Raw genomic sequence first — 220,803 nt, 5'->3', positions numbered from 1 at the left:
AGCTCGGCGAACGGCACATGGCAGCGCGCCTGGATGCGGGCCAGCAGGGCAATGCGTTCGCCGCCCTGCAGGCACTTGGCCGCGCTGCCGCCATAGGCGCGGGCCAGGCCGCCGGTGCCGAGCTGGATGCCACCGTACCAGCGGATCACCAGCACCACCACCTGGTCGCAATCCTGATTGTCGATGGCCGCGAGGATCGGCCGGCCCGCCGTGCCGCCCGGCTCGCCGTCGTCGCTGAAGCGGTACTGCTGGCCACACCTCCAGGCCCAGCAGTTGTGCGAGGCGCCGAGGTCGCTGTGCTGCTGGATAAAGGCCTGCGCCTCTTCGGCGCTGGCGACCGGTGCGGCCAGGGCGAGGAAGCGGCTCTTGCGGATGTCCTCGCGGTACTCGCAGGCGCCCTGCAGGCCGAACGGCATGGCTCAGCCCGCCGTGCGCAGCCAGGCCGCGCGCTGCTCGGGGCTGTGGAAGGTCCAGGCGACGAAGCGGCTCTGCTTGTTGCCCTGGGCCATGGCGATGCAGCGCACCTCCACGGCCCCGGCCTTCTTCAGCAGGTTCTCGGCGTAGGGCACGTTGCTGGCCTTGGACACCAGGCTGCTGAACCACAGCACCTGGTCGGCGAACTGGGCGCTCTCGGCGATCATGCGCTTGAGGAAGCTGGCTTCGCCGCCGGTGCACCACAGCTCGGCGCTCTGCCCGCCGAAGTTGAGTTCCGGCAGCTTGCGCTGGGGGGCGAGCTTGCCGAGGTTCTTCCACTTGCGCCGGCTGCCGCTGGCGGCTTCCTCGGCATTGGCGTGGAAGGGCGGGTTGCACAGGGTCAGCGCGAAGCGCTCGCCGTCCTGCAGCAGGCTCTTGAAGATCTGCCCGCGCTGCAGTTGCTGGCGCAGGGCGATGGCGCCGTCCAGGCCGTTGGCCTGGATGATGGCGCGGGCCGAGGCCAGGGCGGTGTCGTCGATGTCCGAGCCGAGGAAGTGCCAGCCGTAGTCGCTATGGCCGAGCAGCGGGTAGATGCAGCTGGCGCCGGTGCCGATGTCCAGCACGCGGATCGCCGCGCCGCGCGGAATCTCGCCCTGATTGTCGCTGGCCAGCAGGTCGGCCAGGCCATGCACGTAGTCGGCGCGGCCGGGGATCGGCGGGCACAGGTAGCCCGGCGGAATGTCCCAGTGCTGCAGGCCGTACAGCTGGCGCAGCAGGGCGCGGTTGAAGGCCCGCACCGCCTCGGGATTGGCGAAGTCGATGCTCTGCTTGCCGTAGGGATTGAGGATGACGAACGCGGCCAGTTCCGGGCTGGCCGCGATCAGTCGGGGGAAGTCGTAGCGGCCCTGGTGACGGTTGCGCGGGTGCAGCAGCGCCGGGCTGCTGGGCTGCGTGACGGGGGCGGCGGGTGATTCGGATTTTGACGGCATGCTGGGCATTTCGGCGAACTGGAGCGGCATTGTCCCACAGGCCGCTACTTCCAGCCCATCTGCCAGCGCTCGCCGTCCTGCAGTGCCCGCCAGTCGAGGCGCTCGCTGCGCTGGGTGAGCACGGCCTGCAGTTCGACCTGCAACACCGTGCCGTCCTCGGCGCAGATCAGCTCGCTGACCAGGAAGTGCTTCTCGCGGTTCTGCGGCTGGCGCGCGGTCCATTTCGACAGCAGCAGCTTGCGCGGATTGAGGCGCAGCCTGCCGTTCACTGGCGGTGCTCCAGCAGGCGGCGGGCGGCTTCCAGGCCGCTCAGCCAGGCGCCTTCGACCCGCCCGGACAGGCACCAGTCACCGCAGGCGTACAGGCCCAGGTCGGCATCGGCCAGGGCGCCCCACTCATGGGCGCTGGCCGGCCGCGCGTAGAGCCAGCGGTGGGCCAGGCTGAAGCTCGGCGCGGGCAGCGGGCAGCCGATCATCTCGGCGAAGGCGCCGTGCAGCTGTTCGATCACCGCCTCCTTGTCCAGGTCCAGGTGCTGGCGGCTCCAGCTGCTGCTGGCGTGCAGCACCCAGGTGTCGAGGTGGCTGTCGCGCCCCGGCTTGCTGCGGTTGCGCGCCACCCAGTCGAGGGGGCCGCCGCGCACGAAGCAGCCTTCCAGCGGGGTGGCCAGTGGCGTGTCGAAGCCCAGGGCGACCGCCCAGACCGGCTCCATGACCACGCTGGCGGCGGCGCTGGCCAGCTTCGGCGCGGCACTCAGCAGGCCGGTGGCCTGGGGCGCCGGGGTGGCGACTATCACGCTGCTGAACGGGCCATGGCTCTGGCCTTCGGCGTCGAGCAGGGTCCAGTGCTGTTCGCCGCGGAACACCTCGGTGATGCGGCAGGAGAAGTGCACCGGCAGGGCACCGAGCAGCGCGCGGGTGATGGCGCTCATGCGCGGCAGGCCGACCCAGCGCACCTGCTCGTCGGGCGAGGGGCTGAGGCCGTTCTCGTTGTAGTGGTAGAGCTGCGGGTCCCACTCGGCGACCCAGCCGCGGGCCTGCCACTGCTGCACCACTTCGACGAAGCGGCGGTCGCGGGCGGTGAAGTACTGCGCGCCGAGATCCAGCGAGCCGGCATCGCTGCGCTTGCTGGCCAGGCGCCCGCCGCTGCCGCGGCTCTTGTCGAACAGTTGCACCGTCTGCCCGGCGGCGTGCAGCGCCTGGGCCGCGGAGAGTCCGGCAAGGCCGGTACCGATGATGGCGATGGGTGTGTTCATGGTCTACCTCGTGTCCTTTCTTTCAGGCTACGCTCTAGACAAAATCTGTACAAATACTATTGCTTGTACAACTGCTATCGGTTCCAATCGCGTTCCCGTTACAACTCCGACGCTGGTTTGCGGCGGACAAGGCACGCAGCTGCGTCATAATTCAGACTAGGGCGAGACTGGTGGTTAACGCCATGCGAGGAGGATGCCATGCATATCTTGCTGACCGGCGGTACAGGTTTGATCGGCCGCGCGCTGTGTCGCCAGTGGCTGGCCCAAGGCCACCAGCTGACGGTCTGGAGCCGCACGCCGGGCAAGGTCGCCGGCCTGTGCGGCACGGCGGTGCGCGGCATCGGCCGGCTTGAGGACTACGGCGACGGCCCGCTGGATGCCGTGGTCAACCTGGCCGGGGCGCCGATCGCCGACCGGCCCTGGACGCACAAGCGCAAGGCACTGCTGTGGGCCAGCCGCGTCACCCTCACCGAACAGCTGCTGGCCTGGCTGGAGGGCCGTGCACAGCGCCCGCAGGTGTTGCTGTCCGGCTCGGCGGTGGGCTGGTACGGCGATGGCGGCGAGCGCGAACTGCACGAGGACAGTGCGCCGGTGGTGGAGGACTTCGCCGCGCAGCTGTGCAGCGCCTGGGAAGAGACCGCCCTGCGTGCCGAGGAGCTGGGCATCCGCGTGATCCTGCTGCGTACCGGCCTGGTGCTGGCGGCCGACGGCGGCTTCCTCAAGCGCCTGTTGCCGCCGTTCCGGCTGGGCCTGGGCGGCCCCATCGGCAATGGCCGGCAGTGGATGCCGTGGATTCACCTGCAGGACCAGATCGGCCTGATCGATTTTCTCTTGCAGCAGGCGGACGCCCGCGGTCCCTATAATGCCTGCGCGCCGCAGCCGGTGCGCAACAAGGCCTTCGCCCAGGCCCTGGGCCGTGCCCTGCATCGCCCGGCGCTGCTGCCGCTGCCGGGCCTGCTGCTGAAGATCGCCCTAGGCGAGTTGTCCGGCCTGCTGCTGGGCGGGCAGAAGGCCCTGCCGCAGCGGGCGCTGGCCGCCGGCTACGAATTTCGTTTTACCGCTATCGACTCGGCCCTGGCCGATCTCTTCAAGGACGCTGCATGACAGATCACGCGCTGCTTCTGGTCAACCTCGGTTCGCCGGCCTCCACTTCGGTGGCCGACGTGCGTCGCTACCTCAATCAGTTCCTCATGGACCCCTATGTCATCGACCTGCCCTGGCCGGTCCGGCGCCTGCTGGTGTCGCTGATCCTGATCAAGCGCCCGGAGCAGTCGGCGCATGCCTATGCCTCGATCTGGTGGCCGGAGGGTTCGCCGCTGGTGGTGCTCAGCCAGCGCCTGCAGCAGGCCATGGCGCCGCTGTGGCAGCACGGCCCGGTGGAACTGGCCATGCGCTACGGCGAGTTGTCGATCGACAAGGCGCTGCTGCGCCTGGCCGAGCAGGGCGTCAAGCGGGTGACCCTGGCGCCGCTGTATCCGCAGTTCGCCGACAGCACTACGACCACTGTGATCGAGGAAGCCAAGCGGGTGGTGCGCGAGCGCGGCCTGGGGCTGCAGTTCGCCACCCTGGCGCCGTTCTATGACCAGCCGGAGTACCTCGATGCCCTGGTCGCCAGCGTCCAGCCGCATCTGCAGCAGGGCTTCGATCACCTGCTGCTGAGCTTCCACGGCCTGCCCGAGCGCCACCTGCACAAGCTCGACCCCAGCGGCCATTGCCTGAAGGGCGCCGACTGCTGCAAGACGGCTTCGCCGCAGGTGCTCGCCACCTGCTACCGCGCCCAGTGCCTGCGCAGCGCCGAGCTGTTCGCCGAGCGCGCCGGGCTCAAGCCGGGGCAGTGGTCGGTGTCGTTCCAGTCGCGCCTGGGCCGGGCCAAGTGGATAGAACCCTACACCGAGACGCGCCTCGACGAGCTGGCCAAGGCCGGGGTGAAGAAGTTGCTGGTGATGTGTCCGGCCTTCGTCGCCGACTGCATCGAGACCCTGGAGGAGATCGGCGACCGCGGCCGCGAGCAGTTCCAGGCCGCCGGAGGCGAGGAGCTGGTGCTGGTGCCGTGCCTGAACGAGCATCCGCAGTGGGTGGAGGCGTTGAAGACGCTGTGCGAGCGGGCGCCGTTGGCGCTGTGAATGAGACGGGGCTGCGGCCCCGTTTTTGTTTTCGTTTTCTGGCCTCGGGTTTGAGTGTTTGGACTCGGCGCTTTCCTCGGCTGAGGCTACAGGTTTCGCCTTGCACGGCGAGTCACTTTCTCTTTGCTCGCGCGAAAGAGAAAGTAACCAAAGAGAAAGCGCGCCCGGCATCCGGGTTTCGCTACGCGAAACTCCCCTCCCTCCGGTGCCGCTCCGGGGGCCGGCTTACAAGGGCCATCCCTGGCCCTTTAAGCCTCTCGCCGCATCCCTGCGGCTCGTCCCCCTGCGCAACACCTCCACTCGGCCTCCTGACGGGGATCGAACTCCGAGTTGCTTGAACGTTCTTTGCTCTGTTCTTTTGCGCGATCCATCAGGCAACACCAAACGCCCCTTCAGGAGGGTGAGTGGAATCGTCGTGGAAGGGGTTGAGCGGCAGGGATGCCGCGAGAGCCGCGATGGGCCAGGGATGGCCCTTCGCGGCGGGCCCCTGGAACGGCGATGGAGCGAACGAACCCGGAGCGAAGCGCAGGGCCGGATGCAGGGGCACAGCGTTTTTGCTTACTTTTTCCGCGTCTGGAAAAAGTGAGTCGCCGTGCAAGGCGAAATCTGTAGCCTCAGCCGAGGAAAGCGCTGAGTCCGCACTGAAAATCCCAAAGCCAGAAAGCAAAAACGGAGGCCAAAGCCTCCGTTTCCAACCAGCGGGCAACGAGGCTTACAGCACCTCGAACAGCCCCGCCGCGCCCATGCCGCCACCGACGCACATGGTGATCACCACGTACTTCACGCCGCGCCGCTTACCTTCCAGCAGGGCGTGGCCGACCATACGTGCGCCGCTCATGCCGTACGGGTGGCCGATGGCAATGGCACCGCCGTTGACGTTGAGCTTGGCCGGGTCGATGCCGAGCTGCTGCGCGCTGTACAGCACCTGGCAGGCGAAGGCTTCGTTGAGTTCCCACAGGCCGATGTCGTCGACGGTCAGGCCGTGCTGCTTGAGCAGTTTGGGCACGGCGAACACCGGGCCGATGCCCATCTCTTCCGGGGCCAGGCCGGCCACGGCGATGCCGCGGTACAGGCCCAGCGGGGCGATGCCGCGCTGGGCGGCCAGGCTGCCGCTCATCAGCACGCAGGCACTGGCACCGTCGGACAGCTGGCTGGCGTTGCCGGCGGTGATGCAGCCGCCCTCGACCACCGGGTTGAGCTTGGTCAGGTCGTCCAGCACGGTCTGCGGGCGGTTGCCTTCGTCGAGGCTGAGGGTCACGTCCTCGTAGCTGACCGCGCCGGTTTCCTTGTCCACCAGCTTCTTGCGCGCGCTGACCGGGACGATCTCGCCTGCAAACAGGCCGGCGGCCTGAGCCGCGGCGGTGCGCTGCTGCGACTGCAGGGAGTAGGCGTCCTGCGCCTCGCGGCTGATGCCGTAGCGCTTGGCCACCAGCTCGGCGGTGTGCAGCATCGGCATGTAGGCGTGCTCGGCCAGCTTGATCACGGCCGGGTCGGCCTCGGCGGCCGCCCACTTCATATGGGTGTTCTGCACCAGGCTGATTTGCTCCTGGCCGGCGCCGACGGTGACGGCCATGCCGTCGACCATGATCTGCTTGGCGGCGATGGAGATCGCCATCAGCCCGGAGGCGCACTGGCGGTCGATGGTCTGCCCGCTGACCGACAGCGGCAGGCCGGCGGCCAGCAGCGACAGGCGCGCCAGGTTGGTGGAGGCGGTGCCGCCCTGCATGGCAGTGCCCATCACCACGTCCTCGATCTCGCCCGGCTCGATGCCGGCACGCTCGACGGCGGCGCGCAGGGCGATGGCGGCCATGGACGGCGACTTGAGGTCGTTGAAGGCGCCGCGGAAGGCCTTGGCGATCGGTGTGCGGGCGGTGGAGACGATGACGGCGTCTTGCATGGCAGGGTTCCTCGTTAGGGCTGATCAGTCACGCACCAGACGGGCCAGGGCGGCACGCAGGGCATCGGGAATGGCGAGCGGACGGTTGCTCGCCCGGTCGACGAACACATGGACGAAGCGGCCGGCGGCGCAGGCCTCGTCTTCGCCGGCCTTGAAGATGGCCAGCTCGTACTGCACCGAGCTGTTGCCCAGCTTGCCGACCCGCAGGCCGACCTCGATGCGCTCGGGGAAGGCGATCGAGGCGAAGTAGTCGCACGACGAGCTGACCACGAAGCCGACCACCGCGCCGGCATGGATATCCAGGCCGCCGACCTCGATCAGGTAGCTGTTCACCGCACTGTCGAAGAAGCCGTAGTAGACGACGTTGTTGACGTGACCGTAGAGGTCGTTGTCGTGCCAGCGGGTGGTGATCGGCTGGTAGTGGACGTAGTCGGCGCGCCGGTGCTGGGGTTGGCTCATGTTCGGTTCTCGTCTGGCTTGCGTACCAGCCTAAGGGCTGGGCGGGGCATGGGATAGTTTGATTCGCGGGCTGTATCGGCCCCTATCGATGGTGTCTCGGCATTCGTAGGGTGGATCGCGCTCCATCGATCCACCGGGCGGTGCCAATGGTGGATGTAAAAAACGACATCCACCCGACGATCAGTACGCCGCCTGGTAGATGGCCAGGGCGTCGGCCTCGCTGACCTCGCGCGGATTGTTCACCAGCAGGCGCTGCTGCAGCATGGCGTCGCTGGCCATGCGCGGCAGCATGTCCTGCGGCACGCCGGCATCGCGCAGGCGGCTGGGCAGGCCGCAGCGTTCATTCAGCGCGGCCAGTTCGTTGATCAACTCGGCGCAGCACTGCTCGATGCTGCCGCCCTTGAAGCGCTCGCCGAGCAGCAGCGGCGCCAGCTCGGCATACAGCGGCGCGGCGGCGGGCGCGTTGAAGCGCAACACATGGGGCAGCACCAGGGCGTTGGAGAGGCCGTGGGGAATGTGGAAGTGCCCGCCCAGCGGATAGGCCAGCGCATGCACCGCCGCCACCGGGGCGTTGGCGAAGGCCTGGCCGGCCAGCAGGGCGCCGAGCAGCATGGCCTGGCGCGCCTCGCGGTTGCTGCCGTTGTGCACCGCCTCGTGCAGGTTGGCGGCCAGCAGGCGCAGGGCCTCGCGGGCCAGCAGGTCGGACAGCGGGTTCTTCTTCAGCTTGCTGGTGTAGGCCTCGATGGCATGCACCATGGCGTCGATGCCGGTGGCGGCGGTCACCGCCGGCGGCAGGCCGAGGGTCAGGTCGGCGTCGAGCACGGCCAGGTCCGGGAGCAGCAGCGGCGAGACCACGCCCAGCTTGCTGGTTTCGCCGGTGGTAACGATGGCGATGGGGGTTACCTCCGAGCCGGTGCCGGCGGTGGTCGGCACCTGCAGCAGCGGCAGGCGCTGACCACGGGCATTGCCCACGCCGTAGATGTCTTTCAGCGTCTGTGCGCAGTTCGGGTGGGCGAGCAGGGCGACCAGCTTGGCCACGTCCATCGAGCTGCCGCCGCCGAAGCCGATCACCAGCTCGGCCTCGAGCAGGCGCGCGCGCTCCACGGCATTCAGCACGATGGCCTCCGGCGGGTCGGCGATCACCTGGTCGAACACTTCCACCGTCACCCCGGCGCGGGCGAAGCCGGGCAGGGCGCCGTCGAGCAGGCCGAAGCGGGTGATGCCGGGGTCGCTGACGATCAGCACCCGGCTGGCGCCGCGCTCGCGGCACAGTTCGGCCAGGCGCGCGCTGGAGCCGGCTTCGCAGAGGATCTGCGCGGTGCTGGCGAAGCTGAAGGCTTGCATGGGTGGTGCTCCTCAGAAGGCAAAGCTGTCGGCCGGCATCGCCATCAGGCACGCCGCGCCGCCCAGCAGGGCCTCGCGGTGGCTGCTGGCGCGCGGCAGCACGCGGCGCAGGTAGAACCTCGCGCTGTGCAGCTTGGCCTGGTAGAACGCGGTCTCGCCGCTGCCGGCTTCCAGGGCGTCCTGCGCCGTGGCGGCGGCCTGCAGCCAGAAACCGGCCAGGAGTACATAGGCCGAGTACTGCAGGAAGTCCACCGAGGTGGCGCCGATTTCCTGCACGTCGCGCTGGCTCAGGGCGATCACCTCGGCGCTCAGCTCGCGCCATTCGCCCAGGCGGGCCTGGACCGTATGGGCCAGCTCGGCGAGGGCCGGGCGCTGGGCCTGGGTGTCGCACAGCTCGCTGAATTCGGCGATCAGCGCGCTGAGTTCGGCGCCACCATCGCCCAGCAGCTTGCGACGGATCAGGTCCAGCGCCTGGATACCATTGGTACCTTCATAGAGTTGCGTGATGCGGCTGTCGCGCATCAGCTGTTCCATGCCCCACTCGCGGATGAATCCGTGGCCGCCGTAGACCTGCACCGCATGGCTGGCGACTTCCTGGCCCATGTCGGTGAAGAACGCCTTGACGATCGGGATCAGCAGCGCGGCGCGCTTGCCGGCGGCCTGGCGCGCGGCGGGCTCGCTGGCGCCGTGCTCCAGGTCGAGCTGGCGCGCGGTGTAGGCGGCCAGCATGCGGCAGCCTTCGACCAGGCTCTTCTGGGTCAGCAGCATGCGCCGCACATCGGGGTGATTGATGATCGGGTCGGCCGGCTTGTCCGGCGCCTGGGCACCGTTCAGGCCGCGCGACTGCAACCGCTCGCGGGCATAGCGCAGGGCGCCCTGGAAGGCCGCCTCGCCGATGCCCAGGCCCTGCAGGCCGACCTGGAAGCGTGCGTCGTTCATCATGGTGAACATGCAGGCCAGGCCCTGGTTGGCCTCGCCGATCAGCCAGCCGCTGGCGCCGTCGAAGTTCATCACGCAGGTGGAGGCGCCCTTGATGCCCATCTTGTGCTCGATGGCGCCGCAGCTCAGGGTGTTCTTCGCGCCCAATCCACCCCCCTCTGTGGCGATAAACTTGGGCACCAGCAGCAGGCTGATGCCCTTGACCCCGGCCGGGGCGTCCGGCAGGCGCGCCAGCACCAGATGCACGATGTTCTCGGACAGGTCCTGCTCGCCGCCGCTGATGAAGATCTTGCTGCCGCTGACCTTGTAGCTGCCGTCGGCCTGGGGTTCGGCGCGGGTTCTGAGCAGGGCCAGGTCGGTGCCAGCCTGGGGCTCGGTCAGGCACATGGTGCCGGTCCACTGGCCGCTGACCAGCTTGGCCAGGTAGTCGCGCTTGAGTGCTGCGCTGCCGTGCTTGTGCAGGGCCAGCACCGCGCCCTCGGTGAGGCCGGAATAGACGCGGAACGACAGCGAGGCGGCCATCAGCATCTCGTGGAAGGCGCAGGCCACCAGCTGCGGGAAGCCCTGTCCGGCGAACTCGACCGGCCCGGTCATGCTCGCCCAGCCGTTGGCCACGTACTGCTGATAGGCGGCGCGAAAGCCCTTGGGCGTGCTTACCTTGCCGTCTTCCAGCTGGCAGCCCTGCTCGTCGCTGTTGCGGTTGAGCGGGGCAATCTCGCCGGCGGCGAAGGCGGCGGCCTCTTCCAGCACGCCGTCGATCAGTTCGCGGTCCAGGCCGTTGCCCAGGTGCGCGCAGTGGCCGGCGGCGTCGAACAGTTCATGGAGGACGAAGCGCATGTCGCGCAGCGGCGCCTGGTAGCTCATACCTTGCCCTCCTTGACGTCGGCCAGCCGCACCTCGGCGAAGCGCTTGCCGCTGGCGGCCAGTTTCTCGATCAGTTTGGCCGGCTGCCAGTGGTCGCCGAAGCGCTCGGCCAGGTGCAGCAGGCGCTCGCGGATGGCGGCCAGGCCCTGGGCGTCGGCCCAGGCCATCGGCCCGCCCTGGTTGGCGGGGAAGCCGTAGCCGTTGAGGTAGACCAGGTCGATGTCGTGGCTGCTGGCGGCGATGTTCTCGGCGAGGATCTTCGCGCCTTCGTTGACCAGGGCCAGCAGGCAGCGCACGAGGATTTCCTCGCTGCCGATCGCGCGGCGCTGGAAACCCAGCGACTCGGCGACCCGCAGCACCAGGGCATCCACCTGCGGGTCGTGCTCGGCCTGGCGGCTGCCCGGCGCGTAGCGGTAGTAGCCCTGGCCGGCCTTCTGGCCGAAGCGGCCCAGCTCGCACAGGCGGTTGTCGACCTGCACGGCCGGATCGTCCTGGCCCTTGCCCGCCAGTTCGCGGGCGCGCCATTCCAGGTCGATGCCGACCACGTCGTACATGCGGAAAGGCCCCATGGCGAAGCCGAAGCCCTGCAGGGCGCTGTCCACCTGGTGCGGGTAGGCGCCTTCGAGCAGCAGCATGCGCGCCTCCTTCACGTAGGCGTGCAGCATGCGGTTGCCGATGAAGCCGTCGCAGTTGCCGGCCACCACGCTGACCTTGCCGATGCGCCGGCCCAGCTCCAGGGCGGCCTCCAGCACGGCCGGGGCGGTCTGGGCGCCGCGTACTATCTCCAGCAGCTTCATGATGTGCGCCGGGCTGAAGAAGTGCAGGCCCAGCACGTCCTGCGGGCGCTGGGTGACGGCGGCGATGGCGTCGATGTCGAGCGCCGAGGTGTTGCTGGCGAGGATCGCCCCCGGCTTCACGATGCGGTCCAGGGTGCGGAAGATCTGCTGCTTGAGTTCGAGGTTCTCGTACACCGCCTCGATCACCAGGTCGACCTCGGCCAGGTCGGAGTAATTGCCGATCTGCTGGATGCGTGCGCGGCGCAGGCTGGCCTCGCCGGTGCTGATGCGGCCCTTGGCGACGTGCTGGGCCCAGGTGTCCTCGGCCATCTGCAGGCCGGCCTCGACCATCTGCGGGTTGTTGTCCAGCCACAGCACTGGGATGCCGGCGCTGGCCAGGCTGATGACGATGCCGCGGCCCATGGTGCCGGCGCCGATCACGGCGGCCTGCTGGACGGTGAAGGTGTTGCTCATCGAACGCTCCCCCAGAAGAAGTCAGTCACACAAAACGGGACTGACGCACCTTAGGCATGGCGCTACTATTTGAGAAATTTTGTCTTGTGATAAGTTGAATTCAGCAAGTGAATATATCGACCTTCGACCTCAACCTGCTGCGCGTGCTCGATGCCCTGCTGCGCGAGCGCAACGTGTCGCGCGCCGCCGAGCGCCTGTCCCTCAGCCAGCCGGCGGTGAGCAATGCGCTCAATCGCCTGCGTGACCTGCTCGACGACCCGCTGCTGGTGCGCGTCGGCCGCAGCATGCAGCCGACGCCGCGGGCCCTGGCCCTGGAGGCGCCGATCCGCGATGCCCTGCAGCGCATCGAGCAGAGCCTGAGTGGCGATGCGCCGTTCGACCCGACCAGCAGCCGCCAGCGCTTTCGCATCGCAGTGACCGACTACGTCGAGCTGATCCTCATGCCGCGCCTGCTCAACCTGTTGGCCGAGCGGGCGCCGGGGCTGCGCATCGACATCCAGCACCTGTCGCCCAGCCTGCCGGCCGAGGCGCTGGACAAGGGCGAGCTGGACCTGGTGCTGGGCCGTTTCGAGCAGGTGCCGGGGCGCTTCCAGCGCCAGCAGTGGGTTAGCGAAACCCTGCAGCTGGTGGCCCATCGCGGCCATCCACAGCTGGCCGGCGGCCTCGACCTGCCGCGCTTCCTCGGCCTGCGTCACCTCTGGGTGCACGGCGGGCAGACCCGCGGCATGGTCGACCAGTGGCTGGGCGAGCAGGGCCTGGTGCGCAACATCGTCTACACCACGCCCAACTACCTGCAGGCCGCGCATATCGTCGCCAGCAGCGAGCTGGTCGCGGTGCTGCCCAGCCGCCTGGCGCGGTATTTCGCCGGCCTGCTGCCGCTGCAGCTGCACGTGCTGCCGTTCGAGGTCGGTCCCTTCCACCTGGATATCGTCAGCCTCGGCCTGCGCCAGCGCGATGCGGCGCTGCAGTGGCTGATCGAACAGATAGTGGCGCTGGGGCAGGGCTAGGGGCGTGGGTCAGGCGCGGCCATCGTGCAGCACCAGCCAGTCGCGTACTTCGGCGTAGGGATGCTCTTCCAGCGCGGCAAAGCCGGGAATCTGCCGGGCCTTGAGCTTGGTGAAGAGCGGCACGCTGATGCCGCAGAGGAAGCGGGTCAGGCATTCGGCGCTGGGCGCTTGGCCCTTGGCCTCCTGGTGGCGTTGGACAAAGGCGCCGGCGATGGCCTGCCGGTCGTATTCGGCCAGCGGGCGCAGCGTCGGCGGCGCGGGCAGGCGGGCGACCCGGCCGTGGCACACCGAGCAGTGGCCGCAGCGCTGCGGCGCCTGGGCGTCGCCGAAGTAGGCGGCCAGGCGCTGGCTCAGGCACTGCTCGCTGGCGAACAGCTCGAGCATGGCCTGGATGCGGGCGATTTCGCTGGCTTCCTGCTGGAGGAAGTAGGCGTGCAGCTCTGCGCTCAGTTGCCGTGGATCGAAGTGCCGGTCGAGCAGGGCGTAGACCTCGGTCATCTGCTTGCTTTCCAGCTCGATCCAGCCGCGCTCCTGGAACCAGTCCAGGGCCTTGATCACCCGCCCGCGCTCGGCCTGGTACCGGTTGTACAGGGCGTCGAAGTCCACCGTGCACCAGGTCCGCGCGCGGCTGGAGCTGGCGATGATGGCCTCGACGAACTGGCGGCGCTCGCCGTCGAACTTGTCCAGCAGGGCCTCGGGCTCGATCAGGTACTTGAAGCGGTATTCGGCGAAGTAGGCGTAGCGCGGGGCGATGATGCCCCTGAGTTCGAGTTGCACCAGCAGGGTCTTGAGCGGCAGCTGGCGGATATTGCTCTGCTCGGAGAGCTGGTTGAGCATCAGCTCCCATTGGCCGTCCGGGCTGTTGCCCAGCAGCTCATCCAGCACGCAGCGGATGCCGGCCAGCTCCGGCGTGTCGCCGTAGACGAAGTTCTCCAGCACGTTGAGGCTGTCGCGGTTGGCCAGCACCAGGCAGTCGGACGGCTGGCCGTCGCGCCCGGCGCGGCCGATCTCCTGGCTGTAGTTCTCGATGGACTTGGGCAGGTCGAAATGCACCACGTTGCGGATGTCGGCCTTGTCGATGCCCATGCCGAAGGCGATGGTGGCGACGATGCAGTTGATCCGCCCGTCCATGAACTGGCGCTGGATCGCCTCGCGCGTCTCGTGGGGCATGCCGGCGTGGTAGGCGCTGGCGGCGATGCCGCGCTGGCTGAGCTGCTCGGCCACCTGCTCGGCGGTCTTCTGCTGGGTGACGTAGACGATGCTCGGCTCACCGGCCTTGGCCCCCAACCACTCGACCAGACGGCGCTGCTTGTCGCGCCCGGCGACCGGCTCCACCAGCAGGTTGAGGTTGGCCCGGTAGAAGCCGGTGGTGACCACGTCATCTGCGGCAATGGCGAACTTCTTCTGCATGTCGGCGATCACCGGCGGGGTGGCCGTGGCGGTGAGCAGCAGCACCTGGGGAATGCCGAACTGGTGCTGGTAGTCGGGCAGCTTGAGGTAGTCCGGGCGGAAGTTGTGGCCCCACTCGGAGATGCAGTGCGCCTCGTCGACCACCAGCAGGGAGATCGGCACCTGGCCGATGAAGTTACGGAAGCGCTCGTTCTTCAGACGCTCCACCGAGATCATCAGGATCTTCAGTTCGCCGGATTTGGCGCGGGCCATGGTTTCGGCGGTCTGCTCGCGGCTCTGCGCCGAATCGATGCTGGCCGCGCTGATGCCGCGGGCATGGAGGAAGGCCAGCTGGTCCTGCATCAGCGCCAGCAGCGGCGAGACCACCAGGGTCAGGTGCGGCAGGTGCAGGGCCGGCAGCTGGTAGCACAGCGACTTGCCCGAGCCGGTGGGGAAGATCGCCGCCGCGGAACGGCCGGCCAGCACGGCATTGACCACCCGCTCCTGGCCGGGGCGTAGCTGGGAGAAACCGAAGACGCGGGAAAGGGTAGCGAGCATGGGGTGGCCGGGGACTAGCGCAATGAGGGGCAGACCATAGCGCGCCGCTGGCGCGTGGCGCCAGCGCGGCGGCGTATTGGCCACGCTGTTGATCCAGCGCATGGAAGGGCGGCGGTTGGCGATCTAGGCTGATGGTGGGTCAACATCAACGACAGGATTCGACATGAGCAAACACAAGGGCAAGGCCAAACAGGGACAAGACGAAGCAGCCGAGGCTGCCAGCGCCAAGCTGTCGCGCAAGGATTACGAGCAGCAGCTGCATGATCTGCATGTCGAACTGGTGAAACTGCAGCAATGGGTAGTGGCCACCGGCGCCAAGGTGGTGGTGGTGTTCGAGGGCCGCGATGGGGCGGGCAAGGGCGGCACCATCAAGGCGCTGACCGAGCGGGTCAGCCCGCGCATCTTCCGCGTGGTGGCGCTGCCGGCGCCGACCGAGCGGGAAAAGAGCCAGCTGTACGTGCAGCGCTACATTCAGCATCTGCCGGCCGCCGGCGAGATCGTGATCTTCGACCGCAGCTGGTACAATCGCGCCGGCGTCGAGCGGGTGATGGGCTTCTGCGACGAGACGCAGCTGCGCAAGTTCCTCAATGGCGCGCCGCTGGTCGAGCGCAACATGGTCGAGTCGGGGATCATCCTGCTCAAGTACTGGCTGGAGGTCAGCCCGGAGGAACAGGAGCGGCGCCTGCGCGCACGCATCGAGGATGGCCGCAAGACCTGGAAGCTGACCGCGATGGACATCAAGTCCTACAACCGCTGGGATGCCTATACCCAGGCCCGTGACGAGATGTTCGAGGCCACCGACACGCCCTGGGCGCCCTGGTTCGTTGCCCGTTCCGAAGACAAGAAGCGCGTGCGCCTGAACCTGATCAGCCACCTGCTGCAGCAGATTCCCTACCAGGCGATTCCGCAGCCCAAGGTCAAGCTGCCCAAGCGCAAGATCGGCGCCTACAAGGCGGCCAACTATCCATTCAAGTACATCGCCGAGCCGTTCTGAGGCAGAGCCGGGTGCCCCTGTTCAGGGCACCCGGTTGGCGCAGAAGCTGTAGGGTGCGCCGTGCGCACCAGAGGCCCTTGCGTGGCTTGTGGTGCGCACGGCGCACCCTACGCAAGAATCGGCCAGCCCTTCAGATTTCCGGGTCCAGCGGCGGGTGCTTGTGCCAGGCGCTGCCGCCCGGCAGCAGCAGGTTGAGCCCCAGCGCACTGATGGCGCACAGCGAGATGCCGGACAGGGCGAACTCCTGGCCGCCGATGACCATGCCGCCGATGCCGAACACCAGGGTCACCGAGACGATGATCAGGTTGCGCGCCTCGGCCAGGTCGACCTGGTGGCGGATCAGGGTGTTCAGCCCGACCACGGCGATGGAGCCGAACAGCAGGCAGAGGATGCCGCCCATCACCGGCACCGGAATGCTCTGCAACGCAGCGCCGAACTTGCCGATGAAGGCCAGGCCGATGGCGAACACCGCCGCCCAGGTCATGATCTTCGGGTTGAAGCTCTTGGTCAGCATCACCGCGCCGGTGACTTCGGCGTAGGTGGTGTTGGGCGGGCCGCCGAACAGGCCGGCGGCCGAGGTGGCCAGGCCGTCGCCGAGCAGGGTGCGGTGCAGGCCGGGCTTGCGCACGAAGTCCTTGCCGGTCACGGTGCCGACCGCGATCACCCCGCCGATGTGCTCGATGGCCGGGGCCAGGGCCACCGGCACCATGTACAGGATGGCGCCCCAGTGCAGTTCCGGCGCGACGAAGGCGGGAATGGCCAGCCAGGGCGCGGCGGCGATGCCGGCGGTGTTGATTTCGCCGAAGAAGGCCGCCATCACGCAGCCGACGATGATCCCGGCGAGGATCGGTACCAGGCGCAGCAGGCCGCGGCCGAGTACGGCCACCAGCAGGGTGGTGACCAGCGCCGGCATGGAGATGAACATGGCGGTCTGGTAGGGCACCAGTTGCGCGCTGGCGTCGCCGGTCTTGCCCATGGCCATGTTCACCGCCACCGGCGACAGGGCCAGGCCGATGGCGATGATCACCGGGCCGATCACCACCGGCGGCAGCAGGCGGTCGACGAAGCCCGGGCCCTTGAGCCGGACGGCCAGGCCGAGGAAGGTGTAGACGAAGCCGGCGGCAACCACCCCGCCGAGCACCGCGGGCAGGCCGAACTCGCCCTTGGCGGCGATGATCGGCGCGATGAAGGCAAAGGACGAGGCCAGGAACACCGGCACCTGGCGGCCGGTGGCCAGCTGGAACAGCAGGGTGCCGATGCCGGCGGTGAACAGCGCGACGTTGGGGTCCATGCCGGTGATCAGCGGCATCAGCACCAGGGCGCCGAAGGCGACAAAGAGCATCTGCGCGCCGGAGATCACCTGGCGCCAGAGCGGGTCGTTGAATTCATCGCGCATGCTCAGGCGTCCTTCTGCTTGGTGCCGAAGATCTTGTCGCCGGCGTCACCCAAGCCGGGAATGATGTAGCCGTGCTCGTTGAGGCACTGGTCGATGGAGGCGGTGAAGATCATCACGTCCGGGTGGGCGTCGTTGACCACCTTGATGCCTTCCGGCGCGGCGACCAGGACCATGGCGCGGATTTCCTTGCAGCCGGCCTTCTTCAGCAGGTCGATGGTGGCGACCAGGGAACCGCCGGTGGCCAGCATCGGGTCGATGATCAGCGCCAGGCGTTCGTCGATCTCCGGGGCGAGCTTCTCCAGGTAGGTGTGCGCTTCCAGGGTTTCCTCGTTGCGCGCCACGCCGACGGCGCTGACCTTGGCTCCGGGGATCAGGCTGAGCACGCCGTCGAGCATGCCGATGCCGGCGCGCAGGATCGGCACCACGGTGATCTTCTTGCCGGCGATCTTCTCCACCTGCACGGTGCCGGCCCAGCCCTGGATCTCGCAGTTTTCCAGGGGCAGGTCGTTGGTTGCCTCATAGGTGAGCAGGGCGCCCACTTCCTGGGCCAGTTCGCGAAAGTTCTTCGTGCTGATGTCGGCGCGGCGCATCAGGCCGAGCTTGTGGCGGATCAGGGGATGGCGGATCTCGCGGATGGGCATGCAGGGTCTCCGGGGAGGGCGGCTGGAATACTGTCTAGAGTAAAGCACTGGTCATGCCAGCTGGACGACGCGCAGTTTACTGACTGACTTGAGTGAATGGTCAGAAAATATCCGCCCAGGCTTGCCCTGGCGCATCAGTCTGAGTACCTTTGCCGACCATTTTTTATGACCTACCATCCCTGGCGGGCCCTTCGGGCCGTCGCTACGCGACGTTAACCATTGCTCCCGGTCATTGTTTAACCAGCCTATTTCCTCGCTTCCCGGAGAAGACCATGTCTGCCGACCTCGCCCACATCCGCCAAATCATGGCCGAAGCCGATTGCCTGTACACCGATGCGCAGGTCGAAGCGGCCATCGATCAAGTCGCCGAGGTCATCAACGCCGAGCTGGCCGAGAGCAATCCGGTGGTGTTCTGCGTGATGAACGGCGGCCTGATCTTCGCCGGCAAGCTGCTGCCCAAGCTGGGCTTCCCGCTGGAACTGTCGTACCTGCATGCCACCCGCTACCGCAGCGAAACCACCGGCGGCGAGCTGTTCTGGAAAGCCAAGCCGGAAATCTCCTTCATCGACCGCGAAGTGCTGATCATCGACGACATCCTCGACGAGGGGCACACCCTGTCGGCCATCATCGACTTCTGCAAGCACGCCGGCGCCAGCCAGGTGCACACCGCGGTGCTGATCGACAAGGTCCACGACCGCAAGGCGCGCCCGGATCTCAAGGCCGACTACGTCGGTCTGCCCTGCGAGGATCGCTTCATCTTCGGCTACGGCATGGACTACAAGGGCTACTGGCGCAATGCCGCGGGCATCTATGCGGTCAAGGGCCTGTAAATGCCGGTTCCGGCCTTCCTCGACCGTGACCTGTTCGCCGCGCTGACGGCCAGGGCGGCGCAGAGCCCGCGTCAGCGCAGCCACCATAACCTGCACGAGATGGACGAGCCCTGTCACCGCCTGGTGGTGGGGCTGCAGCCGGATACCTACATCCCTCCGCACCGCCATCTGTCCCGGGACAAGGCGGAAAGCCTGCTGGTGCTGCAAGGGCGCATCGGTCTGCTGCTATTCGGTGAGGCAGGTGAATTGCGGGGCACTCGGCTGCTCGAAGCGGGCGGCGAGTGTGTTGGCGTCGACCTGCCGCCCGGACAGTTCCATGCCCTGGTGGTGCTGGCAGCGGACAGCGTGCTGTTCGAGTGCAAGGCCGGCCCCTACCGCCCTCTGGGCGAAGGCGAGCAGGCCAGCTGGGCGCCTCGGGAAGACGAGGCCGCTGCGGTCGAGTACCTGACCTGGATGCGCGCGCAGTTCTGATTGCCCGCGAGCCCGGATGCAATGCGGGAAATGCCCCGGATAACGCTCCCCGGATTGCATCCGGGCTACGGATTACCCGTTTGCTCCAGCCAACTCAAGGCCTTGGCCCGCGCCTGGGGCAGGTCGCGGGCATAGGCCAGGCGGCCGTTCTCGCGCTGCACCCCGGCGCGGCGCAGCTTCAGGCGCAGGCGCGGCGATACGCCGGCCAGCACCAGGCCGATGTCATGCTGCTGGTAGTCGTGCAGCACGTTCTCCAGGGCGGCCAGGGCGGTCATGTCCAGCAGCGGCACCGCGCTCATCTCGACTATCACCACCCGCACCTCCGGATTGAAGCGGCGCAGCACGCTCAGCGCCTTTTCCGCCGCGCCGAAGAACAGCGGCCCGCGAATGCTGTAGGCCAGCACCTGTTCCGGCAGTTCGCCGAGGCTCTGCAACTGGTTGCGCGGCAGCACGGCGGTGTCGGTCAGTTCGCTCATGCGCTTGATGAAGATGCCGGTGGCCAGCAGCAGGCCGACGCCCACGGCCAGCACCATGTCGAACAGCACGGTGAGCACCAGGCAGGTCAGCAGCACCAGCACATCGCTGCGTGGCGCCACGCGCAGGGTGTGCAGCACGTGGCCGGGCTCGCTCATGTTCCACGCCACCACCAGCAGCAGGGCGGCCAGCGCCGCCATCGGCAGGTAGCTGAACAGCGGCGCGAGCAGCAGCATGGCCAGCAGCACCACGCCGGCATGGATGATCGCCGCCAGCGGCGAGGCGGCGCCGGCGCGCACGTTGGCGGCGCTGCGGGCGATGGCGGCGGTGGCGGTGATGCCACCGAACAGCGGGGCGACCAGGTTGCCCAGGCCCTGGCCGATCAGCTCGGCATTGGGATCGTGCTTGCTGCCGGTCATGCCGTCGGCGACCACGGCACACAGCAGCGACTCGATGGCGCCGAGCATGGCGATGGCGAAGGCCGGGCCGAGCAGCTGGCGAAACAGCTCGAAGGACAGCTGCAGCGGCTGGCCGTGGGCGCCCGGCAATTGCCAGGGCCAGGCGAAATCCGGCAGGAACGGCGGAATGCCGGGATGGCTGACGCCGTCCACCCTGTAGCTGAAACGCTCGCCGAGGGTGGCCACCGGCAGGTCGAGCCACTCCAGGGCGAGGGCGAGCAGGGCGCCGACGGCCAGGGCCGCCAGGTGACCGGGCACCTTGGGCACAAGTTTCGGCCACAGCAGCAGGGTGGCCAGGCTGGCCGCGGCGACCAGGCTGTCGCCGGGGCGGAAGTCCGGCAGGGCCTGGCCGAGCAGGGCCAGCTGGTCGAGGAAGTGCTGCGGGGTGCCGGCCAGGCGCAGGCCGAGCAGGTCCTTGACCTGCAGCATGGCGATGACGATGCCGATGCCGGCGGTGAAGCCCAGCGTCACCGGGTAGGGCACGAACTCGATCAGCTTGCCGGCGCGCCCCAGGCCCAGGGCGATCAGGATCAGCCCGGCCAGCAGGGTGCACAGCAGCAGGCCGCCGAGGCCGTATTGCTGGGTGATCGGCAGCAGGATCACTACGAAGGCGGCGGTCGGCCCGGAGACATTGAAGCGCGAGCCCCCGGTCAGGGCGATCAGCGGGGCGGCGACCAGCACGGTGTAGAGGCCGTGCTGCGGCGGCACGCCGACCGCGATGGCCAGGGCCATGGCCAGGGGGATGGCGATGATGCCTACGGTGATCCCGGCGCCGATATCGCCGCGCAGGGCTTGCCACGAGTATCCGCCACGCCAGACCTGGCGCCAGGCGGCAAACAGTTGGGGTAAGGGCATCGCAGGCTCCGCATCGCTTGGCTGCAGTATAAAAGCTGGCGGGCGCCGGGCGCGCGTTCGCCAGCGGATCTTTTAGTCGCGTTGAGCGCGCTGGCGGGCGAGGGTAAACTGCCGGCCCCGTGATGGTCGTTGAGCTGGAATAGATGATGCGTAAAGACAAGAAACAGGTGATTGGCGAAGAAATCAGCGATGACTCGATCAAGCTGTTCCTCGCGGTCGAGCCGGCTGACGCCACGCCGCCATCCCTGCACAAGCTGGTCAAGGCCTACCGTGGTCTGCGCATCGACGATTTCGAGCGCTTTCTGGGCTTCTTCAAGGACGCCGGTTACGACCTGAATGCCACGGATGCCCAGGGGCGCGATTTCGTTGCGCTGATCCAGGATCAGCGCCTGGCCGAACCCTATGTCGAGGCGATCAAGGCCGCGCGCGGCTGATTCGGCCAAAAAACAGGATCGACGGATGCCTTCGGCGCAATTTTTGCGTCTGAAAATGCGTCATTAATGGTATTGTGCGCGCCGAAAAACCCGGTCCGGCAAAGGTCGCCTTGCGCCTGCTCGCCGGACCGGCGCGAACCACCCGCCTGGAGCGCTTGCAGGCTCGGCGGTGGGGTGCGCAAGGGTGAGGTTTGCGCGTGCGGGCTGCCCACAGGTGGCGCGTAGCAACAATGAGGTTGCGAGAATCGGGTCAGGCTGGCGAACCGGCCCCTGATGATCGCCCCTCCGATATTCCAGGCACCTGTCTGGCTGTCAGTGATTAGTGGTTGATGCGCGGCTCAAAAGGCCGATGCCATCAATTTGGTACTGCAGATCTTGGAGAAGCGTTAATGACGCAAGACAATCACGAAACTGTGGATGTGCTGCTGGTCGGCGCCGGCATCATGAGCGCCACCCTGGCGGTGTTGCTGAAGGAGCTCGATCCCGGCCTCAAGCTGGAAATCGCCGAGCTGCGCGAGTCGGGAGCGATTGAAAGCTCCAACCCGTGGAACAACGCCGGTACCGGGCACGCCGGTTTGTGCGAACTGAACTATACGCCGCAAGCGGCCGACGGTTCGGTGGACATTAAGAAAGCCGTGCAGATCAACACCCAGTTCGAAGTCTCCAAGCAGTTCTGGTCCTACCTGTGCGGCAAGAGCGCCTTCGGTTCGCCGAAGACCTTCATCAACCAGGTGCCGCACCTGAGCTTCGTGCGCGGCGAGAAGGACGTCAGTTTCCTCAAGACCCGCCATGCGCAGCTGACCCAGCATCACGCCTTTGCCGGCATGCAGTACAGCGAAGACGCGGCCACCATGGCCGAGTGGATGCCGCTGATGATGCAGGGCCGTGCCGCCGGTGAGCGCATCGCCGCCACCCGCGCGCAGAACGGTACCGACGTCAACTTCGGCGCGCTGACCAACCAGCTGCTGCAGTACCTGGCCAGCCAGGGCGGCATCAATGTCAGCTACAACCAGAAAGTCACCGGCCTCAAGCGCACTGCCGACGGCTGGAATGTCGAGATCAAGAACACCCAGAGCGGCGCCTGCCGCGAAGTGGCGGCCAAGTTCGTCTTCCTCGGCGCTGGTGGCGGCGCGCTGCCGCTGCTGCAGCTGTCCGGCATCCCGGAAGGCAAGGGCTTCGGCGGTTTCCCGGTGAGCGGCCAGTGGCTGCGTTGCGACAACCCGGAAGTGGTCAAGCTGCACCAGGCCAAGGTCTACAGCCAGGCGGAAGTCGGCGCGCCGCCGATGTCGGTGCCGCACCTCGATACCCGCGTGGTCGACGGCAAGACTTCGCTGCTGTTCGGCCCCTACGCCGGCTTCACCACCAAGTTCCTCAAGCACGGTTCGTTCCTCGACCTGCCGCTGTCGGTGCGTCCGAGCAACATCGGCCCGATGCTGGCCGTGGCGCGCGACAACATGGACCTGACCCGCTACCTGATCAAGGAAGTGCTGCAGTCCCAGGAGCAGCGCCTGGACGCCCTGCGCAAGTTCTATCCGCAGGTGAAGGCCGAAGACTGGAGCCTGGAAGTGGCCGGCCAGCGCGTGCAGATCATCAAGAAGGACGCCAAGAAGGGCGGCATCCTGCAGTTCGGTACCGAGCTGGTATCGGCCGCGGATGGTTCCATCGCCGCCCTGCTGGGCGCCTCGCCGGGTGCGTCGGTGACCGTGTCGATCATGCTCAACCTGATCGAGCGCTGCTTCGCCGAGCAGGCCAAGAGCGAGGCCTGGTCGCGCAAGCTGCAGGAAATCTTCCCGGCCCGCGAGTCGGTGCTGGAGGAGAATGCCGAGCTGTACCGCGAGGTCAGCGCGCAATCGGCCGACCGCCTGCAGCTGAATGCCTGAGCCGGCTGACGCGTGATGAAAAAACCGCCCCACGGGGCGGTTTTTTATGCGCGGGTGTGCGCGGCAGTCGCGAGCTTAGGCCGCCAGGGCCGAGCCTGGGCGGCTTACGGGCTGGCGGGGCAGGGCGAGGGTATGGTTCGGTAGCGTCCGGCCCAGCCAGCTCGGGCAGATTTCCTCGACTTCGACCCAGCCCGGTTGGGTCGGTGCGCTTTGCGCCTCACGCAAGGCGCGGCAGACGCCGGCGGCATCCAGCAGGGCATAACGGCGCATCGTGCGGCGCGGGGCGAGCAGGCTCCACAGACTCATCATTCGGTTGTCCTCTTGGTGTGCCCGAACCTTATCGCATGACCGGGTGACAACGCCGTGACAGGAACTGCGGCAGCCCGGCCGCGGTCAGAAAAACCAGCTGTCAGCCCGCAAGGCCGCTGGTTATACTGCCGGCCGTTTACGCCACCCCCCTTTCTGGAGAGATCAAGCATGATGAACCGTGCCCTGCTCGGCCTGATCGCCCTGCTCAGCCTGTCCCTGGTTGGCTGTGCGCACAGCCCGCAGCAGCTCAAGCCGCAGCCGAAACTCAATGCCGCCCTGGTGGCCGTCGGCCAGGGCCAGCCGGTCGTCGTGCGGGTCGCGGATGGGCGTCCGTCGCCGAAACTGGGCACCCGCGGTGGTCTGTACCCGGAAACCAGCGCGATCAGCGTGCAAGGCCAGGACATCCTGCCGCGCCTGCAGGCCGAGGCCGAGGCGGCGGTGCGTCTGCTCGGCTTCACCCCCAGCCCGAATGCCTACAACGCCCCGCAGCTGACCCTGACCCTGGCCGACCTGCAATACCAGTCGCCGAAGGAAGGCATGTATGTCACCGAGGCCGATATCCGTGCGACCTTCCGCGTCGACGTGCAAAGCGGTGGCCGTCGCTACAGCGGTCGCTACGGCGCCTCGCTGAACCAGCGCTTCGGCATGGCGCCGAACCAGGAAACCAACACCAAGCTGGTCAGCGACGTGCTCAGCGATGCCCTGACCCGTGCCTTCAAGGACCCGACCATCGGCCAGATGCTGGCCCAGTAAGGCGTCTGCGCTACATAAAAAACCGGCCAAGGCCGGTTTTTTTGTGGGTGCAACAAGGCCGGTTCGACTATTCAGGCGGCTTGCTGGTAGAGCTGCGGCAGGCTGATTCCGGTATCCGGGTCGCATTCCGGCAGCTCCGGGTGGCCATGCCCGCCCAGGGCGCAGTACACCAGCCACTGGCGATCCTGCACGTTGACGGCGAAGGCGTCGATCAGCGCCTGCTGCTCTTCACTGTGGGTGATGCGGTAAAGGTGATCCTGGACTTCGGCGTGCAACATGACGGGCTCCTTTGAGTGCAGGCGGGCAAGCCTGACAGGCCGATGTGACCGGGCGATGAAGGGCACGCACGGCACGCACATTCGTCGGAATCAACGGCGACGCCCAGGTCGCTCCGGTAGACTCCGCGACCGTAATCAGAACGTCGGCCGCGTGCCGCCGCTCCCGTCCGTGCTCCGGCTGCGTGGCTCGCCGCGCCGGCCACCTGAAGCAGAGGTTGATGATGTCGCTGCAGGTTCTCTGGTCGCTGTTCCTCAATCACCCGGCCCAGGCGCTCAACGCGCTGGCCCTGTTCTTCGCCGGCGCCGGCAGCTGGCTGCTGCTGGCCACCCGCTTGCGCGAGCAGCGCTCGCTGGCCCGCCTGGCGTCGCAGGGCGCGCTGGAACTGGATACGGACGCCTTGCCGGATGAGCCGAGCCTGCGCCTCAATCGCTTCTTCTACCGCTTCGCGATCGGCACCCTGCTGCTGGCGCTGCTGCTGAGCTGGTACAGCACCGGGCTGTGATGCTCCGCAAATGAAAACGGCAGCCCGAGGGCTGCCGTTTTTTGTTGGGCGCTCGGTTACAGCGGTAGCCCGGCCTTGATCCGGTACTGGTTGCGCACCGGGGTGGCGTACTGCTGGATCAGCCACGGGCGCTGCTCGGCCGGGCAGGCGTCCAGGCGGCGTTGCCACTCGTTGCTGGCCTTGGCCAGTTCGGCGGCGGGGAACAGCTGTTCGGCGGCGGGCACGGCCAGGGCCGGGTCGCGCTCGCTCCACTGGGCGTAGGCCAGGTAGTGCGCCGGGAACAGGCGATAGCCGCCGAGGATCTGCTGGTCCATCAGGCTGGCGAGCTGCTTGGCATCCTCGAAACCGCTGGTCACCGGGGCGCCGAAGTGGATGTGCACACGGCCTTTGTAGCCGGTGATGCCCAGGGCGATGCTGGCGTCGTCCTCGCCCGGGGCCTTCTCGTAGCAGCCCGTAGCGGCGCGGATCGACAGCTCGCGGGCCTTGGCCTGGTCGCAGGGGTCGTACTCGTAGCTGATCGATACCGGGATCAGGTTGAGCGAGGCCAGCACCTCGGCAAACGGCTCGTCCTTGCGGCTCATGTGGAACATCTTGAGGATCGCCGGGTCGGTGCGGTCGTCACCGTCCTTGGCGCGGCCCTCGGCCTGGGCGATCCACACCGACTGGCCATCGACGCGGATCGAGTGGTTGATGTAGGCCGACAGCAGCTGGAAGGCCGCCAGCTTCTCGCGGCGGCCGGTCAGCGAGCGGTGCACGATGAAGCTCTTGTTCAGGCGCATCAGGTCGCTGACGAAGGGGCGCTGCAGCAGGTTGTCGCCGATGGCGATGCGCGGCGTCGGCAGGCCGGCATGGAAGGCGGCGTAGTTGACGAAGGCCGGGTCCATGACGATGTCGCGGTGGTTGGCGAGGAACAGGTAGGCGCTGCCCGGCTTGAGCTGTTCGATCCCGGAGTAGGTCACGCCGTCGGTGGCATGCTCGATGGTGCGATCGACGTAGGACTCGATTTTCACCTGCAGCGCTTCCACCGAATGCACATCGGCCAGCTGTTTGTGCAGGCGATGGGCTATAAGAGGTTTAAGCAGCCAGCCCAGCGGACCGGCCAGGCGCGGGAAGCGAAAGCGCGTGAGCATGCCGAGGAAGGTCGGGTCGGCCAGCAGGCGGGCCAGTACGGCGGGGACTTCGTGGTCGGCGTAGGGTCGGATGGAATCGAATTCGCCCATCATGTTCTCGTTGTTCAGGAGCGGGAATGGCGTTCTGGCCCGGCAAAGGCTGTGCAGTAGACCGGTGATTGTAACCGCAAGTCACAGTGGAGGTCGTGATGCTGGAAGCACAGTGCTATCAATGTCCGTATTGCGGCGAAGAGGTGGAGGCCGTGCTCGACCTGTCCGCCGGCGATCAGGAGTACGTCGAGGACTGTCCGGTGTGCTGCCGGCCGATCGTCTTCGACCTGCGCACCGATGGCCAGGACTGGACCCTGCACGTGCGTACGGAGAACGACTGATGCAGCGCATCTATGAACCGCTCGACCTGCTGGAAGGCGAAATGCTCCTGGGCATGCTCGCCAGCGAAGGCGTGGCGGCCCACCTGGCCGGGCAGCATCTGCTCGGGGCGATCGGCGAGCTGCCGGCGCTGGGCCTGCTCGGCCTGCTGGTGGAAGACCGGGATGCCGAGCACGCACGCCGGCTGATCGATGCGTACAATGCCGCCGCGCCCCTGCCCGGCGATGAGCCGGAGCAGCATCCCGGTACCCTGCTGTGCTAGCCGCGCTGGCCGGCCCCCGTTCCCTTAATCGATGAGCCCCGCTGCATGAGTGGTCGTTACGCCCTGTTCCGTTGGTCGCCCAGTTTGTCCGGGCTGCCCGGTTTTCCCGCCGGCCAGGCGCCGCACTGGAACCTGGCGCCCGGCGCGCAGGTGCTGTTTCTGCGCCAGGTCGATGGCGAGCTGCAGGCCGCCAGCGGGCGCTGGGGGCTGACGCCGGCCTGGCTGAAGGACCTGAACACGGCGCCGTCCCATGCCCGCGCGGAAACCCTCGCCGAGCAGCCGATGTTTCGCGAAGCCTTCCAGAAGCGCCGTTGCCTGCTGCCGGCCAACGGCTTCTACGAATGGCGCGGCGAACTGCGCAAACGCCCGTTCTGGCTGACCGCCGAGGGCAGCCTGATGCACTTCGCCGCGGTGTGGGAGGCCTATCCGATTGGTGGGCAGGTGTACCTCAGCGTGGCCATGGTCACCCAGGCGGCGGCCCATCTGCGCCGCCCGCTGATCCTCGACGAGGCGCAGCAGCGCGCCTGGCTGGCCGCCGATACGCCGGCCGCCGAGTTGCAGGCGCTGCTGCTGATTCCGACCCCGCCGCTGCGCGAGCGGGTACTGGCCAACCTGGTCAACGATCCCAAGTTCGATGCGCCGGAGTGCCTGACGCCGGCGTGAGTGCTGCAGCCGGTCGCCGCTGTTGTGTAGGGTGCGCCGTGCGCACCGGCAAGCCCGCAGATAGTCCTGGTGCGCACGGCGCAGCCTACGGCAGTTGCTGATACTCCGGCCGCTGCGCCAGCCCTTCCTTCAATAGCTCGACCAGCTGGCGCACCTTGGGCGACAGATGCCGCTGCTGCGGATACAGCGCCCACACCGCGGTATGTGGTGGCCGGTGCTGGGCCAGCAGGTCGACCAGTGCGCCGCTGCGCAGGTGCGCCTGCACGTAGTAGTCGGGCAACTGGCACAGGCCGAAGCCGCGCAGGGCGGCGTCCAGCACTGCCTCGCCGCTGTTGCAGCGCCAGTTGCCCTGCACCCGTTGCGCCAGCTCGCGACCGTCCTGCTGGAAGCTCCAGCTGTCGCTGCTGCCGATCAGGCAGTTGTGCCGCGCCAGCTCCGACAGCGAGTGTGGCCGGCCGTAGCGCTCCAGGTAGGCCGGCGCCGCGCACAGGTGCATGACCCGCGGCGCCAGGCGCGTGGCCAGCATGCGCGAGTCCTGCAGGCGGCCGAGGCGGATGGCCAGGTCCAGGCCACCGTGCAGCAGGTCGAGGGTCTGGTTGCTCAGCTCGATCTCCACCCGCAGCTGCGGATGGCGCTGCATGAAGTCGTTGACCAGCGGCACGATGAAGCGCTCGCCATAGGCCACCGCGCAGGTCATGCGCAGCAGGCCCTTGGGCTCGCCGGCCAGGTCGCCGACTGCGCGCAGGGCTTCCTCGCGGGCGTCCTGCAGGCGTTGGCAATGCTGCAGAAAGGTCTGCCCGGCCTCGGTCAGCGCCACCTTGCGCGTGCTGCGGTAGAACAGGCGGGTCTGCAGGCGCTCTTCCAGCTTGGCCACCTGGCGACTGACCTGCGAGGACGACAGGCCCAGGCGCTCGGCGGCGGCGCTGAACTGGCCGCACTCGGCGACCGCGACGAATTCATCCAGGCCTTCCCAGCGGTTCATAGGTGTTGATTATCCCTGGTTGGCAATAATGTTTTGCTTGGTGGCGGATTATCCAGCAAAACGCACTGATCTACACTCTGCGCCACTTTCCATCAGCCTGTCGGAGAACCCCCATGATCAAGTCCCGCGCCGCCGTGGCTTTCGCCCCCAACCAGCCGCTGCAAATCGTCGAAGTGGATGTGGCGCCGCCCAAGGCCGGCGAAGTGCTGGTGCGTATCGTCGCCACCGGCGTCTGCCACACCGATGCCTACACCCTGTCCGGCGCCGACTCCGAGGGCGTGTTCCCGGCCATCCTCGGCCACGAAGGCGGCGGCATAGTCGAGGCAGTGGGCGAGGGCGTGACTTCGCTGGCGGTCGGCGACCACGTGATCCCGCTGTACACGGCCGAATGCCGCGAGTGCAAATTCTGCAAATCCGGCAAGACCAACCTGTGCCAGAAAGTCCGCGCCACCCAGGGCAAGGGCCTGATGCCGGACGGCACCAGCCGCTTCAGCTACCAGGGCCAGCCGATCTACCACTACATGGGTTGCTCGACCTTCTCCGAGTACACCGTGCTGCCGGAAATCTCCCTGGCCAAGATCCCCAAGGATGCGCCGCTGGAGAAGGTCTGCCTGCTCGGCTGCGGCGTCACCACCGGCATCGGCGCGGTGCTGAATACCGCCAAGGTGGAGGAGGGCGCCACCGTGGCGATCTTCGGCCTGGGTGGCATCGGCCTGGCGGCGATCATCGGCGCCAAGATGGCCAAGGCTTCGCGGATCATCGCCATCGACATCAACCCGGCCAAGTTCGACGTGGCTCGTGAGCTGGGTGCGACCGATTTCGTCAATCCCAAGGAGCATGACAAGCCGATCCAGGACGTGATCGTCGAGATGACCGATGGCGGCGTCGACTACAGCTTCGAGTGCGTCGGCAACGTCAAGCTGATGCGCGCCGCACTGGAATGCGCGCACAAGGGCTGGGGCGAGTCGGTGATCATCGGCGTGGCCGGTGCCGGCGAGGAAATCAGCACCCGTCCGTTCCAGCTGGTGACCGGGCGCGTCTGGCGCGGTTCGGCCTTCGGCGGCGTGCGTGGCCGCACCGAGCTGCCGAGCTACGTGGAGAAGGCGCAGAAGGGCGAGATTCCGCTGGATACCTTCATCACCCACACCATGCCGCTGGAGCGGATCAACGAAGCCTTCGACCTGATGCACGAAGGCAAGAGCATTCGTACCGTTATCCACTTCTGATCCGTCGGGTGGACAACGCGGCGCGGTTTTCCACCCTACGCGAGGCATCTCTATGACTCTCGAAATCGTCTCCAGCAACAAGAGCTGTGGCGGCTGGCACAAGCGTTATCGCCACCGCTCCAGCACGCTGAACTGCGACATGGTCTTCGCCGTCTACCTGCCGCCGCAGGCCGAGCAGGGTGCCAGGCTGCCGGTGCTGTACTGGCTGAGCGGCCTGACCTGCACCGACGAGAACTTCATGCAGAAGGCCGGCGCGCAGAAGCTCGCCGCCGAGCTGGGCCTGGTCATAGTCGCGCCGGACACCAGCCCGCGCGGTGCCGAGGTGCCGGGCGACCCGGACGGTGCCTGGGACTTCGGCCTCGGCGCCGGCTTCTACGTCAACGCCAGTCAGGAACCCTGGGCGCGCCATTACCGCATGCACGACTACGTGGTGCACGAGTTGCCGGCGCTGATCGAGGCCAACTTCCCGGTGTCGGACAAGCGTGGCATCAGCGGCCATTCCATGGGCGGCCACGGCGCGCTGGTCTGCGCCTTGCGCAATCCGGGGCGCTACCGCTCGCTGTCGGCCTTCGCGCCGATCAGCAACCCGAGCAACTGCCCCTGGGGCGAGAAGGCCCTGGGCCGTTACCTGGGTGAGGAGCGCAGCCGCTGGCGCGAGTGGGATGCCTGTGCCTTGCTGGCCGAGGCCAGGGAGAAGTTGCCGATCCTGGTCGACCAGGGCGATCGCGATGACTTCCTGGCCAACCAGCTCAAGCCCGAGGCGCTGCAGGCCGCCGCCAAGGCCGCCGGCCATCCGCTGACCCTGCGTCTGCAACCGGGCTACGACCACAGCTACTACTTCATCGTCAGTTTCATCGATGAGCATCTGCGTCATCATGCGGCGGCGCTGCTCGACGCGTAGCCCGGATGCAATCCGGGAAATTGGCTCCGCGGATTTCATCCGGGCTACGGGGCAATCCGGTTAGAATCACGCCCTGACTTCTGCAGGGCGTTTTTCTTTTATGCGTATCGGCCATGGTTACGACGTGCACCGCTTCGGCGAGGGCGATTTCATCACTCTCGGTGGCGTGCGCATTCCCCACAAGTTCGGCCTGGTGGCCCATTCCGATGGTGACGTGCTGCTGCACGCGCTCAGCGATGCGCTGCTCGGCGCCGCGGCGCTGGGCGATATCGGCAAGCACTTCCCGGATACCGACCCGACCTTCAAGGGCGCCGACAGCCGCGCGCTGCTGCGCCATGTGCTCGGCCTGGTCCAGGCCAAGGGCTGGCTGGTCGGCAACGTCGACGCCACCATAGTCGCCCAGGCGCCGAAGATGGCGCCGCATATCGAGACCATGCGCGGGCTGATCGCCGCCGACCTGCAGGTCGAGCTGGATCAGGTCAACGTCAAGGCCACCACCACCGAGAAGCTCGGCTTCACCGGTCGCGAGGAAGGCATCGCGGTACACGCCGTGGCACTGCTGGTGAAAGCATGAACGAATTGCAGCTGCTCGGCCCGCGCGCCCACGGCGAGGCCTGCGGGCGTGCCGTGCTGAAGGCCACCGCGGAAGACTTCCAGGTCGATGAAGTACTCGACATCCCGCTGTCCGGCCAGGGCGAGCACCTGTGGCTGTGGGTGGAGAAGCGCGGGCTGAATACCGAGGAGGCGGCGCGCCGCCTGGCGCGGGCCGCCGGCGTGTCGCAACGAAATATCAGCTATGCCGGGCTGAAGGATCGCCAGGCGCTGACCCGCCAGTGGTTCAGCCTGCACCTGCCGGGCAAGGCCGATCCCGACCTGAGCGCGGCCGAAGGCCATAGCCTGAGCATCCTCAAGACTGCGCGGCACTCGCGCAAACTGCAACGCGGCGCCCATTCGGCCAACGGTTTCACCCTGCGCCTGACCCAGTTCGACGGCGACAAGGACGCCCTGGAGCAACGCCTGCGGCAGATCCAGACCCAGGGCGTGCCCAACTATTACGGCCTGCAGCGCTTCGGCTTTCAGGGCGGCAACGTCTTCGAGGCACGCCAGTACGCCGAGCGCCACGAGCTGCCCGAGCAGCGCAACCTGCGCTCACGGCTGCTCTCGGCGGCGCGCAGCTTCCTGTTCAACCGGGTGCTGGCCGAGCGGGTCGCCGCGGGCAGCTGGAACCAGGTTTCGGTCGGCGATCTGCTGGCATTCACCGACAGCCGCAGCTTCTTCATGGCCGGCGAGGCCGAGTGCACGGACCCGCGCCTGGCGATTCTCGACCTGCATCCCACCGGCCCGCTGTGGGGCAACGGGCCGTCGCCCGCGGCCGGCGCGGCGCACGAACTGGAGCAGGGCATGGCGGCGAGCGAGCAGGGCCTGGTGGACTGGCTGGTCGAAGCGGGCATGGCGCACGAACGGCGTATCCTGCGCCTCCCCATCGGCGGTTTGTCGTGGCATTATCCGGAGCCTGACATTCTGCAACTGCACTTCGTCCTGCCGGCCGGATGCTTCGCCACCATGGTGGTGCGCGAACTGGTCGATCTACTGCCGGCAGGGCAGACGGATAATCCATGCGAATTCTGATTTCCAACGACGACGGGGTGATGGCACCCGGCATCGCCGCGCTGCATGGCGCGCTGGCTGACTATGCCGAGTGCGTGATCGTCGCCCCGGCCGAGGACAAGAGCGGCGCCAGCAGCTCGCTGACCCTCGACCGCCCGTTGCACCCGACGCGCCTGCCCAACGGCTATATCAGCCTCAACGGCACGCCGACCGACTGCGTGCACCTGGGCCTCAACGGCCTGTTCGATCAGGTGCCGGAGATGGTGGTGTCGGGGATCAACCTGGGCGCCAATCTGGGCGACGACGTGCTGTATTCCGGCACCGTGGCCGCGGCCCTGGAGGGGCGCTTCCTCAACCGCCCGGCATTCGCCTTCTCGCTGTTGTCGCGGCAGACCGAGAACCTGCCGACCGCCGCCTATTTCGCCCGCAAGCTGATCGAGGCCCAGGAGCAGCTCGACCTGCCGCCGCGCAGCGTGCTCAACGTCAACGTGCCCAACCTGCCGCTGGAGCGCATCCGCGGCATCCAGCTGACCCGCCTGGGCCATCGAGCCCGCGCGGCGGCACCGGTCAAGGTGGTCAACCCGCGTGGCAAGGAAGGCTACTGGATCTCGATTTCCGGCGATGCCGAAGACGGCGGCCCGGGTACCGACTTCCATGCGGTGATGCAGGGCTACGTGTCGATCACCCCGCTGCAGCTCGACCGCACCTTCAACGATGCCTTTGCCAGCCTCGAAGGCTGGCTGGAGGGCCTGCTCTGATGCGCGGCCAGGACCATCTGCAGCGTCACGGCATCGGCATGACCTCGCAGCGTACCCGCGAGCGGCTGATCGAGCGCCTGTACGAGGAAGGCCTGTCCAATCCGAGCGTGCTGGAGGTCATTCGCCGCACGCCGCGCCATCTGTTCGTCGACGAGGCGCTGGCGCACCGCGCCTACGAGGACACCGCGCTGCCCATCGGTCACAACCAGACCATCTCCCAGCCGTACATGGTCGGGCGCATGACCGAGTTGTTGCTGGCGGCCGGGCCGCTGGACAAGGTGCTGGAGATCGGCACCGGCTCCGGCTACCAGACCGCCGTGCTAGCGCAACTGGTCGAGCGGGTGTTCTCGGTCGAGCGCATCCAGGGCCTGCAGGAGCGGGCCAAGGAGCGTCTGGCCGAGCTCAATCTGCGCAACGTGGTGTTCCGCTGGGGCGATGGCTGGGAGGGCTGGAACGCCCTGGGCCCGTACAACGGCATCATCGTCACCGCGGCCGCCGCCGAAGTGCCGCAGGCGCTGCTCGAGCAGCTGGCCCTGGGCGGGCGCCTGGTGATTCCGGTCGGCGCCGGCGATGTGCAGGAACTGCTGCTGATCGTCCGCGAAGAAGACGGCTACTCCCGGCATGTGCTGGATGCGGTGCGTTTCGTGCCGCTGCTCAACGGCCCGGTGGCCTGATTCGTCGGGCAGGCAAGCCTGCCATCTGCCGTTTCGCCGAGGGCACTGTCCCGGCCGGCAAGACACTGCGTCGCACAATCGTCAGGCAGCCTGGTTCTGCCTGGCTGGTTCTGCCGAATAATTCCGGCACAATAACCACACTTCCAAGAAAAAACCGGCATAGGGGCACGGGGTGAGACTCACAACCAAACAGCAGCGAAATCGTCTGATCGGCTTGCCCGGTGTGGGCGCCCTGGTTTTCGCCGCCGTACTGACCGGTTGTGCCAGCTCCAAGTCGACGCAGGTGCAGGTGGTCGATCGCAATCATGGCGCGAGCGGCCAGGCGCAGCAGCGTCCCCAGGCTCGCGGCGGGCAATACATCGTGCAGCGCGGCGATACCCTGTATTCCATCGCCTTCCGCTTCGGCTGGGATTGGAAGGCGCTGGCCGCGCGCAACAACATCGCGGCGCCGTTCGTGATCCGGCCGGGGCAGATCATCCGCTTCGATCTGCCCGGCGCCAGCGCGGCGAGCGTGGCCCAGGCGAGCCAGCCGGCCGTGGCCGTACCGGTCACGACGCGGCCGGTCAATCGCCCGGCGCAACCGGCGACAGCCGCTACGCCATCCCAGCCGGTGACGGCCGGCAAGCCTCCGCTGGCGGTTACGGCAGCGCCCGGCAAAGTCGAGCCGGTTGCCCGTTCGGCCAAGGGCTGGGCCTGGCCGACCAACGGTGTGCTGATCGGCAAATTCTCCTCAAACGGCAGTTTGAATAAAGGAATTGATATCGCAGGGGAATTGGGCCAGCCTGTTTTGGCTGCGTCTGATGGTTCCGTTGTGTACGCCGGAAGTGGTTTACGGGGCTACGGCGAACTGGTGATCATCAAGCACAGCGATACCTACGTAAGTGCTTACGGACATAACCGTAGGCTACTGGTGCGGGAGGGGCAGCAGGTCAAGGTCGGACAGAATATCGCCGAGATGGGCTCCACGGGAGCCGACCGGGTGAAACTCCATTTCGAGATTCGCCGTCAGGGTAAGCCCGTAGACCCCCTGCAATATCTGCCTCGTCGCTGACCTTGCTACCAAGCCTGTTCCACTGACGTGGGAGGAACGGGCTCGGGTGTTGCCAGGGATTTGATCGTCTTTCCATTGGGTGTGAAGTGAGCGGCGACAGGTTTGTCTTGCGACAGGCTTGGGGGGCCGATCTCCCTGATGCGAAACGGACTGGGCGCCGCCAGGGCTTGTTGTCGAACTCAGCAAAGGACAACAACAATGGCACTCAATAAAGAAGCGCCGGAGTTTGACGTCGACGATGACGTGCTGCTCATGGAGCCCGGTCTCGTCCTGGACGATGTGTTAAGCGAGGATTCCGAGCTCCCCATCTCCAGCGCCAAATCCAGAAACTCGACCACTGGTCTCAAGCAGCACAAGTACATCGATTACACCCGGGCGCTCGACGCCACTCAGCTCTATCTCAACGAAATCGGCTTTTCCCCGCTACTGACCCCTCAGGAAGAAGTGCACTTCGCGCGTCTGGCGCAGAAGGGCGATCCCGCAGGGCGCAAGCGCATGATCGAGAGCAACCTGCGCCTGGTGGTGAAGATCGCCCGGCGCTATGTCAATCGGGGGCTGTCGCTGCTGGACCTGATCGAGGAGGGCAACCTCGGCCTGATCCGCGCAGTGGAGAAGTTCGACCCCGAGCGCGGCTTCCGCTTCTCGACCTACGCGACCTGGTGGATTCGCCAGACCATCGAACGGGCGATCATGAACCAGACCCGTACGATTCGCCTGCCGATCCATGTGGTCAAGGAACTCAACGTCTACCTGCGTGCGGCCCGCGAGCTGACGCAGAAGCTCGACCACGAGCCCTCGGCGGAGGAGATCGCCAACCTGCTGGAAAAGCCGGTGAACGAGGTCAAGCGCATGCTCGGCCTCAACGAACGGGTGACTTCGGTGGATGTTTCCCTGGGCCCGGACTCGGACAAGACCCTGCTCGATACGCTGACCGACGAGAAGCCGACCGACCCCTGCGAACTGCTGCAGGACGACGACCTTTCGCAGAGCATCGACCAGTGGCTGTCGGAACTCACCGACAAGCAGCGTGAGGTGGTGATCCGCCGCTTCGGCCTGCGCGGCCATGAGAGCTGCACCCTGGAGGAGGTCGGCCAGGAAATCGGCCTGACCCGCGAACGGGTGCGGCAGATTCAGGTCGAGGCACTCAAGCGTCTGCGCGAAATCCTCGAGAAGAATGGCCTGTCGAGCGATGCGTTGTTCCAGTGATGCCTGTGCGCTGACAAGAACCCGGCCTCGGCCGGGTTTTTTGTGCGCGCCCATGTAAGCCATTGCTTACGCGAGCTGTAGGAGATCGCAGGCACATGGCGCAAGCAGCGAGCGGCTTTTTATCCTGGAATATTTATAAAATACTGATATTTATAGGTTTATTTGTTTTTTGGAGGCTGTTTCCACACCCGTCCGGGCCGGCTCGGGGCCTTGCCCGCACGGCGCGAGACGCTAATATGAACCCCGTGCAAAGGGAAAAGCACGGGCCGTCAGGGAAGAGGGTCAGGAACCACCGCAGGATGCGGTTCATCAGGATGATGAGCAGGAAACAGAGGGAGTAGGGAAAAAAGAGCGGGCGGTTAATCACCGCCCCTTTTTTTGCCCGCAGAAAACCTGCACACAGTAAAAGGCCCGCATCGAGCGGGCCTTTTACATTGCAGTGAAAGCGCTTAGCGCTCCAGGTGCTGCAGCTTGTCCTTCACGCCGTCCCACTCTTCGGCGTCCGGCAGGGCTTCTTTCTTCTCGGTGATGTTCGGCCAGATTTCGGCCAGGTCGGCGTTCAGCTCGATGAACTCCTGCTGCTCTTCCGGCACCTCGTCCTCGGAGAAGATCGCCTGGGCCGGGCATTCCGGCTCGCACAGGGCGCAGTCGATGCACTCGTCCGGGTGGATCACCAGGAAGTTCGGGCCTTCATAGAAGCAGTCGACCGGGCAGACTTCCACGCAGTCGGTGTATTTGCACTTGATGCAATTGTCGGTAACGACGAAGGTCATGGTTCGATTCTCTCCTCGGGCGGCGGCCTGATCCCTTTCTGCGCAGGGCTTGCAGGTGCTCTGTAATTGGCCGCGGCTCAGGCTGTAAACCGGGCAGTCGTAAAATTGCGCGCGATTCTATCAGCTTGCGCCGCTGGGCGTTAGATGCGTGTCTTCCATGTATATAACAGCTCCAGGGCGCGGCGCGGTGTCAGATCATCGGGATTGATCTTGGCCAATTCCTCCAGCACCGGGTGCGGCAGGCTGGCGAACAGGTCATTCTGCATGGGTGCGGCCGGTTGGCCGGCCACGCTGCGCGGCGCTTCGTGGGGCAGGCTGGTGGTTTCCAGGCGCGCCAGGTGCTCGCGGGCGCGGGCGATCACCGGCGCCGGCACGCCGGCCAGTTGTGCCACCGCCAGGCCATAACTCTGGCTGGCCGGGCCGGGCAGCACGTGATGGAGGAAGACGATGCGCTCGTTGTGCTCGGTGGCATTGAGGTGCACGTTGGCCACCGCAGGCGTGCTTTCCGGCAACACGGTCAGCTCGAAGTAGTGGGTGGCGAACAGCGTCCAGGCGCGCAGGCTGGCCAGCTGCTCGGCCGCTGACCAGGCCAGCGACAGGCCGTCGAAGGTACTGGTGCCACGGCCGACTTCGTCCATCAGCACCAAGCTGCGTTCGCTGGCGTTGTGCAGGATGTTGGCGGTCTCGCTCATCTCCACCATGAAGGTCGAACGGCCACCGGCCAGGTCGTCGCTGGAGCCGATGCGGGTGAAGATGCGGTCGACCAGTGACAGCTCGCAGCTGGCGGCCGGGACGAAGCTGCCGATATGGGCGAGCAGCACGATCAGTGCGGTCTGGCGCATGTAGGTCGACTTACCGCCCATGTTCGGGCCGGTGATGATCAGCATGCGGGTGTTGTCGTCCAGATCCAGATCGTTGGCCACGAACGGCGTATCCAGCACCTGTTCGACCACCGGGTGGCGACCCTGGCTGATGCGCATGCAGGGTTCTTCGACGAAGCGCGGGCGGTTGAGGTCGAGGTTCAGTGCGCGCTCGGCCAGGTTGCTCAGCACATCCAGCTCGGCCAGGGCCGCGGCGCTGTCCTGCAGTGGCGCCAGGTGGCCGATCAGGCGTTCCAGCAGCTCGTCGTACAGCAGCTTCTCGCGGGCCAGGGCGCGGCTCTTGGCCGACAGCGCCTTGTCCTCGAACTCCTTGAGCTCCGGGGTGATGAAACGCTCGGCGCCTTTCAGGGTCTGCCGGCGGATGTAGTCGGCCGGCGCCGATTCGGCCTGCTTGCTCGGCAGCTCGATGAAGTAGCCGTGTACGCGGTTGTAGCCGACCTTGAGGTTGGCCAGGCCGGTACGGGCCTTCTCGCGTACTTCCAGGTCCATCAGGTACTGGCCGGCGTTCTCGCTGAGCGATTGCAGCTCGTCCAGCTCGGCGTCGTAGCCGGTCTTCAGCACGCCGCCGTCGCGGATCACTGCAGGCGGGTTGTCGATGATGGCGCGGGCCAGCAGGTCGGCCAGTTCCGGGTAGGTGCGGATATTCACCGCCAGTTCGCTCAGGTGCGGCACGTCCAGCTTGGCCATGCCGTCCTGCAGCTGCGGCAGGGCGGCCAGTGCATCGCGCAGGCGCGCCAGGTCTCGCGGGCGGGCGTTGCGCAGGCCGATGCGGGCGAGGATGCGTTCGAGGTCGCCGATGTCCTTGAGCTGCGGCTGGATCAGCTCGAACTGGTAGTGATCGAGCAGGCAGGCGATGGAGTCCTGGCGGCCTTCCAGCACCACGCGATCGCGCAGCGGACGGTTCAGCCAGCGGGTCAGCAGGCGCGAACCCATGGCGGTCTGGCAGCGGTCGACCACCGATTGCAGGGTGTTGTCGCGCCCGCCAGCCAGGTTGGTGTCCAGCTCCAGGTTACGCCGGCTGGCGCCGTCGAGAATTACCGTGTCGTCGAGGCGTTCATGACGCAGGCTGCGCAGGTGCGGCAGGGCAGTGCGCTGGGTTTCCTTGGCGTAGCCGAGCAGGCAGCCGGCGGCGCCGATGGCCAGGGTCAGGTGCTCGCAGCCGAAGCCCTTCAGGTCCTGGGTGGCGAACTGTTGGCACAGGCTCTTGCGCGCCGTGTCGCGGTCGAAGTCCCAGGGCGCGCGGCGGCGGGTGCCGCGGCGCTTGTCCAGCGGCAGGCCCTGCGGCCAGTCGTCGGGGATCAGCAGTTCGGCCGGGCTCAGGCGCTCCACTTCGGCCAGCAGGTTTTCCCAGCCCTTGAGCTCCTGCACGGTGAAGCGGCCGCTGGTGATGTCCAGCGTGGCCAGGCCGAACAGGCGCTCGTCGCCGAGCACGGCGGCCAGCAGGTTGTCGCGGCGCTCGTCGAGCAGAGCCTCGTCGCTGATGGTGCCGGGGGTGATGATGCGCACCACCTGGCGCTCCACCGGGCCCTTGCTGGTGGCCGGGTCGCCGATCTGCTCGCAGATCACCACCGACTCGCCGAGCTTGACCAGCTTGGCCAGGTAGCCCTCGGCCGAATGGTGCGGGATGCCGCACATCGGGATTGCCTGGCCGGCCGAGGAGCCGCGTGCGGTCAGGGTGATGTCGAGCAGCGCCGCAGCTTTCTTCGCGTCTTCGTAGAAAATCTCGTAGAAGTCGCCCATGCGGTAGAACATCAGCTGGTCCGGATGCTGGTTCTTCAGCTTCCAGTACTGCTGCATCATCGGCGTGTGGGCGGAGAGATCGCTCATGGTTCTGGCTGTCCGGCTTAATTCACAAAGTCGCGTAGTGTACGGTATCCGCCGAACCCGCTTAACCCCGGAGCACATATGGATTCCCTAACTGCATTGGCCGCCCGCCTGGGGCAAGGCCTGCAAGCCGCACATGCCCAGGTCAGCACCGCCGAGTCCTGTACCGGCGGCGGGATTGCCGAGGCGATCACCCGCATTGCCGGCAGCTCGGCCTGGTTCGAGGCCGGCTATGTCACCTATTCCAATCGCCAGAAGACCGCCCAGTTGGGGGTGCCGGCCGAACTGTTCGAGCGCGTCGGCGCGGTCAGCCAGGAGGTGGTCGAAGCCATGGTGCGCGGCGCCCGGCAGCACAGTGGCGCACGCTTCGCCGTGGCGGTCAGCGGTATTGCCGGCCCGGACGGCGGTTCGCCGGACAAACCGGTGGGCACCGTGTGGCTGGCCTGGGGCGACGCCGACCAGCTGTATAGCCAGCGTTGTCAGTTCGCCGGTGACCGCAGCGCAGTGCGCCGGCAGACGGTGGAGCGGGCGCTGCAGGGTGTGCTCCGACTGACGGCAGGAGAAAAACCCTGACGGGGGTAGGCGAGCGACTTGCCTTATGGAATACTACTGTCTACTTATACAGTTGTTGGTGAGCGGTCGGCTCCCCTTGATCACGTGAGGATGGAAATGGACGACAACAAGAAGCGCGCGCTGGCGGCAGCCCTGGGCCAGATCGAGAAGCAATTCGGCAAGGGCGCCGTGATGCGCATGGGCGACCACGAGCGCCAAGCGATTCCGGCCATTTCCACCGGTTCCCTGGGGCTGGACATCGCCCTCGGCATCGGCGGCCTGCCGAAAGGCCGGATCGTCGAGATCTACGGGCCGGAATCCTCGGGCAAGACCACCCTGACCCTGTCGGTGATCGCCGAAGCGCAGAAGCTGGGCGCCACTTGCGCCTTCGTCGACGCCGAACACGCCCTCGATCCGGACTACGCCGGCAAGCTTGGCGTCAACGTCGATGACCTGCTGGTGTCGCAGCCGGATACCGGCGAGCAGGCCCTGGAAATCACCGACATGCTGGTGCGCTCCAATGCCGTCGACGTGATCATCGTCGACTCCGTGGCTGCCCTGGTGCCCAAGGCCGAAATCGAAGGCGAGATGGGCGACATGCACGTCGGCCTGCAGGCCCGCCTGATGAGCCAGGCGCTGCGCAAGATCACCGGCAACATCAAGAACGCCAACTGCCTGGTGATCTTCATCAACCAGATCCGCATGAAGATCGGCGTGATGTTCGGCAGCCCGGAAACCACCACCGGTGGTAACGCCCTCAAGTTCTACGCCTCGGTGCGCCTGGACATCCGCCGTACCGGCGCGGTGAAGGAAGGCGACGAAGTGGTCGGCAGCGAAACCCGCGTCAAGGTAGTGAAGAACAAGGTCGCCCCGCCGTTCCGCCAGGCCGAGTTCCAGATTCTCTACGGCAAGGGCATCTACCGCACCGGCGAAGTCATCGACCTCGGCGTGCAGCTCGGCCTGATCGAGAAGTCGGGCGCCTGGTACAGCTACCAGGGCAACAAGATCGGCCAGGGCAAGGCCAACTCGGCCAAGTACCTGGAAGACAACCCGGAAGTGGGCAGCGCCATCGAGAAGATCATCCGCGAGAAACTGCTGGTGGCTTCCGGTCCGGCGCGTGCCGAAAGCACCGCCGATGCCGACGACCTGGCCGATATCGACGCCTGATCCGCGGCAGCCGGTAGCGTTTCGATATGGCGGCGATGCTCGATACCCTGGTGGCGGTACGCCGCACGGCGATGGACCTGCTGGCGCGGCGTGAGCATGGCCGTGTCGAGTTGACGCGCAAGCTGCGCCAGCGCGGGGCCCCGCAGGAGCTGGTCGACAGCGCCCTCGATCGCCTGGCCGAGGAAGGCCTGTTGTCGGAGACGCGTTACCTCGACAGCTTCGTCGGCAGCAAGGCCCGTTCCGGCTTCGGCCCCTTGCGTATCCGTGAGGAGCTGGCGCAGCGTGGCCTGCCGCGCGCGGCTATCGAGCAGGCCCTGGCTGGTGCGGATGTCGACTGGTCGGCGCAGTTGCGCGAACTCTGGCAGCGCAAGTTTGCCGGCGAGTTGCCTGTCGATGCCCGCGAGCGGGCCAGGCAGGGGCGGTTTCTCGCCTATCGCGGTTTTTCCCAGGAACAGATCGGCCGCCTGTTGCGCGGCGCCGATCTGGACTGAATCCCCTTTAAGCCCGGCGCTCCCCGATCCCGGGCTTTCTTTTTTGTACGATTCCCGGTTGGCGGCAGAGCTCGCCTCAGCTGTTCTGCGCCCAGTTCTGCGGCAGGTTGATGAAGTCGACCAGCTCGCGCAGGCGGCCATGGTCGCGGGCGTTGAAGCTGAAGGCCAGGCGCGTCAGCTCGCAGAACTCCGGCTCGTCGCTTTCCGCCTCGCAATAGCCCTGCTGCAGATAGCCGCCACTCAGGCACAGGTCGGCAAACTCCTTGTTCAGTACCCGCAGCGCCAAATCGTTGAGCGGGTGGTTCATGCGGATCACGAAGCTGCCCTTGAGCCAGCGGGTCGAGTGGTAGTTGCGGTAGAAGCGGGCGATTTCCTGGCCGGCTTCCTGGGCGCTGTGCACCAGGCGCATCAGCTGCATGTCGCTGGGCAGGATGTAACGGCGCTCCAGCAACTGCTCGCGGATGTAGCGCAGGGCCTCCTCCCAATAATTGCTGCCGGGCTCGTCGAGCAGGACGATGGGCACCAGCGGGCTCTTGCCGGTCTGGATCAGGGTCAGGACTTCCAGGGCCTCGTCCAGGGTGCCGAAACCGCCGGGGCAGAGCACCAGGGCGTCGGCCTCCTTGACGAAGAACAGCTTGCGCAGAAAGAAGAAGTGGAACGACAGCAGGTTGTCGCTGCCGTGCACGGTGGCGTTGGCGCCCTGTTCGAAGGGCAGGGTGATGTTGAAGCCGAGGCTGTTCTCCAGGCCAGCGCCTTCATGGGCCGCGGCCATGATGCCGCCACCGGCGCCGGTGACCACCATCAGGTCGAGGTGGGCCAGGGTCTGCCCCAGCTCGCGGGCCAGCCTGTAGGTGGGGTGGTCGCTTGGGGTTCTGGCGGAGCCGAACACGGTGACCTTGCGCCGGCGCTTGAACTGTTCCAGGGCGCTGAAGGCGTGCTCCATTTCGCGCAGGGTCTGCAGCATGATCTTGGCGTCCCAGCGGTTGCGGTCGGCCTGGGCCATGCGCACCACGGTGGTGAGCATTTCCTGGTACAGCGGCAGGTTGGGGCTGGCGGGTGGTACCACCAGGTTGGCGAGTTCCTCGATCTTGTCGGTCAGGTCGATCCCGCCGGTCTGGAAGTGCCTGGATAGATAATCGTCCGATTCATAAGGCATGCAATTTCTCCTTGCTTGATACGGACCGGGTCATTCCACATCCTTGAAACGCCCGACCCTGTGCTGAGTATGGCTGGGCTTGTGACGGTTTGACGGACGAACGGCGCCGCAGGTTGCATGGCGCCACCTGGCTTTTGTAACCGGATTGATCGGCACGAGCCCGCGGCTGCGGGCTGTCTGGCGTGGGGCGGGCACGATCTGCTGCGCGTCGGCCATGCTGCGTTAAAAACAGGCTCTAGCTCGCGAGATCGCAAACCGGTTTTCAGAGGGCGATCTGTTCGCCGGGCTCGGGGATGTTGGCGATCCAGTTGAGCTTCTCGCGCAGGGCCTGTTGCAGCGCCTGCATCTTCTCCAGTTCGCCATGCACCAGGTACAGCTCCGGGTGATGGTCGAAGTGGCCGACCCAGTCGAGCAGCTGCGATTGCCCGGCATGGGCGGAGAAGCCGCCCAGGGTGTGGATCTGCGCTTTGACCGCGATGCGCTGGTGCAGCACCTTCACCGAGGTGGCACCGTCGACGATGCTGCGGCCCAGGGTGCCGGCGGCCTGGAAGCCGGGGAACACCAGGTGGCACTCGCTGCGCCAGAGGTTGTGCTTGAAGTGGTGGACGATGCGCCCGCCGGTGCACATGCCGCTGCCGGCGATGATGATGGCGCCGCTCTTGATCCGGTTGATCGCCATGGAGTCTTCCGGGGTCGGCGTGCAGCGCAGGATCGGCAGCCAGTCCTCGACCCGCTTGACGCCTTTGGCGGCCAGGATTGCGCGATCCTCGGGCGCGAATTGCTCATGGAAACGCGAGTAGATGGCGTTGGCGCGGATCGCCATGGGGCTGTCGAGGAACACGGCCTGCTGCGGCAGGCGGCCTTCCTGGTAGAAGCGGCCGAGGTAGTAGATCAGGTCCTGGGTACGGCCGACCGCAAAGGACGGGATCAGCACGTTGCCGCCTTCGCGGTGAGCTTTCTGCAGGATATCCGCCAGCTCCTCGATCGTGTCGCTGCTGCAGCGGTGATCGCGGTCACCGTAGGTGGACTCCAGCAGCACCACGTCGGCCTTGCTGAGAAAGCTCGGGTCGCGCATCAGTGGCGAGCAGTCGTTGCCCAGGTCGCCGGAGAACACCAGGTGGCGTTTCAGGTGGTGATCCTGGACCTCGATCTCGACGATGGCCGAGCCGAGGATATGCCCGGCATCGTGGAAGGTGATCTGCACGCCCTTGGCCACTTCGTGGGGCTGGCCATAGACCAGGGGGCGGCGCAGCTTGAGTGCCTGCTCGGCATCCCGGGTGGTGTACAGCGGCTTGATCGGCGCCTTGCCCTGGCGCGCGCGCCACTTGTTTTCCCACTCGGCGTCATTTTCCTGGATGTGCGCGGCGTCCAGCAGCATCAGCTCCATCAGTTCGCAGGTGGCGTCGGTGGCGAAGATCGGCCCGCGGTAACCGCCGGCGGCCAGCTTGGGCAGCAGGCCGGTGTGGTCGAGGTGGGCGTGGGAAATCACCACGGCATCCAGGCTCAGCGGGTCGAAGGCGAAGGGCTCGTAGTTGCCTTGCTCCTCCTCGCGGCGGCCTTGGCGCAGACCGCAGTCGAGCAATACGCGGGCACCGTCTCGACTTTCGATCAGGTAGCAGGAGCCGGTGACTTGTTGGATGGCGCCGAGGAAGCTGAGCAGAGCCATGGGAGTATCCTTGCGTAGTGAATGGACCGAGTCTGGCGTGCCGGACGCGGTCGGGTCTTGATGCAGGTCAGCCGGGGCGGGATTGCCTGTTATAGACTGCTAGAAATGTCAGGAGCCAGGCCATGTCCCAGATCATTCCCAGTATCGCCGAGCTGACCGAGCATGCACTGCACGAGCCTGCCTTTGCCGAATGGCAGCGAGGTTACGGCCCCGTTCAGCATAGTCCAGCGACCCAGGCGGCCGTCTACCGCCTGGCCCATCAGCTGGTGCAGGCCGGCCGACAGCCCGACCTGGCCAGCGTGTACCGCTTCATGCGGGCACTGGATCGCCTGAATGCCGCCGGCCTGTGGCTGGTGGTGCACATGACCTATGCCCGGCGCGTGCGCCTGGATGGCACGGCCCTGTCGGCCGAGGACTTCAAGGCGCAGCCCGAGGGGCACACCGGCGGTGCGCTGAACATGGTGCCGGCCTATGCCGGCTATCTGGCCCTGAATGCCCTGAGCGGCGAGACCCGCGGCTGGCTGATGGGTCAGGGCCACTGCGTGGCGGCCATCGAGGCGCTCAACCTGCTCACCGCCAACCAGCATCCGCAGCAGGCCCAGCGCTACAGCCGCGACGAGGCCGGGATGAGCCGCCTGGTGGCCGATTTCTACAGCTATGCGCAGGCCCCGGATGGCGGCCCGGGTGTGCCGCTGGGCAGCCACGTCAACCCGCACACCGGCGGCGGCATTGCCGAGGGCGGCTACCTCGGCTTCGCCGAGTTGCAGTACACCCACATGCCGCTGCCCGGCGAGAAGCTGGTGGCGTTCCTCTCCGATGGCGCGGCCGAAGAGCAGCGCGGCAGCGACTGGATGCCGCGCTGGTGGCGCGCCGAAGACTGTGGGGTGGCGCTGCCGGTGATGATCGCCAATGGCCGGCGCATCGAGCAGCGCACCGAGCTGGGCACCCATGAGGGGCTGGACGGCTTCCGCCTGCACCTGCAGCGCTGCGGCTTCGACCCGGTGAGCTTCGATGGCCGCGACCCGGCGGCCTTTGTCTGCGCCCTGTGGGAGATGGAGCAGCGCCTCGGTCATCGCGTGCAGGAACTGCACAACGAGATCCTCCACTATCCGCTGCCGATGCCCTACGGCATCGCCGAAACGCAGAAGGGCTTCGGTTTCTACGGTGCCGGCAGCAATGCCGCGCACAACCTGCCACTGCCGGCCAATCCGCATGGGGATGCCGCGGCCCTGGCCCTGTTCAACCAGCATGCGGCGCAGCTGTGGGTAGCGCCGAACGAGCTGGCGCAGGCCTGCGCCCTGTTCATCACCTCGCGCGGCGCGCGCCCGGCCGAGCGCGAGCACGCCCTGGCCGTGCGCCAGCCGGCGCAGCCGCAGTTGCCTGCGCTGCATTACCAGGCGCAGAGCTGCTCGCCGATGGCCGCCCTGGACCGCTTCTTCGTCGATCTGGTGCGGGCCAACCCGGGGCTGCGGCCGCGGGTCGGCAACCCGGACGAGCTGGCCAGCAACCGCCTGGGCGGTGTGCTGAAGGCGCTCAAGCACCGGGTCAGCAGCCCGGAGTGCGAGCTGGAGGATGTGCAGGGCGCGATCATCACCGCGCTCAACGAGGAAGCGGTGGTCTCCGCCTGCCTGGCCAACCAGGGCGGTTTGAACCTGGTCGCCAGCTACGAGGCCTTCTGCGTGAAGATGCTCGGGGCGGTGCGCCAGAGCCTGATCTTCGCCCGCCAGCAGAAGGAGGTCGGGCGGCCGGCCGGCTGGCTCGGCTGGCCGCTGGTTGCCACCTCGCACACCTGGGAGAACGGCAAGAACCAGCAGTCGCACCAGGACACTACCTTCTGCGAGGCCCTGCTCGGCGAAATGGGCGACATGGTGCGGGTGCTGTTTCCGGCCGACCATAATGCGCTGCTGGCCCTGTTGCCCGGCATCTATCAGGCGCGTGGGCAGCTGGCCTGTGTGGTGGCGCCCAAGCGCGAGCGGCCGGCGGTCTTCGACCAGCAGCAGGCTGAGCAACTGGCCCGCGATGGCGCGATCCTGCTGGAGCAGGCGCCAGGTGCCGATCCGCTGCTGCTGATCGCCAGCGGCAGCTACCAGCTGGCCGAGATGCGCCGCGCGGCGCAGCGCCTGACGGCGGCCGGGCATGCCTGGCAGCTGATCTACCTGCAGGAGCCGGGGCGCTTCCGCGCTCCGCGCGATGTCTGGGAGGCCGCCGCGGTGGCGGACGGGGCGACGCTGGAGCGGCTGTTCCCGCACCGCCATGGCCGACGCATACTGCTGAGCCACATGCGCCCGGAAGTGGCGCGCGGCCATCTCTGGCCGATCCTCGGCGACGCCACCCGGCAGCGCGTGCTGGGTTACTGCAACCGCGGCGGCACGCTGGACGAGGCGGGCATGCTGTTCGCCAACCGCTGCAGCTGGGCCCATGTGCTGCTGGCCGCCAGCGAGCTGCTGGGGATAGGCTTGGACGAGCTGCTGAACGCGCAGGAGCGTGCGGCGGTGCAGGGCGAGGGCGACCCGGCCTGCCTGCGCTGAGCCGGGTGCCGGGCCGCAAGCCGGCGCCAGTCGGCGGGGAATGACTCAGGGAAGGGAGGGCAGGCATGCCCAAGTTGGTACTGGAGCTGGATCTCGATCTGTATCGCCTGCTGGTGCAAGCCGCCAGCAGCAATGGCTTGAGCCTGGCCGACGAATGTCGGTGGCGTCTGGAGGGTGGTGCGCGGCGCTCCCGTTTCATGGAGGCGCTGCTCACCGAGCTGCGCGCGGACGACGAGCCGCGCGCCGAACAGGCGTGAAGCGACGGCTTACTGCAGGCCGCAATCGGCCTTGCTGAAGCGCTCGGTGGTCACCGGGCGGTTGCTCTGGTATTCGCTGAACTCGTAGCGCAGCACCGCGCCGCGCGCCAGCAGCTGGCGGTAGCCGGTGTTGCTGCAGACGCTGCTGGCCAGTTGCTGGCGCACGGCGTCCGGGTTGCCGCGCATCTGCGCCGCGTGGGCGCTGCGCACGCTGAGGTGGTTGACCAGTTCGTTGCCTTGCACGGTGTAGCCCTGGTCGAGGATGTCCTCGTTGATCGCGCGCGGCGTGCCGACGCTGCTGTCCTTGGCGACCTGGCCGAGCATGCGGGTCAGCTCGTAATCCTTCAGGGAGGCCGCGTGAGCGACGGGCAGGGCAAGGCTGAGGGCGAGCAGGGAAGCGAGGCGCAGCATGAACAATCTCCACAAATAAGGCTGAATCCTTCGACCGGCCATGGCCGGGCCGGTTCAGTCGCGTGCCATCTTACTCTAGACTTGCGCGCCCCATGCCTTTGTCCGCAGGTTTCCCGATGACCCATGCCGTTGCCCGGCTCCGCGCCGAACGCCTGGCGCGCAGCCTCAAGCCCTTTGTCGCCCGCGGCTCGCGTGCGCCGCGCTGCCCGCAGTGCCGGGTGCTGGGCAATTACTGCCTGTGCGCCTGGAAGCCGCAGGTCGAGGTGCGCGCCGGCGTGTGCCTGCTGATGCACGATGTCGAGGCGCTGAAGCCGAGCAACACCGGTTGGCTGATCGCCGATCTGGTGGCCGACACCTTTGCCTTCACCTGGCAGCGCACGGCGGTCGACCCCGGCCTGCTGGCGTTGCTCGACGACCCGCAGTGGCAGCCCTGCGTGGTGTTCCCCGGCGAATATGCGGCGCCGCAGCGGGTGATCGGCGAGTTGCCGGCGGCGCCGGGCAAGCGCCCGCTGTTCATCCTGCTCGATGCGACCTGGACCGAGGCGCGCAAGATGTTTCGCAAGAGCCCCTACCTGGATCGCTTCCCGGTGCTCAGCCTGCAGCCGGAGCAGCTGTCGCGCTACCGCCTGCGGCGCTCCAAGCGCGAGGAGCACCTGTGCACCGCGGAGGTGGCGGCGCTATGCCTGGAGCTGGGCGGCGAGCCGCGCGCGGCCCGGGCCCTGGATGCCTGGCTGGACCTGTTCAGCGAGCGCTACCTGGGCGCCAAGCACCGCTGGCCGGTGGACGAGCAGAGTCCCGCCCACTTGGCCGTCAAGGCCTTGCTCCAGGACTAGCCGGCCAGGGCCTTCTTCGGCCATAGCTGGGCAATCAGCATGCCGGTGAACATCAGGGCGCAGCCGAAGTAGCCCTTCAGCGCCAGCGCCTCGCCGAGGAACAGGGCGCCAGCGATCGCGGCGAATACCGCTTCCAGGGACAGGATGATCGCCGCGTGCGAGGCGATGGCATGCTTCTGCGCCACCACCTGCAGGGTGAAACCGACCGCCACGCCGAACAGGCCGCCGTAGAGGATGGCCGGGCCGGCGGCGAGGATGGCGTCGAGCTTGATCTCCTCGAGGATCAGGGCCAGCATCAAACTGATCACCGCGCAGGTGGCGAACTGCAGCAGGGCCAGGCGCAGCGGGTCGTGGCGGCTGGCGAAGAAGCTCACCAGCAGCACGTGCACGCCCCAGACGCAGGCGCCGGCCAGTTGCAGCCAATCGCCGGACGCGACGTGGAAGCCCTCGCCGACGCTGAGCAGGAACATCCCGGCCACGGCCAGCCCGGCGCCCAGCCAGGTGCCCAGGCCGGTCTTGTGGCCGAGGAACAGGCCGAGCAGCGGCACGACGATCACGTACAGGCCGGTGATGAAGCCGGAGTTGGTCACGCTGGTGAACAGCAGGCCGACCTGTTGCAGGTTGATCCCCAGCGACAGCGCCAGGCCCATGATCAGGCCGCCGAACAGCAGGCCGCGGTTGATCGGCTCCGGCGCCTTGTCGGCGCCGCGGCGGCCGAGCAGGATCACCAGCGGCAGCACGACGACGGTGGCCAGGGCAAAGCGCAGGCCGGTGTAGAGGAAGGGGCCGATGGCATCCATGCCCAGGCGTTGCGCAACGAAGGCGGAGCCCCAGATCATCGCGGTGAGTAACATCAGCAGGTCGGCGCGCAGGGCTTGGCTAGGCATGCGAAATCTCGGCAGTAAAAAGCCGCGACTTTGCCGCAAAGCGCGCAACTTGACCACCCCGTCACAGCTGGGCATGCTTGGCGCCGCTCGCAACCCCGTGCTGCCCGGATTGCTTCGGCCCACAACAAGAACAGGGAACACCAATGGCCGCTTACGAAATTCTGATCGCTGACGATCACCCGCTGTTCCGCAGCGCCCTGCAACAGGCGCTGAGCCTGGGCCTGGGCCCGGATGTGCGCCTGGTGGAAGCGGCCAGCATCGCCGAACTGGAAGCCCGGCTCGCCGAGAAAAGCGACTGGGACCTGGTCCTGCTGGATCTCAACATGCCCGGTGCCTACGGTTTCTCCGGCCTGGTGCTGCTGCGCGGGCAATACCCGCAGGTTCCGGTGGTGATGGTCTCGGCCCAGGAAGAGGCGGCCGTGGTGGTGCGCTCGCGCGAGTTCGGCGCCAGTGGCTTCATTCCCAAGTCCAGTTCGCTGGAGACCATCCAGCAGGCCGTGCGCCAGGTGCTCGATGGCGATGTCTGGTGGCCGCCGTTGTCCGCCGAGGCGGCCAGTGTCTCGGCCGAGGCCAAGGCCGCCAGCGAAGGCCTGGCCAGCCTCACGCCGCAGCAGTTCCGCGTGCTGACCATGGTCTGCGAGGGTTTGCTGAACAAGCAGATCGCCTATGAGCTGAGCGTCTCGGAAGCGACCATCAAGGCCCATGTCACGGCGATCTTCCGCAAGCTCGGCGTGCGCACCCGCACCCAGGCGGCGCTGTTGCTGCAGCAGATGGAGTCGATCCCCGGGCAGTGACGGCCACAGCCGTTGTCAGCACGCACCTGCGCCGGGCGTATTCACGATTTTTTGACCGGGCCGGGCCTAAGCTCCGCCATCCTCAGCTTCAGGTAACCAAGCAATGTCGCCATTCAAGGGCCAGACCGGCCTGAAACGTATCCTCAATGCGGCCGGCTATTCGCTGGACGGCCTGCGGGCCGCCTTCACCGGCGAGGCCGCGTTCCGCCAGCTGGTGCTGCTCAACGTGGTGCTGCTGCCGCTGGCCTTCTGGCTCGAGGTGAGCCCGGTGGAGCGCGCGCTGATGATCGCCGTGGGCCTGCTGTCGCTGATCGTCGAGCTGTTCAACTCGGCGGTGGAGGCGGCGATCGACCGCATCTCGCTGGACCGCCATCCTCTGTCGAAGAACGCCAAGGACATGGGCAGCGCCGCGCAGTTCGTCTCCCTCAGCCTGATCGCGGTGGTCTGGGCGGTGATCCTGCTCGGCTGAGGCGCTTCCCCGTTAGCGCATAGGCGCAAAGCGCGCTCCAGGAAGGCCGGCGGTGCTCAGAGCACCCCGGCCTTTTTCCATTCCAGGTAGCGACTGACCAGTTGCGGGCCCAGCTCGCCGGGGCGCGCGTCGAGTACCGGAATGCCGTTGGCCAGCAGGCGTTCGTGCAGGCCGGCGCGGGCATTCAGGTAGTTCACCGTGCCGCAGTAGCCGAGCGCCTGCTCGTAGCTGTCGACCGGGGTCTGGCGCAGCTGGTCGAGCACTTCCTCGCGCAGGCTGGCGATCAGCACGCGGTGCTGGCGGCTGAGGCGCTTGACCGCGCCGAGCAGCTCTTCGTCGTCTTCGTCGCGCAGGTTGGTCACCAGCACCACCAGGGCGCGGCGCCGCTGGCGCACCAGCAGCTGGTTGATCGCCGCGGCGTAGTCGGCCGGGCGGCGGGTGCTGTCCAGGGCGTACACGGCGTTGAGCAGGCTGCTGATGTGCGCCTGGCCCTTGACCGGCGGGACGAACTGGTCGCGGTCGCCGGCGAAGGTTGCCAGGCCCACGGCATCGCCCTGGCGCAGGGCCACGTAGCTGAGCAGCAGGCTGGCATTGAGGGCGTGATCGAAGTGCGACAGGTCGCCGTCATGGCTGCGCATGCGTCGCCCGCAGTCGAGCAGGAAGACGATCTGCTGGTCGCGTTCGTCCTGGTATTCGCGGGCGATCGGCGTGCGCTTGCGCGCGGTGGCCTTCCAGTCGATCTGGCGCAGGGTGTCGCCCTCGCGGAATTCGCGCAGCTGGTGGAACTCCAGGCCCAGGCCGCGGCGCTGGCGCTGGCGCACGCCGAGCTGGCTGAGCCAGTCGTCCACCGCCATCAGCTGGGCCCCGTAGATACGGGCGAAGTCCGGGTAGACGCGGGTTTCCCCCGCCAGCTCCAGGTAGCGCCGGCCCTGCCACAGCCGCAGCGGGCTGGGCAGGTTGAGTTCGCAGCGGGCGAAGCGGAAGTGCCCGCGCTGCAGCGGACGCACTCGGTAGCCGCACTGGGTCTGTTCGCCGGGGCGCAGCTCGACCCGCTGCGGCAGGTATTCGAATGCCATGCGTTCGGGCACATGGTCGAACAGTTCGACCGTCAGCACCTGGCTGTAGTCGTGCTGCAGGGTCAGGCGCACTTCGCTCCAGCGCCCCAGCGGCAGGTTGCCCGGCAGCTGGCGCTGCAGGCGCGGCGAGGGCAGGCGGCGCAGCCACAGGGCGTCGGCCACGGCGACCAGCAGCAGGCACAGCAGCAGGCTCCACCACAGTGCTTGCAGGGTTTGCGGCAGCTGGACCTTGAGCAGCGGCAGGCTGCCCAGGACGATGGCCAGGGTCAGCAGCACGCCGAGCAGGCCGAGCAGGAGGCGCGAAGGTTTCATGCCGGGCGCGGGCCTCGCAGCAGCGGTGGGCGCCGCATCACAGGCGCGGCGCCGGGACTTGGTCGAGCAGCTGCTGCAGCACCTGGTCGACCGACAGGCCTTCGATATCCAGCTCCGGCGCCAGGCGCACGCGGTGGCGCAGCACGGCCAGGGCGCAGCCCTTCACGTCATCCGGCAGGACGAAGTCGCCGCCACGCAGCAGGGCGCGGGCGCGGCCGCCGCGCACCAGGGCGATCGAGGCGCGCGGCCCGGCCCCCATGGCCAGGCCGGGCCAGGTGCGGGTGGCACGGGCCAGGCGCACGGCGTAGTCGAGCACCTGCTCGTCGATGGCCAGTTCGCTGGCGATCTTCTGCAGGGCCAGCACGTCCTTGGCCTGCAGCAGCGTGCGCAGCGGCGCCACTTCGAGCATGTCGGCCTTGGCCGAGCGAGTCACCTGGCGCACCAGGCTCATCTCTTCATCGGCCTGCGGGTAGTCCATGCGCAGCTTGAGCATGAAGCGATCGAGCTCGGCTTCCGGCAGCGGGTAGGTGCCTTCCTGCTCGATGGGGTTCTGCGTGGCCATCACCAGGAACGGTTGCGGCACTGCCAGGGCGCGGCCCTCGAGGGTGATCTGGCGCTCCTGCATGACTTCCAGCAGGGCGGCCTGGGTCTTGGCCGGGGCACGGTTGATCTCGTCGGCCAGCAGCAGGTTGGTGAAGGCCGGGCCCTTGCGCAGCTTGAACTGCTCGGTCTGCAGGTCGTACACGGCGTGGCCGGTGACGTCGCTGGGCATCAGGTCGGGGGTGAACTGGATGCGCGCGAACTCGCCGCCGAAGCACTTGGCCAGGGCCCGCACCAGCAGGGTCTTGCCCAGGCCGGGCACGCCTTCGACCAGCACGTGGCCGCCGGCGATCAGGGCGGTCAGCACGTCGTCGATCACCGCGTGCTGGCCGACCACGGCCTTCTGCAGCTCCAGGCGCAGGGCCTGGAGCATCTGGGTGGCGCGCTGGCGCTGGCTGGCCGGGTTGCTCGCCGCCGTGGCGGGTGCCGGGGTGGCCGGGGCTGGGCTGGCTGTGGGTTGGTCCGGCGTGTGTTCGCTCATAGGGCATTCCTGAGGGTTTGCAGGTTGGCGACCTGACGGGTGAAGTCGGCAGCGGACAGCTTGTGCGCAGGCGCGGGGCGCATGGCTTGGCTGATGGCGCTGGTGGGGATGCGGGTGAGGCGGCCGAGCACTTGCCACTGATCGGCCACGGCCAGGCGTTCGAAGCCCGGGTGGCGGTGGCGGGCGCGGCGCTGGATATCGCGCTGCAGGCTGTGCAGCAGGTGCTGCTGGCTGGTGCGGCGCAACAGGAAGTCGGCGCTGCCGCGCAGGTGTTCCTCCAGTTGCCGGCGGGCATGGCTGGGCGGGCTCTGCAGCGGGCCGTGGCGCAGGCCGGCATGCCACAGCAGCAGGACGATCAGCAGGGCCAGGGCGGTGAGCGCGGCGGGGTAGTGCTCGAACAGCTGGCTGAGCAGGCTGTCGCGCACCTTGCTGTAGAGCAGGGTGACGCTGCTGTCCTGGCTGAGGTACCAGAGCAGCCAGGCGTTGTCGTAGGCATCGATGCTGTCGTTCTGCCAGAGCCAGGCGTCGGTGAGCACGGTGACCAGGCCGTCGCCGTGGTACAGCTGCAGCATGTGCGTGGCTGCGCCGCTGTTGGCCCAGGCATGGGCCCGGTTCTTGGCGTCGTAGAGGTGGAAGTCGGTGTCGAAGTCGACGTAGGCCGGGGCCTGCTCGTTCTCCAGGTAGAGCTTGGTCAGCTCCGGGTAACGGTCGTCATCCTCGGCCTCGACCTGTGCGGCGACCGCCTCGCCGAGCTCGTCCTCGTTGTCGCCGGCCGCTTCGGCGGGCTCGGCGGCGTCGCTGTCCGTGGCGCTGTCGGCGTCCGCGTCGGCCTGCTCGTCGGCCTCGCTGGTGCTGCTGTCCTCGTCACCGTCCGCCGCCTCGTCGAGGTCTTCGGTCAGGTGCTGCTGGATGCCCAGGCTGTCGAGCAGCAGGTCGTCGCTCTTGCCCTGTTCCTCGTCCCACAGGCTTTCCGCGACGAACACCAGATGGCCGCCCTTGGCCGTCCATTCCAGCACCTGGCGGGCCTGGCGCGGGGTCATGTCCTCGCGGCTGCTGAGCAGCATCAGGGTCTGCCCGGGTGCCGGCAGCTGGCGCAGCACGGCCAGGCCGTCGGCGCGGCTGACCGCGATCTGGCGTTCGCGCAGGAAGTATTCGGCGGCCAGGTAGGGATCGGCGTCGACCTCCGGCGCCGGGCCGAGCTTGAGGGTCTTCTCGTAGGGTTGCAGCTGGCCCAGGACATAGATGGCCAGCAGGCCGAGCGCCAGGACGAGAAGGCCGCCGAGGGCGAATCTGCCGGTCCGGCTCATGCCGTCGCTCCCGTCGGGAACAGGCGGCGCCAGGCATCGCACAGGCCCTGCTTGAGCGCAGCCGGCGGCAGACGATGGCCGTAGGCGAGGTTCTGCCAGTGGCGGGTCAGGACCGTGCTGAAGCGGCTCAGTTCGGCCTGGTCGAGGTGCTGCACCAGTTGCAGCACCTCGCCCTCGGTGTGCGAGCCCTTCAGCGGCAGGCGCAAGTCGTGCAGCAGGCGGCTGAGCAGGGCGCGGTAGAGCAGGCCGAGGGCCTCGCGCGGTTGTTCGTCCCAGAGTCGCTCGGCTGCGCTGGCGACGTCGTCGGGCAGGCTTTCCGGGGCCACTTCCAGGCCGAACAGCTGGCTCGGCATCTCGCGGATGCGCCGTTGCGGCAGGCCGAGGCGGCCGGCGAAGGTGCTCAGCCATTCGCGATAGCGCCACACCAGCAGCAGGATCAGACCGATCAGCGCGGCCCACAGCAGCACTTCGAAGATCAGCGCGACGATTTCCAGCTTCTTCAGGTAGTCGCTCAGCGCGCCGAGGTTCTGCAGGGCTTCGAGCAGGCCTTGGCTCTCGTCCCGCGGCTTGTCCTCGGCCTTGTTCTGCTCATCGCCGAAGCGCCAGCGGGTCACCGTCTCGCGGTGTTCGAACGGCGGCTGGTCGAGCAGCCGGGTGATGCTGTCGTGGGCGGCCTGGCTGGTCAACGGCTGCTTGAGCAGGCGCGGGGCGTCCGGGCCGTTCGGGTCTTCGACGGGAATCGGGCAGCTGCCGGCGGCGTCCTCGGCCCAGGCCGAGGGGCTCGGAACCAGGGCGAACAGGGCGCCAACCAGGAGCAGGGCGTAGGCGCTGCCGGTCAGGCGCTGGCGCAGGCGGCGGAAGACCAGCTCGATGTCCCAGGCCTCCAGCGCGGTGCGCCGGTTGAGGTAGAGGGTGAAGCCACAGGCCACGTAGATCGGTTCCCAGAACACCAGCACCAGGGCGTAGAGCAGGTTGGACAGGTGTTCCAGCCACAGCCACTCGGCCTGGCCGCCGCTGAGCATGCTCTGCCAGTCCCAGTCGGTCTTCATCTGCTGCGGCAGCAGCAGGTAGAGCAGGCCGATCAGGCCGAAGCAGAACACCCCTTCCAGGTGCACGCCGAGTACGGTCAGCCAGGTCGGCCCGCCGCTGTTGCCCAGGCCCAGTACCACCAGGCGCTTGCTGCGGGCCTCGCCGGCGAGGCCTTCGAGCTGCAGCACCGGCAGGTCGAAGCTGCGCGTCGGGCTGAAGCGGCGCCAGGTCAGGCTGGCCAGCAGTTGCGGCTTGAGCAGGCCGGGCAGGGCCTTGAGTGCCTGCCTGAGCGAGGGGGTATCGCCGAACAGGGCATGCGACAGGATATACAGCGGCAGGCGCTCCCAGGCCGGCTTGAGCCACCAGAAGATCAGCACGGAGAGCGTCGGGTATTGCCACAGCAGCAGGCTGAGCAGGGTGAACACCGGCAGGGTGACGATGGCCCAGCTGCCCATCAGCAGGCCGGCGTGGCGCTGCGCCAGGAGCACGCCGAGGTCGACGGCTTCCCAGGCGCTGCGCGGGCGGATGGCGACGCTGGCGTCAGTCAGGCGCATGGCGGTGGCGTCCGGCAAAAACGAAATAGGCGATCACCAGCAGCCACAGGGCCGTGCCAACCAGGTACTTGATGGTCGGTGTGGTGTAGGTCATGGACGACCAGAACGCCTCGACAAAGGCGGCGATGACCAGGAACAGGATCACCCCGGCGACCAGCTGGATGCTGCGCCCGGAGGCCTGGCGCAGGGCTTCGCCGCGGCGCAGGCGGCCCGGGGCGAGCAGGGCCCAGCCGAGCTTGAGCCCCGCGGCGCCGGCGAAGGCGATGGCGGTCAGCTCGAAGGCGCCATGGCCGATGACGAAGGACCAGAAGGTTTCGCTGTAGCCGATGCGGGTCAGGTGGCCGGCGACGGCACCGATCATCAGGCCGTTGAACAGCAGGAAGAACAGGCTGCCGAGGCCGAACAGCAGGCCGCTGGCGAAGGTCTGAAAGGCGATGCCGATGTTGTTCATGATGTAGAAGCCGAACATCATCCAGTCATCGCCCGAGTCGCGTTCGCTGAAGCGGCCGATGCGCCGGGCATCGGGATCGTACATGCGTTCCATGTCGCTGACCTGGGCCGGGTCGAGCAGGCCGTAGATCAGCTCGGGGAACTGCCAGGTGAGCAGGCCCATGCCGATCAGGCTGCCGAAGAACAGCAGGCAGCCGGCCAGCACGCAGCGCCATTCGCTGCGGATCAGTTGCGGGAAGCCGCTGATCAGGAAGCGGATCATCTGCGCCAGCAGGTGGCTGCGGTGGCGGTAGAACTGCTGGTGGCCGCGCATCGCCAGCTGTTGCAGCTGGTCGATCAGGTGGCTGCTGTAGCCACGCTCCTCGGCCAGGGCCAGGTGCTGGCACAGATGGCGGTAATCGGCGGCAAAGCTTTCGCAGGCCTTGCTGTCGGCCTTGCCGCGCTCCAGCTGGCCGAGCAGCTGGGTGAAGCGTTGCCAGTCGGCGGCGTGCTTGTGCTCGAACAGGTGCTGCTTCATGTCGCCCCCAGCAGGCCGCGGGCGATGTTGTTGAGGCGGGCCTCGGCCTGCTCCGGCGGCACTTGCAGGGGCTCGGCGAGGATGCCGGCCAGCTCCTGGCGGCGGGCCGCGGACAGGCCCGCCTGGCGTTCGGCAAAGCCTTGCAGGGCGCGCTGTTCGGCGAGGCTCAGGCGAAACGGCGGGCGCTCGCTGTCGCCGGCCGCAATCAGCGGACGGCTGCCGTTCTCGTCGCGATAGACCACCAGGGTCCCGGCGGCCAGGTCGCCCAGGCGCTTGAAGGCCGGATGGCACAGGCAGCTGACCAGCCCCAGGCAGTAGCCGACCGGCAGCATGTCGACGAAGCGCAGCAGGTTGCGGGTCAGCGAGGCGCCCCAGCCGACCGGGGTGCCGTCGTCATGCACCACGCGCAGGCCCATGATCTGCTTGCCCGGTGAGCGGCCCTGGTTGAACACCTCGAACAGCACCATGTACCACCAGTTGACCAGGAACAGCAGAATGCTGCCCAGGCCCACGCCGAGCTGGCCGAGGAAGGCCATGACGATGAACATCAGCAGCAGGATGGCGCCGCGGATCAGCAGGTCCAGGCCGAAGGCCAGGATACGCGGCAGCGCACCGGCCGGGCGCAGGACCAGATCAATGCCTTCCGGGGTTTCGACATGGTGGCGCGTATCCAGCAGCCTGTCGCGGATGCGGGATGGCTCGGGGGCGACGCTCGGCGGGGTTGGCTGCATTCGTCAACTGCATCGAAGAAAGCCTGATGCTAGCCAGCAGCAGGAGGGAAGGCAATCGGGCCGCCGCGGCGGCCCGAGCGCTGGCTGGCAATCAGTTGGCCGGTGCGGGCAGCACACCGAAGATGGTGCGGTAGAGAATGCCCTGGGCCACGATGAACATCGGCACGGTCCAGATCAGGCCGATGCCCAGCGGAATCATGCTGATCATCATGATCACGCCGAGCAGCAGGTAAAGGAAGAACACCTTGAACCAGTGCTGGTTGATCGCCTTGCACGACACCAGCATGGCGTTCCAGGCCGACAGCTTGCGCTCGACGATCAGCGGGATGGTCAGCAGGAACGCGACGGCCAGATAGATGCCCGGGACGACGAACAGGAGGAAGCCGATATTCACCAGGATGCCCATCAGGATCGCCGCCAGGAGCAGCGGCAGGGTGCGCCCGAAGTGGCTGAACACTTCGCCGAAGCGTACCGGCTGGCCGGCGGCCTGGCGGATGCCGACCATGTTGATGCCGGCCACGAAGGGGTAGACCACGGCGAGCATGACCAGGCCCGCGCCCAGGCCGATCACCAAGAAACCGAACACGCCTGCGGCCAGCAGGCCGCCACCGGCACTGTCACCCAGGCTCGAGGCGCCCAGGGCACCGAGTACGCCGAACACGGAGAGGATGATCGACAGGAGGAAGGAGGCGACCATCATGGCGCCGCAGAACACCAGATAGCTGCCCCAGATCACGCCTTTGGTGCCCTTGGTCTTGCTCCAGGCTTCACCGAGCAGGGTGCCGATGGAGAAGTCGTAGCCGCGGCTCAGGGCCTGCTCGACCGAGGGCGCCTGCCCGGGGGCGGTGGCTTCCTGCAGGGCGCTGCCCGGCATGGCATAGGGGTTCTGTAGGGTTGTGTCGGTCATGTGTACTTCCTTGTGTAGTGAGACGCCATTACGAACAGCACATCCTAGCGACAGTGGCGGGGCGGCAGCAAGTTGCAGCTACGCACCCGTGAGCGCAATCATGCTTTTTCGCGTTTTTTGTGCGCCGTATGCGCCTGATAGACTGCGCGAGCCTCTTCTCGATGGAAACCGCCGTGAGCTCAAGCATCTTCTGGTACGACTACGAAACCACCGGGATCAACCCGCGCAATGATCGACCGTTGCAGGTCGCGGGCATCCGTACCGACGAGCAGCTCAACGAAATCGGCGAGCCATTGAACATCTATTGCCAGCCGAGCGACGACATCCTGCCGCATCCGGCGGCCTGCCGGATCACCGGGATTACCCCGCAGATCCTGCGCGACCGGGGACTCTGCGAGGCCGAGTTCATGGCGCGGGTGCATGCCGAGCTGGCGCTGCCCGGCACCTGCGGCTCGGGCTACAACAGCCTGCGTTTCGACGACGAGATGACGCGCTACGGCCTGTACCGCAACTTCTACGACCCCTATGCCCGCGAGTGGCAGAACGGCAACAGCCGTTGGGACCTGATCGACCTGCTGCGCACCGCCTACGCCCTGCGCCCGGAAGGGATCGCGTGGCCGCGTGACGAAGAGGGGCGGGTGTCGCTGAAGCTCGAGCGCCTGACCGAGGCCAACGGTATCGAGCATGGCCAGGCGCACGATGCGCTATCGGACGTGCGCGCGACCATCGCCCTGGCGCGCCTGCTGCGCGAACGGCAACCCAAGCTGTACGACTACCTGTTCCAGCTGCGCAGCAAGCACAAGGTCATGGAGCAGATTCGTCTGCTGCAGCCATTGGTGCACATTTCCGGGCGTTTTGCCGGTAGCCGCAATTACCTGGCCGTGGTGCTGCCGCTGGCCTGGCACCCGCGCAATCGCAATGCCTTGATCGTCTGCGACTTGCAGGCCGATGTGCGACCGCTGCTGGAACTGGATGCCCAGACCCTGCGCCAGCGCCTGTATACCCGGCGCGATCAATTGGCCGAAGGCGAGTTGCCGGTGCCGCTGAAGCTGCTGCATATCAACCGTTGCCCGGTGGTGGCGTCGCTCAAGGTGTTGCGCGCCGAAGATACTGCGCGCTTGCAGTTGAACTTGGCGGAGTGCGAAGCGCGCGCGGGGTTGTTGCGTGACGGTTTGGCGCAATGGCAGGAGAAGTTGGCGCCACTCTATGCGGAGGAAGAGTTCGCCGCGCTGGATGATCCGGAGCAACAACTGTATGGCGGTTTCCTCGGCGACCGCGATCGACGTTTATGCGAACAGGTACGCCAGGCCAGTGCCCTGCAATTGGCGCGCGATAATTGGGGTTTTCTCGACGCACGCTTGCCCGAGTTGCTGTTTCGCTATCGGGCCCGCAATTTCCCGGCCTCCCTGTCGCCGGAAGAAACGGCTGCCTGGCAGGCGTTCTGCCGCACTCGCCTGAGTAATGCCGAGGCGGGTGCGCCGAATACCCTGGAGCAGTTCGAGGCGGCACTGGTCAATGAATGGCCGCAGGCCAGTCCGGAACAGCAGCAGGTATTGCAGGTCTGGCGCGAACATGTCGCCGCGCTGCGGGCGAAATATCGGTTGTGAGTGCGCCGCAGTATGGCGGCTATACGGAGAAACAAAAAAGCCGGCAAGTTGCCGGCTTTTTATTGGCTGACGCGCTGTCGAATTAACCGAGCAGGGTGGCCCAGCCTTCAACAACGGCGGCGCCCCACTTGGCTTTCCACTCTTTCAGGGTCTTGTGGTTGCCGCCTTTGGTTTCGATCACTTCACCGGTGTTCGGGTTCTTGTACTGCTTGACCTTGCGGGCGCGCTTGGTGCCGGTGGCCTTGGCGGCACGCGGAGCCTTGCTCAGCTTGGCTTCCGGGTCGAGCAGGGCGGTGATGTCGCGCAGCGACTTCTGGTATTCGCCCATCAGGGTGCGCAGTTTGCCTTCGAATTCCAGTTCTTTCTTCAGTTTGTCATCTTGCGAGAGATTCTTCAGGCGCTCTTGAAGTTCCTTGATGGCTTCTTCGGTGGCGCGGTATTCGTTGATCAGGGACATTGTGCTCTACCTTGATAGGGGGCGGATACGAGATGGACTGAAGGTAATAATAGACAGGCGCTTGCAGGCAAGTAAATACGTTGGAAAAGTTTTGCCGAAATTATTTTGTGGAATATATGTCCGGGGCCTTTTCGGGGATAACGGCATGACTGCGGCAATGCCGGCTGCCGATCGCAGTTTCATATGTTCATGTCGCCGGGTGACGGATTAACTGCACCCCTGCAAGTTGGCGATTGTGCAAGTTTTTGCGCGCCAGCACTTATCGGTCGGCGGATTACGCCACCGGTTGCGGCTCGTCGGGGGCAAGTTTGTCCCGAGAACGCGGCAGCTGGATACTGCCCTGAGGCCTGCCATATGCCTGCGCAAGCCGAGCGCTTGCCCGGTGGTGGTTTGTCCGGCTGGTTCCAGGTGATTTGGCCTGGCCAGGCAGATACTGAAGTTTTCCCCCGCTCTGGCTAGAATGGCGCCCTCGCGAAGTTTCTGGAGTTTCCCATCATGCGCACTTTTCGGCTGGTCATCGCCTGCCCGGACGGCGTTGGCATCGTTGCCAAAGTCAGTAATTTCCTGGCCACCTATAATGGCTGGATCAGCGAAGCCAGCCACCACTCGGATAACCAGAGTGGCTGGTTCTTCATGCGCCATGAGATTCGCGCCGACTCGTTGCCGTTCGATCTCGACGGTTTTCGCCAGGCATTCGCCCCGATTGCCCGCGAGTTCTCCATGGAATGGCGGGTGACCGATTCCGCACAGAAGAAGCGCGTGGTGCTGATGGCCAGTCGCGAGTCGCACTGCCTGGCCGACCTGCTGCACCGCTGGCACAGCGACGAGCTGGATTGCGACATCCCCTGCGTCATCTCCAACCATGACGACCTGCGCAGCATGGTCGAATGGCACGACATCCCCTTCCATCACGTGCCGGTCGATCCCAAGGACAAGGCCCCGGCTTTCGCCGAAGTGGCGCGTCTGGTCGGCCAGTGCGATGCCGATGCCGTTGTGCTGGCGCGCTACATGCAAATCCTGCCGCCGCAGCTGTGCAAGGATTTCGCCGGCCGGGTGATCAACATCCATCACAGCTTCCTGCCGTCGTTCGTCGGCGCCAAGCCCTACCACCAGGCTTCGCTGCGTGGCGTCAAGCTGATCGGCGCCACCTGCCACTATGTGACCGAGGAGCTGGATGCCGGCCCCATCATCGAGCAGGACGTGGTGCGCGTCAGCCATCGCGACAGCATCGAAACCATGGTCCGCCTCGGTCGGGATGTGGAGAAGATGACCCTCGCCCGTGGGCTACGCTATCACTTGGAAGACCGGGTACTGGTACACGACAACAAGACGGTGGTGTTCGACTGACTCCAGTCGCCGGGCGCCCCGGGTCTGCCGCGGCGGAGGCGTTCAGCGATGCTCAAGTCGATCAGGGTGCGGGACTACATGGCCACGCACCAGCTCACTTTCCATGCCGATACGGACCTGTATACGGCTATCGATCTGCTTCTCGAACACCGTATCTCGGCTGCCCCGGTCATCGATGAGCAGGGCGCTCTGATCGGTCTGCTGACGGAGATCGATTGCCTGCGCGGGATCCTTTCCGGCGCCTATTTCGAGGAAACCGGCGGCACGGTCAGCGCCTGCATGACCACGCGGGTGGAAACGGTGGCGGCCGACCTCAGCGTGATCGAGGTGGCCGAGCGCTTGCTGCATGGCGGTCACAGCCATTTGCCGGTGGTCGCCGAAGGCCGGCTGCTCGGGCAGATCGGCTGTCAGGATGTGCTGCGCGCGGTCAAACAGTTCGCCCAGCACGAGCCGGGGCGGCGCTCCGAGGGTTGAAACAGGTCGAGGTAGCGGTATGTCGCATTCACGCAAGCCAGGCACGGCCCATCCGCCAGCCACGCTGGGGGAGGGCTGTACCAGTCGTTATGATCCGGATGCCTTGAGCGAGGAGGATGGCACCGAGTTTCCCGGTGCCGCCGAGCTGTGGTCGCGGCTGCAGGAGGGCACGCCGCCGGGCGGGCCCGCTCGGGCGCAGGAGCGGCCTGCGCCTGAGAAGTAGGCGGTTTCAGATGCGGAAGCTGTCCACCAGGTGCTTCAGGCGCGTTGCCTGCTGTTCCAGGTCACCGCAGGCGCGCAGGGTGGCCTGCAGGTTTTCCACGCCTTCCTGGTTGAGGGTGTTGATTTCGGTGATGTCCATGTTCAGCGAGTCCACCACCGCGGTCTGCTCCTCGGTGGCGGTGGCGACCGACTGGTTCATGCCGTCGATCTCGCCGATGCGCTGGGTCACGCTGCCCAGGCGTTCGCCTGCCTGGTTGGCGATGGCGACGCTGTCCGCGCTGTAGCGCTGGCTCTCGGTCATGGTGCTGACCGAGTCGCGGGCATCGACCTGCAGCTCCTCGATCATCTTCTGGATTTCCTGGGCCGACTCCTGGGTCCGGTGGGCCAGGTTGCGCACCTCGTCGGCCACCACGGCGAAGCCGCGGCCGGCTTCACCGGCACGCGCCGCCTCGATCGCCGCGTTGAGGGCCAGCAGGTTGGTCTGCTCGGAGATGCTCTTGATCACTTCGAGGATCTGGCCGATGTCGACCGTCTTGCCATTGAGCTTCTCGATGTTGCCGCTGGAGTCGCTGATCTTGTTCGACAGCTCGTTCATGGCGGCAATGGTCTTCTCCAGCACCTGGCTGCCATCCTCGGCCAGGCGGCGAGCGTCGGAGGCCTGATGCGAGGCCTGCGCGGCATTGCGCGCGATTTCCTGGGCGGCGGCGCCCAGTTGGTTGATCGCCGCGGCCACGCTATTGGTGCGGTTGGCCTGTTCGTCCGAGTTGACCATCGACGAGTTGGAGGCGTTGACCACCAGCTTGGCCACTTCGTTGACCTGCTGGGTGGCCGAGGATACCTCGCGGATCGAGGCGTGGATGCGCTCGACGAACTGGTTGAATGAGCTGGCCAGTCGGCCGAACTCGTCCTGCGAGTGGATGGCCAGGCGCTTGGTCAGGTCGCCCTCGCCCTGGGCGATATCCTGCATGGCGCGACCCATCACATGCAGCGGCTGCATCAGCACGCGGATCAGCATGCTCAGCAGGAGCATGATGAGGACCACCGCGATCACCGTGGCGATGATCGCCGAGGCGCGGAACTCATTGAGGGGGGCATAGGCCTTGTCCTTGTCGATGGACAGGCCGACGTACCAGTTGACCGAGGGCAGGCCCTTGACCGGGGTGAAGGTGAGCAGGCGCGGGGTGCCATCCAGTTCGGCCTCGCTGAAGCCGCTGCTGACCTGCGGGGTGTTCTTCGGGTAGACCTCGGTGAGCGATTTCATCACCAGGTCCTTGTTCGGGTGCACCAGGATCTTGCCGTCCGCGCTGACCAGGAAGGCATAGCCCATGCCGTTGAAGTCCAGCGAGTTGATGATCTCGACCAGGGTATTCAGGCTGAGATCGCCGCCGACCACCCCGGCACTGCCGGCCGGGGTGGCGATGGTGATGATCAGCTCGCTGGTGGCGGCGTCGACATAGGGCTCGGTCAGGGTCGAACCGCCGGCCGCCATGGCGTCCTTGTACCAAGGGCGGGTGCGCGGGTCGTAGTCGGCCGGCATCTCGTCTTGCGGGCGCATGGTGAAGCTGCCGTCGGCCGCACCCAGGTAGGTGAAGGCGAAGGTCGACGCCAGGCTGCGGCGTTCCAGGGTACTCGCCAGGCTGTCCGCAGTGGTGGCGCTGTCAATCGACTGGGCGACGTTCTCCACCAGCAGGATTCGCCCGGACAGCCAGTTCTGGATGTTGCTGGCGGTGACCGCCCCCAGGCTGTGCAATTCACTTTCCAGATCGGCCTTGATCACATTGCGCTGCAGGTAGTCGTTGTAGAGGGTGAACAGGGAAAAAGCCGCAATCACCACCAATGAGGCGGCGATAAGGATCTTGTGGCTGAACTTCAGATTCTGGGTCATGGTTGCTTGCGTCCGGTGAGTTCTGGCAGCAGTCTTTAATTATTAGCGGCAGGTGGTTTTCACCTGAACCGTGCTGTACACCGCTTATAACGACCTCTATGCAGTAAAGCTTTAGCCCGAGGGATGGCAAGATGCCTGCTTCCGATGCATTTGTACTGGGTGCCGATCCGCAGGGACGGCCCGTAAGCCAGGCGCTGCGCCTGACCAATCGCCACGGCCTGGTGGCCGGCGCCACCGGCACCGGCAAGACGGTGACCCTGCAGCGGCTTGCCGAACTGTTCAGCGATGCCGGCGTGGCGGTATTTGCCGCCGACATCAAGGGCGACCTCTGTGGTCTCGGCGCCGCAGGCAACCCGCAAGGCAAGGTGGCCGAGCGGATTGCCGGCATGCCCTGGCTGAACCATCAGCCGCAGGCCTATCCGGTGACACTGTGGGATGTGGCCGGTCGCAGTGGTCATCCGCTGCGCACCACGCTCAGCGAAATGGGGCCGTTGCTGCTGGCCAACCTGCTGGAGCTGAGCGACAGTCAGCAGGCGGCCCTCTATGCCGCCTTCCAGGTGGCCGACCGCGAAGGTCTGCTGCTGCTCGATCTGAAAGACCTCAAGGCATTGCTCAACCACCTCAAGGATCACCCCGAGCTACTCGGCGAGGACCGCGCCCTGTTTGCCGGCGCCTCGGCTCAGGCCCTGCTGCGCCGCCTGGCCACGCTCGAACAGCAGGGCGCCGAGGCGCTGTTCGGCGAGCCGGCGCTGCAACTCGAGGACATCCTGCGCCTGGACGGCGATGGCCGTGGCCGTATCCACCTGCTCGATGCCAGCCAGCTGGTGCACGAGGCGCCCAAGGTCTATGCGACTTTCCTGCTGTGGTTGCTGGCCGAACTGTTCGAGCAGCTGCCCGAGCGTGGCGATGCGGAAAAGCCGGTGCTGGCGCTGTTCTTCGACGAGGCGCACCTGCTGTTTGCCGATACCCCCAGGGCCTTGCAGGAGCGCCTGGAGCAGGTGGTTCGGCTGATCCGCTCCAAGGGCGTCGGGGTCTATTTCGTCACCCAGTCCCCCGGCGACCTGCCCGATGACGTGCTGGCCCAGCTGGGCCTGCGTATCCAGCACGGCTTGCGCGCCTTCACCACCAAGGAGCAGAAATCCCTGCGTGCGGTGGCCGACGGCTTTCGCCCCAATCCCGAGTTCGACTGCCTCACCGTGCTCACCGAGCTGGGCATCGGCGAGGCCCTGGTTGGCACCCTCGAAGAAAAAGGCACACCGGCCACGGTGCAGCGGGTGGCGATTGCTCCGCCGCAGTCGCGCATCGGTCCGCTGAGCGAAGGCGAGCGGGCCGCACTGCTGCGCGCCTCGCCGCAAGCCGGGCGCTATGACAAGGCGGTGGATCGCGAGTCGGCCTATGAAATGCTCATGGCGCGAGCCCAGCAGCAGTCGGCCGAGGCTCCTGTCGAACAGCCCAAGGCCGCCGACAAGTCGGGCGACACTTCCGGTCTGGGCGGCATGGCCGGCGAACTGCTCGGCAGCCTCGCCAGTCAGGTGATGAAAACCGCGGTGCGCCAGGCCGCCAATCAGATCGGTCGGCAACTGGTGCGTGGCCTGATGGGCTCGCTGCTCGGCGGCAAACGGCGCTGAGTGGCTCAGTCCGAGAATGAAGGCGCCGAGTGGCGCCTTTATTTTGCCGACTGTTCGGTGGGGCAGAGGCTAGGGTTCCGACTCGGCTCACTCGCTTTCGCGGGCTTGTTCGATCTTGTGCAGTTCTTGCTGGAATGCCTGGTCGAGCAGGCTGGGTTTCTTGCGCCAGGGTTTGCGCTCGGGGTCCGGTTGAGCGGCGTAGGTAATGACTTCTCCGCCGTATACATCCTTGTAACGTTGTGCCTGACGCTCTAGTTCCGCGCGCAGTTCATCTTTCGTCACGTGATTATCCAGAATGTTGCTGATCGCCAAATTGGCTGGGCTCGTCGGATATGGGCTTATGTTGTCACCCGTAGAAGGTTTTCAACCGGCGAGAAGGGCTCTGCTTGAGCCGAGGCCATTGCAACAAAGTATTGCTGCTGCAATGCGCGAGCCGATTATAACTTGCCACTTCATATTTGCCAGATATTACCGGGCGGTATTTTGCCGCGTGTTTATCTGGGAACGCCGCAATCCCGATCGGTTCCAATTAAATTGACCGGGTCGGCAGAAAACTCTGCCTGCAACGCGTCTGTTCGGGCGTGCGGGGGCGCCTGCGCTGCTCCGGGCCCCCGCGAGGTCCGACTGCTGTGCTCCTCAGTGCACCAGGCCACGTTTGCGCAGTTGTTCAACTATATAGTCGGCGGCCTGTTCGGCACTGTAGCGGCTGGTTTCAATATGAATCTCCGCTGCTTGCGGCGCTTCATAGGGGGAGTCGATCCCGGTGAAGTTCTTCAGTTCGCCGCGCCGGGCTTTCTTGTACAAACCCTTGGGGTCGCGTCTTTCCACTTCGGCCAATGGTGTATCGACAAATACCTCGATGAATTCGCCGGCTTCGACCAAGTTACGCGCCAGTTCGCGTTCGGAACGAAAGGGTGAGATAAAGGCACTGATCACGATCAGGCCGGCATCCACCATCAACTTCGAGACTTCGCCGATGCGGCGGATATTCTCGACCCGGTCCGCGGCGGTGAAGCCCAGGTCCTTGTTCAGCCCGTGACGGACATTGTCGCCATCGAGCAGGTAGGTATGCGCGCCCATCGCGTGCAGGCGTCGTTCCAGCAGGTTGGCGATGGTCGACTTGCCTGCCCCGGACAGGCCGGTCAGCCAGAGCACGCAGGGTTGGTGGCCGTTGAGGCGGCCACGGGCCTGCTTGTCGACTTCCAGCGCCTGCCAGTGGATGTTCTGCGAGCGGCGCAGGGCGAAGTGCAGCATGCCGGCGCCGACCGTCTGGTTGCTGTAGCGGTCGATGACGATGAAGCTGCCCATGTCGCGATTTTCCGCGTAGGGGTCGAAGGCCGTGGCGCGGTCCAGGCTCAGGGTGCAGACGCCGATCTCGTTCAGCGCCAGGCTCTTGGCCGGCAGATGGTCGAGGCTGTTGACCTCGATCTGGTACTTGGGCGGGCTCAGGGTGGCGCCCAGGGTGCTGGCGCCCAGCTTCACCAGATAGGTGCGGCCAGGCAGCAGCGGCTGCTCGGACATCCACACCACGGTGGTCTCGAACTGGTCGGCCACGGCCGGTGGCGCGTCGGCGCTGGCGATCACGTCGCCACGGCTGATGTCGATTTCGTCGCACAAGGTCAGGGTGACCGACTGGCCGCTACTGGCCTGCGCCAGGTCGCCGCCCAGGGTGACGATACGTGCCACCGTGCTGAGCTTGCCCGAGGGCAGCACGCGGATGGCGTCACCGGGACGCACGCTGCCGCCGAGGATGCGCCCGGAAAAACCGCGGAAATCCAGGTTGGGCCGGTTCACCCACTGCACCGGCATGCGCAGTGGTGCATGTTCCTGGGCGTCGTCGATGGGCACCGTCTCCAGGTGCTGGATCAGGCTCGGGCCGCTGTACCAGGGCGTATTGCCGCTGGCGCCGGTCATGTTGTCGCCGCGCAGGGCCGACAGCGGAATGCTCTGGATATGCTCGAGGCCGAGCTTGCTGGCGAAGGCGCGGTAGTCGGCGTCGATCTGTTCGAAGACTTCCTGCGAGTAGCCGACCATATCCAGCTTGTTGATCGCCAACACCACGCGCTTGATCCCCAGCAGGGAGACCAGGTAGCTGTGGCGGCGGGTCTGGGTCAGCACGCCTTTGCGCGCGTCGATCAGGATCACCGCCAGGTCGGCGGTCGAGGCGCCGGTGACCATGTTGCGGGTGTACTGCTCGTGGCCGGGGGTGTCGGCGACGATGAACTTGCGCTTGTCGGTGGCGAAGAAGCGGTAGGCCACATCGATGGTGATGCCCTGTTCGCGCTCGGCGGACAGGCCGTCGACCAGCAGGGCGAAGTCCAGTTCGCCACCCTGGGTGCCGGCTCGCTTCGAGTCGCTTGCCAGGGCACTCAACTGGTCTTCCAGCAGCGCCTTGGCGTCATACAGCAGGCGGCCGATCAGCGTGCTCTTGCCATCGTCGACGCTGCCGCAGGTGATGAAGCGCAGCAGGCTCTTGTGCTGGTGCACCTTGAGATACTGCTCGATGTCCTCTTCGATGAGGTGGGTATGTGCGTTCATCAGAAGTAGCCCTCGACTTTCTTCTTCTCCATCGAACCGTTGCTGTCGTGGTCGATGATCCGTCCCTGGCGCTCGCTGGTGGTGGCCAGCAGCATTTCCTGGATGATGGCAGGCAGAGTATCCGCCTGCGACTCTACCGCACCGGTCAGCGGGTAGCAGCCCAGGGTGCGGAAGCGCACGCTGCGCAGCTGCGGTACTTCGCCTGCGCGCAGCGGCATGCGCTCGTCGTCGACCATGATCAGCACGCCGTCGCGCTCGACCACCGGGCGTTTGTCGGCGAAATACAGCGGCACGATCGGGATGCCTTCCAGGTAGATGTACTGCCAGATGTCCAGCTCGGTCCAGTTGGAGATGGGGAAGGCGCGGATGCTTTCACCCAGCTGCTTGCGCGCGTTGTACAGGCGCCACAGTTCCGGACGCTGGGCCTTGGGGTCCCAGCGGTGCTGGGCGGAGCGGAAGGAGAACACGCGCTCCTTGGCCCGCGATTTCTCCTCGTCACGCCGGGCACCGCCGAAGGCCAGGTCGAACTTGTGGGCGTTCAGGGCCTGCTTCAGGCCCTCGGTCTTCCACATGTCGGTATGCATCGCCGAGCCGTGGCTGAATGGGTTGATTCCCTGTTCGCGGGCCTCCGGGTTGTGGTGGACCAGCAACTGCATGCCGGACTCCCGGGCCATGCGCTCGCGCATCGCGTACATGGCCTGGAATTTCCAGGTGGTATCCACATGCAGCAGCGGGAAGGGCGGCGGCGAGGGGTGGAACGCCTTGCGCGCCAGGTGCAGCATCACCGCGCTGTCCTTGCCGATGGAGTAGAGCATCACCGGGTTTTCCGTTTCGGAAACCGCTTCGCGGAAGATATCGATGCTCTCCGCTTCCAGACGTTCGAGATGGGTCAGTTGCGACATGGCGGCGCTCTCTGCGTGCATGGCTGGGGACTGCTCGGATTGATCGGTCAGGGGTGTGCGGCGGTCTTCAGCGGTCCTTGCGGAACTGCTTGGCGAAGTCCCAGGCGGCCTGGCTGGCGGAGAAGTTGCCGGCGTACAGCTTGCGGTTGCGGCGGCTGTCGCCCCCCGGCCAGACATGTTCGCCGTTGGGGATCAGGCGCAGCTGCACGGGCGCCTGGCTCGGGCAGCTCCAGCTGGTCAGCTGCGAACCATCGGGCAGCGTCTGTTCGCTGGAGCCGCCGCAGTCGTGGGCCTTGGCCATGATCTGCAGGGTTTCCGGCACCGAGCGATGGGCTACACCGGCGATCGCGTTCTCGCCCATGCCGCCCGCGTAGGGCACGTTGCTGTCCTTGGAACCATGGATATGCAGGATCGGCACGCCTTTCGCCCCGGCGCAGCTGTTCAGGGCCAGGGTGCCGGACACCGGGATGATCGCGGCGATGTTCTGGGGGGCTTCGCAGGCCAGGCGGTAAGCCATCATCGCGCCATTGGAAATGCCGGTGGCATAGACCCGCGAGCGATCCAACGGGTGCTGGCGGGCGATGTCCGCGAGCATGCCGTGGATGAACTGCACGTCGTCGACATTCTGCTCGACGGCCGGGCCGCAGCACTTGCCGGCATTCCAGGTGCGCCGATTCTTCAGCAGGCGCGAGCCGGTGCCGTTGGGATAGGCGACCATGAACTGGTTGCTGGCGGCGACCCGGTTCATGCCGGTGGTGCGCTCGGTCTCGTCGGCGTTGCCGAGGCCGCCATGCATGACGATCATCAGCGGCAGTTCGCCCTGTCCGGCGTTGGCGGGTACGAACAGCTTGTAGCTGCGGGTACTGCCGGCCACGGTGATCTCGAACAGCTGGCCTTCCGGTTTGGCGGCCTGCACCGCCTGCGGGGCCAGCAGCACGAGCAGCAGGCTCGACAACAGGGGCTTGAGTAACGTGATGCGCATGGTCGGTTCCTCGCACGTGTCCGTTCAGTAGTCTTCTTCGGCCTGTTGCACGCTGGCCACATCCAGGGCCGCGTCCTCCAGTTCGCGGACGACGGTGAGGTCGCCGCGCAGTTCGATGAGGATGGCCTCCAGCCATTGGATATCGGTCTCGATCTTCTGCCGGTACTTGACGATTTCCTTGAGGTTGAGGTTTTCCGAGGGGCGGCCCTGGCCGTCGAACAGCAGGCGCACGCTGCCGGCGATCTCGCGGCTACCGTTGAGGTGCGACAGCTCCCGCTCCAGGTGGCTGCGCACGCGCCGCGCCTGCACGCGCTGCTGTAGGTCATCGCGCAGCACCTGCAGGTGCGGCGGCAGTGGCGGCAGCTCGTCGAGTGAGCTGGGGCTGGCGATGTCGCCGATGCGCGGGCGTGTGGGCATGCTGTGCTTCTCGTCAGTGGTGGTAGCCGAATTCCAGCGCCATCTTCTGCACTTCCGCCTTCAGGCAGGCGCCATCCATGCGCCAGGGCAGGGGGGCGCGCAGGGGCGGTTGCTTGGGCAGGTGCGGCTGAAATACAGGGTCGCGCAGGAAGTTGGGGTCATTGCCGAACAGGGCGTTGATCGGCCCGACGCAGGCGAAGGGCGACAGCTCGGGATGCAGCATGTCTTCCAGGGCCTCGATGTCGTCACGCAGGCCCAGCCAGCGACAGATGCGGCCCAGGCTGCCGAGCGGATCGGCCATCACGTCCTCGCCGCGCACATGCATCTTCTGCCGCGGCGGAACCTTCTGCAGCAGCTCCATGATGTTCAGGTTGATGTCATGCCAGGCGATCTGCGGGTCGATGATCGCCTCGTTGTCGGTGTAGTCGATGGAGTTCACCGACAGGGCATAGCCGCCGTCCTGCACCTGCATCACCGAGTTGCCCTGGTTGGTCGGGTGCCGGGTCAGGTGCAGGTAGAACGCATCGGGATAGGCCGAGTAGATACGCTCCAGGTAGACCGAACTGATCACGTGAGCCGGACTCTTGTCGATCGCCATCAGCGGGGCGAGGGCTTCGCTGAGTTCACGGAACACCTCGAAGCCGCTGCGGTTCTGCCGTGCGGCCAGCCAGTGGTTGGCCATCTCCACCGTGTTGCTGCTCTGTTCGCCGGCATAGATTTCGGCCACCGCACGCAGGATGCCGTGGCGCTGGAACTTGTTGAAGCCGGCGTCGTGCTTGCCGTCCCACATTTCCATCAGGCGATCGACGGTGAACAGGTTCAGCTCCGGGAAGCCGAAAGTCTGTGGGTGCTGACCCAGCATGCCGGCGATCAGCGAGGTATAGGATCGCGGCAATGCCAGGATGAACAGCGGCTGGGTCATCAGGCCTTGCCCGCGAAGCCTTCGACGAAGGGCACTTCGAAGCACTTCTCGTGCATGATCGGGCCGTGGCCGAAGTAGCCGTCCTCGCCGAACAGTTCGCCGTGGTCGGCGGTGATGATGAACCAGGTGTTCGCCGGCGCCTTCTCCATCAGCTTGCCGATCAGCCCGTCGACGTATTCCACGCAGCGGATCTGCTGCTGTCGGAGCATCTCCATCTGCTCCTGATCGAAGAACGCGTCGCTGTCCGCGGCATTGTCCTGGGCCTCGCCGCCGAGGGTCTTGAACACCCCGTGCACCCCGGAAATGCGCGGCAGGTTCTCGTCCTTGAGCATGTATGGGTAGTGGGTCTCGCCCAGGTTGAGGAAGTAGTAGTGCGGCTCGTCCTCGGGGAAGGTCATCTCCTCGACCATGCCGGCGAAGTCGTTGTGGTTGCTCATCAACTTGTAGTCATCGAAGTGCTGGTTGATCGCGGTCTGCTGGTTGAGCACCGGCATCGACACGCGTGCCACCGTGCGGTAGCCGAGCTGGCCGAGCACCTTGGGCAGCGACAGTTCCGGGATGAAGTTGCGGAACGACACATCGGTGATCCCGGTACGGGTCACCCACTGCACGAACTCTTCCTTGTACACCTCCGAGGCATAGACCTCGCGCGGGGTGTTGTGCGGCAGCATGCCCATGGTGAAGGCGTAGTGCGACGGCGCCGTCCAGGAGGCATAGCTGTAGCGCTTCTCGACCTGACCCACCCGCTCGATGTTCGGCGTCTTGGCCGCCACGCAGGAGTCGTAGCGGCAGCTGTCCATGATGATGAACACGATGTGGTTGATGGGTGCGCTCATGGGATGGTCCTCTCTGGGCTGGCTGGGGGCAGGAATGGGCGTTGCGTCACGCCGCCGCGCCGTACGGCAGGGTTGCGCTGTTGAGTGCTGGGGGCGGGCTCGCGCAAGCCGCCCGGGCAGTGCTGGTGCACGGCTCTGGCTGGCTCTGCTGCTGGCGGGTGATGCGTGGCATCGAAGGTCTGTCCATGGCCGTTCTGCTGCTCCCTGATCGCCTGTTTGCTGTCTTGGGCATGCTGGCAGGCAAATGTGCACATTCAGTGAAAGTGCCTGGCATCGCTGAGGCGAAGGTTTGCATCAAGCATGCCGCCTTCTTGCGGGGCGCCGGCGTGGACGCTGCCCATTCCTCTCGTCGAAGTACCCATGACCATCCGGATGGGCTGCTGCCTTCGGCGCTAGAGGCTCTGTCTGGCTATTTTACTGAGTGCTGTAATTTTGACTTTTGCGTCAGTTATTTTTGTTTTTCGCTGTAATTTTGACATTATTGAGTGGTTGCTGGTAAAAAGCCACCACAAAAATGCTGCATCAGCGTGGTGCGTTTCGCACTGTTGCGGTTCAGTTTCATGAATTTCGCTGGAACAATAAATCTGTAACGCATGGTTTGCGCCATGTTTTTGTCATCACTTGCTGCTTGATTCTATGTGTGCCGGTTTATTGAATCGGCTCTGGCGCGAGGGATGGAAAGGATATTGCGGTGCTTGATGGCTGCCAGGGATGCGCGAGTTTTGTTCTGCTCCAGGTTTTGCGCCCACTTCTTGCATTTGCTGCTCATCAGATAGTCGCTGCTAGGTATCAGCCCCCGAGTGAGCGCGGATAACCGCCGCACGGGGTTTTTTGGCCCAAGGAATGAGGCTGTAAAACCATGCAAGGCTCTCGTAACGCTGCAGGCTTCCAGACACTCGTATTTTCGCCCAGCGGGTTGGCACACCCAGCCCTGGCCATTGCCGCTTCGCGCGCCGGCGGGCTTGGGGTGCTGGACCTGGAGTTCGAGGCTAGCCCGCAGCAAGGTGTCGAGCAGCTGGACCTGCTGGCCCGGCATGCGGGGCGCGGTGGCTTTGCGGTACGCCTGGGCGATTACGCTGAGCTCTTGAGCGCGGCCTTGGCGGCGCAGGTCAATCATGGCCTGTGCCTGGTGGTGCTGGCGGGCGAACAGTTCGCCTCCTGGGCCGATAGCCTGCAGGTCTTGCGTGCGGCGGGCGTGCGGGTGCTGCTGGAGCTGTCGAGCAGCGAGCCGCTCGCACAGGGCCTGCTGGCCACGGTTGACGGCCTGATCGTCAAGGGCCACGAAGCCGCCGGCTTCGTCGGCGAGAGTAGCGGTTTCATCCTCGCCCAGCACTGGCGCCAGCACAGCGATTTGCCGCTCTACCTGCGCGGCGGCATCACCCCGCACACCGCTGCCGCCGCCGCCGTTGCCGGTTGTGCCGGCGTGGTGCTGGACAGCCAGGTCCTGCTGCTGCAGGAGTCGCCGGTCGCCAGTGAGTTGTTCCCGCATTTGCGCAGCCTGTCCGGCAGCGAAACGGTCGCCGCCGGCAATGGTGAGTTCGGCTGTTACTGCCGGGTGCTGCTGCGTCCCGGTTTTGCCACGGCCAAGGCCTTTGTCGCCGCGGCGGAAAGTCTCACGCCCGCCGAATTGCGCGCGCGGCTGCTGGCCGAGATCGACTGGCGCGATCCAGCCGCCGGGCTGCTGCCGCTGGGCCAGGATGTGGCGTTCGCGGCTGCCTGGAAAAAGCAGTACGGCAGCCTGGCGCAACTGCTCCAGGCCATCGACAGTGCGGTGCAGAACAGCCCGCAAGCGGCCCTGAAGGCCCGGGCGATCCAGGCCGATGCGCCGCTGGCGCAGGCCCTGGGTCTACCGTTGCCGCTGGTGCAGGGGCCGATGAGTCGGGTCTCGGACAAGGCCGAATTCGCCGAAGCTGTAGCCAGTGGCGGGGCGCTGCCGATGCTGGCCCTGGCCCTGCTCAAGGGCAAGCCGCTGGATGAGTTGCTGAACAAGACCCACCAGCTGCTCGACGGCCGGCCTTGGGGCATCGGCCTGCTGGGCTTCGCCCCGCAAAGTCTGCTCGAGGAGCAGATCGCCGCGGCCAAACCCTACCAGCCGAGCTACGCCATCATCGCCGGCGGTCGTCCGGACCAGGCGGTGCGCCTGGAGCAGTCGGGCATCCCGTCCTTCCTGCATGTGCCGTCGGCCAACCTGATCCCGATGTTCCTCAAGGAAGGCGCGCGGCGCTTCATCTTCGAGGGCCGCGAATGCGGCGGGCATGTCGGCCCGCTGAGCAGCTTCGTGCTGTGGAGCAGCATGATCGACCGCCTGCTCGAGGAGATCAAAAGCGGGGTGCCGGCGACCGAGATCCAGGTGCTGTTTGCCGGCGGCGTCCATGATGCGCGCTCCTCGGCCATGGTCCAGGCCATGGCCGCACCCTTGCTGACGCTGGGCGTCAAGGTCGGCATGCTGATGGGCAGCGCCTACCTGTTCACCCGTGAAATCGTCGGTTCCGGCGCCATAGTTTCGACCTTCCAGCAGCAGGCCATCGACTGTGCGCGCACGGTCAACCTGGAGTCCGGCACCGGACATGCCAGCCGCTGCGCTTACACCCCATTCGCCGCCTCGTTCTTCGCCCGCCGCAACGAGCTCAAGCAGCAGGCCGTGCCCGCCGACGAGGCGCGCGAGCAGCTCGACGACCTGATCCTCGGTCGCCTGCGCCTGGCGTCCAAGGGCAGCATGCGCATTGGCGAAGAGGCCAAGCTCAAGGTCTTCAGCGAGGACGAGCAGGTCGCCGACGGCATGTACATGATCGGCCAGGTTGCCACCCTGCGCGCCGCCGTCACCGATATCGCCAGCCTGCACCACAGCGTTACCGACGAGGCGCTGGCCCTGCTCGAGGCGCATGTGCAGGCCCAGGACGAGCTGGACCTGCTGAGCGGCGATCCGGCGGATATTGCCATCATCGGCATGGGCTCGGTGCTGCCGGGCTCGAAGACCCCGCGCGAGTACTGGCACAACATCCTCAACAAGGTCGACGCGATCACCGAGATCCCGGCCCATCGCTGGGACTGGCGCCTGTACTTCGACGAGAACCGCAGCACCCCGGACAAGATCTACTCGCGCTGGGGCGGCTTCCTCGACGACATGGTCTTCGATCCGACCCGTTACGGCATGCCGCCCAAGTCCATCGAATCGGTCGACCCGATGCAGTTGATGGCCCTGGACATCGCCCGCCAGACCCTCAGCGATGCCGGTTACGACCAGCGCGGCTTCAACCGCGAGAAGGCCTCGGTAATCATCGGCGCCAGCGGCGGTGCCGGCGATGTGGGCATGCAGTACGGCCTGCGCTCCGAGCTGCCGCGTTTCTCCGGCGAGCTGCCGAGCGCGATCGCCGAGCGCCTGCCGGAATGGACCGAAGACACCTTCGCCGGCATCCTGATCAACGTGATGGCCGGGCGCATCGCCAACCGCCTGGACTTCGGCGGGGTCAACTTCGCCACCGACGCGGCCTGCGCCTCGTCCCTGGCCGCCATCTACCAGGGCATCAACGAACTGCTCTCCGGCCGCAGCGACCTGGTCATCGCCGGAGGCGTGGACACCGTGCAGGGCCCGTTCGGCTACCTGTGCTTCAGCAAGACCCAGGCCCTGTCGCCGCGCGGCCGTTGCCGCACCTTCGACGAATCGGCCGACGGCATCGTGATTTCCGAAGGCATCGCCATGCTTGCGCTCAAGCGCCTGAGCGATGCCGAGCGCGACGGCGACCGCGTCTATGCGGTGATCAAGGGCATGGCCGGCAGCAGCGACGGCAAGGCCAAGGGCCTCACCGCGCCGTTGCCCGCCGGGCAGTTGCGCGCCATGCGCCGCGCCTACCAGCAGGCCGGTTTCGGCCCGGAAAGCGTCGGCCTGTTCGAGGCCCACGGCACCGGCACCGTGGCCGGCGACACCGCCGAACTGGACAGCACCACCTCGCTGCTGCGCGAAGCTGGCAGTCGTCCGGCGCAAGCCGTGGTCGGCTCGGTGAAGACCATGATCGGTCACACCAAGGCCACCGCCGGCGTGGCCGGGATGATCAAGGCGGCCCTGGCCCTGCATCACAAGACCCTGCCGCCGCACCTCGGCGTGCAGTCGCCGAATGCGGTATTGAAGGCGGCCGACAGCCCGCTCTGCGTGCTGGATGAGGCGCAGCCGTGGCTGGTCAACGGTGAGCAGCCGCGCCGCGCCGCGGTCAGCGCCTTCGGTTTCGGTGGCACCAACTTCCACGCGGTGCTGGAAGAGTACGCGGGCGAATACCGCCCCTGGTTGCAGCCCAGCGTCAGCGATGCCTGGACGGCCGAGCTGCTGGTCTGGCGCGCCGCCAGCCGCGAACAGTTGCAGGGCCAGGTTGCCGCGCTGCAGCAGCAACTGGCGGCGCCGGGCAAGGTGGCGTTGGCCGATATTGCCTGCCACCTGGCCGCCAACCTCGGCAGCGGTACGCACAGCCTGGCCCTGGTGGTTGGCAGTCTGGATGAGCTGGCCGACAAGCTGGACAAGGCCCAGCGGCGCCTGGCCGGTGAGGCGCTGATCGACCCGAGCATTCAGCTGGGCGACAACCTGGTCGAGGCCGGTCAGGTCGCCGTGCTGTTCCCCGGCCAGGGGTCGCAGAACATCCACATGCTGCGCGAAATCGCCGTGCTGTTCCCGGCCGTGGCCGCGACCCTGGCCGCCGCCGACCAGCAGCTGCAGGGCTCCACCGCGCGCTTTGCCGACAAGCCGCTGAGTCAGTTCATCTACCCGCGTGGCTGCTATGACGAGGTTGCGCGCCAGGCCGCCAGTGCGGCGCTGACCAGTACCGACATCGCCCAGCCGGCCCTCGGCGTGGTCGAGGCCGGGCTGTGGCGCCTGCTGCAGGAACTGGGCGTCAGCGCCGACATGGCCGCCGGGCACAGTTATGGCGAGTTCGTCGCTCTGTTCGCCGCCGGGCACATCGATTTCCCCACCCTGATCAGTCTGTCTGAGGCGCGTGGTCGCTTCATCGTCGAGGCCGCCGCCAGTGCCGGCAGCGAGCTGGGCAGCATGGCCATGGTGCAGGCGCCGCGGGCGCTGGTGGAGGCCAGCATCGGCCATCTGCCGGACGTGCTGGTGGCCAACCACAACGCGCCGGAGCAGAGCATCATTTCCGGCTCCCAGGCCGGTATCGCCAGCGCCCTGCAGGCCTTCCAGGCGGCCGGGCTGAATGCCAGCGCCATCCCGGTGGCCGCGGCCTTCCATTCGCCTTTCGTCGCCCCGGCGCAGTCGTTGCTGGCCGCGGCCATCGAGGCGGCCAACTGGCAGCCGGGCCGCATGCGGGTGTACTCCAACACCACGGCCGCGCTGCACAGCAGCGAGACGGCGCAACTCAAGGCGAGCATGGCCGAACACCTGGTCAAGCCGGTCGAGTTTGTCGCCCAGGTCGAAGCCATGTATGCCGCCGGCGCCCGCGTCTTCCTCGAGGTCGGGCCCAAGGCCGTGCTCAGCCGTCTGGTCGGGCGCATCCTCGACGGCCGCCCACACCAGGCCATCGCCCTGGATGAGCGTGGCGCGGGCATCACCAGCCTGTTGACTGCCCTGGCCCGGCTGTTCTGCCTGGGCGTCAGCTTCCAGCCGGCGGCCCTGTTCGCCCGCCGCGATTGCCGGCGCAGCAGCAATGGTCGGCTCGACGGCCTGTGGCAGGACGCCAGCCTGCCCAAGCAGGCCTGGCTGCTCAACGGCAGCGGCGCCCGTCGCGCCAGCGCCGCGCAGCGGCAGATCGGCGTACGCCAGGGCGAAGTGCTGCCGGCCGCACCTAGCGAGTCGCGCGCGCTGGTCATGCCGGTCGCTCAACCCCTTTCAATTCCTGTCCCCCAACGCGCAGCGCAGGCTGCATCCCGAGTCAAGGAGAGGCTGGTCATGTCTGAAACAACGGCTCCCAACGGTGACGAAATGTCATCGGTGATGGCGGAGTATTTCGCCACCATGCGCCAGTTCCTGGAAACCCAGGAGCGGGTGCTCAACAGCTTCATGGGTGGCGGTGCCGCGGCCAGCCAGCCGCGTGCCCTGCCGGCAGCGGCGGCTGCGGCCCGTCGCCCGGCACCCGCTGCGGCACCGGCGCGTGTCGCGGTCGCACCGGCTCCGGTGGCGATGCCGGTTGCTGCGCCCGTGGTGGCTGCTCCTGCCCCGGTAGCCGCGGTGCCGGCCGTGGTTGCGCCAGCTCCGGCTGCTCCTGCCGCCGCACCGGCGCAGGTGGCGGGTACCAAGATGAAGGACATCCTGCTGTCCATCGTCGAGGAACGCACCGGCTACCCGAGTGACATGGTTGGCCTGGAACAGAACCTCGAAGCCGACCTCGGCATCGATTCGATCAAGCGCGTGGAAATCGTCGGCGCCCTGCTGCAGACCCTGCCGCCGGCCTACGGCAGTGCCCTGGGCGAGGCGCGTAGCGAGCTGAACACGCGAGCGACCCTGGCCGATATGCTCAAGTTGCTGCAAAGCCTGGAGGTCGGCGAGGCGGCAGTCCCTTTTGATTTGGCCGGGGCGAACCCGATAGCTGCCACCCCCGTGGTCAGCCATTCGCCCCGGCATGTCGTGATGGCCGAAGCAGAAGAAATTCCGGCCAACGCCCTGCGCCAGTTCGAGCCCGGTTACTTCATCATTACTGCAGATAACCATGGCTTGGCGTTGCGCCTGCAGGAGTGGCTGGAACAGCGCGGCTGTACGGTGTCGTTGCTGGCACCGAGCCTGCTGGCCGATGAAGCGGCGCTGCTGGCCTGGTGCCGCGAGACCGCCGCCAACCCGGACAAGGTGGTCGCCGGGGTGATCCACCTGGCGGCGCTGGGCGCGCATGTTTTGCCGCGCGATGCGCAGCTGGGCAGCTGGCAGCGCGAGCTGCTGGTCAACGAGAAGTCGCTGTTCCTGATCCTGCATGCCCTGGCCGCGCAGCTGCGCAGCGATGCCCATGTAATGGCGGTCAGCGGCCTGGGTGGCCTGTTCGGTCGCGGTGCGACACCGGCCGAGACTGGTCTCAGCCTGCAGGGTGGCAGCAGCGGGCTGATCAAGTCTGTGCGTGAGGAACGCCCGCATCTGCGTACCCGCGCCATCGACCTCGATCCGGCGCTGGCGGCTGCCGAGCAGCTGGCCATCATCAGCGCCGAGCTGCAGCTGGTCGGTGGGCGCCAGGAAGTCGGCTATCCGGACGGGCAGCGCACGCTGTTCCGCACCCAGGCCCATGCAATCGCCGCCAGCGATCTGCTGCCGCCACTCAACAACGCCGTGGTCCTGGCCACCGGCGGCGCCCGCGGTATCACCGCCGAGGTGCTGCGCGACCTGGCCCGGCCGGGCAATGTGCTGATCCTTACCGGGCGCAGTGAGTTGCACGAGGAAGACCTGGCCACCGCCGGCCTCGACAGCCAGAACGCCCTGCGCCAGTACTTCATCGGCGAAGTGCGCGCCGGTCGCCTGCAGCTCAGCCCGGCGGAGGTGCAGCGCAAGGTGGCGGCCATCGTCGCCCTGCGCGAGATGCACAGCAATATCGCCGACCTGCGCCAGGCCGGCGCCACGGTCGAGTACATCGCCGTCGACGTTACCCATGAGCCGGCCGTGCAGGCCCTGTTGATCGGCCTGCGCGAGCGCTATGGCAAGGTCAGCGGCGTGGTGCATGGCGCCGGGGTGATCGAAGACAAGCTGCTGGAAGACAAGAGCGCGGAAAGCTGGATGCGCGTGGTCGGCACCAAGGTCAATGGCATGCTGTTGCTGCAGAAGTATGTGGACGTGGCCGAGCTGGAATTCTTCGCCGTGTTCAGCTCGGTGGCCGGCCGTTATGGCAACAGCGGCCAGCTGGACTACGCCACCGCCAACGAATTGATGAACCGCCTGTGCTGCCAGCTGCAACGCCAGTGGGGCGAGCGGGTCAACGTGGTGTCGCTGAACTGGGGCCCCTGGGGCGCGACCAAATTCGGCGCCGGCATGGTCACCGCCGACACCGAGAAGAAATTTGCCGACAAGGGCGTGGCCCTGGTCACTGCCGCCCAGGGTCGCCAGCTGTTCAGCGAAGCCCTGCGCCTGCGCGGCGCGCATGCGGTGGAAGTGATCGCCGGCGGCGGCCCCTGGGAGCAGCACGAGGCCGACATCGGCCGCCTGTTCGAGGCCGAAGCTGGTGCGGCGCAGGGTGGCATCCACCAGCCGCTGCTGACCCACGCCCGTATCGAGCATGGTGACAAGGGCACCGAGGTGCTCACCTTCACCATCGATACCGCCCATGGCTACCTGCAGGAGCACTGCATTGACGGCATCCCGGTGCTGCCGGCAGCAGTGGCCCTGGAGATTGTCGCCGAGGCCGCCAGTGTCATGTGGCCGGACTGGGTGGTCGCCGAGGTGGCCGAGTTCCGCCTGCTCAAGGGCGTGCAATTAAACGAGCCGACCCAGACCCTGGCCGTGGTGATCAACCCGCCGACCTACGCCAGCAGCGAAGGCTTCGACGCCAGCCTGACCATCCGTTCGGGCAGCGGCAAGACCCAGCGCATCCACTACCGCGCCGCGGTGAAAATGGCCCAGCAACTGCCTGAAGCGCCGCTGCATCGTCCCGGCGAATACCGCGAGCGTGAGCTGCCGGTGGCCAAGGCCTACCAGGAGTGGCTGTTCCACGGCCCGCGCTTCCAGGTAATCCGTGCCATCAACGGTCTGTCCAGCCAGGGCGCAGCGGCTCTGATGTGTCCCAGCTCGCCGCAACAGTGGCTGAGCGGCGCACCGGCGCAGCAGCAGTGGATCGTCGACCCGGCGGTGCTCGATGCGGCGCCGCAGATGGCCCTGCTGTGGGCGCGTACCTTCCACGACGGTTCGGCGCTGCCGGCGCAGTTCGGTCGGGTGATTCGCTACGTCGAACACTTGCCGGAGCGCTTCCATATGGACTTCCAGTGCCTGCCCGGCGAGGCCCAGCAGGTGCGCGCCAACGTGTTCTTCACCGATGACGACGGCAAGTTGCTGCTGCTGATAGAGGAACTGGAGTGCATCGTCGATGCGCGCCTCAATCGCCTCGGCGGTACCCACCTGCGTAAGGAAACCGAGTGAGTCGCATGAGCCAGCCAGCCAACCAGCCGATCGCCATCATCGGCATGGCCTGCATCTTTCCGCAGGCCCCGGATATCGCCAGCTTCTGGCGCAATATTCTCGCCGCTACGGATGCCGTGGGCGAGCCGCTGGCCGAGTGGGAAGCCGCGCGCTATCTGGGTTCGGGGCGCATCGACACGCAGTTCGGCGGCTTTCTGGGTGACCTCTACCGCTTCGATCCGCGCGAGTTCGGCATCATGCCCAACTCGGTGGACGGCGGGGAGCCGGACCAGTTCCTCGCCCTCAAGGTGGCCCGCGACGCGCTGCTCGATGCCGGCTACCTGAGCGAGGAACACGATCACCGCGACACCGGCATCATCCTCGGCCACAGCACCTACCTGCACCGTGGCCAGGTCAGCCATATCCAGAACCACATCGTCCTCGACCAGACCCTGGAGCTGCTCAAGGCGGCCCAGCCGAGCCTCAGCGAAGACGACCTGGCGCGCCTGCGCGCGGCGCTGCAGAAGAAGCTGCCGCCGTCCAACACCGACATCGCCCCGGGCCTGGTGCCCAACGTGATGACCGGGCGCATCGCCAACCGCCTCAACCTCAAGGGGCCGAACTACATCGTCGACGCCGCCTGTTCCTCCTCGCTGCTGGCGGTCAACGCGGCCATGGACGAACTGCGCAACGGCCGCAGCAGGCTGATGATCGCCGGCGGGGTGAATGCCTCGCTGCCGGCCGAAGTCTCGGTGATCTTCACCCAGCTCGGTGCCTTGAGTGGGCGCAAGAAAGTCCGCCCGTTCGAGCAGGGCAGCGATGGCACCCTGCTCGGCGAAGGCCTGGGTATGGTGGTACTCAAGCGCCTCGACGACGCTCTGGCCGATGGCGACCGCATCTATTCGGTGATCCGTGGCATCGGTCAGGCCAGCGATGGCCGCGGCACCGGCCTGCTGGCGCCAAGCGAGGAGGGCGAAGCCCTGTCGATCCGCCGCGCTTATGAAGGCAGCGGTGTGGAACCGGCCAGCATCTCGCTGATCGAGGCCCACGGCACCGGCATCCCGCTGGGCGACAAGACCGAGATCGCCGCCCTGCGCAGCGTGCTCGGTGCACGCCAGGGTCTGCTCGGCAGCGTGGCGATCGGTTCGGTCAAGTCGATGATCAGTCACTGCATCCCGGCCGCCGGCATCGCCGGACTGATCAAGACCAGCCTGGCCCTGCACCACAAGATCCTGCCGCCGACCCTGTGTGGCACGGTCAACCCCGAGCTGCAGATCGAGCAGACCCCGCTCTACGTCAACACCGCCAGCAAACCCTGGATCGCCAAACCGGATGCGCCGCGCCGCGCCGGGATCAACTCCTTCGGCTTCGGCGGGATCAACACCCACGCCATTCTCGAAGAGGCGCCGCGCGGCGCCCTGCGCCCGCCGAGCCTGGGTCAGCGCGACTGCGAACTGTGCGTGTTCGCCGCCGATTCCACGGCGGCGCTGCTGCAGGATATCCAGCAGGTGCTGGGCTATATCGCCGCCAACCCGAGCCTGCGCCTGGCTGACCTGGCCGCCACCCTGGCCGCCCGCGATTGCAGTGGCAAGCCGGTGCGCCTGGCCGTGCTGGTCGCCGACCTGGCCGAGCTGGAGAAGAAGCTGCAGCAGGCGGCGAAAAAGGTCGCCGAAGGTAAGTCGCCGCGCTGGATGACCCGCACCGGCCTGTCCTTCTGCAGCCAGCCGCTGGAGGGCAAGCTGGCCTTCATCTTCCCCGGCGAGGGCTCGCAGTACCTGAACATGTTCAGCGACCTGGCCCAGCAGTTCGGCGAAGTACGCGAGTGGTTCGATTTCTGGCAGGGCCTCTACGACGAGCAGGCCGGCTCGGGGCGCAGCGATATCCTGTTTCCGCCGCAGAGCGAGCTGAGCGATGCGCTGCGCGGCCAGCTGGAGGCGCGGCTGTTCGATATGGATGTCGGCTCGGAGGCTATCTTCGTCGCCAGCCAGGCCATGTTCAGCCTGCTGCGCGCCCTGGCCGTGGAGCCGGACGTGATGCTCGGCCACAGCACCGGCGAGTCCTCGGCGTTGGCTGCCTCCGGCACCATGGCCTTCAGCGACCGCCAGCAACTGGCCGACTTCATCCGTGAGCTGAACAAGGTCTACCGCGGTGTGCTGGAGGCCGGCGATATCGCCACCGGCGCGCTGCTCACCGTCGGTGCCATGAGCCGCTCGCAGGTCGAGCAGCACATCGCTGCCAGCGGCGAGTCGGTGGTGGTGGCGATGGACAATTGCCAGAACCAGCTGGTGCTGTTCGGCAGCCAGGAAGCGATTGCCGGTTTGCTCAAGACCCTGAGCGAGGAGGGCGGCATCTGTGCCCTGCTGCCGTTCGACCGTGCCTACCACACGCCGCTGTTCGCCCCGGTCAGCACGGCCTTCCTCCAGTACTACCAGGCGGTCGGCCTGCAGACGCCGAAGACCCCGCTGTATTCCTGCGCCAGCGCCGAACTGTTTCCGGCCGCGGCCGAACAGGTCTGCGAGCTGGCGGCGGCGCAGTGGTCGAATACCGTGCGTTTTCGCGAAACCATCGCCAACATGCACCGCGATGGCGTGCGCTACTTCATCGAGGTCGGCCCGTCGGGCAACCTCACCGGTTTCGTCAACGACATCCTCGGCGGCAGCGAGTACGTCGCGCTGGCCTCCAACGCGCGCAAACGCAGCGGTATCGAGCAGTTGTTCAGTGTGCTCGGCGCGTTGTTCGTCAACGGCAAGACGGTCGATCTGGGCAAGCTGTTCCGTGGCAGCAACTGCCGGGTGCTCGACCTCGAGCAGCCGCTGGTCGAGCCCAAGCGCGGCCTGCTGATCAAGAACACCATGCCCTTCATCCATGTGGATGGCGAGATCGCCCAGGTGCTGCGCGAGATCATGGCGCCCGTGGCGGCGCAACCCGCGGCGGCTGTACCCCTGGCGGGGGCGCCGATCGTCACGCCGCTGCTCAGTGATATCCAGCAACTGGGCGCGCACAAACTCCGCGCGCAATGCCCGCTGTGGTCGACCGACCGCTTTCTTGCCGACCATGTGCTGTCCGGCCCGTCCTCCTACCATCAGCCCGAGCTGCAAGGCCTGGCCTGCGTGGCGATGATGGCCAGCCTGGAGATCATGGCCGAGGCCTGCGCCGTGCTGGCCGGCAGCCGGGCGATCAACCTGATCGAGAATGTCCGTGCCTTCGACTGGGTCGCCCTGGATCGCGGCGAGCTGACCTTGCAGGTCGAGGCCGAGTGCCTGGACGCCCAGGCGCGCCAGTATGGCGCCAGCCTGTTCAACGCCGGCAGCAAGGTGATGAGCGCCGAGTTCCGTATTGCTGCGCCGCTGAACGGCGCGCCGCTGGCGCCATTGGCGGCGGCCGAGGCCTACCGCTGGGCGGATGCCGAGCTGTACACCACCGGCATGTTCCATGGCCCGCTGTTCCAGAGCATCGCCGGCATCCACGGCTGGTCGGGCGAAGGCATCGACGCGGCGTTGGCTTCCTGCAGCCTGGAGGGTTTCATCCAGGACGGCGAGCCCTGCGACCTGGTGCTCAATCCGGTGCTGTTGGATGCCCTCGGCCAGCTGGCCGCCTTCTGGCTGGCGCAGCAGGTCGGCACTGACTTCAATAGTTTCCCCTCGCATATCGCTCGTATCGAATTGCATGGCTCCGTGCCGGCCGATATCGCCGGTGCCCAGTTGCGCGGTCGCCAGCAGCCGCAGGGCGGTGCCGATCAGGGCCTGGGCGCGCCACGGGTGTGGGATTTCGACTGCCTGCACGAGGGGCGTCTGCTGCTGCGTGCCAGCGGTTTCTCCAACATCTTCTTCCCGGTGCCCAACGCCTTCTACCAGCTGCGCCGCGAGCCCATGAACGGCTGGCTCGGCGCGCCGCTGGCGAGCGGTGCGGCGACCCTGGTCTGCGCCGAAGAGGTGCTGCTGTGGCAGCTGAACTACCTGGCGGATGACTTCTGCAAGCAGTCGGCGGCGATCTTCCTGCGCATCCTCGCCCACGCCATCCTCGCCGAGGACGAGCGCGCCGAATGGGAAGCCGTGCGCCACACGCGCCAGGCCCGCGAGTGGCTGCACGGCCGCCTGTGCCTGAAGGAAGCGGCGCGCTACTACCTCTACCAGCAGACCGGCGAGCTGTTCTGCCCGGCGGATATCTCGGTGTGGCACGACGACCTCGGCGCGCCCTATGTCGACGGCTGGTGGAACGGCCAGTGGTTGGACGCCCCGCGCGTGTCGCTGACCCATGACCGCCACGGCTGCCTGGCAGCGCTGGTGCCGGCCGGGCGCATCGGCGTGGATGCCGAACGCCTGGATCGCCTGCAACGGCCGGAGCTGGTGGCCGGCTCCTTCAGCGCCTACGAGCAGCAGGCACTGGACGGCGTGCCGGGCGAGCAGCGCGGCGAGCTGATCCTGCGTACCTGGTGCGCCAAGGAAGCCGCCGCCAAGTACCTCGGCTGCGGCCTGCAGGGCGCGCCGGAGCGCTTCGAGGTGCTGTTCGGCGAAGACTGGACCTTCGCCACGGTGAATGTCGCGGGGACTGCCGAGCAGGCGCCCGCGCAAATAAGCGTGGCCCTGGAAGTACAGGGCGATCTGCTGATCGCCCTGGCCGGGGCCGAGTTGGACTATCAGGAATATGGAGTGACCAATGGCTGAAGCTGTCGCAGTGGGGCTGGATAAAAGCAGTATCGAGCAGACCCTGATCCACATCGTCGAGGACCTGACCCAGGACTGGGGCATCGAGCTGGGTGGCGCCGTCAGCAGCCAGACCCGCTTGGTCGCCGACATGGAGTTCGCCTCGGTCGACATCATTCAGCTGATGGTGGCCATCGAAGAGCACTACAACCGCCCGAAAATGGGCTTCCAGGACCTGCTGATGAACGACGGCAGCTACGTCGATGATCTATCCATTGGCCAGGTGATCGACTTCGTTCACGCAAGACTCACAGGAGTGCCGGCATGACCACACGTACATTGTTCATCGGGATGGATGGCTGCACCTTCACCATCCTCGACGACCTCACGGTAGAGAAGGACGGGCGTCCTGCGGTCATGCCGTTCCTCGGTGGCCTGATGTCCCGCGGCACGCGCAGCGAACTGCGCTCCACGCCCAACCCGCTGACCCCGCCGGCCTGGGTCTCGCTGATGACCGGGCGTACCCCGGGCAACCACGGCCTGCTGGATTTCATCCGCGCCGAGGAACGTGGCGAGGACGTGTTTTTCACCCTCTACGATTCGCGCGACAACCTGGCGGAAACCATCTGGTCGATCGCCAGCCGCCAGGAGCGCCGGGTTGCCGTGCTCAACCTGCCGTTCACCGCGCCGCCACCCAAGGACCTCAACGGCTTCATGGTGCCGGGCTTCATTCCGTGGCGGCACCTGCGGCGCAACACCGTACCCGTCAACTTCTATGACCGCCTCAAGGAAGAACTGCCAGGCTTCGATCCCAAGGAGCTGGCCTGGGACTTCGAGCAGGAAAAACAGGCGGTCAATGACCTGACCGACGAGGACCGCGAGAACTGGGTGCGCTACCACCTGCCGCGCGAGAAACAGTGGTTCGAGATCGCCAAGTTCCTGCTCAAGGAAGAAGCTCCTGAGCTGATGGCCGTGATGTTCGACGGCGTCGACAAGCTGCAGCACCAGGCCTGGCTGTTCCTCGATCCGGCCCTGCAGCACGACGGGGTCAGCGACTACCACAAGCGCATGCGCGCCCTGTGCCTGGACTACTTCCGTCAGCTCGACGGTTTCATCGAGGAATTGGTGACCATGGCCGGTCCGGATGTGCAGGTGTTCATGGCCTCCGACCACGGCTTTACCGCCACCACCGAAGTGGTGCGGATCAACGCCTGGCTGTTCGAGAAGGGCTACCTGCACTGGAAGGAAGTGCTCGATCCGGACTCCGAGGCCGCCAAGCGTCGCGAGGACAGCATGTTCGCCAACCTCGACTGGTCCAAGACCACTGCCTACTGCCGCACGCCGTCGAGCAACGGCATCAATATCCGCGTGGCACGCAATCCGGGCGAGACCGGGATCAAGCCGGAAGACTACGAGGCGTTCCGCGAGCAGCTGATCCTCGATATCAAGGCGCTCAAGGACCCGCTCACCGGCGAGAGCATCGTCAGCGAAATCCACCTGCGCGAGGAAGTCTTCGCCGGCCCGGCGATGCTGGATGCGCCGGACCTGCTGCTGGTGCTGCGCGACTTCGGCTTCGTCTCGATCAAGAACAAGCTGCCGATCGTCGAGCCGCGTGAAGAGCCGGCCGGTACCCACCACCCGGACGGCATCTTCATCGCCTGCGGCCCTGGCATCCGCAAGGGCGTGAAGATCGAGCGTCGGCACATCTGCGACGTCGGCGCGACCCTGCTCTACAGCCAGGGCCTGGAAGTGCCCGGTGACTTCGAAGGCAAGGTGCCGGCCGACATGTTCATCAAGCCCTGGCTGAACCAGAACCCGATCCGCATCGGCGAGTCGACCCGTGGCGTCAAGCTGGACGAGGACGCCGAAGGCATGGCCGATGACGAGAAGGAAAAGCTGATGGCGCAGCTGCAGATGCTCGGGTACATGGAATAACGCTATGGCGATGGCCGAGGTCAATGGCATCAAGCTGCACTACCAGCAGCTGGCATGCGAGCGCGAAGGCGATGAGGTCGAGGATGTGGTGCTGATCCACGGCCTCGCCGCCAACCTGGCCTTCTGGTACATGCAGGTCGGCCATGCGCTGGCCCGCAACTACCGGGTGACCATGTATGACCTGCGCGGCCACGGCCGTTCCAGCATGAGCGCAACGGGCTACACCCCGGCCGTACAGGCCGAGGACCTGCGCCTGCTGCTGGAGCACCTGGGCATCGAACGGGCGCACTTCATTGCCCACAGCTTCGGCGGGGTGATTGCGCTGAGCCTGGCCTGTGCCCATCCGCAGTGTATTTCCAGCCTGACCATCGCCGATACCCACATCGCGGCGATCCGCAATGTGGGCAGCGACTGGCGCTATGCCGAGCATATCCAGCGCATCCTCGACGATCACGGGATCGACCTGAATACCCGTGAGCCCTATTTCGGCTACCGCCTGCTCAAGGAGGCGGCCGCCCTGCAACTGAACCGGCAGGAATTGCCCGACGCCCTGCGCGAGCTGATCAACCCCTTGATGGGCAGCTCCGGCAAACGCACCGCCGACCAGTGGGTGAAACTGCTGGAAACCACCTCGGCCCAGCACGAGCTGATGGGCGATGACGGCCTGGCGGTAGAGCGCCTGCGTCAGCTTGATTTCCCGGTTCTGGCCATCTACGGCGAGCGTTCGCAGGCGGTGACCACCGGCGAGCTGCTGCTCAGCGTGTGGCCGGAGGCGGACTTTCGTCTGGTGCGTGGTGCCGGGCATTTCTTCCCGGCTTCGCGGCCGCAGAAGCTGATCCGTTCCTTCGAGTTCTTCCTGCGCCATGCCAGCCAGGCAAATGCACGCCGGCAGCGCTCGTGCGATGAACTGCAGCAGCCGTTCTTTCGCAGCGACCGCCTCTACAGCCAGGATGACAAATGGTTCTTCACCACCCGCGAGGGCACGGAGGAGGGGCCTTTCGCCCAGTTCGAGGAGGCCCTGGCCCATCTCGACTCCTTCATCTCGCAGATGGTCGCGCGTAAAGCGCGGGCCCGGTAACCCAGCATGTTCAGCAGTACCAGCAAAGTTCGTGTACCGGCCGGCCTGAGCCAGGACGATTTTCAGCTGATCGCCCGCAACGGCTTCGGCGACGGGGTCAATGCCTACGCCCATGCCATGGCCTGGTTCAACGACTACCTGTATATCGGCACCACCCGCGGCAACTTCCCGCTGATGAAGGCACGCCTGCCGATCAGCATGGACCCCTGGCCGGTGGAATGTCCGGCCAATCCCTTCGACCTCGACCTGCATGCCGAAATCTGGCGCTACGACCCGCGCAAGGATGAGTGGCGGCGGGTGTTCAAGGCGCCGACCATCATCGGCAGCGATGGCTCGAAGATCCCCCGCGAGCTGGGTTTTCGCGGCATGTGCGTGTATCCGGGCAGCAAGGGTCGGCCGCCTGGCCTGTTCGTCAGCACCTGGTCGCCGGCCAAGGGCCCCGGCCCGCTGCTGCTGCGTACGGAAGACGGGCTGAACTTCACGCCTACCTGCGAACCGGGCCTGATGGGCCTGCCGGTGACCACCATCCGTACCATGGTGGCCTTCAAGGGCCGTATGTACACCACGCCGGCCGGCTCGCGCGGCGGCAACCCCAACGTCTCCTCGCACTCCATCGTCTACGAGAGCGAGGCGCCGGAGGATGGCCAGTGGCAGGCGGTGAGCGACTTCGGCTTCGGCGACGATGGCAACAAGACCATCTTCGAGATGTGCGCGTTCAATGATCACCTGTATGTCGGCACCTTCAACCTCAAGGGCTTCCAGGTCTGGCGCAGCACCTGCGAGAGCAAGCCCTACCACTGGGAGCGAGTGATAGCCGACGGCGCCGACCGCGGCCCGCTGAACCAGTCGGTGCTGAGCATGTACGCGTTCAAGGGCGCGCTGTATGTCGGCAGCGCCATCCAGGGCGGCGGCATCGACCGGCAGAACGGGGTCGGCCCGGCCGCCCCGGAGCTGATCCGCATCCACCCGGACAACAGCTGGGACCTGCTGGTCGGCGATGCGCGGATGACCGCCGCCGGCTGGAAGGAGCCGCTGTCCGGCTACATGCCCGGCTTCGACAACTTCTTCAACGGCTACTTCTGGCGCATGGCCGAGCACGAGGGCTGGCTGTACCTGTCGACCTTCGACTGGAGCGGCCTGCTCGGCTACGCGCGGCGCGACAGCTGGCCGGCGCCGTTCCTCAACATGGTCAACAGCGTCGGCGAGGAATTCATCTTCAATCGCCAGTCGGGCTTCGACCTGTACCGCAGCCATGACGGCGAGAACTGGGTGCCGGTGACCACCGATGGCATGGGCAACCCTTACAACATTGGCATGCGCACCATCGTCTCCTCGCCCTACGGCCTGTTCCTCGGGGCCGCCAACCCGTTCGGCCCGAAAGTCTGGCCGCTCGGCGGCGACCGTTACATCGACAACCCGCGCGGCGGCTGCGAAGTGTTCTTCGCCCCGCGCAAAGCCATGACCTCCGCCGCGCCCAGCGCCGGGATCCGTGATCGGTCAAAAGGAAGCCCTGCGCTATGAATGGCACTATCTCGGCCAAGCAACAATCCGACCTCGGCGACGCCCGCAAGATCGCCACGCCGCAGCTGCTGCGCAAGGGCCTCTCGGTGTTCCTGCGCAACGGCAAGCACGAGCCGCTGTATGTGGTGCGCGACCCGTCCAGCGAGCTGCACTGGGAGTTCGAGACCCGCCAGTTCTTCATCCTGGAGATGCTCCAGGTCGACGAGGAATTCGTCGCCCTGGCCGCCAGCTACGAGCGGCGGTTTTCCGAGGTGCTCAGCCGCGCCGACCTGGAGAAGCTGCTGGTCAACCTGATCGACCAGCGCCTGCTCGGTCTGGCCGCGGCCTCCCATCCGCTGGTCGCACCCTATCGCGAGCGGTTGCAACAGGACCTGCAGCGCCTGCTCGAGGAGAAGGTCGCCAAGTTCCGCGGCAAGGCCGAAGCGCCGGGGGCCGGGCAAGCGGCCAAGGCGCCAGCCGCAGCCGCGGCACCGGCGGCCAGGAGCGGCGGCGCCTCCAATGATGGAGCCAAGGCGGGCGGCGATGGCGACAAGCTGCAGGCCGGCGTACGCGGCTTCGCCGGCATGGACGACACCCTGCAGATCCCGGTGCTGCATCTGTTCAATCCGCGGGCGCTGCTCAAGTCGATGCTGGACTGGGTCGAGCCGCTGAAGTACCTGGTCTTCGTCCTGCCGCTGCTGCTGGTGATGGCCCTGGGTATCGTCATCAGCAACTTCGACCTGTTGCAGAACGATGTGGCGAGCCGGCTCAGCGGGTTGGGGCCGATCGGCCAGATCCTGTTCAGCCTGTTCAGCGTCAACCTGCTGTGTACCCTGACCCTGGCCCTGACCGCACAGAAGTACCGTGGCACGGTCAACAGCCTGTCCGTGGCCTTCATGCTCGGCTTCCTGCCGCGCTTCATGCCGAAGATCAGCAACCTGATCGGCCTGACCCGCCGCGAGCGCCTGTGGCTGCATGCCGGCCCGGTACTGATGCGCGTGGCGCTGTTCAGCCTCGGCGCCTTCATCTGGTACCTGAGCCGCGCCTCCAGCGGTTCGCTGCCGGTGATCGGCCTGGCGCTGACCGTGGTCAGTGCCATGGCGCTGCTACTGACCCTCAACCCGCTGTCGAAAAGCAGCGGCTACCACCTGATCGCCGTGCTGCTGGACGAGCCGCAGCTGCGCGGCAAGGCGTTCAAGGCGCTGTTCGGGCGGATCAAGGGCAATGCCTACCGCGAAGCCAACGACACCGCGCTGATGGCCTACGGCCTGGCCTCGATCCTCTATTCGGTGCTGCTGTTCGTCGTCGCCCTGTTGATGATCGGCAGCTGGCTGAAGCTGAATTTCAGCGGCACCGGGGTGCTGGTCTGCGTGCTGCTGGTCGGCTACCTGAGCGTGCTGACCTACCGCAAGTTCAGCTCGGCCAACGAGATGTACGAGCGCGCCCTGCAGTACGAGCGCTGGAAACGCCGGCGCCTGCCGGAGGACGTGGAAAGCAAGATCAACCTCAAGCCGGCCAACAAGCTGGCGCGCTATACCCGTCGGGCGCTGCTGCTGTCGCTGCTGATCTGCCTGTTCCTGCCCTATCCCTACGAGCCGGGCGGCTCCTTCGTGATCCTGCCGGTGGAGCAGCAGCAGGTGGCCACCGATGTCGATGGCATCGTCAGCGAAGTGCTGTTCAACGGCGGCGAGGAGGTGCAGGCCGGGCAGTTGCTGGCCCGCCTGGCCACCGGCGACTATGAGAGCCAGGTGCGCATCGCCGAGGCGCGGATCGCCGAGGAACAGGCGATGGTTGCCGAACTCAAGGCGCGCCCGCGCGCCGAGGAAGTGGCGGTGGCCGAGCAGAGCCTGCAGATGGCGCGGACCCAGGCGCAGTTCAGCCGCTCCAACTACCAGCGGCATGCCACCCTGCTGGCCAGGGGCGGGGTGTCCGCGCAGCAGGCCGAGCAGGCGCAGCGTCAGTACGAGGTGGACCTGATGGCGATCCAGGTGTCCGCGGCCAACCTGGCCCTGGTCAAGACCGGCGCCAGCGCGGATAGCATTGCCGCCGCCGAGGCCCAGGTGCAGCGCTGGCGCAGCGAGCGCGACATGTACCTGGCGAAGATCGAGCGTTCGCAACTGCGTGCGCCGATGTCCGGCAAGCTGATCACCCTGTTGCTCAAACAGAAGACCGGCAAGTACCTGGGCCCGGGCGAGACCTTCGCGGTGATCGAGAAGGCCAACCAGGTGTTCGCCGAGATCGAGGTGCCGGAAACCGAGATCGGCTACGTGCAGGAGGGGGCCGTGCTCAAGGTCAAGCCGCTGGCCTATTCCGATCGTTACTTCGACGGCCGGGTGACGCAGATCGACGCCAACGTGATCGAGAACTCCAGTGGCAAGTACGTCAAGGTGCTCACCGTGATCGAGAACGCCCAGGGCGAACTGAAGTCCGGCATGACCGGCTACGCCAAGGTCGGCAGCGAGGAACTGCCGGTGTGGAAGGCCTTCACCCGGGCGATCTTCCGCTTCATCGACGTGGAACTGTGGTCGTGGATTCCCTGATGGGAAGCGTCAGCAGGTAGCTGGCGCGCCATGAAAAAACCGGCCAGTCGGCCGGTTTTTTCATGCCTGGCTCAGGCCGCCGGCGGCAGCAGTTCCTTCAGCGGCCTGCTGTCATCGGCCAGCTGCTCGGCGCCGAGGACGATGCCCTCGGCGATCAGGCGCTTGGCGGCCATGAAGTCCTGGGGGCGGTTGACCGTGTCTGCGGCGATGACCTTGCCGTCCTTCAGGTAGAAGGCCGAGAAGCTGTCGCTGTCCGGCGTGCCGCGCAGCACCAGCTGCTGGTACCCCTGGGACAGGCCGACCATCTTCAGTTTCAGCTCATACTGGTCGGACCAGAACCAGGGCACCGAGGCGTAGGCCTTGAGCGTACCGTTGATCGCCGCGGCGGCGCAGCGCGACTGCTCCAGGGCGTTGGGCACCGACTCCAGGCGCAGGCGGCGGCCGAGCAGGGCGTTGGGGTGGTTGGTGCAGTCGCCGGCGGCGTAGATGTCAGGGTCCGAGGTCTGCGCGTACTGGTCGACCAGGATGCCGTTGTCCACTTGCAGGTCCGCGGCTTCGGCCAGTTCGGTGTTGGCTATCAGGCCGATGCCGACCACCACCAGGTCGGCGGCGATGCGCGTGCCATCGCTGCACAGCACGGCGCTGACGGCCTGGCCGCTGGCATCCAGTTCCAGGTCGCTGACCTGCACGTTGGTGTGGATCTCCACCCCGGCTTCGCGGTGCTTGCGCTCGTAGTAGGCCGACAGTTCGCCGGCAGTGACCCGCTGCAGCACGCGAGGCATGGCTTCCAGTACCTGCACCTGCAGGCCCTGCTGCACGGCGCTGGCGGCCACTTCCAGGCCGATGTAGCCGCCGCCGACTATCACCAGGCGCTTGCCCGGGGCCAGCTGGCTGCGGATCCGCTCGACATCGTCTAGGGTGCGCAGGTAGTGGAAGTTGTTGCAGGCCTCGGCGGCCTTGGCCTGGGGCACGCTCAGCGGGCGCGGGCGGCCGCCGGTGGCGATGGCCAGCTTGTCATAGGCCAGGCTGCGGCCGTCGGCCAGGCGCACGGTCTTGCTGGCCCGGTCGATGGCCTCGACCCGCACGCCGCCGAGGATTTCCACCTTGGCCCGGTCGTAGGCGGCCTGCGGGCGGATGGCCAGGCTGCTCTTCTCCACGCTGCCGGCCAGGTAGGCCTTGGACAGCGGCGGGCGGTGGTAGGGCAGGTGCGCTTCCTCGCCGATCAGCAGGATGCGTCCGCTCCAGCCTTCGTTGCGCAGGCTGACGGCCAGTTCGCCGCCGGCGTGGCCGGCACCGATGATGATGGCGGTGGAGGATGCAGCGTCTGTCATGGAGAACCTCGGGCAGAAGGGAAGCGGATAGCCGCTAGTTTATGCAGCCGCGGCGCCGGCGTCCCTGCCGATCATGCCATTTTGCCGTCCGCGCCTGCCGCGTCGAGCGACGGTCACGGCTTTGTGCGACCATTCGCGGCCATGCACAGCGACTGGGCCGGATGGGAGGCAAGGGCGATGGGGGAGGAACGAACCGTGACCGAGGCAGCGGACAGGCCGGCCAGCGTGAGCCTGCTGCAGGCCCTGTGGTTCTGGCTCAAGCTCGGCTTCATCAGCTTCGGCGGGCCGGCCGGGCAGATCTCGATCATGCACCAGGAGCTGGTCGAGCGCCGCCGCTGGATTTCCGAGCGGCGTTTCCTGCATGCCCTCAACTACTGCATGTTGCTGCCCGGCCCGGAAGCCCAGCAACTGGCCACCTATATCGGCTGGCTGCTGCACCGCAGCTGGGGCGGGGTGATCGCCGGGGCGCTGTTCGTGCTGCCTTCGCTGTTCATCCTGATCGCCCTGTCCTGGCTGTACATCGCCTTCGGCGACGTGCCGCTGGTGGCGGGGATCTTCTACGGCATCAAGCCGGCGGTGACCGCCATCGTGGTACAGGCGGCCCACCGCATCGGTTCGCGGGCGCTGCAGAACAACTGGCTGTGGGGCATCGCCGCGGCGTCCTTCGTCGCCATCTTCGCCCTCAACCTGCCGTTCCCGCTGATCGTGCTGGGCGCCGCTGCGCTCGGCTTGCTCGGCGGGCGCCTGGTGCCGCAGCATTTCGCCGTGGGCGGCGGGCATGCCGCCGCGGCCTCGTCGTTCGGCCCGGCGCTGATCGATGACGACACGCCGGCGCCCGCCCATGTGCGCTTTCGCTGGTCGCGCCTGCTCGCCTTGCTGCTGCTCGGCGCGGCCCTGTGGCTGCTGCCGATGGGCCTGCTGACGGTCCTGTACGGCTGGGACGGCACCCTGACGCAGATGGCCTGGTTCTTCACCAAGGCCGCGCTGCTGACCTTCGGCGGCGCCTATGCGGTGCTGCCCTACGTCTACCAGGGCGCGGTCGGCCACTACGGCTGGCTGAGCGCGACGCAGATGATCGACGGCCTGGCCCTGGGCGAGACCACACCGGGGCCGCTGATCATGGTGGTGGCCTTCGTCGGTTTCGTCGGCGCCTACCTGCAGCCGGTGTTCGGCGCCGACTCGGCCTTCCTCAGCGGCGCCGTGGCGGCCAGCCTGGTGACCTGGTTCACCTTCCTGCCGTCTTTCCTGTTCATCCTGATCGGCGGGCCGCTGGTCGAGGCGACCCACAACGAGCTGCGCTTCACCGCGCCACTGACCGCCATCACCGCGGCGGTGGTCGGAGTGATCCTCAACCTGGCCCTGTTCTTCGCCTACCATGTGCTCTGGCCCGCGGGCTTCGCCGGTGCCTTCGACTGGCCCTCGGCGCTGCTCGCCGTGGCGGCGGGGGTGGCCTTGCTGGGGTTCAAGCGCGGGGTGATCGAGGTCCTGCTGGCCAGTGCCGCGCTCGGCCTGCTGGTGCACCTGATCCGTCAGTCGTATTGACCGGGGCGCCCCTTTCTTCTATTCAGGCAGTAGGGTTTTTGCTCAGGAGCGGGTAGCCACTGATGACAGTCAAGCGCAAGGCCGTGCCAGTATGGCGCCACCGGCTGCTCGAGCCGGGCGTGCTGCCATTGGCGCGGGGCTTTGTGGTGCTGGTCTGCCTGGCGCTGCTGGCCACCGATGCCTGGCTGATCTGGAAGGCCCGTGGCGTGCAGTTGCGCGAGGCGCAGGTGGAAACCTCCAACCTGACGGCGGCCCTGGCGCGGCAGGCCGCCGATACCCTGAAGAAGGCCGATACCGTGCTGCTCGACCTGGTCGAGCGCCTGCAGGTCGACGGCACCGCCGAACCCCAGCTGCAGCGCCTCAATGGCCTGATGCGCCAGCATGTCTACGAGCAGGCCGAACTGCATGGCCTGTTCGCCTACGACCGCGACGGCAACTGGCTGGTGACTTCCTTCGGCACGATTCCGCCCGGCGCTAACAATGCCGATCGCGAGTACTTCATCTTCCACCGCGAGCATCCGGACGACCATGATCCCCATGTCGGCCCGCCGATCCGCAGCCGCACCACCAACGAGTGGGTGATTCCGCTGTCCCGGCGCCTGGAGGATGCCCAGGGCAACTTTGCCGGGGTGGCCCTGGCGACCCTGTCCATCGGCTATCTCCAGCAGTTCTACGGCACCTTCGATATCCGCGACAGCGGCACCATCAGCCTGGCGCTGAACGACGGCACCGTGCTGGTGCGCAAGCCCTTCCTCGAGTCGACCATAGGTTCGAGCATCGCCAACGGCCCGGTCTTCAAGAGACTGTTGCCGCAGCGCCCGGTGGGCAGCTCGATGCATGCCTCGATACTCGATGGGGTCGAGCGCCTGTTCAGCTACCGGCAGATCCAGGGCTACCCGCTGGTGGTCATCGCCGGCCTGGCCAAGGAGGACATCCTGGCCGACTGGCGAGCCGACACCGCTCGCCAGCTCATGGTGATCGGCGTGCTGGTCAGCCTGATCTGGCTGCTCGGCTTCTACCTGATCCGCCTGATCAAGCGCGGGCAGAGGACCGAAGTCGAACTGCGTGCCACCCGCGATGCGCTGCGCGCCTTCAACCTGCGCCTGGAGAAACAGGCGCTGGAGGACGAACTGACCCATCTGGCCAACCGCCGGCGGCTGATGCGCGCCCTGGACGACGAGATCGCCCGCGCCGCGCGCTACCAGCGGCCGCTGGCGCTGGTGCTGTTCGATGTCGACTACTTCAAGCAGTACAACGATATCTACGGCCATTCGGCCGGCGACGAGTGCCTGCGCGCGGTGGCCAAGGCCATCCGCGGCGGGCAGAAGCGCCCGGCCGATCTGGCGGCGCGCTATGGCGGCGAGGAGTTCTGCCTGCTGCTGCCGGAAACCGACGCCCAGGGCGCCCTGCTGGTGGCCGAGCAGGTGCGCGCGACGGTCGAGGCGCAAGCCATCGTGCATGCCGGCTGCCCCTGGCTGCGCCTGAGCCTGAGCGCCGGGGTGCATGTGCTGCTGCCGCAGCCGGGGGATCGGCCGGAGCAGCTGGTGCAGCGTGCCGACCTGGCGCTTTATGCGGCCAAGGCCGCCGGGCGTGACCGGGTTCTGCTGTACGACCAGAACGTGGCCCAGGCGATCGGCTAGTAGAACGTTGCTCCTCCCCAGGGCGTCGAAACGGCCTGCTAGCCTGCGCTTGCCGCCTCCCCGGCCAGCGCCCACTCGGCCGCCTGCCGGGCATGCAGGCTGGTGGTGTCGAACAGGGGCACGCCGGCGTCCCCGGCGCCGACCAGCAGGCCGATCTCGGTGCAGCCGAGGATCACCGCCTGCGCGCCTTGGGCCACCAGGCTGGCGATGATGTGGCGATAGGTTTCCCGCGACTCTTCGCGGACCTGGCCCAGGCACAGTTCCTCGTAGATGATCCGGTGCACGTCCCGGCGCTGCGGCTCGTCCGGGATCAGCACGCGGATGCCGTGGCGCAGCTCCAGGCGCTCGCGGTAGAAGGCCTGCTCCATGGTGAAGCGGGTGCCGAGCAGGCCGACCGTGCTCAGCCCGGCGGCCTGGATCGCCGCGGCGGTGGGGTCGGCGATATGCAGCAGGGGAATGCCCACCGCCTGCTCGATGGCCGGCGCCACCTTGTGCATGGTGTTGGTACAGAGCACCAGCAGCTCGGCGCCGGCCCGTTCCAGGGCCTGCGCCGCAGCGGCCAGCAGGCGCCCGGCCTGGTCCCAGTCGCCGCTCTGCTGCAGGCGCTCGATCTCGTGGAAGTCGACGCTGAACAGCACCAGCTTGGCCGAATGCAGGCCGCCCAGGCGCGCCTTCACCGCCTCGTTGAGGTGACGGTAGTAGGGGATGGTCGACTCCCAGCTCATGCCGCCGATCAGGCCGATGGTTTTCATCCGGTGCTCCCAGTGTGTGCAGGTCGGGTCATGCTGCGCCAAGTCGCGCGGCGGCTGTAGTGACAGTCGCGGGGTGTTTGCCGCCCAGGCTGTACCGGGCTGCCAGTGAATGACGGATGGCCGGGCATTTGCCGCCGGACTGGGGAATAATGCGCGCCGTCGAGTTGTCAGCCGAGCCCGTCCATGTCCGCCACCGCCCCCAGCATTCGCCCGAGCATCCTGCACCTGCCGGCCGGCCCCTGGTCGACCGTGCTCGACTGCCTGTGCGGGCACTTCCCGGCGATCAGTCGCGACACCTGGCTCGACCGCATGGCCCGTGGCCGCGTGCTGGATGCCGACAGCCAGCCGATCGGCCCCGCGCATCCCTACCGCGAAGGCCTGCGCGTGCAGTACTACCGCGAAGTGCTGGCGGAGACGCGGATCCCCTTCGAGGAGGCCGTGCTGCATGTGGACGAACACCTGGTGGTGGCGGACAAGCCGCATTTCCTCTCGGTGATGCCGGCCGGCGAGTACGTCGAGGAAACCCTGCAGGCGCGCCTGACCCGGCGCCTGGGCAATCCGCACCTGGTGCCGCTGCACCGCATCGACCGGCACACCGCCGGGCTGGTGCTGTTCTCCGCCAACCCGCAGAGCCGTGGCGCCTATCAGGCGCTGTTCCGCGAGCGGCGCATCGACAAGCGCTACGAGGCCATCGCCGCGGCCCTGCCCGAACTGCAATTCCCCCTGCAGCGGGCCACCCGCCTGGTCGCCAGCGAGCCGTTCTTCCGCATGCAGGAAGGCGCGGGCGAGGCCAACACCGAAACCCGCATCGAGGTCGTCGAACGCAATGGCGAGCTGTGGCGCTACCGCCTGTTCCCGGTGACCGGCAAGAAGCACCAGCTGCGGGTGCACATGGCGGCGCTCGGGGCCGGCATCTGCAACGACACTTTCTACCCCGCGCTGCTCGATGCCCGAGATGCCGCGGACGACTACAGCCGCCCGCTCAAGCTGTTGGCCCAGGCCCTGCGTTTCATCGATCCGCTGAGTGGCGTCGAGCGCGCCTTCGAGAGTCGGCTGACGCTGGACTGGTGACTCAACCAGCGTTGCGCAGCCGCGCCAGATCGCGCAGCGGCGGGGCGCCGAACAGGCGGCTGTATTCGCGGCTGAACTGCGACGGGCTCTCGTAGCCGACCCGGTAGCCGGCCGCCGACACTTCGAGGTTTTCGCAGAGCATCAGCCGCCGCGCTTCCTGCAGGCGCAACTGCTTCTGGTATTGCAGCGGGCTCATGGCGGTGACCGCCTTGAAGCGGTGGTGCAGGGCCGAGGGGCTGAGGCTGGCGACCCGCGCCAGCTCCTCGATGCGCAGCGGTGCATTGAAGTTCTGATTGAGCCAGTCGATGGCGCGGGTCACCCGGTGAGTCTGGCTGTCGGCGTTGGCGATGTCGCGCAGCACCTGGCCCTGGGGGCTGCACAGCAGGCGGTAGAGGATTTCCCGCTGCACCAGCGGGGCGAGCATGGCGATGTCGCGCGGGCTGTCGAGCAGGCGCAACAGGCGCAGCACGGCGTCCAGCAGCGGCGCATCCAGGCGTTCGACGTACAGGCCGCGGCCCGTGCCGCGAGCGGGCACGCCGACCGGGCCGGCCTCGGCGATCAGCTTGCCGATCTCGCCGGGATCGATCTCCAGGCGCAGGCTCAGGTACGGCTGCTCCGGCGAGGCCAGGGTGACCTGGCCGGTGACCGGCAGGGTGACCGAGGCCACCAGATAATGCAGCGGGTCGTAGACGTAGCGCTCGTCCTCCAGGCTCACCACCTTCTGCCCCTGGGCCATGATGCACAGCGCCGGGCGGTACAGGGTGTGCACGATGGGCGAGGGCAGCGAGCCGCGCATCAGCGCCAGTGCACCGATCGCCGATTCGTTGATGCCTTCGGCGGGCGCGAAGCGGGCGACCCGCTCGACCAGTTCGTGCTGCAGGGCTTCGCTGTGGGCTTCTGGGCGGGTGGATGGCGGCATGGCCGGAGTCTCCTCGGGGCGTGTCGCGAGCTTACCCCGCGGCGTTCGGCAAATCTTGCGCGGCCGATCTTCTCGGCAGGATCAGGCAAGTATCCGGCAGTTTTGTGTCAGCTCCGGCCTGGCCTGCGCTACTGCGCGTAGCGCCGGTACAGGGCCTGGTACTTGCCGCTTTGCCGCATGCTCTGCAGCGCCGCCTGCCAGCGCGCCACCTCGCTCGCCGGGGTGCTTTTCGACAGGGCGATATAGCCCTGGTCCTGACCGAGGCTGACTGCGCTGGCCTGGATCTCGTCGCTGGCGACCGCGGCTTCGTGCAGCTTCTGCGCCAGGCCGGCGTCGGCCGAGGCCACCAGCTTTACCCGGCCGGCGGCCAGCATGCGGAAGCAGCCGGCGTAGGAGGTGTGGCGCTTGAGCTGGCGGAAGCCCAGCTTGGCCAGCAGTTCATCGTGGGAGCTGCCGTTGAGGATGCACACCGGCAGGTCGCGGGCGTCGGCCAGGCTGCGGATGCCGGTGGGCGTGCGGCGGCTTTCGTAGAGGTAGTCGGTTTCCTGCAGGGTCGGCCCGACCCAGTGCACCAGATCGAGGCGCTCAGGGGTGCGGCTGAGGTTGAACAGCACCACGTACGGCTGCTTTTCAACCAGCATCAGGCCGCGCGCCAGCGGCACCTCGCTGATCGGCGCGGGCTGGCCCAGCTCGGCCAGCAGGCTGTGCACCAGCTCCAGGTAGAAGGCGCGCTTGCCCGCATGCTCCTTGCCGTGCAGGTTGCCGTCGGCGACGTAGGCCTGTTCGCCCAGGCTGTGGGTGTAGACCTGCCAGTCCCGGGCCGTGGCGAAGCCAGCGGGCAACAGCAATAGCGCCGCTATCAGCATCTCCTTCACTGGTGTCCCTCTCGCCCTGTGCTCTGCGTCTTGTTGTGGTGGCGGGTCGCGGTCGTGCGCGGCTAGCTGCACGGCCCGCCACCCGCCCTCTATAGGCAAAATCATGGCCAATCTGGCCGACGATCATAACGGCATACGCGTGGCTTGGAAGCGCCCCGTGGCGAAGAAGTTGCCCGCCTCGGCGGCGCGGACGGTCTGCCCATGCCACTGCGCCATGTCCTCAGCCGTGCAGGATCGGGCAAGAAACCCGCAGTAATCGGTTAACCCCCAGGACGTCCCGGGGCGCAGGCTTCAGCCTGGCGCCGCGACCCGCTGCGCGGCGGTATTGATCGGCCTGTGCGACCACGCGTGGTCGCACAGGCTCAGGGAGTAGCGAAGATGAATGAGGCGATTTTCAGCCTGGCGCAGGTCCGCGCCAGTTTCGGCCGCAGCGAGGAGCTGGGCCGGCACCTGGCGTTGCTGGTGCGCCGCGCCCGGCGTGACGACGGTTGCCTGGGCTACGGCTTGCAGCAGGACGCCGGCCAGGCCGATCTGTGGCACCTGCGCGGGCACTGGGCCAGCTCGGCGGCGCTGCAGGCGCACCTGCAGCAGCCCCATGTGCAGCTGCTGGCGCAGCTGGTGGCACGCGGCCTGATCCGCCAGATGGACCTGGCGACCGAGCCCGGCACCTGCGCGGCTTAGCCGCAGCTGACCTGGAGGATCACACCGGCATCGTCGATGTCGATGTTCAGGCGCTGCGGGTTGTAGTCCATGGTCACCGGCTGGTTCGGCCGGGTGATGCGCAGGAAACGGGCATCGGCCTGGTCGCGGGCCTCGGTGGCCAGCTGGTTGTCGAGGGTCTTGCCGATCAGCTCGTGGATCGGGTCGGCATCGCAGCGGCTGTCGAAGTCGGCGCTGGGCTCGCTGTTCGCGGTCACCTTGGTTGCGGCAGCTTCCGGGGCCTTTTCCGGGTTGCTGCCGCAGGCGGCGAGCAGGGCCAGGCCGAGGCCGAAGAGGGCGGTACGGGCAAGGGTGCCGGTCATGATGTCGTCCTTGTGGTAATCGGGCGCAGAGTGAAACGGGCGGCCATGTGCCGCCCTGACAAGATCGCCATCATAACAATTGCTGCGCGGTCTTGGCCGCTGATCCTGGCTTCTTCGTGGGGCGTAGGGCGGGTGAACCCGCCCTACGCCAACGGCTCACAGCACCCGGTACACCTGGCCGGTCTGCCGGCCCTCGGCGCTCTTGGCGTAGGCCAGGGCCACGGTTGCCGCCGGCACCGGCTTGAAACCGCGGAAATACGCGCCGTAGGCCGGCAGCGACTCTTCCAGGATGGTCGGGCTCACGCTGTTGATGCGCAGGCCGCGCGGTAGCTCGATGGCGGCGGCGCGGACGAAGCCGTCGAGGGCGGCGTTGACCGTGCTCACCGCGGCGCCGTAGCGGATCGGGTCTTCGCTGAGCACCCCGGAGGTGAGGGTGAAGGAGGCGCCGTCGTTGGCGAACTCGCGGCCGAGCAGCACCAGGTTGATCTGGCCCATCAGCTTGTCGTCGAGGCCGACGGCGAATTCCTTGGCCGTCAGTTCCTCCAGTGCGCCGAAGTGGGCGTTGCCGGCGGCGCTGATCAGCGCGTCGAACGGGCCGGTCTGTTCGAACAGGCGGCTGATCGAGGCAGGGTCGCGGATGTCTACCTGCAACTCGCCGCTGTTGCGGCCGACCCGGATGATCTGGTGACGCTCTTGCAGCTCGCTGGCGATGGCCCGGCCGATAGTGCCGCTGGCGCCGATCAGGATGATTTTCATGGAGTGACTCCCGATTGCTGTGGATGACGGAGCCAGTGTAGGGAAAGTGCTGTTGCCAATAATCAGGGCAATGTGAAACCTTTGGTTCTCATGTGGAAACAATGAGCGCCGTGCCATGAGCGAACTGCAAGACCTGGCCGCCTTCGCCCTGCTGGTCGAGGCCGGCAGTTTCACCGCCGCCGCCGAGCGCCTGGGCTGCAGCAAGGGGCAGTTGTCCAAACGCATCAGCCAGCTCGAACGCAGCCTCGGCTGCGTGTTATTGCATCGCACCACCCGCCGTCTGTACCTGACCGCCGCCGGCGCCGCGCTGCTGCCCGAGGCCCAGGCGCTGCAGGTCCAGGCCCAGCGCGCACGCCAGGTGGTGCAGAGCCTGCAGGATGAGGTGGCCGGCACCGTGCGCCTGACCGTGCCGGTGTCGCTGGGTGAGACCTTCTTCGATGCGCTGCTGCTCGACTTCGTCCACCAGTACCCCAAGGTGCGCGTCGAGCTGGACCTGTCCAACAGCTACCGTGACCTGGTCGCCGACGGCTTCGACCTGGGCATCCGCTCCGGTCAGCAGCTGGACGAGCGGCTGGTGGCCAGGCCGCTGTTTGCCCTGCAGGAAATCACCTGCGCCGCGCCGGCCTATCTGCAGCAGCACGGCACGCCGCAGCAGCCGGCCGAGCTGGCCAGCCGGCAGTGCCTGCTGAACACCCACTACAGCGGTTTCGAGGAGTGGCTGTACCACCGCCAGCACCAGCTGGAGCGCGTGCGGGTCTCCGGCAATCTGGCCAGCAACCACTACAGCCTGCTGAAAAAGGCCGCGCTGAGCGGCGCCGGCATCGCCCGCCTGCCGTCATACATGATCCAGGACGAACTGGCCGACGGTCGCCTGCGCTGGTTGCTGCGCGACTACCAGACCCGCAGCACCCCGGTGTTTCTCGTGCATCCCTGGCAGGGCAGCCTGCCGCGGCGCACCCAGGCGCTGGTGGATTACCTGCTGGGCTGGTTCGAACGCAGCCGCCAGGTGCTCGATGGCCTGACTCGACCGGACTGATCGATGGGCGCGGCTGATATGACAGTCCGGCTTGCCAGTCCAGTCCCTCCTTGCCAGCCTATGGAAGCGCCCGGCTTATCCGCCGGTTCCGGCCGGGGAGGGTAAACCGCCATGCAAGGGAGGCACTGCTGCCGATGCTGATCGTCGAGAACCTGCACAAGTCGTTCGCCACCGCCCAGGGCAACCTGGCGGTGCTGCGTGGGGTCGATCTGCAGTTGCCTGGCGCCAGCAGCCTGGCGCTGATGGGTGAGTCCGGCAGCGGCAAGAGCACCCTGCTGCACCTGGTCGCCGGCCTGGAGCGGCCCGACAGCGGGCGCATCCTGGTCGACGGCGTGCCGCTGGACGGGCGCCGCGAGGTCGAGCTGGCGCGCTGGCGCCGCGAAGGCATCGGCCTGGTGTTCCAGCAATACAACCTGATCAGCAGCCTCGACGTGGCGGCCAACCTGGCCTTCCAGGCGCGCCTGGCCGGCCGCCATGATCCGGCTTGGGTCGCCTACCTGGCCGAGCGCCTGGGCCTGAGCCCACTGCTGCAGCGCTACCCGGAACAGCTCTCCGGCGGCCAGCAGCAGCGCGTGGCCATCGGCCGCGCCCTGGCCTCCCGCCCGTCGCTGGTGCTGGCCGACGAACCCACCGGCAGCCTGGACGAGGCGAGCAGCGAGGCGGTGCTCGACCTGCTCCTGCAGCTGGTCGGCGAGGCCGGCAGCAGCCTGCTGATGGTCACCCACAGCGCCCGTCTGGCCGCGCGCCTGGAGCACAGCCTGTACCTGCACCTGGGCCGGGTCGCGGCTCAGGAGGCCTGATGGGCATGCTGCGCATCAGCCTGCAGGCGCTGCTCAGCCACTGGCGCCGCCATCCGCTGCAGTTCTTCAGCATTCTCACCGGCCTGTGGCTGGCCACCGCCTTGTGGACCGGCGTGCAGGCGCTGAACAGCCAGGCGCGCGCCGACTATGCCCGCGCCAGTGCCGTGCTGGCCGGCCCGGCGCAGGCGCAGCTGGTGGCGCGCCAGGGCCCGCGCTTCGCCCAGGCCGCCTACGTGCAGCTGCGCCGCAGCGGCTGGCCGGTGTCGCCGGTGCTGGAAGGGCGCCTGCGTTTCGCTGGCGAGGAGCCGCTGAGCGTGCAGCTGCTCGGCATCGAGCCGCTGAGCCTGCCGCACGGCAGCGCGGTGGCCGGGCGCCCCGGCGCCGGCCTGGATATCGCCAGTTTCCTCGGCAGCCCGGGCCAGGCCTGGATTGCCGCCGACACCCTGCAGCGCCTCGGCCTGCAGGTGGGCGAACAGGCGCTCACGGTGGATGGCCAGCGCCTGCCGCCCTTGCAGGTGCAGGAGCAGCTGGCGCCGGGGGTGATCGTCGTCGATATCGGCCAGGCCCAGCGCCTGCTGCAGGCGCCGGGGCAGCTGTCGCGCCTGCTGCTGCCGGCGGATTTCGCCACCCGCGCACTGCCGGACGATCTGCAGGCCGTGCTCCAGCTGCAGCCGGCCGCCGATGGCGACGACCTGCAGCGCCTCACCGAGAGCTTTCACCTCAACCTCACGGCCCTCGGCCTGTTGGCCTTCATCGTCGGCCTGTTCATCGTGCATGCCGCCATTGGCCTGGCCCTGGAGCAGCGCCGTGGCCTGCTGCGCACCCTGCGCGCCTGCGGCGTCAGCCTGGGCGGGCTGCTCGGCGCGCTGGCCATCGAGCTGGGCCTGTTCGCCCTGCTCAGCGGCCTGGCCGGGGTGGCCAGCGGCTATCTGCTGGCCAGCCTGTTGCTGGCCGATGTCGCCGCCAGCCTGCGCGGCCTGTATGGCGCCGAAGTGGCCGGCCAGCTGAGCCTGGCACCGCAGTGGTGGCTGGCCGGGTTGGCCATCAGCCTGCTCGGCGCCTTGCTCGCCGGTGCCAGCAGCCTGCTGCGTGCGGCCAAGCTGCCGTTGCTGGCGCTGGCCCAGCCGCAGGCCTGGCGCCTGGCTCAGGGCCTGTGGCTGCGGCGCCAGGCGCTGCTGGCGGCCGGGTTGCTGGTGCTGGCGCTGGCCTGCTGGCGTTTCGGCGACAGCCTGCTCACGGCCTTCGCCCTGCTGGCGGCCTTGCTGCTGGCCGCGGCGCTGCTGCTGCCGGCCCTGCTGGATGGCGCCCTGGCGCTGCTCGCCCGGCACTGTCGCGGGCCGCTGAGCGAATGGTTCGTCGCCGACAGTCGCCAGCAGCTGCCGGCCCTGGCCCTGGCGCTGATGGCCCTGCTGCTGGCCCTGGCCGCCAGCGTCGGGGTGGGCAGCATGACCGAGGGCTTTCGCCAGACCTTTACCGGCTGGCTCGACCAGCGCCTGTCTGCCGAGCTGTACCTGGCCCCGCGCGACACCGAGCAGGCCGAGCAGATCAGCGCCTGGCTCGCCGCGCAGCCCGGCATCACGGCGATCCTGCCGAGCTGGCGGGTCGAGCTGCGCCTGCAGGGCTGGCCGGCGCAGCTGCAGGGCATCGTCGATCACCCCAGCTACCGCCAACACTGGCCGTTGCTGGAGCAGCAGGCCGACGCCTGGACGCAGCTGGCGGCGGGGCAGGGCGTGCTGCTCAGCGAACAGCTGGCGCGCCGGCTCAAGCTGCGCCTGGGCGATGCGCTGGTGCTGCCGGCGGCGGACGGCGAACAGCGCCTGCCGGTGCTCGGCCTGTACGCCGACTATGGCAACCCCAAGGGCCATCTGCTGCTGAACGCCGCCTGGCTGCGCCGGCACTGGCCGGATGCCAGCCTGAGCAACCTCAGCCTGCGCCTGCCGGCCGCGCGAGTCGCGCCGCTCAAGGCCGAACTGGAGCAGCGCTACGCGCTGGATGGCAGCCGGCTGATCGACCAGGCCTCGCTCAAGCGCTGGTCGACCCGGGTGTTCGAGCGCACCTTCGCCGCCACCGCCGCGCTCAACAGCCTGACCCTCGGCGTGGCCGGCGTGGCGCTGTTCATCAGCCTGCTGACCCTCGGCCAGAGCCGCCTGAGCCAGCTGGCGCCGCTCTGGGCCCTGGGCCTGGGGCGGGCGCGCCTGGCCTGGCTGAGCCTGGGGCAGACGCTGTTGCTGGCCAGCCTCACCGTGCTGCTGGCCATGCCCCTGGGTCTGCTGCTGGCCTGGTGCCTGGTGGCGGTGGTCAACGTGCAGGCCTTCGGCTGGCGCCTGCCGCTGCATGTGTTCCCCGCCCAGTTGCTGCAGCTGGGCCTGCTCGGCCTGTTCACCAGCCTGCTGGCCGCCGCCGGGCCGCTGTGGCAACTGGCGCGCCGCCAGCCGGCCGACCTGTTGAGGCAGTTCGCCGATGAACGCTAGAAGTCTGTTGTGGCTGGCCGCTGTGCTGCTCGCCGGCTGTGACGACGCGCCCGCGCCAAGCGCTGGTTTCGCTGGCCTGGGCCAGGATGTCGTCGGTTTCAGTGCGGTCGAATCGGGCCGGGCGCTGCAGTTCCCGGCCGATCACGGCGCCCATCATGGCTATCGCATCGAATGGTGGTACGTCACCGCCAACCTCACCGACGAGCAGGGTCGCGACTGGGGCGTGCAGTGGACGCTGTTTCGCTCGGCTTTGCGCCCCGGCGCCGAGCAGGTCGGTTGGGACAGCCCGAATCTGTGGCTGGGCCATGCCGGCCTGAGCGGGCCGTTCGGCCACCAGTTCGCCGAGCGCCTGGGCCGTGGCGGTATCGGCCAGGCCGGGGTGGCGGCGCAACCGTTCCGCGCCTGGATCGACGATTGGTCGCTGCACAGCACCGGCAGCGAGGGCCTGCAGCAGCTGCAGATGCAGGCCGCCGGCGCGGATTTTCGCTACGACCTGCAGCTGCGCGCCGACGGCCCGCTGGTGCTGCACGGCGCGCAGGGCTACAGCGAGAAATCCGGCCAGGGCCAGGCCTCCTATTACTACAGCCAGCCGTTCTACCGGGTCAGCGGCGAGATCGAGCGGGGCGGCCAGCGCCATCGGGTCAGCGGCCAGGCCTGGCTCGACCGCGAATGGAGCAGCCAGCCGCTGGCCGCCGAGCAGCAGGGCTGGGACTGGTTCTCCCTGCACCTGGACGGCGGCGCCAAGCTGATGCTGTTCCAGGTGCGCCAGACTGAGGGTCAGCCCTATCGCGCCGGCACCTGGATCGGCGCCGATGGCCGCAGCCAAGCGCTGCGCGGCGAGCAGATCCGGCTCAGCCCGCTGGCCAGTACCGAGCTGGACAACGGCCGGCGGGTGCCGACCCGCTGGCGGGTGCAGGTGGCGGCCCAGGGCGTGGATGTCGAGGTCGAGGCGCTGCAGCCCCAGGCCTGGATGGGCACCAGCTTCCCCTACTGGGAAGGCCCGGTGCGCCTGCGCGGCAGCGTCGGCGGGCGCGGCTATCTGGAAATGACCGGCTACTGAGCTGGCCTCGGGGCGGACTATTCAATTCATCGATACTGGCCATCAAGACGTTCGAATTATCGAAGCACGGCGCGCTCTTTAAGATGCCCCCACCGATTCCAGCCGTGGGAAACCCTTATGCCGATTGCCTTGTTTGCCAGCCTGACTGCCCACCCCGCGCACCGCGCCGCCCTCGAGCAGGCGCTGCGCCAGATGGTCGAGGCCAGCCGCCGCGAGCCCGGCAACCTGCGCTACGACCTGTTCGTGCGTGACGATGACGCGGCGACCTTTGACCTGTTCGAACTCTATGCCGACGAAGCGGCGGTGGCCGCCCACCGTGCCAGCGCCCACTACCAGGCCTTCCGCGACCTGATCGGCGACTGGCTGGCCGCGCCGGTGGACGTGCGCAGCGCCGCTGCCCTCGACCTGGCTCCTTTAAATTCCTGAGGCGCTTCGCGCCGCCTGATTCACTTTCGTGAGGATTGACGATGTCTGCTCTGTTTTCTCCGTTCCAGCTCAAGGATGTCACCCTGCGCAACCGCATCGCGGTGCCGCCCATGTGCCAGTACAGCGCCATCGACGGCGTCACCACTGACTGGCACCTGCATCATTACGCCGGTTTGGCCCGTGGCGGCGCCGGTCTGGTGATCGTCGAGGCCACCGCGGTGTCTCCAGAAGGGCGCATCAGCCCCGGCTGCACCGGCCTGTGGAATGACCAGCAGGCCGAGGGCATGGCCCGTATCGCCCAGGCGATCAAGGCAGGTGGCGCGGTGCCGGGCATCCAGATCGCCCACGCCGGGCGCAAGGCCAGCGCCAACCGTCCCTGGGAAGGCGACGACCATATCGCCGAGGGCGATGCGCGCGGCTGGCAGACCATCGCCCCGTCGGCCGTGGCCTTCGGCGCACACCTGCCCAAGGTGCCTCAGGCCATGACCCTGGACGACATCGCCCGGGTCAAGGCCGACTTCGTTGCCGCGGCCCGCCGCGCCCGCGATGCCGGTTTCGAGTGGCTGGAGCTGCACTTCGCCCACGGCTACCTGGCGCAGAGCTTCTTCAGCGCGCACGCCAACCGGCGTGACGATGCCTACGGCGGCGACTTCGCCGGGCGCAGCCGTTTCCTCCTGGAAACCCTGGCTGCGGTACGTGAGGTATGGCCGGCCAACCTGCCGCTGACGGCACGTTTCGGCGTGATCGAGTACGACGGGCGCGACGAGGCGACCCTGGCCGAGTCCATCGAGCTGGCCAAGGCCATGCGCCGCGGCGGCCTGGACCTGCTCAGCGTCAGCGTCGGCTTCACCATCGCCGAGACCAGCATCCCCTGGGGGCCGGCCTTCCTGGCATCGATCGCCGAGCGGGTGCGCCGCGAAGCGGAACTGCCGGTGGCGTCGTCCTGGGGCATCGATGCGCCGGCCAATGCCGAACGCGTGGTGGCCGAGGAACAGATGGACCTGGTGATGGTCGGCCGCGCCCACCTGGCCAACCCGCACTGGCCGTTGCAGGCGGCGCAGCAGCTCGGGGTCGAGCGGCCCACCTGGGTCCTGCCGGCGCCCTATGCGCACTGGCTGGAACGCTACCAGGTCGCGCAGTAACCCCAGAGGGCCCGGCATGCCGGGCCCTTTGCGTTTAACCGCTTATCTGCCGTCAACATGCAGGGTGGGAGCGGTGCATCCCGGGTGACGTGACAAACCGGTGCGTATGGCATCAACTCTCTACATCCCCCCACGGATCGCCAATGCCCATGCAGCTCAACGCCGACTTCAGCCAACGCGCCATTACCCGTCCCGGTGAAAGCCCCTGGGTGCCCTCACCTATGCCTGGTGTGGAGCGAATCATGCTCGACCGCATCGGTGAGGAACTGGCGCGGGCCACCTCCATCGTGCGCTATGCCGCCGGCTCGCATTTCAGCGAGCACACGCATCCGGGGGGCGAGGAGTTCCTGGTGCTGGACGGGGTGTTCTCCGACGAGCGCGGCGACTACCCGGCCGGGACCTATGTGCGCAACCCGATCGGCAGCCATCACGCGCCGTTCAGCCGGGAAGGCTGCATCATCTTCGTCAAACTCATGCAGTTTTCCGCCGACGACCAGCAACCGGTGGTGATCGACAGCAACGCAGTCGCCTGGCTACCGGGGCTGGTGCCGGGCCTGCAGGTACTGCCGCTGCATCAGCATGGTACTGAGCAGGTGGCGCTGGTGCGCTGGGCGCCGGGCACCCGTTTCAACCGTCATCGGCACTGGGGGGGCGAGGAAATCCTGGTGCTCGAAGGCACCTTCCAGGACGAATTCGGCGACTACCCGGCCGGCAGCTGGCTGCGCAACCCACACCTGTCCGAACACACGCCGTTCAGCGATGCGGGCTGCCTGATCTGGGTGAAGACCGGGCATCTGCCGGCGTAGGGGCTGTACACGCTCTCGCTTAGGGTGCGCCGACCTGGAGCGAGCGTGAGCAGGTGCTTAACCGGCAGCCATCAGGCGCTTGTACAGGCGGGTGCGGCGCGCGGTCTTCAGCTGCTCGGCGAGCAGCGCGCGCAGCGGCGACACGTTCGGCTTGGGCTGGCCGCCACGGCTGAGCCGGTGCATCTGGAACTTCACCGTGGCCATGTAGGCCAGCGAGGCCAGGGCCTTGTGCTTCCAGCGGATCGGTGCCAGCTCGGCGCTTGCCTGCCGCTCGCCGGCCTGCCAGCGGCGCGGCAGGTTCGGCTCGATGGCCAGGGCGGTGGCAATGCCGGCCATGGCCACGCCGCTTTGCAGCACCTGCTTGACCACCGGCAGGCGGCGGATGCCGCCAGTGACCATCAGCGGCATCTTCGCCACGGCGGCGATCTCCCCGGCGAATTCGAGGAAGTAGGCCTCGCGCGCCAGGGTGCGGCCGTCGCGGGCATCGCCCTGCATGGCCGGCGCCTCGTAGCTGCCGCCGGACAGCTCGACCAGGTCGACCCGCAGCTCGCCGAGCATCTGCACCACGCGCTTGGCGTCGGCGCCGTCGAAGCCGCCGCGCTGGAAGTCCGCCGAGTTGAGCTTGACCGCCACGCAGAAGCCCGGCGCCACCACGGCGCGTACCGCCTTGACCACTTCCAGCAGCAGGCGTGCGCGGTTCTCCAGCGGCCCGCCCCAGCTGTCCGTGCGCTGGTTGCTCAGCGGCGAGAGGAACTGGCTGAGCAGGTAGCCGTGCGCGGCGTGGATCTGCACGCCGCTGAAGCCGGCTTGTTCGGCCAGTTGTGCGGTACGCGCGAAACGCTGGATCAGCGCGCCGATCTCCTCGTCGCTGAGTGCCTTGGGCACGGGGAACATCTTCGACAGGCCGCCCAGCTCCAGGGCCACCGCCGAGGGGGCGACGGTCGGCTGGCCGAGGTTGGCCTGCATCTGCCGGCCGGGGTGGTTGATCTGCATCCAGAACTGCGCGCCCTGGGCGCGGCCGATGCGCGCCCACTCGCGGAACTTGTCCAGCTGGCGCTCGTCTTCCAGCACCACGCCGCCGGGGCCGGTCATGGCGCGGCGGTCGACCATCACGTTGCCGGTCAGCAGCAGCCCGGCGCCGCCTGCGGCCCAGGCCCGGTACAGGCGCAGCAGCTCGGCGGAGGGGCCCTGGCTGGCGTCGGCCAGGTTCTCTTCCATCGCCGCCTTGGCGATGCGGTTGGGGATGAGGGTGCCGTTGGGCAGTTGCAGCGGTTGGAAGGCGGTCATGGCGTACTCCGGGGTAGCAGATGGGGCAAGCCTAAGGTTAAAGTCAACTTAAAGGTCAATAGCCCGGAGCACAAATCATGAAAATCGGTGAACTGGCCACGCGCACCGGCCTGGCCCCGTCGCGCATCCGCTTCTACGAAGCCAGCGGGCTGATCGCCGCCCAGCGCCAGGCCAACGGCTACCGCAGCTATCCGGAACAGGCGGTGCAGACCCTCGGCCTCATCGCCTGCGCCCAGCAGTCCGGCTTCAGCCTGGAGGAAATCCGCCGCCTGCTGCCGGGCAGCGAGCAGCAGGGCTGGGCCCACGACGAGCTGCTGGCCAGCCTGCGGCGCAAGGTCGACGAGATCGAGGCCATGCAGCAGCGCCTGGCGCAGAACAAGGCGCAACTGCTGAGCATCATCGCCGGCATCGAGAGCAAGCCGGAGGGCATGCAGTGCACGGAAAACGCCGAGCGGGTGCTGGCCAACCTGCGGGGCGCGGGGCCGGGCGAGTAGGGCGCGGCAATCTGTCGACACAGTCGCGACCATGGTATGAGCACGCAGTGTTTGCCTGGCCGGCGCGACTGTAGTAAGACTAGGGCAAGGACTGAATTCAACCAGCCTTGGCCGAAGAGCCAGAGCTGATTCGATGTTGTGTGGCACTGCCGGGGGATACGAAGTCGATAGCGCACGTGAAGTGCCCGATCACTACGCTGCATTTCCCCGCAGCAGCAGGCATCACCATGGGAGACGTTGCACCAGCCTGAACCTCAGCGGCCGCACCACCTCGAAACAACACCCAGTAAAACGAGGAAGCCCTATGCAAGTTCAAGTGCACACTAACCAGATCGAAGGCAGTGCTCGGCTTCAGGAGTGGGTCAGCTCCGCCGTATTGGACAAACTCGATCATTTCGACGAGTTCCTGACCCGAGTGGTCGTCCATATCAGCGACGAAAACGCACACAAGTCCGGCGCCGACGACAAGCGCTGCCACATCGAGGCCCGCCCGAAAGGCCACCAGCCGATATCCGTCACCCACAAATCCGAGGAAATGGGCATTGCCGTGGACGGCGCCGTGGAGAAGATGCGCCACGCCCTGGAACACCTGGCCGGCCGCCTCGAAAACAAGGTGGTCTCCACCGGCCGCATCGAAGCCCCGGGCGAGCCGCTGCTCACCGATGCCCTGCTGCAAGAGGAATTCCTGGCCAAACAGGAAGAGCTGGAACGCGGCTGAAGACCCGGCCCGCCGATCGGGCCCGCCAACCCACCCTGGAAAACCGCCCGTTTGGGCGGTTTTTTTATGGTCGGTAGATGGGGTGTTCAGCCTGATGTGCTCAGCCACTGCGATAGCTCCATCTCTACGCTATCTGGTTCGAGTGCTGCTGGTGAAAGCAGGCAATACCGCGAACCATCCTCAACGAAGCCGGAAGGTGCAACCAACACACCGTTTTGAATATCGTCTTGCACCAAGTGCCAGGGGCCAATGGCTACACCAAGGCCGGCGACTGCTGCCTGCAGGCTAAAGTAAAAGTGCTCAAAGCACTGTCCCTCCACCGTGGGCGTGGATCGGCCAGCAGCAGCGGCCCATTCTTGCCAAGCATTGGGCCGTGTTCGGGTGAGCAATTTAGGCGCGGTCGCAACGAGCTCGCCGTCTGCGGTGAACCACTCGCAAACCCTGTCAGGCCGGCACACCGGGGCAACCTTCTCACGGAACAACTCTTTCGCGTAGTAATGATCAGGACGGGGGAAGTCGTCGCGGCGGATCGCGAGGTCAATACCGTGATCGAAGGAGAAGGCCCCACCTCCTGCTACGAGATGAATGTTCAAGTCCGGGCGGCGCATCTGGAATTCACTCCAGCGTGGAATGAGCCAGCGCATTAACAACGTGGGTTCGCAAGAAAGCACCAGTTGTCGATCACTACGTGCCTTCACTCGTATTTCCTTTACTGCCTGAGTCATCAAGCCCAAGCCTTCGCGAACCGCGATTGCCAGCTTGCGCCCGTCGTCTGAGATGAACACGCGCCGACTACGGCGCTCGAACAGATCGACGCCCAACTCATCCTCTAGCAAGCGCACGGCGCGGCTTATCGCGCCCGGAGTGACATGCAACTCTGCGGCTGCACGAGCAAAGTTCTCTAAACGGGCGGCTGCCTCGAAGCAGCGCAAAGCAACCAGAGAGGGCAGGCGAGAAATCGATAATGGTGACTCAAACTCACCTTTTTCTTGAGAAAGCATCGTTAGTCATCCGCCTGTTACGCAGCAAAAATTTGGCTATCTCGAACCATAGGCAAATTACTTCATGAACGAATGGATAGCTGTAGTCACTATAACTTTGCTGGCGTGCATCAGTCCCGGGCCTGATTTTGCCCTTGTTTCTCGCAATAGCCTTCTGCTTTCACGCCGTACCGGAGTCCTTACGGCTGCCGGTATCGGCCTTGGGATCTTTGTGCATGTCTGCTACACCCTGCTGGGGCTTGGGCTGGTTCTTCAGCACTCGCTTTGGCTATTCAGTGCGCTGAAGATGGTCGGGGCCGCTTATTTGATTTATCTCGGGATAAAGATGCTGGGGGCCATGCCCGCCGTAGGTCAATTTGCTATCCCAGCCACTGCATCGTCTGATCTCGCAGCTCTTCGCGCGGGGTTCCTGACCAATGCACTGAATCCCAAAACATCGATTTTCATCGTCAGCCTTTTCATCGGTGTAGTGGGGCCTGAGACGACCTTGCCAATGCAGATTGCCTACGGAGTATTCATTTCAGCGGCGCATATCAGCTGGTTCAGCCTAGTTGCGATGTTTTTTTCGAACGGACGGATTCGGGAAGAGTTGATTGCGGTTCGGCATTGGGTGGATCGCGCTTTTGGAGGATTGCTAGTTAGTTTTGGCGTGATGCTGGCGATAGCTCAGCGAAGTCACTGAACGTTCTGCTGCCCGATTTCTGCCGGTTCCCTCCGGTAGCTCCGGTTGAAAACAGCTCTTTACAGCCCTGGCGCGTTACTTCAGGCCAAGTCGGGCCGCCAGGCGGCTGAGGTTGGCCCGGTCCAGCTCCAGCTCGCGTGCGGCGGCGGTCCAGTTGCCCTGGTGGCGTTCGAGGGCGGCGCCGATCAGCTGGCGCTGGAACTGCTCGGAGGCCTGGCGCAGTCCCGGCAGCTTCGCGCTGCGCTCGACGGGCAGGGCCGCCTGCACCGCGCTTGAACTGGCCGGCAGGTCCAGGTCTTCCACGGCGATCGACAGTATCCGCGGGCGTTCCGGTTGGCGGGCCAGGGCCTTGAGCGCGGCGCGGCCGATCAGGTGTTCGAGTTCGCGCACGTTCCCCGGCCAGTCGTAGTCGAGCAGCGCCGCCTGGGCCTCCCGGCTCAGGCGCAGGCCACGCAGGCGCAGGCGCGGGCGGTTCTGCTCAAGGAAGTTGCCGGCCAGCAGCAGGATGTCGCGGCCGCGTTCGCGCAGGGGCGGCACGTACAGCGGGTAGACGCTGAGGCGGTGGTAGAGGTCGGCGCGGAAACGCCCGGCGCGCACTTCCTCGGCGAGGTCGCGGTTGCTGGCCGCGAGGATGCGCACATCGACCTGGTGCTCCCGGTCGGAGCCGACCCGCTGCAGGTGCCCGCTCTGCAGCACGCGCAGCAGCTTGGCTTGCACCGGCAGCGGCAGTTCGCCCACCTCGTCGAGAAACAGGGTGCTGCCATTGGCTATCTCGAACTTGCCCGCGCGCTCGCTGACCGCGCCGGAGAAGGCGCCGCGGACGTGGCCGAACAGCTCGCTTTCGACCAGGGTCTCGGGCAGTGCGGCGCAGTTCAGGCTGATCAGCGGGCGCTCGGCTCGCGGCGACTGGCGGTGCAGGGCCTGGGCCACCAGCTCCTTGCCGACCCCGGTCTCGCCGCCGATCAGCACGGTTAGTTCGCTGCCGGCGACCAGGGCGATTTCGCCCAGCAGGCGCTGGGTCACCGCGCTCTGGCCGATGATCTGCGCCGGCTGTCGCTGCCCGGCGGCGAGGCGATAGCTTTCGGTCAGGTGGGCCTCGTTTTCTAGCCGGCGCGACAGGCTGTTCATGCGTTCGCCGGCCTGTACCGTGGCGGCGGCCAGGCGCGCCACGGTCTCCAGGTTGTCCAGGGCGATCTGGCCGAAGCGTGACGGGTCCAGCGAATCCAGGGTCAGCAGGCCCCAGGGGCGCTCGTTGATGAACAGCGGGCAGCCCAGGCAGTCGTGCACCTCGAGCCGGCCGTGGCGGCATTCGACCAGGCCGTCGTAAGGGTCGGGCAGGTCGCAGTCGGCGGCGAAGCGGGTCGCTCCGCGCTGTTCGAGCAGGGCGGCCAGGCGTGGATGTTCGTCGACCTTGAAGCGGCGGCCCAGAGCGTCGGCGCTGAGCCCGCTGACGGCCAGCGGCACCAGATGGTCCTGCTCCAGGCGCAGCAGGGCGATGGCGTCGCACGGCACCAGTTCGAGCAGGGCGGCGAGCAGGCGCTGGTAGCGTTCGCTGTCTGACAGCTCGCGGGTCAGGTCGTCGAGCAGCGGGAGCATGGCTTGAAGCAGTGGGGTGTGGGTCATATTGACTCCGGTCGGGTCAAATAAACACGGCGGTTCCACGGTCATAGTGACTCATGCTTTATTCAAGTAATTGATTTTTATCAATTTTGCTGCTGGCACGATTAATGGTTTGTTCAGGCTGAGTTAAATCCACTTTCCCTGGAGTCACCATGAAGTCGTCCAACCTGATTGTTCTGGGCCTGAGCCTTGCCTGCGCCTCGTTCTCCTTCGCCGACCAGGTGGTCCGCGAGACCACCGATAACACCGCCGGCGGGGCGCTCGGCTCGCTCAGCGGCCTGATGCTGGGCGGTGCCGCCGGAGGGCCGGTCGGCGCCCTGGTCGGCGCCGGGGCCGGCTTCTTTGCCGGCCGCTCGGTGCAGCAGGAGACGGGGCTCAGCGAGCCGGCGTACGAAGTCGAAAACCAGGCCGGCGAGCGCGCGGTGATCCGCTCGCCCAACGCCCGCTTCGCCCTGGGCCAGCGCGTCGAGCGGCAGGGCATCCGCATCCAGGCCGTTGCCGACTGAGCGGGGCAGGGCGCCCGCCTGCTCTGGCGGCGCCCGGCAGCGCCGCCTCGGCTGGGCGGCGAATCGCACTCTCGCGCGCTGAACCTTGCGTGCGCCCGGCAGTCTCACACCGGCATCCGGAGGTCGCCAGCAGGCGCCTCTGCCGTCGTCAGTCCTGCCGAGTCGTTCGCCGTTCATGCCCCCAGCCGCCCGCACCTCCCGTTTCGTTGCGTTCTGCCTGTTGCCCCTGCTGCCGCTGTTCGCCGGCCCCCTCCAGGCCAGCGGGGAGCGGCAGTTGCTGGCGGCCATCAATGACTACCGGGGCCAGCCCCAGCGCTGCGAGCGCCGCCCGGTCCGGGCGCTGGCGCCGCTGCAGCTGAAGTCGAGCCTGGCCTTGCCGGTCGGCTATGCCGGCCGTTTGCGGGATACCTTGAAGGCGGCCGGCTATCCGGCGGTGGCGGCGCGCACCATCCGCCTGGGCGGGGCGGCGGATGCCCAGGCCGCCTTTGCCAGGCTGCGCAGCAGTTACTGCGCGGCCCTGCTCGACCCGCAGTTCGCCGACATCGGCGTCAGCCGGCGAGGGCATGAGTGGCGGGTGGTGCTGGCGAAACCCCTGCTCGCTGGGCAATTGGGCGACTGGCGGGCGGCGGGCAAGGCCCTGCTCAGCCAGGTCAACGCGGCCCGGGCGAAGCCGCGCCAGTGTGGTCAGCGGCGCTTCGCCGCCACCCGGCCGCTGGCCTGGAATACCGCTCTGGGAGCGGCGGCGCAGGAGCACAGCCGGGCGATGGCCGATGCCAACTACTTCGCCCACCGGGGCCCCGGCGGCGATTCGCCGGCGGATCGGGCGCGGGCCGCCGGCTACCGTGGCCGGCAGATCGGCGAGAACATCGCCGCCGGACAGGGCTCGCCGAACCAGGCGCTGGCGGGCTGGCTGGCCAGCCCCGGGCATTGCGCCAACCTGATGAACCCGCGCTTTACCCAGGTGGGCGCGGCCTATGCGGCGCAACCGCGCAGCGCCGCGGGCATCTACTGGACGATGCTGTTCGGCGCGCCCTGAGGGCGGCCCTTCCGGGTGCGGGCGAGCCGCCCCCGCTCAATCGGTGGCGAGCGAGCGCCAGGCGGCCTCGGCCAGCACCTCGCGGTAGGCCGTTGGCCGGTTGCGTACCCGGCCGGAGAGCCAGGCCCGGCAATAGCTTTCGGCCGGGCCGATGATCAGGGAGGGGATCAGCTCGGCGGGCAGGTGTTGCAGCTCGTCGCCGCGCCCCGGCGCGCCCAGCCACTCCAGCAACTGCCGGTTGCGCGTCTTGTTGCGCGCGGCCAGCTCGTCCTTGAACGGCCCCTTGGTCACGGCAAAGCGCGCGTGGAACTGGAAGCGCGCCCAGTCCGGCTGGCTGTCGACCCAGTCCACATAGCTGTGCACCAGTGCGTGCACGCCTGCCCGGGTGCTCGCGGCCTGGTTCAGGTAGCGCTCGCGCAGCTGGGCCTGGTCATCCAGGGCGGTGAGGAACAGCGCCGCGACCAGGCCTTCCTTATTGCCGAAGTGGTGGTAGATGGCGCCCACGCTGGTTTCGCACGCGGCGCGGATCATCTCGATGGTGGTGGCTTCGATGCCCTGCTCGTTGAAGCAAGCAAGGGCCTTGCCAAGGATGCTGCGTTTGAGCTCCGCCCTTCTTCCGGGGTAGCAACGCTCTAGTAGGTCTGACGTTTCCATGCTCGACACAAGGCAAAAATCCCATGGTAAGGCAGACGGCCGCCCCGGGGTAAGCCGGGCCCGGCTTGACAGCTCTCTCGAGTGCAGAATATTGTTCCGCAACAGAATATTATTCTGTTTAATCCAAGTCATTCCCGTGAGGCATAACCATGAGTCAGGTTCTCAGCATGTTCACCAGCGCAGGCCCGGAAGCGTTCAGCAAGATGGCCTGCCAGATGGCACCCTATTTCAGCAGCATCAATCCGCTGGTTTCCGAGCTGCGTGAAGGCCATGCAACGGTGCAGGTGCCTTTCAGCCGCGAGATCACCAACCACCTGGGTACCGTGCATGCGATCGCGATGTGCAATGCCGCCGAACTGGCCGCCGGCATGATGACCAACGTGTCCATTCCCAGCGGCGCGCGCTGGATTCCCAAGGGCATGACGGTCGAGTACCAGGCCAAGGCCAAGAGCAACGTGACCGCGGTCGCCGATGGCGCCGCAGTGGACTGGGCGAGCGAGGGGGACAAGGTCGTGCCGGTGGTCATCACCGACGCCGATGGCAAGCAGGTGTTCAGCGCGCAGATCACCATGAACGTGAAGCTGTCCTGAACCGGGACGGGCGAGCTGGGCCGCCAGGGCCGACGCCTGCCGGCGGCGGAAAAGGTTGCGCCGCCGCCATCCGGTCGAAGTATCCGACTGGATGACGGCGGCGCGTTGGTGGCTCGTCGCCGGTTGGCCCAGGCGATCAGCCCAGATCGAAGCGATCCAGGTTCATCACCTTGTCCCAGGCCGCCACGAAGTCGTTGACGAACTTCGCCGGGGCATCGCTGGTGGCGTAGACCTCGGCGAGGGCGCGCAGCTGCGAGTTGGAGCCGAACACCAAGTCGACCACCGTGCCGGTCCACTTCAGATCGCCGCTCTTGCGGTCACGCCCTTCCAGCACGCCTTCGGCGCTGGCCGACTTCTGCCACTTGGTGCCCATGTCGAGCAGGTTGACGAAGAAGTCGTTGCTCAGGGTTTCTGGGCGCTGGGTGAACACGCCGTGTTTGGCCTGCCCGACGTTGGCGTTGAGGGCGCGCAGGCCGCCGATCAGCACGGTCATCTCCGGAGCGGTCAGGGTCAGCAGCTGGGCCTTGTCGATCAGCAGCTCGGCCACCAGGCCTTCCAGGCCCTTGCGGGCGTAGTTGCGGAAGCCATCGGCCCGCGGTTCCAGCACGGCGAAGGAGTCGACGTCGGTCTGCGCCTGGGAGGCGTCCGTGCGCCCCGGGGTGAAGGGCACCGTGACGCTGACGCCGGCCTTCTTCGCCGCGGCTTCGACCGCCGCGCAGCCGCCCAGCACGATCAGGTCGGCCAGCGAGATCCGCTTGCCGCCGGCTGCCGAGGCGTTGAAGTCCTGCTGCAGCGCCTCCAGCTTCGCCAGGATCTTGGCCAGTTCGGCCGGCTGGTTGACTTCCCAGTCCTTCTGCGGCGCCAGGCGAATGCGCGCGCCGTTGGCCCCGCCGCGCTTGTCGCTGCCGCGGAAGGTGGCGGCCGAGGCCCAGGCGGTGTTGACCAGCTGGGCGATGGACAGGCCGCTGGCGAGGAGCTTGGCCTTCAGGGCGGCGATGTCCTGGGCATCGACCAGCGGGTGATCCACGGCGGGGACCGGGTCCTGCCAGATCAGTTCTTCCTTGGGCACCAGCTTGCCCAGGTAGCGGGCGCGCGGGCCCATGTCGCGGTGGGTCAGCTTGAACCAGGCGCGGGCGAAGGCGTCGGCGAACTCCTGCGGGTTCTGGTGGTAGCGCCGCGCGATCTTCTCGTAGGCCGGGTCCATGCGCAGCGACAGGTCGGCGGTGGTCATCATCGGCGGGTGCTTCTTCGACGGATCGTGGGCGTCCGGAATCATGTGCTCCGGCTTGACGTTCTTGGCCACCCACTGGTGGGCGCCGGCCGGGCTCTTGGTCAGTTCCCACTCGTAGCCGAACAGCATGTCGAAGTAGCCCATGTCCCATTTTGTCGGGTTGGGTTTCCAGGCGCCCTCGATGCCGCTGGTGATGGTGTCCACGCCCTTGCCGCTGCCCAGCTTGTTGATCCAGCCCAGGCCCTGCTCCTCGATCGGCGCGGCTTCCGGCTCGGGCCCGACCAGGGCCGCATCGCCGGCGCCGTGGGCCTTGCCGAAGGTGTGGCCGCCGGCGGTGAGGGCCACGGTTTCCTCGTCGTTCATGGCCATGCGGGCGAAGGTCTCGCGCACGTCGCGGCCCGAGGCCAGCGGGTCGGGGTTGCCATCCGGGCCCTGCGGGTTCACGTAGATCAGGCCCATCTGCACGGCGGCCAGCGGGTTGTCCAGCTGGCGATCACCGGAGTAGCGGCTGTTGGGCTGGTCACTGGTGGCCAGCCACTGGGTTTCCGCGCCCCAGTAGATGTCCTCTTCCGGCGCCCAGATGTCTTGGCGCCCGCCGCCGAAGCCGAAGGTCTTGAAGCCCATGGACTCCAGGGCGGCATTGCCGGCGAGGATGAACAGGTCGGCCCAGGACAGCTTGCGTCCGTATTTCTGCTTGATCGGCCACAGCAGGCGGCGGGCCTTGTCCAGGTTGCCGTTGTCCGGCCAGCTGTTGAGTGGGGCGAAGCGCTGGTTGCCGGTGCCGGCGCCGCCGCGGCCGTCGGCGATGCGGTAGGTGCCGGCGGCGTGCCAGGCCATGCGGATCATCAGGCCGCCGTAGTGGCCCCAGTCGGCTGGCCACCAGTCCTGGGAGTCGGTCATCAGGGCGGTGAGGTCCTTGACCACGGCGTCCAGGTCGAGGGTCTTGAATTCCTCGGCGTAGTTGAAGTTCTCACCCATCGGGTCGGACAGGGCAGAATGCTGGTGCAGGATCTTCAGGTTGAGCTGGTTGGGCCACCAGTCCGCGTTGGACTGGCCGCCGGCGACCGTGTGTGCGCCCGCACCGCCGGAAAATGGGCATTTCGCATCGTTGGACATGATTCTCTCCTGTTGTTGTCTTCACCTGACTGGTCAGTTCAGCTTGGATTCCGGGTAGCGACTGAGCCAATAGGTTTTAGGCATCGGATTCATAGTAGTCAGGGAATCCGCAGTGCATGACCGGGGAGTCGATATTCGACGGGTGATCGCCGTCTTGGCCCGCTCTGGCGGGTTGGCGGTTCCCTCTGCGGGCGGCTGGCCAGGGCGGGTCGCAGCTGGGGGCGTGAAGGTTTTCCGGTGCTCGGCAACGCCCGCGGGCAAGCCCGGAGATGGCCGACCGACGGTCATCCCGCCAGCGCAACCCGCTCTGGCTGGGCTGCCCCGCGTGCGTGCGGCCGGCATCAGGCCGGCGGGGCAGGCTGTTGCATTGTTTAGCCGGGGCACAACTAAGCGTGTAAAAAATCCGATTTAACCAACGCTCACTGGCGTGCGAGTCTGCTTGCCCATGAGCTCCCCGATCCCGCATCCGCAGCGTTTGCCCAGCCCGTGCCCGTTTCCGCTCGGGGCTCGGCGTGGTGCCGAGCGGAGCAATCAACTGCTTCCCGAAATCCTCGCCTTCTGGGCGCTCTGGCACTGCCGCCACGCGCGCCCACCTGACGCCGCTTCCGCCCCGTCCTGAGCGCCATGCCCGCGGCCCCGCGACCGACCCTGTCTCCTGTCACGGCGCCTGCTCGATCAGCGATCGGCAGGCCTGTGCTAGCCAGAAACCTATGGATGTAACCCCGCGCAAGAGGCCCCGGAGCTCGCCAGCTGGGCCTGCACCGCGCAGGGCGAGGAGTTGATCGGCGCGTGCCTGGCGAGCAGGACTGACGCCGGTCCCTCGCGCAGGCCTGACCCCTATTCTCAGCTCACCGGGTGCGCACGGCGCACCCCAGACCAACAAGGAACACCGTGATGAACGCCGCGATCAAACCCGTGATACCCGCCGCCGAGCGCTGCCAGTCCTACTACACCGCCACCCTCAACGAGGAGACCGACTACCCGACCCTGCAGGGCCAGGTCAGCGTCGACGTGGTGATCATCGGCGGCGGCTTCACCGGCGTGGCCAGCGCGGTGGAGCTGGCCGAGCGCGGGCTCAAGGTGGCTATCGTCGAGACCCACAAGATCGGCTGGGGCGCCACCGGGCGCAACGGCGGCCAGGTCACCGGCAGCCTGTCCGGCGACGAGGCGATGCGCACGCAGATGCGCAACAAGCTGGGCGAAGAAGTCGACGACTTCATCTGGCACCTGCGCTGGCGCGGTCACGAAATCATCAAGAGCCGGGTCGAGAAGTACGGCATCCAGTGCGACCTGCGCCACGGCCACCTGCATGCGGCGATGAAGCCGGTGCACATGGCCGAGCTGGAAGGCTCCTACGCCGAGGCCCAGCGCCGCGGCATGGGCGATGCGGTGACCCTGCTGGACGCCGACGGCGTGCGCGCGCACCTAGGCAGCGACCTGTACCTGGGCGCGCTGAAGAACACCCGCAACATGCACCTGCACCCGCTCAACCTGTGCATCGGCGAGGCCAAGGCCGCCGCCAGCCTGGGCGCGCTGATCTTCGAACATTCCGAGGTGCTGGAAATCGTCCACGGCGCCAACCCGGCGGTGATCACCGCCCAGGGTCGCATCGACGCAAAGCAGGTGCTGCTGGCCGGCGACGTCTACCACAAGCTGGAGCCCAAGCAGCTCAAAGGCAAGATCTTCCCGGCCATGGGCGGCATCGTCACCACCAAGCCGCTGGGCGAGCTGGCCCAGGAACTCAACCCGCACAACCTGGCCGTGTACGACTGCCGCTTCGTGCTGGACTACTACCGCATGACCGCCGACGGCCGCCTGCTGTTCGGGGGCGGCGCCAACTACTCCGGGCGCGACTCGCGGGATATCGCCGGCGAACTGCGCCCGTGCATCGAGCGCACCTTCCCGCAGCTCAAGGGTGTGGACATCGAGTTCCAGTGGAGCTGCGCCATGGGCATCGTGATGAACCGCATCCCGCAGCTGGGCAAGCTGTCGGACAACGTCTGGTACTGCCAGGGCTACTCCGGCCACGGCATCGCCACCACCCACATCATGGGCGAGATCATGGCCAACGCCCTGACCGGCAGCCTCGGCCAGTTCGACACCTTCGCCAGCTGCAAGCACATCAAGGTGCCGCTGGGCGACGTGTTCGGCAACCCGATGCTGGCCGTGGGCATGTGGTACTACGGGCTGCTGGAAAAGCTGCGCTAAGAACCTGTTCACGATCTCCTGTCCGTCGGCCATACCGCGTTAAAAACAGGCTCGGAATGCTCATTTACAGCTCGTAAACTCCGCTTCCTCGCCGTTTTGACCAGCCGGAGGCTGTTACTGGCGTAGCGCCTTGTCTGGCTCTAGTCCAAAAGATCGTGAACAGGTTCTAAGGCGCCATCGCGCCCGGCAGGCTGCGCCGTGCGCACCCTGTCCGGGCTGGCGGCTCAGACCGGCGCGGCCGCCGGCAGCAGGCCCTTGCTGCGCACCAGGGCATCGAACTCGGCGGCCGGCAGGGGGCGGCTGAACAGGTAGCCCTGGGCCTCGTGGCAGCCCATCTGTTGCAGCTGCTGGCGCTGTTCGGCGGTTTCCACGCCTTCGGCGATGGTCAGCATGCCCAGGCTGTGGGCCATGCCGAGAATGGCCTGGACAATGCGCTGGTCGTGGCCGTCGCGGTCGATGTCGTGGACGAAGGACTGGTCGATCTTCAGCTTGTGCACTTCCAGCTGCTTGAGGTAGCTGAGCGAGGAATAGCCGGTGCCGAAGTCGTCGATCGCCAGGCGCACGCCGAGGTTGCGCAGCCGCTGCACCATCTGCACCACGCTGGCCGGCTTGTGCATGGCCACGCTCTCGGTCAGTTCCAGTTCCAGGCAATGGGCCGGCAGGCCGCTGTGGCGGAGCACCTCGCCGATCAGCTCGAACAGCCCGGGGGCGCGGAACTGGGCCATGGACAGGTTGACCGCGACGGTCATCTCCGGCGAGTAGCCCTGCTCCAGCCATTGCTGCATCTGCGCGGCGGCCGTGCGCAGCACCCATTCGCCGATCCGCAGGATCTGCCCGCTGTTCTCGGCGATCGGGATGAACTCGGCCGGGCTGATGAAACCCAGTTGCGGATGCTGCCAGCGCAGCAGGGCCTCGGCGCCGACCAGGCGGCTGCCGTCGATGGACACCTGCGGCTGGTAGTACACCTGCAGCTGGTCCTGGACCAGGGCGTCGCGCAGGGCGCTTTCCAGCAGCAGGATGCGCGCGGACTGCGCCTGCATCTCCTCGGTGAAGAAGGCCAGCTGGTTGCGGCCGTCCTGCTTGGCCCGGTACATGGCGATTTCGGCGTGCCGGGCGAGGGCCTCGAACGTGTTGCCGTCGGTGGGGAACATGGCGATGCCCACCGAGACGTTGACCTTCAGGTTGTTGCCGAGGACCTGGCAGGTCGCGTCGAGCTGTTGTTGCACGCCTTCGGCGAGGTGCGCGGCATCCTGGGCGCTTGCGTAGGGCATGACCAGGATGAACTCGTCGCCGCCCTGGCGCGAAAGGGTGTCCTCGTCGCGCAGCAGGGTCTTGATGCGCTGCGCCACCTCGATCAGCAGGGCGTCGCCGACATGGTGGCCGAGCATGTCGTTGACGTTCTTGAAGTGGTCGAGGTCCATGAACAGCACAGCCAGGGGCTGCTGGTTGCGTTCGCAGAGGCCTAGCGCCTGCTCGACGCGGGAGGCGAACAGGGTGCGGTTGGGCAGGCCGGTGAGGCTGTCGAAGTGCGCCAGGTGTTCGATGTGCTGCTGGTCGTGCAGGCGCTGGCTGATGTCGCGGGCCAGCACCACGAAGTGTGCCTGGGCATCGCGGCCGAGGGTCGATACCGAGAGTTCGTAGCAGCGCATGCCGTCGTCGGCGTCGGGCAGCTGCAGTTGCTGGCCGGTACTGAGGCCCTGGCTGCGCGCTTCCTCAAGGGCGCGGCGGCAGCTGTCGGCGGCGTCCGGCGGCAGCAGCTGAAGCAGGTTGTGGCCCAGCGGCGAGCGCTGCAGGCCGAACAGCGGGCGTTGCTGCGGCGAGTGCACCTGCAGGCAGCGCCCGCTGGCGTCGAGTTCGAAGAGCTGGTCGGGAATCGCCTCGATCACCGCCTGCGAGTGCTTGCGCGTTTCGCTCAGCGCACGGTAGGGCGCGGAGATGGTTTCGACGAACATCACCCGGTACAGCATCAGGTAGGCCAGCACCTTGTACAGGTGGCCACCCAGGTTGTAGAGGTCGGTGGCCGAGGCGTAGCGGGTGAACAGCAGCTCGCTCATGGTCATGATCAGCAGGGCGCAGATCAGCAGCGCCACGTCGAAGCTGGTGCGCCGCCACAGGTTGCGGGCGAGCAGGGCGACGGTGAGCAGGTTGATGGCGATCACCCCGTACTCGGCGGCCAGCTTGAACGGGGTCAGGCCCTGGCCCTCGATGAAGGTGCGCGGCAGCCACTGCGGGTACCAGAGGAACAGGCCGTGCGCCGGCACGATCAGCAGCAACATGCCGAGCATCGGCAGCAGGCGCCAGCTGCCGCCGCTTGCCTGGGGCTCGCCGTCGGCCGGGCGCCAGGGCAGCCAGGCCACCAGCAGCAGGGCGAGGGCCGCCAGGTAGCGCGCCAGCAGCCAGAAGTGGATGCCTTTCTCGACCCCGTTGGGGGTGATGAAGTCGGGCATGCCGCGGTAGGACAGCATGTGGGTGAAGTCGGTCAGGGCCACCCCGAGGAAGGCGCAGGACACCACCAGGATGTTGCGCTGGCGGTGCATGCGGAAGGTGGTCCAGCCGACCGCGAAGATCAGCGCGGAGACCACGATGGACAGGGTTTCCAGCAGCTGGTGCCAGCTCAGGTAGTGACGGCTGTTCGGTACCAGGGGGGCGGCCACTTCGATCAGCAGCAGCCCGGCGAGCATGCACCCCAGCACCATCAGGGCCAGGCGCATCGAGCTGCGATGTTGCGTGTGAATTCCGCTCAATTCTACGATCACGCAGCATTTCCTTGTGGTGACGCAAGTGGCCGGCGCCTTCGCCGGCGTGCGAATAGGAAGGTGATTGTGGCCATTTGATTGATTGCCAGTATTGCTGTCAATCAATCAAGGGTCTAACACCGCGCAATAAAGTTTACCGGCGCGGCGGCGCGAGTGTTGCCGTGGGGTATTGCTCCGCCTAGTCCGTGCCGTGTAGCGGCGCCCGGCACGGCTGTGAACTCCCGGCGGCTTTCGCGTTATCCTGTGCGGCCGTGTGCGCCCCAGGATCCCCCCATGAAACAGCAACTCCTCGAACTCATCACCCTGATCAGCTCCGGCTGCATGACCGACGAGGAGATCGCCCGCATCGCCGACGAGGCCGCGCAGGCCTACGCCGATCCGGCTGCCTTCCTCGCCGCCAACCCGGACATCAACTACGACGACAGCTTCCCCATCCCGCTGGGCGAGTGGGTGGTGGTCGGCAGCCTGCCGGAAACCGTGCTGTTCCAGGGCGACAGCTACGAGGAGCTGCTGCAGCAGATCATCGAATCCTTCGGCCCGGATGTGCCGTTCAACATCAAGCCCAAGCAGCTGGCCAAGGTCGAGCCGCTGAAGGCCCTCAACCGCATCCAGGTGCAGCTCTCCAGCATGTACAAGGAGAAGGGCGGTTACGTGCTGCTCGACTTCAGCGAGCCCCTGGACGATGAGCTGCAGGCGGTGCTGGTGTACACCAGTGACCTACCGCGGGTCATGGAGCTGGCTGTCGCGGTGGGCATCTACGCCGCGCCGGCATACGAGACGCTGAAGGCGGCGCAGCAGGGCTGAGGCGCGGATCAATCCGCTCCCGTGTCGGCGCGGCCTACCGCTGGTCTTCGCAGCCGGCGCTTGGGCTTGCCCTGGCGCTCGAAGCCCTGCATAAGAACAGACTGGCAGCGCCGCTCGCCTGACCCTGCGCCGCCCTGTTCGTCGTGGCCCGGAAGGAGAGCCTGCGCATGCGTCACCCATGGATTGGCCTGGCCGGCCTGCTGCTGGTCGCCAGCTGCGGCACGGACCCGCAACGCGACTATGCCGCGCCGGGGCGCAACTACGACCTGACGCACTGGAAACTGACCCTGCCGGATGCCGACGCCAGCGAGGTCCGCCCCGACGCGCTGCAGGCCGGTTATGCCTCGCGCTACTTCCACCTGGCCGAGAACGGCGCCATGGCCTTCGTCGCCCCGGTGGCCGGCGGCACCACGGAAAACGCCAAGTACCCGCGCGCCGAGCTGCGCGAACTGCTCGATCCGGCGGACGACAGGCGCAACTGGTCCGGCAGCGGCCGGCACCAGCTCAAGGCCAGCTGCCGGGTGATCCAGGCGCCCAGCACGCAGAAGATCATCGTCGGCCAGATCCACGGCTACGATGCCCGCCCGTTGATCAAGCTGCAGTGGCAGAAGGGCCGGCTCAAGGCGCTGATCAAGCACCACCCCGAGGGCGATGACAGCGACCTCAGCCACCTGTTCAGCACCGCGGTGAACAACGACCTGTTTTCCTACAGCATCGCCGTGCACGACGGTGTGCTCAGCGTCGAGGCCAACGGCGAGCGCTTCCAGCACGACTTCTACGCCAGCGACCCAGCCTGGCGCGAGGTGCGTTTCTACTTCAAGGCCGGCGCCTATGTGCAGGACGAGGAGGGCGGCGCCGAGGAACTGGGCGAGGTGCACTTCACCGAGCTGACCGTCCAGCATCAGCCGTAGCGGTAAAAACTGTGCGGCAGCGTTCGCCAGGCTTCGCGGCTGAAGCCGCTCCTACAAGGGCCTGCCTGCCGCACCCGTGACGGGGCCTCAGAGGCTGAAACCGCCGTCGATGGGCATCAGCGCCGGCGCTGGCGCAGCGGGTCGAGCAGCGGCTTGAGGCCGTTGTGGTCAATCTCCTGCATCAGCGCCAGCAGGCGGCCGATCTCGCCCTTGGGGAAACCCGTGCGGGCGAACCAGTTGAGGTAGTGGCCGGGCAGGTCGGCGAGCAGGCGGTCCTTGTACTTGCCGAAGGGCATGGTGCGGGTGACCAGCAGCAGGAGGTCTTCGGGGTTCATCGCGGGCTCGGGATTGAAAGGAGGGGCCTAGGGTATCCGACCCGGCCCCCGGCGATAACCGCAGCCCAGACAAAAAAGCGCAGGGCCCCTGAAGGAGCCCTGCGCTTGGCAGCGGTGAACCGCTTGTCAGCTGCGGATCAGATGGTCGAAGGCGCTCAGCGAGGCCTTGGCCCCTTCGCCCACGGCGATCACGATCTGCTTGTAGGGCACGGTGGTCACGTCGCCGGCGGCGAACACGCCGGGGATGTTGGTGGCGCCCTTGGCGTCGACGATGATCTCGCCGCGCGGGGTCAGCTCCACCACGCCTTTCAGCCAGTCGGAGTTGGGCAGCAGGCCGATCTGCACGAAGATGCCTTCCAGCTCGACGCTGTGCAGCTCGCCGCTGTTGCGGTCCTTGTACACCAGGCCGTTGACCTTCTGTCCGTCGCCTTTGACTTCGGTGGTCAGGGCGCTGGTGATCACCTTGACGTTCGCCAGGCTGTGCAGCTTCTTCTGCAGCACGGCATCGGCGCGCAGCTGGCCGTCGAACTCGATCAGGGTGACCTGGCTGACGATGCCGGCCAGGTCGATGGCCGCTTCCACGCCGGAGTTGCCGCCACCGATCACCGCCACGCGCTTGCCCTTGAACAGCGGGCCGTCGCAGTGCGGGCAGAAGCACACGCCCTTGGCCTTGTACTCCTGCTCGCCGGGTACGCCCATCTCGCGCCAGCGGGCGCCGGTGGAAAGGATCAGGGTCTTGGCCTTGAGGCTGGCGCCGCTGTCGAACTTCACTTCATGCAGGCCGCCGGCGCTGCTGGCCGGCACCAGGGCGCTGGCGCGCTGCAGGTTCATGATGTCGACTTCGTACTCGCGCACGTGTTCTTCCAGGGCGCGGACCAGTTTCGGCCCTTCGGTTTCCTTCACCGAGATGAAGTTCTCGATGGCCATGGTGTCGAGCACCTGGCCGCCGAAGCGCTCGGCGGCGATGGCGGTGCGGATGCCCTTGCGTGCCGCATAGATGGCTGCCGCAGCGCCGGCCGGGCCGCCGCCGATGACCAGCACGTCGAAGGCCTCCTTGGCGCTCATCTTCTCGGCGTCGCGGTTGGCCGCGCCGGTGTCGATCTTGGCGAGGATTTCCTTCACTTCCATGCGGCCGGAGGCGAACACCTCGCCGTTCAGGTAGATGCTCGGCACGGCCATGATCTGGCGGCGCTCGACTTCTTCCTGGAACAGCGCGCCGTCGATCGACACGTTGCGGATGTTGGGGTTGAGCACGGCCATCAGGTTGAGCGCCTGGACCACGTCCGGGCAGTTCTGGCAGGACAGCGAGAAATAGGTTTCGAACTCGAACCTGCCTTCGATGGCCTTGATCTGGGCGATGGTCTCGGCGTCCAGCTTGGACGGGTGGCCGCCGACCTGCAGCAGGGCCAGCACCAGCGAGGTGAACTCGTGGCCCATGGGGATGCCGGCGAAGCTCAGGCCGATATCGGCGCCCGGGCGAACCAGGGCGAAGGACGGACGGCGGGCGTCGTTGCCGTCGGTCCTGAGGGTGATCTTGTCGGTCAGGCCGACGATGTCCTTGAGCAGTCCGAGCAGCTCCTGGGACTTTTCGCCGTCATCGAGGGAAGCGACGATCTCGAACGGCTGAGTGACCTTCTCGAGGTAGGCCTGCAACTGGGTTTTAAGCGTGGCATCCAACATGACGGAGTTCCTTTTATACAAATTGCGGACAAACAAACGCCCGGGCGGATCGCGCCCGGGCGTTCGGGCGCCTGCGGAAGCCGGGTAAGGCTTCGTGAGGCGGAAAATGGGATGGAGCGTGCTGACAGCCTTGGCGCAGCAGCTCTAGGCCATTTTTAGATTTTGCCGACCAGGTCCAGGGACGGAGCCAGGGTCTTCTCGCCTTCTTTCCACTTGGCCGGGCAAACCTGACCCGGGTTGGCGGCGGTGTACTGGGCAGCTTTCAGCTTGCGCAGGGTTTCCGACACGTCACGGGCGATTTCGTTGGAGTGGATCTCGACGGTCTTGATCACGCCTTCCGGGTTGATCACGAAGGTACCGCGCAGGGCCAGGCCTTCTTCTTCGATGTGCACGCCGAAAGCGCGGGTCAGCTGGTGGGTCGGGTCACCGATCAGCGGGAACTGGGCCTTGCCGACGGCCGGGGAAGTCTCGTGCCAGACCTTGTGCGAGAAGTGGGTGTCGGTGGTGACGATGTACACCTCGGTACCGGCCTTCTGGAACTCGGCGTAGTTGTTGGCGGCGTCTTCGATCTCGGTCGGGCAGTTGAAGGTGAAGGCTGCCGGCATGAAGATCAGCACCGACCACTTGCCCTTCAGGGACTGCTCGGTGACTTCGATGAATTCGCCGTTGTGGAAAGCGTTGGCTTTGAAAGGCTGAACTTGGGTGTTGATGAGGTTCATCAGTGAACTCCTTCAGGGGGTTGGTAATTTGATGGGGGCCATCCTAACGGCATTGGCCCGATTCTCTTAATTGATTGAGGGCATGGCAACGATTGCTTTGGCCTATATCTTAGGCTGGGGCGCGGCCCAAGTGTGGCAGAAAACTGTGGCAGTTCATGGCATGGCGGGCGTGCGGGGTCAGCTGGTGGCCTGCAATTGCGGGTTCTGCTGGCGGTACTGCTCGAAAATGAACTGGCGGATGCGCTCGCCGTGCTCGCCATCCTCGAACTGCAGGCTGTAGGCCACTCGCTGGCCACTGGCCTGGCGGATGCGCCGGGCGCTGACCTGCAGCGGTTCCTGCTTCGGCAGGGGCAGCCAGAGGACGAAGTCATCCGGCAGCGCGGCCTTGCCACGCCGTCCGACCAGCAGGCTGTCGGGTGCAAGCTCGTGCACGCGCAGGTCGGTGGCCGCACCAGTGTGATCCAGCAGGGCCAGCGGCTTCTTCAGCGCCAGGCGCCAGGGGCGGCGGGTCGCCCCGTCTTCGTAGATATCCGGCGCGCCGAGTTCCAGTTGCAGGCTGTGCCGCTCGTCCTCCACCAGATGCAGCGGGAAGGACATGTGGTAGTTGTCCAGGTGCGCTTCCAGGTTGAGCCGGGCATGCTGGCCCAGGCGGCTGAGCAGGGTGTCGGCCAGGGCGCCGCCCTCGACCTTGACGGCGGATGTGTGCAGCGGCTTGCCGATCAGCTGGCTGCTGAAGATCTGGCGGATGAAGTCCAGCTCTTCGCTGGATAGGACATTGTGCTCGGACATGCTGCCCTCCGTGGGGCATGGACTACTTTGTCGCAAGCAAGAATCACACCCTGCCGCCCGCCTGCTCCGGGCGGATCGCTATCGGCCCCGGGCAAGGCGTGTCGACAGGCGCCAAGGCGGCCTGGCTGGAGTCAGCCGGAAGCCTTGAGTGCTGCGAGCTCATCCTTGAGACGGCTGACCTCGGCCTCAAGTTCCCGAACCCGCTCTTTGGCCTGCACTTCTTCGCTGACATCCTTCTGGATACCAATATAGTAGGTCAGCTGGTCGCCTTCGTTGAACACCGGGGTGATCGACAGTTCGTTCCAGAAGGCGCTGCCATCCTTGCGGTAGTTGCGGATGATCTGCCTGCACGGCTGGTGGTTGCGCACGGCCTCGCGGATGGCGGTCAGGCCGGCCTGCTGGCGGTCGCTGCCCTGCAGGAAGCGACAGTCCTGGTAGAGGATGTCGTCGCTGCTGTAGCCGGTCAGGCGCTCGAAGGCGGCGTTGGCGTAGATCAGGATGTTGTCGTCGCCCTCCTGCTCGGCCACCACGATGCCGTCGTTGGACGCATTCACCACCAGTTGCAACAGTTTCGCATTGATCATCGCGCAAGTTCCCCATCCGTATCCGCTGCATTCTATGGCATCCCGGGAGGCTGTCCACTTGCGGCATAATGCCCGGCGTTTATCAGCATGTTTCGGAGTTCTGCATGAAAGTCGCCATTCTGTCCGGCTCGGTCTACGGCGCCGCCGAAGAAGTTGCCCGTCGCGCCGTCGAGTTGCTCAATGCCGCCGGTTTCGAGGCCTGGCACAAGGCCGGGGCCAGCCTGGCTGAGGTGCAGGCCTTCGCCCCCGAGGCGCTGCTGGCGGTGACCTCGACCACCGGCATGGGCGAGCTGCCGGGCAACCTGCAGGGCTTCTACTACGAGACCCGTGACGTTTTCCCGGCCTGGAGCGGCAAGCCCTTTGCCGTGCTGGCCCTCGGCGATTCCAGCTACGACACCTTCTGCGGTGGCGGCGAACTGATGCGCGAGCTGTTCGCCGAGCTGGGCATGCGCGAGGCGCTGCCGATGCTGCGTCTGGATGCCAGCGAAAGCGTGACCCCGGAAGACGACGCGCAGCCCTGGCTGGGCGAGCTGATCGCGGCCCTGCGCACCTGATGCACCCGCGCGCCGCCGAGCTGATCCGCGAGCTGCAGCTGGTCGCCCATCCGGAGGGCGGCTATTACCGCCGCCTGTTCACCTCGGCGCAGCTGCTGGCCGATGGCCGCGCGGCATCCAGCGCGATCCTCTTCCTGCTGCCGGCCGGCGCGGTCAGCCGCTGGCACCGGGTGGATGCCGACGAGCTGTGGCACTTCCACGAGGGCGAGCCGCTGCAGCTGCTGAGCGCAGAGACCCCGCAGCAGGTGCGGGTCGAGCGCCTGGGCCCGGTGGCGGCGGGGCAGTTGCCGCAACGGGTGGTGCCGGCGCATGCCTGGCAGGCGGCGCGCAGCCTCGGCGCCTTCAGCCTGGTCGGCTGCACGGTGGCGCCGGAGTTCCGTTTCGAGGGTTTCCGCCTGCTCGCCGATGATGTGCAGGCCCAGCAGGACTGGCCGCTGCTGGCGCGCGACTATCCAGAGCTGCTGTGACCGCCAGGGGCTGCTCCCGTTTCCTTCGCGGCCGTGCACGAGTCGGAAACAGGCTCCAGGGCCACTAAGCTGGCCTGCAAGGCGACTAGCCGGCCACTCGGCGAGCGCTAGACTCCTCGGCACCACAACTCGCCGAGGATTGCCCGATGACCGCTGCCCCAGCCCTGCCTCAACTGAATGTGCGCGATCAGGTTTCCACCGCCGAGTGGCAGACCCGCGTCGACCTGGCCGCCTGCTACCGGCTGATCGCCCTGTACGGCTGGGATGACCTGATCTTCACCCACATCTCGGCCAAGGTGCCCGGCACCGAAGACTTCCTGATCAACCCCTACGGCCTGATGTTCCACGAAATCACCGCCTCCAGCCTGGTCAAGGTCGATCTGGGCGGCAAGAAGTTGATGGACAGCCCCTTCGACATCAACCCGGCCGGCTACACCATCCACAGTGCGGTACACGAGGTGCGCCACGATGCCGCCTGCGTGCTGCATATCCACACCCCGGCGGGCATCGCCGTGTCCGCGCAGAAGCAGGGCCTGCTGCCGCTGTCGCAGCAGTCGCTGTTCGTCCTCGCCAGCCTGGCCTACCACGGCTACGAGGGCGTGGCCCTGAACCATGACGAGAAGGCCCGCCTGCAGGCCGACCTGGGTGACAAGAACTTCATGATCCTGCCCAACCACGGCCTGCTCACCGCCGGCGGCAGCATCGCCGACACCTTCCTGATGATGTTCATCCTGCAGCGCGCCTGCGAGATCCAGGTCATGGCGCAGAGCGGCGGCGCCGAGCTGATCCATATCCCGCAGCAGATCCTCGCGGGCGCCAAGGCCATGGTCGCCGGGGTGATGAAGAGCCCGCAGGGCATGGGCGGCGCACTGCCCTGGCCGGCCCTGCTGCGCAAGCTCGATCAGCAGATGCCGGGCTACGCCGCATGACGGCGCTACCCGGTATCGCCCTGGATGAATGGCGGGCGCAGGGGCAGGGCTTTACCTTCAAGGGCCACGCCATCCGCTACTGGGTGGCAGGGGCGGCGGATGCCGAGCCGCTGCTGCTGATCCATGGCTTCCCCACCGCCAGCTGGGACTGGCACTACCTGTGGCAGGCGCTGGCACAGCGCTACCGGGTGATCGCCTGCGACATGCTCGGCTTCGGCTACTCGGCCAAGCCGCGCGGGCATGTCTATAGTCTGCTGGAACAGGCCGACCTGCAGCAGGCGCTGCTGGCCCAGCTGGGCATCGGCGGCCCCGTTCATGTGCTGGCCCACGACTACGGCGACAGCGTGGCCCAGGAGCTGCTGGCGCGGCACCACGAGGGGCGCATCCGGCTGGCCAGCTGCGTGTTCCTCAATGGCGGGCTGTTTCCGGAAACCCATCGCCCGGTGCTGATGCAGAAGTTGCTGCTCAGCCCGCTGGGGCCGCTGCTTGGCAGGTTGTTCTCGCGCAGCAAGCTGAAGGCCAACCTGAACAGGGTGTTCGGCCCGCACACCCCGCCCAGCGAAGCGGAGCTGGACGCCTTCTGGAGCCTGATCGCGCACAACGACGGCCCGGCGGTTATGCACCGGCTGATTCGCTACATGCCCGAGCGCCGCCAGCAGCGCGAACGCTGGGTGGCGGCCATGCAAAAGGGTGGGGTACCGCTGCGGGTGATCGATGGCGCGCTCGACCCGATTTCCGGGGCGCACATGGTGGCGCGCTACCGCGAGCTGATTGCGAACGCCGACACCGTGTTGCTGGAGCAGATCGGCCACTATCCGCAGACCGAGGCACCCGCAGAGGTGCTCGCCCACTATCTGCAGTTCCGTGAATGGCTGGAGGCCAAAACATGCAGCGACGTACTGTCTTGAAGGGAGCCGCCATGGGCGGTGCAGCGGTACTGGGGGCGGGATTCTGGGCGTTGCCCACGGGCGTCGCACCGGCCGCCCTGACGCTGGAGGGCGCGCAGCAGACGCTGGTCGCGCTGGCCAGCCGCGAACTGAGCAGCCTCAGGGGCTGGAGCCCGAGCGAGGTGTTCAACCACTGCGCGCAGAGCGTCGAGTACTCCATGGATGGCTACCCGCAGCTGAAACCGGCCTGGTTTCGCCACAGCGTCGGGCCGCTGGCCTTCAGCGTGTTCAGCGCCCGCGGTGCGATGCGCCACCCCCTCGATGAAGTGATTCCCGGCGCCGCCCCCCTGCTCGAACCGGCCAGCACCCTGGCCGCCATCGCCCGCCTGCAGGCGGCGCTGCTGCGCTTTGCCGCTCATGCCGGCGAGCTGCAGCCGCACTTCGCCTACGGTGCTCTCAGCCATGCGGAATACACCCAGGCCCACGTGCTGCACCTGTACAACCACCTGAGCCTGATACGGGTAGCGGATCAATCCGCCTGATCTTCGGGTGCTGTGATTATCCCGCTGTCTTATTGCCCACCATTCAGTCGTGCGGCAGATGATTGCCGAGTGCCAGCACCTGCTGGACACTCGAGGCCTTTTCCACCTGCCGAGGTAGCTGTTTCATGAGCGAAGCCATCCGTTTCGAAGACAAGGTCGTGATCGTCACCGGCGCCGGTGGCGGCCTCGGTCGGGCCCACGCGCTGCTGTTCGCCAAGCATGGCGCGCGGGTGGTGGTCAACGACCTGGGCGGCAGCACCCACGGCGAGGGCGCCAACGCCTCGGCGGCGGACAAGGTGGTGGCCGAGATCAAGGCCTTCGGTGGTACCGCGATCGCCAACCACGACTCGGTGACCGATGGCGACAAGATCGTGCAAAACGCCCTGGACAGCTTCGGCCGCGTCGACGTGCTGGTGAACAACGCCGGCATCCTGCGCGACAAGTCCTTCCACAAGATGGAGGACGCCGACTGGGACCTGGTCTACAAGGTCCATGTCGAAGGCTCCTACAAGGTCACCCGCGCCGCCTGGGCGCACCTGCGCGAGCAGAACTACGGGCGGGTGATCTTCACCGCCTCCACCTCGGGCATCTACGGCAACTTCGGCCAGAGCAACTACGGCATGGCCAAGCTCGGCCTGTACGGCCTGACCCGCACCCTGGCCATCGAAGGGCGCAAGAACAACATCCTGGTCAACGCCATCGCCCCCACCGGCGGCACGCGCATGACCGAGGGCCTGATCCCGCCGCAGGTGTTCGAGCAGCTCAAGCCCGAGCTGGTCAGCCCGTTGGTGGTGTACCTGGGCAGCGAGCAGTGCCAGGACACCTCCGGCCTGTACGAAGTGGGCGGTGGCTGGATCGGCAAGGTGCGCTGGGAGCGCAGCCTGGGCGCCGGTTTCGACCCCAAGGCCGGCTTCAGCCCGGAGGACGTGGCGGCCAGCTGGAAGCAGATCGGCGACTTCAGCGGTGCGGTGCACCCGGACGACAACGTCACCGCCCTGCGCGAGATGATGGCCAACCTGCAGAAGTTCGCCGGCTGAGGCGAGCGCAAGGCGGGTTGGATGGGCGCAAAGGCCGGCAGTGATGCCGGCCTTTTGCATGGGCGCGAGGTTCAGGCAGGCCTGGCCATCGCGGGAGAGAAGCGGTGAGACCCGCGCCGGGGCCCAGCGCTTCAGCGCGGGAGCGGGCCGGCACGGGGATTTCGGCAAACCGCAGGCCTGATTGCCCTGGATCGGACTGCGGTCAATTCCCAGGGGCAGTTGCCGCTTCGCTCACGGCTCGCGAACGAAGCGGCAGCAGACCCTAGCGTGCTTGCAGCTTGAAGTTATCGTCCGAGGGTTCCTTGGTGTAGGCCCCCTGGTCATGCACCAGCTTCTGCGTGCCGTTCATCAGGGTGGTGATGCGGCTGTCCGAGGTCTTGGCCGAGGCGGCCTGGTTGCTGGTGCCGGTAATCAGCGGTGGATTGAAGCTGTAGGACCAGAGGTAATGCCAGACCGCGGCATTGTGCTTCTCGGTGATCTGCGTGGCATTGAAGTACCAGGGCTTGAGCTCGCTGAAGGCGGTCATGTTCATCAGCCCGGGGTTGGCATCGCCGATGAAGATGGTGCTGGTGACCGGCGAGGAACGGTAGGCCTCGAAAATGATCCCCTTACCCTTCAGCTCGCTGACATAGGTGCGGCTGACCGCGCCGGTCCACTGGTTGCCGAGCCAGCTCTTCGCGTTGTTCGAGTAGAAGGGGTCGAGCAGGGCCACGCGCTTGGGCAGCAGCTTGCTGTTGAGGGTGCCGGCCGTGACCGCATCACTGATCTTCTTGCTCAGGACGATGGCCACCTGGTTGCCCAGGGAGTGGCCGAGGATGCGGATGTTGCTGCCGCTGTAGCCGGCCATATTGTCCTTGTAGCTCTTGAACAGCAGGTCGCCGACCGTCTGGCTCGGGCCGCTGGCATACACCCCGCTGCTGTTGCGCCAGCGCATGGCGCGTGGGCCAGTGGCGCTCCAGATCTTGGCTTCGGCATCGGTCACCTCGCCCTCGTCGGCGAACTGGTTCCAGTACAGCACGCCGACGTTGTAGCCCGCCCGCAGCCAGGCATCGGCCAGGTCCAGGGCCGGACCGCCGGCGCCCTCGCGGTTGAAGGTCTCGCGGTCCTTGCGCACGGTGGTGCCGTTCTGCCAACCATGGATATAGATCACTGTGGGTTTGCTGGCGCCGTAGTAGGCGTTGCTCTGCCCCGGTACGGCTTTCTGCCAGGTGTCGCCATAGCCGAACCAGTACAGACCGTAGTCGAGGTTGTTGAAGGTGGAGTCGGGGAAGACGCCGGGGGCGGCGTGTAACAGCGAGGAAAAGCACAGCAGGCACAGCAATATGAGCTTGCGCATCGTGGACGTCCCTAATGTTGTTATTGTGTTGGGGCGTGCCAATTAGGCAGAGAGTTCACGGGGTTGTCCAGACCCCGTCAGTGCAGCGCCGGGGTGCGCCCCAGCTCGCGCAGGCGCTGGCCCAGGCGTAGCCGCTCGGGTTCGTCGTCGCACAGTAGCAGGGCGCGCTCCAGATCGAAGCGCTCGGCCTGCGGGCAGTCCAGCTCGCGGTAGATGGCCGCGCGCAGCAGGTGGTCGGCGGCATTGGGGGGCGCCAGCAGGAGGATGCGCTCGGCGTCCTTGAGCGCGGCCAGGTGCTCGCCGGCGGCGCCATGCAGGTGGCACAGGTTGCGCGACAGGCGCAGCAGCAGGGCCTGGGCGTCACAGCTCAGCAGATGGCCGGCGTTCAGTTCGGCCGTCGGCCCGGCGACGCGCAGCAGCAGTTCGCGGCAGTCGCGGGTATACAGGCGGCGGCCGTTGCACGGGTCGAGCAGGTGGTCGGCGCCGGGCACGCGCAGCAGCAGGTGGCCGGGGAAATTCACTGCCTGCAGCGGGATGTCCAGTTGGCGGGCCAGCTCCAGGGCGATCAGCGCCAGTGACAGGGGCTGGCCGCGGCGGCGTTGCAGCACCCGGTGCAACAGGGCGGCCTGGGGCCGGGTGGGCAGGTCGTCGTCTGCGTGGAAGTCCAGCTCGCCCAGGCGGCGCAGCAGCGGCTGGGCCAGTTCGGCGGCGGGCAGGTGCGGCAAGCCGGCGGCCACCAGCTGGCGCAGGTTGGCGAAATCGCGCAGGACCTGGGCCGGCTGCAGCTGGGAATCATGCTCGGCGGCGATATGCAGCGCCGCCTCGAACAGCGCGGGCGGCTGCGCGTGCAGGCAGTCGAGCCAGGCCGGACGTGAGGTCATCGTGGTCTCCTGAAACGGCGAGCCGTATGCCTAGCTTGTAGCGCGCGGTGTCAGACTCGTCCAGTCGGCAGGCAGACCCCGCGGCTTCAGGCGTAGACGCGCTGACCGCGATACATGCGCACGGTGCCGCGCGGCGTTTCGCCGGTCGCGGCGGCGGCTGCCACAGGCGGTTCGTCGGCCAGCGCCTGGCCGCGGTATTGCCGGGCCGGGGCGCTGGGCTCGGCCGCGCTCTGGAAGTCGCTGAGTTCGGCCAGGCGAATGCCAAGGTTGCGGGTGTCCTGGTCGGCGGAGCGCAGGCAGGCCATCAGCATGGCTTCCACGGCGTCCGCCTGATTGAGGTGGATATCCACGGCGAGTTCATCGCGCAAGCGCCGGCGCAGCGCCTGCATGCAATCCAGTACGGCCTTGTTCAGTTCCATGCCCGTTCCCCCTAGCAGTTGAAGCGTGCCCACCGGCAGGTGCCGGCGGGCGTCTGCGCGTTGCCACGCCTGGACTTTTGCAAGCGCCGTACCAGAAAGCCCGAGCCGCGAACTGTGCGGCCTTTCACAGGTCTATGGCTGCGCAGCCGCCCATCACTGGTGCGCCTTGCACTCCTCTGGCGCGACGCTGAAGCCCAGCCGACTAACCGGTATACTTCCGGCTCTGTTTCTTGCCGCCGTGCTTTCCCTGAAGGTTTACCCATGCGCAACGATGCCCGCGACGAACTCGACCATATTCCCAGCCTGACCGCCGGAGGGCGTAATCAGGACGATTTCGCGCCGGTGCACGCGGCGCCCGCCGACCATGTCCAGCCCCACCACGGGCGTGGCCAGGCTGCGCCGGCCAAGTCTTCCGGCGGCACCGGCGCGCTGTGGGCGCTGGTCGGCGCCCTGGCCATCGCCCTGGGCGCGCTCAGCTGGTGGAGCCTGCAGCAGATCTCGCTGATGGAGCAGCAACTGGTGGCGACCCAGGAGAGCTTCGTCAAGATCAGCGAGGATGCCGCCGGGCGCATCCAGGACATCTCCGGCAAGGTGGTGGCCACCGAATCCAGCGTCACCACCGACAGCGAGCAGCTCAAGCTGCGGGTCAAGCAGCTGGAGAACAAGCTGGCCGAGCTGAGCAAGTCGCAGCAGAACGTGGCCGGCCAGCAGAGCGGCCAGGGCAAGCGCATCGAGCAGCTGGCCACCGAGCTGAAGAGCCAGAAGAGCGCCGCCGGCCAGTTCGGCAGCCAGCTGGACAAGCTGGCCAGCGAGCAGAAGGCCGGCCTGGCCGGAGTCGGCCAGCTGGAAGGCCAGCTCAAGAGCCTGAGCGGCGATGTCGAGGCGCTGAAGAAGCAGGGCAACCCGAACCAGGCCATCGGCCGTCTGGAGCAGGACCTGCTGGTGCTGCGCAGCGAACTGGACAACCGTCCGGCGCCGACTCAGAACAACGCCGAGTTCGACGCCTTCCGCGCGCAGATGACCCGCAACATCAGCACCCTGCAGGCTCAGGTGCAGAACCTGCAGCAGCAGATCAACGCCCGCTAAGTGTTCGCTGCATGAAAAAGCCCCGCTATTGCGGGGCTTTTTCGTTTCAGCGGTGCGTTACAGGCTTGGGTAGTCGATATAGCCCGCCGCGCCCTGGGCGTAGAACAGCTCCGGACGCGCTTCGTTCAGCGGCGCGTCGCTGGTCAGGCGCTCGACCAGGTCCGGGTTGGCGATATAGGGCACGCCAAACGCCACCGCATCGGCCTTGCCCTCGGCCAGCCAGGTGTTGGCCTGGGCCTTGGTGAAGCGCTCGTTGGCAATGAACACGCCGCCGAAGGCCTCCTTGAGCTGCGGGGTCAGGCTGTCATCGTCGATCCGCTCGCGGGCGCAGATAAAGGCGATCTGGCGCTTGCCCAGTTCGCGCGCCACGTAGCCGAAGGTCTCGGCACGGTTGCTATCGCCCATGTCGTGCAGGTCTGCACGCGGCGACAGGTGCACGCCGACGCGGCCGGGTTCCCAGACGCCGAGCACCGCATCGGTGACTTCCAGCAGCAGGCGGGCGCGGTTCTCCAGGCTGCCACCGTACTGGTCGCTGCGCTGGTTGGTGCTGTCCTGGAGGAACTGGTCGAGCAGGTAACCGTTGGCCGCGTGGATTTCCACGCCGTCGAAACCGGCGGCCTTGGCGTTCTCCGCGCCGCTGCGGTAGGCCTCGACGATCTCGGCGATTTCCTCGGTTTCCAGGGCGCGTGGGGTGACGAAGTCCTTGATCGGCCGCACCAGGCTGACATGCCCGGCCGGTTTGATCGCGCTAGGCGCCACCGGCAGTTCACCTTCCAGGTACAGCGGATCGGAGATGCGTCCGACGTGCCACAGCTGCAGGACGATGCGCCCGCCGTGGGCATGCACGGCACTGGTCACGTTGTGCCAGCCACGCACCTGGTCGTCCGACCAGATGCCGGGGGTGTCCGGGTAGCCGACGCCCATCGGCGTGACCGAGGTGGCCTCGCTGATGATCAGCCCGGCCGAGGCGCGTTGCACGTAGTACTCGGCCATCAGCGCGTTGGGCACGCGGCCGGCGTCGGCGCGGCAACGGGTCAGCGGGGCCATGATGATGCGGTTCGGCAGTTCGAGGTCGCCGATCTGGATGGGGTCGAAGAGTGTGGGCATGGGTTGGATCTCCGCGGGTGGGTCAGTTGGGGACGGCGATGGCAGCGCCAGAGGCGTTGCCGACAGAGAAGGTCAGCAGGGTGGCGAACAGGGCCAGGCCGGCCAGCACGGCGGCGGCCAGCGGCACGCTGGTCAGGCCCAGGCCCTGGCTGATGACTAGGCCACCGACCCAGGCGCCGAGGGCGTTGCCCAGGTTGAAGGCGCCGATATTCAGGGTCGAAACCAGGTTGGGGGCGGCCTGGCCGAAGGTCATCACGTTGATCTGCAGCGCCGGCACGGCGGCGAAGGCGGCGGTGGCCCAGAGGAACAGGGTGATCTGCCCCGGGACCAGCGCCTGGCTGGTCCAGCTGAACAGGCTGGAGAGCAGCGCCAGGGCGATGAACACACCGCACAGGGTGGTCGCCAGGCGCCAGTCGGCCAGCTTGCCGCCGAGCAGGTTGCCCAGGGTCAGGCCGAGGCCGATCAGCAACAGGCTCCAGGTGATGCCGCTGGGCGACACGCCGGTGACCTCGCCGAGCAACGGGGCGATGTAGGTGAACAGGGCGAACACCGCGGCGGAGAACAGCACGGTGGTCGACAGCGCCAGCCAGAAGCCGAGGCCACGCAGGGCCGCCAGCTCGCTGCGCAGATCGGCCGGCTGTTCGTCGCGCTTGGCCGGCAGCACCCGCCACAGACCGATCAGGGCCAGCACACCGATGACCGTCACCGCCCAGAAGGTCGAGCGCCAGCCGGCGTATTGGCCAAGTGCGGTGCCCAGCGGTACGCCGAGCACGTTGGCCAGGGTCAGGCCGGTGAACATCAGCGCCACCGCCGAAGCCTTGCGGTTTTCCGGCACCAGGCTGGCGGCGACCACCGAGCCTATGCCGAAGAAGGCGCCATGGCAGAGGGCGGTAACCACCCGGGCAATCATCAGCAGTTCGTAGTCGCTGGCCGTGGCGCACAGCAGGTTGCCGAGGATGAAGATACCCATCAGCGCCAGCAGGGCGGCCTTGCGCGGCCAGTTGGAAGTGACCATGGCCATGAACGGCGCACCGATGGCCACGCCGAGGGCGTAGCCGGTGACCAGCCAGCCGGCGCCGGGAATGCTCACGCCGAGATCAAGGGCCACCTCCGGCAGCAGACCCATGATGACGAATTCCGTGGTGCCGATGGCAAATGCGGACAAAGCGAGGACGAGAAGCGAAAGCGGCATGGGCCGGCTCCTGAAACGGGGTGAACGGATTGGCCTGGCGGGGCAGGCTGGGTGTTTAGAGTTGAGTGCTGAAGTCTTTCAGGAAGGCCTGAATGACCTCCTCGTTGCGCTTGAAGAAACTCCACTGGCCGACCTTGCGGCAGGTCACCAGGTTGGCCCGCTGTAGGGTGGCGAGGTGGGCCGACACGCTCGACTGCGACAGGCCGCAGCGTTCGAACTTGCCGGCGCATACGCCGAATTCCAGCGGGTGTTCCTGGTCGGCGAAATGCTTCTGCGGCTCCTTCAGCCACTGCAGAATCTCCCGGCGTACGGGATGGGCCAGGGCCTTGATGATTTCGTCGAGGTCGAGCGGGGTATCCATGGCGCGGGTTACCGGTATATCGAGATGGAACGAACTCTATATCGGCTTGGTCCGATATGGGGATCGTTTGCGCCGATACTGATTATCGACAGGGCTGATAGGTTGGGGCCTACAAGAATCGGCTGGCGTCTATGTAGGGTGCGCCGTGCGCACCGGAGTGCCCGTAGGTGGCTGGTGGTGCGCGCGGCGCACCCTACGAGAGATCGTAAACAGATCCTAGGTCTCCGCTACCGGCACAAAATCCGCCTTCACCCGTACCGCACAGTCGGGGCAGGTGAAATCCTCCGGCAGTTCCTCCCAGGTGGTGCCCGGCGCATAGCCCTCATGGGGTTCGCCGTGGCGCTCGTCATAGCGGTAGCCGCACTCCGGGCACTGGTACTGGCTCATGCCGCATGTTCCCGCAGGCCGTAGCGCCGCATCAGCTGCTCGCGCAGGCCGGGCTGGAAGTTGATCCGCGCGGCATCGCCGTGCACCGCCGCCAGCAGGCGCGGGTTCATCACGTGGAACCACAGCGGCGGGCAGTAGGCCAGCAGGTACATGCCAAAGTAGCCGCTGGGCAGGCGTGGCAGGTCGGGAAAGTTGCGCAGCGACTGATAGCGCCGGGTCGGGTGGGCGTGGTGGTCGGAATGCCGCTGCAGGTGGAACAGCGCCCAGTTGGAGAACAGGTGGTTGCTGTTCCACGAATGCTGCGGCTGGCAGATCTCGTAGCGGCCGTTGTCCAGCTTACGCCGCAGCAGGCCGTAGTGTTCCAGGTAGTTGGCCGAGGTCAGCTGGAAACCGCCCCAGAACGCGGTGAGCAGCAGGTAGGGCAGCAGCGCCAGGCCGAACACGGCGAGCAGCCCGCCATACAGGGCCAGGCTGATCAGCGCCGGTTGCAGCACCTCGTTGTCCAGGCTCCACACCGACTTGTTGCAGCGCGCCAGGCGCTCCTGCTCCAGTTGCCAGGCGCGGCGGTAGCCACCGGGCATCTCGCGCAGGAGGAAGCGGTAGATGTGTTCGCCCATGCGCGAGGAGGCCGGGTCCGCCGGCGTGGCCACGTCGCGGTGATGGCCGCGGTTGTGTTCGACGAAGAAGTGCCCGTAGCAGCACAGGGCCAGGGCCAGCTTGCCCAGCCAGCGCTCCAGTTCGGTTTTCTTGTGGCCCATTTCGTGGCCCAGGTTGATGGCGAAACCCAGGCCGCCACCGGTGGAGATGATCATCGCCAGCACGCCGTACCAGGGCAGCGCCTGGGTGGCGACGAACGTGGCATTGAGGATGAAACCCAGCCACAGCAGCGGCACCAGCAGGTAGGTGATCCAGCGGTAGTAGGCATCGGCTTCCAGGCCCGGCACCGCTTCTTCCGGTGGGTTGCTCGGGTCCTCGCCGATCAGCGCATCGAGCAGCGGGATGCCGAAATAGAAGAACAGCGGCGACAGCCACAGCCAGAACACGTTGGCCGAAACCAGCAGGTACAGCGCCGGGCCGATCAGGCCGAGGCTGGGCACGAACAGCGACATCAGCCACAGATGGCGCTTGCGGTCACGATAGGGCAGGGCGGGGTGCAGGATATCCATGTTGTGCTCTCCGAGGTTCTTTGACCTGTAGCCAGCATGCGCCGGGTTGGCCAAGGGCAGAACCGTTGAGTTGGGCAATAAATCGTCATATGGTGACAACATTAGCCCTCGCCGGAGTGTCCCATGCAGCCCAGCGTTTCTCCGCTGCAGCCCTGCCTGCATCCCATCTATGCCCGCCTGCTGTGCGCCGGCCTGCGGCAGCGCGGCTTCAGCGAGGCGCAGATAGTCGAGGGCACCGGGCTGGACTGGGCGCACCTGCATGCCGACAACCGGCGCCTGAGCTTCGCCCAGGTGCAACGGCTGGTGCGCCGCGCCCTGCAGCTCACCGACTGTCCCTGGCTGGGCCTGCAGATCGGTTGCGCCATTCAGGTGTCTGCCCACGGGCCGGTGGGCTATGCGGCGGTGGCCTGTGCCGACCTACGCAGCGTGTTGCAGGTGATCGAGCGCTTCAGCGTGCTGCGCCTGAGCAGCCTGCGCCTGACCGGCTATCAGGAAGGCGACCGCTACTGCCTGCGGGCCGACGAGGAGTTCGATCTGGGCGATGTGCGCGAGCACATCCTGGCGACCATCGCCGGCACCTTCCTGCGTCTGCTGGAGGCGGTCTGCGGCGCGTTGCCGGTGGGCGAGCTGCGTTTCACCTTCCCCTTCGCCGAGCCGCCCTGGGGCGCGCACTACCGCGAGCTGCTCGGTCCCGGCGTGGAGTTTTCTGCCGACTGCTACAGCGTCAGCCTGCCGTTGGCGTGGCTGGACCGGCCGAGCCTGAGCGCCGACCCGCAGGCCGCACGCATCGCCCTGCGCGACTGCGAGCACCAGCTGCTCGACGTGCGCGAGGGCGGCGACTGGACCACCCGCGTGCAGCTGCGTCTGCTGGCCTGCGAGGGACGCTACCCGACCCTGGAGCAACTGGCCGAGGAATTCCACCTGTCCGAACGCACCCTGATCCGTCGCCTGCGCGATGAAGGCGGCAGCTACCAGCAACTGCTCGACGAGGTGCGCCAGGAGCTGGCTTGCTGGCTGCTGCTGAACACCCCGCTGAGCGTCGAGGCGGTGGCCGAGCGCCTGGGCTATCAGGACAGCAGCAACTTCAGCCGCACCTTCCGTCGTTGGCTGGGGATGACGCCCAATGCCTGGCGCAATGGCCAGCTCGCTGTGCCCGCCCGATGAACTACCTGGCGCATCTGCATCTGGGCGGCGACCAGCCCGAACAGCTGCTGGGCAGCCTGTATGGCGACTTCGTCAAAGGTCGGCTGGAAGGGCGCTTTCCGCCAGAGATCGAGGCCGCCATCCGTCTGCACCGGCGCATCGACGCCTTCACCGACAGCCACCCGCTGACTGCGCAAGCCCGCGCGCGCTTCCCGGCCGAGCGGCGGCGTACTTCGGGGATTCTCCTCGACCTGTTCTTCGACCATTGCCTGGCCCGGCACTGGCACGACTACGCCGCCGAACCGTTGCCGCAGTTCACCGCGCGGGTCTATGCCGTATTGGCCGAACAGCCTGAGTTGCCGCCGCGCCTGGCCCATATCGCCCCGCGCATGGCGCAGCAGGACTGGCTGGGCAGCTACCGCGATTTCGCCGTGCTGGAACAGGTGCTGTGGGGCATGAGCCGGCGCCTGTCGCGCCCGCAATTGCTGGACGGCGCGATGATCGAGCTGGAGCGGCTGTACCTGCCGTTGCAGGAGGATTTTCGCGCCTTCTATCCCGAGCTGCGGCGCTTTGCCGAGGGCACTCTGCTTCGCGGCGCTGGCGACTGACGGGCCTGCCGTGCGCACCGAGGCCGGCGCGGGGTTGCAGGCATCGTAGGGTGGATGACGCTCTGTTCATCCACCAGATGCACCGCCCGGTGGATCGGTGAAGCGTGATCCACCTTACGCCGCTGCCCGCTCGCGCTCTTCGACTTCGCCGAACAATGCCGCCTGCACCGCGCGCTGCGCCTGGCGAGCCAGGACGTTGCGCTCCAGGCCGTGGCTGGCGATCGGTTCGAGCAGCTGAATCTGCACCGTGCTGCGTTCGCTGGCGAACAGGCGCAGCAGGTGCGAAGGCAGGTCGTCGTCGCCGATAAAGGGCGCGATCGGATCGGCCTGGCCGGCACGCAGGTAACGGATCGCCACCGGTTGCACGGGCATGCCGGCCTCGATGGCGCCGGTCAGCAGGCGGCCGTGGAAGGTGCGCAGCTGCTGGCCGTCGGTGGTGGTGCCCTCGGGGAAGATCAGCAGCGCATGGCCGCCCTGCAGGTAGCGCTGCAGCTGGCGGGCGAGCAGGGCGCTGTCCCCGGAGCCGCGGCGGATGAACAGGGTGCCGGCCTTGTGCGCCAGCCAGCCGGCCAGCGGCCAGCTGCGCACCTCGGCCTTGGACAGAAACGACAGCGGCAGCAGCTGGCCGAGCAGCGGGATGTCGGTCCAGGACACGTGGTTGCTGAGCCACAGCATCGGCTCGCCGGGCAGCGTGCCCTGCACCTCGACGTCGAAGGGCAGGGCCTTGCTCAGCCGGCGCAGGAACCAGCAGGTCAGGCGCTGGCGCAGGCCGAGCAGGTCGTGGCGGCGCAGGCGTTCGGCCAGGGCGACCAGGCCGGCCAGGGCCAGGCCGAGCAGCAGGACGCCGGCCAGGCGGGCCAGGCGCAGAGAGAGACGCAGTGTGGGCATGTTCGGCAACCGGTAGCGAAGGGACTCACCCCGCCCGCAGGGGCGGGGCGTGCAGGCAGCGCCGGGCGCTACACCGCGGCCTTGAAGTGCCGCGCATAGCGCGGGCACAGCTCGTCGCGCTTGAGCAGGATGAACACGTCGGCCACCTGGAAATCCTCGTCCCAGCACGGCTCGCCGCAGATCTTCGCGCCCAGGCGCATGTAGGCCTTGAGCAGCGGCGGCATCTCGGCGATGACGTTGCCCGGCACATCCAGGCTCGGCAGCGGCTTCTTCGGCTCGGCGCGCAGGTACTCGTTGCACAGGTAGCGCTCGCGCAGGCGCTGCATGATCGCCTGGGCCTGGATGCCGCCGTCCTGCATGGGGATGCTGGCGCAGCCCATCAGGTAGCGGTAGCCGCCTTCGTTGAGCACTTCGGCCAGCTCGCTCCACAGCACGGCGATGGTGCCGCCGTTGCGATAGGCCGGGTCGACGCAGGTGCGGCCCAGTTCCAGTACCGGCCCCTCGAGATGGGCCAGGCCGTGCAGGCAGAACTCCTCCTCGCTGTAGAAGCGGCCCAGGCTGGCCGCGGCGCGGTGGTCGAGCAGGCGGGTGGTGGCGACCAGGCGGCCGCTGTTCAGGTCGCGCACGCCGATGTGCTGGCAGTGCGGGTCGTAGTCATCCATGTCCAGGCCGAGCTCGGCGCCATTCAGCTTGGCGTCGAATTCGCTGCTGAAGACGCTGTAGCGCAGGGCCTGGGCCTCGCGCAGGGCGGCGGCGCCGAGCAGGCGTTCGGCGTGCAGGCGGCGTTCGGCAGTGGTGTCGCGGGTGCGGGCGCTCTCGGTCATCATGTAGCCTCCGTAAGCCGGCCTTCAAAGAGTTGCGGCCAGTCGACTTTGTTGGGCAAGCTCAGGCTAGGTAGAGCCGGTGTCACCTCCGTGAATGTTCGGTGATGCTTGCGTGACAGCCACGTCCTGCTGCGCGTCGGCCAGGCTGCGTTGAAATTGGGCTCGGACTGCTCATTTACGCTTTGTAAACTCCGCGTCCTCGCCCAATTTCGCCTTGCCTGGCTCTAGCTCGCGAGGCCGTACACCGACTCGATAGAGGATTTTTGCGATGCCTTGGCAACCTTTGCTGCAAACCCGTGAGCGCCTGCCGGCGAGCGACCTGGAGAGCTGGTACGCGTCCCTGCTGGAGCGGGTCGGCGAGGCCGCCCCGTTCGCCCTGGCCTCGCTCGGCGGGCGCCTGGCGGCGACGCCGGGGCTGGCTTTTCTGGCTGGTTACCAGGCGGCGTTGCGCGCCCTGTGGCCGGCGGCGCCCTGGTCGCTGGGTGCGCTGTGCGTGACCGAGCACAAGAGCACCCGCCCGGCAGACCTGGGCACCCGCCTGCAGGGCCTGCACCTGAGCGGGCGCAAGGATTTCGTCACCGCCGCCGAGGCCGCCGACTGGCTGCTGGTGGCGGCGCGCTGCGAGGAGGTCGGCAGCCCGCCGCGCCTGGCTGTGGGCGTGGCGCGCAACGGCGCGCCGGGGGTGCGCATCGAGCCGCTGCCGGCGCTGCCGCTGATGCCGGATATCGGCCACGCCCGCCTGCACCTGGACCACGCGCTGTGCGAGCTGCTGCCTGGCGATGGCTGGGATGCCTACGTGAAACCCTTCCGCAGCATCGAGGACGTGCACGTGCTGACCGCCGTGAGCGCCTGGCTGTACGGCGTGGGCCAGGACAGCGCCTGGCCGCAGGCCCTGCAGTTGCGTCTGCTGGGCCTGCTCGCGGGCTGCGCCGAGGTGGCGCGGCAATGCCCCAGTGCGCCGGCCAGCCATGTGCTGCTGGCCGGGCTGTTCGCCCAGTTCGCCGCCCTGCGTGGCGAAGTCGATGCGGCCATGGCCGGCGGCCCGGCCGAGTGGGCGGCGCTGTGGCAGCGCGATCGCAACCTGCTGGAAATCGCCCGCACGGCGCGCGAGAAGCGCCTGGAGAAGGCGCTGCAGACGCTGGCCTGACTAGAAGCGCAGTGCCTGCTGCAGTGCCGCGCTGCGCGGGTCGCCGACATCGCTGACCAGGGCGTAGTTGTAGCCAGCGCGCGACCAGTAGCGGGCCTGCAAGGGGCCCTCGGCGCGCTCGCCGCTGGGCATGTTGGCGTACAGCGCCCCGGGCTCGCGCAGGTACAGGCTGATGCGCCGGCCCTGAGCATCCTCGAACAGCAACAGGGCGGCGGCGCCCTGCTCGGTGCTCAGCAGGCGCGCGCCGACGGCCTGCAGGCCCTGGGCGGCCAGGTCCGGCAGGGGCGTGGCCTGGGCGAAGTGCCCGGCCAGCCAGCGCTGCAATTCGGCCGCCTGGCTGACCTGGACATCCACCACCGCGGCTTTGTCGAGGGCAAACAGGCGATGGGCCTCCAGGGCATCCTGCATCGGCGGGTTGGCTGCCAGCAGCGTCTGGTTGCGCGCCTGCCAGCCGCCCAGGCCGCCCAGGCCGATGGCCAGCACCAGGGTGGCGGCCGTGGCCAGCCCGCGTTGCCGGGCCGCGCGCTGGCGGCGGCGAATGGCCAGCGGGTCGAGCCGGCTGTTGGCCGCCAGCGGCTGCAGGTTGGCCAGGGCGGTGCGCAGGGCCAGGGTGTCGCGCCGCCAGCCGGCCACCTGCTCCGCCACGGCGGGGTTGGCTGCCAGATAGGCTTCCACGGCCTGACGCCGCTCGGTCGGCAGGCGGTCGTCGAGGTAGGCGTGCAGGTCGTCTTCGCTGGGTTGCATGGGGGTCATTTCAGTCTCCGCAGGGCGGGCAGGGGGCTTTCGCCGTCACTCAGGGCGCGCAGGGCCTGGCGCGCCCGCGACAGGCGCGACATCACCGTGCCGATGGGAATATCCAGGCTGGCGGCGGCTTCCTGGTAGCTCAGGCCTTCGACGCTGATCAGCAACAGCAGGGCGCGTTGCTCGGTCGGCAGTTTGGCGAAGGCGTCCAGGGTGGCATGGGCGACGATCAGCTCGTCGAGGGCTGTGGTCTGCGGTTCTTCCTCGTGGCCGAACAGGCTGAGCCAGCGTGCGTGGCGCTTGGCGCGGCGCTGGCCGTCGAGGAACAGGCGATAGAGGATGCTGAACAGCCAGGCGCGCAACTCGCCGTCCGGGCGCTTGCTGCGCCAGCGCGACAGCGCGCGCTCCAGGCTGGCCTGGACCAGGTCGTCGGCGCTGGCCGGCTCGCGGGTCAGCCAGAGGGCAAAGCGGCGCAGGCGTGGCAGCAGTTCGCGCAGCGCGTCGTCATCGATCATCGGTGGCTCGTTTGGCGGGTGCAGGGACGGTTGTCCGCCGCTCATGCAAGGAAGACGCAACTGGCCGAAGTTTATTCCACGGCGGCGGGAATAAAGTTCGCGGGGCTGCGTCCCACAGGCTCATTGATCGGCCGCAAGGCCCTGGAGTCCTGTTCATGAGTGAACCATCCCTGCCCTGGCCGCGCCAGCTCGGGCGTTTGTCGCTGATTGCCCTGAGCGTGGCGACGCTGGCCGGCGGCTTTGCCTATGCCGCCGGCTGGCTCGATGCGCAGCGCCTGTCGCCACAGCGTTTCGTCGACAGCTTCGAAGCCAGTTCCGGCGTCCATCCCGGCTACCGCCGGGCCCATGCCCGTGGCCTGTGCATCAGCGGCTACTTCGAGAGTCGGGGGGCGGCCGCCGCGCTGTCCACCGCCGCGGTGTTCGCCGCCGGGCGGGTGCCGGTCAGCGGCCGGTTGTCCATCGGTGGCGGCAACCCGCATGCCGCCGATACCAGCGTGCCGGTGCGCAGCATGGCCTTGCTGTTGCAGCAGGAGGATGGCCAGCAGTGGCGCATGGCGATGAACACGCCGCCGGTGCTGGCGGTGGGCACGCTCGAGGAATTTTTCCAGCAGGTGCAGGCGATGCGCCCGGACCCGGCCACCGGCAAGCCGGACCCGCAGCGCCTGCAGGCCTTCTTCGCCGCTCACCCGCAGAGCGCGGCCTTCCGCCAGTGGGCGCAGCAGCACCAGCCGAGCAGCAGTTTTGCCAGTACCACCTTCAACAGCATCAACGCCTTCTACCTGGTGGACGCCGCTGGCCGCCAGCAGGCGGTGCGCTGGTCGATGCTGCCGGAGTTGGCGCCGCAGCCGCTGGGTAGCGCGCCAGTGGCCGCCGATGCCTTGCAGGTGGAGCTGCGCGAGCGCCTGGCCAGCGGGCCGGTGCGCTGGACCTTGCGCCTGACCCTGGCCGAGGCCGCTGATGCGGTGGACGATGCCACCCGCCAGTGGCCGGCCAGCCGCCGGCAGATCGATGCCGGCCAACTGGTGATCGAGCAGGCCGTCGAGCAACTGGATGGCGCATGCCACGCGACCAACTTCGACCCGCTGATCCTGCCCAGCGGTATCCGGCCCTCGGCCGACCCGATCCTGCTGGCGCGTTCGGCGGCCTATGCCGAGTCCTTCAAACGCCGGACCCGCGAGGGGACGCCCGTCGCCAACAGCGGAGTGCAGCCATGAACCGAGTTACCTACAGTCTTCCCGCCTGCCTGTTGCATTGGCTGATGGCCCTGCTGATCCTGGCCATGCTGTTCATCGGTGTCGGCATGGTCGGCAGCCTGGGGCCCTGGCAGCACCGCCTGGTGAGCCTGCACAAGGGCGTCGGGCTGTTGCTGCTCGGCCTGCTGCTGTTGCGCCTGGCCGTGCGCCTGCGCCAGTCGCCGCCGGCGCTGCCGGCGAGCATCCCGGCCTGGCAGCAGCGCCTGGCCCACGCCGCCCATGTGTTGCTGTACGGGCTGATGCTGGCCCTGCCGCTGCTCGGCTGGGCCATGCAGTCGGCGGGCGGTTATCCGCTGGTGCTGCTGGGCTGGGTGCTGCCGGCCATCGCCCCGCAGGATGTCGACCTCTACGCCGGGTTGCGCAGCGCCCATGGCTGGCTGGCCTATCTGCTGTTCGCCAGCATCCTGCTGCACCTGGCGGCGGCGTTGTTCCATGGCCTGATCCGGCGTGACGGGGTATTGGCCGGCATGCTGCGCGGCAGGGTCCGCAGCTAGCCCATGGCCAAGCGTTGCCCCGCTTGATCCAGGTCAGTGAGGCACGAGTGGGCTTCGGCTATGGTCACCGCGCATTTTCCTGTGAGGTTTCCATGCGCCGCGAGCCCATCGTGCTGTTTGATAACGGCAGCCACCAATGCCTGATGTTCGATGACCTGGTCAGCGGCGAGGGCGTGCAATCCAACCAGTTCCTGATCACCGACAACGAGCAGTACCTGCTGCTCGATCCGGGCGGCGACCTGACCTACACGCCGCTGTCGCTGGAGCTGTCCAAGCACATCCCGGTGCAGGCGCTGACCTACATCTTCGCCTCCCACCAGGATCCGGACATCATCGCCTCGCTGGACAAGTGGCTGCTGCACACCAAGGCGCGGGTGATCTGCTCCAAGCTGTGGGCGCGCTTCCTGCCGCACCTGACGGCCAACTACCTGGCCCTGAGCCATGGCATCAACACCTACGACCGCATCATCGCCCTGCCGGATCGCGGCCAGTCGTTCCCCCTCGGCAAGTGCCAGCTGAAGGCGGTGCCGGCGCACTTCCTGCACTCGGTGGGCAACTTCCAGCTGTACGACCCGGTCAGCCGCATCCTCTTCTCCGGCGACATGGGCGCCTCGATGGTCGACGACGCCAGCCCGGTGAGCGACTTCGTCAACCACATCCCCAGCATGGCCGGCTTTCACCGCCGCTACATGGCCAGCAACAAGGCCTGCCGCTTCTGGGCGCAGATGGTGCGCGAGATGAACGTGGCGATGATCGTGCCGCAGCACGGCCGGCCCTTTGTCGGCGAGGCGATGATCAATGCCTTCCTCGACTGGATCGAGCGCCTGGACTGCGGCCTGGACCTGATGACCCAGGAAGACTACCGCCTGCCGGACTGAGGCCGCGGCGTTCCCCCGGACAGGCGGGTTCGCTGGCCTGGCGAAAGCGCCGGTGATCGGCGCCGTCCGAGCCGGGCGGCGCCACCCGGCATGGGCGCAAACCCGCATACGGGTTTGCAAGGCCGGTGCGGCCGGCTATCGTTGCGCTCAAATCGCCAAGCCAAGTCAGCCCATGTCCAAGTTCCACGCTGTTCTGCTCGCCACCTGCCTGACCCTGCCGGCGCATGCCGACTGGTACCTGGACAACGAGTCCTCGCGCCTGTCGTTCATTTCCACCAAGGCCGGCAATCTCTCCGAAGTACACCGCTTCCTCACCCTGCACGGCCAGGTCGACGGCCAGGGCGCGGCGCGCCTGCGCATCGAGCTGGATTCGGTGAGTACCGGCATCCCGCTGCGCGACGAACGCCTGCGCAGCCTGCTGTTCGACGTCGGCAGCTTTCCCGAGGCCAAGGTCATGGCCCAGCTCGACCTGGGCCTGATCACCGACCTGGCGCCGGGCGCCCAGCTCGAACTGCGCCTGCCGATCCAGGTGGAGATCCGCGGGCGCAAGCACGGCTACATGGCCGAGCTGCTGGCCACCCGCCTGGACGACCGGCGCTTCCAGGTGGTGACCCTGGCGCCGCTGGTCCTGCATGCCGACGAGTTCGGCCTGGGCGATGGCGTCGAGGCCTTGCGCCAGGCGGCCCGGCTCTCGACCATCAGCCTGGCGGTACCGGTCGGCGCCGTGATGATTTTCACCGCGCGATGACGGGCACCATCTTTCCCTGGAAAGCCGGCAACCGCTTCAACCTGCTGGTCGATGGCCCGGCCTTCTTTCCCGCCATGCTCGCCGCCATCGCCGGCGCCCGCCAGCGCGTGGTGCTGGAGCTGTACCTGGCCGAGGACGGGCGCTGCAGCGAGGCGCTGGTCGCCGCGCTGGTGGCGGCGGCGCAGCGCGACGTGGCGGTGCACTGCCTGTTCGACGACTTCGGCTGCCTGGGCCTGGGCGCCGCGCTGCGCCAGCGCCTGAGCGCGGCCGGCGTGCAGCTGCGCCTGTACAACCCGCTGCGCTGGCGCCGCGGGGTGCGCAACCTGTACCGCGACCACCGCAAGATCCTGGTGGTGGACGAGGCCTGCGCCTTCGTCGGCGGCACCGGCGCCACCGATGCCTTCTGGAACCCGCAGGTCGGCGAGAGCGCCTGGCACGAGGTGATGGTGCGCATCGAGGGGCCGCTGGTGGCGCACTGGCTGTTCCTGTTCGACTACCAGTGGCAGGCCTGCGCCGGCCAGTTGCCCTGGCGGCCGGTGCCCAGCGCCGGGCTCAGCCACCTGCCGCCCAGCCCGGCGGTGGGCCAGGGCATGGGCCGGGTGGCCTATGCCAACGCCCGCCAGCACCTGGACATCGTCCACTCGCTGCTGCGCAACGTGAACCGGGCCAAGCGCCAGGTGTGGCTGGCCACCCCGTATTTCCTGCCCAGCTGGAGGGTGCGCCGCACCCTGATCAAGGCGGCCCAGCGCGGCGTGGAGGTGCGCCTGCTGCTCACCGGGCGCAACACCGACCACCCGCCGATCCGCTACGCCGGCCAGCGCTACTACCCCAGGCTGCTCAAGGCCGGCGTGCGCATCTACGAATACCAGCCGCGCTTCCTGCACCTGAAGATGGTGCGCGTCGACGATTGGGTCAGCGTCGGTTCCTGCAACTTCGACCACTGGAACCTGCGCTTCAACCTAGACGCCAACCTCGAGGCGCTCGACCCGCAGTTCAGCGCCGAGGTGGCCGACTGCTTCGTCGCCGACTTCGCCGCCAGCCGCGAGATCAGCCTCGACGACTGGCGGAGCCAGCCCTGGAGCAGCCGCCTGCGCCAGCGCCTGTGGGGCTGGCTGGACCGCCTGGTGGTGAACCTGCTGGACCGCCGCCGCTAGGCCGCGGCCTGCGCAATGCGCCGCGTTGGCTATGGTGAAGGGAGGGGGCCGCTGCCGCGGCCCTGATCGTCGGCTGGGCGCACGAGGACATTCCATGAGGGAGCAGGCACCGTTCCATATCAGCTACTGGGTCATCGCCGTGCTGGTGTTCATGGCCATCCAGTACCTGCTGGCCCTGCAGCAGCCGGTGGCGCAGATCAGCTACAGCGAGTTCGAGCAGTACCTGCGCGAGGAGCGCATCGCCGAGCTGGCAATTTCCGAGCGGCGCATCGAGGGCCTGTTCAAGGAACCGCGTGCCGATGGCAGCCAGCGCTTCGTCGCCAACCGCATCGACCCGGCCCTGGCCGAGCACCTGCAGCAGTACCCGGTGCGCTATGCCGGCAAGATCGAGAGCACCCTGCTGCGCGACCTGCTGTCGTGGATCCTGCCGGCGCTGATGTTCTTCGCCATCTGGCTGTTCCTGCTCAAGCGCATGGGCGGCGGCATCGGTGGCGGCATGCTGCAGATCGGCAAGAGCCGCGCGCGGGTCTATGTCGAGACCGAGATGAAGGTGACCTTCGCCGATGTTGCCGGGGTCGACGAGGCCAAGGCCGAACTCAAGGAGATCGTCGACTTCCTCAAGGACCCGCAGGCCTATGGTCGCCTCGGTGGGCGCATGCCGCGCGGCATCCTCCTGGTCGGCCCGCCCGGCACCGGCAAGACCCTGCTGGCCAAGGCGGTGGCGGGCGAGGCGCAGGTGCCGTTCTTTTCCATCTCCGGCTCGGAGTTCGTCGAGCTGTTCGTCGGCGTCGGCGCGGCACGCGTGCGCGACCTGTTCGAGCAGGCGCGCAGCAAGGCGCCGGCGATCATCTTCATCGACGAGCTGGACGCCCTCGGTCGCGCCCGCGGCATCGGCCCGCTGGGCGGCGGGCACGACGAGAAGGAGCAGACCCTCAACCAGCTGCTGGCCGAGCTGGACGGCTTCGACACCTCCAGCGGCCTGGTCCTGCTGGCGGCCACCAACCGTCCGGAAATCCTCGACCCGGCGCTGCTGCGCGCCGGGCGCTTCGACCGCCAGGTACTGGTCGACCGGCCGGACAAGCTCGGCCGCGTGCAGATCCTCGGCGTGCACCTGAAGAAGGCGCACCTGGGCCGCGATGTCGACCCGCAGGAAATCGCCGCGCTGACCCCGGGCTTCACCGGCGCCGACCTGGCCAACCTGGTCAACGAGGCGACCCTGCTGGCCACCCGGCGCAATGCCGAGGCGGTCAACATGCAGGACTTCACCGCCGCCATCGAGCGCATCGTCGCCGGCCTGGAGAAGCGCAACCGCCTGCTCAACCCGCGCGAGCGCGAGGTGGTGGCCTACCACGAGATGGGCCACGCCCTGGTGGCCATGGCGCTGCCCGGCGCGGACCCGGTGCACAAGGTGTCGATCATCCCGCGCGGCATGGGCGCGCTGGGCTACACCATCCAGCGGCCGATTGAGGACCGCTTCCTGATGAGCCGCCCGGAGCTGGAAAACAAGATGGCCATGCTGCTTGGCGGGCGCGCCGCCGAGTGGCTGGTGTTCGCCCAGCTTTCCACCGGCGCGGCGGACGACCTGGCCAAGGTCACCGACATCGCCCGCGCCATGGTCACCCGCTACGGCATGAGCGAGCGCCTCGGCCACATGACCCTGGAGCGCGACCCGCACACCTTCCTCGGCGAGGGCCTGCCGGGCTGGAAGCCCCAGCACGACTATGCCGAGAGCACCGCCACGGCGATCGACGAGGAAGTCCAGGCGCTGATCGCCGCCGCCTTTGCCCGCAGCCTGGCCCTGCTGCAGGAGCGCCGCGCGCTGCTCGAACGCTGCGCGCAGCGCCTGCTGGCGGAGGAAACCCTGGATGCCAAGGCCTTGCAGGCCCTGTGCGAGGCGCCGGCGGGCTAGCAGGCTGTTCGCTATCTCCCGTAGGGTGCGCCGTGCGCACCACCTCGCACGGGCCTTAGGTGCGCGCGGCGCACCCTACGCAAGCGTTTGCCGCGGCTGGAGCCGCGTGTGAACAGCCTCCCAGGCTTTCAGAGCACGTAGCGCAGGATCGCCACGTAGTGCAGCAGGCTGCCGGCCATGACGAACAGGTGCCAGATGCCGTGCCAGTGGCGGAAGCGGCTGTCGTAGGCGAAGAAGACGATGCCGACCGTGTACAGCACGCCGCCGCTGACCAGCCAGATGAAGCCGTCGCGACCGAGGGCGGCCAGCAGCGGCTCGATGGCCACCAGCACGATCCAGCCCATCACCGCGTAGATCACCAGCGACAGCACGCGGGCCTCGGAGCGCGGCTTGATCTCCTGCAGCATGCCGAGCAGGCCCAGGCCCCAGACGACGCCGAACAGGCTCCAGCCCCAGGTGCCGTGCAGGGTGACCAGGCAGAACGGGGTGTAGCTGCCGGCGATCAGCAGGTAGATGGACAGGTGGTCGAGCTTGCGCATCACCACTTTGGCCCGGCCGCGCAGGCTGTGGTACAGGGTGGAGATGCTGTACAGCAGCACCAGGGCCAGGCCGTAGATGGCCACGCTGACGATCTTCCACGGATCGCCGTCGAGGCCGGCCACCACCAGCAGCCAGATGGCGCCGATGCAGGCCAGCAGGGCTCCGATCAGGTGCGTCCAGGCGTTGAATCTTTCCCCGTGGTACATGCTGCGACCTCGAACCGCGATGACTGTGAGCTGGCGGACTTGGCCGGCCGGCGCCACTATACGGAATTAAAGTGAACGCTTGTACTCCGAATGCTCGGGAAGCCGGCGCGTCGGCCTGTTAGGGGTTGCAGGCCTGCCTGGTGGTGGCCACCCAGCCTTGCAGGTCGACAGCCGGGCCGGGCTTGGCGACCAGGTAGCCCTGGTAAAGGTTGCAGCCGATCTGTTGCAAGGCATCGCGCTGTTCCACGGTTTCCACGCCTTCGGCGAGCACTTGCAGGTCCAGGCTCTGCGCCAGGGCCACGATGGCGCGAACGATGGAGGCGTCGTTGGGGTCGCTGAGCAGGTCGCGGACGAAGCAGCGGTCGATCTTCAGGCGCGTCAGCGGCAGGCGCTTGAGGTAGCCGAGCGAGGAGTAGCCGGTGCCGAAGTCGTCCAGCGAGAAGCGCACGCCATGGGCCTGCAGCTGTTGCATGCGCTGGATCATTTCCTCGATGTCGTTGGCCAGGTGGCTTTCGGTCAGTTCCAGCTCCAGGCGTGCCGGGTTGGCCCCGGTCTGCTCCAGGATCGCCAGCACGTCGCTGACGAAATCGGCATGGTGCAGTTGCCGCGCACTGACGTTGACCGCCAGTGGCAACTCGGCCAGTTCGTCATCCTGGCTCCAGGCCACCAGCTGTTCGCAGGCTGCCTGGAGGATCCAGCGCCCCAGCGGCAGGATCAGGTCGGTGCTCTCGGCCAGCGGGATGAATTCGCCGGGGGGGATCAGCCCATGCTGGGGATGCTGCCAGCGCACCAGGGCTTCGGCGCCGATCAGGTGGCCCTGCTGGTCGACCTGGGGCTGGTAGTGCAGCAGGAAATGCTGTTCGCCGATGCTGTGGCGCAGGTCGTTTTCCAGGCGAGTGCGCGCCATCGCGGCAGTCTGCATCTGCGGGTTGAAGAAGCGCACGGCATTGCGCCCGGCTGCCTTGGCCTCGTACATGGCCAGATCGGCGCGCTTGAGCAGTTCCTCGACCGTGCTGTGGGCATCGGAAAACAGCGCCACGCCGATGCTGGCGGTGCTGCGGTGTTCATGGCCGTTGAGGTCGTAGGGTTCGGCCAGGCTGTCGAGCAGCTTCTTACCGACGATTTCGATCTCGCTCAAAGCCTGGGCCGCGTTGCTGGACAGGCGTTCGAGCATCAGCACGAACTCGTCGCCGCCCAGGCGCGCCAGGCTGTCTTCCTCGCGCAGCAGGCGGCGCAGGCGCAGGGCCACCTGCTGCAGCAGCTGGTCGCCGAGGGCATGGCCGAGGGTGTCGTTGAGGGTCTTGAAGTTATCCAGGTCGATGAACAGCAGGGCGCCTTCCTCGCCGCTGCGGGCGTGGTGGGCGAGGGCATGCTGCAGGCGGTCCTGCAGCAGGCGGCGATTGGGCAGGCCGGTCAGCGGGTCGAAGAAGGCCAGCTGGTGGATCTGTTCCAGGTTCTTCTTGTGCTCGGTGATATCGGTGGAAATACCGCACAGGGCATAGATGGTGCCGTCCGGGCGACGCAGCGGCAGCTTGACCGTCAGGTAGGCATGCTCGCTGTCGTCGGCGAGGTTGCGGTTGACCTCCTCGATCTGCACCCGCTCGCCCTGCTGCAGTACGCGCAGGTCATTGCGGCGCAGGTTGTCCACGGTGCTGGCGTCGAAGAAGGCGCTGTCGGTATGGCCCAGCACCTCTTCGCGCGAGCGGCCGAACAGTTCGCAGACCTTGCGGTTGGCGTACTGGTAGCGCAGCTTGGGATCCTTGATGTAGATGAAGGCCTCGACACTGTCGAGGATGGTGTTTAGGCGCAGCTCGCTGGCGCTCAGATGACGCGTCTGTTCTGCTACCCGGCGCCGCAGCAGCAGCGCACCAGCCAGGGCGAGGAGGAACAGCGCAGCGAGTGTGGCCAGGCCCCACCACAGGCTGGTGGGGACCCGCAGTTGCGGGGGCTTGCCGCCCCAGCGCTGGATGATCTGGTAGTAGAGGGAGTCGGGTTGCTCCTGCCACGCCTTGAGGTGGCGGTCGATGGCTGTCAGCAGCGGCGCGTGGCGGCCCTTGCCGGTGGCGTAGAACAGTCGGGCCGGCTGGAACATGATCGGGGTACTGATCAGGCCGTACTGGTCTGCGTGGTAATCGCCGAAGCGCTGGTTGGCCACGGCCGCGTCGGCTTCACCCGTGCTGACCAGCTCGAAGCCCTGGTCCAGGCTCTGCACGGGCAGCAGTTGGGCCTGCTGGCCGAAGCTGAGCAGCAGTGCCTTGAGGTGCTCTTCCTGTACCGAGCCGGCCAGCACGGCAATGCGCCGGCCGTTGAGGTCGAGCAGCGAGTTCAGGCGCAGCGCCGACTGGCTGTAGATCTGCGACCAGCTGAACAGCGCCGGCAACTGGTGGAAGTCCAGGTAGCGGGCCCGCTCTTCGTTCCAGGCCGTATCCGGCAGCAGGTCGATGCGCCCGTCGCGGGTCAGTTCCAGGCATTGCTGCCATTCGCAGGGCACCGCCTGCAGCTCCCAGCCTTCGCGCTGGGCGATTTCGCGCAGCAGTTCGCCGAAGATGCCGGACAGCTGGTTGTCGCTGTCCAGCAGCAGTTTCGGTTCGTTGGCGTAGACGCCTACGCGCAGAGGCTGGTGCTCCGCTTGACTGGGCGGAGCCAACGCGGCGGCACACAACAGCAGGGCAGACCAGGGGCGCAGTGGCATGGACAGGTGGTCTTCGATCCGTTGCAGGTAGTTGCAACCTTAGGTGAAAACCCTGCGTTTGGCTTGCGCTCATGTGCTCATCTGGCCAGTTGGCACAATGCCGGGTGGGTCTCGCTCAGGCCATAGCGCTGGCTGTCGTCGCGTACCACGCGGCCCATGGCGATCCGTGGGTCGTGGGTGAACACCAGGCGCCCGCCGCGGGCCAGCAGGCTGTCGAGCAGGCGTTCCTTTTCCTCGATCAGGCCTTCGGGGAAGCGGTCGTAGCCCATGGTCAGCGGCAGGTGCACCCAGGGCGCGCCGGGCACCAGGTCGCCGGCGAACACCACCGGGCCGTCGGCCATGGCCACTTCCGGCAGCAGCTGGCCGGGGGTATGGCCGTCGCTCCAGTGCAGGTGCCAGTCGGCGCCGAGCAGCGGCGACAGGCCCTGCTGGTCGAGCAGCTGCAGGCGCCCGCTGGCTTCCAGCAGGTCGAGCAGTTCGGGGATGAACGAGGCGCGGTCGCGCGGGTGCGGGTTGCGGGCGCGTTGCCACTGGCGCCGCCCGGTGAGGTACTGCGCGTTGGGAAACAGCAGGCGTGCCGGCTGCCCGTCCGCCCAGGCGGCGAGCAGGCCGCCGGCATGGTCGAAGTGCAGGTGGGTGAGCAGCACGATATCGATATCGGCATCGCTCAGGCCGACCTCGGCCAGGCTGTCGAGCAGCACGTGGCGCTCCTCCTGCACGCCGAAGCGCTGCTTCAGCCCGGGGCTGAAGAAGGCGCCGATGCCGGTCTCGATCAGGATGTTGCGGCCCGGTTCCTGGACCAGCAGGGCGCGGCAGCCGAGGTCGATGCGGTTCTGCTCGTCGGCCGGCATCCAGCGTTGCCAGAGGGCCTTGGGCGCATTGCCGAACATGGCGCCGCCATCGAGTTTCTGGCTGTTGCCGCGCAGGGTGGTGAGGGTGCGCATGCGGGTGTCCTGTCAGGGGGCGCGTGATGGACACGAGCCCGTCATAAAAAAGCACGGCGCCTCGCGGGAGGACGCCGTGCCAACGCTCAAACAGGTGCTTAGTGGCTGGAGGCCGCGGCGGCGCCCAGGCCGGTCTGCGCGCGGACGAACTGGTCGTCGAAGGCGGCGCGTTCGCCCATCGCGCGGGCGCTGCGGTCCAGCGTGGAGACCACGACGATGACCAGGAAGGCCAGCGGCATGGAGAACAGCGCCGGGTGGTCGTAGGGGAAGATCGCCTGGGCATGGCCGAGCACGGTGACCCACACGGCCGGCGAGAGGATCACCAGCAGCAGTGCGCTGATCAGGCCGACGAAGCCGCCGAGCAGGGCGCCACGGGTGGTCAGGCCCTTCCAGTACATGGCCATGATCAGCACCGGGAAGTTGGTCGAGGCGGCCACGCCGAAGGTCAGGCCGACCAGGAAGGCCACGTTCATCTTCTCGAACAGGATGCCCAGCAGGATGGCGACGATGCCCAGGCCGACGGTGGCGATGCGGGTCACGCGCATCTCGTCCTGCTCGCTGGCCGTGCCCTTCTTTAGCACGGTGGCGTACAGGTCGTGGGAAATCGCCGAGGCGCCGGCCAGGGCCAGGCCGGAGACCACCGCGAGGATGGTGGCGAAGGCCACGGCGGAGAGGAAGCCGAGGAACAGGTTGCCGCCCACGGCCTTGGCCAGGTGCATGGCGACCATGTTGCCGCCGCCGATCAGCGCGCCCTTGGTGTCGCCGCCGACGAAGAACTGCGGGTCCTTGCCGACGATGACGATGGCGGCGAAGCCCAGCACCATCACCACCAGGAAGAAGAAGCCGATGAAGCCGGTGGCGTAGAACACCGACTTGCGCGCTTCCTTGGCGTTGGGCACGGTGAAGAAACGCATCAGGATGTGCGGCAGGCCGGCGATGCCGAACACCAGGCCGAGCGACATCGAGGCGGCGTTGATCGGGTCGGCCAGCATGCTGCCCGGACCCATGATGGCGATGCCGATGGCGTGTGCGTCGACCGCCTGGCTGGCTAGGGTGTCCAGGCTGAAGCCGAACTCGGCCAGGGCCAGGCCGGCCAGGGTGGTGCCGCCGGCGAGCAGCAGCACGGCCTTGATGATCTGCACCCAGGTGGTGGCGATCATGCCGCCGAAGATCACGTAGACCAGCATCAGCGCGCCGACCACCATCACCGCGGTGGAGTAGTCGAGGCCGAACAGCAGCTTGATCAGCTGGCCGGCGCCGACCATCTGCACCACCAGGTAGCAGCACACCACGGTCAGCGATCCGAAGGCGGCGAAGGTGCGGATCTGCGTCTGGTCGAGGCGGTAGGAGACGATGTCGGCGAAGGTGTACTTGCCCAGGTTGCGCAGGCGCTCGGCCATCAGGAAGGTGATCAGCGGCCAGCCGACGAAGAACGCCACGGTGTAGACGAAGCCGTCATAGCCCTTGGCGAACACCAGGCTGGAGAGGCCGAGCAGGGTGGCGGCGGACATGTAGTCGCCGGCGATCGCCAGGCCGTTCTGGAAGCCGCTGATGCCGCCGCCGGCGGTGTAGAAGTCGGCGGTCGACTTGGTCTGCCGCGCGGCCCACCAGGTGATCATCAGGGTGCCGAGGACGAAGACGAAGAACATGCCGATGGCGTGCAGGTTCATCGGCTGTTTTTCCGCGACTATGGTCGGCGCGGCGAACACGTCGGCGGGGACCAGGGCGATCATCATCACCGCCCAGGCCAGGGTCCAGTGCAGGTTGCGCAGGTTCATTGCAGTTCCTCCAGCAGTTGGGCGCCGAGGGCGTCGAATTTGCTGTTGGCGCTGCGCACGTACCAGCCGGTGAGCAGCCAGGACAGCACGATGATCGCCGCCGCCACCGGGATGCCGACGGTCAGCTGGCGCCCTTCGCCGAGCGGGGCGTGCAGCCACTGGGGGGCGAAGGCGACGACCAGCATGAACAGGTAGTAGGCGCCGAGCACGCTGGCGCTCAGGCCCCAGGCCAGGCGCGAACGGCTGCGCACCAGCTGCTGGAATTTCGGGTTGGCGCGGATGCGCTCGCAACTCTGTGCATGACTCAAGTCAGCGGGGGACATGGTGGGGCTCCTTGTTTTTGTTGTGGCCGGATGGCCCCGGGCGGCGTTTGCCGGCCGCAGGGCGCCCTGGCGACAGGCGCGGGCCTGTCACCGGGGGTGGTGCTCGGGAGTCGGTGTGTGCTTACAGGGCCTTGGCCATGTCGCGCAGGACGAACTTCTGGATCTTGCCGGTGCTGGTCTTCGGCAGCTGGGTGAAGACCACGGTGCGCGGCACCTTGAAGCCGGCCAGGTGCTCGCGGCAGAAGCCGATGATGTCCGTCTCGCGCACGCCCTGGTGGTCGGCCTTGAGGGTGATGAAGGCGCACGGCGTCTCGCCCCACTTCTCGTCCGGGCGGGCCACCACCGCGGCCTCCAGGACGCCGGGGTGGCGATACAGCACGCCTTCGACCTCGATGGTGGAGATGTTCTCGCCGCCGGAAATGATGATGTCCTTGAGCCGGTCGCGGATCTCCACGTAGCCGTCCGGGTGGCACACGGCCAGGTCGCCGGTGTGGAACCAGCCGCCCTCGAAGGCCTCGGCGGTGGCGGTGGGGTTCTTCAGGTAGCCCTTCATCACGGTGTTGCCGCGCATGAAGATCTCGCCGATGGTCTCGCCGTCGCGCGGGGTCGGTTCCAGGGTCTTCGGATCGGCCACCATCACCCCTTCCAGGGTCGGGTAGCGCACGCCCTGGCGCGCCTTGATCACGGCGCGTTCGTCCAGCGGCAGTTCATCCCACTCGGCATGCCAGGCGCACAGGGTGACCGGGCCGTAGACTTCGGTGAGGCCGTAGACGTGGGTGACGTGGATGCCCATTTCCTCGACCGCGCCGATCACCTTGGCCGGCGGTGCAGCACCGGCGACCATGGCCTTGACCGGGTGATCGATGGCCGCCTTGGCCTCGTCCGGCATGTTGACCAGGGCATTGAGCACGATCGGTGCACCGCACATGTGGCTGACCTGCTCGTCGCGGATCAGGGTGAGGATCTTCGCCGGGTCGACGCGGCGCAGGAACACGTGCACGCCGGCCAGGGCGGTGATGGTCCAGGGGTAGCACCAGCCGTTGCAGTGGAACATCGGCAGGGTCCACAGGTACACCGGGTGGTTGCCCATGGCCCAGGTCATCTGGTTGCCCAGCGCGTTCAGGTAGGCGCCGCGGTGGTGGTAGACCACGCCCTTGGGGTTGCCGGTGGTGCCGGAGGTGTAGTTGAGGCTGATCGCCTGCCACTCGTCGTCCGGCCACTGCCAGGCGAACTCGGGGTCGCCCTCGGCGAGGAAGGCCTCGTAGTCGAGGCTGCTGACCGCCTGGCCTTCGCCGTATTCCGGGTCATCCACGTCGATCACCAGCGGCGGGTGGTCGAGCATGCCGACGGCGGCGTGGATCACGTCATGGAACTCGCGGTCGGTGATCAGCACCTTGGCTTCGCCGTGCTGCAGCATGAAGGCGATCGCCTCGGCATCCAGGCGCACGTTGAGGGTGTTGAGCACGGCGCCGATCATCGGCACGCCGAAATGCGCCTCGAGCATCTGCGGGATGTTCGGCAGCATCACCGCCACCGTGTCGCCCTTGCCGATGCCGCGGCCGGCCAGGGCCGAGGCCAGGCGCCGGCAGCGCGCGTAGGTCTGCGCCCAGGTGCGGCGGATCGAGCCGTGGACCACGGCCGGGTAGTGCGGGTAAACGCTGGCCGTGCGCTCGATGAAGCTGAGCGGGCTGAGGGCGATGTGGTTCACGGCGGCAGGGGCAAGACCCTGTTCAAAGATCGACATGCTAGGCACCCGGTGGCTGATTGTTAGCTCTGATGCTGCCCAGGCTTATTCATACGGCAAGGGCAGTAGATGATTCGGAGTGTTTTATATAGGAATCTAAGTCATATATGGAAGTACTACCTGAGTATTATAGTATTTGTACTATACCTGCTCGACATAAGACTGAATGCCTACAGCCACTGCGTAAGGCTGCATATAAGCTAGCCCGATTCCCCACTACAGGACGGCCGATGTCCCGCATTCCGCTTCGACTCCACACCTGGTTGCGCCTGCAGCGCGAAGACGTGCCGCTGAGTGCCCGCGCCGATGCGCTGTGCCGCGTGCTGCGCGGCTGCGCGGAGGTGCGCCAGGCGTTCTACCTGAGCTGGCAGGAGGCCGCCGGCATCTATGCCCACGAGGGCAGCGGCCAGCACCTGCCGCCTGGCCAGGGTGACCCGTCGCTGGCCAGCGACCGGGCGCTGTTCGAGCGCCTGGGGCAAGAGGGGCGGCTGAGCCTGGAGCAGGTGCGCAAGCTGGATGTGTGGCTGGCCGGGCGCCTGCGCCGCGCGGCCATCAGCCATGGCCAGGTGTTCGAACTGGGCCTGGCCGCGGGGCAGGGCGGGCTGCTGCTGGTCGAGGTGGCAGAGGGCGTGAGCCTGGACTGGCTGGGCTGGGTGCAGGAGCTGCTGAGCACCCTGCTCGGCCTGCTCAATGGCCTGTTGCGCGCCTCGCCGCTGCTCGGCCACGATCCGCAGCCGAGCCTGCTGCTGGATGCCCAGGCGCGCCCGCTGGAACTCAATGCGGCCTTGCTGACGCTGCTCGCCGACCTGCCGATGAGCCAGGTGCTGCGCCTGCTGCCGGTCAACCATGCGGCACTGGTGCGCGCCTGCCTGGAGCAGTGCCGCGCCATCGAGGCGGTCGAGGCGCAGTGCGACGCGCGCATCCTGGTCTGGACCTTCATCCCCGACCCGCAGGAGCAGCGCGTGCTGGCGCGCTGCCAGGACGCCACCGAGCAGGTCCTGGCCGAGCGCGAGGCGGCCAAGGCGCGGCGCCTGTACCGGCTGATCACCGAGAACACCACCGACCTGATTTCCCGGCACACCCCCGACGGGCGCTTCCTCGATGCCTCGCCGGCCTCCTGGACGCTGCTCGGCTACTGGCCGGAGGAACTGCGCGGGCAACTGGCCCAGGGCCTGTTCCATGCCCGCGACCTGGCGCAGCTGGTGCAACGCACCCGCGATGCGCTGGAGCAGGACGGCTACCACACCATGACCTACCGCATTCGCCATCGCGACGGCCACTACCTGTGGTTCGAGACGGCCAGCCGGGCCATCCGCGAAACCTATACCGGGACGGTGGTCGAGGTGGTCAGCGTGTCGCGCGACATCACCGCGCGGGTGCAGGCCGAGGAGAATCGCCGGCGCCTGGCCGAGGTGGTCGAGGCCAACACCGACCCGGTGCTGTTCATCGACCCGGACGGCCGCGTCACCTACCTCAACCCGGCGGCGCGGCGCACCCTGCGCCTGGCACCCGAGCAGGGCATGCCGGTCCTGGCCGAGCTGCTGGCGGCCGACGACCTGGCGCGCCTGCAGCGCGACGGCTGGCGCAGCGCCGAGCAGGCCGGGGTGTGGAGCACCGACCTGCGCCTGCGCCCGGCCGATGGCGGCGCCTCGGTGCCGGTGTCGCTGGTGCTGCTGGCGCACCGCGCCGCCGGTGGCGAGCGCTACTACTCGCTGGTGGCGCGTGACATGACCGAGCGCGAGCTGCGCGAGGCCCAGCAGCGCCGCCATCAGGACGAGCTGGCGCATACCGCGCGGCTGGTCACCCTCGGCGAGCTGGCCTCGGGCATCGCCCATGAGATCAACCAGCCGCTGGCGGCGGTGGTCAACTACGCCAGCGCCAGCCAGCGCTACCTGCAGGCGCTGGGCAGCAACCCGCAGGCCGCCGAACGGGTGGCCCAGGGTCTGGAGCGCATCACCGAGCACGCCAACCATGCCTCGGAGGTGATCAAGCGCCTGCGTGCCTTCCTGCGCAAGGGCCAGCGGCGCATGCAGGCGCTGGATGTGGCCGAGGTGGCGCGCGAGGCGGTGCGCCTGTGTGCCTGGGAAGCCGACGCCAGCCAGGTGGCGATCGACGAGCAGTTGCCGGACAATCTGCCGCCGGTCTACGCCGATCGGGTGCTGCTCGAGCAGGTGCTGCTCAACCTGCTGCGCAATGCCATCGAGGCCAACCGCGAGGCGCATCCGGGGCAGCCATCGAGCATCCAGCTGGTGGCGCACGGGGTGGCCGAGGGGCGGCTGGAAATCGGCGTGCGCGACCAGGGGCCGGGGGTCGGCGCAGCCGAGCTGGAACGCATCTTCACCCCTTTCTACACCAGCAAACCGGACGGCCTGGGCCTGGGCCTGTCGATGAGTCGCAGCATAGTCGAGGGCTTTGGCGGCTCCCTCGATGGTGTGCGCGAGGCGGGCGGCGGCCTGCTGATGCGCTGTCGCCTGCCGGCCATAGAACAATAACCAGATCAGGAGTAACAGCATGCCGACTGCAGCCGAGCAGCTGGTGTACGTGGTGGATGACGATCAGGGCATGCTCGATTCGACGGTGTGGCTGCTCGAGTCGGTCGGCCTCAAGGCCGTGCCCTTCACCAATGGCCGGGACTTTCTCGACGCCTGCGATGCCAGCCGCAATGCCTGCGTGCTGCTGGATGTGCGCATGCCGGGCATGGGCGGGCTGAATGTGCAGGAGGAGATGCGCGCGCGTGGCCTCGACCTGCCGGTGATCTTCGTCAGCGGCCACGCCGACGTGCCGATCGTGGTGCGCGCGTTCAAGGCCGGTGCCCACGATTTCATCGAGAAGCCGTACAACGAGCAGCTGCTGCTGGACAGCGTGCAGCAGGCGCTGAGCCGCATCGACGCGCGGCGCTCCGGCAGCAGCGGCCATGCCGAACTGCAAGCACGCCTGGACAGCCTGACGCCGCGCGAGCGCGACGTGCTGTTGCCGCTGGTGCGTGGCTATACCAACCGCGAAGTGGCCGAGCAGCTGCAGATCAGCGTGAAGACCGTCGACCTGTACCGGGCGCGGGTGATGAAACGCATGCAGGCCGAGCGCCTGCCCGACCTGGTCGGCATGCTGATCGCCGCCGGCCTGGTCGACCCGCTGAAGCTGCGCTGACAGCACAGCTTCAGCGGGTCGATGTCTTCAGGGGGCGGGTTATTTGCACAGCACGATCAGGCTGCGGCTGGAGAAACCGGCCGGGTCGAGGCCGAAGACGAAATCCGCCGGGTCGTCTTCGCCGCTGTCGCTGCCGGCCTTGGCCAGGACCTTGTAGCCCTTGCTGCCACAGGCGTCGGCGGCTTTCTTCTCGCATTTCTCCCAGCTCGAGGTGAGCCCGGAGCAGTTGATGTGCAGGCCCTTGCGGCCCTTCTTCTCGTAACTCTTGGATGTCGCGGCACAGCCGGCAAGCGCCAGCACAACCAATAGCAGCACAAGCCTGTTCATGACGGTCCCCGGTTGGCTTGTCTGTGTCTGGCAGGCTTTTGGCCCGCCAACCCCTGTTAGCAATGGTGCCATCCGTGCCGCAGTTCTTTATGGTGGCCGACTGCGTTGCACTCCCGGTTATCCGGGGGCGATGGCATGCTGAGAAATAGCACAAAGCCGGGGCGGCAGGCGAGACAAAAAGCATAAGGGCCGCATGGCGGAGGCCGCCCGGGCATGCCGTTGCAGAGGCCCTGGGCCGGTTCGGCGAAGGGCTGCCCTGGGGCAGGCTCAAGGGGTGACAAAAAAGGTCAGTTTGCGGCGCAGTGCCGCTCCCGATCCGTTCGCCCGGGCCGGCGGGCCGCCGTATTGACGGGGCGGCCGGGCTGGCATGCTTCTGGCTATCTTTCAGGCACTTGCTGGCAGACTGCCAGTAACTTTGGCTGCTCTGGGAAAGTGGGTGTCATGGACAGTGCCGGACCTAAGGTGATTCATCTGCGCGAGCTCGATGCGCACGGGGCATTGGAACGCCTCAACCGCATCACCGGCTTGCGCTTTGCACGCTGGCCACAATCGCTGGCGCCCCTGGCGCGGCAGGCGGCGGGCGAGACGCCGCCGGCCGAAGCGGCCGAGCCGGTCGCCTGTAGCGTGGAAAGCGCCTGAGAGCCCGTTTACGCGGCCATGCAAAAATGTCTGGCTCCGAAAAGCAAAACCCCGCGGCTGGGCGCGGGGTTCGTTGGTGCGCTGGGGCTCAGGCCGTGGCCTGGCGGCTCGTGCTGCTCTGCAGCTCCACCGGCTGGACGAAGAGTTCCTCGACCACCAGGGTCTTGGCCGGTACGGCCGAGCGCAGGCGGATCTGCATGTCCTCGATCTTCTGCTTCACCGGCAGGCGCGCCACGCCGGAGAGCATGACCTTGTTGTGCGCGTTGACCTTGCCGTGTTCGACCGCCACCTCGCGTTGCTGGCTGCCATCGCGATAGCTGACCAGCAGCGACACCGGCAGGTTGGCCAGCCCCGGCAAGTGCAGCCAGGCGGCCACGTTGAACTCGGCCACCCGCCCTTCATACGGGGTGACCCCGGTGCGGGCGCTATTGACGATGCTGGAGGGGACCGGGCCGATCAGCTTGTCGGGGACTTGGGACATGGACAGGCTCCACTTGTACTGTTCTAGGTGTAGGAGTGGGGCAATTATAGGGGCGCGCCCAGGCGTGAAACTGTGCGCTTGGGCAGCGTTGGCCGTGACCCCGGTCGCAGTTTCAGGCCAGGCGCAGCGGGTGGCGCACCACTGTCGCAGTGGTCAGGTTCGCCGCCGGTAACGGCAGTGCGGCCTGGTTGTTGACGTTGACCAGTTGCAGCCAGAGATTCTCCCCTTCGGCGAATTGGCCGCAGGGCAGCCACAGGCCGTGATGCCAGCCGTTGCCTGGCGCCGGGGTGCTCTGCAGCACGCCGGGATGGGTCTGCGCGCTGGGCGCGCGGCGCAGCCAGGCCGGGCGCGGCAAGCCTTTGAGGTAGCGCAGGCCGAGGTGCAGGCCGGCGCCGTTGAGATGGCGCCAGCGCACCAGGGCCAGGCTCGGCGTGCCTTTGCCGGCCAGCACCAGGACCAGCTGACCGACCGGCAGGTGTGCGCCCAGCTCGGCGTCGCACAGCAGGCGGGCCCCGCCGGGGCTGGCGTCGAGCATCTGGGCCGTGCAGCTCGGCGGGCGCTTTTCCAGCAGCTGTGCGTGAATCCCGGCCAGGCCGATGACCAGGCTGCAGTCGGCGCTGAAGTCGGCACGCGGATGGCGGCGCTGCTGGCGGCCGAACCAGTGCGGCTGTACGCGTTCGAGCAGTTCGCGTTCGACCGCGCTCTGCAGCGGGGCGGGTTCGCGCAGGGCGACCAGCAGGGCGCCCAGTTCGAGGCGGCGCAGGCCGGCGGGATCGCCCTGCGGCGGCTGCTCGACCGACAGGCAGGGCTGGGCGAGCGACAGGTCGACGACGGTCGCCTCGCTGTCTTCGTCCGCCTCCCAGGGCAACAGGCTGGCCAGACCGGCCAGTGGCGTGAGCGCGCCGAAGAGGATCGGGCATTCGCCCTCGGCCAGGTGGAAGGGGTTGCTCATGGCCAGCAGCAGCGTCTGCTGGTAGAGGCCGCGCAGGGTCCCGGCCGGTGTCGGCTGGAACGCGGCGGCGACGTGTTCGTCGAGGCAGCCCTGGTGCTCGCCGATCCAGTACAGCAGGTGGCTGTCGCGCCAGAGCCCGGCCGGTGGTTCCCGGTACAACTGGTAGTGGCGCATCAGGGTCTGTGCGATGAAATGCTCGGCCATGTACAGGCACCAGGCCAGGTGCGGGCGCGAGGGCTGGCGGCCCTGGAGGATCTGCAGCAGCAGGCGCTTGAAGCCGCCGGCCAGTTCCTCGCAGAGGTGCACGAAGAGCGCCGAGGGGGCCGTGCTGCCACTGCAGGCCGCGGCGTAATGGCGGTATTCCTCGCTGAAGCTTTGCAGAGCGCGCTGCCTTTCCAGTAAGGTCATGGCGCTGCGATTGAGTCGGAAGAGCAAGTTCAGCGCCTGTTGCAGGGCGCTCTCCGGCGTCAGGGCGCGGGCCGCCTGCAACTGGGTGCAGAGATCGGCCAGGGGTGTGGCATTCTCCTCGAGGATGTCCGGCACTTCGAGGCGCAAGGCATCCAGCGTCATGTCAACCCTGCGTGCACGAGGATCGAATGCATGGGAATGCGACTCCAGGTTATGGTGGGAATACTGGCTGGGCTGCTGTTGGCCGGCTGCGCCGAGGACATGGGCGTCGACCAGCATGGACGAAAGGTAACGGCTGAGCAGCTGGAAGGCCAGTGGTTAGTGATTAATTACTGGGCCGAGTGGTGCGCGCCGTGCCGCACCGAGATCCCCGAGCTGAACCGCCTCAGCGAGCAGCTGGCGGGACGTGCCACCCAGGTGCTGGGGGTCAACTTCGATGCCCTGCAGGGCGAGGCGCTGCGCCAGGCAGCAGACGGTTTCGGCATCCGCTTCAGCGTGCTGGCGCAGGATCCGGCGGCACGCTACCGGCTGCCGCGCAACGAGGTGCTGCCGGTGACCTATATCATCGACAGCCAGGGGCAGGTGCGCGAGCGCCTGGTCGGGGAACAGACCGCCGCCGGCCTGCTGGCGCGGCTGGACGAACTGCAGGGGCGGGAGTAGGGCGATGGCGACCATCTGTGTGCATGGCTACATCAGCGGCAAGGTGCAGGGCGTGTACTTTCGCCAGTGCACCAGCGTCGAGGCCGAGCGTCTGGAGCTCAATGGCTGGGTGCGCAACCTGCCGGATGGGCGGGTCGAGGTGCTGGCCGAGGGCGCGGAGGCGGCGGTGCGCGAGCTGGTCGAGTGGTTGGCCTGCGGCCCGGCCAATGCCGAGGTCACGGCGGTCGAGTTGGAGGAACAGCCTCTGCAGGGGATCGCCGGGTTCATCGTGCGCCGTTGAGGCGAGGGCAGATGCGCCGGGGCGTGGCGCATCTTGGTGGTGCGGCTTTAGAGCCTGTTTTTAACGCAGTGGAGCCTGCGCGCCGCAGATCGTGAACCGGCTCTCAGTCGTTGCCCGGATCGGCGACCAGGCGCCCGGCTTCCTTGGTCAGTTTCTGCAGGAACTCCTGCTGCAGCTCCGGATCGTTGCGGGTCAGCTCGATCAGGCTCTGTTCCAGCTCGCTGGCCTCTTCCTCCAGGCCCAGGTCGGACAGGCGCTTGACCCGGTGCACCCACTGCGCCACTTCATCGTCTTCCAGATCGTCATAGATCAGCGCGTGGGCTTCCTGCAGCTTGCCGCGCAGGGCCCGGCTGACCAGCAGGCTGGCGTCGGCGCGGGTGTTGTCCAGCGGGTCTTCCACGCTCAGCAGCAGGTTGCCGACCCGGCTCACGTCCTGGGCGGCGAATGGGTCGTCGAGCAGGTTCAGGCGCAGCACACCATTGCGGTCGGTGCTCAGCTCGTGGGTGGTTTCGCCGGCCTTGACCATCACCGGGCGTTCGACCCACGGCAGGCTGGAGTATTCCATGCGCTTGTCCAGCTGGCGCTCGTCGAGGCTGGCCAGGTTCTGCTGCGAACGGCCGTTGGACTCGACGTTCAGCGCCGGGTTGATGCCGGCGAAGCCGTAGCTGATCCAGTCCTTGGTCGCGCTGTCCGGCAGGCGGCCGAGCATCACCACGTTGAGCACGTTGGCGCCCACGCCGGCAACCACCGCCACCACGCCCAGCGGCACTTCGTAGAGTTCGCGCCAGGCCTGGTAGGGGGTGTAGCGGTCATAGCGGCGGGTGACCTCGAACTCGGTGACTTCGAAGGTCTTCTGGTCATGCACGCGCACTCGCCGTTGCGGCAGCTCGAGCAGGCGCGGTTCGCCGACGTCGATCTGCAGGCTGTGGTCGAGCAGTTTGCGCTCGACGCGCTCTTCCTGTTCGCTGCGCTGCGGCAAGTGGTTGGCACAACCGCCGAGAAAGAGGGCGCCGCTCAGGGCGGCGCCGAGGCGCAGGGTGCTTCGCTTGAACATGATTGCTCTTGATGAACGTGCTGGATTAGCGACCCGTACGGCCGTTGATGAAGGACAGGATCTCGGCGGCAGGCACGGCCTGGGCTTCGCTGTCACGACGGTGCTTGTACTCGAGGTTGCCCTCGGCCAGACCGCGGTCGCTGACCACGATGCGGTGCGGGATGCCGATCAGTTCCATATCGGCAAACTTCACCCCGGGGCTGGTCTTCTTGTCGCGGTCGTCCAGCAGCACTTCGTAACCGGCCGCGGTCAGCTCTGCATACAGCTTGTCGGTGGCCTCGCGCACGGCTTCGTTCTCGTATTTCATCGGAACCAGGGCGATCTGGAAGGGCGCCAGGGCGTCGCTCCAGAGGATGCCGCGCTCGTCCCAGTTCTGCTCGATGGCGGCCGCCACCACGCGCGAGACGCCGATGCCATAGCAGCCCATGGTAAGGGTGATCGGCTTGCCGCCTTCACCCAGTACCTTGCAGCCCAGGGCCTCGCTGTACTTGGTGCCGAGCTGGAAGATGTGCCCGACCTCGATGCCGCGCTTGATCACCAGGCTGCCCTGGCCGTCCGGGCTGGGGTCGCCGGCGACCACGTTGCGCAGGTCGGCCACGGCTGGCAGCGGCAGATCGCGTTCCCAGTTGAGGCCGAAATAGTGCTGGTCGTCGACGTTGGCCCCGGCGCCGAAATCGCTCATCAGTGCAACCGAGCGGTCGATGATGCACGGGATCGGCAGGTTCAGCGGGCCCAGGGAGCCGGGGCCGGCACCGATGGCGGCGCGGATCTCGGCTTCCGAGGCAAATGCCAGCGGGCTGGCGACCAGTTCGTGGTTGGCGGCCTTGATTTCGTTCAGCTCGTGGTCGCCGCGCACGATCAGGGCGATCAGCTTGCCTTCCTCGGCCGCATGCACGACCAGGGTCTTGACGGTCTTCTCGATGGCCAGGTTGAACTGGCTGACCAGGTCGGTGATGGTCTTGGCCGCCGGGGTGTCGACCAGGCGCAGGGCTTCGCTGGCTGCGGCGCGGCTGGTTTCACGGGGGATGGCTTCGGCTTTCTCGATGTTGGCGGCGTAGTCGGAGACATCGCTGAAGGCGATATCGTCTTCACCGGACTCGGCCAGCACATGGAATTCGTGGGAGCCGGTGCCGCCGATCGAGCCGGTGTCGGCCTGTACCGGGCGGAAGTTCAGGCCCAGGCGGCTGAATACGTTGCAGTAGGCCTGGTGCATGCGGTCGTAGGTTTCCTGCAGCGACTCCTGGGTCAGGTGGAAGGAGTAGGCGTCCTTCATGATGAACTCGCGGCCACGCATCAGGCCGAAGCGCGGACGGATCTCGTCGCGGAACTTGGTCTGGATCTGGTACAGGTTGATCGGCAGCTGCTTGTAGCTGTTCAGCTCGTTGCGCGCCAGGTCGGTGATCACTTCCTCGTGGGTCGGGCCAACGCAGAACTCGCGGCCATGGCGATCCTTGATGCGCAGCAGCTCGGGGCCGTATTGCTCCCAGCGCCCGGATTCCTGCCACAGTTCGGCCGGCTGGATGGCCGGCATCAGCACTTCCAGGGCACCGGCTGCGTTCATCTCTTCGCGCACGATGGCCTCGGCCTTGCGCAGCACGCGCAGACCCATGGGCAGCCAGGTGTAGAGCCCGGACGCCAGCTTGCGGATCATCCCCGCGCGCAGCATCAGCTGGTGGCTGATCACCACGGCGTCGGAAGGGGTTTCTTTGAGGGTCGAGAGCAGGTACTGACTGGTACGCATGTTTGGCCGTTCTGTCGGTTGCGAGGGCAGATAATCACTCGGCATTGTACGGTGCCAGTCCTGTGGCGTACAGGATCAGACCAGGAGTAGAAGGTGGCCGAATTGACTGCGGAGCAGGTACAGGCGCTGATTCGCGCTGGGGTGCCGATGGCCGAGGATATCGATCTGCGCATCGATTGCCTGAGTGCGGATCTGGCGCTGGCCAGGGTGCCATTTCATGGCAAGCTGGTGCGGCCGGGCGGAACCTTGTCCGGACCGACCATCATGTCGCTGGCCGATGCGGCCATGTATGCGGTGGTGCTGGGGCGTCTGGGGCGGGTGGAAATGGCGGTGACGTCCAACCTGAACATCAACTTTCTGGCCAAGCCGAAGCCGGTGGATCTGCTGGCGCAGGCACGTATCCTGCGCTTGTCACGCCGACAGGCGGTATGCGAGGTGCTGCTGTATTCGCTCGGGGCGGAGGATGAGCTGGTGGCGCATGTCACCGGCACCTATGCCCTGCCGCTGGGGTGCTGATTCGCGAGCAAAAAGAAACCCGGCCTAGGCCGGGTTTCTTTATTTTCCGAGTACGGCTGAGACTTACAGGATGTCCAGCGGGTATTCGGTGATGATGCGGAACTCGTCGAGGTCGGTGCCCAGAGCGGAGTTGGCATCGCTGTTGGCACGCCAGGTGGAGTGACGCAGGCGAACGGACAGGTCCTTCGCCGGGCCTTCCTGAACCACGTACTTGGCTTCCAGGTTGCGCTCCCACTCTTCGCCGTCTTCACCGAAGTAGCCGTAAGCGCCGTTCGGGCCGCCGTCGTACTTGCTGCCGTCGATGTCTTCGCCGGTGATGTAACGAGCCATGAAGCTCAGGCCAGGTACACCGTACTCGGCCATGTTCAGGTCGTAGCGAACCTGCCAGGATTTCTCGTTCGGGGCGTTGAAGTCGGAGTACTGAACGGAGTTGTTCAGCCAGATGGAATCGCCGGAGTTGCCGCTGTCCATTGAGATGTAGTCGAACGGCTCGTCGCCATCGACTTGCTGGTGGGCCAGGGTGAACTTGTGTGCGCCCAGGCTATAGGCAGCCGCCAACGACCAAGTGGTGTTGTCGATCGTGCCGGCCAGTTCGTCACCGGTTTCGCTGGTGTCATAGATGTTGAAGTCGAAGTTCAGCGCCTGGGACTCGGTCAGCGGGATGGTGTAGTTCAGGTTGGCGTAGTACTGGTTCCAGACGTCCTGCAGCTTGGCACCGTATACGGTGGCGCTGAAATTGTCGGTGAACGAGTAGGTGCCGCCGGCATAGTCGACGCTCTTGGCGTCTACGCTGCCGCCGTAGGTCAGGGTGATTTCACCGTCGCTGTTGGTGGAGGCACTGCCATCGCGAATCGCGGTGAAGTGACCTGCGTCGATGCTCAGGTTTTCGATCTCGTTGCTCAGCAGCTGGAAGCCGGTGGCGGAGCCCGGGAACAGGCGGGCGGTACCAGTGGCGAAGACCGGTGCGGTCGGAATCAGGTCGCCATACTTCAGTTCGGTGTTGGAGATGCGAGCTTTGACCGCACCGCCGGCGTAGGAGTATTCGTCCTCGGCACGACCGTCAGAGTCGCGCGGCAGCAGGCCAGTACCAGTGGTGCCGCGACCGCTGTCGAGCTTCAGACCGAGCGCTGCATGGGCGTCAACGCCGAAGCCCACTACGCCCTGGGTGTAGCCAGACGCGTAGTTGGCCAGGATGCCGTGTGCCCACTCTTCGCGATGGCTCTGCGAGTCGCTCGAGTTGTTCTTGAAATCACGGTTGAAGTAGAAGTTCTTGTTCAGCAGGCTCAGGCTGCTGTCTTCAACAAAGCCCTTGGACTCGTCTTGCGCGCTGGCGAAGGCCAGTTGGGTAGTGCCGGCGGTGACCGCGAGGGCCAGTGCGCTCCACTTCATCACTTGCATTGTGATTGCTCCTTTGGTTTAGAAGAGTTGTGCTGCCCAAGTAATTGTTGTATGGGCTGCTTCTTTCTTTTTGTGTCGGCGCTAAACTTATATCACGACAACTTTGTTGGCGACACTTGCTGCCAACTACCTACAGGTTATTTACAGATACGTCGCAAAATTGCATCTGCGATGTCGCAATTCTGTAGGTTTTTGCCGCTCCCCCCTTAAAGATCTGCAAATCCAATCGCTTAGGCCGCTTCCTGGGCGGTTGGCGATGGGCGTTGTCCCGGTCAGGGTGAAGCTATCGCCGACTGTCTGTGTAACAAAGCAACATCCGTGCACAAAATGCCAAGTGCCAAGAAAAACTTCTTTGAACGACTGCTCAGTAGGCTGAAAAGTGCCTAGGTCGGTCTGTTCGTGCCGGTATCCGGGGTGCTTCGTGCTATCCGGCGATTGCTTGTTGTGCTGGGTGGTGGCTCGTGTGTGCGTTACCGAAGGTGGTTCGGCCGCTCTTGCGGGTTGTCCGGGTAACGCTCTGTGGGGTCAGGGAGGGTTTTTGCGCGCCCTTTTTTAGTGCGCTTGCGCAGCGGTGCGGCATTATTGTGCTCTGTGGTTGCCTGGATTCCCCGGGAGGCGGTTCACATTGGGTCGAACGGTATCAATGTCGCCGCAGTTGGGGTGTGCTGCCTTTGCGGGGAGCTGGTGCATGGCCGTTGGTCTGCCTTGATTTGGCGCGTTTGGCCTGCGGCTGTGCGTCTGGGTGAACTGGCGCGATTCTCCCGTTATCCTTGTCGCCTAAGTCCGCGTGGACTCTTGTTCGAGGAAGGCCTGCGATGTTTACCCTGGATTCGCGTTTGCAGCAGGACACCCTGCCGATCGGCGATTTTCCCCTCTGCCGTCTTTTGTTGATGAATGATGCCAATTATCCCTGGTTCATCCTGGTGCCCCGGCGCGAGGAGGTCAGCGAGCTGTTCCAGCTCGATATGGCCGACCAGCAGGCGCTCTGGCTGGAGACCACGCGTCTGGCGGAGACGCTCAAGGATGTGTTCGTGGCCGACAAGATGAACGTGGCCACGCTGGGCAATGTGGTCAGCCAGCTGCACATGCATGTGATCGTGCGCCGCCGCGAGGATGCGGCCTGGCCCGCTCCGGTATGGGGCAAGCATCCGGCGAAGGCCTATAGCGCCGAGCAGATCGCGGCGGTGCGCGAGCGCCTGCGCCTGGTGCTGGCGGCCGACTTCCGTTTTGCCGAGGAGTGAGGCATGAGCCTGGAACAGCGAATCATTGAGCTGGAAAGCCGTCAGGCCTTCCAAGATGACACCATTGCCGCCCTCAACGATGTGCTGGTCGAGCAGCAGCGTGTGGTCGAGCGTTTGCAATTGCAGCTGGCGGCCCTGGCGCGCCGCCAGGAAGAGATGCAGGGGCAGTTCGGTATGGAGGAAGGCGAGGCGCCGCCTCCGCATTATTGATATCCATGAAAAAAGCCCGCACTTGGCGGGCTTTTTTCTGCGTGTCGACTCAGCGGCGACTGGGCAGGGCGGCAATCACGTCTTCGGCCTGCAGGCCTTTGTCACGCTGCATGACCGAGAACTCCACGCGCTGCCCTTCGACCAGGATGCGGTGGCCTTCGCCGCGGATCGCCCGGAAGTGCACGAAGATGTCGTCGCCGCTATCACGGGAAATGAAGCCGAAGCCCTTGGAGGTGTTGAACCACTTAACGGTGCCGGTTTCGCGATCGCCGAAGTCCTGGCCGGCGGCGACTTGCCGCGGGCGGCGCAGGTTGCAGTTGATCGCCAGGTGCACGGCCACGGCCAGTACCAGGGTGGCCAGGCTTAGCAGGATGGCCGGCTGGCCGCCGATCAGTGGCAGCGGGGCCAGCAGGATCAGGGCTTGCAGTACCACGGCGAGCACCAGCAGGGCCGATATAAGTGGCTGCAGTTGGCTGCGGCTGCCCGGCTGGCGGGTCGGCAGCAGCGGGGCGACTAGCAGGTTGCTCAGGCCGAGCAGGGCCAGGTACAGCGCATCGGCTTGTTGCAGGTAGGGCAGGGCTTCGGGGTGCAGGCTGGGGATGAAGGACAGCAGCAGGGCGGCAACGCCCGTAAACAGATGGACGATCTTTAACATGCTCAATGAACTCACTGTTAACAGCTGGCAATAAAAGGAAGAGCGGGGTGGTGCGGGGTGCCCTGATGAGGATTGGGCCATAGCGGCGCACGCACTCGCCTATGCCGCGGCAGCGCCAGGCTGCCGGGAGCACGGGGCGTATTTAACCGCAAAGCGGAGGGCTACTCAAATCAAGCGCTTAGCGCCGCTTCCGGGGTGGCGGGGTGGATCTGGTTGCGGCCGTTGCGCTTGGCCTGGTACAGCGCGTCATCGGCCCGGGTCAGTAGGCTTTCGAAGGTATCGCCCTTGCAGGCCAGGGCTAGGCCGAAAGAGGCGGTGACGGTGTCGAGGATCTTGTCGGTACTGCGCACCTTGATGCGCAGGGCCTGGACCTTCAGGCGCAACTGCTCGGCGAAGGCGTGGGCACTGTGCAGGTCGAAGCAGTCGCGCAGGATCACGCAGAACTCTTCGCCGCCGTAGCGGGCGGCGATGCCGCGGGCCGGCAGCAGGTCGCGCAGCAGTTGCCCGACATGTTGCAGGACACGATCACCCAGCGGGTGGCCGTACTGGTCGTTGAACTGCTTGAAGTGGTCGATATCCAGCATGATCAGGGCCAGGCCCTGGGTGTCGTTGGCCAGCGCCTGCTCGAGCAGACGGGTGAAGGCGTGGCGGTTGAACACGTTGGTCAGGCTGTCCAGAGTGGCGGCGATGTGCGCTCGCTCCAGCTGGCTGCGCAGGTGCTGGATCTCCGTTTGTGCGGCACGCAGGCGGTAGAGGAATTTCTCCTGCTGTTCCTGCATCTCCTGGGTGCTCTGCTGCAGATCGCTGAGGACGCTGGGCAGGTCTTCCACGACCGGCTCCTGCAGGGCGGCCAGGCCGAGGCTGAGGCTGGCCTGGTAGTGCTGGCTGCCGCTGACGCTATGGGATACGTCGATTTCGATATCGTCGACCAGTTCGAGCACCTGCTGCTGCCCGGCGCGAGCCTCTTCCAGTTCTCCGCGAATGACGAAGTCGCGAAACAGTTTGGCCGCGCTTTCCGGCGGGAAGCTGTCGAAATCCTTGACGATCTTGTCCAAGCGGCGGTTCAGGTCCGGCTCCGAGCCGCGGCTGTAGGTGTACCACAGCGCATAGTGCATGGGGTTGGGCGGGATATCGTGGCGCATCATCAGCGGCACGGCCTGCTTCAGAATGGCGGCAGCCTCGCGGGTCTCTTCCGGATAGAGTTCGAGAATCGAGGGGGCTTTCGGCGGCTGGCTCATGCACGTCACTGTGGCTGTGGGGCGAATAGGCAGAGATTAGAGTAGACAGGCGTCGCGCGCCTGGCAAAAGGCCCGGTTTGGCTGGGCCTCTGCGGGTGTGCGGAGAATATCAGGCGGCCAGCAGGCTGCGCAGCATCCAGGCGGTTTTTTCATGCACTTGCATGCGCTGGGTCAGTAAATCGGCGGTGGGTTCGTCGCTGACCTTCTCCAGTAGCGGGAAAATCCCGCGGGCGGTGCGCACCACGGCTTCCTGACCTTGCACCAGCAGGGTGATCATGTCCTGGGCATTGGGCACGCCTTCGTCTTCCTTGATCGACGACAGGCGGGCGTAGGCAGCATAGGTGCCGGGCGCCGGGAAGCCGAGGGCGCGGATGCGTTCGGCGATCAGGTCGACGGCCAGGGCCAGTTCGGTGTACTGCGCCTCGAACATCAGGTGCAGGGTGTTGAACATCGGGCCGGTCACGTTCCAATGGAAGTTGTGGGTTTTCAGGTACAGGGTGTAGGTGTCCGCGAGCAGGCGGGACAGGCCCTCGGCAATGGCGGCGCGATCCTGTTCGGCTATGCCGATGTTGATTTCCATGCCTTGCTTCTCCTTTCAGGTTGTCGGGGTTGTGTGCTCCCCTTGATGCAAGGAGCCTATCACAGGGGGCTACCCGGTCGACCCTGGCTTATGTCAATGGATTCGATGCCTTATGCCTATGGCGCGGGCGGTGCTGGCCGTTTCACAAGTGGGCCAGCTGCGGGCGCTGCTGCAGGGTGCGGTTGAATACTTCGACCCAGTAAGGACTGAACTGTTTGCCGGCCTGGTTGTTGATTTCCAGGATGGCGCGCAGGCGCGGGCGCTTGCTCAGGGTCTGGTGGGCGCGCTCGTGGGTGCGCGCATCGAAGGTGTCGACGATGCCGAGGATCAGTGCGCCGGGGTGGATCTCGGCTTCCAGCAGGCCCTTCGGGTAGCCATTGCCATCGGCATGCTCCTGGTGCTGCAGAATGATCTCGGCGGCGCTGGTCCAGGCCGGCATGCGTCTGAGCAGGTCGCAGCCCAGGCGCGGATGGGCTTGCAGCTGCCGGCGCTCCTCGCGGGTCAGTGGCTCGGTCTTGTGCAGCAGTTCGAGGGGCAGGAATGCCATGCCCAGGTCATGCAGGCACACGGCGGCAGCAAGCTGCGCCGGCACGACCGGGGTGTCGGCGGTTTCATTCATGCTCAGGGCCAGGCTCAGCAGGCGCAGGCCGCGGCCGTGCCAGTAGTGTGAGCGCTGCTCGCCGGCCTGCATCAGTTCGCTGAAGAACAGCAGGTCGGCGTCCGCCGGGGTGGCGTGCTCGTCCAGCAGGGCGAGCAGCTGCGGCGGCCCCGGCAGCTCGACCGGCTGCAGGCGGGTGCTGGGGTCCAAGTATTGCAGCAGGGTGCGGCGGATTTCCGCCTGGCGTGTCGCCGGTGCGGCGGCCAGGGCCTGCAGGGCCTGGCACAGGCTGTTGAAGGTGTGTGGCTCGAGCGCACTGCGCGGGCCGCCCAGTGCCTCGTCGATCAGGCCGCGCAGGTGGTCGAGGCTGAGCAGGAGGATGTCGCCGAGCAGGCTGTCGAACGTCAGTTCGCCTTCGCGCAGGCGCGCCAGCACGTCTTCCATGGCCTGCGGCAGGGGCAGCAGCTGGTTGAACTCGACGTAGCCGAGGTTGCCCTTGAGCGTATGCACCACGCGGAACAGTTCGCGCAGGCGTGCGCTGTCCCGGGGTTGCTGTTCCAGCTCGATCAGCAGCTGTTCGCAGCGTGGCAACTGCTCGGTCGTCTCGAGGCGGAAGTCCTCCAGCAGGTCGCTGGACAGGTCGGCGGGGCGGGGCATGACCATGGCAGGTCTCCGCAAGGCTGGGCTGTGAGTATAGAAAGCCCTGGCGAAAGCGGTTTGGCGGGCGGCTGCGCCGGGTCGATTAACCATATATAATCCCGCCCCTTGCCCCGGATGCGGGCATGCGCCTGCCTGCTGCACCGCTGGTCGACTGCTTGACCTGCTCCGCGTCCGAATTGAAGAAAATGCTCGTCCTGGCCCTTGTGGCAAGCCCCGCGCGGCTTACGAGTGCTGTGTAAACGGCCCCGGCGCCGCCAGTTGGCCGCCCCGACGAATTCAAGACTGATTAGAGAAGCGAACCACCATCATGATGCGCAGCCACTATTGCGGCCAGTTGAACGAGAGCCTGGACGGCCAGGAAATCACCCTTTGCGGTTGGGTCCATCGTCGTCGTGACCACGGTGGCGTGATCTTCCTCGACATCCGTGACCGCGAGGGCCTGGCCCAGGTGGTGTTCGATCCGGATCGTGCCGAGACCTTCGCCAAGGCCGACCGCGTGCGCAGCGAGTATGTGGTCAAGATCACCGGCAAGGTACGCCTGCGTCCGGAAGGCGCGCGCAACGCCAACATGGCCTCCGGCGCCATCGAAGTGCTGGGCTACGAGCTGGAAGTGCTCAACGAAGCCGAGACCCCGCCGTTCCCGCTCAACGAATACACCGACGTGGGCGAGGAAACCCGCCTGCGCTACCGCTTCATCGATCTGCGTCGTCCGGAAATGGCCGAGAAGCTCAAGCTGCGTTCGCGCATCACCTCGAGCATCCGCCGCTACCTGGACGAGAATGGCTTCCTCGACGTCGAGACGCCGATTCTCACTCGTGCTACCCCGGAAGGCGCGCGCGACTACTTGGTGCCGAGTCGCACCCACGCCGGCAGTTTCTTCGCCCTGCCGCAGTCGCCGCAGCTGTTCAAGCAACTGCTGATGGTGGCCGGCTTCGACCGCTACTACCAGATCGCCAAGTGCTTCCGCGACGAAGACCTGCGCGCCGATCGCCAGCCGGAATTCACCCAGATCGACATCGAGACCAGCTTCCTCGATGAAAAAGACATCATGGGTATCACCGAAACCATGATCCGCAACCTGTTCAAGGAAGTGCTGGATGTGGAGTTCGGCGAGCTGCCGCACATGACCCTGGCCGAGGCCATGCGTCGCTTCGGTTCGGACAAGCCGGACCTGCGCATCCCGCTGGAACTGGTGGACGTCGCCGATCAGCTGAAAGAAGTCGACTTCAAGGTGTTCAGCGGCCCGGCCAACGATCCCAAGTGCCGCATCGCCGCCCTGCGCGTACCGGGCGCTGGCAGCATGCCGCGCAAGCAGATCGACGACTACACCAAGTTCGTCGGCAACTACGGTGCCAAGGGCCTGGCCTACATCAAGGTCAACGAGCGCGCCAAGGGCGTCGAAGGCCTGCAGTCGCCGATCGTCAAGAACATCCCGGAAGCCAACCTCAACGTCATCCTCGATCGCGTTGGCGCGGTCGATGGCGACATCGTGTTCTTCGGTGCCGACAAGACCAAGATCGTCTGCGATGCCCTGGGTGCCCTGCGCATCAAGGTCGGCCACGACCTCAATCTGCTCACCTGCGAGTGGGCGCCGCTGTGGGTGGTCGACTTCCCGATGTTCGAAGAGAACGACGACGGCAGCCTGACCGCCATGCACCACCCGTTCACCGCGCCGAGCTGCAGCCCGCAGGAACTGGAAGCCAACCCGGCTACCGCCCTGTCGCGCGCCTACGACATGGTGCTCAACGGTACCGAACTGGGTGGCGGTTCGATCCGTATCCACGACAAGGCCATGCAGCAGACCGTGTTCCGCGTGCTGGGCATCAGCGAAGAAGAGCAGCAGGAGAAGTTCGGCTTCCTCCTCGATGCGCTGAAGTTCGGTGCGCCGCCCCATGGTGGTCTGGCCTTCGGTCTGGATCGCCTGGTCATGCTGATGACCGGCGCCAGCTCGATCCGCGAAGTGATCGCCTTCCCGAAGACCCAGAGCGCGGCCTGCGTCATGACCCAGGCACCTGGCATCGTCGACAACAAGGCGCTGCGCGAGCTGCACATTCGCCTGCGCGAGCAGGCCAAGGCCGAATAAGCCTGAGTGACAAGGAGCCTGGATTTGCCAGGCTCCTTGCATTTGGGTTGTCTAAAAAGTGAATTGCAACAACCGGAGTGAGTTATGGCTGGTCATTCCAAGTGGGCCAACATCAAGCACCGCAAAGGGCGTCAGGACGCCAAGCGCGGCAAGATCTTCACCAAGCTGATTCGTGAGCTGACCGTTGCGGCCAAGCATGGCGGCCTGTTGCCGGCGGACAATCCGCGCCTGCGCCTGGCGGTGGACAAGGCGCTGACCGCCAACATGTCCCGTGACGTGATCGATCGGGCCATCGCCCGCGGCGCCGGCAACAACGAAGCCGACAACGTCGTCGAATTCAGCTACGAAGGCTATGCGCCCAGCGGCGTAGCGATCATCGTCGAGGTCATGACCGACAACCGCAACCGCACCGCGGCCGAAGTTCGCCATGCCTTCAGCAAGTGCGGCGGCAACCTGGGTACCGATGGCTCGGTGGCCTACATGTTCGAGCGCAAGGGGCAGATCAGCTTTGCTCCGGGTGTCAACGAAGATGCCTTGATGGAGGCAGCGCTGGAAGCCGGTGCCGATGACGTGGAGATGGGCGAGGACGGTTCCGCGCTGGTCTCCACCAGCTTTGCCGAGTTCCTCGCGGTCAACGAGGCGCTGACGGCGGCCGGGTTCAAGGGCGAGGAGGCGGAAATCGCCATGATCCCCTCGATCAGTGCGCCGGTGGCCGATCTGGAAACCGCGAAGAAGGTCATGAAGCTGATCGACATGCTGGAGGACCTCGATGATGTGCAGGAGGTCTATCACAACGCGGAAATTCCCGACGAGATCATGGAGCAGTTGGACTGATCTTTTGCGTGGGTAACAAGCCGGAAGTCGCCCCAGGCGCTTCCGGCTTTTTTATCTGTGCGGGCTGGGTGGCGGCGTAGGTAGTCGGCCCGTATACTTCCGAGCTGGATAAATAGACAGTGTGGCGGCGCTTGCCGGCACCCGGAGCGAACGGCAGGGCATGACGCTGATTTTGGGTATCGACCCCGGCTCACGTATCACCGGTTACGGCGTGGTGCGCGACACCGGTCGCGGCTGCGAGTATGTCGCCTCGGGCTGCATCCGCACCGGCAACGGCCCGTTGCCCGAGCGCCTGCAGATCGTCTTTCGCGGGGTGAGCGAGGTGATTCGCCTGCACGGGCCGGTGACCATGGGCATCGAGCAGGTGTTCATGGCGAAGAACGCCGACTCGGCGCTCAAGCTCGGTCAGGCCCGCGGCGCGGCGATAGTCGCCGGGGTGGAGGCGGGCCTGGAGATCAGCGAGTACACCGCCACCCAGGTCAAGCAGGCGATTGCCGGCACCGGCGGGGCGGACAAGCAGCAGGTGCAGATGATGGTCATGCACCTGCTCAAGCTGGTGCAGAAGCCGCAGATCGATGCCTCCGATGCCCTGGCCATCGCCCTGTGTCACGCCCACCATCGGCAAAGCCTGATTCCCCATGGCCTGGCTGGCGCCAAGCGGCGCGGCGGCCGCCTGCGCCTGTAATAGATAGAAGGAAGACAAGTCGTGATCGGACGCCTGAGAGGCACCCTGGCGGAAAAGCAGCCGCCGCACCTGCTGGTCGATGTGAATGGCGTCGGCTACGAGCTGGAAGTGCCGATGACCACGCTGTATCGCCTGCCGTCACTGGGCGAGCCGGTGACCCTGCACACCCACCTGGTGGTGCGCGAGGATGCCCATCTGCTCTACGGTTTTGCCGAGAAGCGCGAGCGCGAGCTGTTTCGCGAGCTGATCCGCTTGAATGGTGTCGGCCCCAAGCTGGCACTGGCGCTGATGTCCGGTCTGGAAGTGGACGAATTGGTGCGCTGCGTGCAGGCCGGCGATACCTCGACCCTGGTGAAAGTCCCAGGTGTCGGCAAGAAAACCGCCGAACGCCTGCTGGTCGAACTGAAAGATCGCTTCAAGGCCTGGGAAACCGTGCCGTCCATCGCCACCCTGGTGGTGGAACCCCGTGCCGGCGTGGCAGTCTCAAGCGCGGAGAGTGACGCCGTGAGCGCGCTGATTTCCCTCGGCTTCAAGCCGCAGGAGGCCAGCAAGGCCGTGGCTGCGGTGCAGGAAGACGGCCTCTCCAGTGAAGAGTTGATTCGCCGTGCCCTTAAAGGAATGGTTTAACCCGTGATTGAAGCCGACCGCCTGATAACCGCCAGTGGCCGCGAGCGCGACGAGCAACTGGATCGCGCCATCCGCCCCTTGTCGCTGGCCGACTATATCGGCCAGCCCAGCGTGCGCGAGCAGATGGAGCTGTTTATCCAGGCCGCCAGGGGGCGTTCGGAAGCGCTGGACCACACCCTGATCTTCGGTCCACCCGGCCTGGGCAAGACCACCCTGGCCAACATCATCGCCCAGGAAATGGGTGTGTCGATCAAGAGTACCTCCGGGCCGGTGCTGGAGCGCCCGGGCGATCTGGCTGCGCTGCTGACCAATCTGGAAGCCGGCGACGTACTGTTCATCGACGAGATTCATCGTCTGTCGCCGATTGTCGAGGAAGTGCTGTACCCGGCCATGGAGGACTTCCAGCTCGACATCATGATCGGCGAGGGCCCGGCCGCTCGCTCGATCAAGCTGGATCTGCCGCCATTCACCCTGGTCGGTGCCACCACTCGGGCCGGCATGCTGACCAATCCGTTGCGTGATCGCTTCGGCATCGTCCAGCGCCTGGAGTTCTATTCCAGTGCCGACCTGGCGACCATCGTCAGCCGCTCCGCCAGCATTCTCGGCCTGGCCCTAGATGCCGAAGGCGCCTTCGAGATCGCCCGGCGTGCCCGGGGGACGCCGCGTATTGCCAATCGCCTGCTGCGTCGGGTGCGCGATTTCGCCGAGGTGCGCGCCGGTGGGCAGATCAGTCGTGGCGTGGCCGATCAGGCGCTGAACATGCTGGATGTCGATGAGCGTGGCTTCGATCACCAGGACCGGCGTCTACTGCTGGCCATGATCGACAGGTTCGACGGCGGGCCGGTCGGCATCGACAACCTGGCTGCAGCCATCGGCGAGGAGCGCGGGACCATCGAAGATGTGCTGGAGCCCTATCTGATCCAGCAGGGGTATATCATGCGCACGCCGCGCGGACGGGTGGTGACGCGGCATGCCTACCTGCACTTCGGCCTCAATGTGCCGGGGCGCATGATCGAGGCGCCGGTTGCCGACCTGTTCGCGGGAAGCGACGAATAGTTGAAAAACAGGGGCTTGGCCAATTGGCAAGGCCGGGAGTAAGCACTAGAGTATGCGCGCGCAAATCGAGGCCCAGCCTTTTGCCCACCGTTGTCGGGTGTATTACGAAGATACCGATGCCGGCGGCATCGTTTATTACGTCAACTACCTCAAATTCATGGAGCGGGCTCGTACCGAGCGCCTGCGTGAACTGGGTTTTGCCCAGTCGACGCTGGTGGCGGAAGACCTGCTGTTCGTCGTGCATTCGGCCGAGGCGCGTTATCACGCGCCGGCCAAGCTAGACGACGAACTTTTGGTGACGGCCGATGTAATCGAGTTGAACCGTGCCAGCCTGCGCTTTCGTCAACAGGTCAGGCGGGTCACGGACAAGGCGCTGCTCTGTGAAGGGCAGTTCGTGGTGGCCTGTGTGCGCGCCGACAGTTTGAAACCCCGGGCCATTCCCGAAGCGCTGCGAGCAGCCTTCGCCAGTGTCGCGGGTCTATCCCCTGCAGGAGAGTAAGCGTGGAAGCTAACGCCGCCGTAGACCATATGTCCATGTGGAGCCTGATCAGCAACGCCAGTTTCGTGGTGCAGCTGGTCATGCTCGTTCTGGTGGCCGCCTCGGTCACGTCGTGGATCATGATCTTCCAGCGCAGCACCATGCTGCGTGCCGCCAAGAAGTCGCTGGAAATGTTCGAGGAGCGCTTCTGGTCGGGCATCGACCTGTCCAAGCTGTACCGCCAGGCCGGCAGCAACCCGGACCCGGACTGCGGCGTGGAGCAGATCTTCCGCGCCGGCTTCAAGGAATTCTCGCGCCTGCGCCAGCAGTCCGGCGTCGATCCGGATGCGGTGATGGACGGGGTGGCGCGGGCCATGCGCGTGGCCATCTCGCGCGAGGAAGAGAAGCTCGAGCAGAGCCTGCCGTTCCTCGCCACTGTCGGCTCGACCAGTCCGTACATCGGCCTGTTCGGTACCGTGTGGGGCATCATGAACTCTTTCCGCGGCCTGGCTCAGGTGCAGCAGGCCACCCTGGCCACTGTGGCCCCGGGCATTGCCGAAGCGCTGATCGCCACCGCCATCGGCCTGTTCGCCGCGATCCCGGCGGTTATCGCCTACAACCGTTTCTCCGCGCAAGGCGAGCGTCTGATCAGCCGTTACTACACCTTCGCTGACGAGTTCCAGGCGATCCTGCACCGCAAAGTGCACACCAGCGAGGACTGAGGCTTCCCATGGCCAGAATTCGCAACAGACGCAAGCCAGTCGCCGAGATGAACGTCGTGCCCTATATCGACGTCATGCTGGTGCTGCTGGTGATCTTCATGGTGACCGCGCCGATGCTCAACCAGGGCGTCAAGGTCGACCTGCCCAAGGTTTCCAGCGAGGCCCTGCCGCAGGATAACGATGCTCGCGTGCTGACCATTTCCATCAAGGCCGACAAGACCTACTACTGGACCATGGGTTCGGAAGTCGATCCGGACCAGGGCAAGGACAGCGAAACCGCGTCTACCCTGGAGCAACTGGTGGCCGCGACCACCGGGATCATGGCCGAGAACAGTCGCCAGGGTAAGAAGGTGCAGGTCTTCGTGCGTGGCGACAAGGCGGTCGACTACGGTTCGGTGATGGCCGTGATGGGTGGCTTGCAGCAGGCCGGCGTGGGTAACGTCGGGCTGATCACCGAGGCGCCCTGATGCAGCAGAGCGCTCGCTCCTCCTCGGAAAGCTATTTCTGGCCGACCATCTGGGCCGTGGCTCTGCACGTCCTGATGTTTGCCATGCTGTTCGTCAGCTTCCACTTCGCCCCCGAGCTGCCGCCGGCCAAGCCGATCGTCCAGGCGACCCTGTATCAGCTGAAATCGCAGAGTCAGGCGACCACCCAGACCAACCAGAAGATCGCCGGCGAAGCCAAGAAGACTGCGGCGCGTCAGTACGAGGTCGAACAGCTCGAGGCGAAGAAGCAGGAACAGAAGAAGCAGGAAGCCGCGGAACAAAAGAAAGCCGAGGCGGCCAAACAGGCGGAAGTGGCCGAGAAGAAGGCTGAGGCGAAGAAGGCTGAGGAAGCCAAGAAGGCCGAGCAGAAGAAGCTCGCCGATATCGCCAAGAAGAAATCCGAGGAAGAAAAGAAGAAAGCAGCCGAGGAAGCCAAGAAAAAGGCGGCCGAGGCAGCGAAGAAGAAGGCTGCGGAAGAGGCCAAGAAGAAAGCGGCAGCCGAAGCGGCCAAGAAAAAGGCCCAGGAAGCGGCGCGCAAGGCGGCCGAGGACAAGAAGGCGCAGGCCCTGGCCGAGCTGTTGTCCGATACCACCGAGCGCCAGCAGGCGCTGGCCGACGAGGTCGGTGACCAGGTCGCGGGTAACTTCGATGACCTGATTCGCCAGCTGGTTTCGCAGAACTGGAGCCGACCACCGACTGCCCGTAACGGGATGAGCGTAGTGGTGCAGATCAACATGCTGCCCGATGGCACCATTACCAATGCGACGGTGGCCAAGTCCAGTGGTGATACGGCGTTCGACAATTCGGCGGTAACTGCCGTGCGCAACGTGGGTCGTATCGTGGAAATGCAGGGTGTGAGTCCGGCGGACTTCGCTCCCTATCGTTCGTTTAAGATGACCTTTACACCAGAGGATCTGGACCTGTGATCACTATCCTTCGAGGCTTGCTCGTCGTTCTCTGCTGCGTGGCCGGTCTGGCCGTGGCCGAGGAGAAGAACATCCGGATTACCACCGGCTCCGACCGGGCCATTCCGATTGCCGTGGTGCCGTTCGGCTGGACCGGCGGCACCGTGTTGCCCGAGGACATGGCCACCATCATCGGCAATGACCTGCGCAACTCGGGCATGTACGAGCCGATTCCGCGGCAGAACATGATCAGCCTGCCGACCCAGGCCGGCGAGATCATCTACCGCGACTGGCAGGCCCTGGGTGCCCAGTACATCCTGGTCGGCAGCATCGCGCCGGCCGGTGGTCGCCTGCAGGTGCAGTTCGCCCTGTTCAACGTGGCGACCCAGCAGCAGATCGTCGCCGGCACCGTTGGCGGTACCCCGGACCAGTTGCGCGACATGGCCCACCATGTGGCCGACCAGTCGTTCGAGAAGCTGACCGGCATCAAGGGCGCCTATTCGACCAAAATGCTCTACGTCACCGCCGAGCGCTTTTCGGTCAACAATACCCGCTACACCCTGCAGCGCTCCGACTACGACGGTGCCCGCGGCGTGACCCTGCTGCAGTCGCGCGAGCCGATCCTGTCGCCGCGCTATGCACCGGATGGCCGGCGCATCGCCTATGTGTCGTTCGAGCAGCGTCGTCCGCGCATCTTCATCCAGCACATCGACACCGGTCGCCGCGAGCAGATCACCAACTTCCAGGGCCTGAACGGTGCGCCGGCCTGGTCGCCGGACGGCAATCGCCTGGCGTTCGTGCTGTCCAAGGACGGCAACCCGGAAATCTACGTGATGAACCTCGGCAGCCGTCAGCTGCAGCGCGTGACCAATCACTATGCCATCGATACCGAACCCTTCTGGGGCAAGGACGGCCAGACCCTGTATTTCACCTCGGACCGTGCCGGCAAACCGCAGATCTACAAGCAGAACATTGCCGGCGGCGAGGCGCAGCGCGTGACCTTCACCGGCAACTACAACGCCAACCCGAAACTCTCGGCGGACGAGAAGACCCTGGTGATGATCCATCGTCAGGATGGCTTCACCAACTTCAAGGTGGCGGCCCAGGACCTGGTAACCAGCCGTTTGCGCATCCTTTCGGAAACCAGCCTGGACGATTCGCCTACTGTCGCGCCCAATGGCACCATGTTAATCTACGCCACCCGCCAGCAGGGCCGTGGAGTACTGATGCTCGTGTCTACCAACGGGCGTGTCAGGCTCCCGATTCCCACCGCACAAGGTGATGTCCGGGAACCGTCCTGGTCTCCTTACCTGAACTGATGCGGTAACAACAATCTCGCTTTAAACACACCTAGAAATCATTAGGAGTTACACCATGGAAATGCTGAAATTTGGCAAGTTTGCCGCTCTGGGCCTGGCTCTGGCCGTGGCTGTTGGTTGCTCGTCCAAAGGCGGCGACAACGCTGGCGAAGGCGCTGTTGACCCGAACGCCGGCTACAACGCCAACGGCAACGTCGACGGTTCCCTGAGCGAAGAAGCCGCTCTGCGCGCCATCACCACCTTCTACTTCGAATACGACAGCTCCGACCTGAAGCCGGAAGCCATGCGCGCCCTCGACGTACACGCCAAGGACCTGAAAGGCAACGGCGCTCGCGTCGTTCTGGAAGGCCACACCGACGAGCGCGGTACCCGCGAGTACAACATGGCTCTGGGCGAGCGTCGCGCCAATGCCGTTCAGCGCTACCTGGTTCTGCAGGGCGTTTCCCCGGCTCAGCTGGAACTGGTTTCCTACGGCGAAGAGCGTCCGGTTGCCACTGGCAGCGAAGAGCAGTCCTGGGCGCAAAACCGTCGCGTCGAACTGCGTAAGTAATTCGCCATGCGCAAGTGCCTTCGTGTCGTGACCTCTCTGGCTCTCGCCCTGCCGCTCGCGGCAGTGGCCGAGGTTCCCGTGGTGGATAGTAGTGCCGGCTACGGTACTAGCAGTTATCCGCCGGTGGGTTATGGCACGAATGGCGCCTACGCTGGGGGCGGGGCAGCTGCCCCGGCCTCGGCGCAGGGTGAGCTGTTCATGCAACTGCAACAGATGCAGCAGGAAATTGCCCAGCTGCGTGGCATGGTTGAAGAGCAGCAGAACCAGATCGAGAGCCTCAAGCAGGAAAGCTTGTCGCGTTATCAGGACCTGGACAGCCGTCTGGCTGGTGGTGCCGCAGGCGCCGCAGCTCCTACCCAGAATTCTCCAGCCGCTGGCGCGATCAATGCCGGCGCTGATCCAACGGCTCCGGCCCAGCAGGCTCCTGCTGCGCCAGCCAGCAATGAACCGGCCGACCCGGCGAAGGAAAAGCTGTATTACGACGCTGCCTTCGACCTGATCAAGGCCAAGGATTTCGACAAGGCCAGCCAGGCCTTCGCCGCCTTCCTGCGCAAGTACCCGAACAGCCAGTATGCCGGCAACGCGCAGTATTGGCTGGGCGAGGTCAACCTGGCCAAGGGCGACCTGCAGGGCGCCGGCAAGGCCTTCGCCCAGGTCAGCGTGACCTATCCGACCCATGCCAAGGTGCCTGATTCGCTGTTCAAGCTGGCCGATGTCGAGCAGCGCCTGGGCAATACCGAAAAAGCCAAGGGCATCCTGCGCCAGCTGATCGCGCAGTTCCCCGGCTCCTCGGCGGCTCAGTTGGCCCAGCGCGACCTGCAGCGCCTGCCCTGATCGAGCGCTGTACTGGTCATAAAACCCGCGCTTGTCGCGGGTTTTTTATGCCTGGCTCTCCGTGGCGGCCAGCCATCGGGCCGTCGCCTGCGCGACGTTAAAAATGTCTCGCGGAATTTTTTTCGTTTAGAATCGCCTCCCCCTTTCCCGCAACGGAGGCGGATGGCCTGTTTCGCCGTCACGCCCGGTGCCGATATGCAAGAAACCCTGCGCATTACCGAGATTTTCTACTCGTTGCAGGGCGAAACGCGCACCAGTGGCCTGCCCACTGTGTTCGTTCGCCTGACCGGCTGCCCGCTGCGCTGCCAGTACTGCGACACCGCCTACGCCTTCAGTGGTGGCGAAATCATCAGCCTGGACGCCATCTGCGCCCAGGTTGCCAGCTACAAGCCGCGCTACGTCTGTGTCACCGGCGGTGAGCCGCTGGCCCAGCCCAACTGCATCCCACTGCTGCAGCGCCTGTGCGATGCCGGCTATCAGGTGTCGCTGGAGACCAGTGGCGCCCTGGATATCTCCGCTACCGACCCGCGCGTTAGTCGCGTGGTCGATCTGAAGACCCCGGGTTCGGCGGAAGTCTCGCGCAATCTGTACAGCAATCTGGATCAGCTGACCCGCAACGATCAGGTCAAGTTCGTCATCTGCTCGCGCGAGGACTACGACTGGGCCGTGTCCAAGCTGATCGAGTACCGCCTCGACCAGCGTGCCGGCGAAGTGCTGTTCTCGCCCAGCCACCAGCAGGTCAATGCCCGTGAGCTGGCGCAGTGGATAGTCGCCGACAACCTGCCGGTACGCTTCCAGCTGCAGCTGCACAAGCTGCTGTGGAACGACGAGCCCGGCCACTGATTCGAGGATACCGATATGAGCGACAAGAAAGCCGTCGTGCTGCTGTCCGGCGGCCTCGATTCCGCCACCATCCTGGCCCAGGCCAAGGCCGCGGGCTTTGCCTGCTATAGCATGAGTTTCGACTATGGCCAGCGCCACCGCGCCGAGCTGCAGGCGGCCGAGCGGGTGGCGGCGCAGCTGGGCGTGGTCGAGCACAAGGTGGTCGGCCTCAATCTCAACGGCATCGGCGGTTCGGCCCTGACCGACAGCTCGATTGCGGTACCGGAAGGCCCCACCGAAGGCATTCCGGTGACCTATGTGCCGGCCCGCAACACGGTGTTCCTGGCCCTGGCCCTGGGCTGGGCCGAGGTACTGGGGGCGCACGACATCTTCATCGGGGTCAATGCGGTCGACTATTCCGGTTACCCGGATTGCCGTCCCGAGTTCATCGCCGCGTTCGAGCGGGTGGCCAACCTGGCGACCCGTGAAGGCGTGGAGGGCGAGGGCTTCCGCATCCAGGCGCCGCTGCAGGCCCTGAGCAAGGCGCAGATAGTGGCGATCGGCATGCAGCTCGGCGTCGATTACGGGCTGACGGTGTCCTGCTATCAGGCCGATGACGAGGGGCGCGCCTGCGGCAAATGCGACAGCTGCCGGCTGCGCGCCGCGGGCTTCAGCGCCGCCGGTGTGGCCGATCCGACCCGCTATTGCTAAAGTTTTTTTGCGAGGGTGTTGATTTCCTGAATTAAATCAGTATCATGCGCTCCGCATCGGGTCGTTAGCTCAGTTGGTAGAGCAGTTGGCTTTTAACCAATTGGTCGTAGGTTCGAATCCTACACGACCCACCAAACTACAAAAGAGCCAGTCGCAAGACTGGCTTTTTTTATGCCCGGGCAAAATGTGCCGGGTGCTTTCGCCGCCCCTGGAGTTGCACCCGGCGCCGGCTATCTGCCGTTCTAGGGCTTCCAGCGTGAATGGTATACTGGCCACTCGCGTACCAGCGCCCGCAGGTTTGATCACTATGACGCACATTTCCGAACGCCTTTTGGTTCAAGCGCATCTCGATGCCAAACAGCCCGTATCGCTGACGCCCGAGCAGGAAGCCTTCTATCGCAGCGAGATCGCCGCCGAGCTGAAGAAGCAGAATGCCGTGCTGGTGGCGCACTACTACTGCGATCCGGTGATCCAGGCCCTGGCCGAGGAAACCGGCGGCTGCGTCTCCGACTCCCTGGAAATGGCCCGCTTCGGCAACCAGCACCCGGCGCAGACCGTGGTGGTGGCTGGGGTCAAGTTCATGGGCGAGACGGCGAAGATCCTCAACCCGGAAAAGCGCGTGCTGATGCCGACCCTAGAAGCCACCTGCTCGCTCGACCTGGGTTGCCCGGTGGACGAGTTCTCGGCCTTCTGCGACCAGCATCCGGAGCGTACCGTGGTGGTCTATGCCAACACCTCGGCGGCGGTGAAGGCGCGCGCCGACTGGGTGGTGACCTCCAGTTGCGCCCTGGAAATCGTCGAAAGCCTGATGGATAACGGCGAAACCATCCTCTGGGCGCCGGACCAGCACCTGGGCCGTTACATCCAGCGCGAGACCGGTGCCGACATGCTGCTGTGGGACGGTGCCTGCATCGTCCACGAGGAGTTCAAGGCCAAGCAGCTGCATGACATGAAGGCGCTGTATCCGGATGCCGCCGTGCTGGTGCACCCGGAGTCGCCGGAGGCGGTGATCGAGCTGGCCGACGCGGTGGGCTCCACCAGCCAGCTGATCAAGGCGGCTCAGACCCTGCCGAACCAGACCTTCATCGTCGCCACCGACCGCGGCATCTTCTACAAGATGCAGCAGCTGTGCCCGGACAAGGTGTTCATCGAGGCGCCGACCGCCGGCAATGGCGCCGCCTGCCGCAGCTGCGCGCATTGCCCGTGGATGGCCATGAACACCCTGCAGCGCACCTTGCAGTGCCTGCGCGAGGGCAGCAACGAGATCCTGGTGGAGCCTGCGCTGATTCCGCGGGCGATCAAGCCGCTCAAGCGCATGCTGGACTTCACCCAGGCGGCGCGCCTGAAGCTCTCCGGTAACGCCTGAATTGCAGGCAGAAAAAAGCCCGGCATTGCCGGGCTTTTTTCTGCGCGTCTGATCAGCGCAGCATCTTGTCGATGGCGCGCTTCTCTTCCTGCAGCTCCTGCTGGCGCGCATCGATGCGCGAGGCCAGGGGGAAGTTGCTGCTGGCGCGGCGCTTGGCCAGGTCCAGTTGCGACAGGGCCTGGTCGTAGTCGCCGACCAGGGCGAAGAACTCGGCGCGGGCCTGGTGCAGGCCGATGATGTTGCCGGCCAGGCCGCGTATCTCGGCGACCTGGTACCAGACATCCGGGTCGTGCGGGCGCGCCTTGAGCAGCTCGTTGATCGCCTGCCCGGCTTCCTTGGCCTGGTTCTGCTTGAGCATCAGGTCGATGCGCGCCTGGTCCAGGGGATAGTTGTTCGGGTACAGCCCGCGCAGGCGCTCGACGCGCTGGCGGGCGTCGCTCAGGCGGTTGTTGGTGATGTCCAGGTCGACCATCGCCAGGTTGTAGGTGATGTCGTTGGGGGCCTTGGCCAGCAGCTGCTCCAGGGCCTTGCGTGCCTCGTTGAGCTGGCCGCCCTTGGTCTGGGCGATGGCCAGGCCGTAGCGCGCGGCATCCAGCTGCGGATTCTCCTCGAGCATGGCGCGAAAGCGCTTGGCGGCCATGCCCGGGGTTTCCTCGAAGATCAGCTGTACGCGGGCGCGCATCAGCTGGTAGCGCAGGCTGTCCTCGACGCCGCCGGCCTGGTATTGCTCGGCGCGGTTGCGGGTGTCGGCGATGCGCGACTCCGACACCGGGTGGGTGAGGAGGAATTCCGGCGGCTTGCGATCGTAGCGGTACTGGCGCATCAGGCGTTCGAACATGCTCGGCATGGCGCGCGGGTCGTAGCCGGCCTGTTCCAGGTTGAGCAGGCCGATGCGGTCGGCTTCCTGTTCGTTCTGCCGGGAGAAGCGCCGCTGTTCCTGGATGGCGGCGGCCTGGGCGCCCATGATGGTGGCGATGCCGGCGTCACCGGCGCCGGCGGCGGCGGCGACGATGCCGGCGAGCATGGCGGCCATCACCGGCACCTGCATGCGTTGCTGAGCCTCGACGCCGCGGGCGAAGTGGCGCTGCGACAGGTGCGCCAGTTCGTGGGCCAGTACCGAGGCATATTCGGCCTCGGTCTGCGCATAGAGGAACAGGCCGCCGTTGACCCCGATGATCCCGCCCGGCGCGGCGAAGGCGTTGAGCTGCGGGCTGTTGAGCAGGACGAATTCCAGGCGCCGATCCTGCAGCTGGCTGGTTTCGGCCAGGCGGTAGACGCCGGTTTCCACGTAATCCTTGAGCTGCGGGTCGGACAGCTGGTCGACCTGGCCGCGCAGGATGCTCAGCCAGGCACGGCCGAGCTGGTGTTCCTGTTCCGGCGAGACGATCGACGAGCTGGCATCGCCCAGCGACGGCAGGTCATCGGCAGTGGCCGGGTAGGCGAGCAGGCAGGCGAGGGCGAGCAGGGAAGGGCGCAGAAGCTTCATGCACAGGGCTCATGGCGAACAAAGGCCTTACTGTAGCCGGCCTAGCGGTCAACTGGCCAGGGTCGCGCGGCCTTGGGTATGCTTGACGAACTTGTGGAGAGCCCCGATGACCGATGTTGTTGCCTGCGATGCCGAACTGGACGCCAGCGGCCTGAACTGCCCGTTACCCTTGCTCAAGGCCAAGCTGGAACTGAATCGCCTGGCCAGTGGCGAGGTGCTCAAGGTGACGGCCACCGATGCCGGCTCGCAGCGCGACTTCCGTGCCTTCGCCCGCCTGGCCGGGCATGAGCTGCTGCGCGAGGAAGAGCAGGGCGGGGTGTTCCGCTACTGGCTGCGCAAGGCCTGAGTGGCGCCTGTTGGCGCCATGTCGCCCGCTGCGACGGTGACCGTTCGTGAAATAAATGAAAAAGGGCCGCATCCGCGGCCCTTTCTGCATGTCCTGCTGGCTCAGCCCTGGTTCAGCGCCTGGGCGGCGGCCAGCACGGCCTCGACATGCCCCGGCACCTTCACTCCACGCCATTCCTGGCGCAGCACGCCGTTCTGGTCGATGAGGAAGGTGCTGCGGTCGACGCCCAGGTATTCCTTGCCGTAGAGCTTCTTCAGCTTGATCACGTCGAACAGCTGGCAGAGCGCCTCGTCCTTGTCGGAGATCAGCTCGAAGGGGAATTCCTGCTTGCACTTGAAGTTCTCGTGGGACTTCAGGCTGTCGCGGGAGACGCCGAACACCAGGGTATTGGCCGCCTGAAAGGCCGGATAGTGGTCGCGAAAGCCCTGGCCTTCGGTGGTGCAGCCCGGGGTGCTGTCCTTCGGATAGAAGTAGAGCACCACCTGCTGGCCCTTGAGGGCGCTCAGGGAGACCTGCACGCCGCTGGTGGCGGTGGCGCTGAAGTCGGTAACCGGTTGCTCGAGGGTAACGGCCATGTGCGGCTCCTTACGGGTTCTGCGGGCGCCAGGGTTCGATCAGCGCGTCGAGGTTGAGCGAGTCGGCGAAGTCGAGAAACTGGTCGCGCAGCCAGCTGATCTGGGTGCCGGCCGGCAGGGTCACGGTGATGGTGGCGTTGAGCAGGGTGCCGCCGGTCTGCGGGGCCTGGTAGGTGTCGCAGGTGATGTTTTCCAGCTCGACGCGGTGGTCGCTGAAGAACTGGCACAGCTCGTTGAGGATGTCCGGGCGATACACGCAGCTGACATAGGCCACGTAGGGCAGGGCCTGGGGACGGTTCTCCAGGGCGCCGCTGCGGGTCATGTTGACGCTGAAGCCGTGCTTCTTGGCCAGTGCCGGCAGGGCCACTTCCAGGCGGGCCAGGGCGTCCCAGCTGCCGCTGACCTGCAGGATCAGCGCGCTGAACTCGCCGTGGCGGGTCAGGCGGGTGCTGACGATGGCGCAGCGGTTCTCCTGGCTGGCGCGGCACAGGACGCTGGTCAGCTCCATGGGGTTGGCGCCGAGGGCGCTGATGACGAGGAATTGTTCGCGAACCTGGGGGGTGGACATGCAGCATTCCTAAAGCAGAAGAGTGATCGGCACATGACGTGGCGAACAAAGCAGGAAGGGTAGCGAAAAGCACCGCCGAGGGGAATGCCGGTGCGGCGTACGGCGTGGCCGGCGCCTCATTCTGTTTAACGGTCGGCTGGAGCCGTCCTTTGCTTGTACAACCCTGGTGGCGTCAGTACCATTACGGCTCTCTTTTTTCGGCAGGAGCGGTTGCATGATTTCGGGCAGTATGGTGGCACTGGTCACGCCCATGGACGCACAGGGTGGTCTGGATTGGGACAGCCTGAGCAAGCTGGTGGACTTCCACCTGCAAGAGGGCACCAACGCCATCGTCGCCGTCGGCACCACGGGTGAGTCCGCCACCCTGGATGTCCACGAGCACGTCGAGGTCATCCGCCGCGTGGTCGACCAGGTCAACGGGCGCATCCCGGTCATCGCCGGTACCGGTGCCAACAGCACCCGCGAGGCCGTCGAGCTGACCCAGAACGCCAAGAGCGTCGGTGCCGATGCCTGCCTGCTGGTAACCCCCTACTACAACAAGCCGACCCAGGAAGGCCTGTACCAGCACTTCCGCCATATCGCCGAAGCCGTGGCGATCCCGCAGATCCTCTACAACGTGCCCGGGCGTACCGTCTGCGACATGCTGCCGGAGACCGTCGAGCGCCTGTCGAAGATCGCCAACATCATCGGCATCAAGGAAGCCACCGGCGACCTGCAGCGCGGCCAGGAAGTACTGGACCGGGTCAGCAAGGATTTCCTGGTCTACTCCGGTGACGACGCCACCGCCGTCGAGCTGATGCTGATGGGCGGCAAGGGCAACATTTCCGTGACCGCCAACGTCGCCCCGCGCGCCATGGCCGAGCTGTGCGCCGCCGCCATGGCCGGCGATGCTGCCACCGCCCGCGCCATCAACGAGCGCCTCATGCCGCTGCACAAGAACCTGTTCATCGAATCCAACCCGATTCCGGTGAAGTGGGCGCTGCATGAAATGGGCATGCTGCAGGAAGGCATCCGCCTGCCCCTGACCTGGCTCAGCGCGCGCTGTCACGAACCGCTGCGTCAGGCCCTGCGCCAGTCCGGCGTACTGGTTTAACCTAGGAAGCATTACGCATGAAGCGATTGGCCGGCCTATCCGCCCTTGCCGCGATTATCTCCAGCACCAGTGGTTGTGGTTGGCTGTGGGGTGACGACGGTTATTTCCGTGACCGTAGCACCGACTACCTCGAAGCCCGGCAGACCGCCTCGATGCAGATGCCGGCCAACGTCGACGCCAAGCGCATCGACCCGCTGCTGCCGGTGCCGATGAACGTTGCCGACAGCACCGCGACCCCGGACAAGTTCGAAGTACCGCGCCCGCAGGCGCTGGCCCTCGGCAGCGAAGCCAGCGAGTTCAGCCTGCAGAAGAGCGGCGAGTCGCGCTGGCTGGTCGCCCAGCGCAGCCCGGCGGAAGTCTGGCCGGTGGCGCGTCAGTATTTCGAGAACAACGGTTTCCGCATTGCCGAAGAACGCCCGCAGACCGGCGAATTCAGTAGCGCCTGGCAGCCGGCCGAGGAGCTGGCGCCGTCCATGGCCCGTCGCCTGGGCAGCCTGCTGAACGACAGCGACAATGAAGTGCGCGTGCGCGTGCGCATCGAGCCGGGCGTGGTGCGCAACACCAGCGAAGTGTTCGTGGTCAGCGCCGAGCGTGACGAGGGCAGCACTGCCGACGTGGCCTTCCCGGCCCGCACCGGCAATGCCCCGCTGGAAGCCTCGCTGCTCGACGGCATGCTGGCCGACCTGAGCAGCACCGCCGAGCATGGCTCGGTGTCGCTGCTGGCCGCCCGTGATTTCGATGCGCCGAGCCGTGTGAGCCTGTCCCAGGACGGCAACGGCAACCCGGTACTCAACCTCAGCACCGACTTCGACCGTGCCTGGTCCAGTGTCGGCCGCGCCCTCGAACTGGCCGACGTGCGCGTCGACGACATCAACCGCAGCCTGGGCGTGTACTACGTCAACCTGGCCGAAGGCGCCCGCCAGCCGGAAGAAGAGAAGGGCTTCATCAGCGGCCTGTTCGGCAGCGAGCCGAGCCAGGAAGAGATCGACGCCCGCGCCGAGCGTTACCAGGTTCGCCTGACCAGCGCCGCCGGCGGCGACGTGCAGGTCTCCGTGGAGAAGGACCTCAACACCGTGGCACCGGAAGACGTGGCGCGTCGCGTGCTGCAGCTGATCCGGGAAAACCTCGGCTAAACAAGGCGCAGCCGTTCCGCTGGAGCGGCCACGCAGTGAATCGATAGGCGAAACCCGGTGGGTTTCGCCTGTTTCGTTTGATCAAGGCGGAAATTCCGACATGACCACTCCAACCTCCCTGAGCCTGAAGAAAATCTATTCGGGCAAGGTCCGCGACCTCTACGAAATCGACGCCAAGCGCATGCTGATGGTCGCCACCGATCGCCTGTCGGCCTTCGACGTGATCCTCGACGAGCCGATCCCGGAGAAGGGCAAGATCCTCACTGCCATCTCCAACTTCTGGTTCGACAAGCTCAAGGATCTGGTGCCCAACCACTTCACCGGCGACAAGGTCGAGGACGTGGTACCGGCCGCCGAGCTGCCGCTGGTCGAGGGTCGCGCCGTGGTGGCCAAGCGTCTGCAGCCGGTTGCGGTGGAAGCCATCGTGCGCGGCTACATCGTCGGTTCCGGTTGGAAGGAATACCAGAAGAGCGGCACCGTCTGTGGCATCCAGCTGCCGGCCGGGCTGCAGGAAGCGGCCAAGCTGCCGCAGCCGATCTTCACCCCCTCGACCAAGGCCGCCGTCGGCGACCATGACGAGAACATCAGCTTCGCCCAGTGCGAAGCGATCATCGGCGCCGAGCTGGCGGCCAAGGTGCGCGACACCGCCATCGCCCTGTACAGCGCGGCAGTCGAATACGCGGCCACCCGCGGCATCATCATTGCCGACACCAAGTTCGAGTTCGGCCTGGACGAAGACGGCACCCTGACCCTGATGGACGAGGCGCTGACCCCGGACTCCAGCCGTTTCTGGCCGGCCGACAGCTACGCCGAAGGCAGCAACCCGCCGAGCTTCGACAAGCAGTTCGTGCGCGACTGGCTGGAATCCACCGGCTGGAACAAGGAGCCGCCGGCTCCGGCCGTGCCGGCCGAGGTAGCGCAGAAGACCGCGGACAAGTACCGCGAGGCGCTGACCCGCCTGACTCGCTGACGGGTAAAGCGCTATTGGTAGAAGGGGAGCTCAGGCTCCCCTTCTGCATTCATGGCGATGAGCCGAGCGCGGCCGGCTTCCCCCACCGGCAGGGCCCGGCAACCGAGCAGATGACGCAAGCATCTGAATGCACGTGAAAAAAATGCCAAACGGGGTTCGCCAAAGCGAGCGGAGCTGCTATCATGCGCGCCGCCGTGGGAAGATGCCGGAGTGGCCGAACGGGACGGATTCGAAATCCGTTGTGTACGCAAGTGCACCTAGGGTTCGAATCCCTATCTTCCCGCCATTATTCAAAGCAAGGCCCCTGAAATTCCTCGAGTTTCAGGGGCCTTTGCGTTTCTGGGTGTTGCTGCCGAGCCTGTCAGGCGCGCATTCCGCGTGCCGACCGCCAGGGCGGCCCGGTTGTCATCTAAGCGCGGAATCCGCCGGCTTTCGCGCTAAAATGTCCGGCTATTCCGTGACCACCCAGCGCGAAGCCGAATCCAGACCATGTCCCTGCCCAAGCACCACCTCGAACTGCTCAGCCCTGCGCGCGATGCCGTCATCGCCAAGGAAGCCATCCTGCATGGCGCCGACGCCGTGTATATCGGCGGCCCCAGCTTCGGCGCGCGGCACAATGCCAGCAACAGCGTGGCGGACATTGCCGACCTGGTGGAGTTCGCCCACCTGTTCCATGCCAAGGTGTTCGTCACCATCAACACCATCCTGCACGACGACGAAGTGGAGCCGGCGCGCCAGCTGATCTGGCAGCTCCATGACGCCGGCGTGGATGCGCTGATCGTGCAGGACATGGGCGTGATGGAAATGGACATTCCGCCGATCGAGCTGCATGCCAGCACCCAGTGCGACATCCGTACCCTGGACAAGGCCAGGTTCCTTTCCCAGGCCGGCTTCTCGCAGATCGTCCTGGCCCGCGAGCTGAACCTTGAGCAGATCCGCGCGATCAGCGCCAGCGTCGACGCCGCCGTCGAGTTCTTCATCCACGGCGCGCTGTGCGTGGCGTTTTCTGGCCAGTGCAACATCTCCCACGCGCAGACCGGGCGCAGCGCCAACCGCGGCGACTGCTCCCAGGCCTGCCGCCTGCCGTACACCCTGAAGGACGACCAGGGCCGCGTGGTGGCCTATGACAAGCACCTGCTGTCGATGAAGGACAACAACCAGACCGCCAACCTGATCCACCTGGTCGATGCCGGCGTGCGCTCGTTCAAGATCGAGGGCCGCTACAAGGACATGAGCTACGTGAAGAACATCACCGCGCACTACCGCCAGGAGCTGGATGCCATCCTCACCCAGCGCCCGGAGCTCGCGCGCAGCTCCAGCGGCCGCACCGAACACTTCTTCACCCCGGACACGGAAAAGACCTTCCACCGCGGCAGTACCGACTACTTCGTCAGCGAGCGCAAGATCGACATCGGCGCCTTCGAGTCGCCCAAGTTCGTCGGCCTGCCGGTGGGCGAGGTGCTCAAGGTCGGCAAACACGACCTGACCGTGCAGACCAGCGAGAAGCTGAATAACGGCGACGGCCTCAACGTGCTGATCAAGCGCGAAGTGGTGGGTTTTCGCGCCAACACCGTGGAGCAGTTGGCCCAGGTCGAGGAAGAGGGCAGCAGCCAGTGGCAGTACCGAGTGGTGCCCAACGAGATGCCGGCCGAGCTTAAGCAGCTGCGCCCGCACCAGGTACTCAACCGCAACCTCGACCACAACTGGCAGCAGGCGCTGCTCAAGACCTCCTCCGAGCGCCGCGTGGCGGTCGACTGGCAGGCCGAGCTGCGCGTAGCCGAGCTGCGCCTGACGGTGACCAGCGAAGACGGCGTCAGCGCCAGCGTGAACCTGCCCGGCCCGTTCGGCCCGGCCAAGGATACCGAACAGGCCCGCGCGCAGCTGGCCGACACCCTGAGCAAGCTGGGTACCACCATCTACTACGTCAGCGACGTGCAGATCGACGCACCACAAGCCCTGTTCGTGCCCAACTCGCAGCTCAAGGCCCTGCGCCGCGAGGCCATCGAGACGCTGACCGCCGCGCGTGTCGCCGCTCACCCGCGCGGCAGCCGCAAGCCGGTCAGCGTGCCGCCGCCGGTGTACCCGGAGTCGCACCTGACCTTCCTCGCCAACGTCTACAACGACAAGGCCCGCGCCTTCTACCAGCGCTTCGGCGTGCAGCTGATCGATGCGGCCTACGAGGCCCACGAGGAAAGCGGCGAAGTGCCGGTGATGATCACCAAGCACTGCCTGCGTTTCTCCTTCAACCTGTGCCCCAAGCAGGCCAAGGGCGTCACCGGCGTGCGTACCAAGGTGGCGGACATGCAGCTGATCCATCAGGACGAGGTGTTGACCCTCAAGTTCGACTGCAAGCCGTGCGAGATGCACATCATCGGCAAGATGAAGGGCCACATCCTGCACCAGCCCCAGCCGGGCAGCAGTGCCAGCATGGTCGGCTACATCAGCCCCGAGGACCTGCTCAAGACCATCAAGCGCAAGCCGGCCGGCGGCCACTGAGGCGCGGCTGCCGGCGGCCCGCGTGGCCTGCGCCCCGCACCATGATCGCGGTCAAGAACGCGCGGCGCTGATGGTCGCCCATCGGCGCCGGCCAACATGCTTCTGTCGCTCGCGCGATCGGCCTAGCGTGGCAGGCTGAACCCACAGAGGACAGCCCCATGGACTTCGCCTTCAGCCCACGAGTAGACAGCCTGCGCCGGCAACTGCGCGATTTCATGGATCAGCATGTGCTGCCGCGGCATGCCCAGTGGCAGGCCGAGGTGCGCGCCGGGCAGTTGCCGGTGTCGTTCATGGCCGACCTGCAGGCGCTGGCGCGCAGCGAGGGCTTGTGGAACCTGTTCCTGCCGGGGCTGCAGGCCGACGAGCCGGGTACCCGCCTGAGCAACCTGGAATATGCGCCGCTGGCGGAAATCATGGGCGCCATCCCCTGGGCGTCCGAGGTGTTCAACTGCAGCGCGCCGGATACCGGCAATATCGAGCTGCTGCACCTGTTCGCCAGCCCGGCGCAGCGCCGGCGCTGGCTCGAACCGCTGCTCGACGGCCGCATCCGCTCGGCATTCGCCATGAGCGAGCCGGACGTGCCGTCCGCGGACGCCAGCAATATCCAGACCCTGATCCGCCGCGAGGGCGAGCATTACGTGCTCAACGGGCGCAAGTGGTTCATCACCAACGCGGCGCACCCCGCTTGCAAGCTGCTGATCGTGATGGGCAAGACCGACCCGGATGGCGCCGCCCATCGCCAGCAGAGCCTGCTTCTGGTGCCGTTCGACACGCCCGGCGTGCAGGTGCTGCGCAATATCCCGGTGCTCAACCACGTCTCGCCGGAAGGCCATGCGGAAATCCTCCTGCGCGATGTGCGCGTGCCGCTCGACCATCTGCTCGGCCAGGAAGGCGAGGGCTTCATGATGGCCCAGGCGCGCCTGGGGCCGGGGCGGGTGCACCACTGCATGCGCGCCATCGGCATGGCCGAGCTGGCCTTGCAGCTGCTGCTGGAGCGCTGCCAGGAGCGCAAGCTGTTCGGCCGCCACCTGGCGCAGTACGCCAATATCGGCGACTGGATCGGCGAGTCGCGCATCGACATCGAACAGGCGCGCCTGCTGGTGCTGAAGACCGCCTGGATGCTCGATGCGGTGGGGGCCAGGGCGGCCCGCCAGGAGATCGCCATGATCAAGGCGGCGGTGCCGCGCATGCTGTGCCGGGTGGTCGACCGCGCCATGCAGGTGTTCGGCGCTATGGGCCTGAGCCCGGACACGCCGCTGGCGGATTTCTACACCCTGGGCCGGGCACTGCGCTTCGCCGACGGGCCGGATGAGGTGCACCTGCGCAGCCTGGCGCACTGGGAACTGGCCGCCAGCGCCGAGCGGCGTGGCCATACCGCGGCCTACCTGACGCCGTTCGGCGGCTGAAAGCACAAGGCCCGCAATGCGGGCCTCGTGGGTGAGCCTGTCCAAAGGCTGCTGCGCGTCGGCCATGCTGCGTTGCAACGCAGTAACAGCCGTAGGCTGGTCAATCGGGCTCAGAAAGCCGCTTGCGGCTAACGCGCTTCAGCGCGACCCGCAGGGCGAGTGCAACGAGTCATGCTCATTTACCGTTCGTAAACTGCGCTTCTTCGCCCGCTTTCGCCTTGCCTGCCTCTAGCTCGCGAGCCTTTGAACAGGCTCAAGGGGTGCTGCTAGAAGATCGACGGCAGCGGCGTAACGACGGCATTCAGGTGGCTGAGGAACAGGAAGCCGGACACCAGCACCGCATTGATCGACCAGGCCACCGTCAGGTAGCGGGCGATCTGCCCGTACATCTGCTCGCCGACATTCTGCGCATTGCGCCACACGGCGTTGAGCACGAAGGCGGTATAGGCGACGAAGCTCAGCAACATCAAGCCGAACAGCGCGGTATCGACCGTATTGAAGGCGACCAGGATCAGGCCGAACAGCACATGGCTGACCACCACACCGTAGAGCCAGAACACCACCCACAATGGCGTGCTGCCCGGTTCATTTAAGACCTGCTGGAGCTTGCTCATGTCACCTCCCGGGGCTGCTGGCTGCCCGTTTATCCTTGGGGTCGCTGCCGCAGGCGGCAGCGGGTCGTGGTTCATGCACGCACGCCGGGGAGCGTGGTGCATGAATAGAGCGTAGCGCGCTTTGCCGATTTGCTCCTGCGCGCCTCAGCGGCTGCGTTGCGCCTGCGCCTCGGCCAGCGCCGCCGGTTCGCGGGCGCCGAACAGCACGCCGTAGATCACCTGCCAGGCCATGGCCAGGGCGCCGATGATGAACACCATGTCGCCGAAGGTGCGCACCCAGCGCAGCGTCTGCAGCAGGTCCTGCTGCATGAATGCCTCGCTGCGGGCGTACCACAGGCCCTGGCTGGCGCTGGCGTGGAACTGCAGGAAGGCGATCGGCAGCAGGCTGGTGGCGATCATCAGCACCAGGCCGCCGTTGAGCCACCAGAAGGCGGTCTTCATCAGGCTCTCGTTGAACTGCAGCTGCGGCCGGATGTAGCGCAGCACCAGCAGGGTGAAGCCCAGGGCGAGGAAGCCGTAGACCCCGAACAGCGCGGCGTGGGCATGCACCGGCGTGGTGTTGAGGCCCTGCACGTAGTACAGCGAGATCGGCGGGTTGATCATGAAGCCGAACACCCCGGCGCCGAGCATGTTCCAGAAGGCCACGGCGACGAAGCACATCAGCGGCCACTTGACCCGTTCCATCCACAGCGCACGGCTCTTCAGCCGCCAGTTCTCCCAGGCCTCGTAGCCGAGCACGATCAGCGGCACCACTTCCAGGGCACTGAAGGTGGCGCCGACCGCCATCACCGGGGTGGTGGTGCCGGCGAAGTACAGGTGGTGGAAAGTGCCGGGCACGCCGCCGAGCATGAACAGCGAGGCCGACGCCAGGCTGGCGGTGGTGGCCATGCGCTTGGATACCAGGCCCATGCTGGAGAAGATGAAGGCCAGCGCGGTGGTGGCGAACACTTCGAAGAAGCCTTCCACCCACAGGTGCACCACCCACCAGCGCCAGTACTCCATCACCGACAGGTGGGTGCGCTCGCCGTAGGCGAAGCCGGCGCCGTAGAACAGGCCGATGGCGATCACCGAGGCCGACAGCAGGGCCAGCAGGTTCTTGTCGCCGGGCTGGCGGAAGGCCGGCAGGATGCCGCGCAGCATCAGCAGCAGCCAGAAGGCCACGCCGCTGAACTTGCCGATCTGCCACAGGCGGCCGAGGTCGACGTACTCGTAGCCCTGGTGGCCGAGCCAGAAGTTCCACTCCGGCGGCATGATCTGGGCGATGGCCAGGTAGTTGCCGACGAAGGAGCCGACCACCACCAGGACCAGGGCCCAGAACAGCACATCGACGCCGAGTTTCTGCAGTTTCGGGTCCTTGCCGCCGTTGATGATCGGCGCCAGGAACAGCCCGGCGGCGAGGAAGCCGGTGGCGATCCAGAACAGCGCGCTCTGGATATGCCAGGTGCGCAGCAGCGAGTAGGGGAACCACTGCGACAGCGGGATGCCGTAGAAGTCCTGGCCCTCCACGGTGTAGTGCGCGGTGACGCCACCGATCATGACCTGGAAGCCGAACAGCGCGACGACCAGGAACAGGTACTTGCCCAGCGCCTTCTGCGACGGGGTCAGCGCCACCAGGCTCAGCGGGTCGTGCAGCGGCGCTGCCGGTTCGTCCTCCTCGTGGTCGCGCAGGAAGGCCCAGGCCCAGACCAGGAAACCGATCCCGGCGATCAGCAGGATCACGCTGACGATCGACCACATCAGGTTTTCCGCGGTCGGCTGGTTGCCGATCAGCGGTTCGTGCGGCCAGTTGTTGGTGTAGGTGGCCGCATGCCCCGGCCGCTCGGTGCCGGCCACCCAGGCGGTCCAGAAGAAGAAGCGGGTCAGCTGCTCGCGCCGCGCCGCGTCGGGCAGGGTGCCTTCCTTCATGGCGAAGCTCTTGCGGCTGCCCTGCAGGGCCGGGTCGCTGCCGAACAGCGCGTCGTAGTAGGCGGCGGTCTGCTGCATGGCGGCCAGGCGCCGTTCACTCAGCACCAGCACGCCGTCGGCCACCTGGTTGCCGCGGTACTCGCGCTTGAGCTGCTGGCGCAACAGGGCCTGATGGTCTTCATCGACCTCTGCGTAGGGCCGCTGGAAACCGTCCTGGGCGGCCAGATCGAGCCAGGCCGTCAGTTCGCGGTGCAGCCAGTCGGCGGTCCAGTCCGGCGCCTGGTAGGCGCCATGGCCCCAGATCGAACCGAGCTGCATGCCGCCGACGCTCTGCCAGGCGGTCTGCCCGTCGAGGATGTCTTCGTCGCCGAACAGCCGGGTGCCATCGGCGCTCTGCACCTGGCTGGGGATAGGCGGAGCCTGGCGGTAGACCTCGCGGCCGAACCAGCCGAGCAGGCAGAAGGTGACGCCGAGGACGCCGATCAGCAGCCACCAGAGTTTGCGGTACTCACCCATTTTGGGCCTCCTCGCCGAGGGCACGGGGGAACAGCAGGTTGTTTTCCAGGTGGATGTGCTGCATCAGGTCGACACGCAGCTCGTCGAGCCCGCGGTACAACGCGCGCCAGGTGTTGCAGGCGGCGGCCGGCGGCTGCATGTCGTCGGTCAGATCGATCAGCTGTTCGAGCGCGTCGCCGTGCTGCTCGTGCTCGTAGCGCATCACCGAGATCGGCCCGCCGGCCATCAGGCCGCCGCCGCGGATGATCATCGGGAAGAGGATCTGCTCCTCCTTCTGCATGTGGCTTTCCAGCTCCTGCTGCATGGCGATCAGCAGGTCGGTGAGGCCGCGCGGGCATTCCGTGCGGCTGCCGTGGACCTGCTCGACCCGTGCCGCCAGGCGGATCAGCTCCGGCAGTTGCTGGCGATGGACCTCGTGGTAGCGCTGCAGCAGGTGTTCGATCAGGCGTTCGGCCGAGGCCTTGCGCCAGTCCGCTTCCAGGGCGTCGTCCGGGTTGAGGGCGAGCAGGTGCTCCTGCACCGCCAGGGCGTCGATGCCGCGTTCCAGCGCCGCCTGGCGCAGGGACTTCTGCCCGCCGCAGCAGAAGTCCAGGTGAAAGGCGTGGAATACCCGGGTGGCACCGGGGATGTTGCATGCCAGATTGCCGAGGGTGTGATCGAGCAGTTGAGTGGCCATTGGGGGCTCCATATCAGGCTAAGTCTCGAATGCTCCATCGCAAGCACCGTGCCGGGTTTGGACTTGACGAAAATCAAGGGCTTGCGCCCTGGCGAGGTCTAATCTACCCGGGAATTTCAAGGTGCCAGGTACCCGAAATGGTAGATTTGACCCCGCTGCAGAACGTGTTGCTGGCCGACCTGGCCGGCGAGTTGCCGACCGCCGTGCGCCTGCAGCGCCTGGTGGTCAGCCTGCGCGAGGCCTTCGCCTGCAGCGCCGTGGTGCTGCTGCGCCTGGATGGCGAGAGCCTGCGCCCGCAGGCCGCCGTCGGCCTGGCCCACGAGGTGCTCGGCCGTAGCTTCGCCCTGGCCCGCCACCCGCGCCTGGCGCAGATCCTGGCGCAGCGCGAGCCGTTGCAGTTCGCCGCCGACAGCGAGCTGCCCGACCCCTACGACGGCCTGCTGGAAGACAGCCCCGACGAGCCGCTGCCGGTGCACGACTGCATGGGCATGAGCCTGTACCTGGACGGCGCCCTGTGGGGCGCGGTGACCTTCGACGCGCTCAGCCCCGGCAGCTTCGATCGCCACGCCCGCCAGCGCCTGCAGCGCTACGCCCTGCTGATCGAGGCGGGGCTGCGGGTCAGCCGCCTGGAAGGCGAGGTGCGCAGCCTGCGCCTGGCGCGGCGCGAGTCGGTCGAGGACGGCGACCCGCGCGAGTCGACGATCCTCGGCGGCAGCCCGGTGCTGCGCGAGCTGCTCGACGAACTGGCGGTGGTCGCCGACTCCGACCTGCCGGTGCTGCTGCAGGGCGAAACCGGGGTGGGCAAGGAGCTGTTCGCCCGCTGGCTGCACGCCCACTCGCCGCGCGCGCGCAAGCCGCTGGTCTACGTCAACTGTGCGGCGCTGCCCGAGACCCTGGCCGAGAGCGAGCTGTTCGGCCACACCAAGGGTGCCTTCTCCGGCGCCGGCCAGGACCGCCCCGGGCGCTTCGAGGCGGCCAATGGCGGCACCCTGTTTCTCGACGAGATCGGCGAGCTGCCGCTGTCGATCCAGGCCAAGCTGCTGCGCGCCCTGCAGAACGGCGAGATCCAGCGCCTGGGCGCCGACCAGCCGCGGCATGTGGATGTGCGGGTGATCGCGGCGACCAACCGGCGTCTGTGGGAGGAGGTGCGCGAAGGCCGTTTCCGCGCAGACCTGTACCACCGCCTGTCGGTCTACCCGGTGCATATCCCGCCGCTGCGCGAGCGCGGCCGCGATGTGCTGGTGCTGGCCGGGCACTTCCTCGAACTCAACCGCGCGCGCCTCGGCCTGCGCTGCCTGCGCCTGTCCAGCGATGCCGAACGGGCGCTGCTGGCCTATGACTGGCCGGGCAATGTGCGTGAACTGGAACACGTCATCAGCCGGGCCGCGCTCAAGGTGCTCAGCCAGGCGGAATCACGCACGGCACTGCTCAGCATCGAGGCGCCCTGGCTGGGCCTGGACGCCACCCCGGCGGCACTGCACAAGGCCACCCCCGCCCTGGCGCCGCCGGCGGTCGAGGCGATGCAGGCGGCGGTGGAACGCTGCCAGCGCGAACTGATCGAAGCCGCCCTGGCCCGCCGCCAGGGTAAGTGGGCGGCCACCGCCCGCGACCTGCAGATGGACCCGAGCAACCTGCGCAAGCTGGCGCGCCGACTGAACCTGATCTGAACCATGAGGGAACCGCAATGCTGACCCATCTCGATGCCCAGGGGCGCGCCACTATGGTCGACGTCACCGACAAGCCGCCGACCACCCGCGAGGCCGTGGCCGAAGCCCGGGTGCGCATGCTGCCGGCCACCCTGCAGCTGATCGTGGCCGGCGGCCACCCCAAGGGCGACGTGTTCGCCGTGGCGCGCATCGCCGGCATCCAGGCGGCGAAGAAAACTTCCGAGCTGATCCCGCTGTGCCACCCGTTGCTGCTCACCAGCGTCAAGGTCGAGTTGGAACCTTGCGGCGAGGACGGTGTGCGCATCCAGGCGCGCTGCAAGCTGGCCGGGCAGACCGGGGTGGAGATGGAGGCGCTGACCGCCGCCAGTGTCGCCGCGCTGACCCTCTACGACATGTGCAAGGCGGTGGACCGCGGCATGCTCATCGAATCGGTGCGCCTGCTGCAGAAGAGTGGCGGGGCGTCCGGAGATTTCCGCGCTCCTTGAGTCTGGTCAAGGCGCCGCGTGCGCAAGCTGCTGGGATGGCCCGGTCGGCGCAACGCGGCTGTGCCCAGGCGCGCCGAGCGCACCCATTAGCTGAAACAGGCCTCGGGCCGGCGCCGTATGCGCCCGGCCCCGAGCGCAAGGAGAGAGTCCCATGCTGACCATTCATTACTTCGCCGGCTACCGCGAGCAGCTCGGCCTGGACCGCGAGCAACTGGCCTGGCAGCCCGCGCTGGCAACCGTCGGCGCGCTGCGCCAGCTGCTGGTGGAGCGCGGCGGCAACTGGACCGAGCTGGCCGCGCGCAACCTGATGTGCGCGCGCAACCAGGAACTGTGCAGCCCCGCCGAAGCGCTGGTCGACGGCGACGAAGTGGCGTTCTTCCCGCCCGTGACCGGAGGTTGAGATGAGCGTCAGTGTGCAGACCGCCACCTTCGACAGCGGCGCCCTGCTCGATGCCCTGCACGGGCAGAACCCGGGTGTCGGCGCACTGGTCAGCTTCGTCGGCTATGTGCGCGACTTCAATGTGGGTCAGGACGTGCACGGGCTGTTTCTCGAGCACTACCCGGGCATGACCGAGAAGGCCCTGGCCGCCATCGAGGCCGAGGCCCGCCAGCGCTGGCCGCTGCTGGCGGTGAGCATCGTGCACCGGGTCGGGCAGCTGGCGCCGAGTGCGCCGATCGTCTTCGTCGGCGTGGCCAGCGCCCATCGCCAGGCGGCCTTCGACGCCTGCGCCTTCATCATGGATTATCTGAAGACCCGCGCGCCGTTCTGGAAGAAGGAGCTCGGCGGCCAGGGCAGCCAGTGGCTCGCCGCCCGCGACAGCGACCAGCAGGCCGCGCAGCGCTGGGTCTAAGAGGCTGTTCAGCGTCTTGTGAGTCAGGTTCCTGCCTTGGCTCATCGGTGGAAAACGCTGCGCGGTTTTCCACCCTACGCGGGTTGGCAAGCTTTGTAGGGTGGATAACGCTCTGCTTATCCACCGTTGCGGTGGCACGGAGCGAGCCAGAACCAGAGGTTGAGCAGGTTCCAAACGCCGATGACGGCGGCTCAGTCCGCCTCGTCTGCGGCGCCGGCGCCGGCCTGCTCCGGCGGCGGCTCGATGCCCCAGTCGCCGAACAGGTACCAGTCCTCGCCGAGCATCTCCAGCGGGTGCATGGTGCGGTCGGCGCCATTGCCGCAGGCCAGCGAGCCGCTCGGGCAATAGCGGTCGCAGCCCCAGCAGATGCGCTCGGGGTGCTTGGGCTGCAAGGGGAATTTCTTGCTCATGGCGCCACCTGGATCGGGCTCTAGGCCGTTGTCGCCAGGCTAGTCGCGCCGGGCCGCGGCGGCCTTGATTCTGGTCAAGGGCCGCGCCTGCGCGCATCCGCGCCACCACTCTGCCAGGGTGCGCCATGCGCACCGGCAAGCCCGCCGCCGCTCCCGGTGCGCACGGCGCACCCTACATGGGGCCGATCCGTCCGGCCTGGGCGTGGCGGGCATTGATCCCGGTCAAGGCGGCGGCGAGCTACCGCGGGTGATACCTCCAACGGGGAATGGGCGCCGGCCAGGTGGGGGCGCAGGCTGCGCGCAGATATCTTGCGGAGATTTGCAGCATGGCCCACTTGTCCAGCGTCGAATTCCAGTCACTGCGCATTGCAGTGCTCACCGTCAGCGACACGCGCAGCGTGCTCACCGACAGCTCCGGGCAGACCCTGATCGATGGCCTGGAGGCGGCCGGGCATGCGCTGTACGAGCGCGCCATCGTCCCCGACGACATCTGGCAGATCCGCGCACGCCTGTGCGCCTGGGTTGCCGACCCGCTGGTGCAGGCGGTGCTGATCACCGGCGGCACCGGCTTCACCGCGCGGGACAACACGCCGCAGGCGGTGGCGCCGCTGCTGGACAAGCAGGTCGACGGCTTCGGCGAGCTGTTCCGCCAGGTGTCCCTGGCCGAGATCGGCACCTCCACCGTGCAGTCGCGCGCCCTGGCCGGCATCAGCAACGGCACCCTGGTGTGCTGCATGCCCGGCTCGCCGGGCGCCTGCCGCACCGCCTGGAGCAAGATCCTGGTCGAACAGCTGGATAGCCGCACCCGCCCGTGCAATTTCGTGCCGCACCTCAAGCAGCTGCCGGAGCAACCGGTGGCGGCGTGCGGAGCCCGCTCGTGAGCGCCTGTGGCTGCGATGGCCACGGCCATGCGCTGCGCCCGGTCGACCAGGCGATCGCCGAACTGCTGCAGCGCGTACCGCCGCCCCCGCTGGCCGAGTGGGTGCCGCTGAGCGAGGCCGGCGGCCGCGTGCTGGCCGAGCCGGTGCACGCGCTGTGGCCGATGCCGGCCTGGGACAACAGCGCCATGGACGGCTACGCCCTGTGCGCCGCGGACCTGCCGGCCGAGGGCGGCTGGCTGCCGCTGGCCGGGCGCATCGCCGCCGGCGACACGGCCCTGGAACCGCTGCCGGCCGGGCATGCGGTGCGCATTTTCACCGGCGCGCCGCTGCCGCCGGGCGCCGACAGCGTGGTGGCGCAGGAGCAGGCGCGCGAGGAGGGCGACGCGGTGCACCTGCCGCCGGTGCCGGCCGGTTCCCATGTGCGCCGGCGCGGCGAGGAGTTCGACGCCGGCTGCTGCGTACTCGATTCCGGCCTGCGCCTGCGCCCGCAGGAACTGGGCCTGCTGGCCAGCCTGGGCATCGCCGAGGTGGCCGTGCACCGGCGCCTGCGCGTCGGCCTGCTGAGCAGCGGCAACGAGCTGCGCGAACCGGGCGAGCCGCTGCTGCCCGGGCAGATCTACAACGCCAACCGCTACAGCATCGGCGGCGTGCTGCGCAGCCTGGGCTGCGAGGTGGACGACTGCGGCATCCTGGTGGACGAGCTGGCCGCCAGCCGCGACGCGCTGAGCCTGGCCGCTTCGGAGTGGGATGTGCTGATCACCTCCGGCGGCGTCTCGGTCGGTGAGGAAGACCACCTCAAGCAGGCGGTGCGCGAGCTGGGCGAACTGCACCTGTGGCGCCTGGCGATCCAGCCGGGCAAGCCGCTGGCCTTCGGTCACGTCTGCGGCACGCCGTGGATCGGCCTGCCGGGCAACCCGGCGGCGGCGCTGATCACCGCCCTGGTGGTGGCGCGGCCGTTCCTCCTGCGTGCCCAGGGTTGCCGCGAGGTGCTGCCACAGCCGCTGCAGGTCCCGGCCGGCTTCGACTGGAGCAAGCGCAACCCGCGGCGCCAGTACCTGCGCGCGCGCCTGCAGGCGGTCGACGGCCAGCTGCGCGCGGTGCCCCATCCCAAGCAGGGCTCGGCCATGCTCACCGCCGCCTGCTGGGCCGACGGCCTGGCCCTGGTCGACTGCGAGCGGACCCTGGTGGCCGGCGAGCCGATCGACTTCCTGCCGTTCAGCGCGCTGCTCGACTGACACGGCTTGACCATGGTCAAGGCGTGCGCCGGGCAGCGCCCTAGAGTGGCGCCACGCATTCCGAGCAAGGGGTTTTCGCATGCATCTGGTGTGTCCGGCGGGCAGTCTGCCCGCCCTCAAGGCTGCGTTGCAGCAAGGCGCGGACGCCATCTACGTGGGCTTTCGCGATGACACCAACGCCCGTCACTTCGCCGGGCTCAACCTCGACGAGAAGCAGCTGGACAGCGGCCTGCAGCTGATCCGCCAGCGCGGCAAGCAGCTCTACGTGGCGGTCAACACCTACGCCCAGCCGCAGGGCTGGGCGCGCTGGCAGCGCGCGGTCGACCAGGCCGCCGACCTCGGCGTGGATGCGCTGATCGCCGCCGACCCTGGCGTGCTGGCCTATGCCAGCCGGCGCTACCCCGACCTCAACCTGCACCTGTCGGTGCAGGGCTCGGCGACCAATGCGGCGGCGCTGGCCTTCTACCAGCAGCGCTACAACATTCGCCGCGCGGTGCTGCCGCGGGTGCTGTCGCTGGCCCAGGTGCGCCAGGTGGCCGAGCGCAGCACGGTGGCGCTGGAGGTGTTCGCCTTCGGCAGCCTGTGCATCATGGCCGAGGGCCGCTGCCACCTGTCGTCCTACGTCACCGGCGAGTCGCCGAACCTGTGCGGGGTCTGCTCGCCGGCCAAGGCGGTGCGCTGGCAGGAGGACGCCGAGGGGCTCAGCTCGCGCCTGGGCGGGGTGCTGATCGACCGCTATGGCCCCGAGGAATCGGCCGGCTACCCGACCCTGTGCAAGGGCCGCTTTCTGGTCAATGGCCAGCGCTTCCATGCCCTGGAGGAACCGACCAGCCTGAACACCCTGGACCTGATCCCGCAGCTGGCCGAGATCGGCATTGCCGCGGTGAAGATCGAGGGGCGCCAGCGCAGCCCGGCCTATGTCGAGCAGGTCACCCGCGTGTGGCGTGCCGCGCTGGATGCGCATGCCCGCGCGCCGGCCCAGTTCAGCGTGCTGCCGCAGTGGCGCAGCGCCCTGGACGGGCTCTCCGAAGGCAGCCAGAGCACCCTGGGCGCCTACCATCGATCCTGGCAGTGAGGCCGTTATGAAACTGAGTCTGGGGCCGGTCCTGTTCTACTGGCAGCGCGACAAACTGCTGGATTTCTATGCCGAGATGGCCAACCAGCCGCTCGACATCATCTACCTGGGCGAAACCGTCTGTTCCAAGCGCCGCGCCCTGTCGCTCGACGACTGGCTGGGGCTGGCCCGCGAGCTGCGCGAATGCACCCGCGCCGAGCTGGTGCTGTCCGGCCTGGCGCTGATCGAGGCGGCCTCCGAGCTGTCCAGCCTCAAGCGCCTGTGCGGCAATGGCGAGCTGCTGGTCGAGGCCAACGACATGGGCGCCGTGCAGCTGCTGCGCGAGCAGGGCCTGGACTTCGTCGCCGGGCCCGCGCTCAACCTGTACAACGCCCAGGCCCTGGCCGAGCTGCAGGACTGCGGGCTGCGCCGCTGGGTGCCGCCGGTGGAATGCTCGGCCGCGCTGCTGCGCGATTGCCTGGGCCAGCTCGATGCCCTCGGCCGGCCGCGGCCGGAGGTCGAGCTGTTCGCCTACGGCCACCTGCCGCTGGCCTACTCGGCGCGCTGCTTCACCGCCCGCGCGGAAAACCGGCCCAAGGACGACTGCCAGTTCTGCTGCATCAACTACCCCGAAGGCATTCCCCTGCTCAGCCAGGAGGGCGAGGCGCTGTTCACCCTCAACGGCATCCAGACCCTCTCGGCGCGGGTCAACAACCTGCTGGCCGACTACCGCGAGGTGCAGCACAGCGGCGTCGACTGCCTGCGCCTGAGCCCGCGGGCCGGAGGCATGCCGCAGGTGATCGGCGACTACCACGCGGTGCGCCAGGGCGCCTTGCCGCCGTTGCTGGCCCAGGGCTGCAACGGCTACTGGCATGGCCGCCCGGGCATGCTCAGTGCAGAGGAGGTCGGCCTGTGCTGAACCTGACCCAGTTGGCGTTGCGCAGTGCCGATCCGCTGCTCGGGCTGGCCCGCCATGTGCCGTTCACCCTGCAGCGCTGGGTGCTCGAGGCCGTGGTGGCGCGGCTGTTTGCCGAGCCGGTGGAGGATGGCGCCTTCGATCTGCTGCACGGGCGCTGGTTGCGCCTGGAGGTCAGCGACCTGCAGCTGGCCTGGTGCCTGACCCGCGAGCGGCGCGGCCTGCGCATGGCGGCGCGGGCGCCGGTGGACGTGTGCATCCGCGGCAACTGGCGCGAGTTCGTGCTGCTGGCCAGCCGCCAGGAAGACCCGGATACCCTGTTCTTCCGCCGGCGCCTGGTCATCGAAGGCGACACCGAGCTGGGCCTGGCGATGAAGAACCTGATCGACAGCCTCGACCCCGAGCAGTTGCCGCCACGCCTGTGGCGCTCGCTGTGCCGGGTCGGCGAAGTGCTGCGCGAGGACCTGGCTCAACGCCAATCGACAGCGGCCGGCAGCGCCGGCTGAACATCTGTCTGCGATCCCTCGAGCTAGAGCCGGTTCTAACCCGGCATGGCTGCCGCGCAGTGGGTCGTAGACAGGTTCCGAGAGCAGGGCAGACGGCAGCCGGCCTGGTGTTTGGCCGGTTTTTTGCTGTACTGCAATCCGTGGTGTCGCCGGCTACACGGCGGCGCCAGGGGAGCTGCAATGTCCGCACCCGGCATGGGGCCGGTGCGACAGGGATTCATCCGTCACCGCGTGGTCCGTGGGCTCGTCACAAGCGGCCCGCACGGCACGCGGGGCGGCTTCAAGGAGAACCTCATGTTCGACTGGATCACCGATAGCATCCAGGCCGCCCTGCGCGCCCTGGGCCTGCGCAGCATCAATGCGCAGTTCTTCTTCTCCTACAGCCTGATCTTCCTCTGCGCCGCGCTGACGGCCGCCGTGCTGTTCCTCTCGGTGCGCGACGCCAGCCAGCTGGACATGGCCGGGGCGCAGCGCATGCTGAGCCAGAAAATGGCCAAGGAAAGCCTGCTGGTGGCCCAGGACCTGCTGCCGGCCAGCAGCCTGGAGCAGACCATCCAGCGCTTCGAGCAGAGCCACCGGACCCTGCGCGATGGCGACCCGGGCGGCGCGCTGCCGGCGGTGCAGCTGCCCGCGGCGCGGGCGCAGCTGGAGCTGGTCGACCAGCGCTGGCAGGGCTATCGCGAGCTGGTGCGCCGGGTCGCCGGCGGCCAGGCCGGCGCGGCGCAGCAGCTGGCCGGCGAATCGGAAGCCCTGCTCAAGGACATGCACCAGGTGGTGACGCTGCTGTCGGCCGACAGCAACCACACGGCGGCGCTGCAGCGCTGGCTGTCGATGGGCGCGACCCTGGCCATCCTGCTGCTGGTGGTACTCGGCCGCCTGGCCGGGATGAACTGGCTGATGGCGCGGGTCGATGAGCTGCGCGGCCGCCTGGAGCTGGTCGCCGGCGGCGATTTCTCCCGGCCGCTGGCGGTGCGCCACGGCGATGACGAAATCGGCCGCATCACCACGGCCTACAACCGCCTGCTGGAGCAGGTCGGCGAGATGATCCGGGCGGTGCGCCAGGCCGCCGAAGGGGGCGCCGGCCAGTGCGTGCAGATGGCGGCGATGGCGGCGGACAATGCCGGGCACGTGCAGGCCCAGCGCAGCGAGATCGAGCAGGTGGCCACGGCGATGAATGAGATGTTGGCGACCTCCCACGAGGTGGCCCGCAGCACCGTGGATGCGGCGGGCGCCGCCGACACCGCCGAGCAGGAAACCAGCCGCGGCGATGCGCTGATGCAGGACTCGGTGCTGGCCATCCGTCAGTTGTCGCAGCAGGTCGAAGGCCTGGCCGAGGTGCTGCAGCAGCTGCTGGCTGACAGCGACCAGATCGCCCGGGTGCTGGAGGTGATCAGCGCGATCGCCGCACAGACCAACCTGCTGGCCCTCAACGCGGCCATCGAGGCGGCCCGCGCCGGCGAGCAAGGGCGCGGCTTCGCCGTGGTGGCCGACGAGGTGCGCAGCCTGGCGGGGCGGACCCAGGCCTCGGCCGGGGAAATCAGCGGCCTGATCGAGCGCCTGCAGGCCCAGGCCGGGCGTGCCGGCACGGCCATGGAGGAGTCGCGCCAGGGCAGCGAGCAGACCCTGCAGCAGGTCGAGGCGGTGCAGCGGGTGTTCGTGCAGATCGTCAACGCGGTGCAGACCATCCGTGGCATGACCGGGCAGATCGCCACGGCTGCCGAAGAACAGTCGCAGGTGGCCGAGGAAATGAACCAGTCGCTCACCCGCATCGCCGGCATCGCCGAATCCTCGGCCCACTCGGCGCAGGCCACCGAACAGGGCAGCCAGCGGATCAATCAGGACATGGGCAACCTGCAGGCGCAGATGGCGCGCTTTCGCCTGTAGGCCCAGGCAGGTCGCGTAGGGTGCGCCGTGCGTACCGGGTGGAATGCGTGGTGCGCACGGCGCACCCTACGGGAGTCAGTTGCCGACGCTGTGCAGCGCCACCTTGCGCGCCGGCAGGCGGTCGCTGGCGATCAGCCCGGCCACCTCGGCATACACCTGCTCGACCGTGTCGCTGCTGAAGTCCTCGCCGTAGCGTTTCTTCAGGCCCAGGTCGCTGAGGATCAGGTGCACGTCGGCGCGCACCCCGTGTTGGTCCAGGCAGCCGCGCACGCACTGCAGCTGGCAGCCGTCCAGGGCCAGGATTGCCCGGCCGCTGCTGGCCTTGTTGACCAGCGAGGCGACGCGCCCGCCGACCCCGGCGATGCACGACATCTCCGCCAGGCCGGCACGGTCCAGGCGCACGGCCAGGGTGTTGGCCAGCTGTGCCACGTTCGAGCAGCCGGAGCAGGAGTACACCAGGGGAAGCTTGGGATCGGACATCGGGATTCTCCTCATGGGGCTGGGCGCGCGCTGCCGCCGGCACCCGTGCGGGCGCCGGCTCACTCGTAGTAGTTGGCCAGGCTGGGACGGTCCAGCACGCGGATGCTGCGGCGCTCCATGGCGATCAGGCCGGCATCGATCAGGCGATGCAGGATGCGCGAGAAGGTTTCCGGCTGGATGCCCAGCTGCGAGGCGATCAGGCGCTTGGGCACGCTGAGCTGGATCTGGCCGTTGCCGGCCTCGCGCTGTTCCTGGCAGAGGAAGCGCACCACGCGGCGGCTGGCATTGCCGACGGTAAGGGTGTCGATCTCGTCCAGGCGCTGGTGCAGGCGCATGCTGAAGCTGGCCAGCAGGTCGAGGCAGATCTTCGGCTGTTCTTCCAGCAGGCGCCGGTAGTGGGTGCCGTCGATGCTGATCAGGTTGCTGGCTTTCAGCGCGCTGCAGGTCACGGGGTAGTGGCTGGCGCCGGTGAACAGCAGGGCCTCGGCGAAGCTCTGCCCGGGCTGGATGACTTCCACCAGCTTTTCCTGGCCTTCGAACAGCACGCGGGTCAGTTTCATCTGGCCGCTGAGCAGCAGGTAGAAGCGGTCGGCGGCATCGCCCTGGTGGAACAGTGCATCGCCACTGTCCAGCTTGCGCTGGATGGCCAGGCAACTGACTTCCGTGAACAGGGCCTCGGGCAGCCGGTTGAACAAGTGGTGCTGGCGCAAGGCCTTGAGGTTTTCTGAGTCGGTCAGCATGGGGTCACCTCCTAGGCTGTCATCCTAGGCGGCGCCGGGCGGCTCTCCCATTCCCCCATGGCACTACCTCCAAAGAGGCAGTGCCGGCGTGGGGTGTCTCAGAACCTGTTTACGATTTTTTGGACTAGAGCCAGACAAGGCAAAAACCGCCGAGGAAGCGGAGTTTACGTGCTGTAAATGAGCATTCCGAGGCTGTTTTTAACGCCGTATGGCCGACGGCCAGGA

At 66.9% G+C, this 220,803-nt stretch carries 210 protein-coding genes, 2 tRNA genes and 1 pseudogene (1 of these 213 only partly in view); 119 read left to right on the top strand and 94 right to left on the bottom strand.

Annotated elements, in window-relative coordinates:
- The 4 genes in view from F3I62_RS05225 to F3I62_RS05210 are tightly spaced (at most 35 nt apart) and all read right to left on the bottom strand, a layout consistent with a single transcriptional unit that may run on beyond the window.
- Nucleotides 1-416: the 5' portion of a YigZ family protein gene (locus F3I62_RS05225; RefSeq protein ID WP_160488633.1), read on the bottom strand. It extends 172 nt beyond the left edge of the window; 416 of the gene's 588 nt are visible here — the first part of the coding sequence; it begins with the start codon at nt 414-416; its stop codon lies beyond the left edge, outside the window.
- Nucleotides 417-419: 3 nt separating this feature from the next.
- The gene (gene rlmF, locus F3I62_RS05220; protein WP_160489025.1) at nt 420-1,412 is read right to left on the bottom strand and encodes a 23S rRNA (adenine(1618)-N(6))-methyltransferase RlmF; all 993 of its coding nucleotides are present in this window, start codon (nt 1,410-1,412) and stop codon (nt 420-422) included.
- A 35-nt stretch (nt 1,413-1,447) separates the two neighbouring features.
- Nucleotides 1,448-1,672, bottom strand: a complete 225-nt coding sequence (locus F3I62_RS05215; RefSeq protein ID WP_160488632.1) for a TIGR02450 family Trp-rich protein — start codon at nt 1,670-1,672, stop codon at nt 1,448-1,450.
- Complete coding sequence (locus F3I62_RS05210) at nt 1,669-2,655, bottom strand: NAD(P)/FAD-dependent oxidoreductase (RefSeq protein WP_160488631.1); 987 nt, start codon at nt 2,653-2,655, stop codon at nt 1,669-1,671. The genes F3I62_RS05215 and F3I62_RS05210 overlap by 4 nt, the downstream gene beginning before the upstream one ends.
- Nucleotides 2,656-2,853: 198 nt before the next feature.
- On the opposite strand from F3I62_RS05210, the gene F3I62_RS05205 reads away from it, so the two are divergent.
- The gene (locus F3I62_RS05205) at nt 2,854-3,759 is read left to right on the top strand and encodes a TIGR01777 family oxidoreductase (RefSeq protein WP_160488630.1); all 906 of its coding nucleotides are present in this window, start codon (nt 2,854-2,856) and stop codon (nt 3,757-3,759) included.
- Nucleotides 3,756-4,778, top strand: a complete 1,023-nt coding sequence (hemH, locus tag F3I62_RS05200; protein ID WP_160488629.1) for a ferrochelatase — start codon at nt 3,756-3,758, stop codon at nt 4,776-4,778. The genes F3I62_RS05205 and hemH overlap by 4 nt, the downstream gene beginning before the upstream one ends.
- Nucleotides 4,779-5,490: 712 nt before the next feature.
- On the opposite strand, the gene F3I62_RS05195 is transcribed toward hemH, so the two are convergent.
- The 5 genes from F3I62_RS05195 to F3I62_RS05175 all read right to left on the bottom strand — a co-directional run bounded on the left by F3I62_RS05195 (nt 5,491) and on the right by F3I62_RS05175 (nt 11,531).
- Complete coding sequence (locus F3I62_RS05195; protein ID WP_160488628.1) at nt 5,491-6,675, bottom strand: acetyl-CoA C-acyltransferase; 1,185 nt, start codon at nt 6,673-6,675, stop codon at nt 5,491-5,493.
- Nucleotides 6,676-6,699: 24 nt separating this feature from the next.
- Nucleotides 6,700-7,134 (bottom strand): thioesterase family protein, encoded by a 435-nt coding sequence (locus tag F3I62_RS05190; RefSeq protein ID WP_160488627.1) that lies wholly within the window; start codon nt 7,132-7,134, stop codon nt 6,700-6,702.
- A 180-nt stretch (nt 7,135-7,314) separates the two neighbouring features.
- Nucleotides 7,315-8,478: an iron-containing alcohol dehydrogenase gene (locus F3I62_RS05185; RefSeq protein ID WP_160488626.1), complete on the bottom strand. Its 1,164-nt coding sequence runs from the start codon at nt 8,476-8,478 to the stop codon at nt 7,315-7,317.
- Nucleotides 8,479-8,490: 12 nt separating this feature from the next.
- Complete coding sequence (locus tag F3I62_RS05180) at nt 8,491-10,281, bottom strand: acyl-CoA dehydrogenase C-terminal domain-containing protein (protein ID WP_160488625.1); 1,791 nt, start codon at nt 10,279-10,281, stop codon at nt 8,491-8,493.
- Nucleotides 10,278-11,531 (bottom strand): 3-hydroxyacyl-CoA dehydrogenase, encoded by a 1,254-nt coding sequence (locus F3I62_RS05175; RefSeq protein WP_160488624.1) that lies wholly within the window; start codon nt 11,529-11,531, stop codon nt 10,278-10,280. Before F3I62_RS05175 ends, F3I62_RS05180 begins: the two co-directional genes overlap by 4 nt.
- Nucleotides 11,532-11,638: 107 nt before the next feature.
- Between F3I62_RS05175 and F3I62_RS05170 the strand changes: the two genes are divergently transcribed.
- Complete coding sequence (locus tag F3I62_RS05170; protein WP_160488623.1) at nt 11,639-12,538, top strand: LysR family transcriptional regulator; 900 nt, start codon at nt 11,639-11,641, stop codon at nt 12,536-12,538.
- Between the two features lie 9 nt (nt 12,539-12,547).
- Here the strand turns inward: F3I62_RS05170 and F3I62_RS05165 are convergent, their stop codons facing one another.
- Nucleotides 12,548-14,485: an ATP-dependent DNA helicase RecQ gene (locus tag F3I62_RS05165; protein WP_160488622.1), complete on the bottom strand. Its 1,938-nt coding sequence runs from the start codon at nt 14,483-14,485 to the stop codon at nt 12,548-12,550.
- A 163-nt stretch (nt 14,486-14,648) separates the two neighbouring features.
- Here F3I62_RS05165 and ppk2 point away from each other — a divergent pair, with 163 nt between their 5' ends.
- On the top strand, nt 14,649-15,479 hold the full coding sequence (gene ppk2 / locus F3I62_RS05160; protein ID WP_160488621.1) for a polyphosphate kinase 2: 831 nt from the start codon (nt 14,649-14,651) through the stop codon (nt 15,477-15,479).
- 130 nt (nt 15,480-15,609) lie between these two features.
- On the opposite strand, the gene F3I62_RS05155 is transcribed toward ppk2, so the two are convergent.
- Together F3I62_RS05155 and upp are read right to left on the bottom strand one after the other, a co-directional pair.
- Entirely contained in the window at nt 15,610-16,875 is a 1,266-nt protein-coding gene (locus F3I62_RS05155) for a uracil-xanthine permease family protein (RefSeq protein WP_160488620.1), read from the bottom strand.
- A gap of 2 nt (nt 16,876-16,877) precedes the next feature.
- Nucleotides 16,878-17,516 (bottom strand): uracil phosphoribosyltransferase, encoded by a 639-nt coding sequence (gene upp, locus F3I62_RS05150; RefSeq protein WP_160488619.1) that lies wholly within the window; start codon nt 17,514-17,516, stop codon nt 16,878-16,880.
- 272 nt (nt 17,517-17,788) lie between these two features.
- Here upp and F3I62_RS05145 point away from each other — a divergent pair, with 272 nt between their 5' ends.
- Both F3I62_RS05145 and F3I62_RS05140 read left to right on the top strand, forming a co-directional pair.
- A complete protein-coding gene (locus F3I62_RS05145; protein WP_160488618.1) occupies nt 17,789-18,346 on the top strand; it encodes a hypoxanthine-guanine phosphoribosyltransferase in 558 nt (185 codons plus the stop codon).
- On the top strand, nt 18,347-18,817 hold the full coding sequence (locus F3I62_RS05140; protein ID WP_160488617.1) for a WbuC family cupin fold metalloprotein: 471 nt from the start codon (nt 18,347-18,349) through the stop codon (nt 18,815-18,817).
- A gap of 65 nt (nt 18,818-18,882) precedes the next feature.
- On the opposite strand, the gene dauA is transcribed toward F3I62_RS05140, so the two are convergent.
- Entirely contained in the window at nt 18,883-20,604 is a 1,722-nt protein-coding gene (gene dauA, locus F3I62_RS05135; protein WP_160488616.1) for a C4-dicarboxylic acid transporter DauA, read from the bottom strand.
- A gap of 146 nt (nt 20,605-20,750) precedes the next feature.
- On the opposite strand from dauA, the gene F3I62_RS05130 reads away from it, so the two are divergent.
- Entirely contained in the window at nt 20,751-21,038 is a 288-nt protein-coding gene (locus tag F3I62_RS05130) for a PA4642 family protein (protein WP_160489024.1), read from the top strand.
- A 389-nt stretch (nt 21,039-21,427) separates the two neighbouring features.
- A complete protein-coding gene (mqo, locus tag F3I62_RS05125) occupies nt 21,428-22,918 on the top strand; it encodes a malate dehydrogenase (quinone) (protein WP_160488615.1) in 1,491 nt (496 codons plus the stop codon).
- A 75-nt stretch (nt 22,919-22,993) separates the two neighbouring features.
- Here mqo and F3I62_RS05120 read toward each other — a convergent pair whose 3' ends face one another.
- Nucleotides 22,994-23,227, bottom strand: coding sequence for a hypothetical protein (locus tag F3I62_RS05120; protein WP_160488614.1), 234 nt, complete (start codon nt 23,225-23,227; stop codon nt 22,994-22,996).
- Between the two features lie 168 nt (nt 23,228-23,395).
- On the opposite strand from F3I62_RS05120, the gene F3I62_RS05115 reads away from it, so the two are divergent.
- Entirely contained in the window at nt 23,396-23,980 is a 585-nt protein-coding gene (locus F3I62_RS05115; protein WP_160488613.1) for a YajG family lipoprotein, read from the top strand.
- Between the two features lie 71 nt (nt 23,981-24,051).
- On the opposite strand, the gene F3I62_RS05110 is transcribed toward F3I62_RS05115, so the two are convergent.
- A complete protein-coding gene (locus F3I62_RS05110) occupies nt 24,052-24,258 on the bottom strand; it encodes a hypothetical protein (protein WP_160488612.1) in 207 nt (68 codons plus the stop codon).
- Between the two features lie 221 nt (nt 24,259-24,479).
- Here F3I62_RS05110 and F3I62_RS05105 point away from each other — a divergent pair, with 221 nt between their 5' ends.
- Nucleotides 24,480-24,761, top strand: coding sequence for a hypothetical protein (locus tag F3I62_RS05105; RefSeq protein WP_160489023.1), 282 nt, complete (start codon nt 24,480-24,482; stop codon nt 24,759-24,761).
- A gap of 56 nt (nt 24,762-24,817) precedes the next feature.
- Here F3I62_RS05105 and F3I62_RS05100 read toward each other — a convergent pair whose 3' ends face one another.
- Nucleotides 24,818-25,984: a 1-acyl-sn-glycerol-3-phosphate acyltransferase gene (locus F3I62_RS05100; RefSeq protein WP_160488611.1), complete on the bottom strand. Its 1,167-nt coding sequence runs from the start codon at nt 25,982-25,984 to the stop codon at nt 24,818-24,820.
- A 95-nt stretch (nt 25,985-26,079) separates the two neighbouring features.
- On the opposite strand from F3I62_RS05100, the gene F3I62_RS05095 reads away from it, so the two are divergent.
- From F3I62_RS05095 to F3I62_RS05085, 3 genes are read left to right on the top strand one after another with little or no spacing between them, the layout of a single operon-like run.
- The gene (locus tag F3I62_RS05095) at nt 26,080-26,262 is read left to right on the top strand and encodes a CPXCG motif-containing cysteine-rich protein (RefSeq protein ID WP_160488610.1); all 183 of its coding nucleotides are present in this window, start codon (nt 26,080-26,082) and stop codon (nt 26,260-26,262) included.
- Complete coding sequence (locus tag F3I62_RS05090) at nt 26,262-26,522, top strand: putative signal transducing protein (RefSeq protein ID WP_160488609.1); 261 nt, start codon at nt 26,262-26,264, stop codon at nt 26,520-26,522. Before F3I62_RS05095 ends, F3I62_RS05090 begins: the two co-directional genes overlap by 1 nt.
- 45 nt (nt 26,523-26,567) lie before the next feature.
- Nucleotides 26,568-27,185: an SOS response-associated peptidase gene (locus tag F3I62_RS05085; protein WP_160488608.1), complete on the top strand. Its 618-nt coding sequence runs from the start codon at nt 26,568-26,570 to the stop codon at nt 27,183-27,185.
- 85 nt (nt 27,186-27,270) lie between these two features.
- Here the strand turns inward: F3I62_RS05085 and F3I62_RS05080 are convergent, their stop codons facing one another.
- A complete protein-coding gene (locus F3I62_RS05080) occupies nt 27,271-28,167 on the bottom strand; it encodes a LysR family transcriptional regulator (protein ID WP_160488607.1) in 897 nt (298 codons plus the stop codon).
- A 113-nt stretch (nt 28,168-28,280) separates the two neighbouring features.
- Here F3I62_RS05080 and F3I62_RS05075 point away from each other — a divergent pair, with 113 nt between their 5' ends.
- The 8 genes from F3I62_RS05075 (at nt 28,281) to rpoS (ending at nt 35,591) form a co-directional block, all read left to right on the top strand.
- A complete protein-coding gene (locus F3I62_RS05075) occupies nt 28,281-29,393 on the top strand; it encodes an S-(hydroxymethyl)glutathione dehydrogenase/class III alcohol dehydrogenase (RefSeq protein ID WP_160488606.1) in 1,113 nt (370 codons plus the stop codon).
- Between the two features lie 52 nt (nt 29,394-29,445).
- Nucleotides 29,446-30,294, top strand: coding sequence for an S-formylglutathione hydrolase (gene fghA / locus F3I62_RS05070; protein WP_160488605.1), 849 nt, complete (start codon nt 29,446-29,448; stop codon nt 30,292-30,294).
- 100 nt (nt 30,295-30,394) lie between these two features.
- Nucleotides 30,395-30,868: a 2-C-methyl-D-erythritol 2,4-cyclodiphosphate synthase gene (gene ispF / locus F3I62_RS05065; RefSeq protein WP_160488604.1), complete on the top strand. Its 474-nt coding sequence runs from the start codon at nt 30,395-30,397 to the stop codon at nt 30,866-30,868.
- The gene (gene truD / locus F3I62_RS05060) at nt 30,865-31,923 is read left to right on the top strand and encodes a tRNA pseudouridine(13) synthase TruD (RefSeq protein ID WP_160488603.1); all 1,059 of its coding nucleotides are present in this window, start codon (nt 30,865-30,867) and stop codon (nt 31,921-31,923) included. Before ispF ends, truD begins: the two co-directional genes overlap by 4 nt.
- Nucleotides 31,911-32,660, top strand: coding sequence for a 5'/3'-nucleotidase SurE (gene surE, locus F3I62_RS05055; protein ID WP_160488602.1), 750 nt, complete (start codon nt 31,911-31,913; stop codon nt 32,658-32,660). The genes truD and surE overlap by 13 nt, the downstream gene beginning before the upstream one ends.
- Nucleotides 32,661-32,698: 38 nt before the next feature.
- A complete protein-coding gene (locus F3I62_RS05050; RefSeq protein ID WP_160489022.1) occupies nt 32,699-33,334 on the top strand; it encodes a protein-L-isoaspartate(D-aspartate) O-methyltransferase in 636 nt (211 codons plus the stop codon).
- A 172-nt stretch (nt 33,335-33,506) separates the two neighbouring features.
- On the top strand, nt 33,507-34,385 hold the full coding sequence (locus F3I62_RS05045) for a peptidoglycan DD-metalloendopeptidase family protein (RefSeq protein ID WP_160488601.1): 879 nt from the start codon (nt 33,507-33,509) through the stop codon (nt 34,383-34,385).
- A 198-nt stretch (nt 34,386-34,583) separates the two neighbouring features.
- Nucleotides 34,584-35,591, top strand: a complete 1,008-nt coding sequence (rpoS, locus tag F3I62_RS05040; protein WP_160488600.1) for an RNA polymerase sigma factor RpoS — start codon at nt 34,584-34,586, stop codon at nt 35,589-35,591.
- Between the two features lie 449 nt (nt 35,592-36,040).
- Here rpoS and fdxA read toward each other — a convergent pair whose 3' ends face one another.
- Nucleotides 36,041-36,364 (bottom strand): ferredoxin FdxA, encoded by a 324-nt coding sequence (gene fdxA / locus F3I62_RS05035; protein WP_160488599.1) that lies wholly within the window; start codon nt 36,362-36,364, stop codon nt 36,041-36,043.
- 140 nt (nt 36,365-36,504) lie between these two features.
- Nucleotides 36,505-39,072, bottom strand: coding sequence for a DNA mismatch repair protein MutS (gene mutS, locus F3I62_RS05030; protein ID WP_160488598.1), 2,568 nt, complete (start codon nt 39,070-39,072; stop codon nt 36,505-36,507).
- A gap of 78 nt (nt 39,073-39,150) precedes the next feature.
- Here mutS and F3I62_RS05025 point away from each other — a divergent pair, with 78 nt between their 5' ends.
- The 3 genes from F3I62_RS05025 to recX all read left to right on the top strand — a co-directional run bounded on the left by F3I62_RS05025 (nt 39,151) and on the right by recX (nt 41,279).
- Nucleotides 39,151-39,642, top strand: a complete 492-nt coding sequence (locus F3I62_RS05025; protein ID WP_160488597.1) for a CinA family protein — start codon at nt 39,151-39,153, stop codon at nt 39,640-39,642.
- Between the two features lie 96 nt (nt 39,643-39,738).
- Complete coding sequence (recA, locus tag F3I62_RS05020) at nt 39,739-40,788, top strand: recombinase RecA (protein ID WP_160488596.1); 1,050 nt, start codon at nt 39,739-39,741, stop codon at nt 40,786-40,788.
- Nucleotides 40,789-40,814: 26 nt separating this feature from the next.
- A complete protein-coding gene (gene recX, locus F3I62_RS05015) occupies nt 40,815-41,279 on the top strand; it encodes a recombination regulator RecX (RefSeq protein ID WP_160488595.1) in 465 nt (154 codons plus the stop codon).
- A gap of 76 nt (nt 41,280-41,355) precedes the next feature.
- Here recX and F3I62_RS05010 read toward each other — a convergent pair whose 3' ends face one another.
- The gene (locus F3I62_RS05010) at nt 41,356-42,435 is read right to left on the bottom strand and encodes an LOG family protein (protein WP_160488594.1); all 1,080 of its coding nucleotides are present in this window, start codon (nt 42,433-42,435) and stop codon (nt 41,356-41,358) included.
- Between the two features lie 262 nt (nt 42,436-42,697).
- Nucleotides 42,698-44,101: an MBL fold metallo-hydrolase RNA specificity domain-containing protein gene (locus tag F3I62_RS05005; RefSeq protein WP_160488593.1), complete on the bottom strand. Its 1,404-nt coding sequence runs from the start codon at nt 44,099-44,101 to the stop codon at nt 42,698-42,700.
- 122 nt (nt 44,102-44,223) lie between these two features.
- Here F3I62_RS05005 and F3I62_RS05000 point away from each other — a divergent pair, with 122 nt between their 5' ends.
- Together F3I62_RS05000 and F3I62_RS04995 are read left to right on the top strand one after the other, a co-directional pair.
- On the top strand, nt 44,224-46,629 hold the full coding sequence (locus F3I62_RS05000; protein ID WP_160488592.1) for a xylulose 5-phosphate 3-epimerase: 2,406 nt from the start codon (nt 44,224-44,226) through the stop codon (nt 46,627-46,629).
- Nucleotides 46,630-46,694: 65 nt separating this feature from the next.
- On the top strand, nt 46,695-46,886 hold the full coding sequence (locus tag F3I62_RS04995) for a hypothetical protein (protein ID WP_160488591.1): 192 nt from the start codon (nt 46,695-46,697) through the stop codon (nt 46,884-46,886).
- Nucleotides 46,887-46,895: 9 nt separating this feature from the next.
- On the opposite strand, the gene F3I62_RS04990 is transcribed toward F3I62_RS04995, so the two are convergent.
- Nucleotides 46,896-47,297 carry a quorum-sensing-regulated virulence factor family protein gene (locus F3I62_RS04990; protein ID WP_160488590.1) on the bottom strand — a complete coding sequence of 134 codons (402 nt, stop codon included), beginning with the start codon at nt 47,295-47,297 and terminating at the stop codon, nt 46,896-46,898.
- A gap of 116 nt (nt 47,298-47,413) precedes the next feature.
- Here F3I62_RS04990 and F3I62_RS04985 point away from each other — a divergent pair, with 116 nt between their 5' ends.
- Nucleotides 47,414-48,130: a tRNA-uridine aminocarboxypropyltransferase gene (locus tag F3I62_RS04985; protein ID WP_160488589.1), complete on the top strand. Its 717-nt coding sequence runs from the start codon at nt 47,414-47,416 to the stop codon at nt 48,128-48,130.
- On the opposite strand, the gene F3I62_RS04980 is transcribed toward F3I62_RS04985, so the two are convergent.
- Nucleotides 48,127-49,017 carry a DMT family transporter gene (locus F3I62_RS04980; RefSeq protein WP_160488588.1) on the bottom strand — a complete coding sequence of 297 codons (891 nt, stop codon included), beginning with the start codon at nt 49,015-49,017 and terminating at the stop codon, nt 48,127-48,129. The two genes, F3I62_RS04985 and F3I62_RS04980, sit on opposite strands and share 4 nt — an antisense overlap.
- A 143-nt stretch (nt 49,018-49,160) precedes the next feature.
- Here F3I62_RS04980 and erdR point away from each other — a divergent pair, with 143 nt between their 5' ends.
- Nucleotides 49,161-49,811 (top strand): response regulator transcription factor ErdR, encoded by a 651-nt coding sequence (gene erdR / locus F3I62_RS04975; protein ID WP_160488587.1) that lies wholly within the window; start codon nt 49,161-49,163, stop codon nt 49,809-49,811.
- Nucleotides 49,812-49,914: 103 nt separating this feature from the next.
- Nucleotides 49,915-50,280, top strand: coding sequence for a diacylglycerol kinase (locus F3I62_RS04970; RefSeq protein ID WP_160488586.1), 366 nt, complete (start codon nt 49,915-49,917; stop codon nt 50,278-50,280).
- A 56-nt stretch (nt 50,281-50,336) separates the two neighbouring features.
- On the opposite strand, the gene F3I62_RS04965 is transcribed toward F3I62_RS04970, so the two are convergent.
- The 7 genes from F3I62_RS04965 to F3I62_RS04935 all read right to left on the bottom strand — a co-directional run bounded on the left by F3I62_RS04965 (nt 50,337) and on the right by F3I62_RS04935 (nt 58,244).
- Nucleotides 50,337-51,668, bottom strand: coding sequence for a DUF58 domain-containing protein (locus tag F3I62_RS04965; RefSeq protein WP_160488585.1), 1,332 nt, complete (start codon nt 51,666-51,668; stop codon nt 50,337-50,339).
- Between the two features lie 37 nt (nt 51,669-51,705).
- Nucleotides 51,706-52,749, bottom strand: coding sequence for a MoxR family ATPase (locus F3I62_RS04960; protein WP_160488584.1), 1,044 nt, complete (start codon nt 52,747-52,749; stop codon nt 51,706-51,708).
- Nucleotides 52,746-54,056 (bottom strand): DUF4350 domain-containing protein, encoded by a 1,311-nt coding sequence (locus F3I62_RS04955; protein ID WP_160488583.1) that lies wholly within the window; start codon nt 54,054-54,056, stop codon nt 52,746-52,748. The genes F3I62_RS04960 and F3I62_RS04955 overlap by 4 nt, the downstream gene beginning before the upstream one ends.
- Nucleotides 54,053-55,639 (bottom strand): DUF4129 domain-containing protein, encoded by a 1,587-nt coding sequence (locus F3I62_RS04950; protein WP_160488582.1) that lies wholly within the window; start codon nt 55,637-55,639, stop codon nt 54,053-54,055. The genes F3I62_RS04955 and F3I62_RS04950 overlap by 4 nt, the downstream gene beginning before the upstream one ends.
- Nucleotides 55,626-56,606: a stage II sporulation protein M gene (locus tag F3I62_RS04945; protein ID WP_160488581.1), complete on the bottom strand. Its 981-nt coding sequence runs from the start codon at nt 56,604-56,606 to the stop codon at nt 55,626-55,628. Before F3I62_RS04945 ends, F3I62_RS04950 begins: the two co-directional genes overlap by 14 nt.
- Entirely contained in the window at nt 56,603-57,337 is a 735-nt protein-coding gene (locus tag F3I62_RS04940) for an RDD family protein (RefSeq protein WP_160488580.1), read from the bottom strand. The genes F3I62_RS04945 and F3I62_RS04940 overlap by 4 nt, the downstream gene beginning before the upstream one ends.
- A gap of 91 nt (nt 57,338-57,428) precedes the next feature.
- Nucleotides 57,429-58,244, bottom strand: a complete 816-nt coding sequence (locus tag F3I62_RS04935) for a hypothetical protein (protein WP_160488579.1) — start codon at nt 58,242-58,244, stop codon at nt 57,429-57,431.
- Nucleotides 58,245-58,417: 173 nt separating this feature from the next.
- On the opposite strand from F3I62_RS04935, the gene sbcB reads away from it, so the two are divergent.
- Nucleotides 58,418-59,851 carry an exodeoxyribonuclease I gene (gene sbcB, locus F3I62_RS04930; RefSeq protein WP_160488578.1) on the top strand — a complete coding sequence of 478 codons (1,434 nt, stop codon included), beginning with the start codon at nt 58,418-58,420 and terminating at the stop codon, nt 59,849-59,851.
- Nucleotides 59,852-59,933: 82 nt separating this feature from the next.
- Here sbcB and mvaT read toward each other — a convergent pair whose 3' ends face one another.
- Nucleotides 59,934-60,308 carry a histone-like nucleoid-structuring protein MvaT gene (gene mvaT, locus F3I62_RS04925; protein WP_160488577.1) on the bottom strand — a complete coding sequence of 125 codons (375 nt, stop codon included), beginning with the start codon at nt 60,306-60,308 and terminating at the stop codon, nt 59,934-59,936.
- Between the two features lie 495 nt (nt 60,309-60,803).
- On the opposite strand from mvaT, the gene purU reads away from it, so the two are divergent.
- Genes purU through F3I62_RS20220 form a run of 3 tightly spaced genes read left to right on the top strand, consistent with a single transcriptional unit; the run spans nt 60,804 to nt 62,352 of the window.
- Nucleotides 60,804-61,655 (top strand): formyltetrahydrofolate deformylase, encoded by an 852-nt coding sequence (purU, locus tag F3I62_RS04920; RefSeq protein WP_160488576.1) that lies wholly within the window; start codon nt 60,804-60,806, stop codon nt 61,653-61,655.
- Nucleotides 61,656-61,703: 48 nt separating this feature from the next.
- Nucleotides 61,704-62,129, top strand: a complete 426-nt coding sequence (locus tag F3I62_RS04915; RefSeq protein WP_160488575.1) for a CBS domain-containing protein — start codon at nt 61,704-61,706, stop codon at nt 62,127-62,129.
- Between the two features lie 19 nt (nt 62,130-62,148).
- Nucleotides 62,149-62,352: a hypothetical protein gene (locus F3I62_RS20220; protein ID WP_160488574.1), complete on the top strand. Its 204-nt coding sequence runs from the start codon at nt 62,149-62,151 to the stop codon at nt 62,350-62,352.
- 6 nt (nt 62,353-62,358) lie between these two features.
- Here F3I62_RS20220 and F3I62_RS20490 read toward each other — a convergent pair whose 3' ends face one another.
- The gene (locus F3I62_RS20490) at nt 62,359-63,123 is read right to left on the bottom strand and encodes a methyl-accepting chemotaxis protein (protein ID WP_372240090.1); all 765 of its coding nucleotides are present in this window, start codon (nt 63,121-63,123) and stop codon (nt 62,359-62,361) included.
- A gap of 90 nt (nt 63,124-63,213) precedes the next feature.
- A pseudogene (locus F3I62_RS20485) lies at nt 63,214-64,236 on the bottom strand (cache domain-containing protein); the annotation flags it as partial.
- A gap of 131 nt (nt 64,237-64,367) precedes the next feature.
- Here F3I62_RS20485 and F3I62_RS04900 point away from each other — a divergent pair.
- A complete protein-coding gene (locus F3I62_RS04900; protein ID WP_160488572.1) occupies nt 64,368-65,864 on the top strand; it encodes a helicase HerA-like domain-containing protein in 1,497 nt (498 codons plus the stop codon).
- A gap of 87 nt (nt 65,865-65,951) precedes the next feature.
- On the opposite strand, the gene F3I62_RS04895 is transcribed toward F3I62_RS04900, so the two are convergent.
- The 7 genes from F3I62_RS04895 to F3I62_RS04865 all read right to left on the bottom strand — a co-directional run bounded on the left by F3I62_RS04895 (nt 65,952) and on the right by F3I62_RS04865 (nt 72,461).
- On the bottom strand, nt 65,952-66,146 hold the full coding sequence (locus tag F3I62_RS04895) for a hypothetical protein (protein ID WP_160078937.1): 195 nt from the start codon (nt 66,144-66,146) through the stop codon (nt 65,952-65,954).
- Nucleotides 66,147-66,500: 354 nt separating this feature from the next.
- Nucleotides 66,501-68,402, bottom strand: a complete 1,902-nt coding sequence (cysN, locus tag F3I62_RS04890) for a sulfate adenylyltransferase subunit CysN (protein ID WP_160488571.1) — start codon at nt 68,400-68,402, stop codon at nt 66,501-66,503.
- Nucleotides 68,402-69,304, bottom strand: coding sequence for a sulfate adenylyltransferase subunit CysD (gene cysD / locus F3I62_RS04885; RefSeq protein ID WP_372240082.1), 903 nt, complete (start codon nt 69,302-69,304; stop codon nt 68,402-68,404). The genes cysN and cysD overlap by 1 nt, the downstream gene beginning before the upstream one ends.
- A 67-nt stretch (nt 69,305-69,371) precedes the next feature.
- Nucleotides 69,372-70,286, bottom strand: coding sequence for a PHB depolymerase family esterase (locus F3I62_RS04880; protein ID WP_160488569.1), 915 nt, complete (start codon nt 70,284-70,286; stop codon nt 69,372-69,374).
- A gap of 24 nt (nt 70,287-70,310) precedes the next feature.
- A complete protein-coding gene (locus F3I62_RS04875) occupies nt 70,311-70,703 on the bottom strand; it encodes a hypothetical protein (protein WP_160488568.1) in 393 nt (130 codons plus the stop codon).
- 13 nt (nt 70,704-70,716) lie between these two features.
- Complete coding sequence (locus F3I62_RS04870; RefSeq protein WP_160488567.1) at nt 70,717-71,625, bottom strand: sulfotransferase; 909 nt, start codon at nt 71,623-71,625, stop codon at nt 70,717-70,719.
- Nucleotides 71,625-72,461 (bottom strand): sulfatase-like hydrolase/transferase, encoded by an 837-nt coding sequence (locus tag F3I62_RS04865; RefSeq protein WP_160488566.1) that lies wholly within the window; start codon nt 72,459-72,461, stop codon nt 71,625-71,627. Before F3I62_RS04865 ends, F3I62_RS04870 begins: the two co-directional genes overlap by 1 nt.
- 41 nt (nt 72,462-72,502) lie before the next feature.
- Between F3I62_RS04865 and F3I62_RS04860 the strand changes: the two genes are divergently transcribed.
- The 8 genes from F3I62_RS04860 (at nt 72,503) to F3I62_RS04825 (ending at nt 93,173) form a co-directional block, all read left to right on the top strand.
- Nucleotides 72,503-72,931 (top strand): hypothetical protein, encoded by a 429-nt coding sequence (locus F3I62_RS04860; RefSeq protein WP_160488565.1) that lies wholly within the window; start codon nt 72,503-72,505, stop codon nt 72,929-72,931.
- 389 nt (nt 72,932-73,320) lie between these two features.
- A complete protein-coding gene (locus F3I62_RS04855; RefSeq protein ID WP_160488564.1) occupies nt 73,321-81,498 on the top strand; it encodes a type I polyketide synthase in 8,178 nt (2,725 codons plus the stop codon).
- 5 nt (nt 81,499-81,503) lie between these two features.
- Complete coding sequence (locus F3I62_RS04850) at nt 81,504-86,141, top strand: type I polyketide synthase (RefSeq protein WP_160488563.1); 4,638 nt, start codon at nt 81,504-81,506, stop codon at nt 86,139-86,141.
- Complete coding sequence (locus F3I62_RS04845) at nt 86,134-86,448, top strand: acyl carrier protein (protein ID WP_160488562.1); 315 nt, start codon at nt 86,134-86,136, stop codon at nt 86,446-86,448. Before F3I62_RS04850 ends, F3I62_RS04845 begins: the two co-directional genes overlap by 8 nt.
- Nucleotides 86,445-88,055 carry an alkaline phosphatase family protein gene (locus F3I62_RS04840; RefSeq protein ID WP_160488561.1) on the top strand — a complete coding sequence of 537 codons (1,611 nt, stop codon included), beginning with the start codon at nt 86,445-86,447 and terminating at the stop codon, nt 88,053-88,055. The genes F3I62_RS04845 and F3I62_RS04840 overlap by 4 nt, the downstream gene beginning before the upstream one ends.
- A 4-nt stretch (nt 88,056-88,059) precedes the next feature.
- Entirely contained in the window at nt 88,060-89,133 is a 1,074-nt protein-coding gene (locus F3I62_RS04835) for an alpha/beta fold hydrolase (protein WP_160488560.1), read from the top strand.
- 6 nt (nt 89,134-89,139) lie between these two features.
- Entirely contained in the window at nt 89,140-90,654 is a 1,515-nt protein-coding gene (locus F3I62_RS04830) for a hypothetical protein (protein ID WP_160488559.1), read from the top strand.
- Nucleotides 90,651-93,173: an HlyD family secretion protein gene (locus F3I62_RS04825; protein WP_160488558.1), complete on the top strand. Its 2,523-nt coding sequence runs from the start codon at nt 90,651-90,653 to the stop codon at nt 93,171-93,173. Before F3I62_RS04830 ends, F3I62_RS04825 begins: the two co-directional genes overlap by 4 nt.
- Nucleotides 93,174-93,244: 71 nt before the next feature.
- Here F3I62_RS04825 and F3I62_RS04820 read toward each other — a convergent pair whose 3' ends face one another.
- Complete coding sequence (locus tag F3I62_RS04820; RefSeq protein WP_160488557.1) at nt 93,245-94,504, bottom strand: NAD(P)/FAD-dependent oxidoreductase; 1,260 nt, start codon at nt 94,502-94,504, stop codon at nt 93,245-93,247.
- A 177-nt stretch (nt 94,505-94,681) separates the two neighbouring features.
- On the opposite strand from F3I62_RS04820, the gene chrA reads away from it, so the two are divergent.
- Both chrA and F3I62_RS04810 read left to right on the top strand, forming a co-directional pair.
- Nucleotides 94,682-96,046, top strand: a complete 1,365-nt coding sequence (chrA, locus tag F3I62_RS04815) for a chromate efflux transporter (protein WP_160488556.1) — start codon at nt 94,682-94,684, stop codon at nt 96,044-96,046.
- Nucleotides 96,047-96,108: 62 nt separating this feature from the next.
- Complete coding sequence (locus tag F3I62_RS04810) at nt 96,109-97,686, top strand: sensor domain-containing diguanylate cyclase (protein ID WP_160488555.1); 1,578 nt, start codon at nt 96,109-96,111, stop codon at nt 97,684-97,686.
- A gap of 38 nt (nt 97,687-97,724) precedes the next feature.
- Here F3I62_RS04810 and F3I62_RS04805 read toward each other — a convergent pair whose 3' ends face one another.
- The gene (locus F3I62_RS04805; protein WP_160488554.1) at nt 97,725-98,438 is read right to left on the bottom strand and encodes an aspartate/glutamate racemase family protein; all 714 of its coding nucleotides are present in this window, start codon (nt 98,436-98,438) and stop codon (nt 97,725-97,727) included.
- Nucleotides 98,439-98,621: 183 nt separating this feature from the next.
- On the opposite strand from F3I62_RS04805, the gene F3I62_RS04800 reads away from it, so the two are divergent.
- Entirely contained in the window at nt 98,622-99,509 is an 888-nt protein-coding gene (locus tag F3I62_RS04800) for an RluA family pseudouridine synthase (protein ID WP_160488553.1), read from the top strand.
- Between the two features lies 1 nt (nt 99,510).
- Here F3I62_RS04800 and F3I62_RS04795 read toward each other — a convergent pair whose 3' ends face one another.
- A complete protein-coding gene (locus tag F3I62_RS04795) occupies nt 99,511-100,428 on the bottom strand; it encodes an AraC family transcriptional regulator (RefSeq protein ID WP_160488552.1) in 918 nt (305 codons plus the stop codon).
- A gap of 128 nt (nt 100,429-100,556) precedes the next feature.
- Complete coding sequence (locus tag F3I62_RS04790) at nt 100,557-101,294, bottom strand: ABC transporter substrate-binding protein (protein WP_160488551.1); 738 nt, start codon at nt 101,292-101,294, stop codon at nt 100,557-100,559.
- A gap of 387 nt (nt 101,295-101,681) precedes the next feature.
- Here F3I62_RS04790 and F3I62_RS04785 point away from each other — a divergent pair, with 387 nt between their 5' ends.
- The gene (locus tag F3I62_RS04785; protein ID WP_160488550.1) at nt 101,682-101,984 is read left to right on the top strand and encodes a putative quinol monooxygenase; all 303 of its coding nucleotides are present in this window, start codon (nt 101,682-101,684) and stop codon (nt 101,982-101,984) included.
- Here the strand turns inward: F3I62_RS04785 and F3I62_RS04780 are convergent.
- Nucleotides 101,981-102,325, bottom strand: coding sequence for an I78 family peptidase inhibitor (locus F3I62_RS04780; protein ID WP_160488549.1), 345 nt, complete (start codon nt 102,323-102,325; stop codon nt 101,981-101,983). The two genes, F3I62_RS04785 and F3I62_RS04780, sit on opposite strands and share 4 nt — an antisense overlap.
- A 156-nt stretch (nt 102,326-102,481) precedes the next feature.
- A complete protein-coding gene (locus tag F3I62_RS04775) occupies nt 102,482-103,081 on the bottom strand; it encodes a short chain dehydrogenase (protein ID WP_160488548.1) in 600 nt (199 codons plus the stop codon).
- Between the two features lie 115 nt (nt 103,082-103,196).
- On the opposite strand from F3I62_RS04775, the gene F3I62_RS04770 reads away from it, so the two are divergent.
- From F3I62_RS04770 to F3I62_RS04740, 7 genes are all read left to right on the top strand, one after another.
- Nucleotides 103,197-104,117 carry a LysR family transcriptional regulator gene (locus F3I62_RS04770; RefSeq protein WP_160488547.1) on the top strand — a complete coding sequence of 307 codons (921 nt, stop codon included), beginning with the start codon at nt 103,197-103,199 and terminating at the stop codon, nt 104,115-104,117.
- A 134-nt stretch (nt 104,118-104,251) separates the two neighbouring features.
- Nucleotides 104,252-104,917 carry an ABC transporter ATP-binding protein gene (locus tag F3I62_RS04765; protein WP_160488546.1) on the top strand — a complete coding sequence of 222 codons (666 nt, stop codon included), beginning with the start codon at nt 104,252-104,254 and terminating at the stop codon, nt 104,915-104,917.
- A complete protein-coding gene (locus tag F3I62_RS04760) occupies nt 104,917-107,388 on the top strand; it encodes an FtsX-like permease family protein (protein WP_160488545.1) in 2,472 nt (823 codons plus the stop codon). The genes F3I62_RS04765 and F3I62_RS04760 overlap by 1 nt, the downstream gene beginning before the upstream one ends.
- The gene (locus F3I62_RS04755; RefSeq protein WP_160488544.1) at nt 107,378-108,448 is read left to right on the top strand and encodes a lipocalin-like domain-containing protein; all 1,071 of its coding nucleotides are present in this window, start codon (nt 107,378-107,380) and stop codon (nt 108,446-108,448) included. The genes F3I62_RS04760 and F3I62_RS04755 overlap by 11 nt, the downstream gene beginning before the upstream one ends.
- Nucleotides 108,449-108,565: 117 nt before the next feature.
- A complete protein-coding gene (locus F3I62_RS04750; RefSeq protein ID WP_160488543.1) occupies nt 108,566-108,874 on the top strand; it encodes a putative quinol monooxygenase in 309 nt (102 codons plus the stop codon).
- A 41-nt stretch (nt 108,875-108,915) separates the two neighbouring features.
- The gene (locus F3I62_RS04745; RefSeq protein WP_160488542.1) at nt 108,916-110,016 is read left to right on the top strand and encodes an NADH:flavin oxidoreductase/NADH oxidase; all 1,101 of its coding nucleotides are present in this window, start codon (nt 108,916-108,918) and stop codon (nt 110,014-110,016) included.
- Between the two features lie 149 nt (nt 110,017-110,165).
- On the top strand, nt 110,166-110,822 hold the full coding sequence (locus tag F3I62_RS04740; RefSeq protein ID WP_160489021.1) for a cupin domain-containing protein: 657 nt from the start codon (nt 110,166-110,168) through the stop codon (nt 110,820-110,822).
- A gap of 57 nt (nt 110,823-110,879) precedes the next feature.
- On the opposite strand, the gene F3I62_RS04735 is transcribed toward F3I62_RS04740, so the two are convergent.
- Nucleotides 110,880-112,109: an NADH:flavin oxidoreductase/NADH oxidase family protein gene (locus tag F3I62_RS04735; RefSeq protein WP_160488541.1), complete on the bottom strand. Its 1,230-nt coding sequence runs from the start codon at nt 112,107-112,109 to the stop codon at nt 110,880-110,882.
- A 77-nt stretch (nt 112,110-112,186) separates the two neighbouring features.
- Between F3I62_RS04735 and F3I62_RS04730 the strand changes: the two genes are divergently transcribed.
- The gene (locus F3I62_RS04730) at nt 112,187-112,603 is read left to right on the top strand and encodes a MerR family transcriptional regulator (protein WP_160488540.1); all 417 of its coding nucleotides are present in this window, start codon (nt 112,187-112,189) and stop codon (nt 112,601-112,603) included.
- A 304-nt stretch (nt 112,604-112,907) separates the two neighbouring features.
- Nucleotides 112,908-113,321, top strand: a complete 414-nt coding sequence (locus F3I62_RS04725; RefSeq protein WP_160488539.1) for an HPF/RaiA family ribosome-associated protein — start codon at nt 112,908-112,910, stop codon at nt 113,319-113,321.
- An 86-nt stretch (nt 113,322-113,407) separates the two neighbouring features.
- Here the strand turns inward: F3I62_RS04725 and F3I62_RS04720 are convergent, their stop codons facing one another.
- Nucleotides 113,408-114,322 carry a LysR family transcriptional regulator gene (locus F3I62_RS04720; RefSeq protein WP_160488538.1) on the bottom strand — a complete coding sequence of 305 codons (915 nt, stop codon included), beginning with the start codon at nt 114,320-114,322 and terminating at the stop codon, nt 113,408-113,410.
- Between the two features lie 64 nt (nt 114,323-114,386).
- Here F3I62_RS04720 and F3I62_RS04715 point away from each other — a divergent pair, with 64 nt between their 5' ends.
- Nucleotides 114,387-115,004, top strand: a complete 618-nt coding sequence (locus F3I62_RS04715) for a LysE family translocator (protein ID WP_160488537.1) — start codon at nt 114,387-114,389, stop codon at nt 115,002-115,004.
- A 75-nt stretch (nt 115,005-115,079) separates the two neighbouring features.
- On the opposite strand, the gene norR (F3I62_RS04710) is transcribed toward F3I62_RS04715, so the two are convergent.
- Nucleotides 115,080-116,627, bottom strand: coding sequence for a nitric oxide reductase transcriptional regulator NorR (norR, locus tag F3I62_RS04710; protein ID WP_160488536.1), 1,548 nt, complete (start codon nt 116,625-116,627; stop codon nt 115,080-115,082).
- Nucleotides 116,628-116,776: 149 nt separating this feature from the next.
- Here norR (F3I62_RS04710) and F3I62_RS04705 point away from each other — a divergent pair, with 149 nt between their 5' ends.
- Nucleotides 116,777-117,130 (top strand): hypothetical protein, encoded by a 354-nt coding sequence (locus tag F3I62_RS04705; protein ID WP_160488535.1) that lies wholly within the window; start codon nt 116,777-116,779, stop codon nt 117,128-117,130.
- Nucleotides 117,131-117,305: 175 nt separating this feature from the next.
- Entirely contained in the window at nt 117,306-118,166 is an 861-nt protein-coding gene (locus F3I62_RS04700; protein ID WP_160488534.1) for a CAP domain-containing protein, read from the top strand.
- 36 nt (nt 118,167-118,202) lie between these two features.
- Here F3I62_RS04700 and F3I62_RS04695 read toward each other — a convergent pair whose 3' ends face one another.
- On the bottom strand, nt 118,203-118,820 hold the full coding sequence (locus F3I62_RS04695; protein ID WP_160488533.1) for a TetR/AcrR family transcriptional regulator: 618 nt from the start codon (nt 118,818-118,820) through the stop codon (nt 118,203-118,205).
- A 149-nt stretch (nt 118,821-118,969) separates the two neighbouring features.
- Here F3I62_RS04695 and F3I62_RS04690 point away from each other — a divergent pair, with 149 nt between their 5' ends.
- On the top strand, nt 118,970-119,410 hold the full coding sequence (locus tag F3I62_RS04690) for a hotdog fold domain-containing protein (protein ID WP_160488532.1): 441 nt from the start codon (nt 118,970-118,972) through the stop codon (nt 119,408-119,410).
- 136 nt (nt 119,411-119,546) lie between these two features.
- Here F3I62_RS04690 and katG read toward each other — a convergent pair whose 3' ends face one another.
- Entirely contained in the window at nt 119,547-121,757 is a 2,211-nt protein-coding gene (gene katG / locus F3I62_RS04685; protein ID WP_160488531.1) for a catalase/peroxidase HPI, read from the bottom strand.
- An 894-nt stretch (nt 121,758-122,651) separates the two neighbouring features.
- Between katG and F3I62_RS04680 the strand changes: the two genes are divergently transcribed.
- Nucleotides 122,652-123,965, top strand: a complete 1,314-nt coding sequence (locus F3I62_RS04680; RefSeq protein ID WP_160488530.1) for an FAD-binding oxidoreductase — start codon at nt 122,652-122,654, stop codon at nt 123,963-123,965.
- A gap of 224 nt (nt 123,966-124,189) precedes the next feature.
- On the opposite strand, the gene F3I62_RS04675 is transcribed toward F3I62_RS04680, so the two are convergent.
- Nucleotides 124,190-126,721 (bottom strand): EAL domain-containing protein, encoded by a 2,532-nt coding sequence (locus F3I62_RS04675; protein WP_218572740.1) that lies wholly within the window; start codon nt 126,719-126,721, stop codon nt 124,190-124,192.
- A gap of 273 nt (nt 126,722-126,994) precedes the next feature.
- On the opposite strand from F3I62_RS04675, the gene F3I62_RS04670 reads away from it, so the two are divergent.
- Together F3I62_RS04670 and F3I62_RS04665 are read left to right on the top strand one after the other, a co-directional pair.
- On the top strand, nt 126,995-127,525 hold the full coding sequence (locus F3I62_RS04670; RefSeq protein WP_160488529.1) for a hypothetical protein: 531 nt from the start codon (nt 126,995-126,997) through the stop codon (nt 127,523-127,525).
- 167 nt (nt 127,526-127,692) lie between these two features.
- Nucleotides 127,693-128,436 (top strand): polysaccharide lyase family 7 protein, encoded by a 744-nt coding sequence (locus tag F3I62_RS04665; protein ID WP_160488528.1) that lies wholly within the window; start codon nt 127,693-127,695, stop codon nt 128,434-128,436.
- Nucleotides 128,437-128,552: 116 nt separating this feature from the next.
- Here the strand turns inward: F3I62_RS04665 and F3I62_RS04660 are convergent, their stop codons facing one another.
- From F3I62_RS04660 to F3I62_RS04640, 5 genes are all read right to left on the bottom strand, one after another.
- On the bottom strand, nt 128,553-128,771 hold the full coding sequence (locus F3I62_RS04660) for a DUF3820 family protein (RefSeq protein ID WP_160488527.1): 219 nt from the start codon (nt 128,769-128,771) through the stop codon (nt 128,553-128,555).
- 126 nt (nt 128,772-128,897) lie between these two features.
- Nucleotides 128,898-130,451, bottom strand: coding sequence for an alkyl hydroperoxide reductase subunit F (gene ahpF, locus F3I62_RS04655; protein ID WP_160488526.1), 1,554 nt, complete (start codon nt 130,449-130,451; stop codon nt 128,898-128,900).
- A gap of 155 nt (nt 130,452-130,606) precedes the next feature.
- Entirely contained in the window at nt 130,607-131,170 is a 564-nt protein-coding gene (gene ahpC, locus F3I62_RS04650; protein WP_160488525.1) for an alkyl hydroperoxide reductase subunit C, read from the bottom strand.
- 177 nt (nt 131,171-131,347) lie between these two features.
- Nucleotides 131,348-131,959, bottom strand: coding sequence for a PilZ domain-containing protein (locus F3I62_RS04645; protein ID WP_160488524.1), 612 nt, complete (start codon nt 131,957-131,959; stop codon nt 131,348-131,350).
- A 131-nt stretch (nt 131,960-132,090) separates the two neighbouring features.
- Nucleotides 132,091-132,543: a PAS domain-containing protein gene (locus F3I62_RS04640; RefSeq protein WP_160488523.1), complete on the bottom strand. Its 453-nt coding sequence runs from the start codon at nt 132,541-132,543 to the stop codon at nt 132,091-132,093.
- A gap of 104 nt (nt 132,544-132,647) precedes the next feature.
- Between F3I62_RS04640 and F3I62_RS04635 the strand changes: the two genes are divergently transcribed.
- The 6 genes from F3I62_RS04635 (at nt 132,648) to F3I62_RS04610 (ending at nt 136,959) form a co-directional block, all read left to right on the top strand.
- Nucleotides 132,648-133,097, top strand: a complete 450-nt coding sequence (locus F3I62_RS04635) for a flavodoxin (protein WP_160488522.1) — start codon at nt 132,648-132,650, stop codon at nt 133,095-133,097.
- The gene (locus F3I62_RS04630; RefSeq protein WP_160488521.1) at nt 133,097-133,564 is read left to right on the top strand and encodes a cupin domain-containing protein; all 468 of its coding nucleotides are present in this window, start codon (nt 133,097-133,099) and stop codon (nt 133,562-133,564) included. The genes F3I62_RS04635 and F3I62_RS04630 overlap by 1 nt, the downstream gene beginning before the upstream one ends.
- 146 nt (nt 133,565-133,710) lie before the next feature.
- A complete protein-coding gene (locus F3I62_RS04625; protein WP_160488520.1) occupies nt 133,711-134,493 on the top strand; it encodes a class II aldolase/adducin family protein in 783 nt (260 codons plus the stop codon).
- Nucleotides 134,490-135,401, top strand: a complete 912-nt coding sequence (locus F3I62_RS04620) for an alpha/beta fold hydrolase (protein WP_160488519.1) — start codon at nt 134,490-134,492, stop codon at nt 135,399-135,401. The genes F3I62_RS04625 and F3I62_RS04620 overlap by 4 nt, the downstream gene beginning before the upstream one ends.
- On the top strand, nt 135,380-135,922 hold the full coding sequence (locus F3I62_RS04615; protein ID WP_160488518.1) for a DUF1569 domain-containing protein: 543 nt from the start codon (nt 135,380-135,382) through the stop codon (nt 135,920-135,922). The genes F3I62_RS04620 and F3I62_RS04615 overlap by 22 nt, the downstream gene beginning before the upstream one ends.
- Nucleotides 135,923-136,047: 125 nt before the next feature.
- Complete coding sequence (locus F3I62_RS04610) at nt 136,048-136,959, top strand: SDR family oxidoreductase (RefSeq protein ID WP_160488517.1); 912 nt, start codon at nt 136,048-136,050, stop codon at nt 136,957-136,959.
- Between the two features lie 262 nt (nt 136,960-137,221).
- Here the strand turns inward: F3I62_RS04610 and F3I62_RS04605 are convergent, their stop codons facing one another.
- The 3 genes from F3I62_RS04605 to F3I62_RS04595 all read right to left on the bottom strand — a co-directional run bounded on the left by F3I62_RS04605 (nt 137,222) and on the right by F3I62_RS04595 (nt 139,595).
- Nucleotides 137,222-138,295 (bottom strand): hypothetical protein, encoded by a 1,074-nt coding sequence (locus tag F3I62_RS04605; RefSeq protein WP_160488516.1) that lies wholly within the window; start codon nt 138,293-138,295, stop codon nt 137,222-137,224.
- A gap of 77 nt (nt 138,296-138,372) precedes the next feature.
- Complete coding sequence (locus F3I62_RS04600; protein ID WP_160488515.1) at nt 138,373-139,176, bottom strand: SirB1 family protein; 804 nt, start codon at nt 139,174-139,176, stop codon at nt 138,373-138,375.
- Between the two features lie 86 nt (nt 139,177-139,262).
- Entirely contained in the window at nt 139,263-139,595 is a 333-nt protein-coding gene (locus F3I62_RS04595) for a hypothetical protein (RefSeq protein ID WP_160488514.1), read from the bottom strand.
- Nucleotides 139,596-139,856: 261 nt separating this feature from the next.
- On the opposite strand from F3I62_RS04595, the gene F3I62_RS04590 reads away from it, so the two are divergent.
- Nucleotides 139,857-140,681, top strand: coding sequence for an ATPase (locus F3I62_RS04590; RefSeq protein ID WP_160488513.1), 825 nt, complete (start codon nt 139,857-139,859; stop codon nt 140,679-140,681).
- 57 nt (nt 140,682-140,738) lie between these two features.
- Here the strand turns inward: F3I62_RS04590 and F3I62_RS04585 are convergent, their stop codons facing one another.
- The 5 genes from F3I62_RS04585 to F3I62_RS04565 form a co-directional block, all read right to left on the bottom strand.
- Nucleotides 140,739-141,788, bottom strand: a complete 1,050-nt coding sequence (locus F3I62_RS04585) for an alkene reductase (protein WP_160488512.1) — start codon at nt 141,786-141,788, stop codon at nt 140,739-140,741.
- Nucleotides 141,789-141,810: 22 nt separating this feature from the next.
- The gene (locus tag F3I62_RS04580; protein WP_160488511.1) at nt 141,811-142,980 is read right to left on the bottom strand and encodes an MFS transporter; all 1,170 of its coding nucleotides are present in this window, start codon (nt 142,978-142,980) and stop codon (nt 141,811-141,813) included.
- A gap of 55 nt (nt 142,981-143,035) precedes the next feature.
- Nucleotides 143,036-143,341 (bottom strand): helix-turn-helix transcriptional regulator, encoded by a 306-nt coding sequence (locus tag F3I62_RS04575; RefSeq protein WP_160488510.1) that lies wholly within the window; start codon nt 143,339-143,341, stop codon nt 143,036-143,038.
- Nucleotides 143,342-143,557: 216 nt separating this feature from the next.
- Complete coding sequence (locus tag F3I62_RS04570; protein WP_160488509.1) at nt 143,558-143,728, bottom strand: rubredoxin; 171 nt, start codon at nt 143,726-143,728, stop codon at nt 143,558-143,560.
- Complete coding sequence (locus F3I62_RS04565; RefSeq protein ID WP_160488508.1) at nt 143,725-144,894, bottom strand: alkane 1-monooxygenase; 1,170 nt, start codon at nt 144,892-144,894, stop codon at nt 143,725-143,727. Before F3I62_RS04565 ends, F3I62_RS04570 begins: the two co-directional genes overlap by 4 nt.
- 123 nt (nt 144,895-145,017) lie before the next feature.
- Between F3I62_RS04565 and F3I62_RS04560 the strand changes: the two genes are divergently transcribed.
- The gene (locus F3I62_RS04560) at nt 145,018-146,058 is read left to right on the top strand and encodes an AraC family transcriptional regulator (RefSeq protein WP_160488507.1); all 1,041 of its coding nucleotides are present in this window, start codon (nt 145,018-145,020) and stop codon (nt 146,056-146,058) included.
- Entirely contained in the window at nt 146,055-146,645 is a 591-nt protein-coding gene (locus F3I62_RS04555; protein ID WP_160488506.1) for an ACP phosphodiesterase, read from the top strand. Before F3I62_RS04560 ends, F3I62_RS04555 begins: the two co-directional genes overlap by 4 nt.
- Before the next feature lie 114 nt (nt 146,646-146,759).
- On the opposite strand, the gene F3I62_RS04550 is transcribed toward F3I62_RS04555, so the two are convergent.
- The gene (locus tag F3I62_RS04550; RefSeq protein ID WP_160488505.1) at nt 146,760-147,533 is read right to left on the bottom strand and encodes a lysophospholipid acyltransferase family protein; all 774 of its coding nucleotides are present in this window, start codon (nt 147,531-147,533) and stop codon (nt 146,760-146,762) included.
- A gap of 68 nt (nt 147,534-147,601) precedes the next feature.
- Nucleotides 147,602-148,357, bottom strand: coding sequence for an L-ornithine N(alpha)-acyltransferase (gene olsB, locus F3I62_RS04545; RefSeq protein WP_160489019.1), 756 nt, complete (start codon nt 148,355-148,357; stop codon nt 147,602-147,604).
- Between the two features lie 268 nt (nt 148,358-148,625).
- Between olsB and F3I62_RS04540 the strand changes: the two genes are divergently transcribed.
- A complete protein-coding gene (locus tag F3I62_RS04540; protein WP_160488504.1) occupies nt 148,626-149,504 on the top strand; it encodes an acyl-CoA dehydrogenase in 879 nt (292 codons plus the stop codon).
- On the opposite strand, the gene F3I62_RS04535 is transcribed toward F3I62_RS04540, so the two are convergent.
- Together F3I62_RS04535 and F3I62_RS04530 are read right to left on the bottom strand one after the other, a co-directional pair.
- Nucleotides 149,505-150,257, bottom strand: coding sequence for an anti-sigma factor (locus tag F3I62_RS04535; protein ID WP_160488503.1), 753 nt, complete (start codon nt 150,255-150,257; stop codon nt 149,505-149,507).
- Complete coding sequence (locus F3I62_RS04530; protein ID WP_160488502.1) at nt 150,254-150,760, bottom strand: sigma-70 family RNA polymerase sigma factor; 507 nt, start codon at nt 150,758-150,760, stop codon at nt 150,254-150,256. Before F3I62_RS04530 ends, F3I62_RS04535 begins: the two co-directional genes overlap by 4 nt.
- A gap of 155 nt (nt 150,761-150,915) precedes the next feature.
- Here F3I62_RS04530 and F3I62_RS04525 point away from each other — a divergent pair, with 155 nt between their 5' ends.
- From F3I62_RS04525 to ftsH, 6 genes are all read left to right on the top strand, one after another.
- Nucleotides 150,916-151,974: a catalase family peroxidase gene (locus tag F3I62_RS04525; RefSeq protein ID WP_160488501.1), complete on the top strand. Its 1,059-nt coding sequence runs from the start codon at nt 150,916-150,918 to the stop codon at nt 151,972-151,974.
- Nucleotides 151,971-152,507 carry a cytochrome b gene (locus tag F3I62_RS04520; RefSeq protein WP_160488500.1) on the top strand — a complete coding sequence of 179 codons (537 nt, stop codon included), beginning with the start codon at nt 151,971-151,973 and terminating at the stop codon, nt 152,505-152,507. The genes F3I62_RS04525 and F3I62_RS04520 overlap by 4 nt, the downstream gene beginning before the upstream one ends.
- 92 nt (nt 152,508-152,599) lie before the next feature.
- Complete coding sequence (locus F3I62_RS04515) at nt 152,600-153,385, top strand: MBL fold metallo-hydrolase (RefSeq protein ID WP_160488499.1); 786 nt, start codon at nt 152,600-152,602, stop codon at nt 153,383-153,385.
- A gap of 172 nt (nt 153,386-153,557) precedes the next feature.
- Nucleotides 153,558-154,133 (top strand): YceI family protein, encoded by a 576-nt coding sequence (locus F3I62_RS04510; protein WP_160488498.1) that lies wholly within the window; start codon nt 153,558-153,560, stop codon nt 154,131-154,133.
- Nucleotides 154,130-155,287: a phosphatidylserine/phosphatidylglycerophosphate/cardiolipin synthase family protein gene (locus F3I62_RS04505; protein WP_160488497.1), complete on the top strand. Its 1,158-nt coding sequence runs from the start codon at nt 154,130-154,132 to the stop codon at nt 155,285-155,287. Before F3I62_RS04510 ends, F3I62_RS04505 begins: the two co-directional genes overlap by 4 nt.
- A 94-nt stretch (nt 155,288-155,381) precedes the next feature.
- On the top strand, nt 155,382-157,196 hold the full coding sequence (ftsH, locus tag F3I62_RS04500; protein ID WP_160488496.1) for an ATP-dependent zinc metalloprotease FtsH: 1,815 nt from the start codon (nt 155,382-155,384) through the stop codon (nt 157,194-157,196).
- A gap of 128 nt (nt 157,197-157,324) precedes the next feature.
- Here the strand turns inward: ftsH and F3I62_RS04495 are convergent, their stop codons facing one another.
- From F3I62_RS04495 to F3I62_RS04470, 6 genes are all read right to left on the bottom strand, one after another.
- Nucleotides 157,325-157,942, bottom strand: a complete 618-nt coding sequence (locus F3I62_RS04495; RefSeq protein WP_160488495.1) for a hemolysin III family protein — start codon at nt 157,940-157,942, stop codon at nt 157,325-157,327.
- A gap of 118 nt (nt 157,943-158,060) precedes the next feature.
- Nucleotides 158,061-160,634 (bottom strand): EAL domain-containing protein, encoded by a 2,574-nt coding sequence (locus tag F3I62_RS04490; protein WP_160488494.1) that lies wholly within the window; start codon nt 160,632-160,634, stop codon nt 158,061-158,063.
- Between the two features lie 77 nt (nt 160,635-160,711).
- Nucleotides 160,712-161,578 carry an MBL fold metallo-hydrolase gene (locus F3I62_RS04485; protein ID WP_160488493.1) on the bottom strand — a complete coding sequence of 289 codons (867 nt, stop codon included), beginning with the start codon at nt 161,576-161,578 and terminating at the stop codon, nt 160,712-160,714.
- A 98-nt stretch (nt 161,579-161,676) separates the two neighbouring features.
- Entirely contained in the window at nt 161,677-163,314 is a 1,638-nt protein-coding gene (locus F3I62_RS04480) for a cation acetate symporter (protein WP_160489018.1), read from the bottom strand.
- Nucleotides 163,315-163,352: 38 nt separating this feature from the next.
- A complete protein-coding gene (locus F3I62_RS04475; RefSeq protein WP_160488492.1) occupies nt 163,353-163,679 on the bottom strand; it encodes a DUF485 domain-containing protein in 327 nt (108 codons plus the stop codon).
- Nucleotides 163,680-163,800: 121 nt separating this feature from the next.
- Nucleotides 163,801-165,423: an acyl-CoA synthetase gene (locus F3I62_RS04470; protein ID WP_160488491.1), complete on the bottom strand. Its 1,623-nt coding sequence runs from the start codon at nt 165,421-165,423 to the stop codon at nt 163,801-163,803.
- A gap of 230 nt (nt 165,424-165,653) precedes the next feature.
- On the opposite strand from F3I62_RS04470, the gene F3I62_RS04465 reads away from it, so the two are divergent.
- Nucleotides 165,654-167,915, top strand: a complete 2,262-nt coding sequence (locus F3I62_RS04465; protein WP_160488490.1) for a PAS domain S-box protein — start codon at nt 165,654-165,656, stop codon at nt 167,913-167,915.
- Nucleotides 167,916-167,934: 19 nt separating this feature from the next.
- Nucleotides 167,935-168,570, top strand: coding sequence for a response regulator transcription factor (locus tag F3I62_RS04460; RefSeq protein WP_160488489.1), 636 nt, complete (start codon nt 167,935-167,937; stop codon nt 168,568-168,570).
- A 39-nt stretch (nt 168,571-168,609) separates the two neighbouring features.
- On the opposite strand, the gene F3I62_RS04455 is transcribed toward F3I62_RS04460, so the two are convergent.
- Nucleotides 168,610-168,897, bottom strand: a complete 288-nt coding sequence (locus tag F3I62_RS04455; protein ID WP_160488488.1) for a hypothetical protein — start codon at nt 168,895-168,897, stop codon at nt 168,610-168,612.
- Nucleotides 168,898-169,338: 441 nt separating this feature from the next.
- Here F3I62_RS04455 and F3I62_RS04450 point away from each other — a divergent pair, with 441 nt between their 5' ends.
- On the top strand, nt 169,339-169,536 hold the full coding sequence (locus tag F3I62_RS04450; protein ID WP_160488487.1) for a hypothetical protein: 198 nt from the start codon (nt 169,339-169,341) through the stop codon (nt 169,534-169,536).
- Nucleotides 169,537-169,624: 88 nt separating this feature from the next.
- Here F3I62_RS04450 and F3I62_RS04445 read toward each other — a convergent pair whose 3' ends face one another.
- Nucleotides 169,625-170,017, bottom strand: a complete 393-nt coding sequence (locus F3I62_RS04445; protein ID WP_160488486.1) for a hypothetical protein — start codon at nt 170,015-170,017, stop codon at nt 169,625-169,627.
- Between the two features lie 112 nt (nt 170,018-170,129).
- Nucleotides 170,130-171,539, bottom strand: a complete 1,410-nt coding sequence (locus tag F3I62_RS04440; RefSeq protein ID WP_160488485.1) for a PilZ domain-containing protein — start codon at nt 171,537-171,539, stop codon at nt 170,130-170,132.
- 30 nt (nt 171,540-171,569) lie between these two features.
- Here F3I62_RS04440 and F3I62_RS04435 point away from each other — a divergent pair, with 30 nt between their 5' ends.
- Nucleotides 171,570-172,037, top strand: coding sequence for a TlpA disulfide reductase family protein (locus F3I62_RS04435; protein ID WP_372240079.1), 468 nt, complete (start codon nt 171,570-171,572; stop codon nt 172,035-172,037).
- Between the two features lie 4 nt (nt 172,038-172,041).
- Nucleotides 172,042-172,317, top strand: a complete 276-nt coding sequence (locus F3I62_RS04430; protein WP_160488484.1) for an acylphosphatase — start codon at nt 172,042-172,044, stop codon at nt 172,315-172,317.
- 103 nt (nt 172,318-172,420) lie between these two features.
- Here F3I62_RS04430 and F3I62_RS04425 read toward each other — a convergent pair whose 3' ends face one another.
- Entirely contained in the window at nt 172,421-173,371 is a 951-nt protein-coding gene (locus F3I62_RS04425; RefSeq protein ID WP_160488483.1) for a hypothetical protein, read from the bottom strand.
- A 25-nt stretch (nt 173,372-173,396) separates the two neighbouring features.
- Complete coding sequence (locus tag F3I62_RS04420; protein WP_160488482.1) at nt 173,397-175,112, bottom strand: proline--tRNA ligase; 1,716 nt, start codon at nt 175,110-175,112, stop codon at nt 173,397-173,399.
- Between the two features lie 102 nt (nt 175,113-175,214).
- Here F3I62_RS04420 and F3I62_RS04415 point away from each other — a divergent pair, with 102 nt between their 5' ends.
- Nucleotides 175,215-175,628: a PaaI family thioesterase gene (locus F3I62_RS04415; RefSeq protein ID WP_160489016.1), complete on the top strand. Its 414-nt coding sequence runs from the start codon at nt 175,215-175,217 to the stop codon at nt 175,626-175,628.
- 63 nt (nt 175,629-175,691) lie between these two features.
- On the opposite strand, the gene F3I62_RS04410 is transcribed toward F3I62_RS04415, so the two are convergent.
- On the bottom strand, nt 175,692-177,026 hold the full coding sequence (locus tag F3I62_RS04410) for an OprD family porin (protein WP_160488481.1): 1,335 nt from the start codon (nt 177,024-177,026) through the stop codon (nt 175,692-175,694).
- Nucleotides 177,027-177,841: 815 nt separating this feature from the next.
- On the opposite strand from F3I62_RS04410, the gene F3I62_RS04405 reads away from it, so the two are divergent.
- Entirely contained in the window at nt 177,842-178,267 is a 426-nt protein-coding gene (locus F3I62_RS04405; protein ID WP_160488480.1) for an HIT domain-containing protein, read from the top strand.
- Between the two features lie 3 nt (nt 178,268-178,270).
- A complete protein-coding gene (locus F3I62_RS04400) occupies nt 178,271-178,477 on the top strand; it encodes a SlyX family protein (RefSeq protein WP_160488479.1) in 207 nt (68 codons plus the stop codon).
- Nucleotides 178,478-178,526: 49 nt separating this feature from the next.
- Here F3I62_RS04400 and F3I62_RS20480 read toward each other — a convergent pair whose 3' ends face one another.
- The 4 genes from F3I62_RS20480 to F3I62_RS04380 all read right to left on the bottom strand — a co-directional run bounded on the left by F3I62_RS20480 (nt 178,527) and on the right by F3I62_RS04380 (nt 182,211).
- Nucleotides 178,527-179,132, bottom strand: a complete 606-nt coding sequence (locus F3I62_RS20480) for a cold-shock protein (RefSeq protein WP_160488478.1) — start codon at nt 179,130-179,132, stop codon at nt 178,527-178,529.
- A 170-nt stretch (nt 179,133-179,302) separates the two neighbouring features.
- Nucleotides 179,303-180,370, bottom strand: coding sequence for a GGDEF domain-containing protein (locus F3I62_RS04390; RefSeq protein ID WP_160488477.1), 1,068 nt, complete (start codon nt 180,368-180,370; stop codon nt 179,303-179,305).
- 109 nt (nt 180,371-180,479) lie between these two features.
- Nucleotides 180,480-180,950 (bottom strand): Dps family protein, encoded by a 471-nt coding sequence (locus tag F3I62_RS04385; RefSeq protein WP_160488476.1) that lies wholly within the window; start codon nt 180,948-180,950, stop codon nt 180,480-180,482.
- 142 nt (nt 180,951-181,092) lie between these two features.
- Nucleotides 181,093-182,211 (bottom strand): HD-GYP domain-containing protein, encoded by a 1,119-nt coding sequence (locus tag F3I62_RS04380; protein ID WP_160488475.1) that lies wholly within the window; start codon nt 182,209-182,211, stop codon nt 181,093-181,095.
- A gap of 304 nt (nt 182,212-182,515) precedes the next feature.
- Between F3I62_RS04380 and aspS the strand changes: the two genes are divergently transcribed.
- The 16 genes from aspS to nadA all read left to right on the top strand — a co-directional run bounded on the left by aspS (nt 182,516) and on the right by nadA (nt 195,685).
- Nucleotides 182,516-184,291 (top strand): aspartate--tRNA ligase, encoded by a 1,776-nt coding sequence (aspS, locus tag F3I62_RS04375; protein WP_160488474.1) that lies wholly within the window; start codon nt 182,516-182,518, stop codon nt 184,289-184,291.
- 84 nt (nt 184,292-184,375) lie between these two features.
- Complete coding sequence (locus F3I62_RS04370) at nt 184,376-185,125, top strand: YebC/PmpR family DNA-binding transcriptional regulator (protein WP_160488473.1); 750 nt, start codon at nt 184,376-184,378, stop codon at nt 185,123-185,125.
- 160 nt (nt 185,126-185,285) lie between these two features.
- On the top strand, nt 185,286-185,810 hold the full coding sequence (gene ruvC, locus F3I62_RS04365) for a crossover junction endodeoxyribonuclease RuvC (protein WP_160488472.1): 525 nt from the start codon (nt 185,286-185,288) through the stop codon (nt 185,808-185,810).
- Nucleotides 185,811-185,831: 21 nt separating this feature from the next.
- The gene (ruvA, locus tag F3I62_RS04360) at nt 185,832-186,437 is read left to right on the top strand and encodes a Holliday junction branch migration protein RuvA (protein ID WP_160488471.1); all 606 of its coding nucleotides are present in this window, start codon (nt 185,832-185,834) and stop codon (nt 186,435-186,437) included.
- A gap of 3 nt (nt 186,438-186,440) precedes the next feature.
- Entirely contained in the window at nt 186,441-187,493 is a 1,053-nt protein-coding gene (gene ruvB, locus F3I62_RS04355) for a Holliday junction branch migration DNA helicase RuvB (RefSeq protein ID WP_160488470.1), read from the top strand.
- Between the two features lie 52 nt (nt 187,494-187,545).
- The gene (ybgC, locus tag F3I62_RS04350; protein WP_160488469.1) at nt 187,546-187,992 is read left to right on the top strand and encodes a tol-pal system-associated acyl-CoA thioesterase; all 447 of its coding nucleotides are present in this window, start codon (nt 187,546-187,548) and stop codon (nt 187,990-187,992) included.
- Nucleotides 187,993-187,994: 2 nt separating this feature from the next.
- On the top strand, nt 187,995-188,693 hold the full coding sequence (gene tolQ / locus F3I62_RS04345; protein WP_160488468.1) for a protein TolQ: 699 nt from the start codon (nt 187,995-187,997) through the stop codon (nt 188,691-188,693).
- Between the two features lie 8 nt (nt 188,694-188,701).
- Entirely contained in the window at nt 188,702-189,160 is a 459-nt protein-coding gene (tolR, locus tag F3I62_RS04340) for a protein TolR (protein WP_160488467.1), read from the top strand.
- On the top strand, nt 189,157-190,104 hold the full coding sequence (tolA, locus tag F3I62_RS04335; RefSeq protein ID WP_160489015.1) for a cell envelope integrity protein TolA: 948 nt from the start codon (nt 189,157-189,159) through the stop codon (nt 190,102-190,104). Before tolR ends, tolA begins: the two co-directional genes overlap by 4 nt.
- Nucleotides 190,101-191,402, top strand: a complete 1,302-nt coding sequence (gene tolB / locus F3I62_RS04330) for a Tol-Pal system beta propeller repeat protein TolB (protein WP_160488466.1) — start codon at nt 190,101-190,103, stop codon at nt 191,400-191,402. The genes tolA and tolB overlap by 4 nt, the downstream gene beginning before the upstream one ends.
- Nucleotides 191,403-191,457: 55 nt before the next feature.
- Nucleotides 191,458-191,952 (top strand): peptidoglycan-associated lipoprotein Pal, encoded by a 495-nt coding sequence (gene pal, locus F3I62_RS04325; RefSeq protein WP_160078995.1) that lies wholly within the window; start codon nt 191,458-191,460, stop codon nt 191,950-191,952.
- A 6-nt stretch (nt 191,953-191,958) separates the two neighbouring features.
- A complete protein-coding gene (gene ybgF / locus F3I62_RS04320) occupies nt 191,959-192,786 on the top strand; it encodes a tol-pal system protein YbgF (RefSeq protein ID WP_160488465.1) in 828 nt (275 codons plus the stop codon).
- Between the two features lie 195 nt (nt 192,787-192,981).
- On the top strand, nt 192,982-193,629 hold the full coding sequence (queE, locus tag F3I62_RS04315) for a 7-carboxy-7-deazaguanine synthase QueE (protein ID WP_160488464.1): 648 nt from the start codon (nt 192,982-192,984) through the stop codon (nt 193,627-193,629).
- A 15-nt stretch (nt 193,630-193,644) separates the two neighbouring features.
- Complete coding sequence (gene queC, locus F3I62_RS04310) at nt 193,645-194,319, top strand: 7-cyano-7-deazaguanine synthase QueC (RefSeq protein WP_160488463.1); 675 nt, start codon at nt 193,645-193,647, stop codon at nt 194,317-194,319.
- Between the two features lie 58 nt (nt 194,320-194,377).
- Nucleotides 194,378-194,453: transfer RNA gene (locus F3I62_RS04305), tRNA-Lys, on the top strand.
- Between the two features lie 173 nt (nt 194,454-194,626).
- The gene (nadA, locus tag F3I62_RS04300) at nt 194,627-195,685 is read left to right on the top strand and encodes a quinolinate synthase NadA (RefSeq protein ID WP_160488462.1); all 1,059 of its coding nucleotides are present in this window, start codon (nt 194,627-194,629) and stop codon (nt 195,683-195,685) included.
- Nucleotides 195,686-195,737: 52 nt separating this feature from the next.
- Here the strand turns inward: nadA and F3I62_RS04295 are convergent, their stop codons facing one another.
- On the bottom strand, nt 195,738-197,171 hold the full coding sequence (locus tag F3I62_RS04295) for a M48 family metalloprotease (RefSeq protein WP_160488461.1): 1,434 nt from the start codon (nt 197,169-197,171) through the stop codon (nt 195,738-195,740).
- Between the two features lie 106 nt (nt 197,172-197,277).
- On the opposite strand from F3I62_RS04295, the gene F3I62_RS04290 reads away from it, so the two are divergent.
- Nucleotides 197,278-197,517: a sulfurtransferase TusA family protein gene (locus F3I62_RS04290; RefSeq protein WP_160488460.1), complete on the top strand. Its 240-nt coding sequence runs from the start codon at nt 197,278-197,280 to the stop codon at nt 197,515-197,517.
- 101 nt (nt 197,518-197,618) lie between these two features.
- Here the strand turns inward: F3I62_RS04290 and F3I62_RS04285 are convergent, their stop codons facing one another.
- Nucleotides 197,619-198,092: a peroxiredoxin gene (locus F3I62_RS04285; protein ID WP_160488459.1), complete on the bottom strand. Its 474-nt coding sequence runs from the start codon at nt 198,090-198,092 to the stop codon at nt 197,619-197,621.
- A gap of 10 nt (nt 198,093-198,102) precedes the next feature.
- Nucleotides 198,103-198,660 (bottom strand): glycine cleavage system protein R, encoded by a 558-nt coding sequence (locus tag F3I62_RS04280; RefSeq protein WP_160488458.1) that lies wholly within the window; start codon nt 198,658-198,660, stop codon nt 198,103-198,105.
- 214 nt (nt 198,661-198,874) lie between these two features.
- Between F3I62_RS04280 and dapA the strand changes: the two genes are divergently transcribed.
- The 6 genes from dapA (at nt 198,875) to F3I62_RS04250 (ending at nt 205,758) form a co-directional block, all read left to right on the top strand.
- On the top strand, nt 198,875-199,753 hold the full coding sequence (gene dapA, locus F3I62_RS04275; protein ID WP_160488457.1) for a 4-hydroxy-tetrahydrodipicolinate synthase: 879 nt from the start codon (nt 198,875-198,877) through the stop codon (nt 199,751-199,753).
- 17 nt (nt 199,754-199,770) lie between these two features.
- Nucleotides 199,771-200,886 carry an outer membrane protein assembly factor BamC gene (gene bamC, locus F3I62_RS04270; RefSeq protein WP_160488456.1) on the top strand — a complete coding sequence of 372 codons (1,116 nt, stop codon included), beginning with the start codon at nt 199,771-199,773 and terminating at the stop codon, nt 200,884-200,886.
- 100 nt (nt 200,887-200,986) lie between these two features.
- Entirely contained in the window at nt 200,987-201,856 is an 870-nt protein-coding gene (locus tag F3I62_RS04265) for a phosphoribosylaminoimidazolesuccinocarboxamide synthase (RefSeq protein ID WP_160488455.1), read from the top strand.
- A gap of 196 nt (nt 201,857-202,052) precedes the next feature.
- Nucleotides 202,053-202,142 (top strand) — tRNA-Ser (locus tag F3I62_RS04260).
- Between the two features lie 203 nt (nt 202,143-202,345).
- On the top strand, nt 202,346-204,352 hold the full coding sequence (locus F3I62_RS04255) for a U32 family peptidase (protein WP_160488454.1): 2,007 nt from the start codon (nt 202,346-202,348) through the stop codon (nt 204,350-204,352).
- A 158-nt stretch (nt 204,353-204,510) separates the two neighbouring features.
- The gene (locus tag F3I62_RS04250; RefSeq protein WP_160488453.1) at nt 204,511-205,758 is read left to right on the top strand and encodes an acyl-CoA dehydrogenase family protein; all 1,248 of its coding nucleotides are present in this window, start codon (nt 204,511-204,513) and stop codon (nt 205,756-205,758) included.
- Nucleotides 205,759-206,024: 266 nt separating this feature from the next.
- Here F3I62_RS04250 and F3I62_RS04245 read toward each other — a convergent pair whose 3' ends face one another.
- The 3 genes from F3I62_RS04245 to ytfE form a co-directional block, all read right to left on the bottom strand.
- On the bottom strand, nt 206,025-206,372 hold the full coding sequence (locus F3I62_RS04245; protein ID WP_160488452.1) for a hypothetical protein: 348 nt from the start codon (nt 206,370-206,372) through the stop codon (nt 206,025-206,027).
- A gap of 144 nt (nt 206,373-206,516) precedes the next feature.
- On the bottom strand, nt 206,517-208,793 hold the full coding sequence (locus F3I62_RS04240) for a nitric-oxide reductase large subunit (RefSeq protein WP_160488451.1): 2,277 nt from the start codon (nt 208,791-208,793) through the stop codon (nt 206,517-206,519).
- Nucleotides 208,786-209,469, bottom strand: coding sequence for an iron-sulfur cluster repair protein YtfE (ytfE, locus tag F3I62_RS04235; RefSeq protein ID WP_160488450.1), 684 nt, complete (start codon nt 209,467-209,469; stop codon nt 208,786-208,788). The genes F3I62_RS04240 and ytfE overlap by 8 nt, the downstream gene beginning before the upstream one ends.
- 137 nt (nt 209,470-209,606) lie before the next feature.
- Here ytfE and norR (F3I62_RS04230) point away from each other — a divergent pair, with 137 nt between their 5' ends.
- The 4 genes from norR (F3I62_RS04230) to moaE all read left to right on the top strand — a co-directional run bounded on the left by norR (F3I62_RS04230) (nt 209,607) and on the right by moaE (nt 212,472).
- Complete coding sequence (gene norR / locus F3I62_RS04230; RefSeq protein WP_160488449.1) at nt 209,607-211,136, top strand: nitric oxide reductase transcriptional regulator NorR; 1,530 nt, start codon at nt 209,607-209,609, stop codon at nt 211,134-211,136.
- Between the two features lie 17 nt (nt 211,137-211,153).
- Nucleotides 211,154-211,621 (top strand): cyclic pyranopterin monophosphate synthase MoaC, encoded by a 468-nt coding sequence (gene moaC / locus F3I62_RS04225; RefSeq protein ID WP_160488448.1) that lies wholly within the window; start codon nt 211,154-211,156, stop codon nt 211,619-211,621.
- Nucleotides 211,622-211,772: 151 nt separating this feature from the next.
- Complete coding sequence (gene moaD / locus F3I62_RS04220) at nt 211,773-212,021, top strand: molybdopterin converting factor subunit 1 (RefSeq protein ID WP_160488447.1); 249 nt, start codon at nt 211,773-211,775, stop codon at nt 212,019-212,021.
- A gap of 1 nt (nt 212,022) precedes the next feature.
- Complete coding sequence (gene moaE / locus F3I62_RS04215; RefSeq protein WP_160488446.1) at nt 212,023-212,472, top strand: molybdopterin synthase catalytic subunit MoaE; 450 nt, start codon at nt 212,023-212,025, stop codon at nt 212,470-212,472.
- Nucleotides 212,473-212,663: 191 nt separating this feature from the next.
- Here the strand turns inward: moaE and F3I62_RS04210 are convergent, their stop codons facing one another.
- Entirely contained in the window at nt 212,664-212,882 is a 219-nt protein-coding gene (locus tag F3I62_RS04210) for a DUF3079 domain-containing protein (RefSeq protein WP_160488445.1), read from the bottom strand.
- Between the two features lie 326 nt (nt 212,883-213,208).
- Between F3I62_RS04210 and moaB the strand changes: the two genes are divergently transcribed.
- The 6 genes from moaB (at nt 213,209) to F3I62_RS04180 (ending at nt 219,358) form a co-directional block, all read left to right on the top strand.
- Nucleotides 213,209-213,763 carry a molybdenum cofactor biosynthesis protein B gene (gene moaB / locus F3I62_RS04205; protein WP_160488444.1) on the top strand — a complete coding sequence of 185 codons (555 nt, stop codon included), beginning with the start codon at nt 213,209-213,211 and terminating at the stop codon, nt 213,761-213,763.
- A complete protein-coding gene (gene glp / locus F3I62_RS04200; protein ID WP_160488443.1) occupies nt 213,760-214,998 on the top strand; it encodes a gephyrin-like molybdotransferase Glp in 1,239 nt (412 codons plus the stop codon). The genes moaB and glp overlap by 4 nt, the downstream gene beginning before the upstream one ends.
- Nucleotides 214,999-215,077: 79 nt before the next feature.
- Nucleotides 215,078-216,073: a peptidase U32 family protein gene (locus F3I62_RS04195; protein ID WP_160488442.1), complete on the top strand. Its 996-nt coding sequence runs from the start codon at nt 215,078-215,080 to the stop codon at nt 216,071-216,073.
- Nucleotides 216,074-216,080: 7 nt separating this feature from the next.
- Entirely contained in the window at nt 216,081-216,971 is an 891-nt protein-coding gene (locus F3I62_RS04190; RefSeq protein WP_160488441.1) for a U32 family peptidase, read from the top strand.
- Nucleotides 216,965-217,474: an SCP2 sterol-binding domain-containing protein gene (locus F3I62_RS04185; protein WP_160488440.1), complete on the top strand. Its 510-nt coding sequence runs from the start codon at nt 216,965-216,967 to the stop codon at nt 217,472-217,474. The genes F3I62_RS04190 and F3I62_RS04185 overlap by 7 nt, the downstream gene beginning before the upstream one ends.
- Before the next feature lie 294 nt (nt 217,475-217,768).
- Nucleotides 217,769-219,358 (top strand): methyl-accepting chemotaxis protein, encoded by a 1,590-nt coding sequence (locus tag F3I62_RS04180; RefSeq protein ID WP_160488439.1) that lies wholly within the window; start codon nt 217,769-217,771, stop codon nt 219,356-219,358.
- Between the two features lie 75 nt (nt 219,359-219,433).
- Here F3I62_RS04180 and F3I62_RS04175 read toward each other — a convergent pair whose 3' ends face one another.
- Nucleotides 219,434-219,838 carry a putative zinc-binding protein gene (locus tag F3I62_RS04175; protein ID WP_160488438.1) on the bottom strand — a complete coding sequence of 135 codons (405 nt, stop codon included), beginning with the start codon at nt 219,836-219,838 and terminating at the stop codon, nt 219,434-219,436.
- A gap of 59 nt (nt 219,839-219,897) precedes the next feature.
- Nucleotides 219,898-220,578 (bottom strand): Crp/Fnr family transcriptional regulator, encoded by a 681-nt coding sequence (locus tag F3I62_RS04170; RefSeq protein ID WP_160488437.1) that lies wholly within the window; start codon nt 220,576-220,578, stop codon nt 219,898-219,900.
- Between the last annotated feature and the right edge of the window lie 225 nt (nt 220,579-220,803).

Origin of the sequence: Pseudomonas sp. R-28-1W-6, assembly GCF_009799925.1 — a bacterium.
Taxonomy (GTDB): Bacteria; Pseudomonadota; Gammaproteobacteria; order Pseudomonadales; family Pseudomonadaceae; genus Aquipseudomonas.
This window is presented reverse-complemented; position numbering and strand designations above follow the sequence as displayed.

Excerpts from the sequence above, each read along its gene's own strand:
- fdxA (WP_160488599.1), bottom strand. The coding sequence starts at position 36,364 with ATGACCTTCGTCGTTACCGACAATTGCATCAAGTGCAAATACACCGAC.
- ytfE (WP_160488450.1), bottom strand. The coding sequence starts at position 209,469 with ATGGCCACTCAACTGCTCGATCACACCCTCGGCAATCTGGCATGCAAC.
- ruvC (WP_160488472.1), top strand. The coding sequence starts at position 185,286 with ATGACGCTGATTTTGGGTATCGACCCCGGCTCACGTATCACCGGTTAC.
- F3I62_RS05005 (WP_160488593.1), bottom strand. The coding sequence starts at position 44,101 with ATGGCTCTGCTCAGCTTCCTCGGCGCCATCCAACAAGTCACCGGCTCC.
- F3I62_RS04195 (WP_160488442.1), top strand. The coding sequence starts at position 215,078 with ATGCATCTGGTGTGTCCGGCGGGCAGTCTGCCCGCCCTCAAGGCTGCG.
- F3I62_RS05205 (WP_160488630.1), top strand. The coding sequence starts at position 2,854 with ATGCATATCTTGCTGACCGGCGGTACAGGTTTGATCGGCCGCGCGCTG.
- F3I62_RS04750 (WP_160488543.1), top strand. The coding sequence starts at position 108,566 with ATGCCGATTGCCTTGTTTGCCAGCCTGACTGCCCACCCCGCGCACCGC.
- F3I62_RS04825 (WP_160488558.1), top strand. The coding sequence starts at position 90,651 with ATGAATGGCACTATCTCGGCCAAGCAACAATCCGACCTCGGCGACGCC.
- F3I62_RS04755 (WP_160488544.1), top strand. The coding sequence starts at position 107,378 with ATGAACGCTAGAAGTCTGTTGTGGCTGGCCGCTGTGCTGCTCGCCGGC.
- F3I62_RS04455 (WP_160488488.1), bottom strand. The coding sequence starts at position 168,897 with ATGAACAGGCTTGTGCTGCTATTGGTTGTGCTGGCGCTTGCCGGCTGT.
- F3I62_RS04790 (WP_160488551.1), bottom strand. The coding sequence starts at position 101,294 with ATGCTGATAGCGGCGCTATTGCTGTTGCCCGCTGGCTTCGCCACGGCC.
- F3I62_RS04940 (WP_160488580.1), bottom strand. The coding sequence starts at position 57,337 with ATGCAGCCAACCCCGCCGAGCGTCGCCCCCGAGCCATCCCGCATCCGC.
- F3I62_RS04385 (WP_160488476.1), bottom strand. The coding sequence starts at position 180,950 with ATGGAAATCAACATCGGCATAGCCGAACAGGATCGCGCCGCCATTGCC.
- F3I62_RS04410 (WP_160488481.1), bottom strand. The coding sequence starts at position 177,026 with ATGCAAGTGATGAAGTGGAGCGCACTGGCCCTCGCGGTCACCGCCGGC.
- F3I62_RS04480 (WP_160489018.1), bottom strand. The coding sequence starts at position 163,314 with ATGATGATCGCCCTGGTCCCCGCCGACGTGTTCGCCGCGCCGACCATA.
- F3I62_RS04580 (WP_160488511.1), bottom strand. The coding sequence starts at position 142,980 with ATGCCGCTTTCGCTTCTCGTCCTCGCTTTGTCCGCATTTGCCATCGGC.
- mutS (WP_160488598.1), bottom strand. The coding sequence starts at position 39,072 with ATGAGCGATCTCTCCGCCCACACGCCGATGATGCAGCAGTACTGGAAG.
- norR (WP_160488536.1), bottom strand. The coding sequence starts at position 116,627 with ATGACCCACACCCCACTGCTTCAAGCCATGCTCCCGCTGCTCGACGAC.
- rlmF (WP_160489025.1), bottom strand. The coding sequence starts at position 1,412 with ATGCCCAGCATGCCGTCAAAATCCGAATCACCCGCCGCCCCCGTCACG.
- F3I62_RS04560 (WP_160488507.1), top strand. The coding sequence starts at position 145,018 with ATGCAGCCCAGCGTTTCTCCGCTGCAGCCCTGCCTGCATCCCATCTAT.
- queE (WP_160488464.1), top strand. The coding sequence starts at position 192,982 with ATGCAAGAAACCCTGCGCATTACCGAGATTTTCTACTCGTTGCAGGGC.
- F3I62_RS04745 (WP_160488542.1), top strand. The coding sequence starts at position 108,916 with ATGTCTGCTCTGTTTTCTCCGTTCCAGCTCAAGGATGTCACCCTGCGC.
- F3I62_RS04715 (WP_160488537.1), top strand. The coding sequence starts at position 114,387 with ATGAACGAATGGATAGCTGTAGTCACTATAACTTTGCTGGCGTGCATC.
- dauA (WP_160488616.1), bottom strand. The coding sequence starts at position 20,604 with ATGCCCTTACCCCAACTGTTTGCCGCCTGGCGCCAGGTCTGGCGTGGC.
- F3I62_RS20490 (WP_372240090.1), bottom strand. The coding sequence starts at position 63,123 with ATGGTCAACTCGGACGAACAGGCCAACCGCACCAATAGCGTGGCCGCG.
- F3I62_RS04840 (WP_160488561.1), top strand. The coding sequence starts at position 86,445 with ATGACCACACGTACATTGTTCATCGGGATGGATGGCTGCACCTTCACC.
- F3I62_RS04770 (WP_160488547.1), top strand. The coding sequence starts at position 103,197 with ATGAGCGAACTGCAAGACCTGGCCGCCTTCGCCCTGCTGGTCGAGGCC.
- F3I62_RS04765 (WP_160488546.1), top strand. The coding sequence starts at position 104,252 with ATGCTGATCGTCGAGAACCTGCACAAGTCGTTCGCCACCGCCCAGGGC.
- F3I62_RS04600 (WP_160488515.1), bottom strand. The coding sequence starts at position 139,176 with ATGACCTCACGTCCGGCCTGGCTCGACTGCCTGCACGCGCAGCCGCCC.
- katG (WP_160488531.1), bottom strand. The coding sequence starts at position 121,757 with ATGTCCAACGATGCGAAATGCCCATTTTCCGGCGGTGCGGGCGCACAC.
- F3I62_RS05155 (WP_160488620.1), bottom strand. The coding sequence starts at position 16,875 with ATGCGCGATGAATTCAACGACCCGCTCTGGCGCCAGGTGATCTCCGGC.
- F3I62_RS04645 (WP_160488524.1), bottom strand. The coding sequence starts at position 131,959 with ATGTCCGAGCACAATGTCCTATCCAGCGAAGAGCTGGACTTCATCCGC.
- F3I62_RS04565 (WP_160488508.1), bottom strand. The coding sequence starts at position 144,894 with ATGGATATCCTGCACCCCGCCCTGCCCTATCGTGACCGCAAGCGCCAT.
- F3I62_RS05145 (WP_160488618.1), top strand. The coding sequence starts at position 17,789 with ATGTCTGCCGACCTCGCCCACATCCGCCAAATCATGGCCGAAGCCGAT.
- F3I62_RS04590 (WP_160488513.1), top strand. The coding sequence starts at position 139,857 with ATGCGCAACGATGCCCGCGACGAACTCGACCATATTCCCAGCCTGACC.
- norR (WP_160488449.1), top strand. The coding sequence starts at position 209,607 with ATGGTAGATTTGACCCCGCTGCAGAACGTGTTGCTGGCCGACCTGGCC.
- F3I62_RS04380 (WP_160488475.1), bottom strand. The coding sequence starts at position 182,211 with ATGGTCATGCCCCGCCCCGCCGACCTGTCCAGCGACCTGCTGGAGGAC.
- queC (WP_160488463.1), top strand. The coding sequence starts at position 193,645 with ATGAGCGACAAGAAAGCCGTCGTGCTGCTGTCCGGCGGCCTCGATTCC.
- F3I62_RS05025 (WP_160488597.1), top strand. The coding sequence starts at position 39,151 with ATGGATTCCCTAACTGCATTGGCCGCCCGCCTGGGGCAAGGCCTGCAA.
- F3I62_RS04290 (WP_160488460.1), top strand. The coding sequence starts at position 197,278 with ATGACCGATGTTGTTGCCTGCGATGCCGAACTGGACGCCAGCGGCCTG.
- F3I62_RS04390 (WP_160488477.1), bottom strand. The coding sequence starts at position 180,370 with ATGAGCCAGCCGCCGAAAGCCCCCTCGATTCTCGAACTCTATCCGGAA.
- F3I62_RS04610 (WP_160488517.1), top strand. The coding sequence starts at position 136,048 with ATGAGCGAAGCCATCCGTTTCGAAGACAAGGTCGTGATCGTCACCGGC.
- pal (WP_160078995.1), top strand. The coding sequence starts at position 191,458 with ATGGAAATGCTGAAATTTGGCAAGTTTGCCGCTCTGGGCCTGGCTCTG.
- F3I62_RS04490 (WP_160488494.1), bottom strand. The coding sequence starts at position 160,634 with ATGCCACTGCGCCCCTGGTCTGCCCTGCTGTTGTGTGCCGCCGCGTTG.
- erdR (WP_160488587.1), top strand. The coding sequence starts at position 49,161 with ATGGCCGCTTACGAAATTCTGATCGCTGACGATCACCCGCTGTTCCGC.
- surE (WP_160488602.1), top strand. The coding sequence starts at position 31,911 with ATGCGAATTCTGATTTCCAACGACGACGGGGTGATGGCACCCGGCATC.
- moaB (WP_160488444.1), top strand. The coding sequence starts at position 213,209 with ATGGCCCACTTGTCCAGCGTCGAATTCCAGTCACTGCGCATTGCAGTG.
- F3I62_RS04980 (WP_160488588.1), bottom strand. The coding sequence starts at position 49,017 with ATGCCTAGCCAAGCCCTGCGCGCCGACCTGCTGATGTTACTCACCGCG.
- F3I62_RS04460 (WP_160488489.1), top strand. The coding sequence starts at position 167,935 with ATGCCGACTGCAGCCGAGCAGCTGGTGTACGTGGTGGATGACGATCAG.
- F3I62_RS05050 (WP_160489022.1), top strand. The coding sequence starts at position 32,699 with ATGACCTCGCAGCGTACCCGCGAGCGGCTGATCGAGCGCCTGTACGAG.
- F3I62_RS05185 (WP_160488626.1), bottom strand. The coding sequence starts at position 8,478 with ATGCAAGCCTTCAGCTTCGCCAGCACCGCGCAGATCCTCTGCGAAGCC.
- F3I62_RS05100 (WP_160488611.1), bottom strand. The coding sequence starts at position 25,984 with ATGATGGGCGAATTCGATTCCATCCGACCCTACGCCGACCACGAAGTC.
- F3I62_RS04865 (WP_160488566.1), bottom strand. The coding sequence starts at position 72,461 with ATGAGCGCACCCATCAACCACATCGTGTTCATCATCATGGACAGCTGC.
- F3I62_RS04180 (WP_160488439.1), top strand. The coding sequence starts at position 217,769 with ATGTTCGACTGGATCACCGATAGCATCCAGGCCGCCCTGCGCGCCCTG.
- F3I62_RS04615 (WP_160488518.1), top strand. The coding sequence starts at position 135,380 with ATGCAGCGACGTACTGTCTTGAAGGGAGCCGCCATGGGCGGTGCAGCG.
- F3I62_RS05190 (WP_160488627.1), bottom strand. The coding sequence starts at position 7,134 with ATGAGCCAACCCCAGCACCGGCGCGCCGACTACGTCCACTACCAGCCG.
- F3I62_RS04795 (WP_160488552.1), bottom strand. The coding sequence starts at position 100,428 with ATGCCGCCATCCACCCGCCCAGAAGCCCACAGCGAAGCCCTGCAGCAC.
- F3I62_RS04470 (WP_160488491.1), bottom strand. The coding sequence starts at position 165,423 with ATGTCGATCTTTGAACAGGGTCTTGCCCCTGCCGCCGTGAACCACATC.
- F3I62_RS04730 (WP_160488540.1), top strand. The coding sequence starts at position 112,187 with ATGAAAATCGGTGAACTGGCCACGCGCACCGGCCTGGCCCCGTCGCGC.
- recA (WP_160488596.1), top strand. The coding sequence starts at position 39,739 with ATGGACGACAACAAGAAGCGCGCGCTGGCGGCAGCCCTGGGCCAGATC.
- F3I62_RS04625 (WP_160488520.1), top strand. The coding sequence starts at position 133,711 with ATGACCGCTGCCCCAGCCCTGCCTCAACTGAATGTGCGCGATCAGGTT.
- F3I62_RS04945 (WP_160488581.1), bottom strand. The coding sequence starts at position 56,606 with ATGAAGCAGCACCTGTTCGAGCACAAGCACGCCGCCGACTGGCAACGC.
- F3I62_RS04520 (WP_160488500.1), top strand. The coding sequence starts at position 151,971 with ATGAACCGAGTTACCTACAGTCTTCCCGCCTGCCTGTTGCATTGGCTG.
- F3I62_RS04245 (WP_160488452.1), bottom strand. The coding sequence starts at position 206,372 with ATGAGCAAGCTCCAGCAGGTCTTAAATGAACCGGGCAGCACGCCATTG.
- ahpC (WP_160488525.1), bottom strand. The coding sequence starts at position 131,170 with ATGAACCTCATCAACACCCAAGTTCAGCCTTTCAAAGCCAACGCTTTC.
- F3I62_RS04965 (WP_160488585.1), bottom strand. The coding sequence starts at position 51,668 with ATGAAACCTTCGCGCCTCCTGCTCGGCCTGCTCGGCGTGCTGCTGACC.
- F3I62_RS04760 (WP_160488545.1), top strand. The coding sequence starts at position 104,917 with ATGGGCATGCTGCGCATCAGCCTGCAGGCGCTGCTCAGCCACTGGCGC.
- F3I62_RS04780 (WP_160488549.1), bottom strand. The coding sequence starts at position 102,325 with ATGACCGGCACCCTTGCCCGTACCGCCCTCTTCGGCCTCGGCCTGGCC.
- ftsH (WP_160488496.1), top strand. The coding sequence starts at position 155,382 with ATGAGGGAGCAGGCACCGTTCCATATCAGCTACTGGGTCATCGCCGTG.
- F3I62_RS04570 (WP_160488509.1), bottom strand. The coding sequence starts at position 143,728 with ATGAGCCAGTACCAGTGCCCGGAGTGCGGCTACCGCTATGACGAGCGC.
- F3I62_RS04690 (WP_160488532.1), top strand. The coding sequence starts at position 118,970 with ATGAGTCAGGTTCTCAGCATGTTCACCAGCGCAGGCCCGGAAGCGTTC.
- F3I62_RS04875 (WP_160488568.1), bottom strand. The coding sequence starts at position 70,703 with ATGCCCACACGCCCGCGCATCGGCGACATCGCCAGCCCCAGCTCACTC.
- F3I62_RS05000 (WP_160488592.1), top strand. The coding sequence starts at position 44,224 with ATGTCCCAGATCATTCCCAGTATCGCCGAGCTGACCGAGCATGCACTG.
- purU (WP_160488576.1), top strand. The coding sequence starts at position 60,804 with ATGCGCACTTTTCGGCTGGTCATCGCCTGCCCGGACGGCGTTGGCATC.
- F3I62_RS04255 (WP_160488454.1), top strand. The coding sequence starts at position 202,346 with ATGTCCCTGCCCAAGCACCACCTCGAACTGCTCAGCCCTGCGCGCGAT.
- tolR (WP_160488467.1), top strand. The coding sequence starts at position 188,702 with ATGGCCAGAATTCGCAACAGACGCAAGCCAGTCGCCGAGATGAACGTC.
- recX (WP_160488595.1), top strand. The coding sequence starts at position 40,815 with ATGGCGGCGATGCTCGATACCCTGGTGGCGGTACGCCGCACGGCGATG.
- nadA (WP_160488462.1), top strand. The coding sequence starts at position 194,627 with ATGACGCACATTTCCGAACGCCTTTTGGTTCAAGCGCATCTCGATGCC.
- mvaT (WP_160488577.1), bottom strand. The coding sequence starts at position 60,308 with ATGTCCCTGATCAACGAATACCGCGCCACCGAAGAAGCCATCAAGGAA.
- F3I62_RS05110 (WP_160488612.1), bottom strand. The coding sequence starts at position 24,258 with ATGTTGCACGCCGAAGTCCAGGATCACCTTTACCGCATCACCCACAGT.
- rpoS (WP_160488600.1), top strand. The coding sequence starts at position 34,584 with ATGGCACTCAATAAAGAAGCGCCGGAGTTTGACGTCGACGATGACGTG.
- F3I62_RS04540 (WP_160488504.1), top strand. The coding sequence starts at position 148,626 with ATGCCTTGGCAACCTTTGCTGCAAACCCGTGAGCGCCTGCCGGCGAGC.
- F3I62_RS04640 (WP_160488523.1), bottom strand. The coding sequence starts at position 132,543 with ATGATCAATGCGAAACTGTTGCAACTGGTGGTGAATGCGTCCAACGAC.
- F3I62_RS05140 (WP_160488617.1), top strand. The coding sequence starts at position 18,347 with ATGCCGGTTCCGGCCTTCCTCGACCGTGACCTGTTCGCCGCGCTGACG.
- F3I62_RS04505 (WP_160488497.1), top strand. The coding sequence starts at position 154,130 with ATGACGGGCACCATCTTTCCCTGGAAAGCCGGCAACCGCTTCAACCTG.
- chrA (WP_160488556.1), top strand. The coding sequence starts at position 94,682 with ATGGGGGAGGAACGAACCGTGACCGAGGCAGCGGACAGGCCGGCCAGC.
- F3I62_RS04425 (WP_160488483.1), bottom strand. The coding sequence starts at position 173,371 with ATGTTCAAGCGAAGCACCCTGCGCCTCGGCGCCGCCCTGAGCGGCGCC.
- F3I62_RS04915 (WP_160488575.1), top strand. The coding sequence starts at position 61,704 with ATGCTCAAGTCGATCAGGGTGCGGGACTACATGGCCACGCACCAGCTC.
- F3I62_RS20480 (WP_160488478.1), bottom strand. The coding sequence starts at position 179,132 with ATGTTAAAGATCGTCCATCTGTTTACGGGCGTTGCCGCCCTGCTGCTG.
- F3I62_RS20220 (WP_160488574.1), top strand. The coding sequence starts at position 62,149 with ATGTCGCATTCACGCAAGCCAGGCACGGCCCATCCGCCAGCCACGCTG.
- F3I62_RS04420 (WP_160488482.1), bottom strand. The coding sequence starts at position 175,112 with ATGCGTACCAGTCAGTACCTGCTCTCGACCCTCAAAGAAACCCCTTCC.
- F3I62_RS05115 (WP_160488613.1), top strand. The coding sequence starts at position 23,396 with ATGATGAACCGTGCCCTGCTCGGCCTGATCGCCCTGCTCAGCCTGTCC.
- F3I62_RS04465 (WP_160488490.1), top strand. The coding sequence starts at position 165,654 with ATGTCCCGCATTCCGCTTCGACTCCACACCTGGTTGCGCCTGCAGCGC.
- F3I62_RS04695 (WP_160488533.1), bottom strand. The coding sequence starts at position 118,820 with ATGGAAACGTCAGACCTACTAGAGCGTTGCTACCCCGGAAGAAGGGCG.
- hemH (WP_160488629.1), top strand. The coding sequence starts at position 3,756 with ATGACAGATCACGCGCTGCTTCTGGTCAACCTCGGTTCGCCGGCCTCC.
- F3I62_RS04960 (WP_160488584.1), bottom strand. The coding sequence starts at position 52,749 with ATGAGCGAACACACGCCGGACCAACCCACAGCCAGCCCAGCCCCGGCC.
- moaD (WP_160488447.1), top strand. The coding sequence starts at position 211,773 with ATGCTGACCATTCATTACTTCGCCGGCTACCGCGAGCAGCTCGGCCTG.
- F3I62_RS04495 (WP_160488495.1), bottom strand. The coding sequence starts at position 157,942 with ATGTACCACGGGGAAAGATTCAACGCCTGGACGCACCTGATCGGAGCC.
- F3I62_RS04175 (WP_160488438.1), bottom strand. The coding sequence starts at position 219,838 with ATGTCCGATCCCAAGCTTCCCCTGGTGTACTCCTGCTCCGGCTGCTCG.
- F3I62_RS04405 (WP_160488480.1), top strand. The coding sequence starts at position 177,842 with ATGTTTACCCTGGATTCGCGTTTGCAGCAGGACACCCTGCCGATCGGC.
- F3I62_RS04700 (WP_160488534.1), top strand. The coding sequence starts at position 117,306 with ATGCCCCCAGCCGCCCGCACCTCCCGTTTCGTTGCGTTCTGCCTGTTG.
- F3I62_RS04605 (WP_160488516.1), bottom strand. The coding sequence starts at position 138,295 with ATGCGCAAGCTCATATTGCTGTGCCTGCTGTGCTTTTCCTCGCTGTTA.
- mqo (WP_160488615.1), top strand. The coding sequence starts at position 21,428 with ATGACGCAAGACAATCACGAAACTGTGGATGTGCTGCTGGTCGGCGCC.
- F3I62_RS04725 (WP_160488539.1), top strand. The coding sequence starts at position 112,908 with ATGCAAGTTCAAGTGCACACTAACCAGATCGAAGGCAGTGCTCGGCTT.
- F3I62_RS04510 (WP_160488498.1), top strand. The coding sequence starts at position 153,558 with ATGTCCAAGTTCCACGCTGTTCTGCTCGCCACCTGCCTGACCCTGCCG.
- F3I62_RS04430 (WP_160488484.1), top strand. The coding sequence starts at position 172,042 with ATGGCGACCATCTGTGTGCATGGCTACATCAGCGGCAAGGTGCAGGGC.
- F3I62_RS04295 (WP_160488461.1), bottom strand. The coding sequence starts at position 197,171 with ATGAAGCTTCTGCGCCCTTCCCTGCTCGCCCTCGCCTGCCTGCTCGCC.
- F3I62_RS04775 (WP_160488548.1), bottom strand. The coding sequence starts at position 103,081 with ATGAAAATCATCCTGATCGGCGCCAGCGGCACTATCGGCCGGGCCATC.
- F3I62_RS04635 (WP_160488522.1), top strand. The coding sequence starts at position 132,648 with ATGAAAGTCGCCATTCTGTCCGGCTCGGTCTACGGCGCCGCCGAAGAA.
- F3I62_RS04935 (WP_160488579.1), bottom strand. The coding sequence starts at position 58,244 with ATGACCGACACAACCCTACAGAACCCCTATGCCATGCCGGGCAGCGCC.
- F3I62_RS05175 (WP_160488624.1), bottom strand. The coding sequence starts at position 11,531 with ATGAGCAACACCTTCACCGTCCAGCAGGCCGCCGTGATCGGCGCCGGC.
- F3I62_RS04450 (WP_160488487.1), top strand. The coding sequence starts at position 169,339 with ATGGACAGTGCCGGACCTAAGGTGATTCATCTGCGCGAGCTCGATGCG.
- moaE (WP_160488446.1), top strand. The coding sequence starts at position 212,023 with ATGAGCGTCAGTGTGCAGACCGCCACCTTCGACAGCGGCGCCCTGCTC.
- F3I62_RS05080 (WP_160488607.1), bottom strand. The coding sequence starts at position 28,167 with ATGAACCGCTGGGAAGGCCTGGATGAATTCGTCGCGGTCGCCGAGTGC.
- F3I62_RS04785 (WP_160488550.1), top strand. The coding sequence starts at position 101,682 with ATGAATGAGGCGATTTTCAGCCTGGCGCAGGTCCGCGCCAGTTTCGGC.
- F3I62_RS04170 (WP_160488437.1), bottom strand. The coding sequence starts at position 220,578 with ATGCTGACCGACTCAGAAAACCTCAAGGCCTTGCGCCAGCACCACTTG.
- F3I62_RS04740 (WP_160489021.1), top strand. The coding sequence starts at position 110,166 with ATGCAGCTCAACGCCGACTTCAGCCAACGCGCCATTACCCGTCCCGGT.
- F3I62_RS04585 (WP_160488512.1), bottom strand. The coding sequence starts at position 141,788 with ATGCCCACACTCTTCGACCCCATCCAGATCGGCGACCTCGAACTGCCG.
- F3I62_RS04370 (WP_160488473.1), top strand. The coding sequence starts at position 184,376 with ATGGCTGGTCATTCCAAGTGGGCCAACATCAAGCACCGCAAAGGGCGT.
- F3I62_RS04955 (WP_160488583.1), bottom strand. The coding sequence starts at position 54,056 with ATGAGCCGGACCGGCAGATTCGCCCTCGGCGGCCTTCTCGTCCTGGCG.
- moaC (WP_160488448.1), top strand. The coding sequence starts at position 211,154 with ATGCTGACCCATCTCGATGCCCAGGGGCGCGCCACTATGGTCGACGTC.
- F3I62_RS04525 (WP_160488501.1), top strand. The coding sequence starts at position 150,916 with ATGAGTGAACCATCCCTGCCCTGGCCGCGCCAGCTCGGGCGTTTGTCG.
- F3I62_RS04595 (WP_160488514.1), bottom strand. The coding sequence starts at position 139,595 with ATGGAACTGAACAAGGCCGTACTGGATTGCATGCAGGCGCTGCGCCGG.
- F3I62_RS05010 (WP_160488594.1), bottom strand. The coding sequence starts at position 42,435 with ATGCCTTATGAATCGGACGATTATCTATCCAGGCACTTCCAGACCGGC.
- F3I62_RS04475 (WP_160488492.1), bottom strand. The coding sequence starts at position 163,679 with ATGTCCCCCGCTGACTTGAGTCATGCACAGAGTTGCGAGCGCATCCGC.
- F3I62_RS04835 (WP_160488560.1), top strand. The coding sequence starts at position 88,060 with ATGGCGATGGCCGAGGTCAATGGCATCAAGCTGCACTACCAGCAGCTG.
- F3I62_RS04435 (WP_372240079.1), top strand. The coding sequence starts at position 171,570 with ATGGGAATGCGACTCCAGGTTATGGTGGGAATACTGGCTGGGCTGCTG.
- F3I62_RS04240 (WP_160488451.1), bottom strand. The coding sequence starts at position 208,793 with ATGGGTGAGTACCGCAAACTCTGGTGGCTGCTGATCGGCGTCCTCGGC.
- F3I62_RS04805 (WP_160488554.1), bottom strand. The coding sequence starts at position 98,438 with ATGAAAACCATCGGCCTGATCGGCGGCATGAGCTGGGAGTCGACCATC.
- F3I62_RS05090 (WP_160488609.1), top strand. The coding sequence starts at position 26,262 with ATGCAGCGCATCTATGAACCGCTCGACCTGCTGGAAGGCGAAATGCTC.
- ppk2 (WP_160488621.1), top strand. The coding sequence starts at position 14,649 with ATGAGCAAACACAAGGGCAAGGCCAAACAGGGACAAGACGAAGCAGCC.
- F3I62_RS04850 (WP_160488563.1), top strand. The coding sequence starts at position 81,504 with ATGAGCCAGCCAGCCAACCAGCCGATCGCCATCATCGGCATGGCCTGC.
- F3I62_RS04950 (WP_160488582.1), bottom strand. The coding sequence starts at position 55,639 with ATGCGCCTGACTGACGCCAGCGTCGCCATCCGCCCGCGCAGCGCCTGG.
- ahpF (WP_160488526.1), bottom strand. The coding sequence starts at position 130,451 with ATGTTGGATGCCACGCTTAAAACCCAGTTGCAGGCCTACCTCGAGAAG.
- F3I62_RS05210 (WP_160488631.1), bottom strand. The coding sequence starts at position 2,655 with ATGAACACACCCATCGCCATCATCGGTACCGGCCTTGCCGGACTCTCC.
- F3I62_RS04555 (WP_160488506.1), top strand. The coding sequence starts at position 146,055 with ATGAACTACCTGGCGCATCTGCATCTGGGCGGCGACCAGCCCGAACAG.
- F3I62_RS04285 (WP_160488459.1), bottom strand. The coding sequence starts at position 198,092 with ATGGCCGTTACCCTCGAGCAACCGGTTACCGACTTCAGCGCCACCGCC.
- F3I62_RS04970 (WP_160488586.1), top strand. The coding sequence starts at position 49,915 with ATGTCGCCATTCAAGGGCCAGACCGGCCTGAAACGTATCCTCAATGCG.
- F3I62_RS05180 (WP_160488625.1), bottom strand. The coding sequence starts at position 10,281 with ATGAGCTACCAGGCGCCGCTGCGCGACATGCGCTTCGTCCTCCATGAA.
- F3I62_RS04265 (WP_160488455.1), top strand. The coding sequence starts at position 200,987 with ATGACCACTCCAACCTCCCTGAGCCTGAAGAAAATCTATTCGGGCAAG.
- F3I62_RS04530 (WP_160488502.1), bottom strand. The coding sequence starts at position 150,760 with ATGATCGATGACGACGCGCTGCGCGAACTGCTGCCACGCCTGCGCCGC.
- F3I62_RS04660 (WP_160488527.1), bottom strand. The coding sequence starts at position 128,771 with ATGAACCCCGAAGACCTCCTGCTGCTGGTCACCCGCACCATGCCCTTC.
- F3I62_RS05120 (WP_160488614.1), bottom strand. The coding sequence starts at position 23,227 with ATGATGAGTCTGTGGAGCCTGCTCGCCCCGCGCCGCACGATGCGCCGT.
- ybgF (WP_160488465.1), top strand. The coding sequence starts at position 191,959 with ATGCGCAAGTGCCTTCGTGTCGTGACCTCTCTGGCTCTCGCCCTGCCG.
- F3I62_RS04705 (WP_160488535.1), top strand. The coding sequence starts at position 116,777 with ATGAAGTCGTCCAACCTGATTGTTCTGGGCCTGAGCCTTGCCTGCGCC.
- F3I62_RS04210 (WP_160488445.1), bottom strand. The coding sequence starts at position 212,882 with ATGAGCAAGAAATTCCCCTTGCAGCCCAAGCACCCCGAGCGCATCTGC.
- ybgC (WP_160488469.1), top strand. The coding sequence starts at position 187,546 with ATGCGCGCGCAAATCGAGGCCCAGCCTTTTGCCCACCGTTGTCGGGTG.
- F3I62_RS05105 (WP_160489023.1), top strand. The coding sequence starts at position 24,480 with ATGTCGCTGCAGGTTCTCTGGTCGCTGTTCCTCAATCACCCGGCCCAG.
- F3I62_RS05095 (WP_160488610.1), top strand. The coding sequence starts at position 26,080 with ATGCTGGAAGCACAGTGCTATCAATGTCCGTATTGCGGCGAAGAGGTG.
- F3I62_RS04870 (WP_160488567.1), bottom strand. The coding sequence starts at position 71,625 with ATGACCCAGCCGCTGTTCATCCTGGCATTGCCGCGATCCTATACCTCG.
- F3I62_RS04190 (WP_160488441.1), top strand. The coding sequence starts at position 216,081 with ATGAAACTGAGTCTGGGGCCGGTCCTGTTCTACTGGCAGCGCGACAAA.
- F3I62_RS04990 (WP_160488590.1), bottom strand. The coding sequence starts at position 47,297 with ATGCTGCGCCTCGCTTCCCTGCTCGCCCTCAGCCTTGCCCTGCCCGTC.
- F3I62_RS04250 (WP_160488453.1), top strand. The coding sequence starts at position 204,511 with ATGGACTTCGCCTTCAGCCCACGAGTAGACAGCCTGCGCCGGCAACTG.
- F3I62_RS04535 (WP_160488503.1), bottom strand. The coding sequence starts at position 150,257 with ATGACCCCCATGCAACCCAGCGAAGACGACCTGCACGCCTACCTCGAC.
- F3I62_RS04845 (WP_160488562.1), top strand. The coding sequence starts at position 86,134 with ATGGCTGAAGCTGTCGCAGTGGGGCTGGATAAAAGCAGTATCGAGCAG.
- F3I62_RS04445 (WP_160488486.1), bottom strand. The coding sequence starts at position 170,017 with ATGTCCCAAGTCCCCGACAAGCTGATCGGCCCGGTCCCCTCCAGCATC.
- F3I62_RS04830 (WP_160488559.1), top strand. The coding sequence starts at position 89,140 with ATGTTCAGCAGTACCAGCAAAGTTCGTGTACCGGCCGGCCTGAGCCAG.
- F3I62_RS04400 (WP_160488479.1), top strand. The coding sequence starts at position 178,271 with ATGAGCCTGGAACAGCGAATCATTGAGCTGGAAAGCCGTCAGGCCTTC.
- F3I62_RS04665 (WP_160488528.1), top strand. The coding sequence starts at position 127,693 with ATGCGTCACCCATGGATTGGCCTGGCCGGCCTGCTGCTGGTCGCCAGC.
- F3I62_RS04820 (WP_160488557.1), bottom strand. The coding sequence starts at position 94,504 with ATGACAGACGCTGCATCCTCCACCGCCATCATCATCGGTGCCGGCCAC.
- F3I62_RS05130 (WP_160489024.1), top strand. The coding sequence starts at position 20,751 with ATGCGTAAAGACAAGAAACAGGTGATTGGCGAAGAAATCAGCGATGAC.
- olsB (WP_160489019.1), bottom strand. The coding sequence starts at position 148,357 with ATGACCGAGAGCGCCCGCACCCGCGACACCACTGCCGAACGCCGCCTG.
- F3I62_RS04575 (WP_160488510.1), bottom strand. The coding sequence starts at position 143,341 with ATGGATACCCCGCTCGACCTCGACGAAATCATCAAGGCCCTGGCCCAT.
- F3I62_RS04900 (WP_160488572.1), top strand. The coding sequence starts at position 64,368 with ATGCCTGCTTCCGATGCATTTGTACTGGGTGCCGATCCGCAGGGACGG.
- cysN (WP_160488571.1), bottom strand. The coding sequence starts at position 68,402 with ATGAACGCACATACCCACCTCATCGAAGAGGACATCGAGCAGTATCTC.
- F3I62_RS04985 (WP_160488589.1), top strand. The coding sequence starts at position 47,414 with ATGACCCATGCCGTTGCCCGGCTCCGCGCCGAACGCCTGGCGCGCAGC.
- aspS (WP_160488474.1), top strand. The coding sequence starts at position 182,516 with ATGATGCGCAGCCACTATTGCGGCCAGTTGAACGAGAGCCTGGACGGC.
- F3I62_RS04720 (WP_160488538.1), bottom strand. The coding sequence starts at position 114,322 with ATGCTTTCTCAAGAAAAAGGTGAGTTTGAGTCACCATTATCGATTTCT.
- F3I62_RS05075 (WP_160488606.1), top strand. The coding sequence starts at position 28,281 with ATGATCAAGTCCCGCGCCGCCGTGGCTTTCGCCCCCAACCAGCCGCTG.
- F3I62_RS04800 (WP_160488553.1), top strand. The coding sequence starts at position 98,622 with ATGTCCGCCACCGCCCCCAGCATTCGCCCGAGCATCCTGCACCTGCCG.
- F3I62_RS04550 (WP_160488505.1), bottom strand. The coding sequence starts at position 147,533 with ATGCCCACACTGCGTCTCTCTCTGCGCCTGGCCCGCCTGGCCGGCGTC.
- F3I62_RS04280 (WP_160488458.1), bottom strand. The coding sequence starts at position 198,660 with ATGTCCACCCCCCAGGTTCGCGAACAATTCCTCGTCATCAGCGCCCTC.
- F3I62_RS05085 (WP_160488608.1), top strand. The coding sequence starts at position 26,568 with ATGAGTGGTCGTTACGCCCTGTTCCGTTGGTCGCCCAGTTTGTCCGGG.
- dapA (WP_160488457.1), top strand. The coding sequence starts at position 198,875 with ATGATTTCGGGCAGTATGGTGGCACTGGTCACGCCCATGGACGCACAG.
- F3I62_RS04440 (WP_160488485.1), bottom strand. The coding sequence starts at position 171,539 with ATGACGCTGGATGCCTTGCGCCTCGAAGTGCCGGACATCCTCGAGGAG.
- F3I62_RS04630 (WP_160488521.1), top strand. The coding sequence starts at position 133,097 with ATGCACCCGCGCGCCGCCGAGCTGATCCGCGAGCTGCAGCTGGTCGCC.
- F3I62_RS04735 (WP_160488541.1), bottom strand. The coding sequence starts at position 112,109 with ATGACCGCCTTCCAACCGCTGCAACTGCCCAACGGCACCCTCATCCCC.
- F3I62_RS04485 (WP_160488493.1), bottom strand. The coding sequence starts at position 161,578 with ATGCGCACCCTCACCACCCTGCGCGGCAACAGCCAGAAACTCGATGGC.
- cysD (WP_372240082.1), bottom strand. The coding sequence starts at position 69,304 with ATGTCGCAACTGACCCATCTCGAACGTCTGGAAGCGGAGAGCATCGAT.
- F3I62_RS04680 (WP_160488530.1), top strand. The coding sequence starts at position 122,652 with ATGAACGCCGCGATCAAACCCGTGATACCCGCCGCCGAGCGCTGCCAG.
- F3I62_RS04810 (WP_160488555.1), top strand. The coding sequence starts at position 96,109 with ATGACAGTCAAGCGCAAGGCCGTGCCAGTATGGCGCCACCGGCTGCTC.
- F3I62_RS04670 (WP_160488529.1), top strand. The coding sequence starts at position 126,995 with ATGAAACAGCAACTCCTCGAACTCATCACCCTGATCAGCTCCGGCTGC.
- upp (WP_160488619.1), bottom strand. The coding sequence starts at position 17,516 with ATGCCCATCCGCGAGATCCGCCATCCCCTGATCCGCCACAAGCTCGGC.
- F3I62_RS04995 (WP_160488591.1), top strand. The coding sequence starts at position 46,695 with ATGCCCAAGTTGGTACTGGAGCTGGATCTCGATCTGTATCGCCTGCTG.
- F3I62_RS04855 (WP_160488564.1), top strand. The coding sequence starts at position 73,321 with ATGCAAGGCTCTCGTAACGCTGCAGGCTTCCAGACACTCGTATTTTCG.
- truD (WP_160488603.1), top strand. The coding sequence starts at position 30,865 with ATGAACGAATTGCAGCTGCTCGGCCCGCGCGCCCACGGCGAGGCCTGC.
- F3I62_RS04515 (WP_160488499.1), top strand. The coding sequence starts at position 152,600 with ATGCGCCGCGAGCCCATCGTGCTGTTTGATAACGGCAGCCACCAATGC.
- F3I62_RS05195 (WP_160488628.1), bottom strand. The coding sequence starts at position 6,675 with ATGCAAGACGCCGTCATCGTCTCCACCGCCCGCACACCGATCGCCAAG.
- fghA (WP_160488605.1), top strand. The coding sequence starts at position 29,446 with ATGACTCTCGAAATCGTCTCCAGCAACAAGAGCTGTGGCGGCTGGCAC.
- bamC (WP_160488456.1), top strand. The coding sequence starts at position 199,771 with ATGAAGCGATTGGCCGGCCTATCCGCCCTTGCCGCGATTATCTCCAGC.
- F3I62_RS04620 (WP_160488519.1), top strand. The coding sequence starts at position 134,490 with ATGACGGCGCTACCCGGTATCGCCCTGGATGAATGGCGGGCGCAGGGG.
- F3I62_RS05165 (WP_160488622.1), bottom strand. The coding sequence starts at position 14,485 with ATGCTCGCTACCCTTTCCCGCGTCTTCGGTTTCTCCCAGCTACGCCCC.
- ispF (WP_160488604.1), top strand. The coding sequence starts at position 30,395 with ATGCGTATCGGCCATGGTTACGACGTGCACCGCTTCGGCGAGGGCGAT.
- F3I62_RS04880 (WP_160488569.1), bottom strand. The coding sequence starts at position 70,286 with ATGCGCATCACGTTACTCAAGCCCCTGTTGTCGAGCCTGCTGCTCGTG.